191 protein-coding genes and 3 tRNA genes (1 of these 194 running past the window's edge) are annotated in these 230,686 nt (G+C 35.1%); 93 read left to right on the top strand and 101 right to left on the bottom strand.

Features of this window, described 5'->3' with window-relative positions; genetic code table 11:
- Positions 1-98 precede the first annotated feature (98 nt).
- Positions 99-335 carry a hypothetical protein gene (locus tag O6P34_RS07795; protein WP_269683950.1) on the bottom strand — a complete coding sequence of 79 codons (237 nt, stop codon included), beginning with the start codon at positions 333-335 and terminating at the stop codon, positions 99-101.
- Positions 336-526: 191 nt separating this feature from the next.
- Between O6P34_RS07795 and O6P34_RS07800 the strand changes: the two genes are divergently transcribed.
- Entirely contained in the window at positions 527-2,089 is a 1,563-nt protein-coding gene (locus O6P34_RS07800) for an NAD(P)/FAD-dependent oxidoreductase (protein WP_269683951.1), read from the top strand.
- A 27-nt stretch (positions 2,090-2,116) separates the two neighbouring features.
- Here the strand turns inward: O6P34_RS07800 and O6P34_RS07805 are convergent, their stop codons facing one another.
- From O6P34_RS07805 to msrB, 5 genes are all read right to left on the bottom strand, one after another.
- Complete coding sequence (locus O6P34_RS07805) at positions 2,117-2,602, bottom strand: nuclear transport factor 2 family protein (protein ID WP_269683952.1); 486 nt, start codon at positions 2,600-2,602, stop codon at positions 2,117-2,119.
- 32 nt (positions 2,603-2,634) lie between these two features.
- Positions 2,635-3,732 carry a glycoside hydrolase family 130 protein gene (locus O6P34_RS07810; protein ID WP_269683953.1) on the bottom strand — a complete coding sequence of 366 codons (1,098 nt, stop codon included), beginning with the start codon at positions 3,730-3,732 and terminating at the stop codon, positions 2,635-2,637.
- 183 nt (positions 3,733-3,915) lie between these two features.
- Positions 3,916-4,128 carry an SHOCT domain-containing protein gene (locus O6P34_RS07815; RefSeq protein ID WP_269683954.1) on the bottom strand — a complete coding sequence of 71 codons (213 nt, stop codon included), beginning with the start codon at positions 4,126-4,128 and terminating at the stop codon, positions 3,916-3,918.
- Between the two features lie 114 nt (positions 4,129-4,242).
- Entirely contained in the window at positions 4,243-4,869 is a 627-nt protein-coding gene (msrA, locus tag O6P34_RS07820; protein ID WP_269683955.1) for a peptide-methionine (S)-S-oxide reductase MsrA, read from the bottom strand.
- Between the two features lies 1 nt (position 4,870).
- The gene (gene msrB, locus O6P34_RS07825) at positions 4,871-5,431 is read right to left on the bottom strand and encodes a peptide-methionine (R)-S-oxide reductase MsrB (protein WP_269683956.1); all 561 of its coding nucleotides are present in this window, start codon (positions 5,429-5,431) and stop codon (positions 4,871-4,873) included.
- Positions 5,432-5,718: 287 nt separating this feature from the next.
- Between msrB and idi the strand changes: the two genes are divergently transcribed.
- From idi to O6P34_RS07855, 6 genes are all read left to right on the top strand, one after another.
- Positions 5,719-6,246 carry an isopentenyl-diphosphate Delta-isomerase gene (gene idi / locus O6P34_RS07830; RefSeq protein WP_269683957.1) on the top strand — a complete coding sequence of 176 codons (528 nt, stop codon included), beginning with the start codon at positions 5,719-5,721 and terminating at the stop codon, positions 6,244-6,246.
- A 163-nt stretch (positions 6,247-6,409) separates the two neighbouring features.
- Entirely contained in the window at positions 6,410-6,820 is a 411-nt protein-coding gene (locus O6P34_RS07835; protein ID WP_269683958.1) for a 6-pyruvoyl trahydropterin synthase family protein, read from the top strand.
- Positions 6,820-7,284 carry a peroxiredoxin gene (locus O6P34_RS07840; protein ID WP_269683959.1) on the top strand — a complete coding sequence of 155 codons (465 nt, stop codon included), beginning with the start codon at positions 6,820-6,822 and terminating at the stop codon, positions 7,282-7,284. Before O6P34_RS07835 ends, O6P34_RS07840 begins: the two co-directional genes overlap by 1 nt.
- A gap of 60 nt (positions 7,285-7,344) precedes the next feature.
- A complete protein-coding gene (locus tag O6P34_RS07845) occupies positions 7,345-8,313 on the top strand; it encodes a type I phosphomannose isomerase catalytic subunit (RefSeq protein ID WP_269683960.1) in 969 nt (322 codons plus the stop codon).
- Positions 8,314-8,369: 56 nt separating this feature from the next.
- On the top strand, positions 8,370-8,636 hold the full coding sequence (locus O6P34_RS07850) for a hypothetical protein (RefSeq protein WP_073209770.1): 267 nt from the start codon (positions 8,370-8,372) through the stop codon (positions 8,634-8,636).
- Between the two features lie 78 nt (positions 8,637-8,714).
- A tRNA-Thr gene (locus O6P34_RS07855) sits at positions 8,715-8,788 on the top strand.
- A 252-nt stretch (positions 8,789-9,040) separates the two neighbouring features.
- Here O6P34_RS07855 and O6P34_RS07860 read toward each other — a convergent pair.
- The 10 genes from O6P34_RS07860 to O6P34_RS07905 all read right to left on the bottom strand — a co-directional run bounded on the left by O6P34_RS07860 (position 9,041) and on the right by O6P34_RS07905 (position 17,789).
- Positions 9,041-9,751, bottom strand: a complete 711-nt coding sequence (locus O6P34_RS07860) for a DUF4369 domain-containing protein (RefSeq protein WP_269683961.1) — start codon at positions 9,749-9,751, stop codon at positions 9,041-9,043.
- Between the two features lie 124 nt (positions 9,752-9,875).
- Positions 9,876-11,738 (bottom strand): M61 family metallopeptidase, encoded by a 1,863-nt coding sequence (locus O6P34_RS07865; RefSeq protein WP_269683962.1) that lies wholly within the window; start codon positions 11,736-11,738, stop codon positions 9,876-9,878.
- A gap of 56 nt (positions 11,739-11,794) precedes the next feature.
- Positions 11,795-12,730 (bottom strand): alpha/beta hydrolase family protein, encoded by a 936-nt coding sequence (locus O6P34_RS07870; RefSeq protein WP_269683963.1) that lies wholly within the window; start codon positions 12,728-12,730, stop codon positions 11,795-11,797.
- Positions 12,731-12,806: 76 nt separating this feature from the next.
- Positions 12,807-13,085: a DUF2805 domain-containing protein gene (locus O6P34_RS07875; protein ID WP_269683964.1), complete on the bottom strand. Its 279-nt coding sequence runs from the start codon at positions 13,083-13,085 to the stop codon at positions 12,807-12,809.
- Positions 13,086-13,205: 120 nt separating this feature from the next.
- Positions 13,206-14,033 (bottom strand): sterol desaturase family protein, encoded by an 828-nt coding sequence (locus O6P34_RS07880; RefSeq protein ID WP_269683965.1) that lies wholly within the window; start codon positions 14,031-14,033, stop codon positions 13,206-13,208.
- Positions 14,034-14,106: 73 nt separating this feature from the next.
- A complete protein-coding gene (locus O6P34_RS07885; RefSeq protein ID WP_269683966.1) occupies positions 14,107-14,709 on the bottom strand; it encodes an alpha-ketoglutarate-dependent dioxygenase AlkB family protein in 603 nt (200 codons plus the stop codon).
- Between the two features lie 80 nt (positions 14,710-14,789).
- Positions 14,790-15,143 (bottom strand): DoxX family protein, encoded by a 354-nt coding sequence (locus tag O6P34_RS14950; RefSeq protein WP_269683967.1) that lies wholly within the window; start codon positions 15,141-15,143, stop codon positions 14,790-14,792.
- 74 nt (positions 15,144-15,217) lie between these two features.
- Complete coding sequence (locus tag O6P34_RS07895; protein WP_269683968.1) at positions 15,218-16,120, bottom strand: EamA family transporter; 903 nt, start codon at positions 16,118-16,120, stop codon at positions 15,218-15,220.
- Positions 16,121-16,278: 158 nt separating this feature from the next.
- Positions 16,279-16,686 (bottom strand): DUF2721 domain-containing protein, encoded by a 408-nt coding sequence (locus tag O6P34_RS07900; protein ID WP_269683969.1) that lies wholly within the window; start codon positions 16,684-16,686, stop codon positions 16,279-16,281.
- Positions 16,687-16,868: 182 nt separating this feature from the next.
- The gene (locus O6P34_RS07905) at positions 16,869-17,789 is read right to left on the bottom strand and encodes a LysR family transcriptional regulator (protein ID WP_269683970.1); all 921 of its coding nucleotides are present in this window, start codon (positions 17,787-17,789) and stop codon (positions 16,869-16,871) included.
- A gap of 274 nt (positions 17,790-18,063) precedes the next feature.
- Here O6P34_RS07905 and O6P34_RS07910 point away from each other — a divergent pair, with 274 nt between their 5' ends.
- From O6P34_RS07910 to O6P34_RS07930, 5 genes are read left to right on the top strand one after another with little or no spacing between them, the layout of a single operon-like run.
- Positions 18,064-18,357, top strand: a complete 294-nt coding sequence (locus O6P34_RS07910; RefSeq protein ID WP_269683971.1) for a hypothetical protein — start codon at positions 18,064-18,066, stop codon at positions 18,355-18,357.
- Position 18,358: 1 nt separating this feature from the next.
- Positions 18,359-19,195 (top strand): DUF6671 family protein, encoded by an 837-nt coding sequence (locus O6P34_RS07915; RefSeq protein WP_269683972.1) that lies wholly within the window; start codon positions 18,359-18,361, stop codon positions 19,193-19,195.
- Positions 19,196-19,198: 3 nt separating this feature from the next.
- Entirely contained in the window at positions 19,199-20,161 is a 963-nt protein-coding gene (locus O6P34_RS07920; protein ID WP_269683973.1) for an L-threonylcarbamoyladenylate synthase, read from the top strand.
- Between the two features lie 3 nt (positions 20,162-20,164).
- The gene (locus O6P34_RS07925; RefSeq protein WP_269683974.1) at positions 20,165-21,517 is read left to right on the top strand and encodes a dihydroorotase; all 1,353 of its coding nucleotides are present in this window, start codon (positions 20,165-20,167) and stop codon (positions 21,515-21,517) included.
- Positions 21,518-21,552: 35 nt separating this feature from the next.
- Complete coding sequence (locus tag O6P34_RS07930) at positions 21,553-22,518, top strand: sodium-dependent bicarbonate transport family permease (RefSeq protein ID WP_269683975.1); 966 nt, start codon at positions 21,553-21,555, stop codon at positions 22,516-22,518.
- A gap of 122 nt (positions 22,519-22,640) precedes the next feature.
- On the opposite strand, the gene htpG is transcribed toward O6P34_RS07930, so the two are convergent.
- Complete coding sequence (htpG, locus tag O6P34_RS07935; RefSeq protein ID WP_269683976.1) at positions 22,641-24,527, bottom strand: molecular chaperone HtpG; 1,887 nt, start codon at positions 24,525-24,527, stop codon at positions 22,641-22,643.
- Positions 24,528-24,709: 182 nt separating this feature from the next.
- On the opposite strand from htpG, the gene O6P34_RS07940 reads away from it, so the two are divergent.
- From O6P34_RS07940 to O6P34_RS07960, 5 genes are all read left to right on the top strand, one after another.
- Positions 24,710-25,186: a lipocalin family protein gene (locus O6P34_RS07940; RefSeq protein WP_269683977.1), complete on the top strand. Its 477-nt coding sequence runs from the start codon at positions 24,710-24,712 to the stop codon at positions 25,184-25,186.
- Between the two features lie 17 nt (positions 25,187-25,203).
- Entirely contained in the window at positions 25,204-25,899 is a 696-nt protein-coding gene (locus O6P34_RS07945; RefSeq protein WP_269683978.1) for a YiaD family glycine zipper/OmpA-like lipoprotein, read from the top strand.
- A 158-nt stretch (positions 25,900-26,057) separates the two neighbouring features.
- Positions 26,058-27,008 carry an ABC transporter ATP-binding protein gene (locus tag O6P34_RS07950; protein ID WP_269683979.1) on the top strand — a complete coding sequence of 317 codons (951 nt, stop codon included), beginning with the start codon at positions 26,058-26,060 and terminating at the stop codon, positions 27,006-27,008.
- A 106-nt stretch (positions 27,009-27,114) separates the two neighbouring features.
- Positions 27,115-28,122, top strand: coding sequence for a 3-oxoacyl-ACP synthase III family protein (locus tag O6P34_RS07955; RefSeq protein WP_269683980.1), 1,008 nt, complete (start codon positions 27,115-27,117; stop codon positions 28,120-28,122).
- Positions 28,123-28,160: 38 nt separating this feature from the next.
- Positions 28,161-28,853: a copper homeostasis protein CutC gene (locus O6P34_RS07960; RefSeq protein ID WP_269683981.1), complete on the top strand. Its 693-nt coding sequence runs from the start codon at positions 28,161-28,163 to the stop codon at positions 28,851-28,853.
- A gap of 408 nt (positions 28,854-29,261) precedes the next feature.
- On the opposite strand, the gene O6P34_RS07965 is transcribed toward O6P34_RS07960, so the two are convergent.
- Positions 29,262-33,545 carry a T9SS type B sorting domain-containing protein gene (locus O6P34_RS07965; protein ID WP_269683982.1) on the bottom strand — a complete coding sequence of 1,428 codons (4,284 nt, stop codon included), beginning with the start codon at positions 33,543-33,545 and terminating at the stop codon, positions 29,262-29,264.
- Positions 33,546-33,739: 194 nt separating this feature from the next.
- Here O6P34_RS07965 and argS point away from each other — a divergent pair, with 194 nt between their 5' ends.
- Positions 33,740-35,518, top strand: a complete 1,779-nt coding sequence (gene argS, locus O6P34_RS07970) for an arginine--tRNA ligase (protein WP_269683983.1) — start codon at positions 33,740-33,742, stop codon at positions 35,516-35,518.
- A gap of 82 nt (positions 35,519-35,600) precedes the next feature.
- Here the strand turns inward: argS and O6P34_RS07975 are convergent, their stop codons facing one another.
- The 8 genes from O6P34_RS07975 to O6P34_RS08010 form a co-directional block, all read right to left on the bottom strand.
- Complete coding sequence (locus O6P34_RS07975; protein WP_281324521.1) at positions 35,601-36,083, bottom strand: YceI family protein; 483 nt, start codon at positions 36,081-36,083, stop codon at positions 35,601-35,603.
- Positions 36,084-36,152: 69 nt separating this feature from the next.
- Positions 36,153-36,629: a hypothetical protein gene (locus tag O6P34_RS07980; RefSeq protein ID WP_269683985.1), complete on the bottom strand. Its 477-nt coding sequence runs from the start codon at positions 36,627-36,629 to the stop codon at positions 36,153-36,155.
- A 21-nt stretch (positions 36,630-36,650) separates the two neighbouring features.
- Positions 36,651-37,520, bottom strand: coding sequence for a DUF5777 family beta-barrel protein (locus tag O6P34_RS07985; protein WP_269683986.1), 870 nt, complete (start codon positions 37,518-37,520; stop codon positions 36,651-36,653).
- A 3-nt stretch (positions 37,521-37,523) separates the two neighbouring features.
- On the bottom strand, positions 37,524-37,910 hold the full coding sequence (locus O6P34_RS07990; protein ID WP_269683987.1) for an OB-fold protein: 387 nt from the start codon (positions 37,908-37,910) through the stop codon (positions 37,524-37,526).
- Between the two features lie 49 nt (positions 37,911-37,959).
- Positions 37,960-38,382, bottom strand: coding sequence for a QcrA and Rieske domain-containing protein (locus tag O6P34_RS07995; RefSeq protein WP_269683988.1), 423 nt, complete (start codon positions 38,380-38,382; stop codon positions 37,960-37,962).
- 129 nt (positions 38,383-38,511) lie between these two features.
- A complete protein-coding gene (locus tag O6P34_RS08000) occupies positions 38,512-41,046 on the bottom strand; it encodes a TonB-dependent receptor (protein WP_269683989.1) in 2,535 nt (844 codons plus the stop codon).
- Complete coding sequence (locus tag O6P34_RS08005) at positions 41,047-41,946, bottom strand: FecR family protein (RefSeq protein WP_269683990.1); 900 nt, start codon at positions 41,944-41,946, stop codon at positions 41,047-41,049. It lies immediately after the preceding gene.
- A 44-nt stretch (positions 41,947-41,990) separates the two neighbouring features.
- Complete coding sequence (locus tag O6P34_RS08010) at positions 41,991-42,512, bottom strand: RNA polymerase sigma factor (RefSeq protein ID WP_269683991.1); 522 nt, start codon at positions 42,510-42,512, stop codon at positions 41,991-41,993.
- Positions 42,513-42,627: 115 nt separating this feature from the next.
- Between O6P34_RS08010 and O6P34_RS08015 the strand changes: the two genes are divergently transcribed.
- The 8 genes from O6P34_RS08015 to O6P34_RS08050 all read left to right on the top strand — a co-directional run bounded on the left by O6P34_RS08015 (position 42,628) and on the right by O6P34_RS08050 (position 50,870).
- Positions 42,628-43,518, top strand: coding sequence for a hypothetical protein (locus tag O6P34_RS08015; protein WP_269683992.1), 891 nt, complete (start codon positions 42,628-42,630; stop codon positions 43,516-43,518).
- Positions 43,519-43,639: 121 nt separating this feature from the next.
- Complete coding sequence (locus O6P34_RS08020; RefSeq protein ID WP_269683993.1) at positions 43,640-44,683, top strand: hypothetical protein; 1,044 nt, start codon at positions 43,640-43,642, stop codon at positions 44,681-44,683.
- Between the two features lie 232 nt (positions 44,684-44,915).
- Entirely contained in the window at positions 44,916-46,265 is a 1,350-nt protein-coding gene (gene ffh, locus O6P34_RS08025) for a signal recognition particle protein (RefSeq protein ID WP_269683994.1), read from the top strand.
- A gap of 68 nt (positions 46,266-46,333) precedes the next feature.
- Positions 46,334-47,215, top strand: coding sequence for a bifunctional 5,10-methylenetetrahydrofolate dehydrogenase/5,10-methenyltetrahydrofolate cyclohydrolase (locus O6P34_RS08030; protein ID WP_269683995.1), 882 nt, complete (start codon positions 46,334-46,336; stop codon positions 47,213-47,215).
- A gap of 225 nt (positions 47,216-47,440) precedes the next feature.
- Positions 47,441-48,367 (top strand): magnesium transporter CorA family protein, encoded by a 927-nt coding sequence (locus O6P34_RS08035; protein ID WP_269683996.1) that lies wholly within the window; start codon positions 47,441-47,443, stop codon positions 48,365-48,367.
- A 149-nt stretch (positions 48,368-48,516) separates the two neighbouring features.
- Entirely contained in the window at positions 48,517-49,131 is a 615-nt protein-coding gene (locus O6P34_RS08040) for a hypothetical protein (RefSeq protein WP_269683997.1), read from the top strand.
- Between the two features lie 2 nt (positions 49,132-49,133).
- Entirely contained in the window at positions 49,134-49,427 is a 294-nt protein-coding gene (locus O6P34_RS08045) for a winged helix-turn-helix domain-containing protein (RefSeq protein WP_269683998.1), read from the top strand.
- Positions 49,428-49,481: 54 nt separating this feature from the next.
- Entirely contained in the window at positions 49,482-50,870 is a 1,389-nt protein-coding gene (locus O6P34_RS08050) for a DUF4153 domain-containing protein (RefSeq protein WP_269683999.1), read from the top strand.
- 42 nt (positions 50,871-50,912) lie between these two features.
- Here the strand turns inward: O6P34_RS08050 and rluF are convergent, their stop codons facing one another.
- From rluF to O6P34_RS08070, 4 genes are all read right to left on the bottom strand, one after another.
- The gene (rluF, locus tag O6P34_RS08055; RefSeq protein WP_269684000.1) at positions 50,913-51,725 is read right to left on the bottom strand and encodes a 23S rRNA pseudouridine(2604) synthase RluF; all 813 of its coding nucleotides are present in this window, start codon (positions 51,723-51,725) and stop codon (positions 50,913-50,915) included.
- Positions 51,726-51,826: 101 nt separating this feature from the next.
- On the bottom strand, positions 51,827-52,675 hold the full coding sequence (locus tag O6P34_RS08060; protein WP_269684001.1) for an alpha/beta fold hydrolase: 849 nt from the start codon (positions 52,673-52,675) through the stop codon (positions 51,827-51,829).
- Between the two features lie 39 nt (positions 52,676-52,714).
- Entirely contained in the window at positions 52,715-53,494 is a 780-nt protein-coding gene (locus tag O6P34_RS08065) for a zinc ribbon domain-containing protein (RefSeq protein WP_269684002.1), read from the bottom strand.
- A gap of 3 nt (positions 53,495-53,497) precedes the next feature.
- Positions 53,498-54,592: a Nif3-like dinuclear metal center hexameric protein gene (locus tag O6P34_RS08070; RefSeq protein WP_269684003.1), complete on the bottom strand. Its 1,095-nt coding sequence runs from the start codon at positions 54,590-54,592 to the stop codon at positions 53,498-53,500.
- Between the two features lie 149 nt (positions 54,593-54,741).
- Here O6P34_RS08070 and lpxK point away from each other — a divergent pair, with 149 nt between their 5' ends.
- From lpxK to O6P34_RS08090, 4 genes are all read left to right on the top strand, one after another.
- Positions 54,742-55,773 (top strand): tetraacyldisaccharide 4'-kinase, encoded by a 1,032-nt coding sequence (gene lpxK / locus O6P34_RS08075; RefSeq protein WP_269684004.1) that lies wholly within the window; start codon positions 54,742-54,744, stop codon positions 55,771-55,773.
- A 372-nt stretch (positions 55,774-56,145) separates the two neighbouring features.
- Positions 56,146-59,166: a SusC/RagA family TonB-linked outer membrane protein gene (locus tag O6P34_RS08080; RefSeq protein WP_269684005.1), complete on the top strand. Its 3,021-nt coding sequence runs from the start codon at positions 56,146-56,148 to the stop codon at positions 59,164-59,166.
- Between the two features lie 11 nt (positions 59,167-59,177).
- Positions 59,178-60,533, top strand: a complete 1,356-nt coding sequence (locus tag O6P34_RS08085) for a RagB/SusD family nutrient uptake outer membrane protein (RefSeq protein ID WP_269684006.1) — start codon at positions 59,178-59,180, stop codon at positions 60,531-60,533.
- 336 nt (positions 60,534-60,869) lie between these two features.
- Positions 60,870-61,682: a purine-nucleoside phosphorylase gene (locus O6P34_RS08090; RefSeq protein WP_269684007.1), complete on the top strand. Its 813-nt coding sequence runs from the start codon at positions 60,870-60,872 to the stop codon at positions 61,680-61,682.
- Positions 61,683-61,691: 9 nt separating this feature from the next.
- Here the strand turns inward: O6P34_RS08090 and O6P34_RS08095 are convergent, their stop codons facing one another.
- The 12 genes from O6P34_RS08095 to recF all read right to left on the bottom strand — a co-directional run bounded on the left by O6P34_RS08095 (position 61,692) and on the right by recF (position 75,452).
- Positions 61,692-63,857, bottom strand: coding sequence for a tetratricopeptide repeat-containing hybrid sensor histidine kinase/response regulator (locus O6P34_RS08095; RefSeq protein ID WP_269684008.1), 2,166 nt, complete (start codon positions 63,855-63,857; stop codon positions 61,692-61,694).
- A 20-nt stretch (positions 63,858-63,877) separates the two neighbouring features.
- Positions 63,878-64,882, bottom strand: a complete 1,005-nt coding sequence (gap, locus tag O6P34_RS08100) for a type I glyceraldehyde-3-phosphate dehydrogenase (protein WP_269684009.1) — start codon at positions 64,880-64,882, stop codon at positions 63,878-63,880.
- Between the two features lie 59 nt (positions 64,883-64,941).
- A complete protein-coding gene (lipA, locus tag O6P34_RS08105; protein WP_269684010.1) occupies positions 64,942-65,838 on the bottom strand; it encodes a lipoyl synthase in 897 nt (298 codons plus the stop codon).
- Positions 65,839-66,102: 264 nt separating this feature from the next.
- Entirely contained in the window at positions 66,103-66,921 is an 819-nt protein-coding gene (locus O6P34_RS08110; RefSeq protein ID WP_269684011.1) for an energy transducer TonB, read from the bottom strand.
- A 222-nt stretch (positions 66,922-67,143) separates the two neighbouring features.
- On the bottom strand, positions 67,144-67,695 hold the full coding sequence (locus tag O6P34_RS08115) for an RNA polymerase sigma factor (protein ID WP_269684012.1): 552 nt from the start codon (positions 67,693-67,695) through the stop codon (positions 67,144-67,146).
- Entirely contained in the window at positions 67,686-68,792 is a 1,107-nt protein-coding gene (locus O6P34_RS08120) for a glycosyltransferase (protein WP_269684013.1), read from the bottom strand. Before O6P34_RS08120 ends, O6P34_RS08115 begins: the two co-directional genes overlap by 10 nt.
- 123 nt (positions 68,793-68,915) lie before the next feature.
- The gene (gene murB / locus O6P34_RS08125) at positions 68,916-69,929 is read right to left on the bottom strand and encodes a UDP-N-acetylmuramate dehydrogenase (protein ID WP_269684014.1); all 1,014 of its coding nucleotides are present in this window, start codon (positions 69,927-69,929) and stop codon (positions 68,916-68,918) included.
- Between the two features lie 49 nt (positions 69,930-69,978).
- On the bottom strand, positions 69,979-71,826 hold the full coding sequence (gene asnB, locus O6P34_RS08130; protein ID WP_269684015.1) for an asparagine synthase (glutamine-hydrolyzing): 1,848 nt from the start codon (positions 71,824-71,826) through the stop codon (positions 69,979-69,981).
- Positions 71,827-71,831: 5 nt separating this feature from the next.
- Positions 71,832-72,899: a glycosyltransferase gene (locus O6P34_RS08135; protein WP_269684016.1), complete on the bottom strand. Its 1,068-nt coding sequence runs from the start codon at positions 72,897-72,899 to the stop codon at positions 71,832-71,834.
- 9 nt (positions 72,900-72,908) lie between these two features.
- Entirely contained in the window at positions 72,909-73,586 is a 678-nt protein-coding gene (locus O6P34_RS08140; protein WP_269684017.1) for a DUF2461 domain-containing protein, read from the bottom strand.
- 10 nt (positions 73,587-73,596) lie between these two features.
- Positions 73,597-74,292, bottom strand: coding sequence for a thioredoxin domain-containing protein (locus tag O6P34_RS08145; protein WP_269684018.1), 696 nt, complete (start codon positions 74,290-74,292; stop codon positions 73,597-73,599).
- Between the two features lie 80 nt (positions 74,293-74,372).
- Positions 74,373-75,452, bottom strand: a complete 1,080-nt coding sequence (gene recF / locus O6P34_RS08150) for a DNA replication/repair protein RecF (RefSeq protein ID WP_269684019.1) — start codon at positions 75,450-75,452, stop codon at positions 74,373-74,375.
- A 243-nt stretch (positions 75,453-75,695) separates the two neighbouring features.
- On the opposite strand from recF, the gene O6P34_RS08155 reads away from it, so the two are divergent.
- The 6 genes from O6P34_RS08155 (at position 75,696) to O6P34_RS08180 (ending at position 81,932) form a co-directional block, all read left to right on the top strand.
- On the top strand, positions 75,696-76,469 hold the full coding sequence (locus O6P34_RS08155; protein ID WP_269684020.1) for a tetratricopeptide repeat protein: 774 nt from the start codon (positions 75,696-75,698) through the stop codon (positions 76,467-76,469).
- A gap of 124 nt (positions 76,470-76,593) precedes the next feature.
- Positions 76,594-77,166, top strand: a complete 573-nt coding sequence (gene ribH / locus O6P34_RS08160) for a 6,7-dimethyl-8-ribityllumazine synthase (protein ID WP_269684021.1) — start codon at positions 76,594-76,596, stop codon at positions 77,164-77,166.
- A 164-nt stretch (positions 77,167-77,330) separates the two neighbouring features.
- Positions 77,331-79,187 (top strand): DNA mismatch repair endonuclease MutL, encoded by a 1,857-nt coding sequence (mutL, locus tag O6P34_RS08165; RefSeq protein ID WP_269684022.1) that lies wholly within the window; start codon positions 77,331-77,333, stop codon positions 79,185-79,187.
- Positions 79,184-79,930 carry a rhomboid family intramembrane serine protease gene (locus O6P34_RS08170; RefSeq protein ID WP_269684023.1) on the top strand — a complete coding sequence of 249 codons (747 nt, stop codon included), beginning with the start codon at positions 79,184-79,186 and terminating at the stop codon, positions 79,928-79,930. Before mutL ends, O6P34_RS08170 begins: the two co-directional genes overlap by 4 nt.
- Positions 79,931-79,989: 59 nt before the next feature.
- Positions 79,990-80,853: a rhomboid family intramembrane serine protease gene (locus O6P34_RS08175; protein WP_269684024.1), complete on the top strand. Its 864-nt coding sequence runs from the start codon at positions 79,990-79,992 to the stop codon at positions 80,851-80,853.
- A 32-nt stretch (positions 80,854-80,885) separates the two neighbouring features.
- A complete protein-coding gene (locus O6P34_RS08180) occupies positions 80,886-81,932 on the top strand; it encodes an endonuclease/exonuclease/phosphatase family protein (RefSeq protein WP_269684025.1) in 1,047 nt (348 codons plus the stop codon).
- Between the two features lie 11 nt (positions 81,933-81,943).
- On the opposite strand, the gene O6P34_RS08185 is transcribed toward O6P34_RS08180, so the two are convergent.
- The 6 genes from O6P34_RS08185 to O6P34_RS08210 form a co-directional block, all read right to left on the bottom strand.
- Positions 81,944-82,564 (bottom strand): WbqC family protein, encoded by a 621-nt coding sequence (locus O6P34_RS08185; RefSeq protein WP_269684026.1) that lies wholly within the window; start codon positions 82,562-82,564, stop codon positions 81,944-81,946.
- Between the two features lie 88 nt (positions 82,565-82,652).
- Positions 82,653-84,347, bottom strand: a complete 1,695-nt coding sequence (gene lepB / locus O6P34_RS08190; protein WP_269684027.1) for a signal peptidase I — start codon at positions 84,345-84,347, stop codon at positions 82,653-82,655.
- Between the two features lie 58 nt (positions 84,348-84,405).
- Positions 84,406-85,143, bottom strand: coding sequence for a 4-hydroxy-tetrahydrodipicolinate reductase (gene dapB, locus O6P34_RS08195; RefSeq protein WP_269684028.1), 738 nt, complete (start codon positions 85,141-85,143; stop codon positions 84,406-84,408).
- Between the two features lie 57 nt (positions 85,144-85,200).
- Positions 85,201-85,761, bottom strand: a complete 561-nt coding sequence (locus O6P34_RS08200) for a DUF5683 domain-containing protein (RefSeq protein ID WP_269684029.1) — start codon at positions 85,759-85,761, stop codon at positions 85,201-85,203.
- Positions 85,761-86,660 (bottom strand): ParB/RepB/Spo0J family partition protein, encoded by a 900-nt coding sequence (locus O6P34_RS08205; RefSeq protein ID WP_269684030.1) that lies wholly within the window; start codon positions 86,658-86,660, stop codon positions 85,761-85,763. The genes O6P34_RS08200 and O6P34_RS08205 overlap by 1 nt, the downstream gene beginning before the upstream one ends.
- Positions 86,661-86,663: 3 nt before the next feature.
- Entirely contained in the window at positions 86,664-87,431 is a 768-nt protein-coding gene (locus tag O6P34_RS08210) for a ParA family protein (protein ID WP_269684031.1), read from the bottom strand.
- Between the two features lie 502 nt (positions 87,432-87,933).
- Here O6P34_RS08210 and O6P34_RS08215 point away from each other — a divergent pair.
- Positions 87,934-88,008: transfer RNA gene (locus O6P34_RS08215), tRNA-Pro, on the top strand.
- Positions 88,009-88,138: 130 nt separating this feature from the next.
- Positions 88,139-89,086 carry a thioredoxin-disulfide reductase gene (gene trxB, locus O6P34_RS08220; RefSeq protein ID WP_269684032.1) on the top strand — a complete coding sequence of 316 codons (948 nt, stop codon included), beginning with the start codon at positions 88,139-88,141 and terminating at the stop codon, positions 89,084-89,086.
- Positions 89,087-89,162: 76 nt separating this feature from the next.
- Here the strand turns inward: trxB and O6P34_RS08225 are convergent, their stop codons facing one another.
- From O6P34_RS08225 to O6P34_RS08245, 5 genes are all read right to left on the bottom strand, one after another.
- The gene (locus tag O6P34_RS08225) at positions 89,163-89,996 is read right to left on the bottom strand and encodes a GIN domain-containing protein (RefSeq protein ID WP_269684033.1); all 834 of its coding nucleotides are present in this window, start codon (positions 89,994-89,996) and stop codon (positions 89,163-89,165) included.
- Positions 89,997-90,083: 87 nt separating this feature from the next.
- Positions 90,084-90,824 carry a head GIN domain-containing protein gene (locus O6P34_RS08230; protein WP_269684034.1) on the bottom strand — a complete coding sequence of 247 codons (741 nt, stop codon included), beginning with the start codon at positions 90,822-90,824 and terminating at the stop codon, positions 90,084-90,086.
- A 2-nt stretch (positions 90,825-90,826) separates the two neighbouring features.
- Complete coding sequence (locus tag O6P34_RS08235; RefSeq protein ID WP_269684035.1) at positions 90,827-92,566, bottom strand: PspC domain-containing protein; 1,740 nt, start codon at positions 92,564-92,566, stop codon at positions 90,827-90,829.
- A gap of 5 nt (positions 92,567-92,571) precedes the next feature.
- Positions 92,572-92,901: a PadR family transcriptional regulator gene (locus O6P34_RS08240; protein WP_269684036.1), complete on the bottom strand. Its 330-nt coding sequence runs from the start codon at positions 92,899-92,901 to the stop codon at positions 92,572-92,574.
- A 75-nt stretch (positions 92,902-92,976) separates the two neighbouring features.
- Positions 92,977-93,432 (bottom strand): DUF4870 domain-containing protein, encoded by a 456-nt coding sequence (locus O6P34_RS08245; RefSeq protein ID WP_269684037.1) that lies wholly within the window; start codon positions 93,430-93,432, stop codon positions 92,977-92,979.
- A 232-nt stretch (positions 93,433-93,664) separates the two neighbouring features.
- On the opposite strand from O6P34_RS08245, the gene O6P34_RS08250 reads away from it, so the two are divergent.
- Complete coding sequence (locus O6P34_RS08250) at positions 93,665-94,117, top strand: DUF4442 domain-containing protein (protein WP_269684038.1); 453 nt, start codon at positions 93,665-93,667, stop codon at positions 94,115-94,117.
- Positions 94,118-94,185: 68 nt separating this feature from the next.
- Here the strand turns inward: O6P34_RS08250 and O6P34_RS08255 are convergent, their stop codons facing one another.
- From O6P34_RS08255 to O6P34_RS08265, 3 genes are all read right to left on the bottom strand, one after another.
- Positions 94,186-94,422, bottom strand: coding sequence for a hypothetical protein (locus tag O6P34_RS08255; RefSeq protein WP_269684039.1), 237 nt, complete (start codon positions 94,420-94,422; stop codon positions 94,186-94,188).
- Between the two features lie 113 nt (positions 94,423-94,535).
- The gene (locus O6P34_RS08260; RefSeq protein ID WP_269684040.1) at positions 94,536-99,725 is read right to left on the bottom strand and encodes a DUF8693 domain-containing protein; all 5,190 of its coding nucleotides are present in this window, start codon (positions 99,723-99,725) and stop codon (positions 94,536-94,538) included.
- Between the two features lie 557 nt (positions 99,726-100,282).
- Positions 100,283-107,059: a DUF8202 domain-containing protein gene (locus O6P34_RS08265; protein WP_269684041.1), complete on the bottom strand. Its 6,777-nt coding sequence runs from the start codon at positions 107,057-107,059 to the stop codon at positions 100,283-100,285.
- An 821-nt stretch (positions 107,060-107,880) separates the two neighbouring features.
- On the opposite strand from O6P34_RS08265, the gene O6P34_RS08270 reads away from it, so the two are divergent.
- Entirely contained in the window at positions 107,881-108,384 is a 504-nt protein-coding gene (locus tag O6P34_RS08270; protein ID WP_269684042.1) for a hypothetical protein, read from the top strand.
- A gap of 273 nt (positions 108,385-108,657) precedes the next feature.
- Here O6P34_RS08270 and O6P34_RS08275 read toward each other — a convergent pair whose 3' ends face one another.
- Entirely contained in the window at positions 108,658-108,882 is a 225-nt protein-coding gene (locus O6P34_RS08275; RefSeq protein ID WP_269684043.1) for a hypothetical protein, read from the bottom strand.
- A 52-nt stretch (positions 108,883-108,934) separates the two neighbouring features.
- Positions 108,935-112,891, bottom strand: coding sequence for a DUF8693 domain-containing protein (locus O6P34_RS08280; protein WP_269684044.1), 3,957 nt, complete (start codon positions 112,889-112,891; stop codon positions 108,935-108,937).
- A 362-nt stretch (positions 112,892-113,253) separates the two neighbouring features.
- On the opposite strand from O6P34_RS08280, the gene O6P34_RS08285 reads away from it, so the two are divergent.
- Positions 113,254-113,928, top strand: coding sequence for a TonB-dependent receptor plug domain-containing protein (locus O6P34_RS08285; RefSeq protein ID WP_269684045.1), 675 nt, complete (start codon positions 113,254-113,256; stop codon positions 113,926-113,928).
- A gap of 166 nt (positions 113,929-114,094) precedes the next feature.
- Here the strand turns inward: O6P34_RS08285 and O6P34_RS08290 are convergent, their stop codons facing one another.
- Positions 114,095-114,658, bottom strand: coding sequence for a DUF6642 family protein (locus tag O6P34_RS08290; RefSeq protein WP_269684046.1), 564 nt, complete (start codon positions 114,656-114,658; stop codon positions 114,095-114,097).
- A 197-nt stretch (positions 114,659-114,855) separates the two neighbouring features.
- On the opposite strand from O6P34_RS08290, the gene O6P34_RS08295 reads away from it, so the two are divergent.
- The 3 genes from O6P34_RS08295 to O6P34_RS08305 all read left to right on the top strand — a co-directional run bounded on the left by O6P34_RS08295 (position 114,856) and on the right by O6P34_RS08305 (position 118,342).
- Positions 114,856-115,677, top strand: coding sequence for a UDP-2,3-diacylglucosamine diphosphatase (locus O6P34_RS08295; protein WP_269684047.1), 822 nt, complete (start codon positions 114,856-114,858; stop codon positions 115,675-115,677).
- Positions 115,678-115,772: 95 nt separating this feature from the next.
- Positions 115,773-116,765 (top strand): glycosyltransferase family protein, encoded by a 993-nt coding sequence (locus O6P34_RS08300; RefSeq protein WP_269684048.1) that lies wholly within the window; start codon positions 115,773-115,775, stop codon positions 116,763-116,765.
- Between the two features lie 224 nt (positions 116,766-116,989).
- Complete coding sequence (locus O6P34_RS08305) at positions 116,990-118,342, top strand: alpha-amylase family glycosyl hydrolase (protein ID WP_269684049.1); 1,353 nt, start codon at positions 116,990-116,992, stop codon at positions 118,340-118,342.
- A gap of 365 nt (positions 118,343-118,707) precedes the next feature.
- Here the strand turns inward: O6P34_RS08305 and O6P34_RS08310 are convergent, their stop codons facing one another.
- From O6P34_RS08310 to O6P34_RS08320, 3 genes are all read right to left on the bottom strand, one after another.
- Complete coding sequence (locus O6P34_RS08310) at positions 118,708-119,625, bottom strand: SGBP N-terminal domain-containing protein (RefSeq protein ID WP_269684050.1); 918 nt, start codon at positions 119,623-119,625, stop codon at positions 118,708-118,710.
- Between the two features lie 62 nt (positions 119,626-119,687).
- On the bottom strand, positions 119,688-128,267 hold the full coding sequence (locus tag O6P34_RS08315; protein WP_269684051.1) for a LamG-like jellyroll fold domain-containing protein: 8,580 nt from the start codon (positions 128,265-128,267) through the stop codon (positions 119,688-119,690).
- A 55-nt stretch (positions 128,268-128,322) separates the two neighbouring features.
- Positions 128,323-129,108 carry a tail fiber protein gene (locus O6P34_RS08320; protein WP_269684052.1) on the bottom strand — a complete coding sequence of 262 codons (786 nt, stop codon included), beginning with the start codon at positions 129,106-129,108 and terminating at the stop codon, positions 128,323-128,325.
- Positions 129,109-129,309: 201 nt separating this feature from the next.
- Between O6P34_RS08320 and O6P34_RS08325 the strand changes: the two genes are divergently transcribed.
- On the top strand, positions 129,310-130,422 hold the full coding sequence (locus O6P34_RS08325; protein ID WP_269684053.1) for a helix-turn-helix domain-containing protein: 1,113 nt from the start codon (positions 129,310-129,312) through the stop codon (positions 130,420-130,422).
- Between the two features lie 413 nt (positions 130,423-130,835).
- Here the strand turns inward: O6P34_RS08325 and O6P34_RS08330 are convergent.
- Positions 130,836-130,909: transfer RNA gene (locus O6P34_RS08330), tRNA-Met, on the bottom strand.
- A gap of 153 nt (positions 130,910-131,062) precedes the next feature.
- On the opposite strand from O6P34_RS08330, the gene O6P34_RS08335 reads away from it, so the two are divergent.
- Positions 131,063-131,455 carry an START-like domain-containing protein gene (locus O6P34_RS08335; RefSeq protein WP_269684054.1) on the top strand — a complete coding sequence of 131 codons (393 nt, stop codon included), beginning with the start codon at positions 131,063-131,065 and terminating at the stop codon, positions 131,453-131,455.
- Between the two features lie 55 nt (positions 131,456-131,510).
- A complete protein-coding gene (locus O6P34_RS08340) occupies positions 131,511-132,350 on the top strand; it encodes an aminotransferase class IV (RefSeq protein ID WP_269684055.1) in 840 nt (279 codons plus the stop codon).
- On the opposite strand, the gene O6P34_RS08345 is transcribed toward O6P34_RS08340, so the two are convergent.
- The 5 genes from O6P34_RS08345 to O6P34_RS08365 all read right to left on the bottom strand — a co-directional run bounded on the left by O6P34_RS08345 (position 132,347) and on the right by O6P34_RS08365 (position 136,944).
- Entirely contained in the window at positions 132,347-132,907 is a 561-nt protein-coding gene (locus O6P34_RS08345) for a YqgE/AlgH family protein (RefSeq protein WP_269684056.1), read from the bottom strand. The genes O6P34_RS08340 and O6P34_RS08345 overlap by 4 nt on opposite strands.
- Before the next feature lie 118 nt (positions 132,908-133,025).
- The gene (locus O6P34_RS08350) at positions 133,026-133,298 is read right to left on the bottom strand and encodes an HU family DNA-binding protein (RefSeq protein ID WP_073017033.1); all 273 of its coding nucleotides are present in this window, start codon (positions 133,296-133,298) and stop codon (positions 133,026-133,028) included.
- Positions 133,299-133,478: 180 nt separating this feature from the next.
- A complete protein-coding gene (fmt, locus tag O6P34_RS08355) occupies positions 133,479-134,426 on the bottom strand; it encodes a methionyl-tRNA formyltransferase (RefSeq protein ID WP_269684057.1) in 948 nt (315 codons plus the stop codon).
- Positions 134,426-136,321 carry a RecQ family ATP-dependent DNA helicase gene (locus tag O6P34_RS08360; protein WP_269684058.1) on the bottom strand — a complete coding sequence of 632 codons (1,896 nt, stop codon included), beginning with the start codon at positions 136,319-136,321 and terminating at the stop codon, positions 134,426-134,428. Before O6P34_RS08360 ends, fmt begins: the two co-directional genes overlap by 1 nt.
- A gap of 83 nt (positions 136,322-136,404) precedes the next feature.
- A complete protein-coding gene (locus O6P34_RS08365) occupies positions 136,405-136,944 on the bottom strand; it encodes an AAA family ATPase (protein WP_269684059.1) in 540 nt (179 codons plus the stop codon).
- Positions 136,945-137,102: 158 nt separating this feature from the next.
- Here O6P34_RS08365 and O6P34_RS08370 point away from each other — a divergent pair, with 158 nt between their 5' ends.
- The 4 genes from O6P34_RS08370 (at position 137,103) to O6P34_RS08385 (ending at position 140,496) form a co-directional block, all read left to right on the top strand.
- Positions 137,103-137,399 carry a DUF493 family protein gene (locus O6P34_RS08370; RefSeq protein WP_269684060.1) on the top strand — a complete coding sequence of 99 codons (297 nt, stop codon included), beginning with the start codon at positions 137,103-137,105 and terminating at the stop codon, positions 137,397-137,399.
- A 2-nt stretch (positions 137,400-137,401) separates the two neighbouring features.
- Positions 137,402-138,118, top strand: coding sequence for a DUF4290 domain-containing protein (locus O6P34_RS08375; RefSeq protein ID WP_269684061.1), 717 nt, complete (start codon positions 137,402-137,404; stop codon positions 138,116-138,118).
- 101 nt (positions 138,119-138,219) lie between these two features.
- A complete protein-coding gene (murA, locus tag O6P34_RS08380) occupies positions 138,220-139,530 on the top strand; it encodes a UDP-N-acetylglucosamine 1-carboxyvinyltransferase (protein WP_269684062.1) in 1,311 nt (436 codons plus the stop codon).
- 99 nt (positions 139,531-139,629) lie between these two features.
- Complete coding sequence (locus O6P34_RS08385; RefSeq protein ID WP_269684063.1) at positions 139,630-140,496, top strand: cation diffusion facilitator family transporter; 867 nt, start codon at positions 139,630-139,632, stop codon at positions 140,494-140,496.
- A 482-nt stretch (positions 140,497-140,978) separates the two neighbouring features.
- Here O6P34_RS08385 and aroQ read toward each other — a convergent pair whose 3' ends face one another.
- Complete coding sequence (aroQ, locus tag O6P34_RS08390; protein WP_269684064.1) at positions 140,979-141,392, bottom strand: type II 3-dehydroquinate dehydratase; 414 nt, start codon at positions 141,390-141,392, stop codon at positions 140,979-140,981.
- A gap of 74 nt (positions 141,393-141,466) precedes the next feature.
- Positions 141,467-142,033, bottom strand: a complete 567-nt coding sequence (locus O6P34_RS08395) for a porin family protein (RefSeq protein ID WP_269684065.1) — start codon at positions 142,031-142,033, stop codon at positions 141,467-141,469.
- A 328-nt stretch (positions 142,034-142,361) separates the two neighbouring features.
- Between O6P34_RS08395 and O6P34_RS08400 the strand changes: the two genes are divergently transcribed.
- The 3 genes from O6P34_RS08400 to xerD all read left to right on the top strand — a co-directional run bounded on the left by O6P34_RS08400 (position 142,362) and on the right by xerD (position 144,802).
- Positions 142,362-142,907 (top strand): autotransporter outer membrane beta-barrel domain-containing protein, encoded by a 546-nt coding sequence (locus tag O6P34_RS08400; RefSeq protein WP_269684066.1) that lies wholly within the window; start codon positions 142,362-142,364, stop codon positions 142,905-142,907.
- A gap of 325 nt (positions 142,908-143,232) precedes the next feature.
- A complete protein-coding gene (locus tag O6P34_RS08405; RefSeq protein ID WP_269684067.1) occupies positions 143,233-143,823 on the top strand; it encodes an outer membrane beta-barrel protein in 591 nt (196 codons plus the stop codon).
- 79 nt (positions 143,824-143,902) lie between these two features.
- Positions 143,903-144,802: a site-specific tyrosine recombinase XerD gene (xerD, locus tag O6P34_RS08410; protein WP_269684068.1), complete on the top strand. Its 900-nt coding sequence runs from the start codon at positions 143,903-143,905 to the stop codon at positions 144,800-144,802.
- 88 nt (positions 144,803-144,890) lie between these two features.
- On the opposite strand, the gene rny is transcribed toward xerD, so the two are convergent.
- From rny to O6P34_RS08430, 3 genes are all read right to left on the bottom strand, one after another.
- A complete protein-coding gene (gene rny / locus O6P34_RS08415; RefSeq protein ID WP_269684069.1) occupies positions 144,891-146,456 on the bottom strand; it encodes a ribonuclease Y in 1,566 nt (521 codons plus the stop codon).
- 205 nt (positions 146,457-146,661) lie between these two features.
- Complete coding sequence (locus O6P34_RS08425) at positions 146,662-146,955, bottom strand: cell division protein ZapA (RefSeq protein ID WP_269684070.1); 294 nt, start codon at positions 146,953-146,955, stop codon at positions 146,662-146,664.
- 8 nt (positions 146,956-146,963) lie between these two features.
- On the bottom strand, positions 146,964-147,254 hold the full coding sequence (locus tag O6P34_RS08430; protein WP_269684071.1) for a hypothetical protein: 291 nt from the start codon (positions 147,252-147,254) through the stop codon (positions 146,964-146,966).
- A gap of 178 nt (positions 147,255-147,432) precedes the next feature.
- On the opposite strand from O6P34_RS08430, the gene O6P34_RS08435 reads away from it, so the two are divergent.
- From O6P34_RS08435 to O6P34_RS08445, 3 genes are all read left to right on the top strand, one after another.
- A complete protein-coding gene (locus tag O6P34_RS08435; RefSeq protein WP_269684072.1) occupies positions 147,433-149,130 on the top strand; it encodes a M23 family metallopeptidase in 1,698 nt (565 codons plus the stop codon).
- 14 nt (positions 149,131-149,144) lie between these two features.
- Positions 149,145-151,613, top strand: coding sequence for a TonB-dependent receptor (locus O6P34_RS08440; RefSeq protein ID WP_269684073.1), 2,469 nt, complete (start codon positions 149,145-149,147; stop codon positions 151,611-151,613).
- A gap of 118 nt (positions 151,614-151,731) precedes the next feature.
- Complete coding sequence (locus O6P34_RS08445) at positions 151,732-152,454, top strand: hypothetical protein (protein WP_269684074.1); 723 nt, start codon at positions 151,732-151,734, stop codon at positions 152,452-152,454.
- Positions 152,455-152,464: 10 nt separating this feature from the next.
- Here O6P34_RS08445 and O6P34_RS08450 read toward each other — a convergent pair whose 3' ends face one another.
- From O6P34_RS08450 to O6P34_RS08470, 5 genes are all read right to left on the bottom strand, one after another.
- Positions 152,465-153,166, bottom strand: coding sequence for a hypothetical protein (locus O6P34_RS08450; protein WP_269684075.1), 702 nt, complete (start codon positions 153,164-153,166; stop codon positions 152,465-152,467).
- 56 nt (positions 153,167-153,222) lie between these two features.
- The gene (locus tag O6P34_RS08455) at positions 153,223-155,052 is read right to left on the bottom strand and encodes an ABC transporter ATP-binding protein (protein WP_269684076.1); all 1,830 of its coding nucleotides are present in this window, start codon (positions 155,050-155,052) and stop codon (positions 153,223-153,225) included.
- Positions 155,052-156,779, bottom strand: coding sequence for a phospho-sugar mutase (locus tag O6P34_RS08460; protein WP_269684077.1), 1,728 nt, complete (start codon positions 156,777-156,779; stop codon positions 155,052-155,054). The genes O6P34_RS08455 and O6P34_RS08460 overlap by 1 nt, the downstream gene beginning before the upstream one ends.
- 162 nt (positions 156,780-156,941) lie before the next feature.
- On the bottom strand, positions 156,942-157,898 hold the full coding sequence (locus O6P34_RS08465; protein ID WP_269684078.1) for a glycosyltransferase family 2 protein: 957 nt from the start codon (positions 157,896-157,898) through the stop codon (positions 156,942-156,944).
- 5 nt (positions 157,899-157,903) lie between these two features.
- A complete protein-coding gene (locus O6P34_RS08470) occupies positions 157,904-158,437 on the bottom strand; it encodes a DUF4199 domain-containing protein (RefSeq protein ID WP_269684079.1) in 534 nt (177 codons plus the stop codon).
- A gap of 241 nt (positions 158,438-158,678) precedes the next feature.
- Here O6P34_RS08470 and O6P34_RS08475 point away from each other — a divergent pair, with 241 nt between their 5' ends.
- From O6P34_RS08475 to O6P34_RS08485, 3 genes are all read left to right on the top strand, one after another.
- Entirely contained in the window at positions 158,679-158,930 is a 252-nt protein-coding gene (locus tag O6P34_RS08475; protein ID WP_116764541.1) for a type B 50S ribosomal protein L31, read from the top strand.
- A 131-nt stretch (positions 158,931-159,061) separates the two neighbouring features.
- Positions 159,062-160,237 (top strand): GlmU family protein, encoded by a 1,176-nt coding sequence (locus O6P34_RS08480; protein WP_269684080.1) that lies wholly within the window; start codon positions 159,062-159,064, stop codon positions 160,235-160,237.
- Between the two features lie 231 nt (positions 160,238-160,468).
- Entirely contained in the window at positions 160,469-162,103 is a 1,635-nt protein-coding gene (locus O6P34_RS08485; protein ID WP_269684081.1) for an ABC-F family ATP-binding cassette domain-containing protein, read from the top strand.
- Positions 162,104-162,141: 38 nt separating this feature from the next.
- Here O6P34_RS08485 and O6P34_RS08490 read toward each other — a convergent pair whose 3' ends face one another.
- Positions 162,142-162,426 (bottom strand): GNAT family N-acetyltransferase, encoded by a 285-nt coding sequence (locus O6P34_RS08490; protein ID WP_269686746.1) that lies wholly within the window; start codon positions 162,424-162,426, stop codon positions 162,142-162,144.
- Between the two features lie 22 nt (positions 162,427-162,448).
- Complete coding sequence (locus O6P34_RS08495; protein WP_269684082.1) at positions 162,449-163,171, bottom strand: pirin family protein; 723 nt, start codon at positions 163,169-163,171, stop codon at positions 162,449-162,451.
- A 113-nt stretch (positions 163,172-163,284) separates the two neighbouring features.
- On the opposite strand from O6P34_RS08495, the gene O6P34_RS08500 reads away from it, so the two are divergent.
- The gene (locus O6P34_RS08500; RefSeq protein WP_269684083.1) at positions 163,285-163,977 is read left to right on the top strand and encodes an alpha/beta hydrolase family protein; all 693 of its coding nucleotides are present in this window, start codon (positions 163,285-163,287) and stop codon (positions 163,975-163,977) included.
- Positions 163,967-164,869, top strand: a complete 903-nt coding sequence (locus tag O6P34_RS08505; protein ID WP_269684084.1) for a lytic transglycosylase domain-containing protein — start codon at positions 163,967-163,969, stop codon at positions 164,867-164,869. Before O6P34_RS08500 ends, O6P34_RS08505 begins: the two co-directional genes overlap by 11 nt.
- 63 nt (positions 164,870-164,932) lie before the next feature.
- On the opposite strand, the gene O6P34_RS08510 is transcribed toward O6P34_RS08505, so the two are convergent.
- A complete protein-coding gene (locus tag O6P34_RS08510; RefSeq protein ID WP_269684085.1) occupies positions 164,933-165,448 on the bottom strand; it encodes a DUF2892 domain-containing protein in 516 nt (171 codons plus the stop codon).
- Positions 165,449-165,613: 165 nt separating this feature from the next.
- Here O6P34_RS08510 and rpmH point away from each other — a divergent pair, with 165 nt between their 5' ends.
- Both rpmH and carB read left to right on the top strand, forming a co-directional pair.
- Positions 165,614-165,775: a 50S ribosomal protein L34 gene (gene rpmH / locus O6P34_RS08515; RefSeq protein ID WP_008464848.1), complete on the top strand. Its 162-nt coding sequence runs from the start codon at positions 165,614-165,616 to the stop codon at positions 165,773-165,775.
- Positions 165,776-165,940: 165 nt separating this feature from the next.
- Entirely contained in the window at positions 165,941-168,796 is a 2,856-nt protein-coding gene (carB, locus tag O6P34_RS08520) for a carbamoyl-phosphate synthase large subunit (protein ID WP_269684086.1), read from the top strand.
- Between the two features lie 67 nt (positions 168,797-168,863).
- Here the strand turns inward: carB and O6P34_RS08525 are convergent, their stop codons facing one another.
- The 3 genes from O6P34_RS08525 to O6P34_RS08535 all read right to left on the bottom strand — a co-directional run bounded on the left by O6P34_RS08525 (position 168,864) and on the right by O6P34_RS08535 (position 171,186).
- Positions 168,864-169,472 carry a YkgJ family cysteine cluster protein gene (locus tag O6P34_RS08525; protein WP_269684087.1) on the bottom strand — a complete coding sequence of 203 codons (609 nt, stop codon included), beginning with the start codon at positions 169,470-169,472 and terminating at the stop codon, positions 168,864-168,866.
- Positions 169,473-169,874: 402 nt separating this feature from the next.
- Positions 169,875-170,513: a dienelactone hydrolase family protein gene (locus O6P34_RS08530; RefSeq protein WP_269684088.1), complete on the bottom strand. Its 639-nt coding sequence runs from the start codon at positions 170,511-170,513 to the stop codon at positions 169,875-169,877.
- A 37-nt stretch (positions 170,514-170,550) separates the two neighbouring features.
- On the bottom strand, positions 170,551-171,186 hold the full coding sequence (locus tag O6P34_RS08535) for a phosphoribosyltransferase (RefSeq protein ID WP_269684089.1): 636 nt from the start codon (positions 171,184-171,186) through the stop codon (positions 170,551-170,553).
- 328 nt (positions 171,187-171,514) lie between these two features.
- On the opposite strand from O6P34_RS08535, the gene O6P34_RS08540 reads away from it, so the two are divergent.
- A complete protein-coding gene (locus tag O6P34_RS08540; RefSeq protein ID WP_269684090.1) occupies positions 171,515-173,557 on the top strand; it encodes a CotH kinase family protein in 2,043 nt (680 codons plus the stop codon).
- Positions 173,558-173,667: 110 nt separating this feature from the next.
- Positions 173,668-174,105, top strand: coding sequence for a hypothetical protein (locus tag O6P34_RS08545; RefSeq protein WP_269684091.1), 438 nt, complete (start codon positions 173,668-173,670; stop codon positions 174,103-174,105).
- A 99-nt stretch (positions 174,106-174,204) separates the two neighbouring features.
- Here O6P34_RS08545 and O6P34_RS08550 read toward each other — a convergent pair whose 3' ends face one another.
- The 6 genes from O6P34_RS08550 to O6P34_RS08575 all read right to left on the bottom strand — a co-directional run bounded on the left by O6P34_RS08550 (position 174,205) and on the right by O6P34_RS08575 (position 180,194).
- A complete protein-coding gene (locus O6P34_RS08550) occupies positions 174,205-175,449 on the bottom strand; it encodes a peptidylprolyl isomerase (protein WP_269684092.1) in 1,245 nt (414 codons plus the stop codon).
- A gap of 53 nt (positions 175,450-175,502) precedes the next feature.
- The gene (locus tag O6P34_RS08555) at positions 175,503-176,627 is read right to left on the bottom strand and encodes a peptidylprolyl isomerase (RefSeq protein WP_269684093.1); all 1,125 of its coding nucleotides are present in this window, start codon (positions 176,625-176,627) and stop codon (positions 175,503-175,505) included.
- A gap of 15 nt (positions 176,628-176,642) precedes the next feature.
- Positions 176,643-177,281 (bottom strand): gliding motility-associated peptidyl-prolyl isomerase GldI, encoded by a 639-nt coding sequence (gene gldI, locus O6P34_RS08560; RefSeq protein WP_269684094.1) that lies wholly within the window; start codon positions 177,279-177,281, stop codon positions 176,643-176,645.
- Positions 177,282-177,285: 4 nt separating this feature from the next.
- Positions 177,286-178,290 carry a DHH family phosphoesterase gene (locus tag O6P34_RS08565; protein ID WP_269684095.1) on the bottom strand — a complete coding sequence of 335 codons (1,005 nt, stop codon included), beginning with the start codon at positions 178,288-178,290 and terminating at the stop codon, positions 177,286-177,288.
- A 69-nt stretch (positions 178,291-178,359) separates the two neighbouring features.
- A complete protein-coding gene (locus O6P34_RS08570) occupies positions 178,360-179,616 on the bottom strand; it encodes a voltage-gated chloride channel family protein (RefSeq protein WP_269684096.1) in 1,257 nt (418 codons plus the stop codon).
- 188 nt (positions 179,617-179,804) lie between these two features.
- On the bottom strand, positions 179,805-180,194 hold the full coding sequence (locus tag O6P34_RS08575; RefSeq protein WP_269684097.1) for a RidA family protein: 390 nt from the start codon (positions 180,192-180,194) through the stop codon (positions 179,805-179,807).
- A gap of 308 nt (positions 180,195-180,502) precedes the next feature.
- Between O6P34_RS08575 and O6P34_RS08580 the strand changes: the two genes are divergently transcribed.
- The 12 genes from O6P34_RS08580 to O6P34_RS08635 all read left to right on the top strand — a co-directional run bounded on the left by O6P34_RS08580 (position 180,503) and on the right by O6P34_RS08635 (position 194,581).
- Positions 180,503-181,198, top strand: a complete 696-nt coding sequence (locus O6P34_RS08580; protein ID WP_269684098.1) for a hypothetical protein — start codon at positions 180,503-180,505, stop codon at positions 181,196-181,198.
- 77 nt (positions 181,199-181,275) lie between these two features.
- The gene (guaA, locus tag O6P34_RS08585; RefSeq protein WP_269684099.1) at positions 181,276-182,805 is read left to right on the top strand and encodes a glutamine-hydrolyzing GMP synthase; all 1,530 of its coding nucleotides are present in this window, start codon (positions 181,276-181,278) and stop codon (positions 182,803-182,805) included.
- Positions 182,806-182,938: 133 nt separating this feature from the next.
- Positions 182,939-184,882, top strand: coding sequence for a LysM peptidoglycan-binding domain-containing protein (locus O6P34_RS08590; RefSeq protein ID WP_269684100.1), 1,944 nt, complete (start codon positions 182,939-182,941; stop codon positions 184,880-184,882).
- A complete protein-coding gene (locus O6P34_RS08595) occupies positions 184,882-185,283 on the top strand; it encodes an OsmC family protein (RefSeq protein WP_269684101.1) in 402 nt (133 codons plus the stop codon). Before O6P34_RS08590 ends, O6P34_RS08595 begins: the two co-directional genes overlap by 1 nt.
- A 66-nt stretch (positions 185,284-185,349) precedes the next feature.
- Positions 185,350-185,580, top strand: a complete 231-nt coding sequence (locus tag O6P34_RS08600; protein ID WP_269684102.1) for a DUF3820 family protein — start codon at positions 185,350-185,352, stop codon at positions 185,578-185,580.
- Between the two features lie 208 nt (positions 185,581-185,788).
- Positions 185,789-187,402: a CTP synthase gene (gene pyrG, locus O6P34_RS08605; RefSeq protein WP_269684103.1), complete on the top strand. Its 1,614-nt coding sequence runs from the start codon at positions 185,789-185,791 to the stop codon at positions 187,400-187,402.
- A gap of 48 nt (positions 187,403-187,450) precedes the next feature.
- Positions 187,451-189,355 (top strand): membrane protein insertase YidC, encoded by a 1,905-nt coding sequence (yidC, locus tag O6P34_RS08610; protein WP_269684104.1) that lies wholly within the window; start codon positions 187,451-187,453, stop codon positions 189,353-189,355.
- An 89-nt stretch (positions 189,356-189,444) separates the two neighbouring features.
- Positions 189,445-190,167 carry a toxin-antitoxin system YwqK family antitoxin gene (locus O6P34_RS08615; protein ID WP_349293434.1) on the top strand — a complete coding sequence of 241 codons (723 nt, stop codon included), beginning with the start codon at positions 189,445-189,447 and terminating at the stop codon, positions 190,165-190,167.
- A 72-nt stretch (positions 190,168-190,239) separates the two neighbouring features.
- Positions 190,240-191,427, top strand: a complete 1,188-nt coding sequence (mnmA, locus tag O6P34_RS08620; RefSeq protein WP_269684105.1) for a tRNA 2-thiouridine(34) synthase MnmA — start codon at positions 190,240-190,242, stop codon at positions 191,425-191,427.
- Between the two features lie 161 nt (positions 191,428-191,588).
- Entirely contained in the window at positions 191,589-193,205 is a 1,617-nt protein-coding gene (locus O6P34_RS08625) for a S8 family serine peptidase (RefSeq protein WP_269684106.1), read from the top strand.
- A 10-nt stretch (positions 193,206-193,215) separates the two neighbouring features.
- Positions 193,216-194,160 (top strand): NAD(P)H-dependent flavin oxidoreductase, encoded by a 945-nt coding sequence (locus tag O6P34_RS08630; protein ID WP_269684107.1) that lies wholly within the window; start codon positions 193,216-193,218, stop codon positions 194,158-194,160.
- Between the two features lie 10 nt (positions 194,161-194,170).
- A complete protein-coding gene (locus tag O6P34_RS08635; protein ID WP_269684108.1) occupies positions 194,171-194,581 on the top strand; it encodes a hypothetical protein in 411 nt (136 codons plus the stop codon).
- Positions 194,582-194,584: 3 nt separating this feature from the next.
- On the opposite strand, the gene O6P34_RS08640 is transcribed toward O6P34_RS08635, so the two are convergent.
- Positions 194,585-195,019, bottom strand: coding sequence for a DUF4268 domain-containing protein (locus O6P34_RS08640; RefSeq protein ID WP_269684109.1), 435 nt, complete (start codon positions 195,017-195,019; stop codon positions 194,585-194,587).
- A 92-nt stretch (positions 195,020-195,111) separates the two neighbouring features.
- Between O6P34_RS08640 and O6P34_RS08645 the strand changes: the two genes are divergently transcribed.
- Both O6P34_RS08645 and O6P34_RS08650 read left to right on the top strand, forming a co-directional pair.
- Positions 195,112-195,762 carry an NUDIX hydrolase gene (locus O6P34_RS08645; RefSeq protein ID WP_269684110.1) on the top strand — a complete coding sequence of 217 codons (651 nt, stop codon included), beginning with the start codon at positions 195,112-195,114 and terminating at the stop codon, positions 195,760-195,762.
- An 86-nt stretch (positions 195,763-195,848) separates the two neighbouring features.
- A complete protein-coding gene (locus O6P34_RS08650; RefSeq protein WP_269684111.1) occupies positions 195,849-196,658 on the top strand; it encodes a lysophospholipid acyltransferase family protein in 810 nt (269 codons plus the stop codon).
- A 7-nt stretch (positions 196,659-196,665) separates the two neighbouring features.
- Here O6P34_RS08650 and O6P34_RS08655 read toward each other — a convergent pair whose 3' ends face one another.
- The 3 genes from O6P34_RS08655 to O6P34_RS08665 form a co-directional block, all read right to left on the bottom strand.
- Entirely contained in the window at positions 196,666-197,298 is a 633-nt protein-coding gene (locus O6P34_RS08655; RefSeq protein WP_269684112.1) for a DUF8845 family protein, read from the bottom strand.
- The gene (locus tag O6P34_RS08660) at positions 197,295-197,798 is read right to left on the bottom strand and encodes an RNA polymerase sigma factor (RefSeq protein WP_269684113.1); all 504 of its coding nucleotides are present in this window, start codon (positions 197,796-197,798) and stop codon (positions 197,295-197,297) included. Before O6P34_RS08660 ends, O6P34_RS08655 begins: the two co-directional genes overlap by 4 nt.
- Positions 197,799-197,931: 133 nt before the next feature.
- Positions 197,932-198,993, bottom strand: coding sequence for a DUF3810 domain-containing protein (locus O6P34_RS08665; protein ID WP_269684114.1), 1,062 nt, complete (start codon positions 198,991-198,993; stop codon positions 197,932-197,934).
- A 110-nt stretch (positions 198,994-199,103) separates the two neighbouring features.
- Here O6P34_RS08665 and O6P34_RS08670 point away from each other — a divergent pair, with 110 nt between their 5' ends.
- Complete coding sequence (locus O6P34_RS08670) at positions 199,104-200,567, top strand: aminoacyl-histidine dipeptidase (protein ID WP_269684115.1); 1,464 nt, start codon at positions 199,104-199,106, stop codon at positions 200,565-200,567.
- A 306-nt stretch (positions 200,568-200,873) separates the two neighbouring features.
- On the opposite strand, the gene O6P34_RS08675 is transcribed toward O6P34_RS08670, so the two are convergent.
- The 4 genes from O6P34_RS08675 to O6P34_RS08690 form a co-directional block, all read right to left on the bottom strand.
- The gene (locus O6P34_RS08675) at positions 200,874-201,641 is read right to left on the bottom strand and encodes a carboxypeptidase-like regulatory domain-containing protein (protein ID WP_269684116.1); all 768 of its coding nucleotides are present in this window, start codon (positions 201,639-201,641) and stop codon (positions 200,874-200,876) included.
- 86 nt (positions 201,642-201,727) lie between these two features.
- A complete protein-coding gene (locus O6P34_RS08680; protein WP_269684117.1) occupies positions 201,728-203,656 on the bottom strand; it encodes a DEAD/DEAH box helicase in 1,929 nt (642 codons plus the stop codon).
- A gap of 204 nt (positions 203,657-203,860) precedes the next feature.
- Positions 203,861-204,439: a non-canonical purine NTP diphosphatase gene (locus O6P34_RS08685; RefSeq protein WP_269684118.1), complete on the bottom strand. Its 579-nt coding sequence runs from the start codon at positions 204,437-204,439 to the stop codon at positions 203,861-203,863.
- Between the two features lie 889 nt (positions 204,440-205,328).
- Complete coding sequence (locus O6P34_RS08690; RefSeq protein WP_269684119.1) at positions 205,329-206,102, bottom strand: NYN domain-containing protein; 774 nt, start codon at positions 206,100-206,102, stop codon at positions 205,329-205,331.
- A 283-nt stretch (positions 206,103-206,385) separates the two neighbouring features.
- Here O6P34_RS08690 and capB point away from each other — a divergent pair, with 283 nt between their 5' ends.
- The gene (gene capB / locus O6P34_RS08695) at positions 206,386-207,648 is read left to right on the top strand and encodes a cysteate-C-fatty acyltransferase (protein WP_269684120.1); all 1,263 of its coding nucleotides are present in this window, start codon (positions 206,386-206,388) and stop codon (positions 207,646-207,648) included.
- An 84-nt stretch (positions 207,649-207,732) separates the two neighbouring features.
- Here capB and O6P34_RS08700 read toward each other — a convergent pair whose 3' ends face one another.
- Positions 207,733-208,851 (bottom strand): GTP cyclohydrolase, encoded by a 1,119-nt coding sequence (locus tag O6P34_RS08700; protein ID WP_269684121.1) that lies wholly within the window; start codon positions 208,849-208,851, stop codon positions 207,733-207,735.
- A gap of 23 nt (positions 208,852-208,874) precedes the next feature.
- Positions 208,875-209,810, bottom strand: coding sequence for a transporter (locus O6P34_RS08705; protein ID WP_269684122.1), 936 nt, complete (start codon positions 209,808-209,810; stop codon positions 208,875-208,877).
- A gap of 123 nt (positions 209,811-209,933) precedes the next feature.
- Between O6P34_RS08705 and O6P34_RS08710 the strand changes: the two genes are divergently transcribed.
- The 5 genes from O6P34_RS08710 (at position 209,934) to O6P34_RS08730 (ending at position 216,172) form a co-directional block, all read left to right on the top strand.
- Positions 209,934-210,215 (top strand): DUF4834 family protein, encoded by a 282-nt coding sequence (locus O6P34_RS08710; protein WP_269684123.1) that lies wholly within the window; start codon positions 209,934-209,936, stop codon positions 210,213-210,215.
- A 47-nt stretch (positions 210,216-210,262) separates the two neighbouring features.
- Positions 210,263-212,668, top strand: coding sequence for a YfhO family protein (locus tag O6P34_RS08715; RefSeq protein WP_269684124.1), 2,406 nt, complete (start codon positions 210,263-210,265; stop codon positions 212,666-212,668).
- 61 nt (positions 212,669-212,729) lie between these two features.
- Entirely contained in the window at positions 212,730-214,025 is a 1,296-nt protein-coding gene (locus O6P34_RS08720; RefSeq protein WP_269684125.1) for a glycosyltransferase family 4 protein, read from the top strand.
- A gap of 23 nt (positions 214,026-214,048) precedes the next feature.
- Complete coding sequence (locus O6P34_RS08725) at positions 214,049-215,515, top strand: oligosaccharide flippase family protein (RefSeq protein WP_269684126.1); 1,467 nt, start codon at positions 214,049-214,051, stop codon at positions 215,513-215,515.
- Between the two features lie 369 nt (positions 215,516-215,884).
- Positions 215,885-216,172: a hypothetical protein gene (locus tag O6P34_RS08730; protein WP_269684127.1), complete on the top strand. Its 288-nt coding sequence runs from the start codon at positions 215,885-215,887 to the stop codon at positions 216,170-216,172.
- Between the two features lies 1 nt (position 216,173).
- Here the strand turns inward: O6P34_RS08730 and uvrA are convergent, their stop codons facing one another.
- Positions 216,174-218,960 carry an excinuclease ABC subunit UvrA gene (gene uvrA / locus O6P34_RS08735; RefSeq protein ID WP_269684128.1) on the bottom strand — a complete coding sequence of 929 codons (2,787 nt, stop codon included), beginning with the start codon at positions 218,958-218,960 and terminating at the stop codon, positions 216,174-216,176.
- 207 nt (positions 218,961-219,167) lie between these two features.
- Between uvrA and O6P34_RS08740 the strand changes: the two genes are divergently transcribed.
- From O6P34_RS08740 to bglX, 6 genes are all read left to right on the top strand, one after another.
- Positions 219,168-221,969, top strand: a complete 2,802-nt coding sequence (locus tag O6P34_RS08740; RefSeq protein ID WP_269684129.1) for a helix-turn-helix and ligand-binding sensor domain-containing protein — start codon at positions 219,168-219,170, stop codon at positions 221,967-221,969.
- 236 nt (positions 221,970-222,205) lie between these two features.
- On the top strand, positions 222,206-225,253 hold the full coding sequence (locus O6P34_RS08745) for a SusC/RagA family TonB-linked outer membrane protein (RefSeq protein WP_269684130.1): 3,048 nt from the start codon (positions 222,206-222,208) through the stop codon (positions 225,251-225,253).
- A gap of 11 nt (positions 225,254-225,264) precedes the next feature.
- Complete coding sequence (locus O6P34_RS08750; protein ID WP_269684131.1) at positions 225,265-226,746, top strand: RagB/SusD family nutrient uptake outer membrane protein; 1,482 nt, start codon at positions 225,265-225,267, stop codon at positions 226,744-226,746.
- Positions 226,747-226,757: 11 nt separating this feature from the next.
- Positions 226,758-228,383, top strand: coding sequence for a hypothetical protein (locus tag O6P34_RS08755; RefSeq protein ID WP_269684132.1), 1,626 nt, complete (start codon positions 226,758-226,760; stop codon positions 228,381-228,383).
- Between the two features lie 11 nt (positions 228,384-228,394).
- On the top strand, positions 228,395-230,038 hold the full coding sequence (locus O6P34_RS08760) for a family 16 glycosylhydrolase (RefSeq protein WP_269684133.1): 1,644 nt from the start codon (positions 228,395-228,397) through the stop codon (positions 230,036-230,038).
- 73 nt (positions 230,039-230,111) lie between these two features.
- Positions 230,112-230,686 carry the 5' end (the start) of a beta-glucosidase BglX gene (gene bglX, locus O6P34_RS08765; RefSeq protein WP_432419573.1) on the top strand. The gene runs 1,732 nt beyond the window's last position, so only the first 575 of its 2,307 coding nucleotides appear in the window; it begins with the start codon at positions 230,112-230,114; its stop codon lies off the right edge, out of view.

Consider the following 230,686-nt stretch of genomic DNA (forward strand, 5'->3'; position numbering starts at 1 on the left):
GATTGGGTTTTAGGTATTGGATGTTGGGTTTTTGGGATTGGGTTTAGTATTTAGAGATTTTGCTATCTGTTGTCTAAAACCTGTAATTTTCATTCTTTTTACTGAAAAAGCTCTCCCCGATGCGGTTTCAAAGCATCTCTTACCTGAATCATATTTTCATCGGTGACTACCATAAACGCAATAGCCTGCATTTCACTTTGAATTTCAAAACCGGTGATGTTTAATGGCAGTTTTTCAATAGCGATGTATTCTTTTAAATGAATTTCGTGGTGCTCCGCTGTTTTTGCGGAAGCCGGTCCACGAAAATCCCAAATCAGTTTTATTTTTCTCGACATTTTGAAGCGGTTAATGGTTTACTTGTTTTTAAGCCTCAAAGTTACAAAGTCTAATTTGAAATTCAGCTGATTTGGAAATTTGAAAATGGATTTCATATTAAAACCTTAATTCCACTACAAAATACTATTTTTGTACTTTGTTTTGTTTTTCGAAAAATCGATCAGTCAAATCAACGCATAAAAAATAAATAATGCCTCAAGAACTCCTTTTACAAGTCACTCCCGAAATTGCTGCCAACGAACTGTTGCTCAAAACGTATTTATCGAAACAAATTAAAGTTTCGGAACGTGATATACAACATGTTTCTATTTTGAAGCGCTCTATTGATGCGCGTCAGAAAGCCATCAAAATAAATTTGAAAGTGGTGATTTATCTCGAAGGCGAGTCTATTTTGGAGCATCCGATTCAACTTCCGGATTATAAAAATGTGTCTTCCGCTCCTGAAGTGATTGTTGTTGGTGCTGGTCCTGCGGGACTTTTTGCGGCTTTGCAACTCATAGAACTGGGTTTGAAACCGATTGTTTTAGAGCGTGGAAAAGATGTTCGCGGCAGAAGAAGGGATTTGAAAGCCATTAATGTCGATCATGTGGTTGATGAAGATTCTAATTATTGTTTTGGCGAAGGTGGGGCAGGAACCTATTCCGACGGAAAATTATACACGCGTTCCAAAAAAAGAGGTGATGTTACCCGGATTTTAGAGTTATTGGTCGCTTTTGGTGCTTCTCCGGATATTTTGGTTGATGCGCATCCGCATATTGGGACCAATAAATTGCCTCAGATTATTCAAGACATTCGGGAGAAAATTATCGAATGTGGCGGACAGGTTTTGTTTGAAACCCGTTTGACCGATATTTTGATTAAAAGCAATGAAGTGCAGGGCGTTGTTACCCAAAAAGGGGATACGATTCTAGCTAAAAAACTCATTTTGGCCACCGGACATTCTGCCCGTGATATTTTTGAATTATTAGACCGGAAAAAAGTTTTTATCGAAGCTAAGCCTTTTGCCTTGGGCGTAAGAGCCGAACATCCGCAGTCCTTAATAGACCGTATTCAATACAGTTGTGATTATCGCGGAGAGCATCTGCCACCTGCACCTTATTCGATTGTGAAACAAGTAGGCGGAAGGGGAATGTATTCGTTTTGTATGTGTCCCGGTGGTGTGATTGCGCCTTGTGCGACCAGTCCCGGTGAGGTTGTGACCAATGGCTGGTCTCCTTCTAAACGCGATCAGGCTACGGCTAATTCTGGAATTGTAATCGAATTGAAACTGGAAGATTTTAAACCTTTTGCTAAGTTTGGTGCTTTGGCCGGAATGGAATTTCAAAAGAGCATTGAACAAAAAGCGTGGCATTTGGCAGGGGAGACCCAAAAAGTGCCTGCGCAGCGCATGGTTGATTTTACCCAAAATAAAGTCTCTGCCGCTATTCCGAAAACGTCTTATGTTCCCGGAACCACTTCGGTAGAAATGGGGCAGGTTTTTCCTGGATTTTTATCTCAAATTTTGCGCGAAGGGTTCACTGAATTTGGAAAATCGATGCGTGGATATCTGACTAATGAAGCTATTTTGCATGCGCCAGAAAGCCGAACTTCTTCACCAGTGCGCATCCCGCGTAATGCTGAAACCTTAGAGCATCTGCAAATCAAAGGTTTATATCCTTGCGGTGAAGGGGCAGGTTATGCCGGCGGGATTATTTCGGCTGCGATTGACGGAGAGCAATGTGCGTTGAAAAGTGGTGCCATTTTGAAGGTATAATTTAATTCGGGCCGAGTGGTTTTATTTTTAATGGTCGTAACTTACCACTCTTGAGATTTTCCATTGATTGTCTTTTTTCTTCCAAATCATCAGGAATTTAAAAGTACCTATTTCTTCTTTGCCATTTTCCATGTGTCTGAACTCGTGAACTCCAATTTGAATGGCTCCATAGTCTTTAACAGGATGGACTTCCAAACTTCCGGGAACTAATTTTCGGGTTAGTTTATTTTCATTTTGAAACCTATTCTCAAAATTAGTAAATACGGTTTCATAGGAAAGTAAACCTCCGTTGTCTTGAAACCATTCTAAATCTTCTGTAAATAACGATTTGAATTTTGCGAATTCTTTTCGGTTGAAAGCATCAAATACAATCTGATCCATTTGTTCTATTTCATGATAGAGCGCTGCGGATGTTGGTGCTACTTTTTTTTCTTGCGCATGTATCGGGTTTGCAAAAGTCAATATTAGAATTATCAGCGCCAAGCGGATCCATAGATACTGTTTTCTTTTCATGAGAATTGGTTTTTACTTGTAATCTGCTACTGTTATTTTTGGTTTTTTACGGCAACAGCAATTTTAGAATCCGCAGTGCCATAATAGAGGAACCACTGTTTTTTAAAATAAACTAATCCTTCTACAAAACACACCTCATTTACCTCTCCGGTTTTTTCATAGGGTTTGTCCGGATGAATAAAATACTGGTCCATACGGTCTATCAGTTTATATGGATTTTCTTTGTCAAATAATGCCTGACCAGCTGCATAAGTAAATTTTGGCAATTTTGAATCATTGTAATTTGCCGCATTACTGCCATTATAAATCAATAGAATTCCTTCTTTCTGGAGTAAGGCAAAAGGACCGGGTTCAACTAAACGGCTGTCAAAATACCCCATTCGCGGATGTAAAACCGAAATCATTTTCTTATTCTCTTCATTCTCGGCAACTTCCCAGTGTATCAGGTCCTCTGAAGTGGCCAAGTACAAGTCGGTATCCCCAAAATACATCCAATATTTTCCTTTTATTTTTACTGCTTTGATTTTATCACCCACACGTTCCCCTACTATTGCGCCGGATTTAGACCAAAGATCTTTGTATTTTTCTTGGTGTAAAACCAATCCATGTTTCGTCCAAGTGGTTAGGTTTTTTGAACTGGCTAAACAGAGTCTGGCTGTTTTTCCATCATAAGAGGTGTAGGTCATAATATAGGTTCCGTTATCACTTTCTATAATACGGGGATCTTCTACGCCACCTTTCCATTCGTATTGCATCATGTTGTCGTTTTCGGGATAGAAAACAGGAGCCGCTAGTTTGGTGAAATGGAGACCATCGTCGCTGACAGCTAATCCTAATCGGGAAGTCATTTCATGATCCTGAGCTCTGTAAATCAAATATATTTTACCGTCTTTTACCACAGCAGAAGGATTGAGTACATTGCGTTCTTCCCATTGGACTTTTTTATTGCTTACCGGACAGGTGAATGTTTGATTGGTATCCGGAACTAAAATAGGGTTGATGCTGTCAGCTTTGGTAAAGCCTAGTATCGCCCAATCCTGATTTTTTACTGCTTTAGAGACGTTTTGTTGTGCGCTTATTTTGCCATTAAACAAAAGGAATAATGATAGCAGGCCTATTATTTTTTTCATTGGAATAAAAAGATTGGTTTAAAATTATGCTGCTTTCGATCTTCTATCTTAGCTTCATTTTTGAATTACTGTAAAATAAAGATACTGATTTAATCGTTAAAATTCCTTTTACAAAAAAACAAGCCTGTTAAAATAGTTTTTAACAGGCTTGTTTCACTTTGAAATGAGTTGGTGTTTTGCTTTTTACTTTTCCTCCAAGATTTTTTTCTTTTCGTCAAATTCTTCGTTTGTGATTTCTCCTTTTGCTAATCTTTTTTTCAGGATGTCCAGGGGAGTCTCGGTTTTTGTTCGTTGTCCCGGAATTTCATAGGGTGTTGCAAATATCCATAGTATTAAGATAATCCAAAATATCCACCATAAAAGATGCATGCCCCAAAAGTGATGTTCGTAATACATATTAGAGTTATTAAGGGGTTAAAATAATATGTAAAGATATGAATTTCAGTTGTTTAAATTCAATTCATAGAACGATTTTTGTTGGGGATTTTCTGTTTTTTTTGGTTTTGGATTCTAATTTTTCTTCTTTAAGCGATTTTTAAATACTTTCTCGAATTTTTCTAGTTTAGGCTGAATCACTCTTTCGCAATACGGTTGGTTTTTATTGTTTTCGTAATAATTCTGATGATACATTTCTGCTTTATAAAATTTTGTGAAAGGTTCCAAGGTCGTCACTATTGGGGAGTCGTAAATTTTTGCTTTTTTCAAATCATTGATCACCGCTTGCGCTGCTCTTTTTTGTTCTTCATTTTTGTAGAAGATGGCAGAACGGTATTGGGTTCCTTCATCGGCACCCTGACGGTTTAAAGTGGTCGGATCATGAACGGTAAAGAAGACTTTGAAAATTTCGTCCAGATTGGTAACGGTTTTGTCATACGTAATTTGGACTACTTCGGCATAACCGGTTCTTCCGGAAGAAACGGCCTCGTAAGTAGGATCGGGTGTTTTGCCACCTGCGTAGCCCGATACTGCCGATTGTACGCCCATCAGGTTTTCATACACCGCTTCTACACACCAGTAACAACCGCCGGCGAGCGTAATGGTTTCCAGATTCGATGCTTTTAAGGGTTTAGTCGTGTTTTTGTTTTGTCCCAACATGCTTAATGTGCTGAGCAAACTGATTAAGATTAGCTTTTTCATATTATTTGGTATCGGGTATAAAATCGAGTGCAATGGAGTTCATGCAGTATCTTTTTCCTGTTGGTTCGGGACCATCATCAAACAAGTGTCCTAAATGTCCGTTGCATCGGCCGCAAAGCGCTTCGATTCGTTCCATTCCAAGTGAATTGTCTTTTTTGTAGCTTACACTTTCTTTGGATTCCTGTTCAAAAAAACTGGGCCAACCGCAATTGCTGGCGAATTTTGCTCCGGAACGAAATAATTTGTTGCCACAAGCCGCACAATAATATGTTCCTTTTTCATCGGTGTTCCAATATTTTCCGGTAAAAGGTCTTTCGGTATCGGCATTTCGGGTGACTTCATATACGTCTTCCGGCAATACTTTTTTCCATTCCGCATCCGAAATGGAAATTTTGTTGGTATCCGTATTCGAATAGTACGGGTTTTCGGGTTTACTGATGGTATTTTTCATAGTAATTGCTTTTGATGTATTAGTTGGTGTGCCGGCAGTTTGTCCGCAGGCCGTAAAAATGAACAACGGCAGTAAGAAGAGCAAGCAACCTAATTGATTTTTTATTTTCATATTTTTTGATTTTTGTTTCCAATGTTCAGCCGTCTTTCTATCAGAATCGGCGTCTGGTTTACAAAGGAATGTTTTTTATTTTTATTTCAACCTTCTTAATCATTTACGACAAAAGAGTCGTTTTGGTTTTCTGTTTTTCATGTAAAATAAAATAAACAACACAAGGTATTTATTTCATTATAAAATTATAACATTCAAATATTCAACACTCGTTAAACTTTTCACAATTTCAAAAAGGCTATTGATACCATTTCTTTTTTCGTATTTTTGACGTGTAAAATAGTACCATGTTAGAAGAAAACGTCATATTAGTTAACGAGAACGATGAGCCAATAGGCTTAATGCCAAAACTGGAAGCACATGAAAAAGCCGTCTTGCATCGTGCCTTTTCCGTTTTTATTTTAAACGATGCCAAGGAGCTTTTGTTGCAACAACGCGCCCGTCATAAATACCATTCGCCTTTGTTGTGGACCAATACTTGTTGCAGCCATCAAAGGGAAGGAGAAACGAATATTGAGGCAGGAAGCCGACGATTATTTGAAGAAATGGGTTTTTCAACTCCTATCAAAGAACTTTTTCATTTTATATACAAAGCGCCTTTTGATAATGGATTGACCGAACATGAATTGGATCATGTGATGATTGGTTATTACAATGACAATCCTTCGGTTAACCACGAAGAAGTTGAAGATTGGAAATGGATGCGAATTGAAGATGTGAAAACAGATATGGAAATCCATCCCGAATTGTATACGGTTTGGTTCAAGATTATTTTTGATGAGTTTTATCATTTCCTTGAAGAACATACTGTTTAAGGGGATTGGGGGTTTGGGTCTTGGGTGTTAGGTCTTGGGTGTTAGGTTTTGGGTCATAGGTTTTGGGTTTTTGGTATTGGGTATTGGGTTTTGGAGGCAGGTCTCAAATTACAGAGTATAGGTTTTAATATTTAAAAATTGGTAATTAACAATCAAATCATTTATGAAAGTAACTATTTCCCGAAAGGCTCATTTTAATGCAGCCCACCGGTTGTATCGCAAGGATTGGACTTTCGAAAAGAACGATGCCGTTTTTGGTAAATGCAATAATCCGAATTTTCACGGTCATAATTATGAGTTGATTGTAAGTGTAACCGGCGCCATTGATCCCGAGACGGGTTATGTGATGGATGTTAAGTTCTTATCTGATATTATAAAGGAAGAAGTAGAAGATTCATTTGATCATAAGAATTTGAATCTGGATGTACCGGAATTTCAGGATTTGAATCCAACGGCCGAAAACATAGTCGTTGTTATTTGGAACAAAGTCAGAAAAAAAATCAAACCAGAATTGGCATTGGAAGTGGTTCTTTATGAAACCCCCCGCAATTTTGTAACCTATAAAGGCGAATAATGGCAGCATTACAAAAAGGAGATAAAATTCCTCATTTCAAAGCAAAAGACACAAACGGTAATGATTTTGACAGTGCCACACTACTAGGGAAAAAGCCATTGGTAGTTTATTTTTATCCCAAGGATAATACGCCGGGATGTACGGCTCAAGCGTGCAGTTTTCGTGATCAATACGAAGATTTTACGGATTTGGGTGCGGAGGTTATCGGTGTCAGCAGTGATAGTGTTGCTTCCCATCAAAAATTTGCTAAACAATACCAGCTTCCTTTTATTCTATTATCCGATGCGAATAAAAAAATCAGAAAACTTTTTGGAGTTCCAACAGGGTTGTTGGGCTTACTACCCGGAAGAGTTACCTATGTAGCCGATAAAAACGGTATCATACAGCTGATTTTCGACAGCAGTATGATGCCTACGAAGCATATTCCTAAAGCTTTGGAAGCGATTCGGAAATTAGTATCATAAAAAAATTAAATAGTAGTACTTTAATTACGTTAAATTAACGAAATTTGCCAAAAAAACGAAATGAATTCAGCAGTATACCCCCTACAATTTGACCCCATTCTGAAAGAAAGAATCTGGGGAGGCGAAAAACTAAACACCTTACTTCATAAACCGATTTCCTCAAAAATTACCGGCGAAAGTTGGGAATTATCAACCGTAGAAGGCGATGTCAGCGTTATTGCGAACGGAGCTTTAAAAGGAAAGTCATTAACAACTGTTATCAATGAATCTCCCGATGCTATTTTGGGAACCGCTGTTCATCAACGATTCGGGAAACAATTTCCTTTGCTTTTTAAGTATTTGGATGCCCGTGAAGATTTATCGATACAAGTACATCCTAATGATGTATTGGCAAAAAAGCGTCATAATTCCTTTGGAAAAACTGAAATGTGGTACGTTCTGCAAGCCGATACCGATGCGAGAATCATTGTTGGTTTCAAAGAAAAATCGAATGCTGCAGCCTATTTAGAAAGTTTGAAAAACAAAAGTTTACTTTCTTTATTGGATACCATACCCGTACAAGAAGGAGATGTTTTCTTTTTAGAAACCGGGACAGTTCACGCGATAGGAGCGGGATTAGTTATTGCAGAAATACAACAAACTTCGGATATTACTTATCGTCTGTATGATTTTGATCGTGTAGATGCTCAGGGTAATACCAGGGAATTGCATGTTGATTTAGCGTTAGAAGCGATTAATTACGATGTGGTTGAATCCCATAAAAAATACGATAAAGTATTGAATCAGTCCAATGCTGTAGTGGATTGCCCTTATTTCACCACAAATTTTATTCCGTTAGACGGAGAAATTTCGGTAGTGAATTCCGGTAAAAGCTTTACTGTTTATATGTGTGTTGAGGGCGCTTTTGAACTTGAATATGATACTGTAACATACGAATACCAAAAAGGCGATACTATTTTAATTCCGGCTGCCATGAATGCGTTCGTTATCAATGGAAAAGCTTCAATTTTAGAAATTTACATTTCATAGTCGGGAATAGAAAGATTATGTGTACTTTTGCAAACGCAAATTAAAATTAAAAAAAAATGGCAAACGTTAAGAATTTAAAAAAAGACATCAACTACGTTTTAGGAGATATTATTGAAGCTGTATACTTGTTCGAGATTTCAACAACTGGTAAACCAACTACAGAAACTAACGCATTAATTGACGAAGCTATTGCAGCTTTTGATGCTTTAATCACTAAAGTGAATGCAAAAAAAGTAGAAGACAAAAAAGCACACTTCAAACAAATTAATGTTGAATTGGAACAAACTGCTAATCAATTGATTGCTAAAATCAACGAATTGTAGTCGAAAAAAAAGCAAAAAAAGTTTGAATTTATTTTGGAAAATTGAAATTCAGACTTATATTTGCACCCGTAATACGTCGCCAGCGTAGCTCAGTTGGCTAGAGCAGCTGATTTGTAATCAGCAGGTCGTGGGTTCGAGTCCCTCCGCCGGCTCTTAATAAAACCATCTAACTTTTGTTAGATGGTTTTTTGTTTTTGGATGTAATTGGTGTGGCAAGTTGGTTTTTTTAAGGATCGGTTTTGTTTGTTTTTAAATCCTATAAAATATTTTAAGATTTTTCATTATCGGGATAAGGTTAAAAAAATAGTTTCTTTTTTGGAACGATTATTAAAGAAAATAGTGGTCATAAAAAAAACGTCTTGTTCTGAAACAAGACGTTTTTTTATTTGTAATCTGTAATCGGTTTATTTCTGGTTTTTAATTGAAGCGATATATTCGGTTAGTTTTTTACCGTAAAGCGATTGAGCTACTTTTGGAGTCATCGATTTTTGGATGGTGTCCAAATACTTAATATTGATATCGTATATCTCTGATAAGGCTATGTAAGGCGCCACTTCGAAGTTTTTATTGTTAATGGCAAAATTAGTTGCATACAGGTACTTTCTTTTGATATTTCCTTCTTGTTTGGCTGAAATACTATCTATTGTTTTTGTGTTATTGCTTTTGATAGCTTTGAATTTTTTTTCAATTAAATTCAGGTTTTCATCTCTGAAGCGTATGTTTACTTTTTGATATTCTTCATATAAATCATTGTTTTTTGAGCCTGTAATTTTAGCATCAGAAATATAGGCATCTAAACTGGTTTCAATATTTATTTTTCCTGGTTCTGCAAAGAACATTACATTATTGTCAAGAGAATTGCTCACGCCTCTGTCTAAAAATAAATACAGCATCTCCGGTGATTTTAAATCTAAATCACTTTCAAATGCAGCATTTCCGTCGATGGTAATCGTATCGATAGCTACGAGTGTGGTGTCTACCACTCTTTGAACGTATAAAGTTCCTTTTTTTAATCCTTTTATATTTCCGGTAAGATGCAAGTTTGTTTTTGATTCTTTTTCGCTACATGCGGCTAAAAGTGTAAGCGTAATTAATGCGATACTAATTTTTTTCATTGGTCTTTTATATTTTGTTGCAAAATAAAGAAAATTGTTTAAAAGACAGCGGTTCACTTTGCGGAATTTAAAAAAAAATCCCAATCTATTTCTAAATTGGGATTTCTTCAGTTATTTTTAAATTTTATCCTTTTAACCATGTATTTTTCAAAGTCGTTTTAGTGGCGTCTGTCGCTTTTAATCCTTCTTTTTCTTCGTATGGCAGTTTTACTTTTCCTTTTATGGTTTGTTCTTTACCGTCTCTTTTTATTTTTAGGGTAATTGCATCGTTTTCTTTCCAGTTTTGGCTTTCCGAAATCATTTCGTAAATATTATCCAGTGAATACGGTTTTTCGTTGATGGCTACTATAATATCTCCTCCTTTGAGGCCCAGATTTTTGTAAAAATCAATTGATTCACTACTTGGAATAACACTAATTTCTTTGGTATTCGGATTTACCGTAATATAGGGCATTTGTCCTTTTAAGAATACATTTCCGGGAGCTTTCTCCATAGCTTTTGTTACCCCTACTTTTCCTAAATAGGTTTCATAAGGAATCGGAGTTGGTCCAGACACGTATTGCGTTAAAAAAGCGCCTACTTCAGGATAGGTCAATTCGGTTATTTTTGCAAAAAGTTCGTTGTCATTGAATGGTTTTGAAACGCCATATTCATTTGCTAATTGGTGCATCATATCCAAAATTCCTCTTTCTCCGTTGCTTTTTTCTCTGATGATGATGTCGATACACATTCCAATAAGTGCTCCTTTTTCATACACATTCAAATACTGGTCTTTGTATGGAGCCACCAATACGTTTGCGCTCATCGTGGTGAACGGCATGGTGTCATTCAGTTTTTTGGCATGTTCTATTTTTTCAGCAATTCGGCTGTAAAATTCAGTTTCATCGATTAGTCCTTGATTGATTTGGAACAGATTTGCAAAATATTCTGTAACTCCTTCGTACAGCCATAAATGTTCTGACATTTTTGGAGCATTGTAATCAAAATATTGAATTTCTTTCGAATGGATTGTCAATGGCGTTACAATGTGGAAAAATTCGTGTGAAACCACATCTTTCATTGATTTCACCAATTCTTCTTTCGGTAACATTTCCGGTAAAACCACCGTGGTTGCAGTTGGATGTTCTAAAGCGCCAAAGCCTTTCGCATCGGTTTGTGCCATGGTTGATAAATACAATAGCACGCTGTATTTTTTGTTTGCATTGATTTTGCCTAAAAACGTTTTTTGGGCTGTCATCATTGTTTTCATTTCCGGAGTAATGCTTTCTGCCGTTACTTTTCCTGTTGGGGAATATACACCAATCAGGATGTCCATTCCGTCTACTGTAAACGTGGTGTAATCCGGTTTGGCATACATCACCGGGTTTTCCACTAATTCAGCATAACGTGAAGTTATAAAAACGTCTGTTGTAGCGGTTGTGTCTAAATCAATCATAGAGGTTGCGCCCCAAAGTGTTTCCGGATGGCTGATGGTCACTTTGTACGGCAAGTCGATTTTGTCCAGAAAGTAGCCTACAAAGCCATGCATGTTAATCATAAAGTTGACACCTGCGTCAATATTTGTACCTGCTGGAGAAAACACATCTTCTTTACCAAATCCTTTTCCGTTTTCGGTGTCGTAGGTGTCATTTACTAAATATGTGATGGTGCGTAATGCTTTTGCATTTTTAATTGTCCAGTTATTATCATCTTTTTTAGTAACAGACAAAAGTGCTCCTTTGGCATCGAATGCCTTTACGTCTTCAATATATTTACCATAATTGTCCTCGGTATAGGTTCCTGGAACAATTTTAGGAATGCTGTATGTTACTTCATCAGTATTGATTTTTGGTGTTGTAACCGTAACCAGTACTTTGTCGTCCTTTACATCGATAAGATTAATGCTAACGGAAACTTCTTGTTTTGAAGTTGTAGCAGTTGCAGTACTTCCGGTTTTGCAACTCCAAAGCATGGCTGCAAAAGCAAAGGAAAATAGTATTCTTTTCATAATTTGAATTGTTTTTATATGTCTGTAAGTCTTCGTTATCTTATAAATGTTACAGTTTATAATGATTTAATGAAAAGATTTATTGCTGTAGTCAGTCCTTCCGTCACCGGTAAATCCGGGTTGGTGTATGACGCTTTGTTCTCTGCTTCGTCGCCTTTAATTTCTTTTAAAACATGATTCATGTTGGTTATGATTTCTAATTTGGCTTCCGGTTTGGCTTGTTTTAGTGCTTGGGCATCTGCAACAGCTACTTGTAAATCTTTGTCTCCGTTGATGATCAGAACCGGTATTTGTATTTTTTTAATTTCATTTTGCGGATTGTATTTGATCCAGGAAATCATATACGGTTGTACGCTTTCCCTGAAAAGAGCAGCTAACATTTGGTTTTTATTTTCGAATGTTTTTCCGGATTTAAGGATTTCCAGATTTTTTTGGACTTCTTCTTTTAAGAAAGGCGCTTGTTTTCCTATTTGTTCCAATAGTACTTCATCAATTGGTCTTCCGGCTCCAGCCAATGAAATGTAGGCATCTGCATTTCCATTTGCTGCTACCAATCCGATTAAAGCTCCTTCGCTGTGTCCGGCAATTATGATTTTGTTGTATTTCTTTTGGTTTTTAAAATACGCGATGACGTCTTTGGCATCCTTAATAAAATCATCAAAAGAAAGACTTGCTTCGTTAAGCGTTCCGGCAGCCATTTGAGCAAAGATTCTTTTGTCATAACTAAAAACAGCATTATCTTTTTTGGCTAATTCTTCCGATAGTTTTTTTAAGGAATTATTGCTCATCCCTTTTTGGTTTCCGTCTCTGTCTGTTGGGCCTGAGCCTGCAATCAGTATGACAAGATTTGTTTTGTTGCTTTGATTTAAAGGGATGTATAATGACCCTTTCAGCAAGGTGTTTATGGTAACTTCTTCTTTATTGAATGCTGGTTGTTGGGCAAAACAATTGGTAACGAATGCCAATAGAACTATAAAAGTTGCTTTCTTCATTTTATTTGGTGTTTAGCTGGGGTTATTTTTTTTGAATCAAAGGAAAAAAAAACTCCCGTGTAAGGGAGTTTTTAGTTTAATCAAGTTTGTTTTTTATGTAATATTTGCCATCCAAATCTTCGTCGAAATCATCGATTTTAAGGGGTTTTGGTTTTGGTTTATTAGCAGTAGCTTTCTTTTTCCACATCTCAAATTTTTCTGCGGGCATCTTCTTTTTCATGATTTCTAAAACCTCTTTTTCGGCCAGACCAAATTCTTTTTTGATAATTTCAAAAGGATTTTTTTCTTCTAAGGCCAACGTAACAAGTTTTTCTGTTTGTTCCCAGTTCAATTCTTTGCGGTTACTCTTTTTCATCACGTGAAAATTAATTCAATAGTGGTTAATGATTAATAAATGGTTCATTTTAATTATAAACCAATATTAAGAAAAATAATAATTACTTCGTATCAAAACCTCATTTTTTTTATAGTTTTTTTAGTCCTTTTCGAAAGCGCGTTGTTTTTGAAACGGAATTTTAAGTAAGTTCTTCAGCTCATTGTGCTCTTCGGGCTTCAGGTGTGTGTCTACACCATAGCGGATTTCTTCTCTTGGCATTGTCATAAAAGTTCCGAATATTCGGTCCCAAATCGAAAAAATATTCCCGTAATTACTATCGGTGTACGGCAAAACATAATGATGATGTACTTTATGCATATCGGGAGAAACAATAAAATAACTCAAAAACACATCTACTTTTTTGGGTAATGCAATATTGGCATGGTTAAATTGGGTTGCGATTACCGATAGGGTTTGGTAGAGAAATACCATCCACATCGGGCTTCCTACAATCAAAACGCCAAAGGTGGTAAAGATAAACCGGATGACACTTTCGCCGGGATGGTGCCTGTTGGCAGTAGTGGTGTCAATCCAAGTATCGGTATGGTGAATCAGATGAAACCGCCATAAAAACTTGGTTTTGTGTTCTACCAGATGAACCAGATACGCTCCAATTAAATCTAATAAAAGTAACCCAATCAGCGTATAAAGCCACACTGGCATTTGCGGCAGTTCTTGTAAAATTCCAAAATTATTTATTATTGTCCAATCCGCCGTTTTTACCAAAATGAAAGCCAAACAGAAATTGACCACGATGGTTGTCATTGTCAAAAAGAGATTTATGCCGGCATGATGCGTTTTTTTATAGTTAAAATTAAAAAGCGGAAATGCGTTTTCGATCAGCCAAAACAGTGTAATTCCACCTACCAGAATCAAGCTTCGGTGCGACGATGGAATCGTGGTAAAATAAGAAATAAGGTCGTTCATATTTTAAGGGTTTGTTTCAAATGTACTACTTTTTCGGATACAGTCGTTTCGGATAATTATCTGGTTCTCTGTTTTATATAATGACTCTAAAAGTGAGGTTAATTCTGGGTCCTATGGGTTTTGTCGTTTTCGGGATTTGATGTTTCCAGAATTGTTGGGTAGTTCCTTTCATTAATAAGAGGCTGCCATGTTCCAATACTATGTTTTTTTTACACTCTTTGTCTGTGTTGTGTTTCAATTGAAAAACACGTTCCGCGCCGAGACTTATCGAAGCTATAACTGGGTTTGTCCCTAATTCTTTTTCGTTGTCGGCGTGCCAGCCGTTACTGTCCTTGCCGTCCCGGTAATAGTTCAGTAATACCGAGGTGAATTTGGTTTGGCAAGTGCTTTCGACGGATTCTTTTATTTTTTGCAAAATGGGTGTCCATTCTAAGGGTTGCATGGTGATATTCGCATAAGAGTAGGGTTTTTCTTGTTCTCCATATAAAGCGGTCAGTCGGGGTTGTGGATGAATTTTTCCAAAAACCCGAATCTCATCTTGTTGCCACGCACTGTTGTTTTTTAATTCGCTAAACAATCTGTCCGCTTCCTCTGTATTAAAAAAATGAGGAAAGTAGATTATTTCTGCGTCCGGTAGATCGAGTACAATAGGTTCTTGTTGGAATAATGCGTTCATGTTGTAAAAATAAAGAGAAAAGGGGAGTCGTTCCCTTTTGAAATTAATCAAATTATCCTGTAGAACTAATTTCTATTTTATCAGGTGTATTGATAAGCCCAATATAGCAGTACAAGCTGTAGCGGCATTCTTGAAAGAAGGATCCATTTGGGTAAGTGCATACTTGCTCTTCTGTGTTGGTACATGTAGATGTGGCAGGGAAAAACGGCTATCAGCAAGGCCATAATTCCCCAAGCGGCATAGCTTGAAAACGAAGGGATGCAAAGTTCAACCGCTAAAAAAATTTGTAAAAAACCAGTGGTAGAATTCAATAGAGCTGGATTCGGCAAATAAGGCGGTATGATTTTTAAATAAAGCTTTGGCGATCTGAAATGATTAATTCCTGCTAAAAGGTATATCAAAGCCATTAGGTAGAGGTGCCAAGGAAAAATCATAATACGAGTCTTTATTGCTAATTTATATAAAAATTAGCACAAAATAAATGATATTGTAAATAATTTAGCTAATTTTAAGAAATTGATTCTTTTTTATGATTTGCATTCATCAGTACAATAGCTGCAAGAATTAACGTAATTCCAAACCATTGCAGTGTATTTACCGTTTCATTCAACAGAAAATAAGCCATCAAAACGGATACCGGTAGTTCTAAAGCCGAAACAATACTTCCCAGCCCAATTCCGGTAAGCGGAAAACCGGCATTCATCAGCATAGGTGGAATTATAGTTCCAAAAAGGGCTAGTATAATTCCCCATTTTATGAAAATATTAAAATTAAAGGGTGTTGATTGCGTTACCATTGCAAAAGCAAACACAATGACCGCACCACCTAACAGCATGTATAAACTGCGTTGTGCCGAAGAAATACCAACAGCCACCCGATTTGCTGTGAACATCGTTGTGGTAAACGAAGCTGCCGCCAGAAGGCCTAACCCGATACCGCGCCAATCTAAATGTATTTTGGTTTGTAAAAGATTTGTCGCTAGAACAGTTCCGATTAAAACAATGAATACCGAAATTATTTTTTGAGTTGAAGGGCGTTTTTTATCCAAAATCATTTCCAATAGTACTCCCATCCAAACGGTTTGCATCAGCAAAACAATAGCGATAGAAACCGGGATGTACTTTACCGTCAGATAGTAAAATACACTGGTTAATCCCAGCGAAGTTCCGGCCAGCATCAATTGAAAAATGTTTTTGCGAGATGCCTTTATGACTGCATTTCCTTTCTTGTTTTTTTGAAATGCATTGATACTAAGTATTCCAAGTATTCCCAAGACAAATTGGGCTACAGTAACTTCGGCTGTTGAATAGTTTTCGTCATACGCCATTTTTACAAATGTGGCCAGCATTCCGTAACTCGTAGCTCCAAGTCCTACTAATAAAACTCCTTTTAATACGCTGTTTTTTATCATTTTTTTAAATTTGGAAAGCCGACAACGGTAGGGTTTAGGCGTTAGGAATTCTTATTCTCTTTCTGGAAATACACCATTTTAAGGAATAGTTTTCTAAATATCCTTAAAAAAAATCGCTGTAATAGGAATTTTATGAAAGCTTAATTTTTTGTTGATAACTAGTCTTTTACCTGTTCTTTATGCGTCAAATCACTTAGGTGCAGTCGCAAAGCATCAACCGAAATATTGATTTCCCAAAATGACAATCCCAATGAAATCAATAAGGCCAGTAAACTTAATCCGAATAAGTAAATGCTCGATACTTGTTGATCCAAAAACAATAATAACATCGTAAATACCGATAAAAACAAACTCGAAACACCCGCCATTTGCATGTAGCGAATGAGTGTCAATCGTAAGTTAAGGTTTTTTATTTCCAATAAAATCATGCTGTTTTCTTTCTCTTTATAGGTTTTTTTGAGACCTCGGACAATCGTGGCCACCGTTAAAAACCGATTGGTATATGCCAGTAAAATTAAGGAAGTAGCGGAGAAAAGTAAGGCCGGAGTTTCAATGTGTAGGGTCATGGGGATGTTGGGTGTTGGGTTTTGGGTTTTGGGTTTTGGGTTTTGGGTTTTGGGTTTTGGTTTTTTTTTGAGTTCAAAGTTCGGGAATCTTTTCAACTTTTTTATTCCAAAAAAATAGTAATTCTATTTGTAAAAAAATAATTCAAAAAGTATAGTTTTTGGCGTTAAATTAAAACTGTTTTTTAATGTTTAATCCAGTTAAAGGTTTGTTTGATGATTCTAGTTTTTTCTTTTAGAATAAAATTTAAATAAGCATCGGCAACTGGTGAAAATTTTTTGCCTTTTAACCAAATTAAATTCCAGTTAGATTGGATAGGTAAGTCTTTTACCGGAATAATTTGCAGGTCACCATTATTGAGTTCGTTTTTTATACCAATTATTGGCATAATGGAACAACCAAGTCCTGCAAGTACGGCTTGTTTTACAGCTTCATTTCCGGTAAGAACCATTTTTTTTATAACCGTTAATTGATTGTTGTCTATAAATTTTTCCATCACATATCTTGTTCCTGATCCTTGTTCGCGATAGATGATTGGTAACGTTTCTAAAATTTTTTTATCCTGAATTCCTGCCCCTACATTTTGATCAATATTAGCAATAAGGTAAAGGGAATTAGGCATAAGCTCTACGTTTTCAATTTCTATGGTTTCTGGTAAAACTGAAACCAAAGAAAAATCTACTTCATTTCTTTCTAAATTTTTTAATACTTTATTTTTATTGGTCACATCCAGAATTAATTCAACACCTTGATTTTGTTTCAAAAAATCAGACAAAAAATAGGGTATTACATATTTGCCTGTTGATACTACGGAAATTTTTAATTTCCCCGTCAATTGCCCCTTAAATGCCATTGTTTTATAGTTTATGGCATGCACTTCATTTAAAATTTTTTCGGAGGCCAAGGCAATTTCTTTACCAAAATCTGTCACATACAGTTTTCTTCCAATTACTTCAGTTAGTGGAACATCAAATTGATCTTGAAAATTTTTTAATTGTATTGATACTGCAGGTTGGGAAAGATGCAATTCAATAGCAGCCTTAGTGATGCTTTTGTTTTGGGTAATTTTTAAAAAAACTTTTAGTTGATGCAGGGTATAGTTCATAAATAATTTTTATGATAGTTATCACAAATATAAATAAAAATATATGGATGAGCCGATTTACTTTTGTGAAAAATTAAAGTAATTGATATGGAAAATAAAAAAAAGAATATGGGTGTCAAAATAAGTTTATCCATTGGGTTGTGTTGGCTCATTTGCGCAATAGTATTAACGACAGTTTATCCTAAAAACCTATTTTTTACTTTGTTTTTAGGTTTAGGAATATTTTTCACGGTCTACTCACTAAAGAAAACTCAAATTTTATTATAAAATAGTTATGGAAAATGAATATCAATTTAAGTTAATTGAAGGTCAATTTTCGCCTTCAGAAGCAAGAAAAGTACTTCTTGCTTTGATTAATAGTAAAGTTAATTTCCATAATTTGGAAATATTTAGTGATAAAATTCGATTTGATGAAGAAAATTCGCATTCCAAAATAAGAATTAAGTCTCTTACTGATGCTGCCGAATACATAAAGGAATTTATTAATGAAGGTTCATTGATGGATCTGGAGATTAAAATTGACAGTGTGGTTCAAATAGGTTTAATTCCTAAGGTAAACAAAAAATAGAATGTTTAAGGGTAGAAAATTACTTATTGCAACGAAGCATCATAAAGAGCAGGTGATTGCTCCAATTTTTGAAAAAGGCTTAGGTGTTCATTGTTTTGTACCTGAAAATTATGATTCGGATGTTTTTGGAACCTTTTCAGGGGAAGTTGATCGAAAAGTAAATGCATTGGAAACTGTAAGAGCAAAATGTTTGGCAGCTATGGCTGAATTTGATTGTGATTTGGGAATCGCAAGTGAAGGTTCTTTTGGAATACATCCTTCTATTTTCTTTGCTCATGCCGACAATGAGTTTTTAATTTTTATCGATAAAAAAAACGATTTGGAAATTATTGTCCGTGAACTCAGTCTGGACACTAATTTTTATGGAGAAAAAATCCTCAATATAGAAATGCTCTTTGATTTTGCTACGAAAGTTCAATTCCCGACACATGCCATAATTTTGAGAAGTAATCCAAGTGAACTTAGTGGAATCATTAAAGGCATCACTACAACAAGTCAATTGGAGGATTCTTTTGAGCATTTAATAAGTGTTTATGGAAGTGTTTATGCTGAAACTGACATGCGTGCACTATATAATCCCACACGCATGGGTGTGATAAAAATTACTGCACAGAAATTATTAGAAACCATAAAAACGGAATGTCCAAGTTGTAAAACGCCTGGTTTTAGTATTACAGATGTAAGATCTGGCTTGCCTTGTTCTTGGTGTTCAATGCCAACTCGTTCAACTTTGAGTTTCATTTATACTTGTAAGAAGTGTTCTTTTAGTTCTGAAAGAAGGTATCCTCACCAAAAAACAACAGAAGAACCCGGCTATTGTGATAGCTGTAATCCTTAAGATATGACATTAATTAATAATTCGATTCAAAAGGCTGTTGCCTTATTAAATCAAGACCAAATTATTGGTATTCCTACTGAAACGGTTTATGGTTTGGCCGGAAATATTTACAGTATCCCTGCCATTGAAAGTATTTTCAAGATGAAGCAAAGACCCTTTTTTAATCCCTTAATTGTTCATATTAAGTCGGTAGAGGACTTGCCTGAAATAGTTAGCGTTATTCCTGAAAAAGCCTTTATGCTAGCTGCTGCTTTTTGGCCGGGACCTTTAACCTTAGTGTTAAAAAAACAAGCAAGTATTCCGGATTTAGTCACTGGAGGCAAAGATACGGTAGCGGTTAGGGTTCCAAATCATTCGCTAACTTTAGCGCTTTTGGAGCAGCTTGACTATCCCTTAGCTGCTCCAAGCGCAAACCCTTTTGGTTGTATTAGTCCAACAGCGGCTGAACATGTTGCTAACTATTTTAAAAATCTGTTACCAATGGTTTTAGATGGAGGGGTCTGTCAACGAGGGATTGAATCTACTATCATAGGATTTGATAATGATGAGCCTGTTTTATATCGCATGGGTTCTCTTGCAATTGAGGATATTGAACTAATTGTGGGTCCTGTAAAAATGAGAACTCATGATGATAATACTCCAATGGCACCCGGAATGCTTTCTAGGCATTATGCGCCTTTAACCACTACCCATATGAGTGCGAATGTAACGGAGCTACTCAAGACTTTTGTGAATCAAAAAATTGGAGTTTTAATCTTCCAAAAAGGGATTGATAATCATCCTAATATTGTAGCACAGGAAATTCTATCTCCCACAGGAAATTTGGCAGAAGCAGCATCGCAATTGTATGCTGCTTTACATCGATTAGATGAGTGTAAGCTTGACGTCATTATAGCCGAACGTTTTCCAGATGTGGGTTTAGGCAAAACTATTAACGATCGATTAGAAAGAGCCACTAAAAAATAAGATATGGATACTATTATTAGAAATGCAAAAGTAGTCAATGAGGGAAAAATACTCGATTTAGATGTACTAATTTCAGGGGAAAGAATTGAAAAAATAGCATCTTCAATCACGTTAAACCCCGTAAAAAAATATATTGAAATTAATGCGACAGGACTTTATCTGCTTCCCGGAGTTATTGATGATCAAGTTCATTTTAGAGATCCAGGACTAACTCATAAAGGTACCCTTTTTACCGAATCTGCCGCAGCTGTAGCTGGTGGTATTACTTCTTTTATGGACATGCCAAATACGATTCCAAATACACTGACTCAGGAATTATTAGAAGAAAAGTACCGAATGGCCGCCGAGAAATCACTAGCGAATTATTCTTTTTTTATGGGGATTTCTAAGCATAACTTAGACGAAGCTTTAAGAACAGATACTGAAAATGTATGCGGAATCACAGATGACGGCCTCTATTTTAATAACGACGAAGGTATTTTAGCAAATTATCCAGACTTTTTAGAAGACCTATTTTCAAGAACAGATACGCTTGTCGCTTTACATAGTGAAGATGATACGGTTATAAATGCGAATACTCAGAAGTTTAAGCTTCAATATGGGGCCGATATTCCATTTTTTTATCATTCTCTGATTCGAAATGAGCAAGCTTGCTTAAAAGCAACTCAACGGGTACTGAAAATTGCTGAAAAACACGAAACACGCTTACATCTCTTTCATATTTCAACTTTGGCGGAAGCTAAATTATTCGATAATCATACACCAATCAGAGAAAAACGAATCACGGCGGAAGCCTGCGTGCATCATCTTTGGTTTTCAGATGCGGATTATGAAAGACTGGGATCCAAGATTAAATGGAATCCCGCTATCAAAAAAGATCAGGATCGAAAAGGTTTGATGCAATCACTACTAAATAATAAGATAGATATTATTGCTACAGATCATGCTCCTCATACCATTGCGGAAAAAGCAGGGAATTATTTTCAGGCACATTCTGGGGGACCTTTGGTACAACATGGCCTTTTAGCCATCTTAGAATTATTTCATCGGGGTGAAATTCCATTGGAGAAAGTAGTGGAAAAAATGAGTCATAATGTAGCCGAAATTTACCGAATCAAAGAACGAGGCTATATTCGGGAGGGCTATTTTGCAGATTTGGTTTTAGTTGATTTAAATAAGCAACAGGAAGTAAGTGAGAATTCTCTTTTATATAAATGTAATTGGTCTCCTTTTTTAGGGCAGGTTTTTAAAAGTAGTATCAATTCTACTTTTGTAAATGGAAATCTAGTTTATGAAAAAGGACTTGTTCAGACGGATATAAAAGGGAAAAGATTGCGATTTGAAAAGATTCGATAATGCAAATAAAAAAATAATTTTAAATACTATAAAATATGAATTTCAGTTTATTATTAGATAATTTGACTAATCCTGCCTTATTATTTTTTGTTTTGGGAATTATAGCCGTCTACTTAAAAAGTGACTTAAAAATCCCGGAGAATACCTCCAAATTTATATCGTTATACCTTCTTTTTTCAATTGGTTTCAAAGGCGGACAGGAATTGGCCCACAGTCATTTCACTAAAGATATACTTTGGTCGATACTCTTTGGGGTATTGATTGCCGGATTAATTCCACTGTATACTTTTTTTATTTTAAAAAGGAAGTTTAGTATTGAGAATTCAGGTGCTATAGCTGCCGCTTATGGATCTGTGAGTGCGGTAACTTTTGTAACGGCTGTTTCCTTTTTAGAAATTCAAAACTACAGTTTTAGTGGTCACATGGTTGCAGTAATGGCGTTGATGGAAGCACCGGCAATTATTATTGGGGTAATCTTAATCCGCTTGTTTAGTAAAGAAGAAATTCAGAAAACCAAGATGAGTACCATAGTTAAACATTCTTTTACTAATGGTAGTGTACTATTAATCCTTGGAAGTTTAGTTATTGGGTTTTTAGCAAGCGAACAGCAGGCATTAGGAATTAAGCCTTTTACGACGGATATTTTTAAAGGATTCTTAGCTTTATTTTTATTGGATATGGGAATTGTAAGTGGTCGTAAATTAAATGATTTTTTTAGAAGTGGCTGGTTCAGCATCTTTTTTGCAGTTGTTTTTCCTCTCATTAATGGCTGTATTATTGCATTTTTAAGTCAATTTGTTACAGAAGATGTTGGAAATCGTTTTGTTTTTGCTGTTTTAGCAGCGAGTGCTTCTTACATTGCAGTTCCGGCAGCTATGAAGATAGCTGTGCCAAAGGCAAATCCAGGTATTTTTTTACCTATGGCCTTGGCAATAACGTTTCCTTTTAATATAACTTTTGGAATGCCCATTTATTTTTCAATTGTATTGTCTCATTTCTAATTATTAACTTTAATTGATGTTAATAATCTCAAAATTGTATTTCTAATCATTTATAACTTGAAGTAAAAAAAGCCTGCCAGTTTTCACTAACAGGCCTTTCTGTAATTGGATAACCGAATGTGTTATTTTATCAAATCAAAACTTCTTTTTACGAAAGCAGTTAACGCTTCCCCTTTCAATAAGTTTTGGGACAATTTAGCTAAGTCTAAGGCTTGTTTTACCAAACTTTCCTGCGCTGATTTGTCTTCGGTATTTAGTATGGTTGTAGCCAAATCTGAATTGGTGTTTACTACTAAATTATACATTTCGGGCATATTTCCCATTCCGAACATTCCGCCACCGCCCGACTGACTCATTTCTTTCATTCTACGCATGAATTCCGGTTGCGTGATAATAAAAGGAGCTGCTTGGCTGTCCATTGCTTCCAGTTGTACCGAGTAATTTTGTTTTGGTACAATTGTTTCCAGCACTGTTTTTAAACTGGTTTGTTCTTCTTCGGATAATTTAGAAATAGTCGTTTCTTCTTTTTTGATTAAATTATCAATATGGTCTGAATCGACACGTACGAAAGTCAAATCTTTATTATCTCCTTCAATTTTTTGAATCAAATGTGAGATAATCGGAGAGTCTAACAGTAATACTTCGTATCCTTTTTCTTTTGCAATTTCGATGTAAGAATGTTGCGCTTCTTTATTTCCGGCATATAAAACAACCAATTTTCCGTCTTTGTCGGTTTGTTTGTCTTTTAGATTTTCTTTTAATTCATCCAGCGTAAAGAATTTATCATCTACAGTTGGATACAATACAAAAGCACCTGCTTTTTCGTAGAATTTGTCTTCTGAAAGCATTCCGTATTCTAAAACGATTTTGATGTCATTCCATTTTTTCTCGAAATCTTCTCTGTTTTCGTTGAATAGTGATTTGAGTTTATCCGCTACTTTTCGGGTGATGTAATTTGATATTTTCTTCACGGCACTATCCGCTTGTAAACCGGAACGCGATACATTCAAAGGAATGTCCGGAGAATCTACCACACCGCGAAGCATCATCAGGAATTCAGGTACAATTCCTTCTACATTATCCGTAACATATACTTGGTTTTGGTACAATTGAATTTTATCTTTCTGAATTTGAAGGTCAGCACCTAATTTTGGGAAGTATAAAATTCCGGTTAAATTGAACGGATAATCCACATTTAAATGAATGTGAAATAAAGGTTCTTCAAATTGCATCGGGTACAATTCGTGGTAGAATTTTTTATAATCTTCGTCTGTTAAATCGGTTGGAATTTTTGTCCAAGCCGGATTTGGATTGTTGATGATGTTATCTACTTCAATCGTTTCCGGTTTATAGTCTTCCGGAGCATCTTCCGGTTTAGTCAGTGTTTCTGTTTTTGTTCCAAATTTAATCGGAATTGGCATGAACTTATTGTATTTGTTCAACAGTTCACGTATTTTGAACTCTTCTAAAAATTCTAACGAATCTTCGGCGATGTGCAAAATTATTTCTGTTCCTCTTGTGGTTTTATCTGCCGGTTCTAAAGTAAATTCCGGGCTTCCGTCGCATGTCCAATGTGCTGCTGGTTCGTCTTTGAATGATTTAGTGATGATTTCCACTTTCTCGGCTACCATAAAAGCAGAGTAAAAACCAAGACCAAAATGACCAATAATTCCTGAATCTTTGGCTGAATCTTTGTATTTGTCCAAAAACTCTTCTGCACCAGAAAAAGCGACTTGGTTGATGTATTTTTCTACTTCGTCCGCAGTCATCCCTAATCCTTGATCGATAATGTGCAATTTTTTGCCTTCTTTGTCGATTTTGATTTCAATTATTGGGTTACCATATTCTACTTTAGCTTCTCCAATACTCGTTAAGTGTTTTAGTTTTAGCGTTGCATCTGTTCCGTTTGAAATTAATTCACGCAAGAAAATTTCGTGATCGCTGTATAAAAATTTCTTGATTAAGGGAAAGATGTTTTCTACCGAAACATTAATTTTACCTGTTGTCATAATTGTAAAAAATTTAAGTTTAATTTGATTATTCAAATCCTTTCAAATAGAATACCAATTCTAGCCCAAGTGACAAATTGGCGGAAGTGTTAATTTTGAAACAAAATTCAATAATTATAAAACAATTTGGTTTTCTTGCTTTGTATCTTTGTAGTATTATTAATCCCAAATATTAAAAGAAGATGAAAAAAGTTATTGTTTTATGCGCATTAGCCATTGTGATGTTTGCCTGTAAATCGACCTCCATCACCAGCACCAATACTAATAGACAATCTCAAGTTGCTATGAAAGGAAATTGGGTGATCAGCGCTGTAACTTACCCCGGTTCACAATACATTAAAGTGAATTCCTTTCAAATTGCCGATTCCGAATGTTTTGTAGGCAGTACCTGGAAGTTTGTTTCTAATAACAATAAAGGCGAAATGGCTTTGACTAAAGTGGGCTGTCCTGCTTTTAGTTCTCCTATCACTTGGTTTGTAAATGAAGAAGGTCAATTTGTATTGAAAGTTCTCGACGCAGATATCAAAGCCAAAAAAGTCAGAGAAGGATACATTTTATATGTTGCCAATCAAACCGATACTTCTTTTCAGTTGGTTGACAAAATTGATGTAGGCGGAAAAATCACCGATGTGGTGTATCAATTTCAAAAAGTTAATTAATTAAAAAATATATAGATATGAAAAAGATTTCAATAGTAGCGATAGCTGCCCTACTGGTTATGGGTTCAATGTTTACCAGTTGTGAAGCATTAAAGAATACCAATAATACTCAAAAAGGAGCCGGAATCGGAGCTGTAAGTGGTGCTGTAATCGGAGGAATTCTTGGAAACAACCTTGGAAAAGGCGGAAAAGGAGCCCTTGGAGCAGTTTTAGGAGGAGTTGTAGGAGGAGTTGCCGGAGGCGTTATTGGTAACAAAATGGATAAACAAGCCAGAGAAATTGATGCCGCTCTTCCCGGAGCAGAAGTGGTTCGTGTGGGGGAAGGAATTAAATTGGTTTTGAATGAAAATGCCGTTCGTTTTGATACGAATAAATCTTCTTTAACCCCAACTGCCAAAGCTAATTTAGATAAAATAGTTCCTGTTTTTAAAGAATATCCAGACACTGATATTATTATTTATGGGTATACCGACAGTACGGGTCCAGCAGATTATAATTTGAAACTTTCTGCAGAAAGAGCGGCATCGGTTCGTAATTATTTGTCTAGTCAAGGGGTTTCTTCCAGCCGTTTTCAAGTAACCGGATTGGGAATTGCTGATCCGATTGCATCCAATGAAACTGCTGAAGGAAGAAGTCAAAACCGTCGTGTTGAGTTTGCTATCACGGCCAATGAAAAAATGATTCAAGAGGCTAAAACCGAAGTTAAAAACTAACGATTCCTTTTTAATGTATACTAAAAGCTACTTCAAAAGAAGTAGCTTTTTTTTGTTTACAAGACTTTAGTTAAGATTCCATTTGAAATAAAAAACGCTGTTCTTTTCCGTGGTAAAATGGTATAAACAGTGTAAATTTGGCTTTTCAAATATAGAATATGCTCGAACTAGAAAATATTTCCTTTACCTATATCAAAGCTGCCGTTATCGAAGCTGTCAGTTTTACGGTTCCCAAAGGACAAAATATAGCTGTAATCGGCGAAAGCGGTTGTGGCAAAAGCACCCTTTTGAAATTAATTTACGGTTTGTACGATTTAGATGCCGGCACCATTTCATATGATGGAAAACCCATTCTTGGCCCCAAGTACAACCTGATTCCCGGAGCGGATTTTATTAAATACTTAGCCCAGGATTTTGACCTGATGCCTTACATCACTGTCGAAGAAAATGTGGGTAAATTTTTGTCGAATATTTATAAAGATAAGAAGCAAGCCCGAGTTCAGGAACTTTTAGAAATGGTTGAAATGACCGAATATGCTCAAGTTAAAGCCAAATATCTGAGTGGCGGTCAACAACAGCGTGTAGCATTAGCCCGAGTTTTAGCTTTAGAACCAGAAATTCTTTTGTTAGATGAGCCTTTCAGTCAAATTGATTCGTTTCGAAAAAATGCATTGCGCCGTAATTTATTTCAGTATTTAAAAGAAAAACAAATTACCTGTATTATCGCCACACATGACAGTACGGATGCTTTGTCTTTTTCGGACCAAACGATTGTGATGCAAAACGGGAAAGTTATTGCCCAAAGCAGTCCAAAAGAATTATTTCAAAATCCTTCCAATCCTTATATCGCTTCCCTTTTTGGCGAAGTCAATGTGTTACAATTATCGCAGTTGGCTTCTGTTGCAGCCGGAGCGGATCAAACGGTTTTGTTGTATCCGCATCAATTGGAGGTAATTGCCGATGGGATTTTGCAAGTGGAGGTGCGACAATCTTATTTTAAAGGCAGCCATTATCTGACAAAAGCCGTAGTTGCCCAAAAAGTAATTTTCTTTGACAGTTTTACCCCTTTAACCGCAGGCACGAAAGTTTGTTTGGGCTTACGGATTTAAATTTATTGGAGGCGAAAATTGAAATTACCAAAATTATTACTAAATTAGATAAGCATTTTAAACCATGTTTCGCTTAGCAGTCCAATTTTATAACAAATAAACCATTATGTACCATTCAAAAATTACAGGATTAGGATATTATGTTCCTTCCAATATTGTTACAAACGCCGATTTGTCTAAAATTATTGATACCAATGATGAATGGATACAAGAACGAACCGGTATTCAGGAACGCAGGCATATTATCCGTGGCGAAGATACTACGACCACTATGGGAGTAAAAGCCGCTACAATTGCTATTGAACGTTCAGGAGTTGCTAAAGAAGACATCGATTTTATTGTTTTTGCGACCTTAAGTCCGGATTATTATTTTCCTGGTCCGGGAGTTTTGGTACAACGGGATTTAGGTTTGAGAACGGTTGGTGCATTAGATGTCAGAAATCAGTGTTCCGGTTTTGTTTACGCACTTTCTGTTGCGGATCAATACATTAAAACCGGAATGTATAAAAATGTTTTGGTGATTGGTTCTGAATTGCAATCGACAGGATTAGACATGACTACGCGTGGCAGAGGGGTTTCGGTGATTTTTGGAGATGGAGCAGGAGCCGCTGTTTTGAGCCGTGAAGAAGATTTAAGCAAAGGAATTTTATCCACCCATTTGCATTCTGAAGGCCAGCATGCTGAAGAATTAATCGTGAAAGCACCCGGAATGGGAGGCCGTTGGGTTACAGATATTTTGGCAGAAAATGATCCGGATGACGAAAGTTATTTTCCATATATGAACGGGCAATTTGTATTTAAAAATGCAGTAGTACGTTTCTCTGAAGTGATTAATGAAGGATTAGCAGCCAATAATTTGGAGGTATCCGACATTGATATGCTGATTCCGCATCAGGCTAATTTGAGGATTTCTCAATTTATACAAAAGAAATTTCATCTAACCGATGATCAGGTTTTTAATAATATTCAAAAATACGGAAATACGACAGCCGCTTCTATTCCGATTGCTTTGACCGAAGCTTGGGAACAAGGCAAAATAAAAAGCGGAGATACAGTGGTTTTAGCTGCTTTTGGTAGTGGTTTTACCTGGGCAAGTGCTATTATCAAATGGTAGTATTTTTTAGTTGTAGTGTCAAATTTTTTTGGAACTAAATGAAAAATAAACAACTGGAAATTGCGTGTTTTAATTTGGAATCAGCTGTTATAGCTCAACAAAATGGCGCTAACCGAGTAGAATTGTGTGCTGACATCCGTTCAGGAGGAACAACCCCTGATTTTGAAATCGTGAAAGCGGTCCGTGTTGCATTGACAATTGATTTGTATGTTATGATTCGTCCTCGTGGCGGTGATTTTGTCTGCACTGATGCTGAATTTCAACAGATGAAAAAGGCTATTGAATCCTTTAAAAAGATAAAGGTTGATGGTTTTGTTTTTGGAATTTTAAAAGAAGACGGAAGCGTCAATACAGAACAAAACAGTGCATTAGTCGCATTGGCTCAGCCCTATTCCTGTACGTTTCATCGCGCTTTTGATGTGGTAAAAAACAGGGAAGAGTCGCTTGAAGCAATAATTGCATGTGGTTTTACCACTATTTTGACTTCCGGACAGCAAAAAGATGTAGTTGAAGGGATTGCCGTTTTATCTGAATTAGTTCAAAAAGCGAACTCTAGAATTGTTGTAATGCCCGGCGGCGGATTACGTTCCACCAATATTGCTTTATTAAAAGAAAAGACCGGGGCTCATTTCTATCATTCTTCTGCCATAATTGACCAAAGTGAAACGGCAAACGGAACTGAAATAAGTGCGTTAAAAAATGAACTTGGTGTAGTACAAAATGCTATTTAAAACAGAAAAACCCAGAGTGGCATACTCTGGGTTTTTCTTTGCAACTCATTATTTAAAACTGCTATTAAAACCCATTACTACCTTTGGGCTCCTTTTTAAACTGGACTTTTTATTTTTTTGGTTTCCTCTTCAAAAGCAAAATTCATAGTATTGAAAATAGCACTAAATCCGCACTATCAGGTTTCGATTTAGTATTGGTGTACTCAATACTAAAAAAGATAAATACTTTGCTTTTTGATTCATAAGACTGACAAATCAATAAGTTGTTACACTCTTTGTAAAAAATAATCAGATTATGGGTGTGTAAAATGGAACTGTCAAATCATTAATTGTGTTTAACTATTTGATAATTAATTTGCTAATTAGGAATATGAAGTCTTATGTCTAATGGTGTTTTTTTATTTTAATTTAACGTTTCAACGAAAAATGCGAGCGGTATTCCCGGGCAACATTATTTTCGGTATAGGCTATTGAAAACCAATAGTCATCCGCAGGAAGCGGGTAGCCATTATAGGTCCCATCCCAACCTGTACCATTTGGATCGAGTTCTTTCAATAATTTTCCGTAGCGGTCAAAAATGTAGATAACCGATTTATTTTGAACAGGCAATCCTATAATATTCCAGGATTCGTTGAAACCATCTCCATTTGGCGTGAAAAATTTAGGACTGTTAATCAAATGAACGGTCACCGGAATTGTTTCTCCACATCCGTTTAAGTCACTTATTGTTATTTCATGGTTTCCGGAACTTACATTTGTAAACACATTACTTGTTTGAGGAGAACCACCATCTAAGGCGTACAGAAAATTAGATCCGTTTCCGATGCTTGGTACTGCATTCACAGTGATGGTTTGATTGTCACTAAACCAGCCCGAAGTTTCAAAAGCGATAGATGCCGGTCCTGCGGATTCGATAACGGTAAAGGGAACGGGGTCTGCAGTACAGCCAAAAATGGATACATCGGTCACTGTTAAGGTGTAATTTCCGGGTTCGTTAGTCGAAAAATCGGCAGCGGTACCCACGACAGTTCCATCTTCTTTTTTCCATTCAAAGGCATATTGTGGCGCTGTAAATCCACTTGTTATGTAGGCATTAGTTACTACTCCTGTTTCAAAATCGTGACAAACAGGAGGCACATTCAGTATTGCTTTGGGTTTATCGGTAATGGTAATTGCCATAGGTTCTTCGTCCGTACACCGTTGAGTTGATGGCGTTCCGGACTCCGCATAAGCATAAATAGTAGTAGAAGCCGTAATTATATCTCCCGGAAATTTTTCGATGTTAGTACTTTTTGGTCCGCCTGATTGCGTAAAGTATCGGGTTGCGGGTGCTGTGAATGCAGGGAGAATAAATGATTCACATCGAGTAATTGCAGGAATCGGCGCTATTATAGGAGTGTTGTATATGGTGACAGTAAAAGCATCTTCATCAGAGCAAGAGACTCTGCTGTTGTCTTCCGCAAATACATAAAGGGTTGTTGTAGCCGTTATTGGTGCGTAAGGAGCGGTTAATTTTACTCCAGTTCCGTGAGGTCCATTTGGTGCGGTGTAATAGTCTCCTTGTCCTACAATAGTTGGTAACGTAAAACTATCGCAAGCATATTGATCGGCAATATCATTTACATAGGTAACTAATACTGATATACTGTATTCAGAGATACAGGTATTTGGCGCAGCCGCTGCGGCATACACATAAATGGTTTTTGAAGACGTAATGGCATAACCCGGAGGCAGTATAGGGTTTGTCGGGGAAGGACCACCTGCAAATTCATAGTATTCCCCATTGGTTAAATTATCTAAGATATAAGGTTGTCCACATTTTATTACTTCTACGGGTTTGGCGTCTACTTTTGGGGATTTATAAATGGTTATTATAAATTGTTCTTCCACATAGCAAGGGCCGGATGCCGCTTTATCATAAAAATATATAGTTTGGGTACTTGTAATCGGATAGCCAACAGGTCTGATTTTTCCAGTTCCCAAAGGACCGGTATAATAATTTCCGCTGTGGGCAACTGCCGGTAAATAGTAAATATCACATTGTGGAGTTGTATCTGAAAGTACCGGTAATGGTGCAATGGCTATTGTAATTGTAAAAGGGGAGTCAATCGTACAATTTAGGCCGGCCACATAATACCAAAGTGTGGTTGAAGAATTGATAAACGTTCCTGCCGGTATTGCTGAGCCGCCACCGCCAGCCGCAGTTCGGTATTCCCCTACACTTAAAGCAGGTAGTTTGTAGGACGAGCAGGAATTCACATCCGTTGGTATAGTTATGCTTGAATTGTCAATGAAAATTTTGAATGTTTTCTCGGAGCTGCAGTTTGTTGGCGCTGTGCCTGTTTCTTTATAAACATAAATTGTTGTTGTGGATGTGATAACGGTACCAACTGGCAGTATTGGTAAACCTTTGTTTGGTCCCGAATAATAAATGCCTCCGTTGGGATTGGCCGGTAAAGTATATGATGTACAATCAAATCTGTTGGTGTAATTTGGTAATGGAGTAAATGGAATTATCGTGATTTTAAAGTTCATTTCCTTTACACAAGACGGAGTAACCGTAGTGTCTTCAAACCACACATATAAATTATTTATACCTGCTGTATTTAGTACAGTTCCCGGTGCTATTTCTATGTTTCCGGTAGTATTACTTCCGCCACTTTGAGTAAAATATTTTCCGAAGAGTAAGGCTGGCAATTTGTATTGCGAACAATAGGATGCAGAGGCCGGTGTTACATCACTCAAATTCACAATGGTCACTTTAAAAAAATCTTCAGCGGTACACGCTCCTATTTGATTAAAAATATAGATTACACTTGTTGTCGTCACAGCATGTCCTACCGGTAGTTGTATTCCAGTTTTTCCTGGCCCCGTCCAATATTGTGCTCCTGGTTTTGTTAATGCCGGTAATGGATAAGCGTTGCATACATAAACGTCCGGTAAAAGATCGACTTCGGGTAATGGGGTCACTATTATTTTAAAACTAGTTGTAGCATAACAATTTAAATTAGAGCTATTTTGCACTCGAGCATAGATGGTTCTTGAACCTGACAGTAATTCATCGGCCGTGTTTAATGTAATGATATCTGTATTGTTTGTCGCTCCTGATGCAGTTGTGTGAAAAGAAATTAAATTGTAGGTTGGGTCTTGTGTCCCTAAAATCAATGCTTTTTGAGCGGTAAAATCAAACAGCGCTTTTGGCGGAACATCTGTCAAGTTTCTGCTGCAAAGGGTAATGTCATTAGGAGTATTGGCAATAGCGGGACTTGGAACAATTTCGAGTTGAAAAGATTTTATTTCGTAACAGCCCGTCACGGGATTTTCAATGCGCACATAAATGGGTTTCCCGCTATCAGTGCTTAGCAGCGTATATGGGTTGCTCAGTGCTGCACTATTTGTTGTTGCCTCCGCATTAGTTTCGTGATACGAAATAAGTGTTTCGGCAGGGAGATCATCTAAAAGTCCAGTTGTAGTAGTGGCCTGATTGACTCCAGCCAGAATAATAGTTGTCATTTTTGTCCAATCAAAATCATAGCTTGCGGCGCCTGTATCGCAACTGTAAAGATTAGGAACGGTAGCCATCACTCCAATTTTCGGATAAATTTCAACACTGATTTCATCTGTAACGGCAGTACAGCCCGGTTCTATGTATGTAACGGTATACTTATGAATGCCTGAGCCAATCACAGGCAGTATACTATTTAAATCTAATGTTTCACTTGTTTGGGCAGGTGAAAAAGCAACCCCTTCTTTTTTCCATACAAAAGTTGTTCCCGGACTTAAGCCCGCTGCGGACAGAATTGGTAATGTATTTCCCGGACAAATGGCTTTATTGTTGGCTTGAGTGTAATCTAACCCCAATACATTTTGTCCGATATTGAAACTGTTTGCTTTTAAAAATATAGCCGAATCATAGCCGGTATTCCCTCCGCCATCAGCAATTACTATTTTTATGCGGTAGATGTGGCTGGTATTTAAACCCGTTGCCGAAGCAATCATTTCCACCGTTTCTCCGTTAAAATTGATTGCAGGTCCAAAACCGCTACCATTGAATGTCCCAAAATAAGATTCGTTCGCAGAAGGGCAATTCGAATTGTATGCTATGTCTCTGATCGTTTCGACAGAAACCGGAATACTAGTCCCCGGAACCACTGCTAAATTGGTATTGGCACCACCACTGGTTACATCTTTTAATAAAAATGCAAATGCATCTGAGAATTTGCATTGTGATGTTCCGTATTCTTCGGAAGCAAACAGAAAAGAGAAATCAAAATTGGGAGTTTTTGGTTGGAAATCAAATTCAATATAACTGGCATTCACACTATTTATTGAAATTCCGGACTGTGAGAGCAGGTTGGATTCCAGATCTGAATCTCCTGTCCAAACCGCTGTTCCATCACTTAATATCGAATTGTTCGGACTCGGAATTTTGGTCACATCGCCAGTCGTTAAAACGACTCCATTCAAAAAAGGAAAGTTGGGATTGTTGTTTTCAAAATAGCCAATGCCGTTTGCAGCTCCGTAATCAGTTCCTGTTTTTGATGTGATATTGGTGCCCGAAACACAGGGAGACTTGATCAGGATTTGATTGACTAACTGTTCTACTGTGTAGGTAGTGGTATTTACGGTCACCGATTGCGCTCCTGAACTAAAGGTTACTAATAACACTATAAAAACAATTATTTTCCTCATGTTTTTAGTTTTACTTTATTAACTTGTAAAATTAGTAATAATTGTAGCAATATATAAAAAAATACTAAGAATCATAAGGGTTTATTATCAACAAAGGGTTATATTAAGTCTTTTTTTTGCCATTTAATTGAATAAAATATAGAATCATATTAAGGAATTAAAATTATCTTTGCACACTTTAAAATCAAGTTTTCATGTCATTACAACAGATTCTTACGCCATCCATAGCAACAGCCATTCAAACTTTGTTTGATGTATCCTTAGACAAAGTCGAATTTCAAGCCACCCGAAAGGAATTTGAAGGCGATATTACCATGGTTATTTTTCCTTTACTTAAAGTTATCAAAAGCAATCCTGTTGAATTAGGAAATAAAATAGGTAACTATCTTGTAGCCCATGTTCCCGAAGTAGCCCGATTTAATGTGGTTTCCGGGTTTTTGAATATTGTAATTTCAGATTCATATTATTTAGATTTCTTTGGAACCATAAAGGACAATACTACCTACGGATTTGTGGCGCCTTCGGCAAATGATACTGCGGTGATGGTCGAATATTCTTCACCTAATACGAATAAACCGTTGCATTTGGGGCATGTACGCAACAATCTTTTGGGTTATTCTGTTGCCGAAATCATCAAAGCTTCAGGTAAGAAAGTCTATAAAACACAAATCATCAACGACAGAGGGATTCATATTTGCAAGTCGATGTTAGCCTGGCAAAAATTTGGAAACGGTGAAACACCGGAATCTACCGGATTGAAAGGGGATAAGCTGGTTGGGAATTATTACGTAGCTTTTGATAAAGCATATAAAGAAGAAATTGCCCAATTAATGCTTGAAGGAAAAACAGAAGAAGAGGCAAAAAAACAAGCGCCGATTATTCTTGAAGCGCAAGAAATGTTGTTGAAATGGGAAGCTGGAGATGCTGCTGTAAAAACACTTTGGAAAACCATGAATCAATGGGTTTATGATGGTTTTGCCACAACTTATAAAAATCTTGGAGTTGATTTCGACAGCTTTTATTATGAAAGCAATACTTATTTATTAGGAAAAGATGTCGTGCAGATAGGTTTAGACAAAGGAATTTTCGAAAAAGACCCGGATGGTTCGGTTTGGATTGATTTGACCGATGAAGGTTTAGACCGTAAAATTGTATTGCGTTCGGATGGAACCGCGGTGTATATGACACAAGATATCGGAACTGCGATTCAACGTGTAAAAGACATGCCGGATGTTGGCGGAATGGTTTATACTGTAGGAAACGAGCAGGATTATCATTTTAAAGTTTTGTTTTTGATCTTGAAAAAATTAGGTTTTGACTGGGCTTCCAACTTGTTTCATTTGTCTTACGGAATGGTTGATTTGCCTTCCGGAAAAATGAAAAGCCGAGAAGGAACTGTAGTGGATGCCGATGATTTGATGCAGGAAATGACCGATACCGCTCAGAAAATTGCAGAAGATTTAGGGAAATTGGACAGCTATTCTGCCGAAGAAAAAGCTAAATTATACAATACCATTGGTCTTGGCGCTTTGAAATATTATATTTTGAAAGTAGATCCTAAAAAGCGAATCCTTTTTAATCCCGAAGAATCAGTCGATTTTGCCGGAAATACAGGACCGTTTATACAATATACTTATGCCCGAATTCAGTCAATTATCCGCAAAGCCAATTTTGATTTTTCGAATACTGCTGCGGTGGATAGCTTACACGAAAAAGAGAAAGAATTACTCAAACAACTTGAATTATTTCCCGAAGTGATACAACATGCCGCACATCATCACAGTCCTGCGTTAATCGCTAATTTTACGTATGATTTAGTGCGTGAGTACAATTCGTTTTATCAGGCGGTTCCTATACTTGGAGAAGAGGATTTGGCGAAGAAAATTTTTAGAGTGCAATTGTCAAAAAAAGTGGCTGATACTATTGCGGCTTCCTTTAAATTGCTCGGTATTAATGTTCCTGAGCGAATGTAAAAACAAACCGTTATTTTACCCTATATACAAAAAGACTCCAAATGTACGTTTGGAGTCTTTTTTGGTTATGAATCGAATGCCGTTATTGCGGTTCTAATGTAAAATTTATAGTGGTTTCTATATTTTTTGCAATTTTATCTTTGACCAGATTTGGGATTGCAATTCCGTAGTCTTGAGGTGTAATGTCAAAGCTGACAGTAGCCATTATTTTTCCTGAGGAAGGTGTTACATTTATTTTGGTTTTAATTTTTTTGGTCACACCATGTATTGTTAAATCTCCTTCGAGGTCAAAAGTTGTTTTGGCTGCAGCTACTTTTTTAGCATCAAAATTTAAAATTTTCCCTTTGAAAGTGGCTTTTGGAAATAATGAGGATTCCATATAATTTTCATTAAAATGTTCCTCCATTAACGGGGACTTGAATTTAAATGACTTGATTAAGGCTAAAGCGACAAAATCACCTGTTGCTTGATCCAGAATACAAGAAGCTGTACTGTTTATACCTTTGATTTCTTCAAAACTTGGCATAGAAGCTTCGAAAGTTATTTTTCCGTTTCGTGTTATCATTTTTTGAGAGAACACCATATTTCCCATTAGTAAAAGGGCGAATAGTATTGTTATTTTTTTCATCTTATTTTATTGTAAGTATCCTTGGGTTTTCCAAAGTAAAATTAAATTTATAGTTGCTTGAGGCATTTTTCCTGCTGGTGGCATTGTTTTGCAACTCTGTGCTTGAATGGTGCATAATAATTTTCCACCACTAGTTGCATTTTTTACTTGTGTATAGGTTGTTAAAACAGGTGATTTTCCTCCACTACCATGACAAGCCGTGCAGTTTGTTGTTATAATGGGCTGAATGTCTTTTGCATACGTTATATTTGTTGTTGTTCCCGTCCCAGTTCCGGTTCCTGTCCCAGTTCCCGTTCCCGTTCCTGTCCCAGTTCCCGTTCCCGTTCCCGTCCCAGTTCCAGTCCCCGTCCCCGTTCCCGTCCCAGTTCCAGTCCCCGTCCCGGTATCAGCAGTAGGTTGTTGAATTTCTTCGTATGTGTTTGGTTCACATGAAAATGCTGCAGCAGCGGCCGCAATGATTGTAAATAATGCTATTTTTTTCATAATTATTATTCGATTTTTTGATTAAAAAACTCTGTACATATTAAATCCAAAATAAATTCCTTTTTTGTCCCACTGTCCTGTTGCGTTAGAGAAAACAGCTACGTCATTCATCGCCTGACTGTTTGAAAATACCATCTGAAAAATGTGTCCACCGGTTTCTATGTCTAATCCAACAGTAAGTGGGTTGTGGTATTTTGTTGCTAAAAAACCTTCGAAAGCACTCAAGCGGGTTGCGTATTCTAAGTTTACACTTAATCTTTTGGATAGTTTGTATCTGGCGCCATACCCTAATGACAATAAATCGGTATATTCGGCTGTATTGTCGTACAGGTTTTTGTGCGTGTATAGTGTCGCAAATTCTAAAGAAAATGATTCTGAAATTTTTCTTGAAATTAGCAATTGTGAAGAATACGCTAATCGGTTGCTGAATTGCAATTGCGGATAATTGACTTTGTCCAGTTCGCTGTTGACATCCAGTGTGTTGTATCCTACAATTGTAATCGGGAATCCTCCAATCATTTGATTGGCTAGTTTATATTTGAGACCTAATTCATAGGTTTTTTGAAAAGTATGTCTCGAAACTCCTATTGACAACCAATTGGCAACCCCATAAATCCCTCCGATTTTTGTATTTGCATCATCTAAACCAAAAAAGTTTTGGAATCCTTCCGTCAAATCGCCAAACCGGTGTGAAATTAAAATATAAAGTTCGCCTTTTACCGGTAATTTAGTTGATTGCATATTGCCTATTTGCAAAGCTTTGAATGCGGCTGTAGCTATTTCTTTTTTATCTGATTTGACATCCAATTGATCTAATAAATCATCTTGTGCCATTGCGGTATGCATAGATAAACCGAATAGTATGAAGCTTAAAAAGGTTTTGATTTTCATTTTTTACTTATTGATTATAAAACATTGGTCTATTTTTACTTCCCCCATTAAATCATCGTAACCCACAACTCTTCCTTTTATGCTGATTGATTGGTTATTTTTGATACTTGTTTCTTCTTTTTTTAGACTACAAATTACTGTGTTGTCAAGGGTAATCTCAGTTCCTGTAACTGCCGTAACCTTTCCTGAAATTGCGATTGGTTTTTCAAGGTATTTTTTGTTAGAGGATTCCGGGTTAGTAGAAAATTCAGTTGTGATTGCAGTTGCGGTAACCGTAAAAGCAGTTTCTTCTGTACTCAAATCTCTAGCGCCTCCATGCATTACATATTGGTAACCTGAAAACCCAATAAGGCATAAAGCGATACTTGCTATTGCTATTTTTTTTCTCATTTTTTGTTGGGAATTATTAGAATTCAAAATTTAAATTACGGTCGATTGTTTACGAGTATATCCGTAATGAATTTCCGGAAAGGGATACATTATATTGTTTTAAATTTCCGGTACCAGGACCGTTTAGGTGGTTTCCGGTACTGCTGAAATTTGCTCCATGATTGGGGCAATGAAACGTTTTGCTTGCGCTAACATAATTTACATTTGTACCTTCATGTGTGCATGCCGCAGCAACTGCTAGAAAAGTGGTTGCGTCAACTCTTGCTACCACTATATTTTTAGAGACTAAAAAACCTCCGTCAGTAGCTAATGAACCGGTTGAGATGTCTATTATAAAATCTACTGTTGTTGGTGCTGTGGTACTTTCTTCATTATTACTACTACAACTCGTTGCTAAACCGGCGATACATGCGGGTAATAATACCGTTGCGGCACCAAATCCTACTTTCGCAAAAAATTCTTTCCTATTCATAATTAGCTATTTTTAATTATAGAACAGTCCAGATTTAGTTTACCCTACCAATGGGTTGCTTTTTTAATGATTTATTTGAAAGTATATTTTAATCGCCATGATTATGGCTAAGGAATAAAACAAATAGAATTAAAAGCTCACTCTAAAACTTACATTTGGCGTTCTTTGCAATGCAAATGTTTTTACCTCTTCAACTGTGTTAGTGAGTGTGCTAATTCTATAATATTCATTGATTTCATTCTTTTGATTCAGTACGTTCAATATTGATAAACCCAATTTGTATTGCATTCCTGTAGCATTTTCCCATTTATAAGTAGAGGAAAAATTGACTTGAAAAAAAGAACTTAGGTGTTTGTTATTTGGAACATTATAATTAATTACCGGATTCGAGGCATTTATTTCGGTGTTTACCGGTGTCGTTTCCGGACGACCCGAATACCATTTAGAACCCAATGCTATTTTTAGATTGTTTTTTTCATACATTCCTGCCCAGGAAATCACGTGATCCATCTCAAAGTTATTCGAAAAAACGGGCGGCTGAAAACTTGGGAAGTTATAATTATTGTCATTATAGGTGTAGCTCAACCACGTCAGAAAATGATTTATTTTTTTTTGCATCAGTATTTCAGTTCCTATAACGGTGTAGGCTCCGTTTATTTTTAAAAACTCTAATTGGTTCTGAAATCCTTGGCTTTGGCTAGTAATTCCGGTTACTTTTTTGTAAAAATTTTCAACGGTCAGCAGCCAATGGTTTTGATTGTACGATAAGCTAATAGAAGCTTGTTTGCTCCTTTGAATCGGAATTGTCGTATCGTTCGATAGTATCCAACGTCTTTTTTCTATTCCGAAATAGTCTTTTTGTAAATCAATTGTTTGTTGGGAATTTTGACTTTTATATTCTCCTACTATTTCTACATTTAAATGGTTGCTTATGCCATAATTAAACTGGAGTCGTGGCTCTATACTGTATTTTTTAAATTTTTCGATATAGTTCAATCGTACTCCTGTACTGCAATATATTTTTGAGATCGTATCGGTGTATTTGCCTTCCAGAATTATCGCATGGGTTCGTAAAACGTCTTTTATTTTTCGGTAAAATTGTGGATTATTTACTTCGTCTAAATTTGTGACACCCATCTCGTTGAACTGATACCCATTATTCAATGTGAATTTACTATTGATACTATGATTGTTCTCTACTTTAAAACCAGTGTCTAATACTAGATTTTCCTGTTTTAATTTTTGATTCTCCAGTGTTAAACCTTTGTTTGCAACAAGTTCATAATACGAACTGTACAAGTTGATGCTTGTGGTGTTTTTAGTATTCCAGTTCCGTTTCCAAGACAGATTTCCTCCATAATTTTGTTGGTATAACGTATTGTCTTCGGATTGAATGGTATTGTTAATCGTTGCCGTTTGAAAGACCTTAAGCTTATCGTTTATTGTTATTAAATCGATTATTAGATGATCTTTCAGTCCAATTTTTTGTGAATATTTAATAGTGATATCATAGAAACTAAATTTCTTATCGCTGGAATAATCTATTTTTTGATTGTTTTCAAAATCAGTTATGCTGGTATTTTGAAAGGCTTTATTGAAATACTCTTTATACGTGGGTGATTCTACAAAATCAGTTATCGATTTTCGTCCGGCAATTTCCAGGAATCCTTTTTTAGTGATATTAAATTTAGAATAAATATCGGCATTGATCATGTTTATTCCGGCACTAAAATTATTTTTTTCAATAGTGTTCGGGTTCGAAGAAATCGAAACCACACTCGAAACACTTTCGCCATAAAAAGCGGAACTTCCGTTTTTATATATAGAAATCGTGTGTGCTAGATTGGGGTTGAATGCTGATATTAAACCAAAAAAATGCCCCGTTTGGTACATTCGTATGCCGTTCCATAAAAATAAATTCTGGTCATGCGTTCCGCCTCTTACATTGATACTGGCCACACTTTCGTCCGTGCTGTTGATACCGGGAATTTGTTGCATGGTTTGTAAAACATCCGGTTCAATTAGTCCAGGTAAGATTCCGAATTTTTTTGGTTTTATTTCAAAAGAACCATTGTTGTTTTTTGAGATTCCTGAGGTCAAAAAATAATTGGTTTTAATTTCTTGAAGTTCCGTTACTTCCGAGGCCAGAAAAATGGTGAGGCAATTGGTGTTGTCAAAATCAGTACTTGTTATTTTTTGGCTTCTAAATCCGATGTGACTGACTAAAAATGCGGTTTCTTTTTCTTTTTTAAATTCAAAATAACCCATTTGATTTGTTGTTATGCCCTTACCATTCGTAAGTTGGATGTTGGCATTTTCAACTGGTTTATGGTCTGTCTCAGAAAGCACATATCCGCAAATTATTTTGCTTTGGATTGTGTTTTTATTGAAGATATTAATGAATTTATTGTCAATATTTTCAAAAGAAAGATTGGTTTTCTTTTCCAGATACAGGAGTTTTTCGGTTAAAGAAAGTGCTTTCGAAGGTGGTATTATTTTAATTGTACCGAGATTATTTTCGGTGTAATTAAAATTTACCTGATGTTGTTTTTCGATTAAAATCAGAATTTGTTTTAAAGCAATAGTTTTGTTTTTGCCTTGAGCAGCTGCATTCAAGGCAAAAATAAAGAGGAATACTAAAACAAAAAACCGTTTAAAAAACATCTATTTCTCTTGAAAAATTATTTTATCCGTTGTTGTTTTAGTATAGTTTAAATTATACGTTGTTCCAATGATTTGGAGTGCCGTGTCCAGATTGTCAGTAGGGATTTTTCCAGAGAATAGGGCATCTGTCTTTTTTGTTTTCAGTATAATAGAGACTTTGTATTGTCTTTGTATTTCGGCTATTATCTGGTTTAAATTTTCTTTTTCAAAAGCCATTTGATGATCCAGCCATGCCGGTTTTGAGCTTTCAATGGTGGTATTGATTTGTTTTCCGTTTTCAAAAGTTACACTTTGTCCTGGTGTCAATACCAATTCGGCGTTTTTATAATTGACTTTTACCCTTCCTTCAAAACAGGTTACATCAAACCGGTTTTCTCTGGCTTTTACATTGAATTGGGTTCCGAGAACGGCTACTTTTCCGAGGTTTGTGACTACTTCAAATTTCTTACCTTTTGCTACTTTAAAGTAGGCCTCACCTTTTAATTTCAGGGCTCTGTTGTTGTCCCAATTCCATTTTTTATACTGTATTTCAGAACCGGAATTCAAAACCACTTCGGAATTATCCGGCAGTAAAAAAGTTGTTTTTTCACCGTTTTGTGCTAATTGGGTTACTGAAGCATAGTTTTGCATGACAAAAGTAAGTCCGAGTCCAATCACCAATACGGCTGCTATTTGGATGAACCATTTTTTATATAAAGGAATACCTTTTGGGCTTGATTTCTCTTGTTTAAGGACAGTTTCAAGAACTTTATCTTCATTAAAATCACCTACTTCTAAATTAGAAGAGTAGTTTTTAATTTTCTCGTATAGCGCATAATCCTCAGTTGCTTGAAAATCGGCCAGTTCTGATGGAGTCATCTCATTATTAAGCCATTTTGCTAATTTGTTATTTTTATCCATTTTATTCGTGTTGTATCAGTAAAACAAGTTGCAAGTGATAAACCCTACTTTAAATTTTTAATTTCTTTTCTCAGTTCTAATAAAGCCAAGTGAATTCTCTTCTCCACGGCTTTTATGCCAATATTGAGTTCTTCGGCAATTTCGCTGTATTTTTTTCCGTCAATGCGGTGCATCAAAAAAGCGACTCTTTGCGTTTCGTTCAAATTTTCGATTGCTTTTAACAGTTTATTTCCAAATTGTTTTTCTTCTAATATGAATTCGGGATTCTCATTTGTTTTGTCTAAACCAGAGAAGTCTTTTTCATATTTTAAAACTACTTTCTCATGGGCAATTCCGTTCAGTGCGCTATTATTGGCAATTGTATATAGGTAAGATTTTGCTTTTTCTATAGGTACATCACTGCAGTTTTGCCATAGTTTTATAAAAGCTTCTTGGGCTAAATCTTCTGCTTGATCTTTGTTTCCATATTTATAAAAAAGAAAATTACGAAGCGATTTCGCCTGACTTTTAAAAAAAGATGAAAAAACAATTTCGTCGCAAGTATTTGATATTGAATGAATTGTCATTTATTAATTCGATTTTTGGCTTTACAAAGGTAAATTTTTTTTTAAATTGGGTAGGGTAGACGGATTCTAAATTGTTTTATCATCAAACACTATTAATTTTAAACACAACCAAATTATGAAAACTTTCAGATCTTTATCTTTAATTGCAGCACTTTCTTTAAGTCTGTTTTCTTGTACAAACGATTCGCCAATTGACAACGCTAATGCCTCTTTAGATCCGGATGCTGATGGTTTGACCAATGCTATCGAAGCTAAATTAGGCACTAATCCTACTAATCCTGATACTGATGGAGATGGTATTTTGGATGGTTTTGAAGACTTTAATAAAAACGGAATCGTTGACCAATCGATAAGTACAACAGGGAAAACGAGTAGAACCACTGGCTCAGTAGCTGAAACCAATCCTCTTGTTGCCGATACGGATAATGACGGAGTGAGCGATGGAAATGAAGACACCGATACAGACGGATTGAGTAACTCAAGTGAAAGTGATGCTGCAACGAGTCCGTATGATGTGGATAGCGATGATGACGGTATCAATGACTCCAGTGAAGATAGTGACGATGACGGAGTGAGTAACGAAAGTGAACAACATAACGGTTCTGATTTAGGAGACGACGATAGTGATAGCGATGGTATTTCTGATGGAGATGAAGACAGCGATGACGACGGAGTGAGTAATGCTACCGAAGATCATATTGGCACTGACGCAATTGATGATGACAGTGATAATGACGGTATCAATGATGGTGAAGAAGACAGCGATGATGATGGCGTGAGTGATGCTACTGAAGATCATATTGGTACAGACGCAACTGATGATGACAGTGATAATGATGGGATTATTGATGGTTTGGAGGATTCAGATAATGACGGAGTTAATAATTCAGTAGAAGATGATAACGGCACTGATGCAGCTGATAGTGATAGTGATGATGACGGAACAAATGATGGAAATGAAGACAGTAATGGTAACGGAACTATTGATAGTGATGATGTTAACTAACAAAAAAGTAATAGTATTGATTTAGTACTGAATTTCCAAGCAATACCTCTTTATGAAGGAGCTTGGAAATTTTAGGTTTTATTTCTCTATATTTGAAGCTAATTTGATTAAAAATTAAATCATGATGTTTTTCAGGAAATTTTCAGGTTTTTTATTGGCAACCGTATTAAGTGTTGTTTTTTTCTCTTGTCAAAGTGAAATAGCAGACGAACAATACAGTACCAAGGAAACAATCACCAAAACGACTCCACTGACAACTTATGTTGAACGAATTGTGATGCAAAAAACAGCACAGGACAATATAATAGACCAGACGGATTGTTTTATGGTTAAATTTCCATACACGGTTACCGTCAATGCAGTTGATATTACTATAAATTCTGCTGCGGATATTGCCTTAGTTGAAAACAACATTGCTTTGAGCAGCATTGATACAGATGTAGTTTCTATTCATTTTCCGATAACAGTCATTTTCAATGATTATAAAGAAGAAACATTAGATTCTCTAAGTGATTATACGGATTTACTTCATGATTGTGCTGAAAAATCAGATTATTTACCCCAAATAAACTGTTTGAATTTTAATTATCCCATATTGATTAACCGTTACGACAGTAACAATCAAATTGCAAGTTCTCTTACTATTCAAGACAATCAAGCGTTGTATTATTTTATAGATAATTTACAAGACAATCAATTTATTGCCGTTGGATACCCAATAACTGTTACCAGTTCAAACGGTTATCCTATAACCGTTACCAATAATAGTCAGTTAGAAGATCTTATAAAAGAGGCTTTAGACAACTGTTCAGAAAATACAAATACAACACTTGACTTTGTCCAAGTGCTTAGCAATGGCGCTTGGAAAATCTCTTATTTTTATCATGATGAAGAACAAACTACGGTTTACAGCGGGTATCAATTTTCTTTTAAAAGTGATTATACGGTAGTCGCTTCTAAATCCGGAATTTCTAAAACGGGTACTTGGTCCATCAAGACTAATAATGGCGAAAGAGAGTTTAAAATAGATTTTGATGCCGATCCTTTGAAGGAATTAGAAGAAAATTGGGAAGTATTTGAATTCAGTACTTCGGAATTGCGTTTTAGAGATCCAAGTGATAACAGTTTAGAAACCGATTATCTCTATTTTACTAAAATCAACTAATGATAGATACATTTTGTGAAAGATAGAGTTAATGAAATACTATTCTACTATATGATTTTAAAAACTAAAGTATAGAGACCATATACAAAGCCAGCTTTATAGCTGGTTTTTTTGTTTTTTTGAATAAAAAAAGTCCTTTAATAAAACTAAAATCGGCACTTCAAATATCTAATTATCTAATTGCCTAATTATCTAATTAGTTTATCTTTGCATTTCAATAAAATAAAAAAACATGTTTGATAATTTAAGCGAAAAATTAGATAAAGCCTTCCATATATTAAAAGGACACGGAAAAATCACCGAAGTAAACGTAGCGGAGACTTTAAAAGAAGTCCGCAGAGCCTTACTTGATGCCGATGTTAACTTTAAAATTGCCAAAGATTTTACCACCAAAGTAAAAGAAAAAGCAATTGGTCAAGATGTATTGACTACGCTACAACCCGGACAATTATTAGTGAAGTTAGTCAAAGATGAATTAACGGAATTGATGGGTGGCGATGTTGCCGGAATCAATCTTTCCGGAAATCCAACCGTGATTTTGATGTCGGGTTTACAAGGATCCGGTAAAACTACTTTTTCTGGAAAGCTTGCCAATTATCTTCAAACAAAAAAGAATAAAAAACCACTTTTGGTAGCGTGTGATATTTATCGTCCTGCGGCAATTCAGCAATTGTATGTTGTTGGAGATTCCATAGGTGTTGAGGTATATTCTGAACCAGAAAATAAAAATCCGGTTGAAATTGCCCAAAACGCGATCAAGCATGCAAAAGCCAATGGTTTTAACGTGGTGATTGTCGATACTGCCGGTCGTTTGGCTGTTGATGAGCAAATGATGAAAGAAATTGCAGCAGTGCATCAAGCGATTCAGCCGCAAGAAACCTTATTTGTTGTTGATGCCATGACGGGACAAGATGCTGTAAATACAGCAAAAGCCTTCAATGATATTTTAAATTTTGATGGTGTAATTCTGACCAAATTAGACGGTGATACTCGTGGTGGAGCAGCGATTTCTATTAAAACGGTAGTCAACAAACCGATAAAATTTGTTGGTACAGGCGAAAAAATGGAAGCTATTGATGTGTTCTATCCTGTTCGTATGGCAGAACGTATCCTTGGTATGGGTGATGTTGTGTCTTTGGTAGAAAGAGCTCAAGAGCAATTTGATGAAGATGAAGCCCGAAAAATTCAGAAGAAAATTGCTAAAAATGAATTTGGTTTTGATGATTTCCTATCTCAAATTCAGCAAGTGAAAAAAATGGGTAACATGAAAGACTTGGTTGGAATGATACCAGGTGCTTCAAAAGCCATGAAAGATGTTGAAATTGAAGATGATGCATTCAAGCATATTGAAGCCATCATCCATTCCATGACTCCGTTAGAAAGAAGCAAGCCAGCTGTAATTGATGTGAAAAGAAAAGCCAGAATCGCAAAAGGTTCGGGAACCAAAATTGAGCAGGTGAATCAATTGATGAAACAGTTTGACCAGATGAGTAAGATGATGAAAATGATGCAAGGTCCGGGCGGTAAAAACCTGATGAAAATGATGGGCGGCATGAAAGGAATGCCAGGCGGGATGAGATAAAAACCAGTTATTCAGTTTGCAGATAACAGACAACATAAACCAACCACTAACTACAAACAATAGTATACATGCAATTATTAGACGGTAAAAAAACTTCGGAAGATATCAAAAGTGAAATCGCAGTCGAAGTACAAAAGATGAAGAACAATGGGGAGAAAGTCCCTCATTTAGCAGCGGTAATCGTTGGTAATAATGGTGCAAGTTTAACTTATGTGGGAAGCAAAGTCAGATCTTGTCAACAAATTGGCTTCGAATCTACTTTAGTAAGTCTGCCGGAAGACATTTCGGAAGCAGCATTGCTTGAAAAAATCAATGAGTTAAACGAAGATGACGATCTAGATGGGTTTATCGTTCAATTGCCTTTGCCTAAACATATTGATGAACAGAAAATTTTAATGGCTATTGATCCTGATAAAGATGTAGATGGTTTTCATCCTACTAATTTTGGAAAAATGGCGTTGGAAATGGAAACTTTTTTACCGGCAACCCCATTTGGAATCATGCAATTGTTGGAACGTTATAAAGTGGAAACCGCAGGAAAACATACCGTAGTTATTGGTCGTAGCCATATTGTGGGAAGACCCATGAGTATTTTGTTAAGCCGCAAAGGATATCCAGGAGATTCAACAGTAACATTGACCCACAGCAGAACCAAGAATATTGAAGAGTTCACCAAAAATGCAGATATTATCATTACCGCTCTTGGTGTACCCAATTATCTTAAAGCGGATATGGTAAAAGATGGAGTTGTTATCATTGATGTGGGTATTACCCGAGTGGAAGATGCTTCACACCCAAAAGGATATGTGATTACCGGTGACGTTGATTTTGATGAAGTGAGCAAAAAGTCCTCTTTCATTACTCCGGTTCCGGGTGGAGTAGGACCCATGACTATAGCAATGTTGTTACAAAATACACTTTTGGCCAGAAAAATGAGAAGCAATTCGTAACCTAAAATACTTTATTAAAGCCCTAAACTAAGTTTAGGGCTTTTTTTTGTCTTAAAAACTACTTAAAAAGCAATGCAATTGGTACGGTTTCAAAATATAAAGAATACTTTTGCAACACTTTAAAAACAGGCCTTTAAAATGGACGATTATTATTCGGAAATAATGTATTAATGTAGCTTTTGAATGTGTTTCAAAAGGCTATGAACCAACTTATAGAATTTTGAAATGAGAGCTTTTTACAAAAACAATAGCGGATTATTCGAAACCAACGAATGGACTCCCAACTGCTGGATTAATATTGAATGTCCAACAGCTACAGAAAAAGAGTACGTGCTCGAAACACTTCAAATCCCTGAAGCATTTTACAATGATATCGAAGATATTGATGAAAGACCCCGTATCGAAATTGAAAACGGTTGGACCTTGATTATCATGCGAATCCCCGTAAAGAGTAATGACATCAAATTGCCTTTTCACACCATTCCTGTTGGAATCGTTTTTAAAGATACCGTTTGTCTTACTTTGAGTTTTCATAAAACCGAAATGCTGACGGATTTTGTTACCTATACGCAGCGTAAAAATATTGATATTAAAGATAATTTTGATTTGGTTTTGAAATTGCTGTTGTCTTCCAGTATTTGGTATTTAAAATACCTTAAACAAGTCAATCAAAAAATTAAATTGGCGGAAGATAATTTAGAAAAATCAATTAAGAATGAAGAATTACAAGCTTTGCTTCAAATTGAAAAATGCTTGGTATTCTTTATGACGTCCTTAAAAGGGAATGATATTTTGTTGCATCGCATCAGAAATATAAAATCTCAAAAAGAACACTTTGATCCGGAATTGCTTGAAGATGTTGAAATTGAATTGCGTCAAGCGCAAGAAACGACTAATATTTATAGCGATATCCTCACTGGAACCATGGATGCTTATGCATCTGTGATTTCAAATAATATGAATAACATTATGAAACAGATGACTTCTATCTCGATCATTTTGATGATTCCCACATTGATTGCCAGTTTATACGGGATGAATGTTCCCAATGATTTAGAAGATAATCGTTATGGAATATGGATTATTATTTTAATATCGGTTATACTGTCTGCTTTTGGGGTATTTTTATTCAAAAGAAAAAGATGGTTTTGATACTCCATAATTAACCACTCGGCATTTAGTCTGCCAAATCCTATTAAGGCCCATAGTAGTTTATTTTATACAATTTATTAAAATTAAATTGGTTTCTGTTTTGAAATCAGAAAATATTAAATAACTTTGTATCTCAAAGTACTTTATTTATGAGTCAAAAACTGCAAGAAGATTTATCGCATATACGTTCCATGATGGAGCGCTCTTCCAGATTTATTTCGTTAAGCGGCCTTTCGGGAGTCTTTGCCGGGCTATTTGCATTAGCCGGATCCATTTATGCCTATCAATTGTTTGAAAACAATGGTATTGAATATTTTGATGGTCAGCAAAAGACATATAGTTCCGATTTAATAATCGAATTAGTTTTTATTGCGGTGGTAATTTTGGTCTTAGCATTAGGATCCGGTATCTTTTTTACTTTGAGAAAAAGTAAAAAGTTCGATTTACCGGTTTGGACTAATACCACTAAAAAAATGTTGCTGAATCTAGCGATCCCTTTACTGGTTGGAGGTGTGTTTTGTATGGCACTTTTATACCATCAGTTATTTGCTTTGATAGCTCCAGTTACATTGTTATTTTATGGCTTAGCACTTATTAATGCAGGGAAATATACTTTTTCGGATATTCAATATTTAGGTGCTTTTGAAATTATTTTAGGGTGTATTTCCCTTTTTTATCTTGGTTTTGGACTTGTTTTTTGGGCAATAGGATTTGGAGTTTTGCACATCTTGTACGGAATAATTGTGTTCCAAAAATACAAATAGTAATGGGAATCATTGACAAATTAAATAAAGATTTCGAAAGTCGGGTCAGACTAGGCATTATGTCAGTTCTGATGGTAAACGACTGGATTGATTTTACCGAAATGAAATCTTTATTGAATATCACTGATGGTAATTTAGCAAGCCATTCTTCGGCATTAGAAAAATCGGGATATATAGAAGTTAAGAAAGAGTTCGTAGGGAAAAAACCAAAAACGTCGTATCGCGTTACCAATATGGGCAGAACTGCTTTTGTTTCTCACTTGAATAGTCTTGAAAAATTAATTAAATCAAAATAACCCTTTTTTTTAACTTTTTGCTTTGAAATGCAAAGTACTTTTAAATTTTTAATTATGAAAAAACTACATTTTATTTTAGCCAGCAGTTTGGTTTTTACACTGCTTTTTTACAACGAGGATTTGGGACTCAATTGGGCTATCTTCGGGATGATGCAAACCGCCTTAATATGTTATTTTTTTCAAGAGAAATTAACCAGTAGGTTGCATTTGATTTTAGTGGTTACGTCGGTTTTGTCTTGCTTTGCGTTTGCCTGGTATGGTGATTTTCCCTCTTTTTTTGCCCTAGCTTTGTCAATTATCTTTTTACAATTCAAAACCCAGGAACCCAAACTTAAATTGTTACAGGCATTTCCTTTGATAATTATCAACGGAATCGCTTCATTAGTTCGCATATTTATGTTCAGTCAATATCTTCCTAAGCGAAAAGTCAATAACAGCTTTGCTAAAAAACTGATTGCTTATTTTGTTATTCCAGTCCTGTTTCTTGGGTTGTTTTTAATCGTATATTCTTTTGGAAGCGATCATTTTTCGTCTTTATTTACTGATTATTATATAGATATTGATGCGTGGCAAGTATTTGTACTTTCCGCTTTAGGATTTTTTATTTCGTTCAATTTCTGGAATTATTGGATTCCTGAAGTTTGTTATGAAAAGAATGATTTACTGGACAATGATTTTAAGGAAGAAGCCAAAACGCAAAATCAAAATTCATTTTCGTTTCTGGATATTGACTTCGAAAGAAGAAGTGGCGAGATTACGTTGTTTCTTTTAAATGTGCTTCTTTTGGTTTTCATTGCAACTTATAATTACGAACAGTTTTTTGAAGTGGTCCAAAAATCTAACTTAAGTTCTGATACACACGAAAGAGTAAATGCCGTTATTTTTTCGACCATAATGGCAGTTGGTGTTCTTTTATTCTATTTTAAAGGAGGGTTTAATTTTGATGAAAAAGCTATGAATCTTAAAAAATTAGCTAAGATTTGGATTCTTTTAAACGGAATTTTAATACTAAGTGCCATCATCAAGAACTCAGAATATGTTTCGTTTTTCGGATTGACTTATAAAAGATTGGGTGTTTATGCTTTCTTGATTCTGGCAATAATTGGATTGGTTATTTCTTTTGTAAAAATCACCAAGCAAAAAACAAATGCTTTTCTTTTCAATCAAATGATTTGGTATTGCTACGGAACAATCTTACTCTGCAGTTTTGTCAACTGGGGAAATCTCATTACACATTATAATATTTCAGTAAACAAAGGTGTTGAACAACGTTTTCTGAGCAGTTTGAATTTTAATCATAAAGCGTATTATGATTATTTTAAACTCCATCCGGAAGAAGTGGAAAATAAAGACCATCATAAAGAAGGTTATGCAGCGCGTGTTCAAAATGAAACAATTTTGTCAAAATCGCTCTATTTTGAATTTTTAGATACTAATAAATAAAAAAAAATCCCATCTGTCGCAGCAGATGGGATTTTTTTATGATTAATAATCGCCTCTTTTCTTAAATCTGGGATCGTCTCTTTTGATGAATTCCGTTCTTCTTTTTGGCGCTTCCGTTTTGGGCAAACTGGCTTCTTCGGTTTTGCTTGAAGGTTCAATCAATTCGTTTAATTCTTTGATTTCAGCATCGGTTAAATCACGGTAGCGACCCACGGGAACATCAAGTGAAATATTGATAATTCGAATGCGTTTTAAGGCTGTTACTTCAGAGCCTAAATATTCACACATTCTACGAATTTGACGGTTTAAACCTTGTGTCAAGATAATTTTGAATGTGTATTTACTGATTTGTTCTACTTTGCATTTTCGGGTAACCGTGTCTAAAATAGGAACTCCATTTCCCATTCTTTCTATGAAACGATCCGTTATGGGTTTATTTACTGTTACCGTATATTCTTTTTCGTGATTGTTTCGGGCGCGTAATATTTTATTGACGATGTCGCCGTCATTGGTCATAAAAATCAAGCCTTCACTGGCTTTGTCCAATCGACCAATCGGGAAAATACGTTTGGGATAATTGATGTAATCTACAATATTGTTGCGAACGTCTAAGTTCGTCGTACATTCGATTCCTACCGGTTTGTAGAACGCAAGGTAAACCGGTTTTTCATTTTTCTCGCGGATCAGTTTGCCGTCAATGCGTACTTCGTCATCGGGTGACACCTTAGTTCCTAATTCCGGAACGACTCCATTGATGGTTACACGTCCTTCTTCAATGATTTTATCGGCTTCACGACGGGAGCAATACCCGGTTTCACCGATGAATTTATTGAGGCGTTTTAAATTTTCTTCCATAGTGCAAAAGTAGTACTAAATTGTTTAATCGTTTATGGGATTATTTTTTTATTTGAAAAATTGAAAGGTCACCAAAACATTTTATGGATGTCTTATTTGGGTTATTCTATTTCAAATAAAAAATGAGTGATTTTTTGATACAAATCATCATCATGCATACTGTGTCCCAATCCTTTGGTTTCAATTAAAGTTGCATTTTTCCAAGCAGAAGCAATTTTTTTTCCTTCGGTAAATGCTACTACGGTGTCATCGATGTCGTGAGCGATTAATCCTTTGGTATTGATTTTTGAGGCAAATAGTTTTCCGGTAAAATGATCAATATTCAGTTTGTGATGCTCTAAGTAATAGTTTTTTAATCGGATTGCTATTTTTTGATTCAAACTTAACATCGCAATATAGTTGTTGAGAATGATATTGAAGTCACTTGGAGATCCCAGAATCACCATTTTTTGAATTAACGTGCTTTGATACACGGATTGGTAGTATAAACAAGTTTTTCCACCAATGGAATGTCCGATAAGGTATTGTGGTTTGAAATTTTCGACGGCTATATTAATGAATGCCGCATATTGTGGAATACTGAATTCTTTGCCGCTGGACAATCCGTGTGCCGGTCCGTCAATGGCAATAATGGTACTTCCTGATTTTTTCAGATGGGGGAGTAAATTTTCCCAGCGGGATGCATTGCTTTCCCAGCCATGCACCAATAAAATAATAGTTTCATTTCCTTTCCAAGTGTAGGTTTGAAAAAAATGGTTGTTGTGTTGAAAGGTATTTGTTTGTGCTTCTTTCAGAATGGCAGGCAGCTTATTTTTGAATAACCGGCCTTCTCTTGGTTCACTAAAAAGGGCATATGCCAGTTGCAATGCTTTTTCGGGCCATAGGTAACTCAGGATGTTGAGGTAAATTCCGATGGATTTGGTGAACAAAAAAAAGAGTATTTTTTTCATAATAAAAAAGTCCCGATGTGTATCGGGACTTAAATGTACTTAAAATTTAGAAAACAACTTTTCCATTTTCTCTTTTTCTTCGTCAGCGAGTGAGCTGTCGACTAATATTCTTCCGGAATGTTCATCAGTGATGATTTTCTTTCTGGAAGCTATCTCTACTTGTGTTTGTGGTGGAATCGTAAAGAATGAACCTGCCGATGCACCTCTTTCGATAGAAACAACTGCTAATCCGTTACGAACACTGCTTCTGATTCTTTTGTAAGCAGCTAACAATCTTTCTTCGATTAGCGCTTCATACTCTGCAGATTTTTCAGACAAGTATAATTCTTCTTTCTGAGTTTCTGCCATGATAGCATCTAATTCTGATTTTTTATGTTTCAAGTGATTTGATTTTGCTTCTAATTTTTCTTTAGAATTAGCAATCACTTCTTTCTTGTGTTCGATAGAAGCTTTCATTTCCTTGATTTGTTTTTCAGACAATTGGATTTCCAATTCCTGAAATTCAACTTCTTTGGTCAATGAGTTAAATTCTCTATTGTTACGAACGCTTTCTTGTTGTTTGGTGTATTTTTTGATTGCCTCTTTGTGCTCATCAATTGCATTTTTCTTTACCTTGATCAGGTCTTCGATTACTTCGAGATCACTTTTCAACTTTTCTGAACGGGTGCTCAAGCCAGCAACTTCATCTTCTAGATCTTCTACTTCAAGAGGAAGTTCCCCTCTTACGTTTCTGATTTCGTCAATTCTAGAGTCAATAAGTTGTAAATCGTAAATTGCTCTTAACTTGTCCTCAACACTTAATTCTTTCGTATTCGCCATATTCTATAAGTACTTAACTGGATTTGTATTTTCTTCTGATAAAATGATTGCAAAATTAAGGATTTTTTTCCGAAGAAAGTCAACAATATAATTTTTTGTATAGCGTTCGCTTTCAAAATGTCCAATATCGGCCAAAAGCAATTGATTTTCGGCTTCATAATATTGATGATATTTCAAATCGGCGGTCAAAAAAGCATCTGCTCCGGCTTGAATCGCATTTTTTATGGCAAAACTTCCTGCTCCGCCAAGAACGGCTACTTTTTTTATTTTTTTTCCTGTAAAGTCAGAATGTCGAATCCCACCGCATTGCATTTTTTCTTTTGCAAAATGCAGAAACGCTTCTGCTTCCATAGGAGTTTCTAATTCTCCAATCATTCCTAAACCAATGTTTTGATGTTGGTTTTGCAATTCGTAAATTTCATACGCCACTTCTTCGTAGGCATGACTTTTAAACAGCGCTTTTAGGATTTTGTTTTCCAAATGTTTCTCGAAAGTGACTTCGATTTTGATTTCATCGCCCTGTACAAATTCAAATCGTTCTCCAATTTGAGGATTACTGTGTTCGTTGCCCATGTAGGTTCCGATTCCTTTGGAGTTGAAACTGCAATTTTCATAATTTCCAATTGTTCCGGCTCCGGCATCAAATAATGCGTTTCGAACTTCTTCGGCATTTTCAGGAATAGTGTAAGTCACTAATTTTCGAATGAAATTTTGCTTCGGAATCAAGACTTTAGTATTTATTAATCCTAAAGCTTTACAAAATATTTTATTTACCCCTTCCTGATGGTTGTCTAATGCGGTGTGAACTGCATAAATGGCAATGTCATTTTTGATGGCTTTAATCACTGCGCGTTCCACATAGTTTTTTCCTGTAATTTTTTTCAATCCGGAAAATAATATGGGGTGAAAACAAACTACCAAATTGCATTTTTTTGTAATTGCTTCTTCTATGACGTTTTCTATAGCATCATGGCAAACTAAAACGCCAGTTGCCTCGGTTTCTTGATCGCCTACCAATAATCCTACGTTATCAAAATCTTCGGCATAGGCGAGTGGCGCCATTTCTTCGAGTACGGAAATTATTTCTTTGATTTTCATAGATTAGCCACGGATTGTACCAATTTTCACGAAGTAAAAAGTAAAAATTGAATTTTTAAATTATATTCAAAGATATAGATTAATTATTTTACTATAAATTAATCGGTGCTAATTCGTGTAAATCGTAGCTAAAATTTTATCTTCGTAAAATGAATTTACTGCGAAAATTGCTGTTTCCGTTTGCCATTTTATATGGCCTGATAACGAGTATTCGAAATTTTCTTTATGACCAAGGTATTCTTAAATCCTATTCTTTTGATATACCTATTATTGCTGTTGGAAACCTTAGCGTTGGCGGAACCGGAAAAACGCCTCAGATTGAGTATTTGATTCGGTTGCTTTCGCATCAATATAAAGTGGCCACATTGAGTCGCGGATACAAAAGACAATCAGAAGGGTTTATTTTGGCGGATGGTACCACAAATGCAGCTATTCTTGGTGATGAACCGTTTCAGTTTTTTCAAAAATTTCCAACTATTCAAGTTGCTGTTGATGCCAATAGAAAAAACGGAATTGAACAATTACTTTCTCAATCTAATACACCGGAAGTTATTTTGCTAGACGATGCTTTTCAGCACCGGAAAGTGAAAGCGGGTTTCTATATTTTACTAACTTCCTTCGGTGATTTATATTCGGATGATTTTATGTTGCCCACAGGAAATTTGCGAGAGAGTAGAAGCGGAGCAAAAAGAGCAGCTGTGGTTGTGGTTACTAAATGTCCTTCGGATCTTTCTCCGGATGCACAAAACAGCATTAGGGAAAAACTGAAATTGGCGTCTAATCAGGAATTATTCTTTACCTCTATAATATATGATGATTTTGTTTATTCCGTAAATAAAAAGCTGTCGGTTGCAGAATTAAAAGGAATTAATCCCATTCTCTTAGCAGGGATTGCGAAACCTAAACCTTTTTTCGATTATTTAAAATCGGATGCTGCTCAGCAGGATTTTTTGACTTTTCCGGATCACCATCATTTTACAGATAAAGATCTTTCCGATATAAAAAATAAGGCAAAAAACCGCATCATTGTTACCACTGAAAAAGATTATGTTCGATTACAAGATTCTGTACTTTCAGAACAATTGTATTATTTACCAATAAGAAGCAGGTTTGTTACTGGTGGCGCAAATTTTGACAGAACACTTTTACATTATGTTTCAAAAAGTAGTTTTAAATTTTAAAATACTGATTGTTAATTGTTTGTTAATAGCGGTGAGCTGATTTTGTTTTTTTAACATTTAATAAAAACCGCATTGCATAAAACTAATTAATAATCAATGTTTTAACCTTGTTTTTTTCTTTATTTTGTGCCTCTTTCCGTTTTTAGACTTTTGATTTGTGTTTTTCAATAAGAATTCCAAATCTACTATAAATTAAGCCTATTTTTCTTAAAAAAAATGTTTTTCATTAACAAATAATTAACATATTCGAAATAAAATTACTCCTTTATGGTCATTTTTTTGCAATTTATTCATGGTTTTTAAATTTTTTGGTTAGATTTGTTAAGATTTTAACTAATTAACGAATAATATTAACCAACTTATTTATTACGTATGAAAAATAGTCTACTAAAAGGCTTTATGGTGTTTTTAACAATGCTATGTACCAGTTTGACCTATTCGCAAGATGTGTCGGGGAAAGTATCGGATTCTAGCGGTCCACTTCCAGGTGCAAGTGTTTTAATTAAAGGAACAACAAAAGCAGCGCAAACTGATATGGATGGTAAATTCACTATCGAAAACGTTGGCCCAAATGCAGTTTTAATATTTAGTTACTTGGGACTTAAATCTCAGGAGATAAATGTTGCAGGAAAAACTACTATTAATGTGACTTTAAAAGAAGACTCAGCAGAGTTGAAAGAAGTTGTTGTAATTGGTTTTGGTAAACAATCCAAACGAAAAGTGACTGATAATATGGCTACAATATCAGCCGATCAAATCAATCAAATTCCAGTTGCCAATTTACAAGGTGCGCTTACCGGTAAAGCTGCCGGTGTTCAAATTACACAAATAAATGGTAAAGTTGAAGGTGGAGTAAAAATGAGAATTAGAGGTATTTCGAGTATTTCGTCTTCACAAGAACCTTTATATGTAATTGACGGAATGCCTTTAATTAATGATGATGAAAGTACGACTTCAGCACCAATTAACCCGTTGATTTCATTGAATCCTAATGATATTGAATCAATACAAATATTAAAAGATGCTTCGTCTGCCGCTATTTATGGTGCTCGTGGAACGAATGGAGTTGTTTTGATTACTACTAAACAAGGGAAATCAGGAAAAACAAAAATATCTTTAAACACATCTGGCGGATGGAGTCAGGCAACTCATAAACTAAAATGGTTGAATGCTGCACAATATGTAGAGCTTTTTACAGAAGCATCCGCTAATACATGGGGAGCAGATGATTTATGGTTAACTGAACCAGGAGGGTTTTTTGATGGTTTGGCAAATGGAAAAGATTGGAGAAATGGAGCAGTAGATACAGATTGGCAAGATTTAGCCTTGGTAAAAGGTTCGGTTCAAGACCATACCTTCTCCGTATCTGGTGGTGATGAAAAAACACTATTCTTCGTTTCAGGAGGATATAATAATACGCAAGGAATTGTAAGAGGAAACAATATGGATCGTTATTCTTACAGAGGGAATTTAGATCATAAAGTTTCAGACCGATTCAGAGTTGGATTGAATACCAGTTTAAGTAAAACTCAAGTATCCAGAATTGGAACAGATAATTCTTTTGCAACACCATTGCAGGCTGTTGCACAATCGCCTTTGTCACCTGCCTATTTAGATGATGGTATTATTCCTAATAATGATACCACTCTTTATTATAATTTCTTAACGCAAGAATATAATGGAAGCTGGAATGTAAATATTTTCAGAACGTTGATGAATTCTTATTTAGAATATAAAATTTTACCTGAATTAAGTTTTAAAACAGAATTGGGGTATGATAACAACAACCAAACCGAAGAGTATTTTGCAGGAAGTTTAACCGAATCGGCTTCGACTAACGGGTATGCTGATGCTAATGCTATTCAGTCTGATAAATACAGTATCAGTAATTATTTTACTTATAATAAAACGTTTAATGAAGCGTATGATTTAGAGTTTGTCGGAGGAATGAATTTTGAAGAAAGCGCCAGAAAAAGACAGTATGTTGCGGGAACCGGTTTCCCTTCTGATGATTTGCAAACTGTGGAAAGTGCTTCTGAAATTACAGCAGGATCTTCCAGCAGAACAAAATATAATTTTCTTTCTTATTTTGGTAGAACCACTTTCTCTATCAAAGATAAGTACCTGTTAAAAGCGAGTTTGCGTTATGATGGTTCTTCTCGATTTGGAGCTTCAAAACGATATGGACTTTTCCCTGCAGCTTCTGTAGGTTGGATTGTTTCTGAAGAAGATTTCTTGAAAGATAATGAAACCATTAATGTATTGAAATTAAGAGGAAGTTTTGGTGTAACCGGAAACGCTGGTATTGGTAATTTTGCGAGTTTAGGTCTTTTTAGAGGTTCATCTTATAACAAAAACTCCGCTATCACACCACTTCAATTGGCTAATCAAGATTTAAAATGGGAAAAAACAAATCAAACTGATGTTGGTTTAGATTTTGCCCTTTTTAATAACAGAATTAGTGGAGAAGTTGATTATTATGTTAAAAAAACAAACGATCTTTTATTGAACGAACCACTTCCTGGTACTTCAGGATGGAGTTCTCTTACTCGTAACGTTGGATCTATGACTAATAAAGGTTTTGAATTTGTATTAAATTCTACCAATATCAAAACAGATGATTTTAGTTGGAAAACATCTTTGAACCTTTCTACTTTAGATAATAAAGTAGTCAATTTGCCTGGTGGCGATATTGTTGCTGAACGTAACATTGTTAGAGAAGGAGAAACGATTTCCTCTTTTTACTTAGTAGAGTATGCAGGTGTTAATCCAGATAATGGAGATGCTTTATTTTACCTTAATACCACAAAGTCTGACGGAACTTTAGACAAAACAACTACCAAAAATTATAGTGAGGCGCAACGTATTATTACCGGAAGTCCTTATCCTACTTTGATGGGTGGACTTACTAATACAATAACTTACAAAGAGTTTGATTTATCTTTTACATTCCAAGGCGAATGGGGCGCTTCCATGTATAATGAAGGTGGAAAATTTCAATCAGGTAATGCCAGATATGAAGATAACCAGACTATAGATCAATTAGATAGATGGCAAAAACCAGGGGATATCACTATGGTTCCTCAAGCCAGAATGTATCGTACTAACGGACAACAAGCTTCAACCCGTTATTTAGAAAGTTCTGATTTTGTTCGTTTGAGAAACTTATCTTTAGGATATACTTTTTCAAAAAAATTGACTCAAAAAATTTCTGTAGACAGACTCCGTTTGTATTTGACAGGAGTAAATCTTCTTACTTTTACTAATTATAGCGGTTACGATCCAGAATCCTCTTATGATAATAATGGTAACTCCAATATTCAGAAAGGTATTTCATTTTACTCAGCACCTCCGGCTAAAACATTTACTATCGGATTAAATATTGACCTATAAATAAATTATTTATGAAAAATTATAACTATATACTATTTTTAATATCATTACTTACATTTTCATTTGTGAGTTGTGATGATAACTTAGACATTATTCCAGAGCAAGCTTTATCAACGGATATTGTGATTAAGGATGCTGCGAATATTCGGAAGATTTTAATCAACGCTTATGGCGATGCCCGATCCAGTTCCAGTTATGGAGGAGGAATTGCATTAGCTTCTGAATTGATTGCTAACGATGGCGATTTGTATTGGAATGGAACTTTTGTTCAACCTGCGGAGTATGATGAGAAAGCCATGTTGGCTGATAATTCTTTCGTTAGAGATATTTGGATGAATGCTTACAATATCAACAATCAAACGAATATTGTACTTGAAAATTTGAATGTAATTACGGATGCTGATCAGAAAACAATTGCTGAAGGAGAAGCAAAATTTCTTAGAGGGTTAGTATATTTTGATTTAGCCCGATTGTTTGCTAAGCCTTATATTTCTGGAAGTGCAAATAGTCAACTTGCTGTTCCTATTGTATTGGATGCCGTTTTAGATCCTACTAAAATTACGTATCCTACCAGAAATACTTTGGACGAGGTATATGCTTTGGTTATTTCTGATTTAACGGATGCTTACACCATGTTACCGGAATCAAATGATATTTATGCTACAAAATATGCAGCTGCGGCGCTTCTTGCCCGCGTTTATTTGCAAAAAGGAGATTATGTAAAAGCACGTGATATGGCTAATGAAGTGATTAATTCCAGTGGAGCAAGTTTAACTGCTACCTTTGCTGAGGCATTTAATAATGAAGAAAATTCAACAGAAGATTTATTTGCTTGGCAAGTTACCAGTCAGGATGCCAGCGCTAATTATTTCAATGTATTTTGGGCAGGTTCTGATTTTGGAGGACGTTCCGGAAATCCAGATGTTGATGTTGAAACACAACATTGGGATATATATGATGATGCAGATGATGAGAGAGCACATTTCTTTTATGAAGCCGATTACTGGTGTACTACAAAATGGCAAAACCAATTTGGAAATATTCCATTCTTGCGTTTAGCCGAAATGTATTTGATCCGTGCAGAATCTAATTACAGATCAGAAACGTTGGTTGGAAATTCACCTTTAAATGATATCAATATCTTACGTGCGCGTTCCGGAGCGGGTTCATTTGAATCTGTTAATTTAACTACTATTTTAATGGAAAGAAAAAGAGAATTATCTTTCGAAGGATTTGCTTTATTTGATGCCAAACGATTGGGTAATTCAGTAGGTGATAACGCATTTGACGCTAATAGTTTAATTATGCCAATTCCGTTAAGAGAGATGGATGCAAATCCAAACTTAGTTCAAAACGACGGATATTAATTAATACTTAATATATTAAACAAAAGGAGCTATGAAGCAATACATAGCTCCTTTTTTATTTTGAAATTTTTTAAAAGCAAAAAGCATAAAACGATAAGATAAAGTTTCTTTAGATTTTCCGGTAAAGATTAATTATTCCAAATTAAAAGATTAAATTAGAGACTTGAAGACAACTCTGTTTTTTAATTGAAAATAAGAAATCAGAATCGGTAAGGTTACGATTCCTCAGAAAGGTATGGTTTTGAAAAACAGTGCTTTTCTATTTCAGTAATCCCTTTTTTGTATTATTATTTGTAATCAGTTTGTTTTTACTATTAAAGTAATACTGTGTAAATTATGTGGGATCAAGTTCAAAAAACCGTTAGTTATATTAAGAATAAAACCAATTTTATTCCGGAATATGGAGTAATACTTGGTTCCGGCTTAGGTAGTTTTACCGATGATTTGCAAATCGAATATACGTTACCTTACGATACCATCCCGAATTTTCCTGTATCAACCGTTCAAGGGCATAAAGGAGCTTTGGTTTTCGGAACAATTGGCGATAAGCGAGTCGTTGCGATGCAAGGTCGCTTTCATTTTTATGAAGGATATTCGATGAAAGAAGTTACTTTTCCGGTTCGTGTCATGAAATATCTCGGAATTACTCAATTGATTGTTTCCAATGCTTCCGGCGGTGTTAATCCAGAATACAAAGTAGGATCCATTGTGCTAATCAAAGATCACATAAATATGGCGCCAGAGCATCCGTTACGAGGGAAAAATGACGAACGTTTTGGGCCTCGTTTTGTCAATATGAGTGAGCCATATTCTAAAAAGATGATTGCCAAAGTAAAAGAAATTGCACTGGATTTAAATATAGAAATTCACGATGGGATTTATTTAGGATTGCAAGGACCAACTTTTGAAACTTTAGCCGAGTACCGAATGGTGAAAATATTGGGTGCTGATTGTGTAGGCATGTCTACCGTTCCCGAAGTAATTGTAGCCCGTCACATGGGATTAGAAACGTTTGGGATTTCTGTAATTACAGATATGGGTGATGAAGAAAGTATAACCACTATCTCTCATGATGAAGTGTTAGAAGCCGCAAATAAAGCAGAACCTGATGTTAGACAGTTAATACGGGAATTGATTTTACATTATTAGAGTCCAGTCCTAAATATATTGTGCAATTACGCTGTAAAATTCATCTGGAACAATAGGTTTGGTTATGACATCATTCATTCCAAAAGACAATAACATTTCCCTGTTTTCATTCAATGAAATGGCTGTAAGTGCTATAATCGGGGTACTGGAGTCAAATTCTCGTATGAATTTTGTGGCTACCGTTCCGTTTATACCCGGTAAATGTACATCCATAAGAATTAAATCGTATTGATTTTTTCTTGCAGCTTCTATGGCATCTTCTCCATTGTCAATTATTTCACAAAAAACACCTTTTTTCTCCAGCATTTTTTTGGTGATCATTTGATTGATTTTGTTGTCTTCAATCAAAAGAATTTGTTTGTTTTTCAATATTGTAGGGTTGTATTTTTCCGATTTATCTTCCAAAACGATTGGGTTTGTGTCTGTTTTGAATTGTAATTTGAATGAAAATGAAGATCCTTTTCCAACAGTACTTTCCAGTTTTATTTTGCCTCCCAGAATTTTAATTAATTTTTTTACAATTGTTAATCCTAAACCTGTTCCGCCATATTTTCGGTTAACTTCGATAGAACCTTGAGAAAAACTATCAAAAACAGTTTGTAATTTGTCTTCCGGTATACCAATTCCAGTATCAACAATTTCAAAAAAGATACTTGCTTTTTGGTCTTCAATCGCATCTAATTTTGCGAATATTGTTACGGTTCCATTTTTTGTAAATTTTAGCGCATTGTTAATCAAATTGATGAAAACCTGTGACAATTTTGTCGGATCTCCTTTGATGTAGTCCGGGATTTTATCATCAATTTCCAGTTTAAAATTATTGTTGTTGATGAATGCTAATTCTTTTAATGAGTTCTGAATGTTTTTTAATAATTCTTTAAGGTTAAAAGAAATGTTCTCCAATTCAATTTTATTGGAATCAATCTTATTAATTTCAAGAATCTCATTGATAAATTTGGTTAAATAATTTCCTGAAAATTGTAGTGATGTCAGGTAATCTATTTGAGATTCTTTGGGGTTTTCTTCCATCAATAAATGTGTAATTCCGTTTATGGCATTCAAGGGAGTGCGCAGTTCATGACTTACAGTTGATAAGAATTCTGATCGGGCTTTTGAGGCTCTTTCCGCATTGTTTTTGGCTATAATTAATTCATTATTTTTTTCTTTCAATAATAAATTAGACTCATTACGGATGATGTTGTTTTTGTACAGTGATAAACTCAATAACGATAAAATGGTAATTAAAGATATAGCCAGAATACTGATTAGTTTAGAATATTTATATGTTTTTTGCTGTTCATTGTCTTTTTTTTGTTTTTCGAGTGTAGCATTTAAAAGCTCATTTTTTTTGAATTTTGCAAAATCCTCCAGACTTAATTTTGCCGTATTCATTTTAGAAATTCGGTCTTTCAATTGGTAATATTCGTCTAAGTAGGAATACGCTCTGTCAAAATCATCTTTTTCTTTGTAGCTTTTGCTGAACGCTAACATTATTTTAGATTTTTGTTCTAAATCATTGTTTACAGCATTCTTTTTTAATGCATTTTCTAAATAATAAATCGCTGAATCACTTCTTTTTAGTTCGTTTTGAATTGTTCCTAATTGGTAAAAAGCTTCTGTTTTAGCTGTTATATTACTTTTTGTTTCTTCTTTTTCTATTATTTTTTTGAAAGTTGAAGCCGCCAGATTGTACTCTTTTTTGAGTTTGTATGCAATTCCTTTATTTAAAATCAATGTTTCCGATGTATCCTTGACTTTTAAACTGTCGAATATCGCTTCTGATTTGTTAAAATAAATAGAGGCGAGGTTGTATTTTTCTTTTTCAATATTGGTCAATCCAAGGTAGTAGTAAACCGTTGCTATAGTATAATATGGAGGCAGTTTTTTATAAAGGAACAGGCTTTTATGAAAGGCTTTTGCGGCTTTTTCATATTGGTTTTCATTGAAATAAATTTTTCCCAGTTTGAAAGTTTGATTGGTTTGTTCTTCCAAATCATTATTGTTTTCACAAAAAACTATTGCTTTCTGTATGTAAACAATCGCTTTTTCTGGTTTGTTTATTTGAATATTGTAATCTGCTAAATTTGAATAATAGGAGATGCTATCTGTTTTTTTTGTAGTTTGTGCATACAAAAATGTGCTAAAAAAAAGAATAAAAACGAAGAAGTATTTCATTGTAAGTCGTTATTTTTTAATTAGTTATTTGGTTTTTTTGTAAAAAGTATTAAATCAATAATTCTTGATGAATATCCTTTTTCGTTATCATACCATCCTACCACTTTTACCATTTTGTCAATAACAGAGGTTAGTTGAGCATCAAATGTACAAGAATTTTTATTCCCAATAATGTCAACAGATACTATTGGATCTTCCGTATAATCTAAAATTCCTTTTAAGGTGGTTTGGGAAGCTGTTTTAAAAGCAGCATTTATTTCTTCGATGCTTACTACCCGTTTTACATTGAAAGTGATATCAGTCAAAGAGCCGTCAGGAACGGGAACCCGTATGCCGCAACCTCCAATTTTTCCTTCTAAAGAAGTGAAAATTTTTGTCAATGCTTTTGCTGCTCCGGTTGTTGTAGGTACTATTGACTGGCTTGCTCCTCTTGCGCGACGTAAATCTTTATGGGGTTGATCGTGTAAGCTTTGGTCCGTTGTAAAAGAGTGAATTGTGGTAATGTAGGCTTGCTCAATACCGCAAAGTTCATCAATGATTTTGATCATTGGCGCTGCATTATTTGTTGTACAGCTGGCGTTTGAAATAATGGTTTCTGTTCCGTCAAGGATATGTTCGTTGACTCCCAAAACAACTGTTTTTATTGTGTCTACTTCTGAAGGTGCGGAGAGAATTACTTTTTTGGCACCCGCCAGAATATGTGCATTTAAGTCTTCGAATGTTTTGTATTTTCCAGTAGATTCGATTACATAATCGATAGCCAAGCTTTTCCAATCCAGATTTGAAATGCTTTTTTCGTGGAAAAATAAAACGTGTTTTCCATCTACAAAAAAACCTGTTTCATCCTGGGTGATTACGTTTGGCAATACACCGTGAATACTGTCGTATTTCACTAAATGCGCCATTGTTTTGGTATCTGCAATATCGTTTATGGCAATTACTTCTATATCAGGATGGTTCAGCAGCAATCGGAATAGATTTCGTCCAATTCGTCCAAAACCATTTATGGCAATTCTTGTTTTCAAATGGATTCGTTTATTCGTTTATTTGGTTAACCGATTAACTGATTAAACAAATTAATTTTTTATAAAATATGTTTTTGTGCTTTGTAGGATGAACGAACCAAAGGTCCACTTTCAACATGACGGAAACCTAATTCTAAACCAAATTGCTCGTATTTAGCAAATTGCTCCGGCGTTATAAATTCCTTCACCGGCAAATGTTTTTTGCTGGGTTGTAAGTATTGTCCAATCGTTACGATATCAACATTGGCTTCCCGTAAATCTCTCATGGTCTGAAAAACCTCGTCTTCTTGTTCTCCAAGTCCTAACATGATTCCAGATTTGGTTCTGTTGATTCCTTTTTCTTTCAGATATCTAAGTACTTCTAAGCTTCGGTCGTATTTTGCCTGAATGCGCACTTCACGAGTCAGTCTGCGTACGGTTTCTACGTTGTGTGAAACGACTTCGGGATTGGCTTCTACGATTCGGTCTATATTTCTTTCGATTCCTTGAAAATCAGGAATTAAGGTTTCCAGGGTTGTATTAGGGTTCATTCTTCTAATGGCTTTTACGGTTTCAATCCAAATGATTGAGCCACCATCTTTTAAATCATCTCTGTCAACGCTTGTAATTACGGCATGTTTGATGTTCATAATTTTGATAGAACGCGCCACTTTTTCAGGCTCATCCCAATCTACCGTTTCAGGTCTTCCTGTTTTTACGCCACAAAAACCACAAGAACGGGTGCAGACATTTCCTAAAATCATGAATGTTGCCGTTCCTTCGCCCCAGCATTCTCCCATATTTGGGCAGCTACCAGAGGTACAAATGGTATTTAAGCTATATTTATCGACTAAACCACGAAGTTCTGTATATTTTTGACCTATTGGGAGTTTTACCTTTAACCATTTCGGTTTAGCTCCGCTCAATTCGGATCCTCGGGTTCCCACAGGTAAAGTATTTTCTAAAACAGTTTCCATAAATTAATTTTCAGTTCGCAAAGATAACGATTGTTGTTTATTTGTGGATTTGTTTGTCTGTTAATTTGAGTTTAGAAAAGCGAATCTCAGGATTATTTTTATTGTTTTTTGTTTTGAAAGCATTGTTCGAATGAAATATGTCCCACAGATGCCTCGGATTGAACAGATTTATATTTTTTATGGAATGATTGGTTTGTGTAGGTTTTGATTTTCAGGCATAAAAAAAGCAGCCTTTTTTGGGAACTGCTTTAGTTGCTTTTTACGCTAATTCATTTGTATTGTGATGGGCAGATTATAAGCGGTTCGGACTGCTTTTCCGGCAATCATTCCCGGGGACCATTTTGTTTTTAAGGATTTTAATACCCTAATCGCTTCTTTTCCTAAGCCATATCCGGGATCTTTTTTTACTTGAATGTCGGTCATGGTTCCATCTTTTTCGATAACAAAAGAAACATAAATGCGAATGGCTTGTTCACTGTCGATTTCTGTTTTTTCAAAATTATTGCCTACATAGTTGTAAAATTTATTGATACCACCCGGGAATTCCGGCAATTTGTCTAAAGCTACAGTGGTGACAACTGTATTTCCTGTATCAGTGGTAATAGGGGCAACAGTGTTTCCAGAAGGTGTTGCATTATTTATACCAATGCTTGTTGTTCCATCGTTTGTACTTGTTGTTGTGCCCGTATTTTCAATGTTTTTTGCTATAACTGCGGTTGGTGTTGTTGCTGTTACCACAATAGGATTTACGAGTTGGTCTTTCTGCAGCACGGCTTGTTTGGTTTGTTGTTTGGCTTCCGGCAGTACTGGTTTTTCAATTTTTTTGCTTTCGAAAGGCGTGCTGTCCGATAATTGGATGATTCGACTGGTAAAATCGGGGAGTTCTATTTTGCTTTCGGGATTCAGGTAATTAACCGCAACAGGAATAGTGACTACTGCCGCCAAAAACAGCATTCCGGTTAAAAATGCTACTACCGATGTTTTTGAACTTTCCTGACGCAATCGATAAGCGCCATACTCTTTGTTTCTGTTTTCGAAAACAAGATCAATCCAACGGGTTTCGTAAATACTGAGCCCAGACATAATTTATAGTTTTAGTGGTTAAGTAACTATTAAATCATAAGCAGGTATTTTTAACATATAACGTTAGAAATAGGTATTGTAGTATTTAAAAATACGATTATATTTTTATTTTTTTTAACATAAATTGATAAAAATAAATATATCGGTTTTATTGGGCTTAGAAATGAATGTAGTAAGAGTCGTAAAAAAGGATAAAGTAATTTTGGAATTATTTCCTTAGAATTATCTTTTCTGTTGAATGATTTCTGCCAGAAGTTTTTTGGCGCGAAGCAATTTAATCTTTACGTTACTCAAAGGTTCGTCAATTTTGTTGGCAATTTCCTGATAACTCATTTCTTGAAAATAGCGCAACTGAATCACTTCTTGATAATGTGGTTTCAATTCTTTGATGAATTGCAGTAACCGAGAAAGGTTTTGTTCGGTAATTAATTCATCTTCTGCCGATGGGGTTGTGTCGGCAATATTATAGGCCTGCTGGTCTTCTTCATCGGTAATTTCGACAAAAAGACTTGATTTCTTTTTTCGCAACAAATCAATATGCACGTTTTTTGCAATAGCGATAAGCCAGGTGTTGAACTGGAATTCGGCGTTGTAAGTGGCTATTTTGTCAAAAGCTTTCGAGAATGTTTCGATGGTGATATCCTCGGCATTGGTTTCATTTTCGGTACGTTTTAGCATGAAGGCATAGACTTCATTCCAATAATAATCCAATAGAAAGGTAAAGGCCGCTTGATCTCCTTTTTTTGCTTTTTCTATTTGATTGTTTATTTCCAATGTACCGGTTTTGAGAAAATATTTGTTATAAAGATATTGATTTGTGTAACTATAAGTACTATTTCAATAATTGGAAACCAGAATTTAATGTCGTTTTCTTTTAGTTTTCCAGCCGAAAACCCAACTACTGTCCACGCTACTATGTATCTCCCTAACAGTAAACTTAAAACTAATATCCATTGAAACTGAAATGCCAGTAATATGGCAGGCAATATAAGGCATAATAATTGGGAACAATAAAAAATTCCTAATTGCAATTTATCGAACGGTTTGTAATAATTGGCCGTAGCGACATGTCTTCTTTTTTGGGTAAAAAATTCTTTGAAAGACGTTTTGGGTTTAGAATAGGTAAAACTTTTAGGGGTGTAGGCGATGGTTACATTTTGGGCATTTGCCGCCTGATTAATGAATAAATCGTCATCTCCGGAGCGTACTTGTATGTGTTCTATAAAGCCGTTTACATTGAAAAATTCTTCTTTCTTATAGGCCATATTTCTTCCGACTCCCATATACGGATGTCCTAACTTTGCCCAGGAAAAATATTGAATTGCAGTTAATACCGTTTCAAATCGAATTATTTTATTCAGGAAAGAATTAGCAATTTTTTGATATCCTCCATACCCCAAAACGATTGTTTTGTGCATGGTAAATTGAGAGCTCATTGCCGTAATCCAATCTTTGGATGTTGGGTAGCAATCGGCGTCGGTAAATAGTAAGTATTCTTTTTTTGCAGCTTTTATTCCCAGTGTCAGCGCATATTTTTTATTGCCCCAAAAAGCTTCGTTGTTCTGTACTTTTACCAAACGTATATTTGGATATTGTTTTTCAAAAGCTTCAAAAACAGCTAAAGTACCATCGCTTGATGCATCATCAATCAATACGATTTCAAAATCCGGATAGTTTTGTTCCGCTAACAACGGAATAAAATTAGCCGCATTTTCTTCTTCATTTTTGGCACAAACGATGACGGATATCGGAATTCTTTTTGGGGTAACTTTTTGTGCCTTGGCGAAAGCAAATTTCCCAAAAACGCCCAAATAATACGATAGTTGTATGGCAACTATGCCAATAAAAAAATATAAAGTAATGGTCAGCATCAGATTGAAATGTCTTTTTAAATCGTCTGCAAAGGTACTTATGAAATGTTAAAATTCAATGCTTAAAAGGAAATTACTTTTGGGGTTTTGTCATTTCTTTTGTACAAATCCGGCAGCAATATTTTATATTATGTTTACTTCGGCTTCAATGTGAATGCCAAATTTTTTAAAAACAGTTGCTTGGATTTCTTTCGAAACATTCAGGATTTCCTGCCCGGTTGCCTTACCATAATTTACCAAAACTAAGGCTTGATTTTTATGAATTCCGGCATCGCCAAAACGTTTTCCTTTGAAACCGGCCTGTTCGATTAGCCATCCAGCGGGAACTTTTACTTCTGTTTCTGAAATGTCGAAATAGCGCATTTCTGGAAACTGCTGGTGAATTTTTTCGAAATCTGATTTCAATACGATTGGATTTTTAAAGAAACTTCCGCTGTTCCCCAGTTCAGCCGGATCAGGTAATTTGCTTTTTCGAATAGCGATTACTGCATTACTGACGTCTTTTAAAGTAGGATTTGTGATGTTGTTTTTTAAAAGTTCTCCTGAAATATCTCCGTACGAAGTATTGATTTTATGATTTCGTTTCGTGAGTTTAAACACTACTGCTGTAATTATATATTGGTCTTTTACGTCGTTTTTAAAAATGCTCTCGCGGTATCCAAAATGGCATTCTTCTTTGCTAAAAGTTCTTATTTCCTGATTTTTGATTGCCATTGCTTCGCAGGAAACGAAGGTGTCTTTGATTTCCGTACCATAAGCTCCAATGTTTTGAACTGGCGTAGTTCCTACATTTCCCGGGATAAGGGACATGTTTTCCAGTCCGCCAAAATCTTGATTGATGGTCCAAAGCACAAATTCATGCCAGTTTTCACCCGCCTGACTTTCAACCCAAACAAAATCATCATTTTCCTGTTTGATTTTTTTACCTTTCAAATCAATGTGAATCACCAATGCTTCAATATCTTTTGTCAAAAGCATGTTGCTTCCTCCTCCCAAAATAAATTTTTTCTGGGATTTATTTTGTTCTAAAACGGTTTTTAAATCGGCTATGTCATGAACAGCTACAAATTGCTTTGCTTTGGCTTCAATGCCAAAAGTGTTGTAGTTTTTTAGAGAAAAATCAGTCAGTATTTCCATAAAAGAAAGGTCTTTTTGAATCGTTTAATTCTTTCGTCAAAAGTAAGAATTAAAATCTATTGGCATAGACTTTCATCCAAATATGCATCATGAACAGCGGCATGATGTACGGAATCATTCGGACGTCTCCTTTTTGTAAATTTTCTACGAGTTTCTTGATTTTAATGTGTTCAAAATAAGGAGTTTGGAAGAGGTCGCTTTTGGCGAAAGCCTCTAATTCGTCTTTAAAAGCTGGACTTTTGGTAATGTAATCTCCCCAAGGCGCACTCAATCCTACTTTTTTGAATTTCAGAATAGCTTTGGGCAAACGGTCTTGCATCGCTGCTTTTAGAATAAATTTCCCTTTCTTGCCTGTAAACAACCATTTGTCTTCCAGAGAACCCAATCCGGTAATTAACCGTTGGTCTAAAAATGGTTCTCTACATTCAATGGAAGCGCCCATAGTGCATCGATCATTGCGGTCCAAAAGAGAACATAAATAGGTATGTTGGTCAAAATACAAGGCTTGTCTTTGTAAATTATTAGGATACAATGATTTGGCTTCTTCGTAAATTTGGTTTCGGTATTCATTTTTGGGAAGTGTATGAATTCCAAAGGTTTCTTCAATATCGTTCGGAAAAATATTAGACCCGTTAAATAGCACTAAATCCGCATTTTTTTTGATTTGTGCATATCGGACTAATTTCTCGTAACGTGGTTTTTTTGAAAATACATCCAATGATCCAATTGCGGCTATTGAACTCAGTAAGGAGGGAAACTGAAGGGGTTTGTATCGTACATAACCACCCATCAATTCATCGGCACCTTCACCGGAAAGTAACACTTTTACAGTTGGTTTTGCCAATTGAGAAATTGCCAAAAGATGCGGTTCGTTTAAATGCATGATGGGTTCATCCTGAAAATAGGTGCTTTTTAACAAATTATCAAATAGACTTGTATTTTCTAATTGCATGGTGTGAAAACGGTAATCCAGTTTTTCGGCTATCATTTTCGCTAAATGCGATTCGTTGTGTTCTTCTTCCTTAAAACCAATATTAAACGTCTCGATGTCTTTGTAATTTTGACGGTATAAAGAGGCTAAAATAGACGAAGAATCCAGGCCACCGCTTAATAAAACGCCTACAGGAACGTCACTTACCATTCGCAGTTTTATGGAGTCATCAAAAGTTTCTCGAAACCATTCTGCCGGATTTTCAATTTTGGGTTGGTTTTGGATTTCTGATTTCAAGTCCCACCATTTTTCGGTATTTACTTTTCCGCTTTCGTGGATGGTCATGATGTGTCCGGGAAGTACTTTTTTTACGTTTTGGTACAACGTATTTTCTCCGGCAACAAATCGGTTAAAAACATATTCTTCTAAACCTTCATCGGCCAGTTTAAGCGGAACGCCGGCAGTAAAAAGGGCTTTTTGTTCTGAGGCAAAATAAAAACTTTCGTTATAAAACGAATAATATAGTGGTTTAACGCCCATTCTGTCCCGAACGACAATAAGCTTTTTTTCCAGTTTGTCCCAAATGGCAAATGCAAACATTCCGTTGAGGCGGTGGAGCATTTTTAGTCCATGCAATTGAAACAGTTTTAACAAGACTTCGGTATCTGAAGTTGTTTTTATATCAAAACCGTTGCTTTTTAATTCGGGATAAAAATCCTTGAAATTATAAATTTCGCCATTATAAACCATTATAAATCTTTCGTCATCCGAAAGAAACGGCTGGTGACCAGCAGTAGAAACATCAAGAATTGAAAGTCTTCTGTGACCTAATCCTATATTTTTGTCTATAAATAGTCCTTTATCATCAGGACCGCGATGTTCCAATGCATCTCGCATTTTGATTAGCACACGTTCATCTACTGTCCTTTTGGATTGTAAATGCAAAATTCCATTAATTCCACACATGGGGGCTATTGTGTTTTAGAAGCGTTAATTAGTTCGTGGTATTTCGCCGCGATGATTGTCATATTTGTTTTATAATTGGCATTTTCTTCTACAAAGTATCTGTTTTTTAAAACCGCTTTGTTTCTGTATTCTTGATTTTCAAAAGCCCATTTTAATTCATCCGCAAGCATTTTGACATCATCAACGGTAATTAATTGTCCGTTTTCCCGGTGTTTTATCCAGCTTTGATTGCCTTCAATATCTGTTACAACGGGATAACAGCCACAGGCCATCGCTTCAAATAAAGAGCCCGAAACCCCTTCTGTTACTGGCATGCTGATATAAAAATTAGCCTGCTGTAATAATTGAGGTAAGGTTGTATTTGGGATTCTTCCGGTGAAAATTACTTTGTCTTGAATGTTTAAATTTTGCGCTACATTTTTCAAATAGGGAAGTAGTCTCCCGTCTCCCACAATAGTAAGTACGAAATCTATTCCTTGTTGGTTTAAAATTGCAAAAGCATTCAGGATACAATCATGTCGGTATTCCGGTAATAAGGAACGGGTTACGATCGCGTTTATTTTTGTCGCATCACGGTTGTCTTTATTTTCGAATGTATTTAAATCAATTCCTTTTGGCAGCACCAAAACCTTGCTCATGTTGACCTTTGCTTTTCGCATCGAAATGGTCATTACAGGGCCCCAGGCATGTATCAAATCTGCTTTTTGAAAGGCATATTTTTGAATTAGTTTTTTGAGTGGTAAGGAAATTGATTGCTCCGGCCATAAGTCGGTTTTGCCTTGTTGTGCAATTGCTACAGGTTTCACGCCGGTTAGTGCAGCGAGAAATCCATAACTGGTTGTTCTTTCTGCAATAACCATGTCCGGTTTATGGATTTTGATTATTTTTTTAATTTGGAAAAGCGCTAATTTAAACTCGGAAATTCTTTTGAGTCGATTTACAATACTATTATTCGGGGTTTTTAATTCCCAACAAATAATTTCGAAATTTCCAAACTCTTTCAGCCCATTCATCCAGGTGATGGCATCGGCTCTGTAGGATTCTCCCAGAAAAAGTATTTTCCTTTTTTTCATAATCAAAAATTAGAATTCATCGGAAGTTAAAGCTCTGTTGATAAAATCATTCAAGGGTTTTAAAGCAATCAGTTTTTGACTCATGGTAGCCACAAAATCTTTTTTTGTAATCTCCGAAATATCGAATTTCTGACTGGATTCAAAGCTTTTTAATTTTAATAATTCAATCGCAGGATGGTCTTTTTCGTATCCTCTGGGTGGGTTTTTTAAGGTATTTGCTTCGTTTCTGTCAAAATCCCCAAATTCTTTTTTGAATTTTTTTTCGTTTAGAATTTCGTCTAAATCGTCATAGAAAAAAGCAATTTCTTTGCGCATTTTTTTTAAATCATCCGGTTGCGGGCAATACAATCCACCGGCGATAAAGCTGGCTCCTTTTTCGATATGCACATAATACCCCGAGCGATTCTGATTTTTTGCACCCGACGAAAGCCAAACGCCTAAATGGGATTTGTAAGGCGATTTGTCTTTAGAAAATCGAATGTCCCGATTGATTCTAAAAGTACAATTTTTTACCTCCAGCATTTCTAATGATGGGTCCAAAGGTTTCATGGCATCCAGAAAATCGGATACGAGTTGTTGGTAGTCTTTTTTGAATGTTTCGTATCTTTTTTTATTGTCCAAAAACCAATCTCTGTTGTTGTTGGCTTTTAAATCATCCAGAAATTGCAAGGTGTCTTTTGAAAGCATGTAACGGTATTTAGAGTTGTTTTTTTAAATCTTCTTCACTAATGTATCCGGAATGTTGCCATTTTATTTCTTTGTTTTCATATAATAATAGCGTAGGAAGTTCACTGATTTTCATTTCAGCCATCAGGGTTTTATTTTTATCGGCGTCCAATCGGATGATTACCACTTTGTCGGCCAAATCTTTTTGCATTTTCAATAGGTAAGGGGTCATTTTTTTGCAAGGGGCGCACCATTCTGCGTAAAAATCAATCAGCACTTTCTTGTCAGAATGTAGTAGTTTTTCATACTCCTGACTTGACATTCCAATGATTTTTTCACTGGGTTTAGACAATCCTGCGGCATCCCATTTTAGTATTCCGCCTTCTAATTCGTAGATGGTGGTGAATCCTAATTCGGCTAGTTTTGCTGATGCTTTTTGACTTCTTCCACCGCTTTTACAGTACACAAATACGGGTTTTGATTTGTCGAATTTTGCTGCTTTTATGGCAAAACTATCGCTAAGCCAATTCACATTTTCGGCTTTATCAATATGTTCCGATGCAAATTCTTCGGGTGTACGAACATCTAGAATTTGTGGGTTTTCTGTTTCCTGTATTTTTTTTGAAAACGATACAGCATCTGTTTTTTGAATGCTTTTTGGCGTCTGCCCGTTGCAGGATATCATCACAAACGATAGTATTGCGAAGTATATAGAATATAGTTTCATAGGTTTTATATTTAGAATTGTAATAGGCTAAAGTAACTCTTTTTTCAATTTTACTGCTTTTTTAAACTATTAAATAAAAGTTATAAATTAAAAATTCTATAACTCTGGTGTGTTGATTTCACAATAGTTTCGGTGCGTTCCGGATGTGTATCAGAAATAAAAAGCTGTCCAAAAGTGTCGCTATTGACCATTTCGATGATTTTTGCCACCCGACTTTCGTCTAATTTATCAAAGATGTCATCAAAAAGCAAAATCGGTTTTACGCCGCTTTGCTTCTTTAAAAATTCAAATTGGGCTAATTTTAAAGCAATCAAAAATGATTTTTGCTGGCCTTGTGAGCCAAATTTCTTTATTGGATAATGATCAATTTCAAACGACAAATCGTCTTTGTGAATTCCCATGCTGGTATAATGCAAAGCTCTGTCTTTATTGAGGCTTTCCTGTAAAAGTGTCACCAAATCGTTTTCGAATAAATGGCTTTCATATACCAATTGAACCGTTTCCTGTGATCCGGTAATGGCTTGGTGGTGCGCATTAAAAATAGGAATAAAGGCCTCGATAAAGGATTTTCTTTTTTCAAAAATATAATGGGCAAATCCATGGAGTTGCTCATTATATATAGAGAGCGTATCATTGTCAAAAACATGGTTTAAGGCAAAGTATTTCAATAAAGCGTTGCGTTGGCTTATTATTTTTTGGTATTGAATGAGTTGCTGCAAATAATGGGAATCCAATTGCGAAATCACGCTGTCCATAAATTTGCGTCTGGTTTCGCTGCCTTCTACAATCAAATCTCTGTCGGCAGGCGAAATAATCACTAAAGGTACAAACCCAATGTGATCCGAAAATTTGTCGTATGCTTTGCCATTGCGTTTTAATATTTTCTTTTGGCCTTTTTTTAAACTGCAAACGATTTGTTCGGCTCTTTCATTCTTTTCAAATTCGGCATCAATTACAAAAAACTCTTCGCCGTGCTTTATGTTTTGCACTGCAAGCGGATTAAAATAGCTTTTTCCGTAGGACAAATGATAAATGGCATCCAGCACATTTGTTTTTCCGATACCATTTCTGCCCACGAAGCAATTTATTTTGCTGTCAAAGTCAAAATTGGCTTCGGAAAAGTTTTTATAATTGAATAGAGAAATTTTTTTTAAATACATTTAAAAGGTATTGTAGAATATGGAATTGGTTTGTTTTTGACTGCTTTTTTAAAGACGGTGCAAATTATTGAAAATTATCGATAAATAAGAGTTTTGGTGTTTTTCAATGTTAAATATTTTACCTTTGTAGTGTTAGAAAAGATATTGTTAAAAAATATTTTTCTTATTTGAATATAAAATCAATTTTTTTCATGTCGGTTTGAATAAAAATTTTATTTTTGCGACTCACTAAATTAAATGTAAATGGCTACTTATAGTAAAAGAGGATATAAAGCACCAAAAGAAAAAGAAGTAACAGCGGTTGTTGAAGATGTAAAAGTAGATGAAAAAGACAGTGCAACAGCGGGAGTTTTCTCCACGTTAGATGAAACAGCTTCAAAAACAGAGGACTGGGTTGCTAAAAACCAAAAGATAATTATAGGATTAGTGGCAGGTGTTGCCTTAATCACAGTTGGATATTTGGCGTATCAAAAATTTATTGCTGCACCAAAACAAGATGAAGCTGCCAATGAAATGTTTGTTGCTCAACAAAATTTTCAAAAAGCTACAGACGGAGTTGCCAGCGACTCTTTATATGCCTTATCTTTGAATGGTTCTGAAGGTAAATTTGGTTTTGTGAAAATTGCTGCTGAATATTCAGGTACAGATGCAGGTAATTTAGCTAATTATTACGCAGGTATTGCTTATTTGAATACTGGAAAATATACAGAAGCAATTGATTATTTAGGAAAATTCAGTTCAGAAGATGTTGTTTTAAGTGCTTTGGCAAAAGGAGCAATAGGCGATGCATACGCTCAGAAAAATCAACCTAAAGAAGCTTTAGAAAACTATTTGAAAGCGGTTGAAGTAAGTAAAAATGATTTCACTACGCCACGTTTCTTGTTGAAAGCCGGAAAAACAGCTTTGGCTTTAGGAAATAAAGAAGACGCTTTGAAATATTTTACAGATGTAAAAGACAATTATGATGCAAGTCCAGAAGCTGCTTCAGTAGATGTTTTAATTGGATTGGCACAATAAGTAAATTTAGATTGAAGGAATTCAGGTTGCAGTGCAGATAACAGATTGAAGTTAACAGATAACAGATGGCGGATTTCAGTTTTTGCTGTAATCTAAAAACGGTTATTCATAATCTAAAATAAAGATGGCTACCGTAAATAAAAACTTATCTGAGTACGATAAAAATACCGTTCCAGATGCCAGAAATTTTCGTTTTGGAATTGTCGTTTCGGAGTGGAACGAAATCATAACAGAAGGCCTTTTTGATGGTGCAATTCAAACACTTCAGGAAAATCAAGTTCCTTCGCAAAACATTATTCGTTGGAATGTTCCAGGAAGTTTTGAGTTAATTTATGGCGCTAAGAAAATGTTGCAAACGCAAAATGTAGATGCTGTAATCGTTATTGGTTGTGTGATTCAAGGGCAAACAAAACATTTTGATTTTGTTTGTGAAGGCGTTACTCAAGGTATTAAGGATTTGAATGTACAAACGGATGTTCCGGTTATTTTTTGTGTTTTGACAGATAATACATTGCAACAATCGATTGACCGAAGTGGAGGAATTCACGGAAATAAAGGAACTGAAGCGGCTATTGCAGCTATAAAAATGGCTTATATTCGTCAGCAGGCTTCTTTATCACATCAAATAGATAATCAACATTTATTATCATCAGGCGCTTTACAAATCGAAAACCTGCCTTTGCAATTAGAAGAATAATAAAAGTAAAATAAATTTTTAAAACCTATACTATTCCTTAAAATAGTATAGGTTTTTTGTTTTTTTTATGATTAACTACACTACAAAACCCAATAGAAATTCCTTAAATTTGTATTCTTTGGTTTTGTAAAAAAAATAAACCTTAAACCCCAAACAAAAAATTAATGTCGAGCATTATACAATTACTTCCTGATCATGTTGCCAATCAAATTGCGGCTGGAGAAGTCGTACAAAGACCTGCTTCTGTAGTAAAAGAATTATTGGAAAATGCCGTTGATGCCAGAGCAACCGACATCAAGTTGATTATAAAAGACGCAGGAAAGTCATTGGTACAAGTCATAGACAATGGTTTAGGTATGAGTGTAACAGATGCCCGATTGTGTTTTGAGCGTCATGCCACTTCCAAAATCCGTCATGCGGAAGATTTATTTTCCTTACATACTAAAGGGTTTCGTGGAGAGGCATTAGCTTCTATTGCGGCTATCGCGCATGTAGAAATGAAAACCAAACAAGAGCAGGAAGAACTGGGAACGCATCTTATTATTGAAGGTAGTAAATTTGTTTCTCAAGAGGTTGCTGTCCTGCCAAAAGGAACTTCTTTTGCGGTTAAGAATCTATTTTTTAATATTCCGGCGCGACGAAACTTTCTGAAATCAGATATTGTGGAATACCGCCATGTTATCGATGAATTTCAAAGAGTAGCGTTGGCACATCCTAAAATTCATTTTACCTTTTATCATAATGGCAGCGAAATGTTTAATTTGCCGCCTGCCAGTTTAAGACAGAGAATTGTTGGTGTTTTTTCAGGAAAAACCAATGAGAAATTAGTTCCTGTTCAAGAAGAAACCGAAATAGTCGCCGTTCAGGGATTTGTGAGCAAACCCGAATTTGCCAAAAAAAACCGTGGAGAACAGTTTTTCTTTGTTAATGACCGATTTATAAAAAGTGGCTATTTGCATCATGCTGTGATGGCAGCTTACGATGGTATTTTAAAAGATGGTGCGCAACCGAGTTATTTTTTATACTTATCTGTTCCGCCCAACACTATTGATATCAATATTCATCCCACTAAAACGGAGATTAAATTTGACGATGAGCAGGCTTTATATGCTATTTTGAGAGCTTCGATTAAGCATAGTTTGGGACAGTTTAATGTAGCGCCCGTTTTGGATTTTGAGCGTGACGCAAATTTAGATACTCCTTACCATTATAAAGATTTAGAAGGCGCAACACCAACGATTCAAGTTGATGGTACTTTTAATCCTTTTGCAGCAGATAAACCCAATAAACAATTCTCGAATTACCGTAAACCGGAGGCGACTGCCAACTGGGAAAGTTTGTATGTGGGATTAAAACAGGACACGGAAACCTTTTCCGGAAAAAACGATTTTTCTTTTGAAAATGAAAATGAAGAAGTGACTTCTTCTTTGTTTAATGATGAAGAAGTGGAGCAGGTAGTACAAAAAACGTATCAGATTCATAAAAAATATATCGTTTCGCCTATAAAATCCGGGATGGTTATTGTAGATCAACAACGGGCGCATCAGCGTGTTTTGTATGAACAATTTCTGGTAAATATGACCGTTCATCAAGCATCAAGTCAGCAATTGTTGTTTCCGTTGAACTTGTTTTTTTCGTTAAATGAAATGGAATTGATTGCTGATTTACAACTTTCGTTGATGAACACCGGATTTGTTTTTGAAGAAACGAATGAAGATCATATTGTTATTTCGGGTATTCCGGTGAATGTTACCGAAAGTGAAGTTTCTATAGTTTTGGAACAATTATTAAGTGATTTACAAGACGGAATTCCGGAAAGTAGTTTCAGTCAAAATGATTCTATTGCTAAATCTATGGCCCGAAGTTTAGCCGTAAAAACCGGAACTTATTTAACCGAAAAAGAACAGGAAAATTTGGTAAACGGGCTTTTTGCCTGTAAAGACCCAAATGTTTCCCCATTTCAAAAACCTACTTTCATCACGATGCGTGTGGAAGATTTAGATAAAAAATTTGCCTTATGAGAAACGTAACCGAAACAGTCAAACAGTTAATTATTATTAATGTTTTGTTTTTTATTGGAACTCTGATTTTAGGGGATTCCGCATATAAAATTTTGGCTTTGCATTTTCCGGAAAATCCTGCTTTCGGATTCTGGCAACCGCTTTCTCATATGTTTATGCATGGAGGATTTATGCATATTTTCTTTAATATGTTTGCCTTGTATTCTTTTGGTTCTGCTTTAGAGCATATGTGGGGAAGTAAGAAATTTTTATTTTTTTATATTTCCTGTGGATTGGGTTCGGCTTTGTTGCACACCGGAGTGAATTATTACTATTTTCAAGAAAGTTTAAATACCTTGATGGCTAATGGATTTCCAAAATCTGAAATACTACAAGTCCTTAATGAAGGTAAAATAGATACCAGATGGCAGGAATTACTTTCTGTTTCGGATTTTCAGAATTTTACGAGTGCCTATTTAGGAACTGCGGTAGGTGCTTCGGGAGCAATTTACGGTATAATAGTAGCTTTTGCTTTTATGTTTCCTAATGCTGAATTGGCTTTAATGTTTATTCCTGTGCCTATAAAAGCTAAATACTTTGTGCCCGGTTTAGTTTTGGTCGATTTGTATCTAGGAATTTCGGGAAAGTCAATTTTCGGAGGTGGAGGAATTGCCCATTTTGCTCATGTTGGCGGCGCATTGTTCGGATTCATTATTATGTGGTATTGGAAGAAAAATCAGTTTAACCAAAATCGTTGGAATTAAGTACAGCTTCTATTTTGTAGCAACCAACTAAGTCAAAAAACTAAATCTAAATTATAAAAATGAGCAGTATTATTGACGATTTGAAATTACAATATAAGTTAGGAGGGATGCCCTTCAAGCTTATTGTATGGAATGTGATTTGCTTTTTGCTATCCTTGTTTTTTTATTCTTTCAAAAGAGGAACTTTTGATTTCCCCGAATGGATTGCTTTATCTTCGGATCCGTCTGTTTTTGTTATGAAACCATGGACTCTTTTGACCTACGCTTTTTTTCATGATGGATTTGGGCATTTGTTTTTCAATATGTTGGTTTTAAATTTTTCTGGCAACTTATTTTTGACTTATTTTACGCCTAAACAATTTTTAGGATTGTATGTTTTAAGTGCTGTATTTGCTGGTATTGCTTTTGTGTCCGGATTTTATTTTTTGAATTTGAGTTCATCCATTGTTGGAGCATCAGCAGCCATTATGGCTATTTTGGTAGCAACTACAACCTATTATCCATTGATGAATGTCAGGTTGTTGCTCATAGGAAATGTAAAATTGTGGCATATCACGGCGGTGATTCTTCTGCTTGATTTAATGCAATTCCGATTAGAAAATACAGGAGGGCATATTTCTCATCTGTCAGGTGCGGTTTTTGGTTTTATTTTTATTAAATTGCTTCAAAATGGAACTGATTTAAGTAAAATAGTATCTGGTTTTTTTGATTTTTTGGCTAATTTGTTTAAAAAATCCCCGTCAACTCCTTTCAAAAAAGTACACAAAAATTATAGTAAACCAATTGAAAAAGGAGCTTCCAGAATTGTCACAAAAGATAAAGCACAGCAACAAATCGATGAAATTTTAGATAAAATCAGCCAATCCGGTTATGATTGTCTGACCCAAGAAGAAAAAGAGTTTTTGTTCAAAGCAGGAAAATAAATCAGTAGATTACTGATTACAAAAAAGAAAAGATGAAGAACCTGTCATGGTTTAATAAAGGAATGTTTTTTTTGAATATAGTTTTGACTGTATTGACATTCAGCGCTTATCTTTTACCGTTTCTGGCTCCCAAAATTTTTCCGTTATTATCGGTTCTTACCTTATTCATGCCGTTATTCTTTATTTTGAATGGCTTGTTCTTTATTTATTGGGCGCTACAATTCAAGAAACGTATGATTCTCTCCGGATTAGTGTTGTTGATGGGTATTACTTTCATCAATAAATTCTATAAATTTTCCAGCAAAGATTTTCCGGAAAGCGAAAAAGATTTTACGGTAATGAGTTATAATGTGCGTTTGTTTAACGTGTTCAAATGGTTGGACAGAGATGATGTTCCTTCAGAAATTTTAGCTTTTATCAATGATAAAAATCCTGATATCCTTTGTATTCAGGAATTCTCTTCTTCTGCTGATATTGATTTGAAAGTTTATCCGCATAAGTATATTTTTATGGGTGGAAACCAAATTAAATCAGGTCAGGCTATTTTTTCTAAATTTCCTATTATTGCGGAAGGCAATATTGTTTTTCCAAATTCCAGTAACAATGTGATTTTTGCAGATATAAAAAAAGGGAAAGACATCATCAGAGTCTATAATATGCACTTGCAATCCATAAAAATATCGCCTGATGTTAATGAAATTAATGATAATATTGATGTCATCAATCAGCAAAAATCCCAATTATTGTATCATCGAATCAGTAAAGCCTTTAAGCAGCAACAACAACAAGCGGAGATGTTTAAAGAACACAAAAAAGACTGTGTTTATCCTGTAATTATTTGTGGTGATATGAATAACAGCGCCTTTTCTTATGTGTACAGAGACATCAAAGGTAAACTGAAAGATTGCTTTGAAGAAGCCGGAAAAGGATTTGGTGCTACGTATAAATTCAGGTATTATCCAGCCAGAATTGATTACATTTTAGCGGATGAAAAAATGAAAATCAAACAGTTTGAAAGCTTTCCTGAGTTTGTCAATTCAGATCATTATCCTATTATGGCGAAATTGGCTTTTGAATAAACGAATTTTTACTACTGTATTTTTTGGTTTTTCAAATAATCCAAAGCAAATTTACCTTCATTAAACAACACATCCAAAACGCTTAGATTATTGATAAAGCCATGTTTGTCATCAAAAACCTGAGTGTAACTTTCAAATTCAGACGTGTCTTTTTTTCCATTAGCGAGTTCTCTAAAATCGGTAATTATTGTAGTGTCTACCTCCTGAATGTATTCGGTTGTTGTTTCATACTCTAATTTCAATCTCATGGATTTTAAGATAAAATCAAATGTTTCGAAATTTAAATCCAGTAAATAGGTATGTTTTTTCTCGAAAATTGGACGGATATCGTCTTCAAAATATTCAAAAAAAGGAGAACTTCTGTATGCGGCTTCCAATGATTTGAAATGTTGTTTTTGCCACTCAAAATCATTTTCAATTTGAATGTCTTTTGTTTTTTGATGGCTTAATTTTGAATGTTTTACCGGTATATTCAAAAGTTGAATTCCGTTTGGGCTATAGATATACGTTCGGTTGCGATTGGTTTGTTTTTGGAAATTATCGGCTGTTTCAAATGTAATCCGTTCTGATTGCGTCAATGCAACAAAATGGCTGATGGAAGGGAAATAAGTAGGATGGATTAGAATGTCCATTTTTTATAAAGCTTTTAAAATTTTAAAGACAAAAGTCATAAAGTTATAATGAATATACCTTTATGACTTTTGATTTTATGACTTTTGATTAGTTTTTTTTCTCTTTTCTTCTTTTCCAGAAATATTCTCCAACAAAAAAGGCAACTAAACCGATTAAGAATATTTTGAAATACGATTGCGGTTCTCCTTCGCCGCTTACAGTGGTAAACAAACGTTCCCAACGAATTTTTTCTAACCCGCTTGCATTAGGGTCAATACTTAACCAGATAAAAATAGGTTTTCCTACGATATGATCTTCAGGAACAAATCCCCAATAACGGCTATCTTCAGAGCGGTGTCGGTTATCCCCCATCATCCAATAGTAATTTTGTTTAAAGGTATAAGTAGAGGTTACTTGGCCGTTAATTTTGATTTCGTCTCCGTTTACTTCTAATGTATTGTTTTCGTATGTAGTGATTATTCTTTTGTACAAAGGTAAATTCTCTTTGTTTAAAGTGATGGTTTTACCCGCTTCCGGAATTAACATAGGGCCATAATTATCAATAGTCCATTTGCCATCGTGTGGAAAAACGTCTGTTCCTTGTGGTTTTTTGTCAATATAGCGTACTACCGAATCGATGCTGGTATTGTTTCTTAAAACAGCCGCCGCTTTTAAAGTCAAATTTACATTGTTTTGGGCTTCATATTGTTCTTGTGCATAAATACCTGAACTTTGAATTACACTTAAAGGAATTCCTTTGAAGCCTGTTTGAATGGTATAGGAATGATCTGCATTTTCTCTTGCTGCAGTAACATAAGGTTTTATAGCCTCAGATTGGATTTCGTTGCTTGGTTTAATAATATAGGTTCTTGAAAATTCTGTTGAACCCGTCGCCATTAGAAGTTCATTTGAAACTCCTTTGGCTGCGTAAACGGTATGCTCGTATTGTGGTTTTGCCCGTTCCGGAAGTACTAATTCTTTGTTGTTTATGTAAACGATTCCGTCTTTGATTGCAAAAAGATCTCCAGGAGTTCCTTGGCATCTTTTTACATAATTCGATTTCTTGTCAATTGGTTTTATTACGCCGGGAGTTCCTTTTCTTTCGAAGAAATAATGTACGGTATCGGACGGCCAGTTGAATACTACAATATCGTTTTTGGCTACTTTCTGAAAAGAAGGAAGTCTTAAATAGGGCAATTCAGGCCAAGACAGATACGATTTGCTTTTTGTCAAAGGAATCGAATCATGAACCATAGGTAAGGCAACAGTAGTCATTGGGACTCTGGCGCCATAATTCATTTTGCTTACAAAAAGAAAATCACCAATTAATAAAGATTTCTCTAAAGAAGAGGTAGGAATGGTGTATGGTTGTACTAAATACGTATGAACTAAAGTCGCCACAATTACAGCAAAAAGTAATGAACTTAGCGTATCGGCGGCTTTATTTTCAGGATGAATGCTTCGGTCGGTGATGTAATTCAGCGGTTGTGTGTAATTGATATAAAAGATATATAATCCACAAGTAACAATTCCTAAAACGGTATCTAAGGTACTTCTTTTTCCAAAGCTTCTTAACGTTTCTACCCAGATAACCGGAAACATAATCAGGTTAATAATTGGAATAAAAAGTAAAATCGTCCACCAAGTAGGGCGACCGATGATTTTCATTAAAACAATTGCATTATATATCGGAACAGCAGCCTGCCAGCGTTTTCTTCCGGCACTTTCGTATAGTTTCCATGTTCCCAAAAAGTGGATTATTTGTATCAGTAAAAAAAATACAAACCATTGATATAGTGTCATAATGTGTTTATTTTTTGATTAATAAGCCTTCTGATTTAAAAAATCAACAGGCTTTTGTCTATTTTTTATGTTCTAAATTTAATACGTCTTTCATTGTAAATATTCCGTGTTTCCCCACAATCCATTCTGCAGCAATAACGGCACCCAGAGCAAATCCTTCCCGATTGTGTGCGGTGTGTTTTATTTCGATAGCATCTACTACAGATTCATAAGTCACGGTGTGTGTGCCCGGTACATCTCCTATTCTTTTAGCTTCGATATGAATTTGCTTCGCCAGTTCGCTATCGCTCGGGTGATTGGAATCCGGATTTTCTAATGTCCAGTTTGTATAATTGCTGTTTTCAATTACTCCTTTTGCTAATGAAATTGCGGTTCCGCTTGGCGCATCAAGTTTTTGGGTATGATGAATCTCTTCCATGGTTACTTTATAGGAATCAAATTGTGCCATTATTTTGGCTAAATATTCATTCAATTCAAAGAAAATATTTACGCCTAAACTAAAGTTTGAACTAGAAATAAATCCGCCATTTTTTGCTGTACAAAGTGCCGCCATTTCGTCATAACGGTCTAACCAGCCTGTTGTTCCTGAAATTACCGGAACATTAGCATGAAAGCAACTTGAAATATTATCTACAGCAGCAGATGGGACACTAAAGTCTATGGCAACATCGGCATCAGACAATCCTTCATAGGTATTAAATTCGTCTTTTTTCAAAACAATTTCATGACCTCTTTCTGTAGCAATTCTCTCAATTACCTGACCCATTTTTCCGTATCCTAAAAGCGCAATTTTCATTTATTTTTTATATTTGAAATTAAAAATTAAAGCGTAGACTGTTGTATTATCAACTCTTTAAAAATTATAATTAATAGTTAGTCCAACATTTGTTTTGAATGTTACATCATTCGGATAGATTATTGGTCTTAACGATAGATTTTCGTCGACATTAAATTGTATTAAAGCTGCATCAACATTAGCGTCAATGATATTTAAGGCATAAAAAGCTAAAGTGATTAAAGCAGATAAATCTCTATTTCGTTGGTAAAATTTCTGACCCGCAATCAATCGGGTTTTATCTAAGTAGCTAAAATCATCATCGGTGTACCCTTCTAATCGGCGTTTGTACGCATCACGATACTGATGGTATTTTTTATTATTGTCAATGTAAAAATAGAGGCTGGTTCCCATCGCACCATAAACAAGTGGGATTTTCCAGTATTTTTTATTGTAGGCTTGTCCTAAACCCGGTAAAACTGCCGAATAAAAAGCTGCTTTTGCCGGAGTTAACGGGTCAATATCATTCGATTTTAAAGTGTCTTTTGCGACAAGGACTGTATCCGTTTTTGTTTGTGCAAAAACGGTTGCGTTTCCTAAAATAAAAAGGAATAGCCCTATGGAAATGATTTTATGCACTATCCGTTTATTAGTTTGATGATTCTGTTCAAATCCTCTTCGGATTGAAAGGGTATTGTAATTTTACCTTTCCCATTTCCGGCTACTTTAACGTCTACTTTAGTTCCAAAATAGGTGTTGAATGTATTTTTTTGAGCATCATTAATATCAAAAGAGGCTGTTTTAGCTTTTCCTTCCGGTTTTGGTTTTAAACTTTCCTGGTAGTTTTTTACTAAAGCTTCCGTATCCCGAACCGAAAGATTCTGGCTTACAATTTTTTGATAAATATCAGTTTGAATATCTTGATCTTCAATATTGATTATAGCGCGACCATGTCCCATACTGATGAAACCGTCTCGAATTCCTGTTTGAATGATGGGGTCTAGTTTCAAAAGTCTCAAATAATTCGCAATCGTAGAGCGTTTTTTACCCACACGTTCACTCATTTGTTCCTGAGTTAATTGAATTTCATCAATCAATCTTTGGTACGAAAGTGCAATTTCTATCGGGTCCAAATCATGACGCTGAATATTTTCCACCAAGGCCATAACCAAGGATTCGTTGTCATTAGCAATTCGGATGTAAGCGGGTACAGTAGTCAGTCCCACCAAGGTAGATGCCCGAAGACGTCGCTCTCCCGAAATTAATTGGTATTTATTGAAGTCTAATTTTCGAACGGTAATGGGTTGAATCACCCCCAATTCTTTTATAGAAGTTGCCAGTTCTCTTAACGATTCCTCGTTGAAATTACTTCTGGGCTGAAACGGATTTATTTCTATAGCATCAATTTCAAGCTCTATAATATTTCCAACAACTTTATCCGCATTTTTGTCGTTAACCGATTTTATATCGTTTTCCGGATCTTTCAACAAGGCAGATAATCCTCTTCCTAAGGCTTGTTTTTTCAGTGCTTTTGCCATAAATTATTTGCTATTTTTCTTAATCACTTCTTGCGCTAAATGCAGGTAATTGGTAGCTCCTTTGCTGGTGGCATCATAATTTATAATACTTTCCCCAAAACTCGGTGCTTCGCTCAATTTTACATTTCTTTGAATTATGGTTTCAAAAACCATATCGTTAAAATGCTTTTGAACCTCTTCGACCACTTGGTTTGATAAACGCAATCTGGAGTCAAACATGGTCAATAATAATCCTTCGATGTCTAAATCTGCATTGTGGATTTTTTGAATGCTTTTGATTGTATTCAAAAGCTTCCCTAAACCTTCTAATGCAAAATATTCACATTGAATCGGAATAATTACAGAATCAGCCGCTGTCAGTGCATTCAAAGTCAGTAATCCCAGTGAAGGTGCGCAATCTATGATAATATAATCGTAATCGTCTTTGATGCTTTCCAATGCTTTTTTAAGCATGTACTCCCTGTTTTCTTTGTCGACTAATTCAATTTCTATCGCAACCAAGTCGATATGCGACGGAATTACATCCACGTTTGGAGCAGTACATTTTATAATAGCTTCTTTGGGAGTATGGCTGTGTTCTAAAATTTGGTAGGTTCCTATTTCGATAGTTTCAACATCAATACCCAGGCCTGATGTGGCATTAGCTTGAGGATCAGCATCTATTAGTAATACTTTTTTTTCTAAAACACCCAATGAAGCGGCTAGATTTACTGATGTTGTAGTCTTTCCAACCCCTCCTTTTTGATTAGCAATCGCGATGATTTTGCCCATTTATTTTTCTAAATTTTGAACCGTAAAAATACAATTAATTATCGTTTTTGAAAATCTATTTTGTTAACATTTGTTAAAGTCTGATTCCTCGCCATTTGAACGATTTGTGTTTTATAAATGTAAGACTCTTTTTCAGGAGCTGTTCCAACTGTGCGTTACAAGTTCTTGCTGGAGTTCCTTTTTTTTCAATGTCATAAAAGGAGCTTCCTTTGGTCGCTCTTTTCTGTCTGGAAAAAAATAGGAACTCCAGCGGCGAAGCTTTCCACTTCCATTTGGGCTAGGCCATTTGCAACATTAACGACTTGAATTTTGGTTACAATAATACCTAAATCAGCAATTAATGTCAATATGCCGTTATTAGCTTAATATAAAAGGTTGCGGTTTTTATTTAGGCCTATTAGAACCTTATTTTTTCTGTTTACTTTTACTCATTAAAAATTAGCTCTTATTTCTGAAATTATTTTGCAAAAGTAAAAAATAGTTCTATATTTGCACCCGCTTTCGGGGTGTAGCGTAGCTCGGTTATCGCGCCTGCTTTGGGAGCAGGAGGTCGCAGGTTCGAATCCTGCCACCCCGACAAAATCCTTTCTGTGTATTCAGGAGGGATTTTTTTATTGCATAATAACAAAAACTGATTATTAGGTTTCTGTATTCTACTAATTATGCCTTATTTTTGTACTGTTTAAAATATAAAAAACACCTTTACTATGTCTGATACAATCGAAAAAATTAAATGTCTTATTATAGGTTCTGGTCCAGCAGGTTATACTGCAGCAATTTATGCCGCCAGAGCGAATATGAATCCCATTTTGTACCAAGGAATGCAGCCTGGAGGTCAATTGACCACTACAAATGAAGTAGAAAATTTCCCGGGTTATGTTGATGGTGTTACAGGACCTGAAATGATGGTGCAATTACAAGCTCAAGCGCAGCGTTTTGGTGCTGATGTTCGTGATGGTTGGGCTACAAAGGTTGATTTTTCAGGTGATATTCATAAAGTTTGGATTAACGACAGCATCGAATTGCATTGTGAAACAGTAATTATTTCAACAGGTGCTTCGGCTAAATATTTAGGATTACCATCGGAACAGCATTATTTAAAAATGGGTGGTGGAGTTTCTGCTTGTGCAGTTTGTGACGGTTTTTTCTACAGAAACCAAGAAGTAGTAATTGTTGGAGCTGGAGATTCTGCTTGTGAAGAAGCACATTATTTGTCTAAACTTTGTAAAAAAGTAACCATGTTAGTGCGTAGCGAGAAATTCAGAGCTTCAAAAATCATGGAAGAACGTGTTCGCAAAACGGAAAATATTACTATACTTATGAATCACGATACTGTAGAAGTATTAGGGGACGAACAAGTGGTTACCGGTGTGAAAGCAAAAAATAAAACAACAGGCGAAATTTTTGATATTGAGGCAACAGGATTCTTTGTTGCGATTGGTCACAAACCCAATACCGATATTTTTAAAGAGTATCTGACATTAGATGAAACCGGATATATTGTTAATACGCCGGGAACTTCAAAAACCAATGTTGCAGGTGTTTTTGTTGCAGGAGATGCTGCCGATCATGTGTATCGTCAAGCCATTACTGCCGCAGGAACTGGATGTATGGCTGCTCTTGATGCAGAACGTTATTTGGCCGCAAAAGAATAATCGACAGCAAAAAGTATGGTATAAAAAAGTCCTGATTAGTTTATAATCAGGACTTTTTGTTTTTATAAGCTGTTTACTATTTTAATTTTTTGAGCAGTTTGGCTTCGTCAGCAAATTGTCTTATTTCTATTTTTGAATTTCCTAAAAGTTGGATTTCCGATTTCTCTTTGGCGTCAATAGTAATCGTAGTTTCTGCAAAAATGCTACAATTGCTATAACTTTCGGTAGTTAAATCCACATTTTTTACGGTCAGTTTATTTCCTGTTAAAACCGAATTATTGTCCATGCGTATCACTGCATTTGTAACATCACCTTCAAGATTTGCATTGGCCTTTTCATATACATCACATTTCAAATCCACGCTGTTGATCAATGCTTTCAGAGCCGCATTTTTACTCAATTCAATAGTCGCATTTTCCGATTTTAAATTAAGTTCTATTTTTGATTTGTCATCAGATTGTAAAATAAAATTTTTAGCATTGACATTCAAATAGAGCTGTGAATAATTTTGTGTTTTGAATGAAATGTCGTTCAATTGAAGCTCTTGTATAGCATTGATAATCGTATTGTCTTTAGCGGTCACACTATTAAAATCTTTTGTATAAGTGATTCTTACCATTAGCTTTTTATAATTTACGGCTTCTTTTGATGTAGATATGCGCAAAATATGGTCTCTTACTTCAACTGAAATGATTTCGTGAAGATTGTCATCGGCTTCAATTTTTAGTTCATTTTTTTCTCCTCTTTCCAGCGAAACTTCCAGATTATCGGCTACTTCCAAAGCATTAAAACGCTCTACTTCCTTAAGTTCTGTTGTTACCGTTTTTGATCCCTTTATTTTTTCTTTTTTTTGTGCCAAAGCTATAGTAGTCACTAAAACGAGTAGGAGTATGGTAGCGTATTTTTTCATTTTCATTTGGATTAGGATGTTTACAAATATAAAAAAATCATCCACTTTTGATGGATGATTTTCTTTATAATTTTAGCAGAAAAATTCTTATTGCTGATTGATGCTTCCGCCTGAATTTGTATTCTTTTGAATTGATTTTGGAACTGAATTATAGTTAACAGTACCTCCGCTTGAGGCCTCCGCATTCAGACTTACAATAGGATGCACTTTTATTGTTCCTCCGCTCGATGCGTCTGCAGTTATTTCGTTCGCTAATAAATCATTCGCTTCAATAGTACTGCCGCTGGAAGCACTTATTTTTAGTTGCAAAGTCAGACCGTTGATGTTGATACTGCTTCCGCTGCTGGAATCGCAATTTATGGTATCCGCTTTGACGGTAGCATTTATATTTGAGGCACTAGAGGAATGTAAACGAATATTTTCTCCTTTTATAGTTCCTATACTTGTAATTGATGCTGCACTCGAAGTTTCTAAATCCTCTATAATTGGCATTTTTACCGTTACTTTTTTCGAGGAAACATCTGTGAAAGAATTGTAATCGCAGGCAATAATCAGTTTTCCGTTTTCTACCTTTGTTGTGATTCCTTTTTGTAAATTATCATCGGCTTCGACTATAATTTCGGTTTTATCCGATTGTTCTATCACGACATCTATAGCGTTGCTGACTTCTACACTTTTAAAATCGCCTTGAACAATTCTTTTTTCGGTAGTTACATTTCCGCTTCCTTCAATTGATTTATGACCGATAATGTTGTTGCAAGAGGCAAAAAATAATGCTGTTAAGGCAACAATAATCAATTTTGTGAGTAATGTGATTAGCTTGATCATAACTAGTTGGTTTTAATAATAATACCGTCTTTATTAATCTTTAATTCTTTAATATTATTTTTTGAGTTAATGATGGTGTCATTTTTTACAGAAACGCCTTCTTTGTTGATAGTAACAGAGGTTTGAATACTATCATTGTCTGTCTCATTTATTTCAACATCATTATATTCATTTTCATCGGCCGGGCAATTCAAACATTTAATTTGAGAGCTTTCCACTTTATAAACATAGTTGTCTGAGCTGTAATGCATATTGAAAAATTCATCATCAGAACGGTCGTAATTTTCAACAGAAGCATCTGGTTTCAGCAAAGTTCCTTCCGGTAAATATAAAGAGAGTTCTATCTCCTGACCGCGAAATTTATTGCTAACTTCTGTCAGGATATAATTGTCTAAAATTAAATGATTTCCTTCAATTTTAACTCCGTAATTTATTTTTTCAGCTCTTTGTTTGGCATCTTGAAATGATTTTCCTTTTGCTGTTTTTTCGATTTGAATGTACGGCAGCTTTTCATCTGTATGAAGAATTCTTAAACTTACATTGTTAGAATAAATCAACTCATGGTTAGCAGAGTCTTGTACAAATTTGAATTCATCTCTGTCATTGATATCATCTGTATAGTATTCATTGTATTTGAATTTTACATACAAAGTATCATTTGGTATTAAATTAATGGTTTGTTTTTGAACTGTTTTTCCATCATATGCTATTTCTGATGCTTGCTTTACGCCAATAGAAATTAGTATAGCAATTGCGATTAACCAAATGGCTAACAACGTATATTTTGCAATGTTTCCTATTGATTTTAAGTTGGGTGTCAATAATTTAAAACCTAACAGTATTAAGAAAAAGAACGGGATTCCTACTGCAAAAAACATCAGTAAACCAAACGACCAAATTGGGTAATCGGTGAAATTTCCGGCTTCAATGAAACCTTGCCATGGCACATCAATAAAAGAAGAAGAGCCTAAAGTGAATACGGCAATGAATAAAGAAATTAGAACTGCAAAACCACTTATGATTAAAATGATTCCTAAAAATTTTGCAAAAACCTTAAAAACACTCATGATAAAATCACCAAATGAGTTTCCTAATTTGCTGGCGCCCGTTTTTATTTGGTTGCCATATTTATCATAATCTACATTTTTTAGTTTTCCGGAGACATTTTCAAATTCTTCTCTTACTTTTTTTTCGATATTCGAAATATTAACCGGTTCACCAGTCATTTCCAGTTTTTCGGATGTGGTAATCGCTTCCGGAGTGACCACCCAAAGGATGATATAGGCCAGGATACCAGTTCCAAATCCAGCGAAAACTAATAGTATCAATACAATTCGAATCCAAACGGCATCAATTCCAAAGTAGTGACCCAATCCTGATGCAACTCCGCCAATCATTCCTTTTTCTTTATCGCGATACAGTTTTTTTGACTTTCTGTTTGAAGAGTTGTTATTGGTTTGAGCTTCTTTCAATTCATCTTCAATAATGTAATCTTCCGGTTGTCCCATTACCGCAATCACTTCATCCACATCTTTTAAACCGATGACATGTTTGTCGCTTTTTTGTTTGTCGGTCAATAATTCCGAAACACGCATTTCGATATCTTTTATGATTTCATCATGTCCGGATGAATTCGATAAAGAACGTTTTATGGCATCAAAATATCGTGTTAATTTTTGGTATGCATCTTCATCGATATGAAAGAACATTCCGCCTAGGTTTATATTTACAGTTTTGTTCATGACTATTATTTTTGGTTGGTGATTAGGTTTACGGCATCAGATAATTCGGTCCAAGTGCCATTGAGTTCATTTAAAAAAGTTTGTCCAATTTCGGTCAGGCCGTAATATTTTCGTGGTGGTCCTGATGTTGATTCTTCCCAACGGTAGTTGAGTAATCCGTCATTTTTAAGTCGGGTAAGCAGCGGATAAATTGTTCCTTCCACGACTAATAATTTTGCGTTTTTCAAAGTGTCTAATATTTCTGAAGTGTACGCATCTTTCTGTTTTAGAACGGATAAGATGCAAAACTCGAGAACACCTTTACGCATCTGTGCTTTTGTGTTTTCAATGTTCATAATGCTGATTTTTGATTTTTTTGATGATTAAACTATTCATTTTTTGATTGATGATTTGTGATTACTATTTGGCTTTTATTTGATAAAAGGTATGGTCAGCGGGTATTTGTATTTTTCTCCGTTTGAGGCTTTTATGGAAGCATTTATGATGAGAAAAAATTCTGCTATTTTCAATCCGAAGAAGATAAAAACGCAAACCAGTCCTATTGTAATGATTCCGATATTGTCTCCAAAAGTGAAATCATTAAAAACAAAATCATGGTGATGTATCAACTTTTGGAATGGAATATTTTTGAATATGGTGAATACTAAAATTGGAATTGCGATTATCGCCAATACCAAAGAATACAGCAACAGACTCAATTGGAAATTTAGCGTTTCTTTTCCGTGGTGATTTACAAATTCTGATTTGTCCTTACCGGAAGTCCAGATAAGTATTGGGAATATGTAATTTCCAAACGGAATTATATATTGGCTTAAGGCACTCAAATGAGTAAATGTGGCAGTGTTTCTTTCGGTAGTTGTTTCCATGATTAAAAGTATATAGTAATTTCTTATGCAAATATATATCTAAAAGACAGTATCTTGTTTCGCATAGTAGTAAATATTAACAAAATATTAACAAATTTAAAATGTGAAATGGGACTGTTTATTTTCAGTATTACGTTCTAAAGCCTTGTGTTTGTTGTTGTTTTTCGAAATAATTGAAGTATTAAAACGAGCAGGCTAATTTTTAACTATTTTTACCATAAAATCCATTTTAATGAAAATTACAGCCTCTAAACTCAATCAATTTTTATTGTTCAAATTGCCTTCGGCTTTTATTTGTGGTGTTCGTGTTAAAGCAATTAATGAAACGGAATGTGTAGTATCCGTGAAGCACCGTTGGATTAATCAAAATCCATTTAACTCCATGTATTTTGCGGTGCAAGCAATGGCTGCAGAACTCTCCACCGGAGCTTTGGTGATGTATCAAATTCAAAAAAGCGATAGAAAAATTTCGATGTTGGTCGCTAATAATAAAGGAAATTTCACCAAAAAAGCTACTGGACGCATCACATTTGTTTGTAAAGATGGGCATTTAATAGCGGAAGCCATTCAGAAAACTATTGCGAATGGGGAAGGGCAGACCTTCTGGATGAAATCTATTGGAACCGATGAAAAAGGCATACAAGTATCCGAAATGGATTTTGAATGGAGCGTCAGAGTAAAATAAATATCGGTTTTGTACCAACAAAAATGCCTCTGAATTCAGAGGCATTTTTTATTAAAATTTATAAGGTATTATTTTTTAGCAGAACATTTTTTTCCTGATGCTTTGGTGTTCTGTTCACATTTTTTACCTTCTGCTTTACATTTAGCCTGACATTTTTCGATTTCTTCTGCGCTCATTTTCTTAGTTTCTTTTTTGGAGCAACATTTTTCTTTTTTAGCTTTTTCGGTAGTGCTTGTTTTTGCTTCTTGGGCATTTATATTTATTGTGAACAAAACAAGTGCTACAAGGGTAATTATTTTTTTCATTTTATTGTTTTTTTAGGGTAATGAACTATCTGTCAAATATAAAAATAAAAAACAAATACTTATTTAAAGTTAAATTAAAATTCACTTAAAGCGCTGTTTACTGTTTCAAACGGCTATTTCAGTATGATTTTTTTACTGATTATTCCGGTTGTTGTTTTAATTTGGGCAATGTATATTCCTGTGCTAAGGCTGTTAATTGGAATTTGAATGTTTTGTTGTTCTTGCTGTCCAACTTCCCAACTATTGACAGACTGACCAATGCTGTTGTACAGTGTTACTTTTTCTACGGTAATATCTGGTTTTGTATTGTTGATGATCAGCATGTTGCTTTCTTGAAGATGTGTAATCGTAATGTCATAATCGTTATTTTGATTATCAGTTACGGTTTGTTCTATAGTACCATTCGCTTCTGATTTATTTTCATCTTGATCTTCATTTTCAAAATTGCCATTATTTCTATTGTTTCCATTGGTATTACTTTTTACTTTGTCATTAAATCGAAGTGCAAATCGTGTTTTATTTTCTCCTTGTGGAAGTGTTACTTTATATCCATTTTCACGAATGTCGTTGTAGGTTTTTGTTTCGTCATCATAAATATATATTGGTTGTTCTTTATTGAAATTTTCTAAAGAATCTAATTTGAACTCGACAACTCCGGCTGTAGCTGTTTTTACCCCAATAGGATAGCTTGATTTTTTATTGAAAACAGATTCTCCTTCTATTACTAATTTTTCGTTTCCATTTATTAAATACATATCATTAGGATAATTATCCATTCTACGTGCATCATATCCATAATCGATTCCGCTGGTTGCTTTTTCTCCCATAAAAGCTAACAAGACTTGACGGTGGTAATTATTATAGGAATTAAATCCTAAACGAATTTTTTTGTTTGTGTCTTTTTTTACCGGATCATTTGTATTAGTGACTACTACTTTTGCTTTTTTGCTGGTTGTATTTGTTTTAAAAAGCGTGTTACCGGCAGAAGCAGGAATATCACTTTCTTTTTGAAAACTTCGTTGACCGTTGTTGAAAATTACGGGACCTCCGCCGCCTGTTTTCCCGTAGACAAAGAATCCTTGTCCTACCGGAATGTATTGTTTCGGGATTTTTGCACTTAAACCTACACCGCTAATTCCGGTTGGTACAACAGGTGCTACACCTCCAGATAAATTTAGAACGGCATAACCTCCTTTATAATCAACCAAAATATGGGTGTTGTTGTCGGAGGAATGTTCCCAGAAATATAAGCTTCCGTTCAGACCGTTTTGTTGCGTTGTGTTTATAGTATTCAGGTTGTCTTCGATGAAAGCATACCCATCTAATGCTGACGGATAAGGATTTCCTACTAGTAATAACTGGCCGGCAGAAACCGTATTGGAAGTTATCGTTCCGTTATTTGGTTTTCCTGTAAAGGTATAGTTTTGTGTTCCTGAAACACCACATCCTTTTAAAGTATATCCCTGCCCAACTCGCAATGCGCCGCTTTGTCCAGCTTGAATCCAATTGGCATAAAGACTCAAATTGTTTTCAAATTTAAATATCCAATAGTTGGCTAAACTTATCGGAGTAGTTAATGATCCGTCATATCCTGACACCCAAGTAATGTTTTGGGGTGTAGTTGTTGTTCCGTCTTTCATTACTTCGGCAACGGTATAATTCGTATTGTTACCGGTTGTGTTTACGGGATTCACCGGGGAACTCCAATAGTTATAATTGTATTTGTTGGATTGTCCTTGTTGGTCTCTTTCTATAGAACCGGAACTTGCTACATCTAAATCGCTGTTTATGGTTTGTACCAATTGAGATTGACCAACTAAATCTATTTTTCCGTCTAATTTTAAATACCAATCATTTTGTATTTTGTTATCATTATTGATGATGATGTTTTTACCCGCATCTACCAACATTCCTAAATCAATATTGTTTGCTGTTTCGGTGATGTTGTGTTGCACTTTTACAATAGACCAATCTTGATCCATTATATCCTGCCCTGCAATTTCTTTTGTTGTGCTATTGACTGCTGTTGCAAAATCACCGTCTCGTTCGGTCAAAAAAGGCATTGGTGCTTCTTGAACATATATGTTTTTATGATTGACTATTTTTGTTCCTGTAAGGTCAATAGCAGCGGTACTCAAATCGTCTATGACGTCATCTTTGTAAGCATCCATTCTGTAGCAACGAATCATATTGGCAAATGGTACTGCCGTTTCGGTTGCTTTTGCTACCTCTTTAGGGATTATAGCTCCTGTTAACTGGATACTATTTTCATTAATTTCCTGATAAACGATACGTTGGAATTGAGAGTCGGTTAGTCCTATGTTAAAAACGCGTACTTCATCTATTTTTCCTTTAAAATATTTTGTACTTATTAACGGGGCTTTTCCGATGGTTAGCAAGGATGCATCTGCATCAATAGCTCCAGTTTTTGCTTGGGATTCCACTACAGTTCCGTTCAAAAATAATTGTATGGTATCACCGTTGTAAACTACCCCAACATGATACCATCTAGAACTGCTTAAGGCTGTTCCGAATGTAACAGTGGTTCCATTTACTTCTGCTTCGAGTTTTTTGGCAGCTGTAATTCGCAATTGAAATTTATCTTGTCCAATAATTACACCTTCGTCAGCAAATGTTGCATTTAAATTTATCCATGCCATGAGGGTTGCACTGGCTAATCCTCCAAGTATTGCGGTACTTTGGCCGTAGTCGTTTCTTCCGTCAAAATCAAGGTATAATTTTTTGTTTAAGTCTCTTGGAGAACCAAAATAAGCGGTATTTGTATCAAAAGAATCGAGTATTCCATCTTTGTCGCTATCAGTTTTGTATCCGGAAGCTCCAATGATTCCGTCAGCATCAGTGTCTAAATTGGCAAACAATGTTTTTGAAATGTCAAAAGTTACTCCGTCGGATTTTACATCCAGATAATCCGGTATTCCATCACTGTCTGTGTCTAAAACGTAATTTAGGTAAGGTGCGGTTGTGGTTCCTTGGTCTAAATTTCCGTAGGCAATCTGAAAATTAGCCGGACTAATTGATGTGGTGGCTCCAGAAACTATTCCGTAATCATAAAGATCCAGTATTCCATCTCCATAGCCTTCTATAATTCCGTCACCATTGGTGTCTTTACTTCTGAAAGCTTCCGATTCTAATCCGTCACCTCTTCCGTCACCTGTGCTATCGCCATCGCCATTGATATAGCCTGTTGGCGCATTGGTATTTCCCGCACCTGATTCATCCACATCAAAAAGTGTATCATTATCACTATCTAAATCAATATAATCGGGTACGCCATCTCCATCAGAATCGATAGCAGCAACGGTAGCGGCTGCTTCTGCACTATCGTGTAAACCATTGTTGTTAGTGTCTGCCCAAGCGGTACTAATCTTTCCTTTTCCGTTACTTAAATTCCCTAAACCTACTTCAATGACGTCTTCTATACCATCATTGTCCGCATCTAAGTCAAATAAATCAGCCACACCATCATAGTCTAAATCGCATAAAGTTTGTGTGATTTGAATGTCATCAATGGCTAAATCATTACCAGTACCTCCAGTTTCGTTATTGATAAAAATAACTTTGAAAGCACTTACATTAAAGGATAATGTCGATGAGGTAAATTGGTGCCAGTTTCCATCCGCCGTAATGGAGTTAGTTGTTATAGTAGCCAATAAGTTGTCGTTGAGGTCTCTAAATTCTACTTTGATATTGGGTCTTAATCGGGTTGCGATTCCCGGAGCATCTGTTCTATCTAAGTTTATTACCCAAAAACTATACGTAATCGGAACATTTGGTAACGAACCAGTTATTAGTGCAGTGTAGAAAATTCCCGGTGTATATGAAGCATTAAAAAGTGCCATTCTTCCGTTAGGGTCAGAAGGTGTGGTATGATCTTTTCCTAAGTACCAATAGCTTGCTGCCCATGACGCAATTTGTGCGCTTGATCCTACGGTATACTTTCCATCATTTAAATCGGTAGTACTTAAATCGGGACAATCTGTCGTATTGGTTCCTGCGGTTCCATCTTCATAACAATAGCTAGAGTAGGCGTCATATGTGGTATTAATAGTAGTTCTGTTTCCGGTTCCAAATGTTTCGTTCAAGAATTTGTAATTGACTCTGTTTGCACTCGCTGATTCACAATTTAATTCTTCGGTTTCATCTTTGATGCCATCGTTATCGTCATCTATGTCAATGTTGTCAAAGACTAAGTCGCCATCACTATCATAAAAGGTTTGGGTTCCAGATCCTGTTATTGTAAAAGTATATAACAGTTCATCACTATCGTTATTTCCGATACTGACAATTGCCGTCTTGGTTCCTGAACTTGTAGGGTTAAAAGTTGTTGAAAAAGTAGTACTACTTGCACCTGTTATTGTTGCAGGATAAGTTGGTTCTGCCGTGATTGAAAATTCCGTACTGTTTATACTGATGGTGCTGAGGATTAAGTTACTGGAACCAATATTTTGGATTGTAAACGTTTTTGTTATTGTTCCCAAACTGGCGTCAACTGATCCAAAGTCTGTTCCGTCTGCACTTGATGGAGTATTGTCTCCATTTGCAATAGTACTATTATTTCCTTCTACGTTAATTTCTTGTGGTCCCCAAGTTAATTTTACCTGACCATTTGCTCCATTTCCTCCGGCTGAAGTTCCAGAACCAATTCTATAAGCACCTCCGCCACCTCCGCCAGGAACACTTCCTACAGTTCCGCTTCCTGTATCTACGGATCTTGCATTACCGCCTTTACCTCCGCCTGTTGGAGCTATTGCGCCTGAAGCGTTTGTGGCATCTGTTCCATTTAGTAAAATACCAGCGGAAGATCCGCCGCCGCCGCCGTATTTATTTGTAGTTCCATCGGCTCCTTTACCTCCTGCTAATTTAAGCGTACCAATTGATGTAGCAGCAGATCCACCTGTTGCGGCAGTTGAACTATTGCTTGCAACACTATTTCCTCCTTTTGCCAAAATAGTGGTGCTATTCATGAACCAAGAATCACCACCGGCTGCAGTAGAATTGCTTCCTGTACCTACCTGTAAATTATATGTTGTTCCTGGAATAACTGTAACTGTTTTTTTTGCGTATGCGCCACCGCCACCGCCACCAGATTCTCCATTGCTCGTTCTGGTACCACCTTTTCCACCGCCACCCCAAGCTTCTACTTGCAGTGTGGTAATTCCGCTGGGAACAGTAAAAGTGCCTGAGGTTGTAAAAGTTTGTGTTTGCCCATAACTTAAAAAACTAATGAACAAGAATATTACTGTACCAATTATTTTGGGAAAATATAAAGTAGTTTTTTTCATTTTTTCGGGGGATTAAAAGCAATGAATAAAAATGAATAATCAGTTGTGAAATTTATATTGAGCAAATAATCAATAAATTTATATTACACTTTTAGAAAGAGCGATATAATTTTAAGTACTTAAAAATGGGATTTGAATGCTGTTTTTATCTCTTCTAAGTATAAAGTCTACTTAGCTTTAATATCCTTCTCAGATTATTCTCAGCAGTGGGGCTTTGCGAATAAAGTAATCTGAAATTTAAAAAAAAGGTATTTTTTTATCCATACGCTTTTATTTATAACACTACAAAAATATGAATTTTATTTTTAAAATCCGATAAAAAGCAAATTAATCGGACGAAATACACCTGTTTTTGTTTTAAAAGTAGGTAAAGTATTACTATTTTTTTCAAATAAAGGACTGTATTCTTTGTGGTGACATGAATCTGTTCATTTGTATTGTTTTGTTAATTAGAGTTTTAAATGTAGTTTGTTGTTGTTTTGGGTTGATTTTTTAATAAAAAAAACCGTCTCAAATATTTGAGACGGTTTTTTATTGTATTAGAAATTTAGTGCAAGTTATGGTATAATGATTTTTTTATTAACAACTCCTTTTGATGTTTTAATTTTAGCAATATAAACACCAGCACTATATCCTTTAATGGTTAGTTGAATGTTTTGTTGGTCTTGATTATCTACTTCCCAAGTACCTGTAGACTGACCATTAATATTATATAAAGTTACTTTTTCGACAGGTGTATCTAAAATGGTATTGTTAATAGTAAGCACTTTCGAGTTTTGAGCATACGCTACTTTTATTTCATTAGAAGTTACCTCTTCCTCGCCAATTCCTAAAGTTTTATCAGTAAAACGAAGAGAGAAACGGGTTTTGTTTTCTCCTCGTGGAAGTACAACTTCATAAGGTTCCGTGCGAATGTCATGATATGTTTTGGTTTCGTCATCATAAAGGAAAACTACTTGATTTTCATCAAAGTTTTCTAAACCATCGATTATAAAACTTACAGTTCCTTCTGTATTGTTTTTTACACCAATAGGATAGGAGGCTTCTTTATTGAAATAGCCTTCCCCTTCAATAATTAATTTATTGGTTCCGTTAACCAAATACATATCATTGACTACATTATCAATGTTTTTGGCATCGTATCCATCATTAAATTCACTATTCGCTTTGTCTTCCATAAAAGCTAATACTACTTGTCTGTGAAAGATTTGATTGTAATTATTGAAGCCTAAACGGATTCTTTTATATGTATCTTTTTCAACAGGTTCTTCATTACTACTGGTCCAGTGTGCTGATTCTTTTGGTTTTGCCGGTATACGGTATAAACTTTGAGAGCCAGTTGGATTATGCTCTTTGACAAAAGCTCTTTGACTATTTCTGAAAGTAACAGAACTTTGGGCACCAACGCCATTATCTTTACCTACTACAAAAAAACCTTGTCCCACAGGGATGTACTGGTTTGGCGCATTTTTTAACGATGTACCAGTACCACTAATAAACTTAACACCAAGAGAGCTTGGACCAACACTTCCGGAAAAATTTTTAACGGCGTAACCGCCTTGGTACTCTGCTAGATTATGGGAATTATTGGTTTGATAATGCTCCCAGAAATATAATGTTCCAGTAATTGAGGAACTATTGTCAGTGATGAATTGATTTGCGTCAATAGCGGAAGCATATGGATTTCCGGTTAATAATAATTGTTTTGATCCAACCGTATTGCTTATTGTCCCGTTATTAGGTTTTCCTATAAAAGTTAAATTTTGTGTTCCGGATACTCCTGCTCCTTTAAGCGTGAATCCTTTTCCTGGATCTAACAATCCTGTTTCGTTAATTGCTGTCCAGTTGGCATATGCGTTTCCTAAATTATCAAATTTATATATCCAATAACGCGCTAAGCTAAACGGACTTAATGCGCCATCATATCCGCCAATCCAAGTTATAGGTCCTGGGCTTGAAGGATTTGTTCCGTCTCGTAAAATACTATCTACAGTGTATGGATTATTGTTTGACGCATTGTTTACAGGGCCTACAGGCGAACTCCAATAGTTGTAATTAAACTTGTTGGCTTGACCTTGTTGGTCTCTTTTGATAGATCCTGCACTTGACGTATCTAAATCACTTCCTTCTGTTTGAACTAATTGTGATCTTCCCACCAAATCAATTGTTCCGTCTAGTTTCAAATAATGGGTTACTTCAATTTTGGACCCATCAGTTTGTAACCCTGAGGTAGTTGTAGCGGTAAGTTTGCTTCCTGTTACAACCCCTACATAAAGTCCTAATACGGTTTTATCTCCTTGCGAAGTAATATTGTGAGTTATTTTTACAATATTCCAGTCAATGGTTTTACTTGCATCTTCAATAGATTTACTATAAGGTAAATCTTGTACGGTATTGTTCATCCATGAAGTTGCGGTTTGCCACAATCCATCAGCTGCTGATTCATACGGTAGCGGAGCTGTTTGTCTGTCTACTGTAGTTAAGTTTCTTAGCGCTGCTGTAAAGTTATTATCCGAAATATCTTTTGCGTTTGTGTACGTATAGGTTGACATCGGGTAATAAGCACTTAGTTTATTCCATTGTATACTGCTAATGTCATTTAATGTGATGATACCAGGAATAATGCTTCCGTTTGTCAGAGTACCATTTTTTTGAATTTCCTGATTTATCACATAACGGAATTGGGCTTCACTTAGGGCTACATCCCATACTCGAACTTCATCTATTGAACCATTAAATAAAGCGGTTGGATTTACTCCGTCTGCAGCAGCAATCAAGAATGATTGGGTTGTTGAAGGCACATTAGGCATGCTAGCACTTACATTTGTTATACCATCTATATACATTTTTGCAGTTGTTCCATTATAGATTACCCCTATGTGATGCCATGTTCCTACCGGGATTACAGCGCTAGAAGTAATGGTGTGTTTTGTTGATCCTACCATCCAGCTCATCTCCGCTTTTCCGGCGGCATTAATACCTAAATCGTAACCTTCTGAAAAACCACTGTTTCTTTTTGAAAGTATAGTTTTATCAGTGCTATTTCTATTTACCCAAGCCGAAACCGTAAAGGCAGTATTTAAATTTAATACTTTACCGGCATCCAGATAATCATCTGTGCCATCAAATTTGATGCAACGTTCAAATGTTTTTTCTGGTGCAAAACCAAAAGTGATGTATTTTGTACCGTCAAAATCATAGGTCGTTTCCAGATTGGCTCCGTTTGCTTTCATTACTCGATATTCCGCAGTCGGATCGAAATTAGGGGTACTTGATATAAACATTAAGTAATCTCCCGGGGGTGTCAGTGTTGCAGATAGCATAGTAGTAGGGATTGATACCTTTGTTGTAGGTATGTTTCCACCTGTTTCCACTATTTTCCAAGTTCGTCCTACAGATATAAAACTTACCTCACTTACCAATGTGCTTGGCGAAGTTATTCCGGAACTTATGTTTACTATAACTGCAGGCTGTGCAGCAAGTGTACCATGATTATTACCCCATACTAAGAATTTTTTATCTGTATCAAAGGTATTAGGGTTGGCAGTATTTGTTGTGTAAATATCTGTTAGTCCTATGGTTATGTCATCTGTAGTGTTGATTGATTTTGATTGTTTTTGATTTAATTTTGAGATGTCATCTCTACCGATACCGGCAATGTCAAAGTTAAAAACATCATTAGCTGTTATTCCAGTATTTCTGTTCCAAATAGTATTTCCATCAGAATTTGTGTAATTGATGGATGTACCATTAACACCTAATGTGATTCCGTATTTTATTGCCAAATAACTTTGAATATTACTTCTTTGTGCATCAGTTGCACGGGTATCTAAAGTGATGATTTCAGCTACTCTACCATCTAAACTACCATCCCATCCTTCGCTACGACCAATCCAATATTGGCTGTTTGTAACAGTTGCAAAACTTCCTGAATCTGATACAGAAGTGGTTAATGCATTTGCGTTAAAGCTAAGGTTAGTGCCGTTACCTGCTGCATTATTACTTGCGTTTATGATTCCCGCTGTTGAATAACTTATATTTGTGCCTATCTGTGCAACTCCGTAGCCATTACCCGGTCCGTTAGTCGTTCCTACTGCATAGGTCAATACCTCGTTAGTAAATCGGTTTGTGTATGCTCCATAACCAATTCCAGTTCCATCAGTTTCGTTTGTGCTTGAATTTCGATCTCCACAAAAGATATCATTACTTGCTGTTGCAGAGGTCATTGTTGCATCGGGTAACACTACGGCAAATATATCTCTGCTATAAAATCCTGAAGCTCCTTTCAAGTATTGTCTATTAGGATCATTATCTGTGTATACTTGTGGTGAAGTAGTATAATTATTTGTAAAATCAACAACTGCATTAAAGTTGATGTTTGCTGTAGCATTGTTTTTATAAACAGGAGCACCAACGGCAGCTGGTTTTATGGCATTTGATCCTTTAGCTTGTGTGTTCCAAGTTGAAACGGCTGTATTGTCTGCAATGCTGGTTGTACCGTTAAGTAAATCAGCACGAAGCCATAATTGTAAAGGGGTTATAACACCACCAGGCCCTTTTGTAAGTGTTGTGTCTCCATTTCCTCTAATTGAAAAATTATACGGATTTTCGTCACTGTCATCATTTGCAATATTTATGACAGCATCCCTTGTTCCAGTACCAGACGGAGTAAAGGTTACTGTAAAAGTAGTGCTGCTTGCGCTTGCTACGGTGGCATTAGGCGCTATGGATACGCTAAAATCAGTACTATTAGCACCAGTAAATGTTATAGCGCCCACTGCTAATGGACCTGGTCCTGTATTTTCTATGGTAAAAGTGCTTGTCTTCCCTACGCCAATTGCTGTTGAGCCAATATCGGTAAAGTCTGATGTACTTGGTGAATTATCACCATCACTAATAGTATTTGTACCTCCTTTAACGTTAATTTCAGGAGCTGGAGGCGCTGTATAGACTACTGTTATTTCGGCAAAACTTGCCGTACAAGGGGCATTGGTAATGGTCCAGCGCAATACTTGTGTTCCGTATGCAGTTACGGTAGCGGTTGAAGAACCAGCGTTAATAGCACTAAAAGAAACAGAGCCAGGTCCGGATGTTCTAGACCAAGTTCCTGTACCTGTGATTGGGGTATTTCCTCCTAAAGCATTTGAAACTAATCCTATGACAGATTGATTACTTCCTACTGTAGCCGTAGTTGGGGGTATATTTACCTCTTGTGTTTTTGAGGCCGTAGTTGTCCCACAAGAACCTCCTGTTGTGGTTAAGACTAGTGTAGCAGTTCCTGTGAAACCGGCTGGAGGAGTCCAGGTTGCTGTATTTGGTGTTGATCCTCCGTTGTTGTTAAATGTTCCTCCTGAAGTAGTTGACCAAGTTGCACCTGTTGCACTTCCTCCAAATAATCCGCCTAATGCTGCTGTAGTTCCTCCTTGGCAAATTGCTGCCAGAACACTACCTGCATTAGCAGTAGGTTCTTGAATGACTTGTGTTTTTGATGCCGTTGCTGCTGTACAAGATCCGCCTGCAGTAGTTAAAACTAAAGTAGCTGTTCCTGTAAAACCAGCTGGCGGTGTCCAGGTTGCCGTTCCTGGTGAATTTCCTGTATTGTTTGCAAATGTACCTCCTGAGGTTGTTGACCAAGTGGCACTTGTAGCAGCCCCACCAAAAGAACCTCCTAGTCCTTCTGATGTTTCTCCTTGACAAATAGCTGTGAGTGCGCTTCCTGCATTGGCAGTAGGAGCAAGGTTTACAATTTGTGTTTTTGAGTCAGTTACTGTTCCGCAAGATCCGCCTGCAGTAGTTAAAACTAAAGTAGCTGTTCCTGTAAAGCCAGCTGGTGGTGTCCATGTTGCTGTTCCTGGTGTACTTCCTGTATTGTTTGCAAAAGATCCTCCTGAACCTGTCGACCATGTTGCGCTTGTAGCACCACCTCCATAAGTACCTCCTAAAGCAGCTGTAGTTCCTCCTTGACAAATGGCTGTAAGAGCAGTTCCTATAGTAATAGTTGGGTTTGCATTAACCACTTGTGTTTTTGATGCCGTTGCTGCTGTACAAGATCCACCTGTAGTAGTTAAAACTAAAGTAGCTGTTCCTGTAAAACTAGCCGGTGGTGTCCAGGTTGCTGCTCCCGGTGAATTTCCTGTATTGTTTGCAAATGTACCTCCTGCGGTTGTTGACCAAGTGGCACTTGTAGCAGCCCCACCAAAAGAACCTCCTAAAGCAGCTGTAGTTCCTCCTTGACAAATAGCCGTGAGTGCGCTTCCTGCATTGGCTGTTGGTAATGAGTTAACCGTTATGGTTGCAGTGTTCAATACACTAATGCTTGAACTACACCCACTTTTTGTTAAGTTGGTTATGGTAATGCCTGTTGGGCCACTGTTGGCTATTGTGGCAGTAGTGAATGAACCTGTGCCAGCTGTGCTTACTGTCATTGAAGCTGTAAGGCCTGTAGCAGCATTTGGTGCTCCCAGATCATAAGTAACGGTGTATGTACCAGTAGGCAAATTGGCAGCAAGACCAGTAAGGTTGATTGTAGCGGTAGTTCCTGCACAAATAGCGGAACTTGCTGCTGTAGATGATAAAATATATGTCGTACATGGTACTACTACCCAACTCAATATTACTTGGCCGTTTCCTCCTGATTTAGAACTTCCTCCTGCTTCACCACGTCCACCGCCACCAGCACCTATGCCACCAGCACCAGCATCTGGCGAACCGTCAGCTGCACCTCCAACTCCACCAGTACCGTAGCCCGTTCCAGCAGTTCCTCCCTGTGTATTACCACCATTGCCGCCATTAACACCATTAGCTAATGTTGTAGCAGAGCCACCACCACCACCACCACCTTCATTATCACCACCACCATTATTACTTCCTCTTGCATTTCCACCATTACCACCGGCAAAAGAGCTGGTAATAAAACCTGCTATTGTAGATGCTGCCCCTCCATTACCTCCAGTTCTACCTGTTGAACTAGCCCCGCCATTGGCTGTGATGGTAGGTGTAGTGTTAATGGTAATTGTAGTGTTTTGTCCTGTAACACCTGCTGTTCCTCCTGCTCCAACGAATATTGTTAGTATATCCCCAGCTGTAAGTCCTGTAATAGTTCCTCCTGCAAAAGCACCACCACCACCACCAGCTGCTGCTCCATTTCTATTAGAACCACCACCACCAGCTCCCCAAGACTGAAATGTAATACTTGTTACTCCTGCAGGAACGGTAAAAGTAGATGTTCCAGATGTTGAATAGGTTTGTGGCGAGGTTTGTGAAAACCCGATAAAACCGAGAAAAAAGAAAAGTAATGTAAATAAGAATTTTGTTGGGGGCGTAGTTTTGTGCATGTTTTTTTGTCGTATTGGGGCAAATATTTTTTTGGGGGCTATATCGCTTTTAAATGTATAAGGAACGTGTTGTATCAACTAAATCTATTGAATTGGTTTCTTGTGCGTTAGTACGTAATAAAAGCCAATTTTTTCATGCGCCAAATATAATTTTTTTTCTATAAAAAAACATAATTTTTAGTTTAAATTACTTTTTTTATCGACAAAGTGTTTGTTTTTATCGATTAAATGTAATTAATTCTAGATTGTTTGTTTTTTTATAAGAGGCTTTTTAGTGAGAAGTGAGTGGTGAAAAGTGAAAGGTGAGAGATGTCTATGGTTTTGGGCTTTTTTTAGGTGATTTGATGATGGAGCAAAAGGGAATGTATTTTATTTTTTAATTTTATATTGATGATTGTTAGGTAATTGAAATTTATTTTTGCTTTGTTTTCAATTATTTTTATCCAAATGAGGTTTTCCGTAAAGAACATTTTAACAAGATTTTTAGTTTTGGTTTTTATTAACGTTAAAATCTGTATTTATGGAACAAAGGATTTCTCCATTCAATCGGGGTCCCACCTGATTTTGCTCAATAACCTAAAATTTTACCCCATAGGACGTAAAATTTTGCGTTCGGAACCTAAAATTTTAGGCTCGAGACGTAAAATTTTACCCCTTGACACGTAAAATTTTAGGTTGGTTACTTAAAATTTTACCCCCAGTGACGTAAAATTTTACGTCTGGAACCTAAAATCTTCGGTCGTTGACCTAAACGTTTAGGTTCTGCCCAATGAAATCAATGATTTCAATCTTATTTAAAAACAATTAATATTACTAATGCTATGTCATTAACTAATTTAGGACGATTACACCTTACTGCTGTTCAGAAAACAGCCATCGATGCGGCTTTGACTGCTATTGAAACTCAATTGCTAACGGTAACAGTAAATCTTACTGCCGAGGACCGTCAGAAATACGGAAGTATCAACGAAACTAACAAGCTTTTTGTGAACAAGGATCGCGAATTTTTTCAAACACAACCTTCCTTAATTTCTTCGGATGTAGACTGGGTAGAGTTTGAAGCTGATTTTCAGGACAGGACTTTTGCGGACACGCGATTAGACCGTGTGGCTACAATTACCCGATTGTTGAGTGATTTTAAAATCGTACATGATTATGATAATTACCAAGACAGCTTGACCGATTATGATTACAGCAAATACAAAGCTGGGACTAAAACTCCGGGATATACCGAAAAGGTTGCTGAGCTGAAACAGTTTTTTCCAAATACCGGTGGCGGTTCTGCAACTCAACCCGTTGCTGAGAAAGTGCAGGAAGCGGAATAGCGTTTTTTTTTTGATGGTGAATAGTGAATAGTGAATAGTGAATAGTGAAAGGTGAATCGTGAGTAGTGAGTAGTGAAAGGTGAATGGTGAGTAGTTAATCGTGAATCGTGAATGGGCTGACTTTACTAAACACAAATGCTACATCAAACTTCTTTTTTGGCCGAAAGGCGGGAAGTAAAAAAAACGAAGCCGAAATTACAAATCCAATGGTATTGGTACTGTAATTTCGGCTTTAGTAGTATAAAAAAGCGAAAATTTTACGCTTTTCGGTAATTATTCGGTTGCTTTTTTCTGGCTGTTTCTGAAGGTGCTATAGGCAAAAATAATGCCGGCAATAATCAGGATGAATAATTTTCCGTTGATTGGGGCAGGTGATGCTTCTGCGCTTTCTAAATCGCCTGTGTCACTCTCGTCACCAACAGCATCATTGGCAAAAAGCATAAAACTAGTGAAAAAGAACAAAATGGTACTGTATGTTTTTACTAAAGTATTTTTCATTTTTAATTTTTTAGGGGCTAATAAGATGTGTTTTTATGATTGGGCAGCCAGTCTAATACAGCACTTTTTTTGTGATTACTTTATTTTCGGTTGTTGTTATTTGGACCAAAACGGTTTGTTTGGCGACAGCAAAATCTTTGATACTCGTTGCTGTAGCGTTCAGGTTTCTTTGCTCATAAAGCTGGCGTCCGCGGAGGTCATATAAGCGAACATTTTTCAGGATTGTTTTCCCGGCCTCGATATGCAATGCCCCGTTTTGTTTGTACACGACTATTGCATTGGCAATACTCTCTGGTGTTTCAACGCCAAGAGAAACAGTGTTTTTGAATACAATTTCGAAACGGTCGTTGAATATTCCTGTTTCTGACGCAAAAGTATAGGCTTCTTTTTTCAGGTCATGAAGCGTATTGGCTGTTTTATCCTTCAAGAAAACATCCTGATTGTTGGCAAATAATCCATCTACTGCATCGATAGCAATAGAGAAGTTTCCGGAGGCATTCGTTTTGAATGCTAAGGCAACCGTATCCGCAGTATCAAACGGTAATCCACGTCCCTGAATAACATATTCTTCGTTGTTTAGGTTTGAGGTTAATGCGATTTTATTGTCGTTAAAATACTTTCCGTCAATAGCCGTATCAATTCCGGCAGTAGCTCCGGTCATGTAGGCAATCATCATTTGGTTGACCGAAACCGTTCCTTTCGAAAGGTTTAACCAGATTCGGTTGCGTTCTATTTCTTTCGATTTAAAAAACTGGTTCCCATTATTAGCGCTACGCATGGCATTTGTAAACGCAATAGTTGTACTGGTTGATTTGGCAATAAAACCTTGTCCTACCTGAATGGTTCCGTTAGGTACCGCGAGACTCAAACCACCTGCATTTGAAGTTCCACCTGCAGTAGTATAAGTGGCGTAGGATGTTGTGGCGGCATTATTTGTTTTTCTCCAGAAATATAAGGCTTCTGTAATGTTGTTTACCGCTATAAAAGCATTGGCGTTAATTGTTGATGGATACGGATTTCCAATGGCATTATAGGTATTATTGGCTACAGTTAAATTGTAATTTCCGTTGTTAGGTACCCCTTGAAATTGACCTTCCCAAATGGTAGGTGTAGTAGGATGGTTGTTCGGCATACGGATTAAATAACCAGTTCCTGTACTGAAATTCACTGCCGATGGTATTGGTACGGCATTGTATTGATTCGTTGTTGGGTTATACGTTAAAAAACGGGCTGCCAATGTTGCTGGTGAAAAGGACTGTAATTGCTGTCCTGCAACGGGCGCAGACCATATTACATAATCTAAGAGCATTAAAGGAGTTGTTTTTCTTTTTACAGTAATGTTCCCCGTGTTGCCATTGGTGTTTTTGGTTTGTACCAAGTTAGCATTGCTTTCAAAAGTCAATGAAGATCCGGTAGCTACGGTTACATCTCCAGCAATGTTGAAGTTTATCCCTGAATTTACAAGTACAACAGCATTATTATTTACGGTCAGGCTACAAGCAGTTACATCAGCAACAGGTGTATAATTGCCTGATATAACTAATCCTTTTGTTGCATTAGGTATTCCGTTAGACCAAGCGGTACCATTCCAGGTGGTGGTACTAATGGTAACTGTTGTGGCTGTTGAAGCAATCGCATCACAAACTCCGTTTTTTACTATGGCACGGAATTGAGTAGTTTCACTCAAAACATCCGAAGTGTAAGTGTCAGTAGTATTGTTTATTGTTGTCCAAGTTGTAAAAGGGTTTACGGAACTTTCCCAACGAACAATATCACCGGTATGTCCTGATAATGTTAATAATTCACTAGCAGATGCATTGCAAAATGAAGTGCCACCATTTACAGATCCTGCAACAGTTGATGGGTTTACACTCACAATAACTTCTTTACGGTCGCTTTTAACGGGTTCTAATTTCCAGTTAAAAAACTGATAAAAAACTCCAGTTGCATTATCTCCTGTGATACTAATGTCTCCACTAGTAATAGGATAAACAATAGTTGAGCTTGATGTTGTGGCGGTTAAGCTCATGTTTGTAATTTGTCTGGATACTAAACGTAAATTATTTTCGGCTGGTAAGAAAAAGTCTAATGCAATGTCTTGACTACCAGAAGTTGTTAATCTAACTATTTTTGATTCTAACATAGCACCAGCACTGTTTTGTAATTCTACATGTATTTCTCCTGCTGCAGAAGAAGTGATCAGTACAGATTTTAATTTTGTAGGCTTAGTACAATTAAATACTAAGTATTTGTTCTTTACTGTTGCACTTCCAGTAGCGCTTCCGGATACTGTTGTTGGTCCAACATTAGGAAGTGTAACAACGTTTTCTACAAAGTATGAGGTAGTTGCGGTTAGTGCAGGAGTTGTATAGGCTGAAGTAGATGCTAAAGGAGTTGTTGCATTAGCAGAGCTATACCAATTGATTGTACCACTTCCTGTTGCTGATAAAGCAGCAGTTTGTCCTTCGCAAATTGTTTTATCATCGGCAACAGGCTTAGCTGTTGTGGGTACCATAGTGATATTTAATGTTGTTGTGGTATCATTTGTAAGTGTTACTGATTTTGTTTGACTCGTATATCCTGGGGCTTCAAATATAATATCATAAGTACCTGCAATTTGTACTTTGTGATAGTCTCCCTTAGTTGGAGAGGTTTCTACCCATGAACCAAACCCATCTGTAGTACCACTAATGTATACTTTAGCATGAATAGGATTTCCTGAAGCGTCTTTAACCGTGCCGTGTAAACCATAGCCAGCTTGCTTTACATAATTAAGTAATGCTTGCCTGTTTCTGTCCCAAAAGAAAGGTAGGTCAGAGGCTAAAGGTGTTTTTGTATCAGAAATTTCGATAGTAACCTCTTTATTATGATTGAAAAAGTTATTGTAATCCTGTCTTCCTCCGTAAACCGAATACCAAGCAGCTCCGTTTGTGGTTCCCGGAAATTGTCCGGTATTGTAGACAGCATCCATATAATTTAAGTCTCCATCAGCAGTTTGACAGAGTTGGGCATATTCTTTAGAGACATATTTGAAATAATTGTCATGAGGATGATAACTAAATGCACCTGTTCCCGGAGTGTTAGAGGTGTCCCAAGGGAAATTGACAACTTCAGTACCTCCATGATAATTAGCTGCTAAAACAAAATTACGAGTTGCTTCAAAATTTAAAAAAGCAGTTGTTTCAGGTTGGTAAGCATAACCATCTGGATGTATTCCGCCAATGGCATCACCGTAATTTCTATTTAAATCGATACTGGCAGAGTTTGCTCTTGTTGGAGTATTGTTAACCGAATTGTAAGTATCGTTTCCTGCTGTTCTGTAAGAACCATCTGGATTTGCCAAAGGGTTTATGAATAATTCGGTTCCGTTAACTAAGTTAGTAACTTCAGACAGAGTTCCATAGTTTGTTAAAAGGTAGTCTATGAAACGCAACATGGTTGGATAACCTGTTATTTCGTCACCATGCATAGAAGAAGTGTAAAAGAATTCTGGTTCAGTTTCTTCTGTTGTGGCATTATCTGAAATTTTTAGTACATATAAATTTCTACCGTTTGGGGTAGTTCCTATAGATTGTAAGCTACAAAGGTTAGGATAGGTTGTTGCCCAATATTGCATTTTGGCAACATATTCGGAGTATTTAGGATATACATTCCAATTGGTATCCCACGAGGCAGCTATTTTACTTGTTGATGAACTTTGCTTGAAAGCTATTTCATTATCAGAAGCATTTACTTCATAATTTAAACCGTAAGTAAGGAATTTTTTGAATTGTTCCTTGTTGGCATATGCCTCAACTTCTAAATTAGCTTGATCCACATGTTTGTGACTTATAGAAAGTATCCGGTTTAACTCTAAAAATTGACTTTGACTAGCCGCCTTAAATCGGATTATAACTTCGCCTTTTGAATTTAGATACTTTTGGGCATTTTTGAAGGATTCTTCGTTTTGAGCCGATAAATAAGCAGTAAAAAATAAAAATAAAAATAAGAACTGGGTAATTTTTTTCATGTTAATTTTGTTTATGGGTGGCCAAATCTAAATTAAATATTTTTAAATTCAAACTATATTATCGATTAAAGTACAATTTATCCGTTTAAATACACTTTTATTAAAAATTAACGATTTTTTTAAATTCTTGAAAATACTTAGGTATTATAATTTAAGGATTGTCAGCGTTGAAATAGTAGTTATTAAATTCAGCATAATTCCAGCATTTGAAATTAATTTTAATGTCGGTTTATTTGAGGTTTTAGTGCTTAAATTTTTACATAATTGATAGAAATAGTATTTGATAATGATTTATAGCTGTAAAGTTGTCGTTGAGTTTCCTTTTTTTATATATTTAGTGCCATTTAAAAAATCAAACCACTATGAAAATCACTAAATTACTATTGTTTGCTTTATTGTTATGTGTTGGTTTTGGCTATGGCCAAAAGAAACTCACAGGAAAGGTTGTCAATTACAAGAACAAACCCGTTGCGGGAGTCAAAATCTATTTGGATACTGTTTATTCAAATGTAGCAACCAATAAAGCGGGCGAATTTGAGGTTCAGCTTCCGGAGCATGTGGGTGCAATTAATATTTTTTCGTATGATTATGGTTTACTGTCCTCGAAATTCAATAACGAAGACAAGATGAATTTTATGTTTTTAGAACCGGAAAAAGAAGCTAAAGTCCGACTCAAAAAAGGGGATAAAGTTTCTATAGGCTACTCAGAAGTGGATCAAAAATTTTTAGTCAATACTACACAAAGTATAACGGAAACTACTGATAAAAATGCAGCAATCTATGCCAACATATATGACATGATACGAGGTCGTCTAGCGGGAGTTTCGGTATCAAGAGATAGAAAAATAACTATTAGGGGGGTAAGTTCACTTCGTAATATTTCAGAACCATTATTTGTTGTTGACGGGATGATTGTATCGAGTATTGATCATATTTTGCCTAATAATGTGAAAAGCATAAATGTACTAAAAGGAGGAGATGCCGCTATTTATGGTTCACAGGCTTCGGCGGGTGTACTCGTGATAAAGACAAAGTAGTCTTATTAGTATTTAAAAAAAACAAAAGAACTCTGAGTATTGTATTCAGGGTTTTTTTGTTTCAAAAGGTTTGCTCAGCTAGCTGTTTCGGTTGGTTGTATGTTACTTTATAACCTTTTTTAATACAAAGAAGAGAAAATTAGTACGGTATTACAAAACATGCCTTTTAGTAATACAATCTAAAATCGAGTAGTTTACATAGATCAAAGTATTTTTGATGTAATTCTTCTACAATTTCGGTAACGTCTTCATATTCTTGACAAAAGTTAAAGAAAGCCCGATCGAGCGTACTAATACTGGCTATTTTGGTATAAGGTAAGCCATAACCTGAAATGGCACGAGCTCCTGTAACATCTAGAAAGTATTGCGCTTCTTCCTCGTCTAAGTCCACTATTTTAGCATTGGCAAAATGGATTATTTTTCCTTTCATTTTTCCTTCAAAGAGTTCAGCTATTTCTTCAAAACTATAGTAGTAATCATTGAGACAAATGTTATTTCCTTCGCCCGGCATGACTAAGTAAATGATTTCGTATCCCTTGAAATTGTGATCGTCATAGAGTAATGCGCTTAAACTTTCTTCTAATCCTTCTATGGTATCACAGGTTTTGTAAATGCTGGTAATGCCTTGTTCAAAGGCTAATTTTTCTAAGTTTTTGACTACTTCGGTAGTCGTGTGTATTTCTGTATCAGGAACGGCTTCGAGACAGAAAATGAATTTGTCAGGATTCATAACATTGGATTTGTGTAGTGTCTTATTGCTTGCAAATATATGTTTTTTAGGAGATAAAAAACTTCGAATTTAAGTGGATTGGCAGGGTATTCAGGATTTGATTTCTGTCTTTTTATAAAAAAATCAATTGAATAGAAATGGTAATATAAGGGAAACATTCTCTTAATATAGTGTACTTATTTTCGTAAAAACAAATTATGAAAAAGAGACGAGAAATCCCTTTGGTGGTTTTAAGTGATATCCATTTAGGGACTTATGGTTGCCACGCCAAAGAATTATTACACTACTTAAAATCCATTCATCCCAAAATACTCGTATTGAATGGTGATATTATTGATATCTGGAGTTTTAGCAAAAGCTATTTTCCGGCATCCCATATGAATGTCTTGCGACAAATATTAAAAATGTCCAATCAGGGAACCCGAGTAATTTATATTACAGGAAATCACGATGAAGCTTTACGCAAATATTCAGATTTAATTTTAGGCAATTTTGAGTTGGCCGATAAATTAATTTTAGAATTAGACGGGAAAAAAACATGGATTTTTCATGGTGATGTATTCGATTCTTCTACGAAAGGCTATGCTAAAATTATAGCCAAATTAGGAGGGAAAGGGTATGATTTGTTGATTTTGATGAACAGTTTTATCAATTGGTTTTTAGTCCTTTTGGGAAAAGAAAAAAGGAGTTATTCGAAAATGATTAAAGACAGTGTTAAAAAAGCGGTTTCATTCGTCTCTAATTTTGAAACTACTGCCGCCGAAATTGCGATCCAAAAAAACTACAGTTATGTCGTATGCGGACACATTCATAAACCGCAGATGAAAGAAATTTCAAATGAACACGGAAAAGTACTGTATTTAAATAGTGGCGATTGGATTGAGAATTTAACCGCATTAGAATACAAGAAAAAAAAATGGAGTATTTATTATTATAACAAAGCCGAATACGTTGGTCATGACAATAAAGACGAGGTGGCGATTCATGATATTGTAACCAAAATTTTATCAGAAGATTAGCATGTAGTAGCTGTCATTTGACCCCAAAACACTTTATTCAATCGAACTGATTTTTATATCATAAATCAGTTTCGGAACTCTCTAAAAATACCACAATGAAAATATTTTACGCCATTCAAGCTACCGGAAATGGCCACATCAGCCGAGCGATTCAATTGTATCCTTATTTACAAAAGTTTGGTACCGTTGACTTTTTTTTGAGTGGGAATTATGCCAGTCTTGATATTAATTTACCCATTACTTATACGAGTAAAGGATGCAGTTTACACTATAGCAAATGCGGTGGTTTGGATTATTGGGGAATTGCCAAAAATGTTCAACCCATGCGAATGTTCAAGGATGCGAATGCTTTGCCTTTAAAAAAATATGATGTAGTTATTAATGATTTTGATTCGATAACGTCCTTGGCTTGTAAATTACAAAAAGTACATTCGGTTCAGTTTGGTCATCAAGCCAGTTTTATTTCAAAATTGACGCCTAGACCTGATAAAAAAAGTATTTTAGGAGAAACCATTTTTAAGCATTATGCGCCATCTCCGCAACACATCGGATTGCATTTTGAGTCTTATGATTCTTTTATTCATCCTCCAATTATAAAAGATGAAATCCTGCAAGCTACACCAAAGGATCTCAATCACATTACGGTTTACTTGCCTTCTTTTGATAAAGAATGTTTAGAAAAAGCATTTCATAAACTTCCGCAACAGGAGTTTCATTGGTTTTTGGGCGATGTGAAATTCAAACATAAAATTGGTAATATTACCTATTATCCTGTGAATCAAAAAGATTTTAATGAAAGCCTGATACACTGTCACGGAATTATTACCGGCGGTGGATTTGAAACGCCTGCCGAAGCTTTGTATCTTAAAAAGAAAGTACTTAGTATTCCGATTTTAAATCATTATGAACAGGAATGTAATGCAGCCGCGCTCAAAAAGTTAGGTGTTCCAGTGCTTTATGAAGTTGGTAAAGAATTTGAACTCATTATAGAAAACTGGCTGAATACAACTACTTCAATTCCAACAATAAAAGCCAATAATGTTCCCGAAACCTTACAGTTTTTATTTGACACGTACTCGTCCTCATAATTAATAACTCTTTTTTGAATAGTGTAAAAACAGTTTGTTTTGCGCTTGTTTTTGTGTTAAAAATCACTGTTTTAAAGGCGATTAACCTTAAAAAATTCAAATAATTTTTATTATATTTGATAAGAGAATTGGTTTGTTTAGGAGGTTTTTTATACTTCTTTAAATGAATAAATTAGACTCCAATTTCTCCTTATAAATATATTTTAACAACTAATTATTTCACTATGAAAAAAGGTTTTTATATTTTGATACTTATTTTGACGTTTTCTTTGGCTTGTTGCCGAAGCAGTAAATGGTCAAACTTAGACGCCAGTCAAATCAACGGGCATCCCGCATGGATGATGCAAGGCAATATTTATGAAGTTAATGTTCGTCAATACACACCTGAAGGAACTTTTAATGCGTTTGCAAAACATCTGGATCGACTCAAATCAATGGGTGTAGAGACGATTTGGTTCATGCCGATTAATCCTATCAGTAAATTGGACAGAAAAGGTACTTTAGGCAGTTATTACGCTGTTTCGGATTACACGGCAATTAATCCTGAATTCGGAACATTCGATGATTTTAAGAAACTGGTACAAGCTATTCATGATAAAGGAATGAAAGTGTTGATTGATTGGGTGCCTAATCATACCGGAGCTGACCATCGCTGGATTACAGAACATCCGGAATTTTTTGTAAAAGACAATTCTGGCAAAGCAGCAGTAGCATTTGACTGGGCGGATACGCGACAATTGGATTATAAAAATTCAATAATGCAAGACAGTATGATTGCTGCAATGAAATTCTGGGTCAAACGTACCAATATTGACGGATTTAGATGTGATGTGGCATGGAATGTTCCTGCTTCATTTTGGAACAAATCGATACCACAATTAAGAAAGATGAAAAATCTTTTTATGCTTGCAGAAGGTGATAGTACCTATCTTCCAAAGAGTGGTTTTGACGCTGTATATCCTTGGCATATGTTCAAAATAATGGAAAAAGTAGCCAAAGGGGAGAAGACCGCACTCGCTTTAGACAGTATCAATAAGGAAAATGAAATGTTATATCCGGCGAATACGATTCAAATGTATTTTACCAGTAATCATGATGAAAATAGTTGGAATCATGCTGATTTCGGAACTTTTCCCGGAGCTGTTCACGCGCCATTTGCTGTTTTTTCACAAACGATGAAAAATAGTGTTCCTTTGATTTACAGCGGACAAGAAGAGCCTGTTTTAAGAGCTTTAGAATTTTTTGAAAAAGATCCAATTACTTTTAAAAATTTTGAAAGAGAAAAATTCTACAAAACCTTACTCGAACTCAGAAAAAGAAACGAAGCGCTTTCAGCGAATACCTCATTTAGAAAAGTATTGGTTGGTGATGAAAAAGCTGTTTATGCTTACGTAAGAGAAAAAGGAAATAAAAAAGTATTCATTATTCTGAATTTTTCAGGTACAGAGCAGTCTGTTTCCCTAAAAGAAAGTTCTTTATTAGGAAAAGCATATAATGTCTTTGAGGAAAAAGAGTTTTTTTTAAATGCTAAAGAACGAAAAATAAAGCCTTGGGGCTATGAAATTTATGAGTATTAATTCGTTTTGAATAGATACATGCATTTTTCTGATTAGGTTATTGACATAAAAAAAACGGCTGAAATTTATTTTCAGACGTTTTTTTTATTTCTATACATCATCATTTGTTTTTTATGAAGCCAGACGGATTTTATTGTTATATAGAGTTTTCTATTTCACTAAAATGCTTTGAACATTTTCAACTTGGCACTCATCAGAGTTTTAAATTGTGCTAAATAGTATAGTAAGATTTTATTTTACTTCTACAAATTCGCCTTGAACGATGTTATTGCAAGGAGGTAATTCCTCTTTTTCACATCCGCACAAAAATAGAATTACTAGTATACCTACTATTTTAAAACTGGTATTAATTACTTTTTTCATAGTTATTTTGTTTTTAATATTATGTTAATAAGTTTCAGTTCATCTCCTATCGAAACAATATAAGAGTCTGTTGTGAGGTTAGTAAATAAGGCCTCACCATTTTTAATTTTTTTGGTCAAAATTGTTTTACCATTGCTATTAATTGCTACAGTCTCGCCTTCCAGTTTAGAGACTACTTTTATAGCTCCACCTGCATAACAAACGGCATCTTTTTTATAGAACTTAGTTGGAGTACTGGTTTGGTTTACAGTAACTGAATAAGAGGTTAAGCTTGATTCATCTTCAGACAGCACTTCGTAGGTTATTGTAGAAGAAAAATTATCGGTAAATTCACCTGATTTTTGTTCTATTCTGTTCTTTAAGAGCTTACCACCTTTACTCAATGTGAATACTGGTTTTAGGGCAGTGATATCGTAACTGTCATATAAGTTTATAGTAACGTTCCCATTATTAATGACCGATGAAACACTTTTTATATCTGTAAAATTGAAAGACAGCATTTCGGACTTGTCGTTTAATGCTGGTTCGGCAATACTGTAGGATTGAAATAAATTTCCTCTATGCTCATTTACTCCAAAAATAATTTGTTTGGTAACAACGGTTGTTTTATCAACTGCACTATCGTATAATTTGAAATAAACTGTTTCATCTTGTGTGTTCGAAAATACGGTCAGATACGCATAATAAGTAGCTTCGTTGGGAACATAGGTAACGCCACTTGTTCCTCTGCAGGTACTCCCTACGAACGCTGCTACTTTGTCATTTGCGCCAATTAATTGTTTTCCGTCCACATTAAGTTTTGCTACAAAAGTCATGGTATACTGATACGCGTTTTCATCTACTTTCCAAGTGGGCGCTTGCGCGAACATTGCAGGAAAAGAAAGACATAATAGTATAAAGCAAAATGCTATTTTTTTCATAAAAAAAAGATTTTATTCCGAAAAAGGAAGCTTTAAAAGGCTTTTTTTCGGAATTTTTTATTTTAGTTTTTTATTATTTTTTGTAACACAATTTTCCCGGCTATCTCTACTCTAAGAATATAAATTCCACTTGTGATATTCGGGTGTATTTTTAGTACAGTAGCTCCAGCTTGTGTTTCGAAAGAGCCAGTATACACCACTTGATTGAGCATATTGTTGATTGTTATTTTTGCATCACCACTCTCTTCTGCATCAATAGCTATTACAAGTTCATTTTGAAATGGATTTGGAGAAACACTTATTCTTTCTTCTAACCAGTCGATTACTATTGGATCCGAAATACTACCTAGAATAGCATCGCTTGAGAAGCTAACTGATTTTTTTGTAGCCTGTATATCCTTTCCAGAACCGATATAGGCAATTAGTTTTTCCGGCTGATTGCCATAAATAGTTACGAAAGCCAGATTTGTACCATTCACATTTTCTGTGGTGGTATTTCCTCTTAATTGGCCGGTTTCATTATAAAAAGCCAAATTCTCAAAACCTTCGGGTACTTTTACTATAGCACTCATAGTATTCGGGAATTGTGCATATTGATTAGACAATACCTCATTATCTGTGCCTTTTATTCTTCCTGTATTAGGATTACTCATTTTATTACTCGCTTGGTTTAAATATTCTGGATACATAAATTTTTGAGCGGAGGCAACTTTTATCATGTATCCTTCGCCAGCTTTTAAATAGGTTAAAGATCCTTTCCAACCAATAGAAGAACTATAAATAGCAAACAAAGATTGAGATTTTATAAAATCACCATCATTTGCATTTAGGTTGGCTAATGCATCTCCAATCGGTACGTTTTTAGTTACTATAAAAGGAAGCCAGTTCCAATTTTGGGCTAAATCAAAGGACCAAGTGTTTAAGTCTACAGGAGTCCCTTTAATGTTTAGTTTTTGTGCGGTTGCCAGTTTTATTTTATACATTTTAGTACTGGAAACACCACCACTGCTAGAAATTCCGCCCGACCATCCATTGTTTGTTGATCCCAATGAATAAAACTGGTAGGAATCAAATAAAGCAGGACTATTGGATTGTATTAAATCGGAGGTGCTTAAATTGAGTCCGGTGGTTAACAGATTCAAGTTATTAAATCGAGAATCATTTACGTTAAATGAAGTCCAGGTCCAACCTTGATTCAATAGTAGTTGCTGACCCGTTACCCCTGTATTTATAAAAATGGTGGGCGATGTATATGTTCCAATAAGAGTGTCTGCCAAAAAGGGTTTTGTAATTGCATCGTTTAAGGAAGCTTCTTTTAATTTTCCGTCTGATGCGTCCCAAATATAGAATACAACATTTTCTCCGCTTAATTGATTGCTGTAGACGGTCAGATATACAAAATATTCATTGAAAGCGGAATCAAAAACAACATTAGTCATCCCTCGAACTTCGCCGTTTACGAGTGCCACGACTTTGTCGTAGGGATCATCAGAAAAAACATCATTCAGCTTGATTTTTCCAATGATATTCATTGATTCTGTGAACTTAGTAGGGTCTAATAGTAAGATTGGTTCTTTTTCAAGAACCCTTAAGTCCAATTGAATTTTTTCATTATAGCCATAATTAGTGGCTAATGATAAAACCGTATTATAATTTCCGATGGCCAAATTATTGTCTACAGTTGCTTTTAGTGTCACTGTATTATTTGGGGCAATTGTCCCCGATTGAACTGATAGGGTCAACCAACTTGGTGCATCAATAACATAAGGCTGTGATTGCCCTCCTTGATTAATCAAAGTGATGTCAAAAGTCAAATTTTCATTGGATCGCTTCATTAAATCGACAATGCCATCATGTCCTTCAACAAACCATTTCATTGGATTTTTATTGATGTAAGCATTCCAAGTTACCGCTGAGACTTGGCTATTGTCTGATAAATCGTTAAGATTAGAAACCGTTATTTTTGCTACCTTTCCCTCCATGCTTGCCCAATCAGTAATTTCAGGAATCAACACGATTTGATCTCCATTTATTACGGCGTTCAAAACAATAGATTCTGTAGGGCGAAACGGTTTAATTCCTGGAGTGGTATCTGTAAAAGCAAGTAGATTACCGTTCAATAAAGCGTAGTTGCTTTCTGAAGGGGTAAAATATTTGGGCCCCAAAATATTTGGCGTTTCAGGTTTATTAAAGGAAGAATACAAAAGTAAACCAGTACTTTCAGGATTAACTTCATAATATTGGTCGGCTTTGATTTGATCGGCAGTAAGCGACATGTTCCAAATGCAAAGTTCTTCAATTAAACCTTTGTAATAGTTATCCACGGAATTTAGGGTTCCTCGTGCTCCCACAAATAAATTACTGGCAACAAATCCGCCTAAATCTGCACTAGTATAAGAGCCCAGTTCTTTACCGTCAACATACATTCTAACCGTTCCATTTCTAGTTAAACTTAAAGCAATATGATGCCAGCTGTCATCATTTACTTTAGTTGTGCCAAAAGGGAATTTTTTGTTTTCAGCTTGTAATTCAATTCCGCCAGAGGTAGTAAGGTTAAATGCCCATTTGTTTCGATATCCGTTACTCTCTAGTAAATCCGTATCATCCCCTTTTCCATTTGATAAAAGCGTTGCAACACTAGCTTGATTCGTTTTCATCCAGAAAGAAAGTGTGGCATCCATTTCTTTGGTAATATTGACTTTTGCTATTTTATCCAGTGTCAAATAATTAGTACCATCAAAGGAGTATGCGGTTCCTTTTGGAAAAATATCCCAGTTCGTATTGCTTAAGACTAAATGTTTGAATCGCGCCAAATCTTTGGCAACAATTCCATTGCCTTCATCCATTGGCCAATAGCCCAAAAGGCCCAGTTCATTGCCATTAAATACCGTATTCATATTAATAACGGCCAATTCTCTGGTTATGTATTTTTTCCAAAACCGCAAATCGTGTACATTTCCTTTGAATGTATTTCCTCCTATTACAATAGGATTTTCATTGGTCAAATTAATCGGATTAGCGATTGGAATACTTATAATCTCTCGACTATTTTCGATAATAGTTAATTTACTAGCAGTAGCATCATATGAAAGTGCATAGTAATTGAAGGTGTTGTCTTTGGTTACTGTTGCACTAATAGATTGCCCACCAATAGTATATTTCAACACATCATTTGTCAATTCTACTTTAATTCCCCCATTTTGATTGAGTAGCGTAGAAGTTCCTGTTGGGCTGGTATTTTTAAGCCAAAATTCAATACTAAAATCTCCAGTAGTTAAATGGGGTTTTTGTATTGTGGCTGTATTAGTAGTTCCATTAAAAGCTAATGAGACTTCATGTTTTACAGGTAATTGGTTTTTCTGAACTAAAAACTCAAACTTGGTTACCGTACCGTTGATTTTAACTGGTTCGTTAAAACGTAAGGTAATGTCATCTCCTAAATTTAAAATACCGTTTTTTGGCGTGGGTGTGCCAAATAAGACCGGAGCTGTTAAATCGACATTTCCGGTTATAATTTCGGATTCGTAAGCGGTTTGGTTAAAACAACTGGTTCGTGCACGAATCTCATAGCTTCCGTTGCCTAAGCCTAAGCCAGCAATATCCCAAGCGTAGTTCAATTGATTGCCTGCAATAAGTTCTACATTGGTATCGCCACCGGTTAGAGCAGTAGTGTAATCCGATTGATTTTTGTAGTAGGTTCGTAAACCAATCCAATTGGGAGTTCCTTTTAATCGGTATTCTAAATTAATTTTTTGGAAACTAGCAAAACTGGTATTATAATCGCCTAATTTGATATTCAAAGGTTTACTTAATGCTCCGTTAAAAGCGGTGTTTTTATTCAAAAGCCAATTATTTGGCGGACTCATAATTGTTACTGGAGAACAGGCAGGTACAAAACTAGCCGAAACCAATACTTCATCTGTTGCATTGCCATCGCAAAGAGATTCAAGTATCACTCGGATATTATTGTAATTAAACTGGTCTTGCTTAATTTTCTTGAGTGTCATGGTGTATAACACGGTTTGTCCTGCCGGAATATTGATTAGTGTTCCATTCGGTTCAATATTAATCAATGCATTATCAGGATTTGTACTTTGATCAATGCTAAGTTGAAATGTTGCCACTTTATTAATGGTACTGGTATTTCTCAATCGAAGTACAAATTCGGCATTTCGACCTTCAAATATACCAGATACGTTGGATGCAACTACGGTTATTTCAGGTAGCTCTAAAGGGATAGTTGCTACAGATAAAGGTTTACGTTGATCCTCTGCGAGATCAACTATGCTTGCCGTTGTTGATGTTACATTAGGATGCGTTGGGTTGTAAAAATGGGATAGTTCTTGTCCCTCGTACGGGCAAGAGGTTTCTCCACCTTTGGTAATAAAGATAGGACCGTTGCCATCAAAAGCATTAATTACATCCACACTTAACAAATTGCCTGTATCACTATCTTTCAAGGTATAACTGATGTTGGTGCTTTCATTACTGGTATCCTCACTAGAGTTTTCAGTTCCTGTACCGCTATTTGTTTTGGTTTCCATTTCAAAACCGGTTTCGTTGAAGGCTGCCCCAAAAGCTAAAGCAATGGAAGCATCAATTTGTAAAGAATACGATAGAGAACTTGATGTTAAACGTTCTATTTGATAGCCTTTTGTAAAACCACCAACACCGGCATCCAAAGAAATGTTTTCATAAAAAGTAGCATTTAATAAATCTTTTAGTTGTTTGGCTGAGGCCGATAATATATTGGTTCCCGGGTCTTTCAAACTCTCAATGATGGCGTTTAAAGAAGATTTGAGTTTATCTTTGTCGTTTAACGCTTGGTATTTTGCTAATTCATTGTTCAGAATTATTTTTCTCCACAGGTTTACCGACGATTGGTAGGCATTTTTTGTAAGTACTCCATTTGTGTTTTCAGTTAGTGTACCAGCATCAATTTGTCTAATAAATTCTAAATACTTTGGTATGATTTCATTTAATATATTATGTTGAGAATAGACAAACAATGTTTTTTCCGGGGCTTCATTAAAGTATAACGCTTTATTAATTTTAGGGAATACTTGTGTAATATTGGAATTACTAGGTTTAACTACACTAATTGGACTTTGCGGAGTTGTTTCTGTCGGTTGTGTTGTTGATGCAATTAAATCATTATAAGTTCCATAAAATTGATTGGCGGATGTGCCAATATATAAGTCGGCATCACTACCAATCCAACTTGGATCATCACTAGTAGAAATGGTTTGATTGAAAGTGTAAGTATTTGTTACGCTTTTTCCATTTGTAGATGATTGTGCCATGGTAACGCCGGAAGAAACATCATTTGTAACTTCTGTTTCCATAACAGGTCCCGCAAGTCCGCCGCCCAAACTAAGTTTAAATCCAAGAGAAACAGTTCCATTTAATTCACTGCCATTGTTCACGCTCGATGAGTTTTCTTTGGTAAAGCTAAAAGAAGAACCTTTTTCTATGGTAGCCGAACTCTGTGAACCAGGAGGGTCCCGCAATACAAAATCAGGAAATTCTGGCCCTGCTGTTACAAATGTTTGAGTGCCATCAGCTACGCCTCCTAAGATTATTCCTTCGGTTTTATAATTCTCTAACGGAGTATCCACTCCATTAGATCTGTACTTCAAATCAATAGTTCTTTTATAACCGCTAGTCGCATCTGTATTGGGGATTCCTCCCCTAAAGCTATAGATGAGTATGCTAGAGTCAGTTGCCGAAACTTCTGTTTTTTCACTGTTTTCTAAGGCTAAACTATTGGTAGCAATGATAGAGCCACCTTCTACAGGAACTGTGTTTACAACAGGAGTTGCTCCACTATCATAATTTGAGTACCGCTCTTGACCTTGAATTCGAATACTATAATCACCAAATTGGCTATATATTGGCGTGACTTGATTTGCGGCAATGGTATAGGTAACCCCATTTGCTACAATTTGTGTATCCGAGGTTTGGCTTAAAACGGTGTAGATAGGTTTGGCTATATGGGTAAATTTGAGAATTTCTTGAAAAGGCTCTCCTGTAATAGTTGTATTTCCTTGCACAAATGTGGGATATTGTAAGGCTTTTATGGCTGTAAAATTAATGGATTGGTCGGTATCTAACAGTAGTCTATTGTCTGGATTTTTACCACTGCTAAAGATCAAATCATATTTGGAAAGTATATAATTCAGAGGTAATACTTTAATACTATATTCTCCTGTTTCTATATTGGTTTCAAAACTAGTCTTATACTCAGGTGTTACGCTTGTTGCACCGGCAGGGAGGTAACCCAATGTTAGTCTGGCTTTTCCAATATTATTGATCGAGGTATAAGTAGTTGTTCTATCGATACCGCTAGCATCTTTATAAGAAAGGGTTTTCTTTCCGTTAGCTCCAAAACCAATTGTTTTTTCTGATTGTGTCGTTCCTCCTACAACACGACCTACCACAATTATTTTAGTATTATCAATGAAGGTAACTGGCTCGTCTCTATCTTCAAAAAAGTCTTGATAGGTATTAGTATAATACGTTTCTCCATTGATGACCGAACTCGTTTTGGCAGGGAATCTACCATCAAATTCAAAAGTATGGGAACTTTTAGTGATGCTAATAGCATGCTGTCCTATAGGGACTTCTATTGTAAATCGTCCGTTAATATCTGTTTGTATAGGAACATTGTTGGCATCAATTGCCGGAGCATTATCAATATTAACATATGCGCCAGTAACAGGTATAGTGGCGTATCGCCTCAGTCTTATAATTTTACCAGTGTTGTCTTTTTCGGCCCAATATTCTCCTTTTTGATATTTTAAGGTCCCTTTGGTATAGGCATTATAGATTTCATTGTCCTTTATATCTCCAGTTATTTCCGCATCGGAAGTAGGAGGGAAAACCCCTCTACTGTCATAAACAACGATTCCTCTGAATAAAAAAGACGATTGATCAATAAAATCTACATTATTGACTACGGTAGAACCCGAACCTAAAAAAGCTACTTCTTGTTTCGGATTGAATTCATGCTTTCCAAGCGAAGGTACTATGGTGAAAGAATCGCCATTACCAGCATAAGGTATAGCTGATATGACATAATTGCCAAACTCATCTGATACTCCTAAAACCCCGAGCTGGCTGTTGGTTGGAATATTATTACTATCCGTATCGCTGTTGGCCCAAGTAGGAGCTATTGTTGCGTTGCTCAATTTTGCATCGTTGCCGTGAAAAACAAAACCAGTTTGCGCTAGGTCATAGGCATAATCACCCATTTTTTCATTGGCTCTGAGGTAGGTATTCAAATAGGATTCATTGCCTTTGAGATATCGGCGATAATCACGAAGGATTTGTGAAGCGTTTAAGGCGGTTTCCCAAACTCGGAATTCGTCTAGCAGGGCTGTTTTGCCTCCTCCCATTTTAAAACTAATCCAGTTTTGCTGATCTCCACCAGCTGTAGTATTTAATTTAAGAATTGTATTGGTGCTTGTAAAAGTAACGCTTGTAGGTGGTCCAGTCAAGGTTCTTTGTGCAAAAATGGTATTCATTTTAGCTGCATAAGCTGCCGAAATTAATCGGCCATTGATGTAAATTTCAGGAATTTTATTATCTCTTAATACGGCGCTAAAATGGGTAAATGAAGTGTTTATACTAGTGATGGGCACTAAAATATCATCTCCTTTATTGTCTGTTTCACCACTTGGAATATAATCACTCAAACTAATAATATGGGGACCTAAGGAGGCTGTCAGTACATTTTTTCCATTTACCAAAGCCATTTTAACTTTAAAATTCAAAGTTTCGGCACGATTACTCGCCAGACTATACAAGGTTAATTCATCATTGTTAAAAGCACTTTCGGGTTTAGCCCAAGTTTGTATACTGATGGAATCTTTTAAACTTTTATTCAATTTCGCTACTGTAACATAGCTATTACTTGGTACTTTTAAAGAACTGCCAAAACGTAAGGTGCTTCCTGTTGGATTGGCAACTATTGATACATCTTTTACTGGATTTCCTCCTGTGTAACTAATATTTCCCGTAATTACTCCTGTTGGATTTCTATAACCGATGCCCGTAATATATGTAGTATAAAGTATTTCTAAACCGTCAATTTCAACTCCCTTTGCTGCTATTTTATAGCGGTACAATTTTCCTCCTTCTACATTAGTGTCTGTAAAAGTTCCCGCATCTGCTGCTAATGTTTTCAATGAGGTTCCCCAATTTGGATTCAAACTGGAGACATCTTCTGTACGATATACTGATATACTAATAATTTTATCTCGGTTTGTTTTTATGTCCCAGTTGATCTCAATTCGGTCGCTGTAATAGCCTTTGGATACCGTGAAGGCATCCTCGGAAAAAGTATTGTATCGGTATCGAATTCCCCAAGGAAAGCCTAAATCTTTGCTGTAATTCTGAGTTGAAGCATCATTGACAGTTGAACCTTTTGTGAGTCCCATATAAGGCAGTCCTACTTGGAGACTTACACTTCCAATGGTAAATGTCTTATTCACTCCATTAACGGGTTTGGTTAAGGTTAATCCCAAACGGTCTTTTTTGGAAGCCGCTGTACTAATCACCGATTTTACACCCAATTTTTGTTGGGCAATCAAAGTGCTATAACTGAGTATTACAAGGCACAATACAAGAATATATTTCATTCTAGGAGAATTTTGTTGGAGAATAAGAAAACGAATAGGGGAATTGAATTAGTGATTATATTTTTATAATCCAGTTCACACCCCAGTTGATAGGACGTGTTTCTGTATCTCCTGTAGTATAAGTATCCCCATAGACATTATGAGTGTGATTACCAGCCGTATTTGTTGGTATAGTGTAACTAGGCCCTCCATCACGTATTAAACCAGTACCATTAGGAGTTCCATTTCCACTGTTATTATAATCATCATTATAAAAATTAGTTGAATGATTATGTGCCCCCGCAGCATTTGTATTAAGATTTACCACATGATTATGAGATTGAAAAGAATCCATCTGGGCCCCCATTACAGCTGGTCCTATTTTACCGTTTCCACTACCTGCTCCACGTAAGAACATGGCTTGAAGCGCAGGAGTATTGTTACCTAAAAAGGCTCTCAAATTTGCATAATAAGGAGTATTAGGAATAGCTCCTCCATCACAAATCAACCATCCGGTAGGCGCTACAGTTCCTATATAAGCAACGATAGTTCCAGTAGGTACTCCGTTTTGTGCATAAATAGCATAAGGTACAGCTTGAAGTTTTTCATTTGAAAAAACAACACTTCCTTGGGTTACCTTCAAATAAGCTGATTGTGTGCTAATGAGATTATATTGTGCTTGGTCTATTGTTAAAACATAAGAAAAAACACCAAAGTTATCAGTTTTGACGGTTGCAGTCTGGGTCAAAATAGCGGTCTCAGTGGTACCTATTAAATAATATACATTGAATATAAGCTCTAATACGTCAATGTTAGCCAAAGCGGCATTCGTTTCGTCTCGTGCAATTCCTTGAATGGACATACCAGATGAGGTAACATTAGTTTGAGCATGTACTGTGACAGTCGAAAAGAGCCCTAAAGCAACAAATAAAACAAGGTAGATTTTTTTCATGATTTTCATGTATAGTTAACATTATATAGCAAATAACTACAGAAAGGGAGGAAAATAAAAATTCGTGACTGTAATATGCTATATTTGTGACACATTTTGAATATTTGACACATGTTTTTAAACGTACTATCTCTACTTGTTGGTTTTTTGTGCCTCTTTGTCGCTGTTTTAATGTTTTTTAATTCAAAGCCTAATCGCAAAATAAATATTTATCTAATAATTATTTTATTTGTAGCAGGATTGCAGCGTTTTTCGAATGCAATTGAGGTTTTGGGAGTCACGACAATTACCTTTAGCCCCTTAAAGATAAGGTTGACCTTAGCCTTTTATATTATTCCAATTTACTATTTGTTTTTTAGAAGACTTATTCATAAAAAAAGGCAAATCAAAAAAGAGTTACTGCATTTTATTTTGCCAACTGTGTTAGTATTGATTGATGTTTTGATTGATGGTTATAAAATTAACCATCTTTTCTACCTAGTCTTTTCCGTTTGCTATTTTGTGTCTATATTATTGCTAGTAAATAAATTACTACAAACAAAGAGACTTTCTATGTTTGAAAAAGGTAGTTATAAAACCATACGAACTTGGACCCTGTTAATGACTATTATTGCCTTTTCTTTGGTAGTTTGTTCTAATTATTTTTTATTTAATGAAACTACATCCAAAATAGATTTGAATGTTTTTTATCGTGTTTCGTCTTTACTATGGCTGACGGCTTTGATTTATATATTTAAAAATCCAATCATTATTTTTGGTGAACACAATTTTTTGAAAAGTCTACATAAAAACGAATTACAAGACCTGTTAATCTGGCATACTAAGTCTCTGAAAGTAATCGATGAGAAGGATAAAATGATTTACAATGCTATTTTTAACAAGATTGATTCCATTATTTTAGACATTCAAATATTACAAAAATCTGTTGCAGTAATCTCTACAAATACTTTAACTGCAAAAACTATAGCTCGAGAGCTGAAAATACCTAAAAGTCATTTAGAATTAGTTTTCAAATATTATTGTCATTATTCCATTAATGATTTTAGTAATTTAGTCAAAATAAATTATGCTTTATCACTTATAAACGATGGTTATTTGAAAGATTATACAGTGGCCTCTTTGGGAGAAAAATGCTTATTTAATTCCCGATTTACCTTTTCAAAAAATTTCAAAAAATTTACAGGCCTGTCTGTAAGCGATTTTATAAACGCACAAATTAAGTAGTTTATAAAAATATATATTTTAAATATCTTTGTGTCTCACCAAAATGTTTCGAATATACTTTTCGTGTTTGTTGTACAAATAATTACGGAAGATTTAGGACTATTGAAGAGAGAATCTTTAAATTTCCTTGCTCCAAATGGAATGTAGGAAAAGTTTTAACTTTGTTTAAATATTTTTATATTGATAGTGACTGCGGCATTGAATGATTCTAATTTTTGGAAACAAAACTTCTTAAGTAAGAATAATTAAACAATAAATATCATGAACCTCAAGTTAAAATTTGAGTTTTTTATGATAGTTCAAAAATATTTTTCTCCTTCACTTTCCTTCTTGAGAGAATAATAGGAACGGGATTTAAGTTGCTAAAAACATAAAAAAGCCCTAACATATTGATGTTAGGGCTTTTGATTTAGTAGCGAGACCGAGATTTGAACTCGGGACCTCAGGGTTATGAATCCTGCGCTCTAACCGACTGAGCTATCTCGCCATATTCAAGATATAAATCCTATCCTGAATGCGGGTGCAAATATAAAAATAATATTAGAGGTTGCAAGTATATTTTTAAGAAAAAAAAATATTTTTAAAAATGCTTTTTTTTCGGACTTATATTCCTATATTTCGCAAAAATTAAATGTAGCCCATGGACTCAAAAATACGTTACGAAATCGAATTCCCTATAAATTCTTCTCCTCAGTTGTTGTATCAATACATATCGACTCCATCAGGTTTGTCAGAATGGTTTGCCGATAACGTAAATTCACGTGGAGAATTTTTTACGTTTATATGGAATGACTCCGAAGAGAAAGCCAGATTGGCTTCTAAGAAATCTGGAGAGAAAGTGAAATTTAAATGGGTAGATTCGGATAATAAAGACACGGATTATTTTTTTGAATTACACATTTTAGAGGATGACATCACAAAAGACGTGTCGTTAATGGTCATTGATTTTGCTTTTAAAGATGAAGTAAAAGAAGCAACCCAGTTGTGGGAAAATCAAATATCCGATTTGAAACATCTTATCGGTTCTGTATAGTAAAATTGTTTTATATGATATATCTTTGCCCTGAACAAAAATTCAGGGTTTTTTTATGGTAAATTTTAATGGGATTTTAGAAGCACAAGATTCAAATATAGTAACTCAAAATCGCGCTTTTTTATATGGAGATGCTGTTTTTGAAACTGTTAAAATAGTAAATGATAAAATTTTATTTTTAGAAGATCATTATTTCAGATTGATGGCTGCTATGCGAATCGTTAGAATGGAAATCCCCATGAATTTTACCATGGATTATTTTGAAGAGCAGATTCTTTATGTAGTCAAAAATAATGGTTTTTCTGCTTCGGCAAGAGCCAGAATTACAGTTTATAGAAATGATGGCGGGTATTATTTGCCTAAGAATAATACAATTTCCTATCTTGTTCACGCTACCGCTTTAGAAAATACTTTGTATGTTGCTCCTGAGGGTGATTTTGAGGTGGATTTGTACAAAGATTTTTATGTTAGCAAGCAATTGCTCTCTACTTTAAAAACAACGAATAAGATCTTAAATGTTGCTGCTAGTATTTATGCGGATGAAAACGGATTAAACACATGTATTTTATTAAATGACAGCAAGAATGTTGTTGAAGCCGTTTATGGTAATCTTTTTATGTTACAAGGTAATACGTTAACCACACCACCTGTTTCTGAAGGATGTGTTAATGGTGTTATGAGAAAGCAGGTCTTGGAACTGGCAAAAAAGATAGAAAATCTTGAAGTTATTGAAGCCATTATTTCGCCGTTTGATCTTCAAAAGGCCGATGAGTTATTTTTAACCAATGTTATAAAAGGAATTCAGCCTATAACGAAATATAGAAAGAAAGAGTTTGTTACTGCTAAAGCAATGCTTTTAATACAAAAGCTTAACGATTTGGTGCGTCAAAATTAGTTTAGAAGTGGATTTTCAGGTGCATTAGACCAGATAACATAATCTCCTCCTAATTCAATGATTTTTTCTTTCCAAAAGTGTGTAGTTGATTTGCCTATGATTTTATTTTCATAACTGTTTGCGGCAATAATCCACGAATTGCATTCCATTTCTGTGGCTAACTGGTCTTCTTCCCAGCCGGTATATCCCAAGAAAAATCGAATATTATTTTTGTTTATTTTTCCTAAATTGATGAGGTTTTTAACGGATTCGAAGTCGCCTCCCCAGTATATTCCATTTGAAATTTCTATACTATTAGGAATCAAGTCCGGTACGTTGTGGATAAAATAAAGATTATCCTGTTCAACGGGACCGCCATTGTAGATTTTAAAATTAGCATTGATGTCAGGAAGTAAATCTTTGATGGTATATTTCAAGGGTTTGTTAATAATAAAACCCACAGATCCTTCTTGGTTATGATCAGCTAATAAAATAACAGATCTGTTGAACGACAAGTCTCCAATTATAGAAGGCTCAGCAATAAGCAAGTGTCCTTTTTTTAATTTTTCTGAAATCATGGCTCCTTTTATTTTTACTAAATTTAACAATAATAAGTTTAGTTAACCAAATAAAATCGTCAAAAGTCATAAAAAAACCTTCCAGTTGGAAGGTTTTAATTATATCAGGAAAACTTAATTAGTTTACTGCTCCTTCTAATTCAGCACCAGCTTTGAATTTTACTACGTTTTTTGCAGCTATTTGAATAGTTTTTCCAGTTTGAGGATTTCTTCCGTCTCTAGCAGCTCTAGCAGAAACTGACCAAGATCCAAAACCTACTAAAGATACTCTTCCACCTTTTTTCAAAGTACCACCTACATTACCTAAAAATGATTCTAAAGCTAATTTTGCTGCAGCTTTTGTAATTCCTGCATCAGCAGCGATAGCGTCGATTAATTCTGATTTGTTCATAATAAATAGTTATTAATTGTTGGTTAAAAAAAATTGTTAATACACAAATTTAGTAGGAAATACGTTCCTTGCAAGCGTTTTCGTTAAATTTAGTTGGTTTTGTTGATAACTTGTTTTTTTTGTTCATAAAGCAAGGTTTGTTATCGAAAAATCATCGACGAACGCCCGTTTTTACTGATGTTAGTAAACTTTTGCGTTTTCTGAAAAAGTGATTCCATTCAAAAATTCAGATGTACTCATCTTTTTCTTGCCCGGAAATTGTAAACTCAATACCTGAATGAAGCCGTTTTCGACTGCTATTTTCATTTCTTTTTTGGTGCAAACCAAGCTCCCAATTGCTTTTGTGTGTTCTTCTGAAATGATTTTTGCTTCGTGAATCTTCACATTCCATTCTTCCTCTTTGTCGCTAAAAAAACACCATGCAACCGGATATGGACTTAATCCTCGTATCAGATTGTTGATTTCGGAAGCTGGTTTTGTCCAGTCAATTTTGCAATTCTCTTTATTAAGCTTGTATGCTGTTTTGATTTCGGCAGTGTCTTTTTGTATTGTGGTCGTCACATTTCCTTTTTCTATCAAGGCTAAGGTATCAACAACTGTTGCGCTGCCCAACTGCATTAAGCGGTCATGCAGTTGTCCGACATTTTCTGTTGGTTCAATTGCAATTTCTGAGCTTAAAATCATTGCGCCGGTATCTATTTTGTCATCAATAAAAAAAGTGGTCACTCCGGTTTTTGTTTCCCCGTTGATGATAGCCCAATTTATTGGAGCCGCACCCCGATAATTCGGCAGGAGTGAAGCGTGGAGGTTAAATGTGCCTAATGATGGCATTTCCCATACCACTTTTGGTAACATTCTAAAGGCGACTACAATTTGTAAATTGGCATTCAACGCTTTTAATTCTTCTAAAAAAGTTTCGTCTTTCAGGTTGGTGGGTTGTAATAAAGTAAGATTGTGTTCAACTGCATATTCTTTTACAGCAGAATATTTTATTTTTTGTCCGCGACCGGCCGGTTTATCCGCTGCGGTTATGACGCCAACTACTTCATAGTTATTTTTGATTATGGTGTCCAGGATTCCAACGGCGAATTCTGGTGTTCCCATAAAAACAATTCGTAATTTTTCCATTATAATTTTATTGAATATTTATTGTTTGAATGTATAAGGAGTGCTTCTTTTTCTAATAATTCCTGTAATACAAAGATAACATCCTTAGCGTTTGTATTTGTTCTGTTTTGTATTTCTCTTGAATTTAATTTTTCGGTTTTTAAAAGTGTCAAAATTTCTTTCGAAAGCGATGCGATATCGACCGTTTGTGTTTTTTTTGAAATACAATAGGAGCAAATTCCGCAATCGTTGGTTATTTTTTCTCCAAAATAATCCAAAATCAATTTGTTTTTGCAGGTCTTTTTTTCATTAACATAATGCAGCACCGCTTTAAGTTGTTCTGTTTTTAGCAGGTTTTGCTTCTCTAAATATTTTGAAACCCGATTAATCGTCCTTTCATCTTCGCGAATTTCATTAAAAATTAAAGTAGTGTCATTGTTTTTAGCATGGTATTCAATGATGTCTTTTTCTTTTAGTTTATGAAGAACAGCTTGGATTTCGGATTCTTTGTGATTTGATTTTTTGGCAATCAGTTGTAAATTGAAAGCGGTTTGCATTTCGTAAATTCCTGGATAAGTTCGCAAGATGGTCAGAATAATTTCCTCGTCGTTTGAATTCATACTAATGTATCGAATGACTTCTTTAGACGGAATCAAAAATTGCATGGTAATCTTCTCCGAGAATTCTTGGGATAAATTCAGGATGCCTTGTCTGTCCAGAAATTGCATCGCATTGTATGTTTTTAAAATCGGGAAGTCATATTTCAGGCAAAAATGATTTAAATTGAACGTGAAACGTTGGTCCATGCCTTCGCCGTAAGCAATCTGAAAATAATTGCACAACTTGATGTAAACCGCAGTCAGAAAAGGTTTGTCGGGAAGATTGCGTATGAATTGATTTTCGGCCTGAAAAATATCCGAAGGACTGGTCAATACCACTGAAAATGATTTTTCACCATTTCGACCTGCGCGACCGGATTCCTGATAATAATTTTCAATGTTTTCAGGAAGTTGTATGTGAATGACGGTTTTTACATTGGCTTTGTCAATTCCCATTCCAAATGCATTTGTTGCTACAATCACCTGAACATCTTCCTGCATCCACAGCTGCATGTTTTTATCTTTTTCTTTTGGCGAAAGCCCACCGTGATAATACGTTGCTTTAAATCCTAACGATTGCAATTGGCTGGAAATATCCAAACATGATTTTCTGTTTCGGACATAAATGATAGACGGTTGAGGGTTTTTCTCCAGTATTTGTTTGATTCTAAAAAGTTTGTCTTCTACTTCAAAAACCATGTACGCAATGTTTTTCCTTTCAAATGATTTCTGGAATAGTTGCGGATTATGCAATCCTAATGCTGTGATGATATCGTCCTGAACTCTGGGTGTTGCGGTTGCGGTCAAAGCCAAAAATGGAATTTTTGGGAAATGTTTTTTTAAATCGGAAATTTTCAAATAAGCAGGGCGAAAATCATGACCCCATTGCGAAACACAATGTGCTTCGTCGATTGCAATAAGGTTTACGGGAAGACTTTTGATACGATTCAGAATCCAATCTGATTGTAATCGTTCCGGGGAAACATAAAGGAATTTATAATTTCCGAATTGGCAATTGTCTAAAAGGTCAATCATTTCGTCTGATTTGATACCTCCGGTCAATGCAATTGCTTTGATGTTTCGTTTTTGCAAATTGGCTACCTGATCTTTCATCAAGGCGACCAAAGGAGAAATTACCAGACAAATTCCTTCTTTCATCATTGCAGGAACTTGAAAACAAATTGATTTTCCGCCACCGGTTGGCATAAGCGCAAAAGTATCCTGACCGTTTAAAACGGAATCGATAATCTCGTTTTGAAGCGATCGGAAGCTGTCGTGTTTCCAATATTTTTGAAGAATTGCTACTGCTGTTTGCATACTTTTCAGATTTCGGTCTTTATAGTAGTCCTACGGTTTTATAGCGTAGCATCAATTGAAAATTTCAATTTTTAATCTGTAAATTATTTTGAAATTTTATCTAAGATAAAAAGAATTCTGTTATCTACACTATCTTTTGGTACTTCTATAAGTTCGTATCCGTAATTTTGATAGGTTTCTGTAAGGTGATTGTAGATAAGTTTTGCTTGTTCGAAGTTTTCGTAACGTTCTCTGTCGCTTACATAAATTTCTTCCCAAGGCGGAAGAATAAATATCCGGGTATAGATGTGTTCTCGGCAAGCGGTGTCAAAAAAAGAAGGATAACTGTCTCCAATATAGTGCATATATGCCAGAACATCAGGGATTCCTCTGTCCAGAAAAACAACTTCGTGCGGTTCGTTGCAGGCGCTTTCGAATTGTTTTTTTCGCCCTTCAAGCAATAATTCGCTAAATAACAACGGGTTTTTGAGGAACAATTGTTCAATTCCCTGTTTTTGTGCTTCGAGAGTTACCTGTCTGGAAATTTCTGGATAGCAGCAATGACCGTTAGCGATTAATTTCTCGATAATACTGGTTTTTCCTGTTCCCGGACCGCCAATGATAACTATGATTTCTTTCTGCACTTTTTACAAATAAGGCGCAAATTTACCTAAACTAATTGGGATTTCGAAAAGAATTAAAAGATATAATTCTGTTTCTATTTAAAAAAAAAGGAAATCCTTTATTGTAATTCCTAAATCTAAAATCATTACCGTATATTTGCCTTTATTTTAATTTAAGAATGGATAAAGACAAAGAAAAAGAGACTGCTGAATTTTATGAAAGATTAAAAGTAGAGTTGGATATGAGTAATACTTGGCCGGCTTTATATTTGTTTAAATTCATCGTTCCGAGTGAGGCAGATAATGTTGAGCGTGTTGAATTGACTTTTGATTGTATGGGAGCAGTTATAAAAACAACGAAATCCAAGACAGGGAAATTCACCAGTATTTCTGTTGACGTTCAAGTGAAAGACGCACAAGAAATAATAGATAAGTACCAAGAAGTAGCTACAATAAAAGGTATAGTTTCCCTATAAATATGAACACAAAATATATAAAAGAAAACGCGAACGATACGGTTCAGCATTTGGAATACAATGCCGAAAGATCGCATTTAATTATTCCGGAGTATGGCCGTCATTTGCAAAAACTAATTGACCAAGCCACTGCTATAACGGATGTTGAAGAGCGTAACAAAGCGGCAAAATATATCATACAAGTAATGGGAAGTTTAAATCCTCATTTGCGTGATGTGCCGGATTTTCAGCATAAATTATGGGATCAGTTGTTTATTATGTCTGATTTTAGATTAGATGTAGAATCACCTTATCCAATTCCTTCCCGCGAAGTATTGCAACTAAAACCAGATGTTTTAAAATACCCGCAAAATTTTCCAAAATACAGGTATTACGGCAATAATATTAAATATATGATTGATGTTGCCAATAAATGGGAAGAAGGAGAAATGAAAAATGCATTGGTGAAAGTAATCGCCAATCACATGAAAAAATCCTATTTGAGTTGGAACAAAGACACCGTAAAAGATGATGTCATTTTCGAACATCTTTATGAATTATCAGACGGGAAATTAAATATGTTGCAAAGCACAGAAGAACTGTTGAATACAACTGATTTACTTCGAACAAACAAACGTATTTCTAACAAAATTACACCAATAGGGCAGCCTAAAATTCAAAGTAATAAGAATTTGAAAACAGGAAAGCCAAAACCATTTCAAAAAAACAATCCAAAATAAAAAGGTACTAAAACAGAATTTACTAAGGTACTGCAAATAGAAAACGAGCTGTAACCTTAGCAATATATTGTCTTACAACCTGAGAACCTTAAAATAAGAATATGGGAATTTTCAAAATCGAAGGGGGCATTGCTCTAAAAGGAGAAATCACACCACAAGGAGCAAAAAATGAAGCGTTGCAAATACTTTGTGCCGTATTATTAACTCCTGAAAAAGTAACAATTAATAATATTCCTGATATTATTGACATCAACAAGCTGATTACGCTGCTGGGAAATTTGGGTGTAAAAATTCAAAAAACAGGTCCGGGATCATATACTTTTCAAGCCGATGATGTAAATATTTCCTACTTAGAAACCGAAGCTTTTAAACAAGAAGGGGGTTCACTTCGTGGTTCGATTATGATTGTAGGACCGCTTTTAGCCCGTTTCGGAAAAGGATATATTCCAAAGCCGGGTGGAGACAAAATAGGACGCAGAAGATTGGATACCCACTTTGAAGGATTTATCAATCTTGGAGCTAAATTCAGATACAACCGAGAAGATCATTTCTATGGAGTAGAAGCGCCAAAAGGATTAAAGGGAGCTGATATGCTTCTTGACGAAGCCTCTGTAACCGGTACTGCAAACATTGTGATGGCTGCTGTTTTGGCCAAAGGTAAAACAACAGTATACAACGCTGCTTGTGAACCTTATTTGCAACAATTGTGTAAAATGTTGAACTCCATGGGAGCGAAAATCACAGGAGTTGGTTCTAATTTACTAACCATTGAAGGGGTAGAAAGTTTAGGAGGATGTGAACACAGAATTCTTCCGGATATGATTGAGATTGGAAGTTGGATTGGTTTAGCAGCCATGACCAAATCTGAGATTACGATAAAAGATGTAAGCTGGGAAAACCTTGGACTTATTCCTAATACATTCAGAAAACTGGGTATTACACTCGAAAAAAGAGGCGATGATATCTATATTCCTGCTCATGTTGACGGATATGAAGTAAAAACCGATATTGATGGTTCTATTTTAACGATTTCTGATGCGCCATGGCCAGGATTTACACCTGATTTATTGAGCATTGTTTTAGTCGTTGCCACACAAGCCAGAGGCGATGTGTTGATTCACCAAAAAATGTTTGAAAGCCGCTTATTTTTCGTAGATAAATTGATTGATATGGGGGCCAAAATTATGCTGTGTGATCCACACCGAGCAGTAGTTATGGGACATGATTTCAAATCACAACTCAAAGCGACTACTATGTCTTCACCAGATATTCGCGCGGGAATCTCTTTATTGATAGCAGCACTTTCTGCAAAAGGAACGAGCACTATTCAAAATATTGAGCAAATCGACCGAGGATATGAGCGAATTGATGAACGATTGAGAGCCATTGGAGCCAAAATCGTCAGAGCATAATTTCAAAAAATTGTATTAGGTATCGTTTAGACAACTTTTAAGAGCATAAAAAGAGTTGTTTAAACGGTATTTTTAATTTCGTTAAATCTATAAAAAATCATGTCGAACGAACAAACGGCTATAAAAGCTACTTATTTTAGTATAGCTGGTAATACTTGTCTGGCCGTTATTAAAGGCTTAGCCGGTATTTTTGGTAATTCATATGCTTTAATTGCGGATGCCATAGAATCTACAACCGATATTTTTTCTTCCCTTTTAGTATTGTTTGGAATCAAGTATTCAAATAAACCTGCGGACGATAATCATCCATACGGACACGGTCGAGCAGAACCTTTGGTTACTTTTTTGGTTGTTGGTTTTTTAATTACATCGGCAACAGTTATTGCTTATGAAAGCATAATAAATATCAGAACTTCACACGAATTGCCAAAATCATGGACATTGCTGGTTCTTGGAGCGATTATCATTTGGAAAGAATACTCCTTTCGTATCGTTATGAAGCGAAGTAAAGAAACTAATAGTTCTTCTTTGAAAGCTGATGCTTGGCACCATAGGAGTGATGCCATAACTTCAATAGCGGCTTTTATAGGAATTTCGATTGCTTTGGTTTTAGGAAAAGGATATGAAACAGCCGATGATTGGGCTGCCCTTTTTGCGTCGGCTTTTATATTATACAATAGTTATCTTATTTTCCGACCTGCTTTGGGCGAAATAATGGATGAACATCTTTATGATGATTTAATTGAGGATATCAGACGCGTTTCGCATCAAGTAGATGGGATTATTGATACTGAGAAATGTTTTATTCGCAAATCGGGAATGAGATACCATGTGGATTTACACGCCAGAGTCGATGCCAATATCACCGTAAAAGAAGGGCATGATTTAGCACATCTTTTAAAAGATACCCTGAGAAGCGAAATTCCGGAATTGGGTCATGTTCTCATTCATGTAGAACCAAATTAATACTACAAAAAGAACTCTTGTCGTTCTTTTGCCATGAGCAAAATAACACGATTTTCTTATTTTATATCCAAAAGCCTCAAATTTGATGTCCTTGACGTCACATTTGAGGCTTTTCGCGTCATGTATGACGTCATCCACGTCAAATTTGACCTTGTGTGACGTCATGTATGACGTTACTGACATCAAATTTGACCCTCTTTGCGTCATGTAAGACGGTGGCAACGTCAAATTTGACCCTACATCACGTCAAATTTGACGTCATCCACCTCAAATTTGACGTTTTGGGATTGTTTTTACAAAAAAAATAGCCAAGTTAACAGGAATGCATTAGTCTTCCGGTATGGAATTTTATTCTAAAACTTTAAACCAAAAACGACACTATAAATCATAAAAGAAGTAGTGTTTTTCGAGATAGCTTTTTCTACAACACATAGTATGTAAATTAATGAATCTATTGTTTTTAGTTAAATTAACTCCGGCGCTTATAAAAAAGAGCGTATGGCTAATTCATAGCTTTTTAGACCAAAACCTAAAATCACTCCTTTAGCATTTCCGGATATATAGGATTGATGTCTAAAGCTTTCGCGTGAAAAAGTATTCGAAATATGAACCTCGATTACCGGAGTTGTAATGGCTTTTATGGCATCGCCAATCCCGATAGAAGTATGCGTGTAAGCTCCGGCATTTAGAATAATACCGTCGTATGAAAAACCAAATTCCTGAATTTTATCAATTAATTCGCCCTCAATATTACTCTGATAATAGGTGAATTCAATTTGTGGGAACTGTATTTGTAAAGTGGTAAAATATTCTTCAAAAGTTTGACTTCCGTATACTTCAGGTTCCCGTTTTCCTAAGAGGTTAAGATTAGGTCCGTTGATGATGGCAATTTTCATAGTTCTTGTTTTTGTAAAAATAAAAAAACCGTTCTAATTAAGAGAACGGTTTGGGTAAAAAAAGCTTTTTATTTTTAAAAGGAAATCCCTGCGGATATTTGTAAAACAGAATTTTTGGCTTGGGCATCTTTTGAAGCTTCGGTCAAACCAACAACATATCGACCTTGAATAAATAAGTTTTTGGTAATGTTAATGCCTAATCCACCGGCAAGTCCAAATTCAAAAGTCTCTGAATTTTTTATGTCAAAATCATTTCTTTCGCTCAATAAAAAAGAGGCTTGAGGACCAAGATCTAAAGATAGCGTTTTGTTAAAATGAAATTTTGCTAAAACCGGAATCGATAAATAGCCCAATTCATTTTTAAATTCAGTTGTGGCATTTTTATAGCTAGCGCCTTGTGTGGAGTATAATAATTCCGGCTGAACCGAAAAACCATCTGTTAGTTTAATTTCTGCAATCAGACCTGCATGATAGCTGGTTATGGCGTCTGTTGTTTTATAATTTTCGCTGTTAATTGTAAGGTCTGTTCCGGTTTGATTGGCATAATTTAAACCTGCCTTAATACCGAATTTGACTAATTGTGCTTCCATATTTGCTGAAACAGCAAGAAATAGAATAGTGGCTAAAAGTATTTTTTTCATAATTCTCATTTTTAATGTTTGTTATTAGTACTCTGGTTTTAAAAACTCTTTAATTAAATAATTATTGTGTTTGTTATCGTTTTACCTGTTGATTGATGAAACAGACCATTAATTATGGCTAATATATGGTATTGTAAAGCGGATTCTTTTTTTATAATCAAAAATGAATCCACAATAGGTCTTTTTGAGATTGACTTTTGTAATCCAATCTTTATTTTATATGCGTTTAATCGTATTTAATTGATAATCAACGTGTAAACTGTTATTTTTGATGATTGTGTATTTCTATTTTTTAACTTTGATGTATATAAATTTTAAATATAAAATCATGAAAAATTGTATTTTTACATTCGTAGCGCTGTTAGTATTTGGAATTACAAATGCTCAGGACACAAAAATAGGAAATGATAATGGACAAACCGATCAGGGAAAATGGCTGATAGAGGTTAATACTGGTTTTGGAACTCCTGCCGGATCTAATACCGGTTTTGATTATTCTTCTACAGACGGAGATTCCGTTTATAATATTGGTGCCGAAGCAGGTTATTTTGTCATCGACGACTTAGCTTTAAAAGTTGGTTTAGGATATGGAGGAATTAATTCCGATCTCTATGACACTCATATTTTTTCCTATAAAATAGGGGCTAAATATTATATTGCAAGTATGATTCCCGTTCAAGTTGATTATTCTGGAGCCACGATAAAAGATGTTGATGCAGATCCTTCTTATTTAGGAATTCAGGCTGGTTATGCCATATTTTTAGGTTCAAATGTGAGTATTGAGCCTGGTATTCGATACAACCTCAGTCTTAATGACAATTATACAGAAAAAGATACATTCCAATTAAATGTTGGTTTTGCTTTGCATTTCTAACTTTTTTTAGAATAAATTTTACAACCCTTCTCCTTTCAGGAAGGGTTTTTTTATGCTTTAATTTTTATTTTCTAAACTCATGGGTGTAGTAAATTAAAAATAAGAAAAATACTATTGAAAAATAATGTTTTTCTTGGTTTTTTAAATATCACTAAATTTAGTGATAAATAATGGTATATGAGTTTGGTCTTTAGTCTGTTGTAGACTATTCGAATTATTTTGTTGGCTAATTTTAGAAAAAATTCATTTTTATTTAAGATTGTGATTATAGGTTTTATCGCGATAATTTTTAAATTGGTACTCTAAAATTTAACAAATTATAAAAATGAGAAAAATTACTTTAGTAGGAATTGCATTATTAGTATTTGGATTTGCCAATGCGCAACACAAAGGTGGATTTAGAGTTGGTTTAGATTTGGGATTCGTACCTGCAAACGGTGGTGCAGGAATTTTATTTTCCTTGGAACCAAAATATAATATAGCTGACAACATGAATATTGGTTTGCGATTAGGTGCAGCAGCAATAGCCAGAGACGTTCAGGAGTCGGGCTTAACTACAAGTGCAAAAATAGCGGCTAATGGTTCTTATGTAGGAACGTATGATTATTATTTTCATAATTCTGATAGCTCTTTTGCTCCATATTTAGGCGCGGGTTTTGGATATTATAGTTTAGCCAATGTTGAATTAGACGATGTAGAAAATTCTGATAATATAGTTGTTGAGACTACTGGTAAAACGGGAGGTTTAGTACGTGCTGGTTTTGAGTGGGGTAAATTTAGAATGGGAGTCGAATATAATATAGTTCCAGACTCTGATTTACAAGATTTAAATGGAATTAAAAAAGGGACTATTTCCAATTCGTATTTAGGAATTCACTTAGGCTTTTATGTTGGTGGCGGAAGATGGAGTAAATAACAGATCACTCCAAATAGAATAAAACCACGACTTTACAATCGTGGTTTTTTTATGTTCAAAAAATACGTTTCTTTGTTCTATGAGTTGGAGCAGTTATCTAAAAAATTACCAATCGTATTTAAAAATCGAACGCGGTTTATCAATGAATACTATCGAAAATTATTCTTTCGATGTAGAACGATTGTGTTCGTTTCTTGCTGAAAATGAAATTGTTATTTCGCCTGTTAAAATTGGGGAAGAAACTATTCAGGAATTTATATATAGTGTTTCAAAACAAGTCAATCCCCGTTCACAAGCCAGAATACTCTCGGGACTTAAAAGTTTTTTTAATTATTTAATCTTTGAAGATTATCGATTGGATAATCCTTTAGAATTGATTGAAACGCCCAAAACAGGTAGAAAACTTCCGGATACATTATCTGTAGAAGAAATTGACGCGCTTATTGCTGCTGTTGATTTAAGTTCTAATGAAGGGGAACGTAACAGAGCTATGTTAGAGACATTATATGGTTGTGGGCTTCGTGTTTCGGAACTGGTTTCGTTAAAAATATCCGATTTGTTTTTTGAAGAAGGCTTTCTTAAAATTACCGGTAAAGGCAACAAGCAGCGCTTTGTTCCCATTGGGGCTCTAACTCAAAAATATATTGAAATTTATAAGGACACGATTCGGAATCATCTGACTATAAAAAAAGGGTTTGAAGATACTTTGTTTTTGAATCGGCGAGGAAATCAACTGAGTCGCGCCATGATATTTACCATTATTAAAGATTTAGCACGCCAAATTGATTTAAATAAAAGTATCAGTCCTCATACTTTAAGGCATTCTTTTGCTACACATCTTTTAGAAAACGGTGCCGATTTGCGTTCCATTCAATTAATGCTCGGACACGAATCAATTACTACAACCGAAATATATGTTCATCTGGACAGGAAATTTTTGACACAAGTAATTCATGATTTCCATCCAAGGAAAGGGTAGAGTGATAATTATATTGAATAAAAAAAGCATCTCAGAAACTTCTGAAATGCTTTTTTTTCAATCTTTGTAAACAAATAAACGTTTAACTTTATTTTGCAATATTTACCGCTCTAGTTTCTCTGATAACTGTTACTTTAACCTGACCAGGATAAGTCATTTCAGTTTGGATTTTTTGAGATATTTCAAAAGATAAAGTTGCTGCATTGTCATCAGAAACTTTTTCACTTTCTACTATAACACGAAGTTCTCTACCGGCTTGAATAGCATACGCATTTTTTACACCGCTAAAACCATACGCTACTTCTTCTAGATCTTTCAAACGTTGGATATAAGAATCTAATACTTGTCTTCTTGCACCCGGTCTTGCTCCAGATATAGCATCACAAACTTGTATAATTGGAGATAATAATGATTTCATTTCTATCTCATCGTGGTGTGCTCCAATTGCGTTACAAACTTCTTCTTTTTCACCGTATTTCTCTGCCCATTGCATTCCTAATAAAGCGTGAGGTAAATCACTTTCTGCATCTGGAACTTTACCTATATCGTGCAATAAACCAGCTCTTTTAGCTAATTTAACATTCAGTCCTAATTCAGCTGCCATGATACCACAAAGTTTTGATACTTCGCGAGAGTGTTGCAATAAGTTTTGACCGTAAGAAGAACGGTATTTCATACGTCCTACAACTTTTATTAATTCAGGATGCAATCCGTGGATTCCTAAATCAATAACAGTACGTTTACCTACTTCAATGATTTCATCGTCAATTTGTTTCGCTGTTTTAGCAACAACTTCTTCGATACGAGCCGGGTGAATACGCCCATCAGTAACTAATTTGTGTAAAGACAAACGAGCAATTTCTCTACGAACTGGGTCAAAGCAAGAAAGAATAATCGCTTCTGGGGTATCATCTACAATGATTTCAACACCAGTTGCAGCTTCTAAAGCTCTAATATTTCTACCTTCACGACCAATGATTCGCCCTTTAACGTCATCCGATTCAATGTTGAATACAGATACACAGTTTTCTACCGCTTCTTCTGTTCCAACCCTTTGAATAGTGTTGATAATGATTTTTTTCGCTTCTTGTTGTGCGGTTAATTTTGCCTCTTCAATAGTGTCTTGAATATGCGACATTGCTTTGCTTTTAGCTTCGGCTTTCAATCCTTCTACTAATTGCTCTTTGGCTTCATCGGCAGATAAACCAGAGATTACTTCTAATTGTTGTAATTGGCTTTTGTGCAGTTTATCAACTTCAGCTTGTTTCTTGTCTAAAGTTTCAATTTTTGTAGTGTATTCGATTGTTTTAGTTTCAAAATCATCGTTAACTCTTTTGGCTTTAGCCAATTCGTTTGAGATTTGAGATTCTTTGTCTCTTACTCTTTTTTCAACTTCAGCTACTTTTTTATCACGCGATAAAATGACTTGTTCATGCTCTGATTTTAATTCGATAAATTTTTCTTTCGCTTGAAGAATTTTATCTTTTTTAATATTTTCAGCTTCAAGATTAGCATCTTTTAAGATAGAAGCTGCTTCTTTTTTTGCATTTTTAATTAAATTGGAAATGTTGCTTTTTTCAATGATTTTGGCAATCCCAAAACCTCCTGCAATACCTATAATTCCTGAAATAATGATCGTTAATATGTTGTCCATGTTTGTTAAAATTTATGTATAAAAAAGCCTACATTAGATTGCTTGAATAAACTCGAAAAGACAAGTTTTGAGCTAACTCGTTGTTCAAACTTCCAAACTGAATTGGCTTGTTATAGTAACGATGATTTGCTCATTCTAAATTGTTAGTGTTGAGTTTACCAAATATGAACTAATGTAGGCAGTATCTTAGTCTATGTAAAGAACGTTAATTATCGAGATATTGATCTAAAAGCGCATTGATTTTTTTAATTCTTTCAATAGTAGCTTCGCCATCAATGGCATTATCAATTTGTTTTTGTTCTGATTGTGAAGCAAATTGTAAAGCACACATGGCTAAAACATCTTGTTTATCACGAACGGCATAATTTTCTTCAAATTGCTTTATCATCACATCAATTTTCTTAGAAGCGCTTCTTAGCCCTTCTTCCTGAGATAGTTCTACCGTTAACGGGTATATTCTGTCTGCTATTGATATTTTAATTTTAAGCTTATCGTCCATATTTTTTACTAATCTGATAGCTGTGCTATACAGTAATCAATTTCACGAATTAATGAATTTATTTTAAGCTTTGTATCTCTTTTGTTATCGTCACTGCCCAGTAATGTGTTGGCAATTTTAAGTGTTTCATATTGCTTTTTCAGCGTTTCAATCTCTTGGGACTGAGTTTGTATGATAACTGCAGCATTTGTCAATTCTATTTTCAAATCTTGATTGCTTTTTTCTAAACTTTTAATTTTTGTAAAAAGTTTTTCAATCTTATTTTCAAGAGTATCAATTATTTCTGCAATTACACTCATTATTAATCCTTTTCATTACTTAATCTTACAAAGTTAGTATTCCTTTTTATTATTGCAATATTTTATTTGTTTTTTTGCATTAAAAAATATAACCATTTGATATACAGAAATTTGTGATTTGAGCTGTTTTATGTTTTTTTATTAATTACTTTCTTTTATCTTAGCAAAAATGTATCTAATGAGATTTTTTCTGTTTTACATATTATTTAGTTGTTCTCTTTTTGCACAAACGGATTATCCTAAAGATTACTTTAGTCCACCGTTAGCAATTCCTATGCAATTATCAGGAAATTTTGGAGAATTGAGACCCAATCATTTTCATGCAGGCTTTGATTTAAAAACGATGCAAAGAGAAGGTTTGAGTGTTTACGCCGTTGCAGATGGGTATGTATCCAGAATTAAAATTTCTACTTTTGGAAACGGGAAGACCGTTTATATTGCGCATCCCAATGGATATACCTCGGTTTATGGGCATTTGCAAAAAGCAACTGATTTAATCGAAGCGTATATAAAAAACACTCATTATAAGGAGCAGTCTTTTGAAATTGAAATGTTCTTAAAACCTAATGAGATGCCAATTAAAAAAGGACAACTTATTGCTCTTTCCGGTAATACTGGAGCTTCAGAAGGACCTCATTTGCATTTTGAATTCCGTGATACCAGAACGGAGAATATAATTAATCCGATGCTTTTTGGTTTTGATAAAAAGGTAAAAGATACCAAAAAACCAACTATTTCCGGGTTATACGTTTATCCATTAGATATAAAAACTACAGTCAATCAATCGAAACGTCCTTTAATGATTAATTTGTCTTTACAAAAAGACGGAAGTTACTTGGCAGATAAAGTTGTAGCAAATGGCAAAATAGGTTTTGGAATTACCACTTTTGATTATGATGATGTTTCGTTTAATAAAAATGGAGTCTATAAAGTACAGTCTTTTTTTAACGGAACACCTAATTTTGGGTATCAGTTTGATACTTATTCTTTTGAAGATATGCGCTACATCAATGCGTTGATTGATTATTCAAAATACAAGAAAACACAGCAACGGGTTCAAAAATTATTTATGAAAACGCCTTATGGCTTGAAGTTTATCGTTACCGATGAAAATTATGGAGTAGCAACAATACTTCCTAATTTATCCTCCTTGTATCGCATTGAAGTTTCTGATTTTTATGGGAATACAGTATTGGTCTCTGTTCCGGTTCAATATGATTTATTGCCTGCTATTATAGAGCCGGAGCCCTTGGTTTCGAACTATTTTATAAAAGCAAATAAGGACAGTAATTTTGCCAAAGAAAATATGTCCGTTTTCTTTCCGGCGGGTACTTTTTATGATGATTTTAATTTAAATTTCGATGTAAAAAACGATACTTTATATCTTCATGACGACACGGTTCCTGCGCATACTAATTTTACCATTACAATTGATGATTCAACTTATACCGAAGCGCAGAGGGAAAAGATATTCATTGGCAGGATAGAAGGAAATAAAACCAATTATAATAGTACGTATCGAAAAGAAAACAGTTTTATAACAAAAGCTAAAATACTGGGGAAATACGCTTTAGTACAAGATACCGTCGCGCCAAAAATATCCGTTACAAAACCAATTGAAGGGAAATGGCTGACTAATGTAAATACAATTCAACTGACGATTAGTGATGAATTATCAGGAATAAAATCATACAATGGTTTTTTGAACGGCAAATGGATTTTGTTTGAATACGATAATAAGACCAAAAAGATAATCCATAATTTTAGCGATGGTATTGTTTCAGAAGGAGCAAATGATTTAAAAGTGGTTGTCACCGATAATGTTGGAAATTCAACTATCTTTGAGGCTCATTTTTTTAGAAGTCAAAAAAAATAAAAAAAACAAATCATTTGAGCGCTACCAAAATAGTATTTACCTTCTTTTTTTGTTGCATAGGGATTGCCTCTTTTGCGCAAACTGCACATGTAAAAGGAATCATTTTAGACAAAAACAATCAACCCGTTGAAAGTGTCAATATTTCATGTTCGGGAAAAGGAACACAATCCGATGTTAATGGTTTTTACGAAATATCGGTTCCTGCCAATACAACTTCGACAATTATTTTTACCCATATTTCCCTTAAGAAAACAACGGTAAGAGTTACTTTAAAGCCCAATGAATCCTTCGAGTTTAATCCTGTCATGAGTGATCGGGAAGAACAAATGGGAGAAGTTATTGTTACTTCAAAAAACAGGAAACGAGTTCAGGGAATTATGATAATTGAGCCCGAAATACTTCGAAAAATTCCGGGTGCCAATGCTGGTATCGAAAATATTTTGAAGACTTTACCGGGTGTGAATTCTAATAATGAACTCAGTACGCAATATGCTGTTCGAGGTGGAAATTACGATGAGAATTTAGTTTATGTTAATGAAATAGAAGTGTATCGTCCGTTTCTTATTCGGTCGGGACAGCAAGAAGGATTGAGTTTTACCAATATTGATTTGGTACAAAATATCGATTTTTCGGCAGGAGGATTTCAAGCTAAATTTGGGGATAAATTATCCTCCGTTTTAGATATTACGTATCGAAAACCTACCCAGTTTGGTGCAAGTATTGAAGCCAGTTTTTTGGGCGGAAATGTATCTGTTGATGCCGTTTCCAAAAATAAAAAATGGTCGGCAATTACAGGAGTCAGATACCGTAACAATAGTCTTTTGGTTAAGAGTCAGGAAACCCAGACGAATTATACCCCAACCTTTGCAGATGTGCAAACCAATATAAATTTCCAGGCTTCGGAGAAATGGCAATGGAGTTTTCTGGGGAATATATCCCAAAATAAATACCAATATCAGCCATTGTCCCGTCAGACTAATTTTGGAACTATTGATAATCCTATGGCGCTTTCGGTCTATTATGAAGGTCAGGAAAAAGATAAATACGACACTTATTTTGGAGCCATAAAAACAACATTTAAGGCTACAGATTCTTTTACTTTAAAATTTATCGGTTCGGTATTTCATACTTTGGAACAAGAATATTTCGACATTTTAGCACAATATCGTTTGGGTGAAGTGGATTCGAATATAGGTTCAGAAACGTATGGAGAGGTTGCTTTTTCGAGAGGAATCGGTTCGCAATTGAATCATGCCAGAAATGATTTGGATGCTTTGATTATTAATACCGAAGTAAAAGGATTTCATGATTGGAAGAAAAACCAATTCGAATGGGGGATTAAGTATACACGAGAATCGATTCGAGACCGAATTGTAGAATGGGAAGTAATTGATTCTGCCGGATTTTCTATAAACCCGCCAATACTTATTTTGCCCAAAAATGACCAGCCATATTCGCCATATACGGGACCTTTAGTGCCTTACCAGAATGTAAGAGTAACTAATTTTAATGTGATTAACAGGCTTTCGGGTTATGCACAATGGAGTTTGAAAAGTACGATCGGATCTAGTGAAGTTTGGTATAATGCCGGAATAAGAATGCATAATTGGGAAGTTTCGGGTGATGCCGTAAATAGTAAAGCGCAAATTACATTTAGTCCAAGAGCTCAATTCGCCCTAAAACCAAATTGGGAAAAAGATATGGTATTCAGGCTTTCGGGAGGATTATACCATCAACCGCCATTTTATAGGGAGTTGAGAGCTGCCGATGGAGCCGTGCAACCGGAAACAAAGGCGCAACAATCCGTTCATTTGGTTTTGAGTAATGACTATAATTTTAAGCTGTGGAATCGTCCGTTTAAACTGGTTTCGGAGTTGTATTATAAATCGATGACCGATGTAAATACCTATACGATTGACAATGTCCGCATTCGTTATGCGGCTACAAATGATGCAAAAGCGTATGCACAAGGATTAGATCTTCGATTGAACGGTGAATTTGTTCCGGGAACAGAATCCTGGATTAGTTTTGGATATCTTAAAACAGAAGAAAATAGTGCTAATAAAGGCTATATTGCCAGACCAACTGACCAAAGATTAAAGTTTGGGCTTTTGTTTCAGGATTATATGCCTAATATTCCCAGCATTAAATTGTATTTGAATTTGGTTTACAATACCGGATTGCCGGGCGGTTCGCCATCGTATGCGAATCCATATTTATACCAAAATAGATTGAACGACTACCGTCGTGCCGATGTTGGCTTTTCTAAAGTTTTTATAGATAATTCGACTAAAATGTCTGAAAGAAGTTGGTTCAAAAACTGTAAGGAGTTGGCAATTGGTCTGGAAATTTTTAATCTTTTTGACAATCAAAATGCTATTACAAACACTTGGGTTCGCGATGTGTATTCTAAAAATCAATATGCGATTCCTAATTATATGACCACCAGGGTTTTTAATATAAAATTGAACGCGCGCTTATAATAAACAGGTTTTTATTGTGTTAAAGTTAAACCCTTTCTATGAAAGAAATGGATTGTGGAAATCAAAAGCATTTTTAAAAATCTTACATTTGAATTTATTTTTTAATCGAAATAGCAACATGAAAAAATTACATATCACCTGCTTAGGAATTGCTCTTTTATTTTTGGCCAGTTGCAAGGAAGAATCTGAAAAGCCAAAAGTAATCTATGATGCCTCAAATAAAGGAAAAGAATTGGTTAACGTCGATTCTACTCAAATCGAAATTGCTGATTTACCGATGCAAATGGAAGGAACGGAATACTTGATTCATCCCGTCGGCGATTTAAGCGTTTCTGAAAAAGCAATAAAAAACAGATATGGATCTTCCAGTGTGAATGATTTGAGTTTTACAATTTCCAATGTGGCTCAGTATGAAATTACGGGTTATCTACAAAATCTGAAATTTCAAAAAATCGATTCAGATTCTATAAAATCTTTAACCGATAAGCCTGTTTTGATTCAAACGGCTACGTATTTAAAATCAGTTTCAGATAAAACCAAGAAACAAATCATGGTCTATACGATGGTGGATGTTGATACAAATAAAGACGGAAAATTAGATACAAGCGACATTAAAGCCTTATACTTAAGTGAAATTAGTGGCGAAAAATTCACTAAAATATCGCTCGATTTTCAAGAATTAATAGATTGGAATTTAATTGAATCTACCAATCGATTGTATTTTAGAACTGTAGAAGACACCAATAAAAATGGACAATTTGACACTAAAGATGTGGTCAATTACAATTATATTGATTTGTCTAAGAAAGAATGGAAAGTGATTGAATATAAACCGGTTTAGTTTTATGGAATCAAATTAAAATATCACTTTCTAAATCGGATTTTTCAATATGGAAATTGAAACCCAATTCAGAAACCAATTGAATGACTAAATTTTTATACCAGTTTTCGGATTTGGGGTGAATGTAGATTTTTTCAATCAATTCGCTGATATCAACATTTATTTTCAATCCGTCATTAATTTTAATTTTACTGTCTGAGATATCCGAAATAATACGTACTTCGCGCTCATACTGAAAGCTTTTTCGTTTGAATAAAAAAGGGAAAAACATATCGTCAAACGGGATGTATTCTTTTTTATAATCAATGTAATTTACTTCACCAATATATTGATTGATATTGGTTTCTGGTTTCAGTGCTTTCTGTAATCGTCCAATTGTTGATTGAATGGCTAGCCCTTCGCTGTTTTGTGTGAAAATCTGCCACATGGCAAATGATTCGTATTCGTTGATGTGCCAGCTGCTAATCGCTAATTTTTCCCGATGCGTTTTATAAAAATTTAAAAAGTCGGGATTATCTGTGGCCAGTTTTTTTATTTCTTCAAAAGTTGGTTCGCTAAATGTGCCTTCATATTGGTCTTCAAATTTATCAGAACGGGACATGAATAATTTTTGCGAAAGCAACAAATCCAGAAATTTTGATAAGTCTAAATACTTCCAGACAATAGTATCTGAATCATCTGGAAGTTTTATGTTTGGATTGTCTAAGTACATTTTTTAGCGTGTAAATCTGCTTTTTTCCAGCAAACTTAAAGTTACAAAATTATAAGCTATTCAAAGGATTGTAAGGTTACTAATTTGTTATAAGTGCCATCCAGGGCAATTAATTCCTCGTGTGTGCCTTGTTCTACAATTTTTCCTTTTTGCATCACTACAATTTTGTCTGCTTTTTGTATTGTCGAAAGACGGTGCGCAATAACTATTGAAGTTCTGTTTTGCATCATGTTTTCTAAAGCGATTTGAACAAACTTTTCGCTTTCGGTGTCCAGTGCAGAAGTTGCTTCATCGAGTATCATAATTGGTGGGTTTTTAAGAACCGCACGAGCAATAGACAGACGTTGTTTTTGACCACCTGAAAGTTTGTTTCCGCTGTCGCCAATATTGGTATGAATACCATTTGGCAGTTCATTTACAAATTCTAAAGCATTAGCAATTTTTAGTGCTTCAATAATTTCGGCATCAGTTGCGTCTAATTTTCCTAAAGAAATATTGGCTTTGATGGTGTCATTAAATAAAATACTGTCTTGTGTCACCAATCCCATTAATCCACGAAGTGATTGTAAATTGAAATCTTTAATGTCAATTCCGTCAATGCTGATAGTTCCTTCGTTTACATCATAAAAACGGGTGAGTAAATTGGCAATGGTACTTTTTCCGCTTCCGGATTGTCCAACAAGAGCAACGGTTTGTCCTTTTTTTACTTCGAGTGAAAAATCTTTTAAAACGGCTTCTTCCTCATATTTGAAGTTCACATTTTTGATGGTTATTTCAGAATCAAAAGTGTTTTTGTCGATAGCATTTTCTTTAGAAGTGATTTCGTTTTCTACTTCTAATACTTCAAAAACACGTTCTGCTGCGGCTAATCCATTTTTTACGGAATAAGAAGCTTTAGAAATGGCTTTGGCAGGCGTAAGAATGTTGAAAGCTAAGGTCAAATACACAATAAAAGCAGAGCCTTCTAATGTTTTTTCGACTAGCACTAAATTTCCTCCATAAAAAAGTAAGATAGCAATTGTTGTAACGCCTAAAAATTCACTCAATGGAGTGGCTAAATTATTTTTACTTCCGATGCTGTTGGTTAAATTCAATAATCGGGTTACTGAGTCGTTAAATCGGCCTTTAAAATTAGTTTCGGCATTATAACTTTTAATCACTTTTAAACCACCCAAAGTTTCATCTACAATCGAAATCAGAAAGCCACTTTCTCTTTGTGCCTGAAGCGATTTAGCTCTTAGATTTTTAGCTACTTTTGAAATAATCCATCCTGAAATAGGCATAAAAATTAAAACAAATAAAGTAAGTTTTAAACTTATAATAAACATAGTGACCAATGCAAAAATAATAGTCAGTGGTTCTTTTACAACCAATTCTAATATAGAGAAAAAGGAGTTTTGAACTTCATTGACATCACCAAGCATTCGTGCCATAATATCTCCTTTTCTTTTTTCGGAATAATAGGAAATGGGCAGTTCCACAATTTTGTCATACATTGATTTTCTCAAATCTCTTAAAACACCATTTTTAAGGTGCATGATGTGATGTGAGGCGAGATAATTGAATAAATTTTTGAATAAAAATGTTGTAATAACCATTAAGACAACAAACAAAAGTGCTACTTGAATACTATTTTCCTTTGTTAATTCTGAAATTTTATAATACATAAAATCAGAACCAAACTGCTTTAAGTTTCCTATTCCCGTATATACAGGCTCTTTTAGTATGACTTTGGTTTTGCCAAAGAGTACTTCAAGCACCGGAAAAATAGTTAGCATAGAAATGGTGCTAAACAAAGCATACAAAATATTGTATACCACATTCCAGACAATATGAGACTTATAAGGTTTGGTGTAAGGAAGTAGTTTTATTAAGTTTTTATCCATTAGTTCAATTGCATTGCAATAATAATATTCTTTATTTTATCGTTTAAGTCGGCTTCTGTTTCTGTGAAATTCTCAACGGAATCTAATGTTGTATTCACGCTGATATAAAATTTGATTTTTGGTTCCGTTCCGCTTGGTCTGGCACAAATTTTAGAACCATCTTCCGTGTAGTAAATCAGTACATCTGCTTTTGGAATGTTCATCGTTTCTTCTTCACCGGTTAATAAGTTCTTGGCGATAGACGATTTGTAATCTTCCAACATAATTACGCGTTGTCCGTTGATTTCTTTCACCGGATTTTCACGAAGCGAAACCATCATTTGATTGATTTCGGCTAAACCTTCCATTCCTTTTTTAGTGATTGAAATCAAATGTTCTTTGTAAAAACCATGGGCTACATATAGTTTTAATAACTCTTTGTATACGGTGCTTCCTTTAGCTTTGGCTTGAGCCGCCACTTCGCAAATCAACAAAGTAGCCGCTACAGCATCTTTGTCACGAACGGCATCGCCTACCATGTATCCAAAACTTTCTTCACCACCACCGATGAATTTTTGCTCTGGAAAATCTTTAATCATTTTGGCAATCCATTTGAAACCCGTTAAGCCTACTTTGCATTCTACACCGTAAGCGGTAGCCAATTCCATAATCATGGGAGTGGAAACAATAGTAGAACCTACAAACTGTTTTCCATCTATTTTTCCTGCTTTTTTCCATTCTTCCAATAAAAAGGCAGTCATCAAAATCATGGTTTGATTTCCGTTTAACAAGGTCATTTTCCCTTCATTATTTCGAACGGCAACTCCCAATCGATCGCAATCCGGGTCGGTACCAATGACAATATCAGAATTGGTTTTATCGGCTAACGCCAATGCCATTGCTAAGGCTTCTGGTTCTTCTGGGTTTGGTGATTTTACGGTTGGGAAATCTCCGTTTGGTACTCTTTGTTCTTCTACGATATGTACCTTTGGATATCCCGCTTGTGCTAACGTATCAGGAACTAGTGTTATGGATGTTCCGTGCAAAGAGGTGAAAACGATGTTCAGATTTTCTTTGGCTTCAGCCGGAGTATTGAAGCTAGCGTTTTCGATAGAGGATTTGATAAAAGCCTGATCTACTTCTTTATCGATGTATTGAATTAGGCTTTCGTTAGCATCGAACTTGATTTGGTTGTAATTTAAATTTTCAATTACATTGATAATTCCTTCATCTTCCGGTGGAACAATTTGTCCGCCATCTTGCCAGTATACTTTGTATCCGTTGTATTCCGGCGGATTGTGTGAAGCGGTTAAAACAATTCCGCATTGGCAACCTAAATATTTAAGCGCAAAAGACAATTCTGGTGTCGGACGTAAATCCGAAAATAAATATACTTGAATCCCATTGGCAGAGAAAACATCAGCAACTACTTTGGCCAAAGTATTGCTGTTGTGGCGGCAATCGTATGCGATAACGGCTTTTAACGGCTGATTTGGAAAAGCAGTATGTAAATAATCCGAAAGTCCTTGTGTGCTTTTTCCTAATGTATATTTATTGATACGGTTGTTTCCAACGCCCATTACCCCACGCATACCACCTGTTCCGAATTCGAGATTTTTATAAAAACTCTCTTCTAGTTCTTTTGGAGATGAAGCAATCATTGTTTGCACTGCTTCTTGTGTTGCGGCATCAAAAGTAGGAGTTAACCATTCATTTACTGCGTTTAAAATGTTTTGTGGGATGCTCATTTTATGTGTTTTTTAGTTAAAAATTCAAAATTTAAGAGGTCAAGTTTGAGTATTTTATTTTTGGGGCATTTGTCTTTATTGTTTAAAACTTCATTGGTGAAATTTTTATAAAAAGCCTATTTTTAGAAATGGAAACTTTAGATAATTCTTACCTTAAAAGTATTAAAAATTTATTTCACTGGAAACTTTATAACGCCCTTCGTTGTTTTTTGTACGTAAAATAATTTCGCCAAGAAATCCTGCCAAAAACAATTGCGTTCCCAATACCATCGTAGTTAATGCGATGTAAAACCAAGGGTTGCTGGTTACTAAATTATAAGATAAACCAGCGTATAAATGATACAGTTTTGAAATTCCAATATAGCCTGCCAACATAAATCCGATGATAAACATCAATGAACCCATGGCGCCGAACAAGTGCATGGGTCTTTTTCCGAATCGGGAAAGGAACCAAATGGTAATTAAATCTAAGAATCCATTTATGAAACGTTCCATTCCAAATTTAGTTTCTCCATATTTTCGGGCTTGGTGCTGAACTACTTTTTCTCCAATTTTTCCAAATCCGGCATTTTTTGCCAAAACGGGAATGTATCGGTGCATTTCACCTGAAACTTCTATGTTTTTTACGACTACATTTTTGTAGGCTTTCAGACCGCAATTAAAATCATTCAATTCAACACCGGATGTTTTTCGGGCTGCCCAGTTGAATAATTTTGAAGGTAAGTTTTTAGCCATTACAGAATCGTAACGTTTCTTTTTCCAACCGGAAACCAAATCGAATTTTCCTGAGGTAATCATATCGTATAATCCTGGAATTTCTTCTGGACTGTCTTGTAAATCGGCGTCCATGGTAATAATGACATCACCTTGTGCTTTGGCAAAACCAGCGTGTAATGCCTGAGATTTTCCAAAATTTTTCATGAAACGAATGCCTTTTACATTCGGGTTTTCGGAGGCAAATCCTTCGATGATAGGCCAAGAATTATCAGAGCTTCCATCGTCAAGAAAAATGATTTCGTAAGTATAATTATTAGATTGCATGACTTTGATAATCCAAGTATACAATTCTTGCAATGATTCCTCTTCGTTAAGAAGCGGTATGAGTATGGATAGATTCATTACTGTTATTCTTGTGATGAAGGTTTGCTTTTGAAGAATGCCGCCATGATTAAACCAAAAATCGAACTAAAAACAATACTAAATATAGAGCCTTTCAATAATTCGACAATAGAATAAGGATCATTTTCTTTCAGTTTTGTTATCGCTTCATTTATGGCAGATGCCGGCGTTCCAAATTTTTGCATCATATCAACAGTATATTTAACGGTCAGTTCTCTTACCGTCTCTTTGGCTGCTGGATCGATAAAATTGAATAAAATAATATTGAAAACAGTTGAAATCAAAATTCCAATTACTGCCGAAATAAAATAGGTAGTAAAAGCGTCTTTGAATGGGAATATACCGTTTAACTCTTTTTTAGTTTTTGAAAGCAAAACAATACCTATTATAAGGTAAGTTGCAATACTCAAAATTCCAACCCACCAAGAAATAAAAAGATTTAAATCTATTGCGTATATTGAAGTTGTAATTAATGCGGAAACAACCCCAGTTGTAATTCCAAAAGTTATTCCGTTTCTTTTTATAATTTCATTAATCATTTTTTGAAGATTTTTTATTAATCTACAAATATAACAATTCCCAATTTATTAGGGAGTAAAATTTGTTTTTTACGCAGATATAAAAAAAGTGTGACAAAGATTTGTTTATTGAAAAATAAGTGTAAATTTGCAGACTCAAAATAATAGTGTAAAAACAAAAAGTTATAAGATGTTTATACCTTTTCTGTTAGAAGAAAAGCTTCAAGACAAATTATAATTAAACAAATAAAAAAGATTCAAGATGAAAAAAGGTGTACACCCAGAAAATTACAGATTAGTTGCTTTTAAAGACATGTCAAACGAAGATGTTTTTATTACTAAATCTACTGCAGATACAAAAGAAACAATAACAGTTGACGGTGTAGAATATCCAGTTGTAAAAATGGAGATTTCTAGAACTTCTCACCCTTTTTACACAGGTAAATCTAAACTTATTGATACTGCAGGACGTATCGATAAATTCAAAACTAAATACGCTAAACACGTTAAATAATTTTAACTTGTTTTTAAATACATTTAAAACCTTCCTTTTGGAGGGTTTTTTTATTTTTATCTGTTTTAAAACTTTGTAACTTTGGTGTCAATACGACAGAACAAATAACCGAATCAACAAACCAACAATTTATGAATTATATCCTTTTTGACGGACCTTCAAGAAATGCCTTGTTGCCTTTTACCTTTACCCGTCCCGTTGCCGATATTCTTATCGGAATTATGACAATTCGTCAAAAATGGGAAATGCATCTGGGGTCCACCACAACCACTTTGACCGAGGAATATCTTTCGGATAAATTTCCAATGGTTGAATTAGAAGAAAATGTAATGATAAATGCTTCTTTTCTTCCAACAGCAATTTTGGTCGAAATGGTACAAGATTTAAAATCCAATCAAGCGATTTTTAAAGGAGAAGAAGTAATTGCTTTTTATACCAATGATGAGCAGGAAGAGGTCGATTTTGATACCTATGAAATTATAGAATTTACGGACGATTGTATCACAGTGGAACATACTTGGGATATTTTTTCGAAAAATGATGCGGCGATTCGCGAAGATTTTCAATTTTTGACCGAAGACAGAACCTCACAGCCCATTCCTAAAAGTGTTAATGTAATTGCACCCGAAAATATATTTATCGAAGAAGGTGCCAAGTTAGCATTTGTAACTTTAAATGCCTCTTCGGGACCGATTTATATTGGTAAAGATTCCGAAATTATGGAAGGAACCGTAATTAGAGGCCCTTTTGCTTTATGCGAAAATGCAACGGTTAAAATGGCTGCCAAAATATATGGAGCAACAACTGTTGGACCTTATTCCAGAGTTGGAGGAGAAATAAACAATTCAGTGTTATTTGCGTATTCGAATAAAGGACATGATGGATTTCTTGGTAATTCCGTTCTTGGCGAATGGTGTAATATTGGCGCCGACAGTAATAATTCGAATTTGAAAAATAATTATGAAGAAGTAAAATTGTGGAGCTATGAAACCGAAGGATTTGCCAAAACAGGTTTGCAGTTTTGTGGATTGATGATGGGCGATCACAGTAAATGTGGAATTAATACCATGTTTAATACAGGTACTGTGGTAGGCGTAAGTGCTAATATTTTTGGCAGTGGGTTTCCGCGTAATTTTGTTCCAAGTTTTTCTTGGGGAGGTGCTTCCGGATTTACGACTTATGTGACCAAAAAAGCGTTTGAAACCGCAAAACTGGTAATGAATCGCAGAAATATAGTTTTTGATGAAACTGAAGCGGCTATTTTAGAGCATGTTTTTGAAGAAACTAAAAAGTGGCGTAAAGACTAAAGTCAGTATAGTGTTTACTGAAAAAATATAATTTCCGACAACGCATCTAATTAATGATGTAAGTTGTCGGTTTTTTGATTTCTATAAAGTAATATTCAGGCTTCACATCGGGCTCGTTTTTAATTAAACAACTTTCTAATTGCCCAATTCTGTAATTAATATATCTTTGCAACTTTCAAAAAAAATACTAATCGGATAATCGATTAACCGAATAAACAAATCAAGAATAAAATGATTACAGTTAATGATATTTCAGTTCAATTTGGAGGGACTACACTTTTTAGTGACGTTTCTTTTGCCATAAATGAAAATGATAAAATTGCCCTTATGGGTAAAAATGGGGCGGGTAAATCAACGCTTTTAAAGATAATTGCAGGGCAAAGTAAACCTTCAACCGGAAATATTTCGGCGCCAAAAGATGCTGTTGTGGCTTATTTGCCTCAGCATTTATTGACTACGGACGGCGCAACGGTGATGGAAGAAACTTCAAAAGCTTTTGGAGAAGTGTTTAGTATGAAAGCCGAAATAGATGAAATTAATGAGCAATTAACCATTCGTACCGATTACGAAAGTGACGAATACATGAAATTAATCGAACGGGTTTCAGACTTAAGCGAGAAATTTTATGCTATCGAAGAAATTAATTATGAAGCAGAAGTAGAGAAAATCTTAACTGGTTTAGGTTTTGAACGCGAAGATTTTAGTCGCCAAACTTCGGAGTTTTCAGGAGGATGGAGAATGCGTATTGAATTAGCTAAAATCTTGTTGCAAAAACCAGATTTGATTTTGCTCGATGAGCCTACCAACCACATGGATATCGAAAGTATTCAATGGTTAGAGGATTTCTTGATTAATTCAGCCAAAGCCGTTGTGGTTATTTCGCATGACAGGGCTTTTGTGGATAATATCACCAATCGTACCATTGAGGTTACAATGGGCAGGATTTACGATTACAAAGCCAAATATTCTCATTATCTCGAGTTGCGAAAAGACCGACGCATGCACCAACAAAAAGCATACGATGAACAGCAACGTATGATTGCTGATAACAGAGCTTTTATTGACCGTTTCAAAGGAACTTTTTCTAAAACGGATGCCGTTCAGTCGCGGGTTAAGATGTTAGAAAAACTGGTTATTGTGCAAGTAGATGAAGTAGATACATCAGCATTAAAATTGAAATTTCCACCAGCAGTTCGATCCGGACAATATCCTGTTATTGTAAAAGAAATGTCAAAATCATATGGTGATCATGTCGTTTTTAAGGATGCTAATATTGTAATCGAAAGAGGGCAGAAGGTGGCATTTGTCGGGAAGAATGGGGAAGGAAAGTCAACGATGATCAAAGCCATTATGAAAGAAATTGGGATTGATAACGGTTCTGTAGAAATTGGTCACAATTCTCAAATTGGTTATTTTGCTCAAAATCAAGCGGCTTTGTTAGACGGAAATGCTACAATTTTTGAAACGATTGACGATATTGCAGTTGGTGATGTCAGAACTAAGATTAAAGATATTTTGGGGGCTTTTATGTTTCATGGTGATGATGTTACCAAAAAAGTAAAAGTGCTTTCGGGTGGTGAAAAAACACGTTTGGCCATGATAAAATTATTGCTGGAACCGGTCAATTTATTAATACTCGATGAGCCTTCAAATCACTTGGATATGAAGACGAAAGATATTATTAAAGATGCATTGCGTGATTTTGACGGGACTTTAATATTGGTTTCGCACGATCGTGATTTCTTGGACGGATTAGCAACTAAGGTTTTTGAATTCGGAAATAAAAGAGTCGTAGAGCATTTTGAAGATATTGCAGGTTTCTTGGCACACAAAAAAATGGACAGTATGAAAGAAATCGAGAAATAATTAAAGTAAAAAAAAGAGGCCTAAATGGCCTCTTTTTTTTATAATCGTATTCCAGGTGGAAGCAATTCTTTGTAAACTGGATTTTTTTTGAAAAAAACAACGATTTTCGGCAGGATAGGAACTACTTTCAGTTTCCTTTCAATAGCAATTTCCATGATGTTTTTGAGTAGATTTGAAATGAATACTTCATCTTCAAATTCGTCTGGAACATTGATTTTTGTCAAAAATATTTTTTTCTCCTGAAAGGAATATTCTACAGCAACCAGACCATTTTCTACGATAGTTTCAAATTGTCTTGCAAATGTATTGTCTTTGATTTCCATTATAATTGCTGCTTCCATGTGTTTAATGGTGGTTCATTGGTACTTCTACCAAAAGTATTTTTGATTGCGAATTCATTTTGATTTCAAATTGATCAAAATCGGTTATTCCCATGGCATCTCTTGCCTTTAAAACTTGATTGTTAACTTCTATTTCTCCTTCAATTAAAAATAAATAAACTCCATTTTTAGGAATTTTGACGCTATAAGTGGTAACGGTGTTTTTTTCGAAAATTCCTAAATAAAAATAGGTTTTTTGATAGACCCAAAGTGCTTTGCTGTTAGCGGTGTCTTTTGGAGCAACAATGTTTACAAAGGTATTGATTTGGTTTTCAATATCAAATGATTTCTGTTCGTATCTTGGTGTAACTTCTTCTTTGTCAGGGAAAACCCATAGTTGCAGCGTTTTGGCTTCTTCGGTTGGGCTGGTATTCATTTCAGAGTGTTCAACCCCTGTTCCTGCACTCATGACTTGTACTTCTCCAAAACGAATAACACCTTCGTTTCCCATGCTGTCTTTGTGTTTTAGTCCTCCTTCAAGTGGAATCGTGATTATTTCCATGTTGGCGTGTGGATGTGTGCCAAAGCCTGTTCCGCCAGTAATAGTATCGTCATTTAATACCCGTAACATCCCAAATTGTATGCGCTCCGGATTGAAGTAATTTCCAAATGAAAAGGAGAAATTGGCTTTCAGCCATCCAAAATCGGCTTTGCCTCTTGAACTGGATTCGAATAATTTTGTTGTCATAATTTATTGATAAATAAAGATAGGTTTGAGATTGATTTTAAATAAAAAAATTAATTTTATGCAAAATTCGTGATTATAAATCGGAATACTGTTGTAAAATCGTTAAAACAATTATGAGTAAAATCCCTGTTTATTTGATGCCTGGTTTGGCGGCAAGTGCTGCGATTTTTGAACGGATTGCACTTCCTGAAGCTGTTTTTGAAACTGTATTGCTAGAATGGGAGATTCCCCTTGATCAGGAAACCTTGCCAGATTATGCCAAACGAATGACCGAAAAAATTAAACATCCAAATCCGGTTTTGATTGGCGTTTCATTTGGTGGAATTTTGGTGCAGGAAATGGCAGCGTTTATTCAGGTGAGAAAAGTGATTATTATTTCGAGTGTCAAAAGCAATCTCGAGTTTCCCAGAAGGATGAAAATCGCTAAGACGACCAAAGCCTACAAATTAATCCCGATGAGTTTAATTTTAAATATAGAAAATCTGGCTAAATTTTCTTTTGGAGCCAAAGTAAATCAAAGACTCAAATTGTATGAAAAGTTTCTTTCGGTTCGGGATATTCGGTATTTAGATTGGGCTGTAGAAAAAGTTATTCTTTGGGACAGAACCGTTGCGGACAAGAATGTAATTCATATTCACGGTGATGCAGATGATGTTTTTCCTATAAAATACATTTCGGATTGCATTGTTGTAAAAGGAGGGACGCATATCATGATTTTGAATAAATACAAATGGCTGAATGCCAATTTACCCGAAATTATTTTGGGAACCAATACTAATTTAGATCAAGAAGATTATGGAAAATAAAAATAACAGTAAGAACATCAGTATCGTTCTGGGAATGGTTTTCATCAGCAGCTTGTTTATTTTTGCCACGATTCCGGAAGCTAAAAAGACAGATTCAAAAGTGGCTGTGGCTGGTTATTTTCCGGACAAAGTAGATTTTGCAGGAGAAGAAGCGCCTTTGAAAATTTCGGATGTCAGAGAGCGTTTAGACCGGGAATTGTTGGTCAATGAGAATCTTCATGCATCTACGATTTTAATTTTAAAAAGAGCTAATCGAGCATTTTCGGTAATAGAGCCTATTCTCAAAAAGAATGGAGTTCCGGATGATTTTAAATATTTGGCGGTAATAGAAAGTGGTTTGGTCAATGTGGTTTCTCCGGCTGGAGCCAAAGGGATTTGGCAATTTATGCCCGAAACTGCCAAAGAAAGAGGTTTAGAAGTGAATGAGAATATCGACGAACGCTATCATTTAGAAAAAGCTACGCAGGCCGCTTGCAGTTATTTTTTGAAAGCCAAAGAAAAATTTGGCAACTGGACACTTGTAGCCGCCTCTTATAATGCAGGGGAAACTGGAATCAAAAAGCAAATGGATATTCAAAAAGTTACTGATTATTATGATTTATTGCTTTCGGAAGAAACGTCTCGGTATATGTTCCGGATTATTGCTTTGAAGGAAATCATGAAAAATCCTGTAAAATATGGTTTTGTCATTGCTCCCGAAGATCATTATGAAATTTTACCTGTCAAAAAAGTTGAATTAGACAGTGCTGTTGTTGATTTGGCTGATTTTGCAAAAAGGCAAGGCATCAATTATAAAATTTTGAAGATACACAATCCGTGGCTCAGGGAATCTAAAATTCTCAATGCTGCCAATAAAAAATACCAAATCGAAATTCCTTTGAAAGGCTATTAATTTAAAGACATAAAAAAGGGTCAAATGTATTTCATTTGACCCTTTTTTAATTAATTGTATGAATTATATTTTCTTCATTTGCTCTTTCATCATGGTGATTTGTTCTTTCAACATGTTTTGTTTGTCCAGCTTTTTAGCTTCGTTTAACAGTGCAGTAGCTTCAAGTTTTCTTCGGCGACTCATAGCAACTCCTGCTAAGTTTAATTTGGCTACAGCCAAATCCATATCCATAGATAATCCTAATTCGATTGCTTTTTTGAAATATTTCTCTGCTTGATTGATATTAGTCTGCGAAAGCATGATTCCGTGAAGGTAATTAAAGTAACCTTGTTGTTTTCTTACTAAAGCTGTTTCGGGGTTTTTGATGTAAGCCAGCCATTTTTTGGCACCTTCAAAATCTTGTTTTCTCAATTTAAGGAAGGCTAGAAGGATGAATTCGTTTTTGAAGTAAAGAAAAATAGGAATAGCACTTAATAAAATAACGAAAATTCCATTTCCAATGTTGCTTTCTGTAAATTGCCAAATGCCAGTAAGGATAACAAGTCCGGCGATAATAAGTTTAATATTTCTGTGAAACATAGCGTGTTTTTTTTATGATCACAAATATAGTAAAATGATTTGAAAATATTTTTATAAAACTACTTGCGAGAAAAAAAAGTCTTTGTATATTTGCACTCGGTTTTAGAATAACGGTTATTCAAAAACAATAAGACACATAAATAAGATTTTTAAAGATACAAAGCAATGAGCAAAAGAACGTTTCAACCATCGAAAAGAAAAAGAAGAAATAAGCACGGATTTATGGACAGAATGGCTTCTGCTAATGGAAGAAAAGTTCTTGCGCGTAGAAGAGCTAAAGGAAGACATAAATTGACTGTATCTAGCGAACCTAGACACAAAAAATAATGTTTGTATAAACTTATATAAGGCGTTACTTCTTTTAGTATCGCCTTTTTTTATACCTTGTCATTAAAATAAGATTAAAAGTTTAATTTTTAAAGGTTTAAGGTTTTCTATTTAACTTTAAACCTTTAATTTTGAGCAACAAAAACTAACTACAATTACAATACAATGCCAAAAGACACATCCATAAAATCCGTTTTAATAATAGGTTCTGGTCCTATTGTTATTGGTCAAGCTTGCGAATTTGATTATGCAGGATCACAATCAGCCCGTTCCATCCGTGAAGAAGGAATTGAGGTTATCCTGATTAACTCGAATCCGGCAACAATCATGACCGACCCTTCTATGGCCGATCATGTTTACTTGAAACCATTAACGACCAAATCAATCATTGAAATCCTGAAAGCACATCCGCAAATTGATGCTGTTTTGCCTACAATGGGAGGACAAACCGCCTTAAACTTGTGTTTGGAAGCAGATGAAAAAGGAATTTGGGCAGATTTTGGAGTACGATTAATCGGGGTTGATGTGAACGCCATTAATATTACCGAAGACAGAGAGCAATTTAAACAATTGCTTCAAAAAATAAATGTGCCTACTGCACCGGCAAAAACAGCTACTTCTTTCTTGGAAGGAAAAGAAATTGCACAGGAATTTGGTTTCCCATTAGTAATTCGTCCTTCGTTTACATTGGGTGGAACCGGAGCTGCTTTTGTTCACACCAAAGAAGAATTTGACGAAAAACTAACCTACGGATTAGAAATGTCACCGATTCACGAAGTGTTGATTGACAAAGCTTTAATAGGTTGGAAGGAATACGAATTGGAATTATTGAGAGATAAAAACGACAATGTTGTTATTATCTGTTCTATCGAAAATATGGACCCAATGGGAATTCATACCGGAGATTCCATCACGGTTGCACCAGCAATGACATTATCAGATACGACTTTCCAAAAGTTGCGTGATATGGCTATTTTGATGATGCGCAGTATCGGGAATTTTGCTGGAGGTTGTAACGTGCAGTTTGCCGTTTCGCCTGACGAAAAAGAAGATATCGTTGCGATTGAAATTAATCCTCGTGTATCTCGTTCTTCTGCTCTAGCATCAAAAGCAACGGGTTATCCAATTGCAAAAATTGCTTCTAAACTAGCTTTAGGATACAATTTAGATGAATTACAAAACCAAATCACCAAATCAACTTCGGCATTATTCGAGCCGACTTTGGATTATGTGATTGTAAAAATACCACGTTGGAACTTCGATAAATTTGAAGGAGCCGACAGAACTTTAGGACTTCAAATGAAATCGGTTGGGGAAGTAATGGGAATTGGACGTTCGTTCCAAGAAGCCTTGCACAAAGCCACACAATCATTGGAAATCAAAAGAAATGGTTTAGGAGCTGATGGAAAAGGATATACCAATTACGAGCAAATTATAGAGAAATTGACTTTTGCAAGTTGGGATCGTGTTTTCGTGATTTATGATGCTATCGCCATGGGAATTCCATTGAGTCGTATTCATGAAATCACCAGAATCGATATGTGGTTCTTGAAACAATACGAAGAATTATATGTTTTAGAGAAAGAAATTTCTAACTATACTGTGGAAACTTTGCCAAGAGAATTGCTTTTGGAAGCCAAACAAAAAGGGTTTGCCGACAGACAAATTGCGCACATGGTGAGTTGCAAAGAAAGTCAAGTGCATACGTTGCGTACCGATATGAACATCAACCGCGTGTTTAAATTGGTGGATACTTGTGCGGCAGAATTCAAAGCAAAAACACCTTATTACTATTCGACTTTTGAAGCCGAAATAGAAAAAGCGGACGGAACACGTTACGTTGACAACGAAAGTGTTGTAACAGACAAAAAGAAAATAATCGTTTTGGGTTCAGGACCAAATAGAATTGGACAAGGAATTGAGTTTGATTATTCTTGTGTTCACGGGGTTTTGGCAGCCAAAGAATGTGGTTATGAAACGATAATGATTAACTGTAACCCAGAAACGGTTTCGACTGATTTTGATACTGCAGATAAATTGTATTTCGAACCGGTTTTTTGGGAACATATTTACGACATCATCCAACACGAAAAACCAGAAGGCGTTATCGTACAATTAGGTGGACAAACTGCCTTGAAATTGGCCGAAAAATTGTCTAAATACGGAGTAAAAATCATAGGAACCAGTTTTGATGCCTTGGATTTAGCCGAAGACAGAGGACGTTTCTCTGATTTGTTAACTGAATTGAACATTCCTTTCCCACAATTCGGGATTGCGGAAACGGCGGATGAAGCTTCTGCTTTAGCAGATACTTTAGATTTTCCATTATTGATTCGTCCTTCGTATGTATTAGGAGGTCAGGGAATGAAAATTGTGATCAACAAAAAAGAATTAGAAGAGCACGTTATCAATTTATTGAAATCGATTCCAGGGAATAAATTGCTGTTAGACCATTATTTGGCCGGAGCAATCGAAGCAGAAGCGGATGCAATTTGTGATGCGGATGGAAATGTTTATATCATAGGAATTATGGAGCATATCGAACCTTGTGGTGTACACTCGGGCGATTCTAACGCTACTTTGCCACCGTTTAACCTGGGTGAATTTGTGATGCAACAAATTAAAGATCATACGCATAAAATTGCTAAAGCGTTAAAAACTGTTGGTTTAATCAACATTCAGTTTGCGATAAAAGACGATACAGTTTATATCATTGAAGCGAATCCTAGAGCGTCTCGTACAGTTCCGTTTATTGCAAAAGCATACGGAGAACCTTATGTGAACTATGCGACTAAAGTGATGTTAGGACACAATAAAGTAACCGACTTTACTTTCAACCCACAATTGAAAGGATATGCTATTAAGCAACCGGTTTTCTCTTTCAGTAAGTTCCAAAATGTGAACAAAGCATTAGGACCAGAAATGAAATCAACAGGAGAAAGCATCTTGTTTATTGATGACTTGAAAGACGATCAGTTCTACGAATTGTACTCTAGAAGAAAAATGTATTTGAGTAAATAATACTTGAATTGTGTATAGTAAAAAAAAGCCCCGTTTGGGGCTTTTTTTATGGAATGTATTTAGTGTTTTAAGCAATATTCTCCAACCCACCCGGAAATGGTCTGTAGGCATAATAATGCAAAACTTCTTCGATAGCCATTTTTAAGGCTTCGTTTATGGGGAGTAAAGTGGTGGCGAGTCGGTTATCAATTTGGGATAGTCGGGTGTAATAATCGGTAAAAACCGGTACATAAAGTCCTTTGCTTATGGCTTCTTCGGCAGCATCAAATTTTTCTTGTTGTCCTTCCTTGATGATTTTGCAAGTAGCCATGCGTAGTTGCCCGTATTTGTCTCTATTGGAGGCATAGCCAAAGAGGCGGCAAATTAATCCGCGGTATTTATAGTCGGTGCATCTGCCATTCGTTTGGTCTGTGGTCGAGAGGGATTGGTATAAATGGCAATTGGTATTGGTTTTGGTATTTAGTTCTTCTAAAATTGCTTCAGCTTTGCCATTCAAAAATAAATAAAAGGCCCAAGGTAAAAACTCTAAAGGGGAAGCATTAATGTTTGGTTTTGAACAACATTGGCCACATCCCGTCTTACAATGCAACTGGGTTTTGGATCTGAAAGAGGTAATTTCATTTTCAAGGCGGTCAAATAACTGTTCTACCAATTGAATTTTATGCTCTATAGCCATTTTTTGTGTAAGGTAGTCTATTAAAAACCGTTAGGAGGATAAAGCTGTTTTACTTCCTGTTTTAGCTACGGTAAGTCCTAATAACCTAAAAATTTACGTACACAGGGGTAAAATTTTACATCATTGACCTAAAAATTTACGTACACGAGGGTAAAAGTTTACGTCAGCGACTTAAAATTTTAGGGGCCAAGGGGTAAAATTTTAGGTTGTTAGCCTAAAAATTTAAGTACATAAGGGTAAAAGTTTAGGTTGCCAGCCTAAAAGTTTACGTACACAGTGGTAAAAATTTACGGCGGCAGCTTAAAATTTTACGTGTCCAGTGGTAAAAGTTTAGGTTGGTTGACCTAAAAGTTTACGTATAAAGGGGTAAATTTTTCATATAAATACGTATTTATTGTTGGTTTAGTCTTTGATTAGGTATTTTTTGTACCAGTCAATCGCAAGGTCTGAAACTTCTAATAATTTACCGGCTTCTTCAAATAAATGTGTGGCACCCGGAATTATTTTCATCTCCTTTATGCTTTCTAATTCGTCAAAAGCCAGTTTGTTCATGCCAATCACAGGAATGTCAAGACCACCTACAATGAGTAAGGTGGGAGCGGTTACCAAGGGTAATTCGGTTATGGCTAAATCTGGACGTCCGCCACGGGAAACGACTGCTTTTATGGTTTTTCCAAAAAAAGCGGCTGCCTTCAATGCAGATGCCGCGCCGGTACTGGCTCCAAAATAGCCTAAGGGTAAATTTTTGGTGTCTTTGTATTGCAGGAGCCATTCGGTGGTTTCTATCAATCGGTTGGATAACAAATCAATATTGAATCGGTTTTCATAAATCTGATCTTCTTCCTCTGTCAAAAGGTCAAAAAGCAAAGTTCCGATGTTCTGTTTTTGTATCTCAGCAGCAACCATTCGGTTACGGGAGCTGAGTCGGCTGCTGCCACTTCCGTGAGAAAAAACCACAATCCCAATGGCTTTTTCGGGGAGAATCAAATCTCCTTTTAAGGTTGCTGAAGATAGAGGAATGTCAATTTCTAATTTTTTCATGATTTCAAATTTTAAATAATTGGTATACCAAAATTCTTTATTGAATAGCGCTCGGAACACCCAGCATCCGGATTACTTCCTCGTCTTCCACTTGATCAAATTGCTCGTAAAAGCCACCCACACCTCTAAAATATTTGGCTGCTATCAGATACACAAACTCATCTGCATTGCGCTGAAAAACCGGTACCACATCAGCTGGTAATACGGGAACGGCAACGATTATTTTTGCGGGTTCTTTCTTTCTCAGCATCGAAATACTGGCCAGCAGTGTATTTCCTGTGGCGATTCCATCATCAACGACAATTACGTTTTTCCCGCGGATGTCTATCGGTTCGCGATTGCCCATATAGAGTTCATATTTTTCCTTTAATAGTTTGCGAAGCCGAATCACTTCATCCTCAATGTATCTTTGGGGAACTTCGGGATGCTCTTTGAGGGTCATTGAGTTCATGGAAACCGCTCCAATGGCATATTCTTTATTATTAGGGTGTCCAATTTTTTTAGAAAGTACGATATCCATTGGGAGGTGCAGTCGTTTTGCAATTTCATACCCAACCGGCACTCCGCCTCTGGGAACGGCAAGAATTATGGTATTGCTGTTTTGGTATTTTTTTAATCGTTCCGATAGCAATATTCCGGCTTCTTTTCTGTCATTTAATAACTCATTATACATACTGCTAAATTTAAATGGTTAGACATTAATTTTAAATGTAAATTTACTGATTTTCAATAGTATAGGTATTTAAATAATGCATTTTTTGTTTATTTTAACGTAGTTGCTTTGGACGATAAAAAAGCGGGTATTCTTGTAAGCCCCTGCTATGATTGAACTGTTGAGTGATTTATTGGTTCATTTGTGTAAAAAAGAAATGTTATTTAGACTTTTTTTATTTAAAACGTAATTTTTTTTCACATAAAATTAACTTGTAACTAATTGATTGTAAGTATTTTGTGTTGTTTATTTTCATAATTTTAATCCTTAATTTAATAAGAATCATATCATGGAAAAATTGTACATTTCTCACCCGCTTACAATTTACAGAATCATTTTGTTGATTGTATTAATTACTTCCTACACCCTCAGAGCACAAACTTTTACGGACAGTAATTTGCCCATTGTTCTTATTACTACAGATAAGGACCCGAACACGAATTTGCCACTTGAAATTCTGGATGATCCAAAAATTTTGGCCAACATGAAAATTATCAAGAGACCAGATGGAAGCAGAAATTATCTTACTGATGAAAATACTGCCGAATTCCTGAACTACAACGGTAGGATAGGAATTGAGATTAGAGGATCTACTTCGCAAACCTTACCCAAAAAACCATATGGTTTAACTACTCTGAAAGCGGATAACACGTCAAATAATAACGTGAGCATCTTAGGGATGCCCGTTGAAAACGATTGGATTCTAAATTCGATAGCCTTTGATCCGTCACTTATCAGGGATTATATTTCTTATAACATGTCGAGACAAATGGGGAATTATGCCACAAAAACCGAGTATTGTGAAGTCCTGTTAAACGGAGAATATAAAGGATTGTACATTCTTCAAGAAAAAATAAAATCGAATGAAAACCGGGTGAATGTGATAAAAATAGCAGCAACAGACACCGCAGTTCCCAATCTTACCGGAGGCTATATCACAAAAGCCGATAAAACCACCGGTGGAGACCCTATTGCATGGACTATGGAAGAAACAAATTTTATTCATGAACTGCCAAAACCGGAAAACGTAACCTCGGAACAAAACACCTATATTAAAGACGAGTTCTATAAATTAGCTGATAATGTATACAACAACAGTTTGCTAGATGGTTATACGAGTGTAATTGATGTTCCTTCGTTTGTCGATTTTATGCTGGTGAATGAGTTAAGTTCAAATGCCGATGTGTACCAATCCAGTACCTTTTTTCACAAAGACAGAAATGGAAAACTGAGAGCAGGTCCTGTTTGGGATTTTAATCAAACTTTTGGCAGCACATTTACAAACAGTAGTGATGTAGATGAATGGCAATTTAGCAATGGCAACAGGGTAGGACCGGAATTTTGGTTTGCCTTGTTTGATAACGGTACTTTTACCTGTTATTTGTCTAAAAGGTGGCATGAGGTAACAGCACCCAACCAGCCTATGAATCTAACCGTTTTGACAAATCTGATTGACACGACTTTAAATTATATTAGTGAAGCCATTCCGCGGGAGAATCAAAAATGGGGTACTTTAACGGATCACGTCAGTGAAGTAAGTGCTATAAAAACCTTTATTTCAAACCGAATTACTTGGATAAATAATAATATTGGTCCTTATGCCAATTGTTCCAATGTATGGACACCGCCATTAGTGATTACCAAAATAAATTACAATCCGGTAACATCAACCGCTTTCCCAGTTAGTAACGACCTTGAGTTTATTGAAATTCAAAATATAAGTACCCGATCAGTAAATCTTTCCGGAGTTTATTTCAGAGAATTGGGATTGACTTATCAGTTTGCTTATAATGCTACCATCGAAGGGAACGGGCGTATTTTTTTGGCAAGTAATTCGACTGCTTTCCAAAACAAATATGGTTTTGCACCCTTTGGTCAATTTACCAGAAACTTATCTAATAAGTCTCAGAAAATGGTTTTGGCGGATGCCTATGGAAACATTATTGATGCGGTCGAATATTTTGATACCGATCCGTGGCCTGCAGCCGCTGATGGTAACGGAAGTTATCTGGAATTAATCAGCACAACACTCGACAATAATTTAGCCTCCAGTTGGGTAGCTACATCAAGTGATACCTTGTCAGCTAAATCGTTCTTGGCCTTGTCGTCACTTTCTATTTATCCCAATCCGGTTACAAACGCTTTGACCATTGAAAGTAGCGAACTACTTAATGGGTTCAAATTATTTAATGTTTATGGGGCGCTAATTTATGAGTCTAAAGAAAAATCAGAAACAATACATGCCGATTTGCGCGTTCTCAGCAGCGGAATTTATTTTGTTACGGTCTATAATGATAAAGGATTTACCACCCGAAAAATAATTAAAGAGTAGGTTTAATAGCTTTATTGTTTTATTCCATTTTCAGATTTAAAAATTTTAAAAGGCAAATGGTAGCGTATTTTGCAAAAAACTTTGCGAACTTTGCGGCAAAATAAATGAATATGAAAATCAACTTAAAAAACGGAATCGACAAGCTCCTTTTCGGAATGAAACAAAGTGATGTTACCGCTATTTACGGAAAACCGGACCGAAATTATAAAGACGAAGATGACAATGTGATTTTTGCTTACAATGCGCTCAAAATGCGTTTGACTTTCTATCAGGAAGAAGCACTGAAATTAGGTTATATTGTAGCTTCCAGTCCGGCAATAGAATTATTCGGGAATAAAGTGATTGGTAAAAAAATCAGTGAAATCAAAAAAGAGTTGGCCGCCAAAGGAATTACTAAATTCACTCAAGAAGAATTTGATACTTTCGAAAACTATTTCAATGAAGACAATTGGATTATCCTGCAAACGGAATTTGATGAGGTGGTAAAATTTGAAATAGGTGCTATTATCAATCAAAAAGACGAATTCGACTGGAAATTTGGAAAATAATCTTCAGTTCTAATCTAAATTTGATATAAAAGTATTCCATAAAAAAAAACCGACAAACTTTAAAAGCTTGTCGGTTTTTTTATGAAAGTATTTTGTTCTTTATTGTTTTGGAGTCGGTGCTTTTTCGATAATTTCCATTTCAAAAATAAGTGTTGCATTTGGCGGTATTACACCACCAGCGCCTCTTTCGCCGTAGGCCAAATTAGAAGGAATAAACACTATGGCTTTGTCTCCTAAATTCATCAGGTTCAACCCTTCTAAAAATCCTGGAATCATACCGTCTTTTTTTCCTGCTTGAAACGGGAAAGCTTGGTAACCGCCTTGTGCGGCTCTATTGGCATCAAATTTTCCGTAGTTTTTATTTACGTCTTCATAATTGCTGTCAAATAAGTTTCCGTCTTCAAAGTAGCCTGCGTAATTAAAGTAAAAAGTCGAACCGTCAACAGGTTTTCCTCCAGTTCCTTTTTGTGTAATTTGGTAAACTAATCCGGAAGGAGTTGTGGTTGCAGTAGCTTTTGTCGCTTTAAAGTAAGCGGCTTTGGCGGCAACTACAGGTCCATATTGTTGCAAATATACTTTTTTGCTTTCCTCTTGAAGTGCTAATTGTTTGGCTTTATTTTCAGCATCAATCACTGCTTGTTTTTTAGCATCTTCGGCTTTGTTGGCATAATAATCAGAGAATACTTTTGGCGCATTAAATGCTTTGGCCAGAGTCCCTTTTCGTGTAATAGTTACTTTCGTAATAATATCGTCCTGAGCAATACTGTTTACAACTTCCATCCCTTTGATAACATGACCAAAAATAGTGTGTTTTCCGTTCAACCAAGGAGTCTCTTTATGGGTGATAAAAAATTGGCTTCCGTTAGTAGCTGGACCGGAATTAGCCATAGAAAGGATTCCTCCTTTGTCGTGTTTCAAATCGGTGAATTCATCTTTAAAAGCAAAACCGGGACCTCCGGAACCATTCCCTGAAGGATCTCCACCTTGAATCATGAAATCTTTGATGACTCTGTGAAATTTCAAACCGTCATAAAAAGGTTTTCCTTTTAACTTTTCATTGGTAACATAAACGTTTGTTCCTTCTGCCAAAGCAATAAAGTTAGCTACGGTTACGGGTGTTTTTTTATATTCTAATGCAACAATAATATCTCCTTTTGAAGTGGCAATAGTTGCAAAAATTCCTTCAACAGCAACAGCAGGTGCTTTCACAATTGGTTTTGCAACTGGCTTTACGGTTGATTTTATGGCTGTAGTTGGTTTTTTGGCTGGAACTGTTTTTTTGATTGTCTGTGCTTGCATATTCAGCATTCCAAAAAACAATAAAAAGAGAAGTTTAAATTTCATTTTGTTTTTAATTTAGGACTTTTTTTTAATAGATAATCGTTGTTTGTATTTGGTTATTGTGGCATGGCTTCCAATAATTCTATTTCAAAGATAATATCAGCATTTGGCGGAATTACTCCACCGGCTCCAGCTTCTCCATATCCCAATTTTGATGGGATAAAAATCACTGCTTTGTCACCAAAGGATAATTTTTCTAATCCTTCTATGAAACCAGGAATCATGCCATCTTTTCTTCCGGCTTGAAACGGAATGGGCTGATATCCTTTTTGAGCAGCTCTGTTTGCGTCATAAGTTCCAAAAGTTTGGGCCACACTTTCGATGCTACTGTCAAATAATTCTCCGTTTTCAAGAAAACCGGCATAATGAATGTAAACAGTTGCTCCCACAGCCGGTTTTTTACCACTGCTTTTTTTGGTAATTACATATTGTAAACCTGTTTTGGTCTTAGTGGCTTTTGCTTTTAAACCAGAAAGATAAGCTACTTTTTCGTCGCGAACCGCTTTGTATTTTGCGTCGAATATTCTTTTGTTTTCAGCATCAACTGCTAACTTTTTCTTTTGGTTTTCAGATTCTACTGTAAAATAATCACGGAATGTTTTTACGGCGTCAAACTTTTTTGCAGCGTCACCATTACGGATAATCGTAATTTTAACCATGTAATCGTCTTGCACAATTTTGTTTACGACTTCCATTCCTTTTTCTACCACATGACCAAAAATAGTGTGTTTTCCGTCAAGCCATGGCGTTTCAAGATGCGTGATGAAAAACTGGCTGCTGTTGGTTGTAGGACCGTTATTGGCCATAGCCAAAACGCCGCCTTTATCAAAATGCAAATCAGAGAATTCATCTTTAAATTTATAACCCGTATCACCGGAACCTGTTCCAAGTGGATCGCCACCTTGTATCATGAAGTCAGCAATAACCCTGTGAAATTTCAAACCATCATAAAAAGGTCTGTTTTTTAGATTTGGATTGGTCACAAATTCATTTTTTCCTTCGGCCAAAGTCACAAAGTTAGCGACAGTAATCGGTGCTCTTTCATAGTCTAATTGTACGATTATGTTCCCTTTGTTGGTTTCAATATCGGCATATAAACCGTCAGGAAGGTTGCTGTGTTCGTCTTTACAAGAATAAAAGGAAGCAATTACCAGAAATACGAATAGGATTCTTTTTTTCATTTTTAAATTTATTTTTTAATTGGTTAAAGTGTCTTTGGACTTGATTTGGGCTATTGGTTCTTTAGTTACAACTCCCGATTTTGCTTCGGTTTGTTTTTTATATTCATCTTCCGACATGAAATCACGAAGTGTTACCGTGCAGAATAAAGGTTGGTTTGTACCAATTTTTTTATTGTCACCATGGTATCCGTAACCCATTTGAGACGTAAAAAAGAAGTTTATTTTTTCTTTTTTGTGCATTAATTTGATTCCGTCACGCAATCCCATCATGATGTTTTGTTTGTCAACATAATAAATTTGCGGTTTTAATTCCAGTTGTGAATAGATAACAGTGCCTTTTAAGTTTTTGATTTCATAGTCAAAAAAAGCAACATCTCCTTTTTTTGGAGTGATTGTATCTAATGTATTGATAATTTCATAAGAGTACCAATATCCTTTTGCAGAAGCAATGAATTTAGCTTTTGGATTTTTCTTGATGACAACCTGAATCTGATCTTCTTCGCTGGCGATTAATTTCTTGTTTCGCTCTGCTGATTTTTTCATAAACGTTCCAGAAGCCTGTGAAATAGGTCTGCGCGCTTCCTGATGCTGCTTGCAACTGGTAAAGCATATTGCAAAAACGAACAGAAGGGCAAATAAAGGGTTGTTTTTCATTAGATTAAATGCTTAGGTTTTTTACTAAATCTTCAAATTTTTGTGTGGTTTCATCCATTGATGATTCTGATTTTCCACCTGCGGCATTGATGTGTCCTCCACCATTAAAATGGTCTCTTGCAAATTGATTGACATCAAAATCACCTTGGGAACGGAACGAAATCTTGATGATTTTTTCGTCTTTATTTTCGATAAAAATAGCGGTAAAAATAATTCCTTTGATGCTCAAGCCATAATTTACAATGCCTTCTGTATCTCCTTTTACGTGATCAAAAGAATCTAATTCGTCTTGGGTAAGCGTAGTGTAAGCGGTTTTATGCTCGGTCAGGACTTTCATGTTTTGAAGTGCTCTTCCCAATAATTGTAAACGTCCAAAAGAACTGTTATCAAAAAGTAAGTTTGGAATCACGGTGTTTTTTACGCCCAAATCTATTAATTCAGCAATAATTCGATGCGTAGTTCCAGTAGTTTTTGGAAAACGAAATGAACCCGAGTCGGTTAGAATTCCGGTGTAAATACAAGTTCCTATTGTTTCGTCGATAACTTCTTTTTTGCCTAAAAATACTATGAAATTATAAAGCATTTCACAAGTAGAACCAAATGAAGTATCGGAGTATGTATAAGCGGCATAATCATGTGGAAATTGATGGTGGTCAATCATGATAAACGGCGCTTTAAGTCGGGATAAAACTTCTTCCATTACGCCTACACGGTGTAATGCATTAAAATCTAATGTGAAGATAATCTCCGCTTCTTCCAGAATTTTGGTGCAGTTTCCTTTGTCTTTCTCAAAAATTTTAACTTTTCCTGCTCCTGGCATCCAGTCTAAAAAATCAGGAAATTCATTTGGAGCTATAACGGTTGGATAATGGTTGTTTTTTAGTAAAAAATGATATAATCCTAAGGTTGAACCCATAGCATCACCATCGGGACCTCGGTGTGGAATTATGGCAATTTTTTTTGGCGTTGATAATAACAACTGTATCGCTTGAATGTCTTGTATTTTCATAGTTTGCGAAATTACATTTTTTTAATGTAAAGTTGAAATCATTTAAAGAATTAACATGTTTTTAAACTCTTAGAAAAGCTCCAGTTTTTTTCTGTTTAATTTTTGGTACAAATGGTATTTTGCTCCTTTTACAATTTGGGCATTATAAATCCCAACAGAGCCGGAAGAAAAATAGGCGACTAAGCAGGCGATGCCAATAAAAATACCACTTTCTATCCCGAAAAGTTCCATTCCCATTACTGTACAAGCAATAGGCGTATGGGTTGCTCCCGAAAAAACAGCCACAAATCCAAGTCCTGCCAAAAAAGCGATAGGCAAAGGAACAATGACGGATAAAGCACTTCCTAAAGTTGCACCAACGAAGAATAATGGTGTTACTTCGCCTCCTTTAAATCCCGCTCCCAATGTAAATCCGGTGAATAATATTTTTAAAATAAAATCATAAGGTGCATTAGCAGTCAAAAACGAATCAACGATTGAAGGAACTCCCAAACCAATATATTTTGTGGTTCCGATAAAATAAACGGCTAATGCAAGAATAATTCCTCCTATAAAAGGACGAAGTGGGGCATATTGTATAGTTTTAGAAAATAAAGCTCCCCAAAACTTTGTACTTCTGGAAAATAACAGAGCTGCTAAACCAAATAAAATACTGATACCCATTATCCAAAGGAGATTCAAGAAAGTGAGTTCCGGAACTATAGGAATACTGTAATGGGTGTGTTTTACCTGCCAAAACTCAACAGTAAAATAAGCGATGTAGGCGGTCAAGAAAGACAGAATACTGCTTCTTAAACTTATTTTACTAAAAAAAACTACTTCTAAAGCAAATAAGGCTCCAGCCAAAGGCGTACCAAAAACCGAGGCAAAACCAGCGCTGATTCCTAGGATAATTAGCGTCTTCCTGTCGGAATTATCGAGTTGGAATATTCGGGTGAATTGATCTGCAATCGCGCCGCCCATTTGCACCGCTGTTCCTTCGCGACCGGCAGAACCACCAAAAATATGTGTAATTAAAGTACCTATAAGTACTAAAGGCGCCATTTTTAACGGAATGACTTTCTGAGGATTTTCGTATTCTTCGAGCAAAAGATTATTGCCTTTTACAACAGTTGCACCATAATAATGATACAATAAACCGATGAATAATCCACCTATTGGTAAAAGCCAAATCATCCAGCTGTTGTGTTCTCTAAATTGCGTAACCCATTCCAGTGCTACCAAAAAAAATGCCGAAGCAGAACCAGAAAAAATACCAATCAGCACACAAATGAAAATCCATTTGAGTAGTAGAACGAGTGTTGTTTTTGTTTTTTCTGAATTCATTTGATGAGAAATAACCGCTTTTTTCCTTTTTGTCCATTTAGTTTCCAAAAATAGTTTAAAACGATGAAATGTTGTGCATTTTATGGTAAACTTCTAAAAAAAACAATAGCCACAAATTCAGGAATAAGTATTGAAATTTTTTCAATAATTCGTGAATTTGTGGCTTTATGTTGGAGCGGAAATTGTTTTTACTTTTCTGAAACTACAGCAGTAAATTCAATTTCTACTAAATATTCCGGCGCTACTAGTTTGCTGATTTCATAAAAACCGGTAACTGGTTTTATGTCTTTAAAGAAAATAGCATGTGCTGTGGCAACGGCTTCAAATGTATTGATATCAGTAGTAAATATTCGGGTACGGATGACATCTTTCATGCTTACATTAAGATCTTCTAATACTTTTTCGATGCGTTCCAAAATGTTTAAGGTTTGTGCGTGGGCATCATCTGCTTTTACTTTTTCGCCATCTACGATTGCTACTGTTCCGGATACTTCAATGATATTTCCAATACGAACCGCACGACAATAACCCATTTTGTCTTCCCAAGGAGAGCCTGTCAAGATGTTTTCTCTTTTCATTTTGTTTTTTTTATTTGGTTTTGAATTGATTTTTAATGGATTTAAATTACAAGAAAGCTTGTTTTTTAATTGGCGCAATTTATAAAAAATAGCACAATAAAAAATAGCGTTTTTGTATTAAAAAGGTTAAATAATTGTGCACGCCAGTAAGAATGGAATAGATTTTGATTTTCAGGAATTGCCTGGTTTATTTTGTTAAGAAATTTGTAATACTGAAGGTCTGCGATTTAATTATGTTATTTTTGCCCTCATCAGTGTCTTTTTTTTATACTAAAAACAGAAAGTCGAATTATCACTCTATATAAGAAATGAAACACATTCTATTCTTTATTTGTATTATTGGTTTTACATTAAATGGTTTTGCCCAAAGTGATTTTGGAGGAAAATTCAAACCGATTCCTGCTGCAAAATTCCCAATTGCTCCCAAAAAAAAGCCGTCAATCGTAACGGAAATTCCGCCTTCGACAGCCGTTCCGCCGATTAATGTTCCTAATGTTTTCAATAGTCCGGATGTTAAAACTCCAAATTCTTCTTTTAAAATTGGAAAGCCAGCTCCAATAAGCATGATTCCTAAAAATGAATTTGCGAATCCAGGCGATGTTTATAAAGAAAAGATGGCTCAGGATTTAAATAAAACATTGAATGAAAATAATGCGCCGCTGCTCAAAAAGAATTTTGATTTTGGAGATTATAAAACTAAGTCAGACTATTTAATTGTAAAATATAGGGACTTCATATATGTAGACGGGGATTTGCTCAGGGTATATCTTAATTATAATGTAATTCGGTCGGAGTTGTTTTTAGAAGGAGTCTTAAAAGAGATTAAAATTGTATTGAATCCTGGGATTAATAAAGTTGAATTTGAGGCTTTAAATACAGGTACAAGCGGAGGAAATACGGCTGAAATTCAAATTTATGATGATAAGAATAATTTGATTACTACTAATTTCTGGGATAATCTTGCTGCAGGATTTAAAGGTTCAATTCTTTTGATTAAAGAGTAAATAGAGGGCTTTAGAATAAAAATAAAAATTTTTAAAATTCAATTTTTCAATTCCGAATATAAAAAGTATTTTTGCGCATGCAACACAACGTACTTATTTTAGATTTCGGATCGCAATATACTCAGCTTATTGCGCGTAGAGTTCGCGAATTAAATATATTCTGCGAAATTTTTCCATACAATCACTTTCCAAGTGATTTATCCTCTTATAAAGCAGTAATTCTTGGTGGAAGTCCATTTTCTGTTCGTTCAGAAGATGCGCCACATCCTGATTTATCTCAAATTAGAGGAAAACTTCCTATGCTTGCCGTTTGTTACGGAGCACAATATCTATCCCATTTTAGTGGAGGTGAAGTAGCTGCTTCAAACACCAGAGAATATGGTAGAGCTAATTTGTCTTATATAAAAGAAGATGAAATTTTCTTTGAAGGAGTTTCTGAAAATAGTCAAGTTTGGATGAGTCATAGTGATAGTATTAAAGCTTTGCCAACAAATGGAATAAAACTAGCAAGCACACATGATGTGGAATTTGCGGCTTATAAAATTGAAGGAGAAACGACTTACGCTATTCAATACCATCCTGAGGTTTTCCATTCAACAGATGGATCCAAAATGTTGGAGAATTTCTTGGTAAAAATTGCCGAAGTTCCTCAAAATTTTACACCAGGTGCTTTCGTTGAAGAAATCGTAGCTGAAATGAAAGAAAAAATCGGAAACGACAAAGTAGTTTTAGGTCTTTCAGGAGGAGTAGATTCAACTGTAGCAGCGGTTTTATTGCACAAGGCCATCGGTAAAAACCTGTACTGTATTTTTGTAAATAATGGTTTGCTTCGTAAAAATGAATTTCAATCTGTTTTAGATCAATATGAAGGAATGGGGTTGAATGTAAAAGGAGTAGATGCTTCTCAACGTTTTTATGATGCTTTAGCAGGAGTTACTGATCCAGAATTGAAAAGAAAAGCCATCGGAAATGCTTTTATCGAAGTTTTTGATGATGAGTCACATAAAATTGAAAACGTTACTTGGTTAGCCCAAGGGACAATATATCCTGATGTTATCGAATCGGTTTCTGTAAAAGGTCCATCGGCAACGATTAAATCTCACCATAACGTGGGTGGTTTGCCTGATTATATGAAATTGAAAATTGTTGAGCCTTTGCGTATGCTTTTTAAAGATGAAGTACGTAGAGTAGGAGCGACTTTAGGAATTGATCCGGAATTGTTAGGAAGACATCCTTTCCCAGGACCTGGATTATCTATTCGAATTTTAGGTGATATTACTTTAGAAAAAGTACAAATTTTACAAGATGTAGATAAGGTTTTTATCGACGGATTGAAATCTTGGGGATTGTATGACAAAGTATGGCAAGCCGGAGCAATTTTGCTTCCTGTAAATAGTGTTGGTGTTATGGGTGATGAACGTACGTATGAAAAAGTAGTTGCATTGCGCGCTGTAGAATCTACTGACGGAATGACTGCAGACTGGGTACATTTGCCTTATGACTTCTTGATGAAAGTGTCTAACGACATTATTAATAAGGTAAAAGGAGTAAATAGAGTTGTGTATGATATAAGCTCTAAACCGCCAGCCACAATAGAGTGGGAATAGTAAATTAGATTTTTTTCTTTAAAAGGCATTGTTTTTAATGTTCTTTATACAAACGGTATCAGATTTTTGGAATAAAATTTGATACCGTTTCAGTATCATATCAATACTCGAATAATTTTTAGAATCAAAAAGGATGAAATATTTTATTACAATTTGTTTAGTTAGTTTGTTTTTTACTGCCAATGTTTTTTCACAATCAAAAACCATCACACATAAAGTAGCGAAAGGAGAAACCATCAATCAAATTGCACAAAAATATAAGGTTACTCCATTTGATATTTACAGACTCAATCCTGACGCACAAAGTGGTTTGAAACCCAACAGCGTTTTGCTGATTCCTAACGGTTCCGAAAAAAAAATCACAACTCCTGCAAAAACAGTTCTTAAAGCCACAACCCACGAAGTTGCTCCGAAAGAAACCTTTTACAGCATCGAAAAAAAATACGGCGTTTCTGATGAAGCTTTAAAAAAAGCCAATCCTTTTCTTGAAAAAGACGGAATACAAATTGGGCAAAAACTTGTTATTCCCTCTAATTCTGTTGCTGTTTCGAAAAAAGCAATTGCCAGTCCGGAAAAAACAGTTTATCATGAGGTACTTCCAAAAGAAACCAAATATTCGATTGCTAAACAATACGGAATTACAATTGAAGAATTAGAAAAAAGAAATCCGGATATTGTAGCTAATTTACCTGTTGGATATCAGTTGTTGATAAAAGGGACAGCGCCCAAAACACCAAAAATTTCAGTAGTAACCGAAACTAAAACGGAAATAGTTAATCCTAATACTGCTGTAGTTTCGACGAAAGTTGAGGATTACGCAGCATATCAGGTTAAACCAAAAGAAACGCTTTATAGTTTGTCAAAAATGTTTGGTTTGAGTTCGGAAGAATTGCAAAATCTCAATCCTGCTTTATCCGAAGGAGTTGTCGAAGGAATGATTTTGAAAGTTCCGTCTACTATTGTGCTTCCGAAAGAAAGTAAAAAAGCATATACTATATTGACCAAAAACAGTAATGACAAAAAGAAATTAGTGCTGCTGTTGCCTTTTAATTTAACTAAAATAGAAGGAGATACAGTAAATTCAACGGTTATGCGTTTGAAAAAAGACAAGTTTCTAAACATGACTTTAGACTTTTATTCCGGAGCTTTAATGGCTATTGATTCTGCCAAACAACTAGGAATAACGGTTGATGTAAGTATTTTTGATTCACAAGAAAGCAAGAATAGTTCTAATGTTGCTTCAATAATAAAAGAAAATAACCTTGGGAATGCAGATGCTATAATTGGACCTTTTTACCAAAATAATGTAGAAAAAACAGCCGGATTAGTGGCGTTTAATCAGGTTCCGGTTATTTCACCTTTGTCAAAAGATGTGGGAGACGCATATAGTAATTTATACCAAAGCATCCCAACAACGGTTACAATACGCAATACAGTTTTCGATTTTATGCGCGCAAAAGGCGGAAATATTATTGCCGTGGTGGATAAGAAAAAAGAGTCTGTTAAAAAATACATTCAAGAAAATCAGAAAGACGTTCGATTTGCTGCTTTGACCGAAACAGGTGGTCTAAACGTGGAAAGTTTAAAAAGTTTATTGGTCAAAAACAAAACGAATTATGTGGTGATGGAAACCGGGAATACAGGAATGATAAAATCAACTATGACGGCGATGTTGAATGCAATGGCTTTATATTCGGTTCAATTGGTTATTTTGGAGCCTAACGAAACTTTGGATACAGATGAAATTAATTTTCAGAATTTGGCTAAGTTAAAATTGATGTATCCTTCGATGACGCGTGAAAACGAATCTTCGGAAGCGCTTATTTTTGAAAAAGAGTACAGAAAGAAAAATAAAATCATGCCTACTGCTTTTGCTACCCGCGGATTTGACGTTACTTTTGATACAATGATGCGATTGTCTCAGGGTAAAACGTATCAGGAAACGGTCGAAATGATGGCAACAGAACAGGTTGATAATAAATTTGAATACTACAGAAAAGAAGGTGGTGGCTATACCAATAAAGGAGTTTATGTCTTGTACTACGACACAGACTTAACTATAAAAGAGGCTAATTAATGACATCAAGAGTAACATATTTAGGGAATTTAAGAACGAGCTCGGTTCATTTGCAATCGGGAACCGAGATACTTTCGGATGCGCCATTAGATAATAACGGAAAAGGAGAAGCTTTTTCTCCAACGGATACTGTGGCTAATGCTTTGGCAACTTGTATGCTAACAATTATGGGAATAAAAGCCCGAGATATGCAACTTAATATTGAAAATTCTACCGCTGCTGTAACTAAAATTATGAATGCGGAGCCACGACGTATCGGCACTATTGAAATTGCTTTTGATATGAGCGGAGTTTTGGAACAAAAAGATAAAATTATTTTAGAAAGAGCCGCAATGACTTGCCCTGTTTTCTTAAGTTTGAATGCTGATATTGAGAAACGAATCACTTTTGACTGGAAATAAGGATATTATTACACAACAGTTTTTAGTTTGCAAATGGAACTATAAACCATAAACTTTAAACTTACTTTGGATCAAAATCAAAAACAACTGATAAAACTTGCGCATACCAAAATGGCTTTTGGCAAATACGAAGGCTGGTTTCTTATTGATATACCTGAATATTATATTGTTTGGTACAGTAATAAAGGATTTCCAAAAGGAGAATTAGGCGAACAATTGCAATTAATTTATGAATTAAAAATCAATGGTTTAGAAGAGTTGATTCGGAATATAAAAAAAAGGTATCCAAAACCTTAAATAAGCTGTTTCATTTGTTAGAGTACTGTTTTTTGTGTGTTTTTAAGCGTATCTGAAGCTAATAATCAGGAAGTCTGCATTTCTGTGTAGTTTAAAATCTGTGAAGTCAAAAAATCTAAATATTCTAACAATCTATTAATCTAATAATCCAATAAAATTCGTATTTTTGCCACGTTTTTTACACAACTACATTACAAACAATAACATAATGAATCAAACGAAATATATTTTTGTTACAGGCGGTGTGACTTCTTCTTTAGGAAAAGGTATTATTGCGGCATCTTTGGCAAAATTATTACAGGCAAGAGGATACAGAACTACTATTCAAAAATTCGATCCTTATATAAATGTTGATCCAGGAACTTTAAATCCATACGAACATGGCGAATGTTATGTGACCGATGATGGTGCTGAAACGGATTTGGATTTAGGACACTACGAACGTTTCTTGAATGTTCCCACTTCTCAGGCTAATAATGTTACTACAGGTAGAATTTATCTTTCGGTAATTGAAAAAGAAAGAAGAGGAGAATTCTTAGGGAAAACAGTACAAGTTGTACCTCATATCACTAATGAAATTAAGGATAGAATGCAATTGCTTGGTAAATCGGGTGATTATGATATTGTAATTACAGAGATTGGTGGAACCGTTGGTGACATTGAATCCTTACCTTATATAGAGTCTGTTCGTCAACTGGTTTGGGAATTAGGCGAGCATAACGGAATTGTAATTCATTTGACTTTGGTGCCTTATTTGGCTGCTGCAGGCGAATTGAAAACAAAACCAACACAGCATTCCGTAAAAACATTGATGGAAAGCGGTATAAAAGCAGATATTTTAGTTTGTAGAACAGAGCACGAAATTTCAGAGGAATTGCGTAACAAATTGGCTTTGTTTTGTAATGTAAAAAGAGAAGCCGTTATTCAATCTATTGATGCTTCTACGATTTATGAAGTGCCTAATTTGATGTTAGAAGAAGGTCTTGATGTTGTTGCATTAAAAAAATTAGATTTACCTAAAAAAGCAGCTCCGGATTTAAAAAACTGGAACACTTTTTTACGCAGATTAAAAAATCCAAAACATACGGTGAATATCGGTTTGATTGGTAAATATGTTGAAATGCAGGATTGTTACAAATCTATTTTGGAAGCTTTTATTCACTCAGGTGCTGCTAATGAAACCAAAGTAAACGTGATTTCAATCCATTCAGAATATATCGATGCTTCAAATGTGAATGAAAAATTAGCGGGATTAGACGGTATTCTTGTTGCGCCAGGTTTTGGAGAAAGAGGAATCGAAGGGAAAATCGAAACAGTTCGCTACGCCCGTGAAAATAAAGTGCCGTTTTTCGGAATTTGTTTGGGAATGCAAATGGCAATTATCGAATATTCAAGAAATGTTCTTGGACTTGCCGATGCCAATTCTACAGAAATGAACGATAAAACAACACATCCTGTTGTTAACTTAATGGAAGATCAAAAAACAATTACAGACAAAGGTGGAACCATGCGTTTGGGAGCTTGGAAATGTGATTTGAAACCAGATTCGTTAGCCTATAAAATATACGGGACAACCACTATTTCAGAACGTCACCGTCACCGTTATGAATACAACAGCGAGTACGTGGATCAATTGCAAAAAGCGGGATTAATTGCTTCCGGAACTAACCCTGATACCGGTTTAGTGGAAATTGTTGAATTGAAAGACCATCCATTTTTTATTGGTGTTCAATACCACCCGGAATATAAGAGTACAGTAGCTAATCCGCATCCTATATTTGTGAATTTTGTGGCAGCGGCTGTTAAGGCGAAGAAAAAATAAAACGAAGCGATTCGTTTCTTTAAACAGTAAACTTTTTTAAATAAAATAATGGAAGAAAAAAAATTTGACCTTAATTCGATAATAGGTTTTGTATTGATTTTTGGTATTTTGATTTGGATCATGTATCAAAATAAACCTGATGCGAAAGTGGTTGCTGCAGAGAAAGCCCAAAAAGAGCTTTTGATTAAGCAAGCCAAAGCTAAAGAATTAACGGATAAAGTGGTGGCAAAAGCTACGGCTGCTGTAGCTACAACCGGAGATTCTACACAATTGGCTCAATTGCAAAAAACATTAGGAAATTTTGCTTATTCAGCTACACTGCCTTCTGCAAAAGAAGGGTTTACTACTATCGAAAATGAATTGGTAAAACTAAAAATTGCTAATAAAGGAGGATTTATTGTAGAAGCTACTTTAAAAACTTTCGAAAAATTCAAAAAAGGTTCAGGCCAATTAGTACAATTAATCAAAGACAACAATGCTAATTTAAATGTGCAGTTGTTAACGGGTGATAATCGTACGTTGAATACCAGAGATTTGTATTTTGAACCAACGCTAACAAAAGTTGGAGCAGATCAAATCCTTTCTATGAAATTGAAAGCGGGTGCCAATGAATTTTTGGAATACAAATATATTTTGAAACCAAACGAATATATGGTTGGTTTTGATGTTCGTTCTCAAGGATTGAATAAAGTATTGAATACGGCAAAACCATTAGATTTAGAATGGGATTTGAAATCATATAGAAATGAGAAAAGTGTTTCTTATGAAAATAGATATGCTCAAATTGAATATGAATATGAGGATGAAAAATTCAGTTCTGTAAGTTTAGGTAAGGATAAACAGGATACTCCCGAAAACGTAAAATTTGTTGCTTTCAAACAACATTTTTTCACGACTATTTTATTGACTGAAAAACCATTTGAGAAAACTACTTTGTCTTCAAATGATTTAGTTTTAGACGAAAAAACAGATACAATATTCACAAAACAGTTTAAAGCTAATTTGCCTTTGGCTTTCACCAATGGCGAAGTAGATTATAAAATGAGTTGGTATTTTGGTCCCTCAGATTATAAAACTTTAAAAGCATATGATAAAAATTTAGATAAAATTATTCCATTAGGTTGGGGAATTTTTGGATGGATTAATAAATTTATTTTTATTCCGTTATTTGGATTTTTAAGCTCTTATATTACTTATGGTATAGCAATTATTGTATTTACAATTTTGATAAAAATTGCTATGTCGCCAATCACTTTTAAATCATTTTTGTCACAAGCCAAAATGAAAGTACTTCGTCCTGAAATCACAGAATTAGGGGAGAAATACAAAAAAGATGCTATGAAAAAGCAACAGGAAACCATGAAATTATACAATAAAGCAGGAGTGAATCCTATGGCAGGTTGTATTCCCGCTTTGATTCAGCTGCCTTTTATGTATGCTTCATTTCAGTTTTTCCCTTCGGCATTCGAATTGAGACAAAAAAGTTTCCTTTGGGCAGACGATTTATCTTCTTTTGATTCAGTGGTAAAATTACCATTTCACATTCCTTTGTATGGTGATCATATTAGTTTGTTCCCAATATTGGCTGCAATTGCTATTTTCTTCTATATGAAAATGACTTCTGGTGACCAACAAATGGCAGCACCACAACAAGAAGGTATGCCGGATATGGCAAAAATGATGAAAATCATGATTTATGTTTCGCCATTAATGATGTTATTTTTCTTTAATAGTTATGGAGCGGGATTGAGTTTGTATAACTTTATTTCGAACTTAATTACTATTGGAATTATGATTGTCATCAAAAGATACTTTATCGACAGTGATAAGATTCATGCTCAAATTCAAGAAAATAAATTGAAAGAGCCTAAGAAACAAGGTAAGTTCCAGCAAAAATTACAAGAAGTAATGCAACAGGCTGAAGCTCAAAAAGCACAACAAAAAAAGAAATAAACAGTTAAAAAAATCTCGGAGTAATTCGAGATTTTTTTTGTTTACACATAATTTAAAGTATTAGAATTCGTTACGCTATAAAGATAATTATGAAAGTATTTTATAAAATAGGAATAGTTGTTTTGGTTTTTTGGAACGTGATGAATCTCCATGCGCAAACGGCACAAACTGATTATAACAAATTAGACGAAAAAGGACAAAAACATGGTTTGTGGAAAGGTATTTATGAAGAGTCGAAAAGGCCTCGATACGAAGGAACTTTTAATCACGGCAAAGAAACAGGTATTTTTAATTTCTTTGATGATACCAAAGCCAAAGTCATAATTGCTACACGGGAATTTAATGCAAAAGACAATGTGGCGTATACTATTTTTTATGATCAAGATAAAAATAAAGTAAGCGAAGGAAAAGTCATAAATAAAGTATTTGAAGGCCAATGGAACTATTATCACCACGCTTCAAAAACAATCATGACTACCGAAAATTATAGTAAAGGAAAGCTGGAAGGTTTGCGAACAGTTTATTTTCCCAGCGGAAAAATTGCTGAAGAAATGAGTTATAAAAACAATGTAAAGGAAGGTGTTTATAAAAAATATTCCGAAAAAGGAATTGTGCTCGAAGAGTCTTTTTTTAAGAATAACGAGTATAATGGTCCGGCTATTTTTAGAGATACAAACGGAACTGTAGTTTCACAAGGGAAGTTTATAAACGGAAAAAAAGAAGGGCTTTGGCAGTTTTTTGAGAAAGGAAAAGCAGTAAAAGAAATGAATATGAGTTTCCCTGAAAGCGCTACAAAGTCTAAACACAATTAACTTTTCCTTAATTCAATTCGGATACAAATCTTTTGTAACTTTGCACCCTTGTAAAATTATAATTTTTTGAAGATGAAGCGTGTTGTTGTAGGACTTTCCGGAGGTGTAGATTCAAGTGTTGCGGCTTATTTGTTGCAACAACAAGGCTATGAAGTTATAGGCCTTTTTATGAAAAATTGGCACGATGATTCCGTTACAATTTCTAATGAATGTCCGTGGTTAGAAGACAGTAACGATGCTTTATTAGTAGCCGAAAAATTAGGGATTCCTTTTCAAACCATAGATTTAAGTGAAGAATATAAAGAAAAAATCGTGGACTATATGTTCAACGAATACGAAAAAGGGAGAACTCCAAACCCGGATGTACTTTGCAATCGCGAAATAAAATTTGATGTTTTCATGAAAATTGCCTTAAGTCTTGGAGCGGATTATGTAGCGACCGGACATTATTGTCAAAAAAGTGAAATCGAAGTCAATGGCGAAACGGTTTATCAATTAAAAGCCGGAGCCGATACCAATAAAGATCAATCTTATTTTCTTTGTCAGTTGTCCCAAGAACAGCTTGCCAAATCATTGTTTCCAATTGGAGAATTAACCAAACCTGAGGTACGGGAAATTGCGACTCAAATGGAATTAATTACTGCCGAAAAGAAAGATTCGCAAGGATTATGCTTTATTGGAAAAGTAAGATTGCCGGAATTTTTACAACAAAAATTACAACCTAAAGATGGACTTATTGTTCAAATTGATAAAAATGATGCTGTTTATAGCTCAGAAAAACAAGATGATTTAAGTTTAGAACAGCATTTAGCATTCGATGCGTCTAAAATTCCTTACACTCCAAATATGGGAAAAGTAGTAGGAAAGCATCAAGGGGCTCATTATTTTACTATTGGACAACGAAAAGGACTGAATGTAGGAGGAACTACAGATCCGTTATTTATTATCGCTACCAATGTTGAAACTAATACTATTTACACCGGATTAACCAGTCAACATCCAGGATTGTTCAGAAAAGCGTTGTTTATCGAAAAGTCCGAAGTACATTGGATTCGTACCGATTTGGCTTTGGCCAATGGAGAATCGATGGACGTGATGGCGCGAATTCGTTACCGACAACCGTTGCAAAAAGCAACTTTGTATCCATTTGAAAACGGTATGTATCTAGCTTTTGAAGAGCCACAATCTGCCATAACCGAAGGCCAATTTGCAGCTTGGTATATTGGTGACGAATTAGTAGGTTCGGGTGTAATATCTTAATTTATATTTTTTTGAATAACTGAATAGAATTTGTCATTTCTATTGGTCTTTTTATGGTTCATTTTTTTCTTTTATCTATTTGTTTTGGTAATGATTTCATTTAATTAATTAAATTTTAAATAGTTTGTTATCTTTGGACAACATACGATATTAGTACGAACATGAAAAAATTATTACCCCTATTTTTTATCCTTTTTATTCCATTTTCTGTATTCTCACAGCAAGATGCTTGGGTTTATTTTAATGCAAAACCTAATGCAGCTATCTATTTTGATTCCCCACTGAAAATGCTTTCCCAAAGAGCGTTAGACCGAAGAACAAATCAAAACATAGCATTAGATTTTATTGACATTCCTATTGAAAAATCTTTTATCAAACAAGTAAAATTAGTTTCTGGGATTACTGTTTTGGCACAATCCAAATGGTTGAATGCACTTCATATTCAAGGTGCTCAAGCAACAATTAATTCTTTGAAAGATTTATCTTTTGTAGAAAAAATAGATTTTGCAGATAAAACTCTTAATGTGGCAGGCAGAAAAGCAAAATCAACTAAAGTAAAGTCGCTGAACAAGACCAGCAAAACCCAAATTAATTATACTTACGGCAGTTCTGCCAATCAAATTCAGATGCTAAACGGGCAACTGTTACATCAACAAGATTATACCGGAACGGGTAAAGTTATTGCTGTTTTAGATGCTGGTTTTCCGGGTGTAAATACGGCGCAGCCTTTTCAGCGATTACGAGAAAATAATCAGATTTTAGGAGGTTATAATTATGTATTAAGAGATCCTGATTTTTATACAGGAAGTTCTCATGGTGCTTCTGTTTTATCTTGTATGGGCGGATATAAGGACAGCCAATTAGTAGGAACGGCTCCGGATTCTTCCTATTATTTATTTATAACCGAAGACGATACTTCTGAAAAACCAATCGAAGAATCGCTTTGGGTAGAAGCGGCGGAAAGTGCAGATAGCTTAGGCGTAGATATAATAAATAGCTCTTTGGGTTATTTTGATTTTGATAATTCAAATTATAATCATACTTATAATGAGATGAACGGGAATACTACTTTTATCTCTCGTGGCGCTGAAATAGCTTTTAGCAAAGGGATGATTGTTGTTGTTTCTGCAGGAAATTCCGGTGGGACACCAGATCCTCATATTGGCGCTCCGGCAGATGCTGTATCGGTAATTACAGTTGGAGCGGTAAATGCTTCGGAAGTACTGACTTCCATCAGTTCTTTAGGGCCTTCTTATGACGGACGAATAAAGCCGGATGTTTTGGCACAAGGACAATCCGTGGTTTTGTCAAACGAATTGGGTGCAATTGTAACAGGCAGTGGTACTTCTTTTTCGAGTCCTATAATGGCTGGTATGATTGCTTGTTTGTGGCAGGCATTTCCCGAGAAAACCAATCAGGAAATCAGACAATTAGTTATAGCATCGGCAGATAAATTTATATCACCAAATAATCAATATGGATATGGAATTCCGGATTTTGGACTTGCCGTAACTAATGCGTTATCCAAACCAGAATTCTCTACAGTTGATTTTAGGATGTATCCAAATCCAACCCATGATTTTGTATCAATTGCTTTTCCAGATAATTTTGATACTGGAACGGTTGCTATTTATACTATTTTTGGACAAAAAGTATTAGAAAAAACAATTTCAAATGAATTACCGAGCGTTTCATTGAAGGCATTAAATAACGGAATATATTTTTACAAATTAGAATCGAACAGCTATTCTAAAACGGGGAAAATCATTAAAAACTAAGCTTAGCAAAATGAATGCAATCACAACACTTTTCAAAATTAAATATCCTATTATTCAAGGAGGAATGATTTGGAATAGCGGTCATAAATTAGCAAGTGCTGTGAGCAATGCCGGAGGATTAGGATTGATTGGAGCTGGTTCTATGTATCCTGAAATTTTGCGGGAACACATTCAGAAATGTAAAAAAGAAACCTCAAAACCTTTTGGTGTAAACGTCCCGATGTTGTATCCCAATATTGAGGAAATCATGAAAATTATTGTCCAAGAGGGTGTAGAAATTGTCTTTACTTCGGCAGGAAATCCAAAGACATGGACTTCTTATTTAAAAGAAAACGGAATAACTGTTGTACATGTTGTCAGCAGCTCTGTTTTTGCATTAAAAGCGCAAGAAGCCGGAGTTGATGCCATTGTTGCCGAAGGTTTTGAAGCCGGAGGACACAACGGAAGAGAAGAAACGACTACGCTTACACTAATCCCAATGGTCAAAGAGAAAATTAAGATTCCTTTGATAGCTGCAGGCGGAATTGCTACCGGTCGTGGTATGCTAGCTGCAATGGTTCTTGGTGCGGATGGTGTTCAGGTTGGAAGCCGTTTTGCTGCCTCCGTAGAATCATCAGCACATGAAAATTTTAAGCAAACCATCATTGACGTCAAAGAAGGGGATACGCAACTGACATTAAAAGAACTCGCTCCAGTGCGTTTAATCAAGAATAAATTTTTTCGGGATGTTCAGGAATTGTATGGAAAAGGGCCGACTAAAGCAGAATTAGTTGAATTATTAGGGCGAGCAAGAGCCAAACGCGGAATGTTCGAAGGCGATTTGATTGAAGGAGAATTAGAAATTGGTCAAATAGCCGGAATAATCCACGAGATTAAACCTGCCGCAGCTATCATTCAGGAAATGATTGCTGAATTTAGAATTGCAAAAGAAGAACGAATTAGATTTGATTTTTAATTTTATAAGCATGTCCAAAATCAAAAAATACATACTATTACTTTTCTTAGGGTTTGGGCTGCAAAGCTCTTACGCTCAAGTTTATAGATTTAAAACCTCCGGCTTTAGCGTTTTAGAAAAAACCGAAAAAGGAAAATGGGGAAATTGGTCTGATTTAGAGTTGGTTAATATGTTGGTTTCATTAGATACTAATAAAAGCCGAATTGTTGTTTATTCCCAGATTATTCAGTTGTTTGAAATTGTTGAGTATCAGAATAGAGAAGAAAATGAAACGGATATTGTCTATTCTTTTACGTGTAAAGACAACGCAGGTCTCGATTGTACTCTTTCAATTATTACCAGAAAGCAACAAGACAACAGAAAACAATTGTACATCAATTATGAAGATCGAATTATAGTCTATAATATTTTTACGATATAATTGCTATTCAATATCTTTTATAAACTCATCGTATTCTGCGTAAAATAGCTCTAAAGCATTCATTTTTTCATTATAAAAATCAAAAATTTCATCCCAATAGTTTCTGTTACTAACACTTACGCCTAATTTTTCAACCCAAATTCGGCTGATAGTTTTGCCGTTTTCAAGATTAAATTCTTTTTCGAAAACTAAATTTTTAATAAATTCTTCCTCCAAAATATTTTTCAGCGCTTCTAATTTTTCATAATAAGCTACTCTTTTAATGTCATTTCGAGGCTCAATGTCAATGAGTACTTGGGCTTTTTTATTATCCACATAAAATTTAAAAGAGAAATCTTTGATTTTGGTATCGTATAACAACCATTTTCGCGGATATTTTTCGGCAAATGCAATCCAGAATTCTCGTTTTAATCGTTGTGTTTCTTCTTTGCTGTACATTATAGATGCTTTTGAGTTGTAGAAAGTTTGTGCAAGTGCAATTTCTAAACTATATTTATGAACTGTTTTGTATGCAAAAATAGACTTTGATTATGGATTTCCAAGAATTTTTAGAACATGTTCCTAAAATAATTGCCGCAAAGCTCCCTGCTTTTGATGCGCATATTAAAATGGCGCCTTTGGAGCGGATAGAAAGCTTGAAAAATAGTAATCTGGACAATAAAACACCCAAATTAGCGGCTGTAATGATGTTGTTTTATCCAAAAGGCAATAAGACACATTTAGTCTTAATTGTTCGAAATTCGTATCAAGGAGTACATTCTGCACAAATTGCATTTCCCGGTGGAAAACACGAATTAGAAGATGAGAATTTTGAAATCACCGCGCTACGTGAAACTCACGAAGAAATAGGTATTTCACCCGAACGAATTGAGATTGTAAAAGCATTTACACAATTATACATTCCGCCCAGTAATTTTATGGTTCATCCTTTTTTGGGGATTTGTCGAGAAGAAATCACTTTCATACCCGAACCTTCGGAAGTAGCTGGTATAATTGAATTGCCGTTGTCTGTTTTCTTAGATGAAACAATTATTGTCCAGACCAAATTATCTACATCTTATGCTGAGAATATCAGTATTCCTGCTTTTGAAATCGAAAAACATATTGTTTGGGGTGCTACTGCAATGATTTTGAGTGAATTGAAAGTAGTTCTGAAAACCGTTTTAGAACAAGAAGTCTGATGTTAAATCAAGGTTAAAAAATTGTAAATTGCATAAAGAATAAATTTCGTAAGTTTGTTCGTCAAATATGAAATACACACAGTTTTATGGGATTATTCAAGAGAAATCCTTTTGGTCACATACTATTTATAAAGAAATGGCTCATCCGAATTTTTGGAGGCATTACCCATAGACGATATCGTGGTTTTAATGAATTGCAAATTGAAGGTTCTGAAATTATTAGAACTTTACCGGATAGAAACGTACTTTTTATCTCCAATCATCAAACTTATTTTGCTGATGTTGTAGCTATGTTTCACGTTTTTAATGCCAGTTTAAGTGGAAGAGAAGATACCATCAAAAACGTATGTTATTTGTGGCAACCTAAAATGAATATTTATTATGTTGCTGCCAAAGAAACAATGCAGGCTGGCTTGTTGCCTCGAATTTTAGCTTATGTTGGAGCCATTACCGTAGAGCGAACCTGGCGCGCAAAAGGGGTAGATGTAACCGAAAAACGCGATGTAAATCCAAACGACACCGAAAATATAAAAATAGCTTTGGCCGATGGCTGGGTTATTACTTTTCCACAAGGAACTACAAAATCGTTTAAACCCGTTCGAAAAGGAACTGCACATATTATCAAACAACACAGACCAATAGTAATTCCTATCGTAATTGATGGATTCCGCCGCTCATTTGACAAAAAAGGGTTACGCATGAAAAAGAAAGGAATTCTTCAATCTTTTATCATAAAAGAACCTTTAGATATTGATTATGATAACGATACTATTGACCAGATTGTTGAAAAAGTAGAATATGCCATCGAGCAACATCCTTCATTTTTAAAAGTAATTCCGGCTGAACTCATCAAAGAACAAGAGGAATTAAACATAACACGTCAATGGGAATATTAATTCTTGGCTAAAGATCTATCTTTTTTAATTCCTTGTAATTAGTGTATAATCGTCGCAATAAGATGCCGTATAATAATCGGTAAAACAACCAGAATATTCCAAAAAATACCAAGATAGTTAAGAATAAAACACCAAAAGTAATTGCCATAACGGTCCCGTTTTCGGCAATTTTGCTTTTCAAAGCGATTGTTTCAGGATTGTAGGCAAAAGCAATTACAAAACCCACAATTAAGCCCAACACAATCATAGCCAGATTATATCCTACATAACATTGAACGGTTTTTCGGGTTTTCAGGATGTCTTTCATCAACTGTTTTGTAGATGAAGTCGTTGTTATAGCAATATAGTTTTTATAAAATAAATAGATAAAAATAAATATAACCAGATAACTGAAAACATTTAATATTTTGAAATAAAATATCAATTCGTCGTGTTTCAGTTTCTTAAAATAATCATCAGTATTAAAAGCAACACTAATCAATGTCCATAACGAAAGCTCCAAAACGCTAATAATCAAAATCCACTTCACAATCGAAGATGATTTTTTATGAATCATTTTGTAAATTTCTGTTTCCGATACCTGTTCAAAAGAATTTTGATTCTTTTGCCAGTCTTTTTTCAATAAATCCAGCTCTTTCATGTTCCTAATGGATTTAATATTTTTTTTAATTTCCCCTTAATTCGATTCATTTTCACTCTTGCATTTACTTCACTAATTCCTAAAGTTTCTGCAATTTCCTGATAATCTTTGTCTTCAAGATACATGAAAATCAATGCTTTTTCAATGTCATTCAGCTGATAAACTGCTTGGTACATTAATTTTAATTGCTCCTCTTCCTCGTAATTATAATCAATATCAGATGTAAAATGTTGTCTTCCTTCAAACTCAATCGTAGCAATTGTGCGCTTACTTTTTCGATACAAAGTAATGGCTGTATTCAACGCGACTCGATACGCCCATGTCGAAAATTTGCTGTCTCCCCGAAACTTCGGAAACGCTTTCCACAACTGAATCGTAATTTCCTGAAACAAATCCTTATGCGCATCCTCACCATTCGTATACAACCTACAAATTTTGTGGATTATATTCTGATTGGCCTGCAATTGCTGCACAAAAGAATGTTCTAGATTTTGACTCATATATGCGTTAGTAAGCTAAAAATGGATTTTGTTACAATAATTTATTCTTTTCAGAAGTACAAAAAATTATAATTTATAAAACGAGTTGTCCTGCTTTCTGTTTCAAACGAAGTTTACGGAACTCCTGCAAAAGCTACAACTCTTTTCCTTTATAATAATTCACCATCAAATTCACATATTTACTGTAACTGTCCATGCCTTCTTTTTGTTGATTTAATTTCAAGAAATTATCATAAAAAGCATGAAAACCAGTTTCAATTGGCGTTTCATATTCTTTCCAGAAATCCTCACTTTCCTGAAAGTTTTTTAGAATTCCGGGATGAATAGTTTGCAGTAATTCATGAAATTTCTTCTCATCACGAACGTGCCAATTCCCCAAGCAATACCGTAAGGCCAAACTATAACCCGAATATTGAACGTATAAATCATCATTTTTTACAGAGGCCAAAAAACCAATGAAGTTACATTCGCTTTCGCTGGCATAGCCCATCTGATGCGCCATTTCGTGATTTGTAGTCATAGGAAAACTGTACATTGGTCCTAGATAATTTACCTGAGCCTCATTGGTAAACGGATTCAAATAACCTCCAAAACCCATGTAGGTTAACGGTAAACTGAACAATGATTTTTTGACGCTTAAATGCGAATAGTTGAAAAAGTCATATTCAGCAGAAAGGTTTTTATAACCCTTTAAATTCATATCAAAAACTTCCTTTTTAGAATAAGGAAAAACCACTTTTAAACTGTCATTTTTTGTGATTTGATTTTGTATGGCATTCGTTTTTGCAATTAGTTTTTTGGTGAAAACCAGTAAATCAGCATCAGAATATTCCCTTTGAATACTCATTTTTTCAAAAAGAGGTTCACGGTAATAATTAAACGCCCAAAAAAGGTGAAACAAAAAATAGAATACTGATATGATACTTAAAAACTGTAGTAAGTGATTTTTCCAATTTAGTTTCCATGATTTTCGGTTGTTCCAAAACCATTTTAAAATTAAAAAAATAAGAACTGCATAAATACAATCCCCAACAGAAAATGGAATTTTACCTAAAGTAATTCTTGAAAATTTTGCTAATAGCAGATACAAACCATTACTGTAAAAACGTTCCACAAATTCAGGAAAAAAAGCAACTATTTTTAGGATTACGATTTGAATCAAAAGAAATGAAGGAAGAATGTACTTGCGTTTCACAGTATAAAATTTGAATGCGTAAATATAATTACAATATCAATTAGTATCGAAAAAGAATTTAAACTTTGTAACTTTGGACTTTAAAAATGTTAAACTTCAAACAAAAATAAATGAGCCAAGAAATAAGAAATCTGGAACCGAAAGCGCTTTGGAATAAGTTTGCCGATTTAAACGCTGTGCCGCGTCCTTCAAAAAAAGAAGATCGTGTTATTGAGTTTATGAAGAATTTTGGAAACAGTCTGGGATTAGAAACTTTTGAAGATGAAATCAGAAATGTAATCATTCGCAAACCTGCAACTCCAGGAATGGAAAACCGAAAAGCATTAGTTTTACAAGGGCATTTAGATATGGTGCATCAAAAAAATGCGGACACTGTTTTTGATTTCGATACACAAGGAATCGATATGTTTGTAGATGGAGATTGGGTACGTGCCCGCGGAACCACACTTGGAGCAGATAATGGTCTTGGAGTTGCTACTATTATGGCAATCCTTGAAAGTACAACGATTCCGCATCCTGCAATTGAAGCGTTGTTTACCATTGATGAAGAAACAGGAATGACAGGTGCTTTGAACTTAAAAGGAGGAATCCTACAAGGACAAATTTTATTGAATTTAGACACCGAAGAAGATGATGAAATTGACATTGGCTGTGCCGGAGGAATTGATGTTACGGCAACTGCAGAGTACGACGAAGAGGATGCTCCTGAGGGTTCAACCACCTACACAATTACTGTAAAAGGATTGCAAGGTGGGCATTCCGGAATGGATATTCACAAAGGTTTAGGGAACGCTAATAAAATCATGAATCGTTTATTATTTGATGGTTTTGATAATTTTGGATTGCAGATTGCCACTATAAATGGCGGAAGTTTGCGTAATGCGATTCCAAGAGAAAGTGTTGCTAAAGTGATAATTGCAGAAGTATATGACGAAGCTTTTGTATTTGACATGCAACAAATCGTAAATGAAATTAAAACTGAGTTTAAAACTACAGAACCTAATTTAGAAGTTGTTTTCGAAAAATTAAAAACGATTCCGGCGAAAGTGATGCCTTCAATCGCACAGTTTTATTTTGTTAGAGCGATGTATACTGCTCATAACGGTGTGTACAGAATGAGTGCAGATTTTGATAATTTAGTCGAAACTTCTAACAATATTGCTAAAGTGGTAGTGGGAGAAGGGCAGCTTTCGGTTCAGTGTTTAACCCGTTCTTCGGTTGAAACCTCAAAATTTGATTTGGCTAATGCTTTGCGTTCTGCTTTTGAATTAATGGGCTGTGAAGTTGAATTTTCTGGTTCTTATCCGGGTTGGACACCCAATTCAAAGTCAGAGATTTTAGACGTTTTAGTTGGTATTTACGAAAAGCAAAATCATGAAAAACCAAAGGTAGTGGCTTGTCACGCAGGATTAGAATGTGGAATTCTGGGGACAAATTATCCAGATATGGATATGATTTCTTTTGGACCAACGATTCACGGAGCGCATTCACCAGATGAAAGAGCAAGTATTTCATCTGCTCAGAAATTCTGGAAATTCGTATTGGAAATTTTAGCCAATATTCCGGTGAAATAGTATTCAGTTATTAAAAAAAAAGTGGTCAGTTATGTTACTGGCCACTTTTTTTTAGTCCCTTTTCGGACTGTTTTTCTTTTCTCTTTTTTCTTCTTTCTTTTCTTTCGCTGTTTTTAGCGGCTCTTTTTTGACGGTCTTTTTAGCGTCTTGACTTTTTGCCATGATTTTATATTTTAAGTGTTATTCTTTAATTATTTATTTAAGTAAATGTAAATGATTTCTTGACGAAAATGACTTTTTTAGCCAATAAAAAATCCCCAAATACTTTTACGAAAAGGGGATATTTTTTTGATTTTTCGGCTAAGCCTATTTTTTCTTTAAGATTTTATATTCTTCATAACAGCCACTTATAGCATCCATAATTTGCAAATCATTTGCGGATTGGATGAAAGCTTCAGAATAATTACAACGCTGTAATATCTCGGCTATTTCTTTCACATCAACACCTAATAATACGGCAATAGTTTCTCGATCAAATTTAGATTCCAAAAGATTTCGTACGGTATCGTCTTTCTTCATTTCCTTTAGCTTTTTGAGCTCTTTTGGGTTGTTTCCAAAGAAATTATAAAGCATATCAGCGGGGTTAAATATAGAGCCTAAAACTCTGCCAAATGCATTTGGTGAATATTCTCCAGCTTCGTATCCTTCTGTCAGTCCAGAAATACTGTAACGATAATTTTCTTTTGTTGGAATTAACTTAGTATCAATTTCAAGATAACCGGTTAAATTAAAAGGTCTTATGATAACTTCCTCGAGTGCAATTGCTTTTTCGGTAAGATGAATTCGAGTTGTTTTATTTTTTATCCAGTCATTTGTGACTCTGACTCTTAAGGATTGAAATCCTAAAATGGTAAAGTGTAAAGTGTCGTTTGGTTGTACATTGATTTCAAAATACCCATTGGCATCTGAAGTGGCGCCTCTTACTTTATTGATATTGATAATATTTACACTAGATAAAGGGAGATTGGTGTTATCATTGACAATAATACCGGAAACTTTTTGGGAAGGTTCTGCCTCTTGTGCTACAGCTGTTGCTGAAAGTATTAAAAAAAAGAAAACTACAAAATATTTCATAAGCTAATTTAAAACTTTAAAAGTAATAAATCAGGATTAAATATTTTGTAGTTTCAGTATTATTATAAGAAAATTAACAAAAGATGTTAGTCTCTTCTTGGTCTTCTTGGTCTTGGTGCATCACCAAAGCTTTCTGAACGTCTTGGGGCTCTTTCAGATGAACCTTCAGTTCTTGGTCTGTCAGATGTAAAACCACCTTCTCTTCTTGGAGCAGATCCTCTGTCGCTTCTGAAACCACCTTCTCTTGGAGCTGAATTTCTATCACTTCTAAAACCGCCTGAACCCTCTCTTCTTGGAGCAAAATTTCCTTCTCTTCTTGGAGCAGAACTTCTTCCACCTCCAAAACTTCCACCAGAACTTCTTCCGTTATGATCACGTCTTCCGCCACCGTCATTTTTAGAAATTTCAACATTGATACGACGTCCTTCTAATTGTACGTTGTTCAATATTTCCATTACTTTATCGGTATGTTCAGGGTCTGTGTTGAAGAAAGAGAAACCTTCTTTTACGTCTACTTTGAAAACGTCATCACGACCTAAGTCTAATGTTTCTTTCAAGTAATCTTTCAATGACATCCAGTCGAAGTTGTCTCTTGAACCAATGTTTACAAAATATCTTGTAGCACCGCCATTGTTGTTTTCTCTTGGAGCACCATCTCTATCGTCACGGTCACGTCTTTCAGAACCTGAAGATTGAGAAGAGATATCTCTTGTTTTTTTGTAGTAATTGATAAAACGATTAAATTCTACCGATACCATTTTCTTGATTAATTCTTCTTTAGATAAACCTTCAAGTACACTATTGATTGCTGGAAGATAATTGTCAATTTCATGATCAACTTCAGTATCCTTAATTTTATTAGCTAAGTGTAATAATTGGATTTCGCAGATTTCAATTCCAGAAGGGATTGTTTTTTCTTCGAATTTTTGTTTGATAATTCTTTCTATTGAAGAAATTTTACGGATTTCGCTTTTAGTAACGATAACAATAGAAGTTCCTAATTTACCGGCACGACCTGTACGACCAGAACGGTGATTGTACGTTTCGATTTCGTCAGGAAGTTGATAGTTTACTACGTGAGTAATATTATCAACGTCAATTCCACGAGCAGCAACATCAGTAGCTACAAGCATTTGGATTTGGCGACCTCTAAAAGATTTCATAACACCATCACGTTGTGCTTGAGATAAATCTCCGTGCAAAGCGGCAGCGCTGTATCCATCTTCAATTAATTTTTCAGCTACAGCTTGTGTGTCTCTTTTGGTACGACAGAAAACTACTGAGAAAATGTCTGGATTTGCATCTGCTAAACGTTTCAAAGCTTCGTAACGGTCACGTGCATTTACAAGGTAAAATTCGTGAGAAACCGTTGCGGAACCTGAATTTTTAGCTCCAACTGTAATTTCAATTGGGTCTTTCATGAATTGTTTTCCAATTCGTGCAACCTCTGCTGGCATCGTAGCCGAGAATAACCATGTGTTTTTTTCGTCTGGCGTTGTAGAAAGGATGTTCACGATATCTTCGTAGAACCCCATGTTCAACATTTCGTCAGCTTCGTCAAGAATACAAAAACTAATTTGAGAAATGTTTACCAAGCCTCTATTAATCATGTCTTGCATTCTTCCTGGAGTTGCTACAATAATTTGTGCGCCTCTCTTTATGTCTCTCGCTTGTTCTGTAATGCTAGCTCCACCGTAAACTGCTACCACATTAATACCTTTTTCGTATTTAGAGTAGTTTTTAATTTCGTTGGTAATCTGCAAACAAAGTTCACGTGTTGGAGATAAAATTAATGCTTGTGTATTCCTGTTGTTGGCATCAATTTTCTGGATAACTGGAAAACCAAATGCTGCCGTTTTCCCTGTCCCTGTCTGAGCCAACGCAACCATATCTGTGTCTTTTTCCAATAATAGGGGAATCGCTTTCTCCTGTACTTCGGTCGGATTCTCAAATCCTAGATCTAAAATCGCCTTCAGTAACGATTCACTCAATCCTAATTGTTCAAATTTATTCATATGTATTTTTAAAATAGGGTGCAAAATTACTGTTTATAATCCATATAAACTAATGCTATTTTAAGATTTAATATTTTATTATAATTTGATTATCAGAAAGTTAGATTTATTATTTATGGATTTAGATTTTAAGTTTAAAGATTTGATGTGAAATTACGGCTCGAAATACCTTATTTTGTTATAAAAATGTTGTAACTCAAACAATTATTTTTTCTTTTTCAAAAAAGAAATTAGTAGTTGTGTTGCTTTTCCTCTGTGACCAATTTTATTTTTCATTTCTAATAGCAATTGTGCAAAGGTTTCTGAAAATCCTTCTGGTTGAAAAATGGGGTCATAACCAAATCCTTGATTTCCTGTTTTTTTCAATGTGATTTCACCTCTTACAATTCCAGTAAAAAGTTCTTGTTCGCCATTCAGATTTAAAGCAATTACTGTTTTGAATTGTGCTTTTCTATTGGTTTTATTTGATAAAGCATCTAATAATTTGCTCATATTATCATCAGCATTGCGTTGTTCTCCTGCATAACGAGCGGAAAATACGCCAGGTTCACCATCTAAGGAATCTACTTCCAGTCCGGTATCATCAGCAAAGCAATCAAATCCATACTTTTGGGTCACATAATTGGCTTTCAATATGGCGTTTCCTTCAATAGTATCGGCTGTTTCCGGAATATCTTCGATGCAACCAATATCTTCTAAACTCAAAATTTTGATGCTTTCCGGCAACATACTTTGTATTTCCAGAATTTTATTTTTGTTATTGGAAGCGAAAACGAGTTGCATTTTTTGAATTTTGAATTAGACTTTTCAAAAATACATTTTTTTTGTCTATTTCGCAGCAATATAACAAAGACCCGCCGAGTCGCGTGTTATATAGAGAATTGTATGGTTCATCTTTAATATATGAAATCAATGCGTTAATAATTAGTTAAACTATTGTTTATCAGTATTTTGAATATATTTAAATTGTATCTTTGAGTGTGGTTTTGATTCATCAATTGGATTTCAATATCTGCAAAGAGAGGAATATTCAAATAGTCAATTTTATCGAAAGGTAGCGTTGATAATGGTAAATCAGAATTAACAATTGGAGGCCTGTAATAAGGCCTCCTTTTTTTGTTTTATTTTTAAGATGTAGTGCTATAATTGAATTAGGATATTAAAAATCAATGTGTTAATAATTGGTTAAACTATTGTTTATCAGTATTTTGAATATGATTTTATCGTATCTTTGAGTGTGGTTTTGATTCATCAATTGGATTTCAATATCTGCAAAGAGAGGAATATTCAAATAGTCAATTTTATCGAAAGGTAGCGTTGATAATGGTAAATCAGAATTAACAATTGGAGGCTTTTAAAAAGGCCTCCTTTTTTTGTTTTATCCAGAAGTATTGATTTTATAAGATGATTTAATTGCTGAAAATTAATTTATTAATAATTAGTTAAATATCTGTTTATTAAGTAATTATGTTTGTTTAAATTGTATCTTTGAGTGTGGTTTTGATTAATTACTTGAGTTTGTCGGTCTTGTCAGTAAGACATGGCAGTTCAATAGTCAGCTATACAATTAAAAGTATCAGTTTGATAATGGTAAATCAGAATCAACAACTGGAGGACTATAAAGGTCCTCCTTTTTTGTTTTTATTTCAGAAAGAACTAATTCTTTTGGATTTTAGCTGTAACGCAATCTTACATAAACATGTTTGATTCCTTTTTTATCAGAATCTCTTTCGTCTATTTCAAGAAAGTCAGTTAGCGATTTAAGCATTGGAGTTAGTTTATTGAAACCATAATTTCTTGGATCAAATTCCGGTTTTTTCTTAACGATTAGGTTTCCTACATCGCCTAAGAACGCCCAGCCGCTATCGTCACCAATATCTTCTATGGTGGCTTCGATAAGTTCAATGGTTTGTAAATCTATTTTACTGAGTGATTTTTCAATCGGTTTTTCAACTGGTTTTTTAGTATCTGCGGAACGTTTTGGTAGTTTTTTCTTTATGGCTCCATCTAATACTTCAATGTAAATGAATCGGTCGCAGGCTACTATGAATGAATTTGGGGTTTTCTTTTCGCCAATTCCAATTACTTTCATGCCGGATTCCCGCAAGCGAATGGCGAGTCGTGTAAAATCAGAATCGCTGGAAACAATGCAGAATCCATCAACTTTGTCCGAATATAATAAATCCATGGCATCAATAATCATGGCTGAATCCGAAGAGTTTTTCCCTACGGTGTAGCTGTATTGCTGAATTGGGGTTATGGCATGTTCTAATAAAACGGATTTCCATCCATTGGCATTTGGTTTTGTCCAATCGGCATAAATACGTTTGGTGGTTGGTGTTCCAAATTTGGCAATTTCTTCCATCATTCCTTTGACGTTGCTATATGGAACGTTGTCGGCATCAATAAGGACGGCAAGTTTTAATTCTTTGGTATCTTGTGACATATAAATAGTGTTCAGTAATCAAATGTACAAAGTTTCTTGATAAAACAACTGCCTAGCCCTGATAGAAATGGAAATCCTTTTTTTGAGAAAAGCTATTTTTTCCTGACTTTGCGGAACGACCAACGGAAGTTCCTGCAAAGTCTTGGAAAAAAAGATTTTATGAAAAAAGATTGCAATGAAGAGCAGGAAATAGCTATTGAAAATAAATTTGCTTTCAAGACTATAATAAATTATAAATAATTATTTTTGCAACTTCTTAAAAAATATAATACTTCAATATATTATGGTAAAAGATTTATTCGAAAGAATTCAAAACAATAAAGGACCATTAGGAAAATGGGCTTCACAAGCGGAAGGTTATTTTGTATTTCCAAAATTAGAAGGCGAACTTGGGCCAAGAATGCAGTTTCAGGGTAAAGATATTTTGAACTGGAGTTTGAATGATTATTTAGGTCTTGCTAACCATCCGGAAGTGCGTAAAGCGGATACGGATGCAGCGATTCAATATGGAGCGGCTTACCCGATGGGAGCGCGAATGATGAGTGGTCATACTAAATATCATGAGCAATTAGAGAATGAATTAGCTGCTTTTGTAATGAAAGAATCAGCTTATTTATTGAATTTTGGATACCAAGGAATGGTGTCTATTATTGATGCTTTGGTTACGAGAAATGATGTTATCGTTTATGATGTTGATGCGCATGCGTGTATTATTGACGGGGTTCGTTTGCATAGCGGAAAACGTTTTACTTACAAGCATAACGATATTGAGAGCATGGAGAAAAACCTGCAACGTGCTACAAAATTAGCGACTGAGCAAGGTGGAGGAATCTTGTTTATTACCGAAGGTGTTTTTGGTATGCGCGGACAACAAGGGAAGTTGAAAGAGATTGTAGAAATGAAAAAGAAATACAATTTCCGTCTATTGGTTGATGATGCGCATGGTTTTGGTACACTAGGGAAAACGGGTGCCGGAGCAGGCGAGGAGCAAGGAGTTCAGGATGATATAGATGTTTACTTTTCGACTTTTGCAAAATCGATGGCTAATATTGGTGCTTTTGTGGCTGCCGATAAAGAAATAATCGACTACTTAAAATACAATTTGCGTTCGCAAATGTTTGCCAAAGCGTTGCCAATGATTCAAACTATTGGTTCATTGAAACGATTGGAATTATTAAGAAACTCCTCTGAAATTAAAGATAAACTTTGGGTAAATGTAAACGCATTACAAAGTGGATTGAAATCAAGAAATTTTAATATTGGTGATACCAATACTTGTATTACACCTGTTTATTTAGAAGGAAGTGTGCCGGAAGCAATGGTTATGGTGAATGATTTGAGAGAGAATTACGGAATTTTCTTGTCGATTGTAATTTATCCGGTGATACCAAAAGGGATAATTTTATTGCGTATGATTCCAACAACGTCACATACAATTGCCGATATTGATGAAACACTTACTGCTTTTGAAGCGATTCGTGAAAAATTAGAAAACGGAACATATAAAGAAATTGCAAGCAGAACAACTGTAGATTTAGACGCTTAGTTCAGGTCACAGATATTATAAAATAAAAAATCCATTCGTAATGAATGGATTTTTTTTGTTTCATAAAATTTATTGCAATCTATATTACAGTTCTTTTCGGAATGTTTTTCTTCTGCAAATGATTTTTGGGTCGAAGTTTTTCCATAGCAAATGAATGGCGTGATTGTCTGCTAATTCTGGTGTTCGAATACAGTTTTGAATGCCTTTTTCGGTAAAAGTGGTATGGTATTCTTTAAAAATAATCGCATGAACTCCTTTGTTTTGATATTCGGGATGTACTCCAATAAGGTAGAACGTAACATCTTTACTGTTGTTGCGGGCATTCAATAAATGCAGGAATCCAAAAGGGAATAATTTTCCATTGGCTTTTTGTAATGCTTTAGAAAAACTCGGCATTACAATGGCAAAAGCGACTAGATTGTGGTCTTTGTCTTCTACAAATTTGATGTATTCCGGATTGATGAAACTGATGTATTTTTTCTTAAAATATTCTTTTTGAATGTCTGAAATAGCCACAAAAGAAGATAAACTGGCATATGATGCATTAAACAAATCAAACATCTTGTCTACATAAGGCATGACATCTTTGGTCTTCTTGAAATTGAGTGCTTTGAGCTGGTATCGTCTTTTGATTAATTCTTGTGCTTTGTCAAAGAATTCCAGTTTTACATTTTCGAAAGGGAATTTATTTTCTAAGTATTCTTTTTCGGTTACGTATCCTAATTGTTCAAAATGATTGGCGTAATATGGATGGTTGTACCACGTAATCATGGTTCCAATTTCTTCGAAACCTTCGGTCAAAACACCAACTTTATCCAAGTTTGAAAATCCCATTGGACCTTCAACGTGTTCAAGATTGTTTTTTCGACCTAACTCATATACTTTTTCTAAAAGTGCTTTGGTAACTTCTACATCATCAATCACATCAAACCAACCAAAACGAACTTTGTTTTTTTGTTGATTATTTACTTCATCCCAATTGATGATAGCGGCAATTCGACCTACTATTTTATTGGCTTTGAAAGCGACATAAAAATAGGCTTCGGCACTTTGAAAAGCAGGGTTTTTTGTTTTGTCAAAAGTCTCTAATTCATCAGCAATAATTGGAGGAACCCAATATTTATTGTCTTTGTATAAAGAGAAAGGGAATTGTATGAATTTAGTTAATTCTTTTTTAGTTTTAGCTTCTTGTATGGTAATCATTGTTGCTTGTAAGGTTTGTAGGTTTAGCCTCTTTTAATTTTTTTGGCTCTTTTTAATGCTTTTTTTTCTGAATCTCCAGAGTCAATATTCATTCGTACTTCCTGATATTTGGCATCATATCGCCAAGAAAAACCAACCCCGCCATATAAAATGGAAGGTGTATTTTTTAAACTGCTACTTATTGAAGCATCAATTTGCATGTCTTTATTCAGTAAATAAGCTGCGCCGCCACGAACAATTGCATCGCTGTAAAAATCACTTTTAAATCCTTGATTTTCAATAAAACCAGACCATTTATCGTTGAATCCTCGTGTCATTGTTAATACGTAACCATAACTTGGATAGTCGGTTGTGATATAATCGGCTATAATATTGGTCACAAAAACCCATTTTCCGTCGCCTAAATGATTTTGGGTAATCAACATGATTTTTGGAGAAATACTGGCTTCGGGTGAAAAAGAATACGGATTATTTGCTGCCGTAAAATTAGCTCCTGCAAAAACAGAAACAGCAGGAATTAATTGATGCCAGTCAAACTGATGATTGGCTTTCCAGCTGTAAATATTTACCTTTTTTTCGTAGTTTTTAAAAGGGTCGTAAATTAAATATTTTGCGCCCAGAACAGTTTGTTTCAGCGCTGATCTATTGGTAACGTTAAATAGTTGGGTGTATTTTTCATTTTGATATTGTAAATCGGCTATTAATTCTAATTTTTCCATGAAAAGTCCCCATCTTAAAGTGAAGTCTAATCCAAAGCCATTAGCATCATAATTTAAAATTTCATGATTTTGCTTAATACCGTAAATGCCTGTTTCGACTTGAATTACAGATTTTCCTACAGCAAATGCCGACATTGTTTCGCCGGGTCTGTTAGAATTAATTTGGTCAGTATGTTGTCCGTAATGAATAAAAGGAATCAGCAGAATGGCAACAATTAGTACAATTTTGGTTTTAAACATATTATTTTTTGATTTAAAAAAGTAATAACGCATTTCAAATGTACTATATTTTATTATTTATTTAAGAATGATATATTAATTTTGAACGTTTGATTTATTAATTTTGAAAAAAAATATTTGATTATGCAAACAGCGTCTGTTCCTAATTTTATAAGAACCATATTTTATATAATAATGTTCTATTATATTTTTAAATTTTTAGCAAAACTATTCTTGCCGTTATTGGTGAAAAAAGTGGTCGAAAAAGCCGGAGAAAATATGCAGAAACAGCAACAATATGCTCAAGATAATTCTTGGCAAAAATCGGCAGGCAATGATGAAATTATCTACAATAAAGCGAATGCCAAAAATCCGCGCGAGACCAAAAAAGTGGGCGATTATGTTGATTACGAAGAAATAGATTAAATTTGCCGTAAATAGCGCCTTTTTACTTTAATCCAAACCCTTTTAAATTGAAAATAATAAATAAGTTCTACCCACACGCTCTAGCCTTACTTGGTTTTGTTTTTATTTCCCTTCTTTATTTTTATCCAGTACTTCAGGGAAAGCAAATTTTTCAGTCGGATATTGCACAATATACCGGAATGGCAAAGGAGCAAAATGATTTTAGAGCTTCAGATCATGTAGAACCTTATTGGACCGATGCCGCTTTTGGCGGAATGCCAACGTATCAATTGGGCGCAAAATATCCACATGATTATATTGGTAATATTGATGATTCTTTACGGTTTTTACCACGTCCGGCAGATTATTTATTTCTTTATTTCTTAGGTTTTTACGGATTATTATTAGTACTTAAAATAGATCCGCTAAAAGCTTTTTTTGGTGCCATAGCTTTTGGTTTTTCAACCTATTTGATTATAATTTTGGGTGTTGGACATAATGCCAAAGCGCATGCTATAGGCTACATGCCCTTGGTAATTGCCGGATTTATTTTAGTTTTTCAAAAAAAATATGTTTGGGGAGGTTTACTTACGATGTTCGCTGTAGCATTAGAGATTAATGCGAATCACTTTCAAATGACGTATTATTTATTGATTTTCTTGTTGCTGCTTTCCGGTTATTTTATATATCAGGCGTTAAAAGAAAAGGAATATAAATCCGTCTTGACTTCGGTTGGTGTTTTGGCTGTTGCCGGAATTTTTGCCATTGGCGCTAATGCCACAAATTTATTGGCAACTTCAGAATATGCTGCTTTTAGTACTAGAGGAAAAAGTGAATTAACCTTTAATCCCGATGGCTCAAAAAGTACTACAAATAGTGCTATGACCCGTGATTATATTACCGAGTACAGTTACGGAGTTACGGAAAGTTTTAATCTTATTGCGCCAAGACTTTTTGGTGGTTCTAATAATGAAGCGTTAGGGACAGACAGTAAAATGTATGAATTCATGATTAGCCAAGGTGTGCCGGAAGCGCAGGCAACTGATTTTGTTTCGGGAATGCCAACTTATTGGGGCGATCAGCCTATTGTTGCAGCGCCAGCTTATATTGGAGCTGTGGTTTTCTTTTTGGCAATTTTGGCATTGTTTATTGATAAAAGAAAAATTAAATATGTCTTTTTTGCAGGATCAATGGTAGCATTAGTGCTTTCATGGGGTAAAAATTTTGGTGCTTTGACCGACTTTTTTATCGATTATGTTCCAATGTATAATAAGTTTAGAGCTGTTTCTTCGATACAAGTGATTCTTGAATTGTGTTTTCCTGTTTTGGCCATTATGGGATTACAATCTTTCTTTAAATTAGAAAAAGAACAACAATCGAAAGGATTATTGCAAACCAGTGTTTTTAGCGTAGGCGTACTTTTGATATTGTTTGCTTGTAAAAGTATGTTCAGTTTTTCAGGAGGCAGTGACAGTTACTTTTTAGAAAGTTACGGACCAAGTTTTGTAGATGCGCTCAAAGAAGACAGAAAAAGTTTGTACAGTGCTGATTTATTGCGTTCCGGTTTCTTTATTTTGCTTTCATCCGGGATTTTATGGTTGTTTATAAAAAACAAATTCGCTCAAAATACAGCAATCATTTTAGTAGGTATTTTGATGATTTTCGACTTGTTTTTTGTGGATAAAAAATATGTTTCAGGAAAAGATTTCGTGAGCGGAAGAGAAGTAGAAGTACCTTTTCAGGAAACGCCTTCGGATGTTCAAATTCTTAAAGATACGACGCATTACCGTGTTTTTGAAGTCAATGGTAATTTATCAAGTGCCAGAGCTTCGTATTTTCATAAATCGGTTGGCGGATATCATGCGGCTAAACCTAGAAGAATGCAGCAATTGTTTGATTATCAAATTGCCAAAAACAATATGGAAATCCTCAACATGCTCAATGTCAAATATGTGATTCAAACGGATAAAGAAGGAAAAGAATTTCCAACTTCAAACCCGAATGCTAATGGCAATGCTTGGTTTGTAAGTCAGGTTAAAGCAGTAAATTCTGCCGATGAGGAAATGAAAGCGTTGGATAGTTTAGATTCTAAAAATTTAGCCGTTGTCAATACTAAAGATTTTGAAATTAAAAATAGGGCTTTCGCCAAAGACAGTCTGGCTACAATAACATTAGATTCTTATAAACCTAATTATTTGAAATACAGTTCTGATAATGCGAATGAAGGTTTAGCAGTTTTCTCTGAAATGTATTATAAAGAAGGTTGGAATGTTTTTATTGACGGAAAACCAACATCATATATAAGAGCAGATTATGCTTTAAGAGCGTTAGAAATCCCAGCGGGAAAACACACTATTGAGTTCAAGTTTGAACCGCAAGTGGTAAAAACAGGAGGAATGATTACATTATTGAGTTCTATTGGAATGTTCTTGCTATTACTTGCCGGGATTTATTTTGAAAGAAAGGAAAAATAGTTGTAATAAGTTAGTAACCTACTAATACTAAATTACAGAGTCTTCACTATAAAAATAAAAATTGGAACCAGAACCAAAAAAACTGCTCATTATAACCTATTATTGGCCACCAGCCGGAGGACCAGGCGTTCAGCGTTGGTTAAAATTTGTCAAATATTTACCTGATTTTGGTGTTCAGCCGATTGTATATATTCCGGAGAATCCAACGTATCCTATTGTTGACGAAAATTTGGTAAAAGAGATTTCGGAAAAAGCGATTATTCTTAAACAACCCATTTTTGAACCCTATCAATTGGCTTCCTTTTTTTCTAAAAATAAAACTAAAAAAATCAGTTCAGGAATTATTCCCAATCAAAAGAAGCAATCTTTTTTAGACAAACTGTTTCTTTGGATTCGAGGAAATTTGTTCATTCCTGATGCGCGTGTTTTTTGGGTAAAACCATCGGTAACTTATTTAGAAAAATACATTCGGGATAATGCTATTGATACTATTGTTACTTCGGGACCGCCACATAGTTTACATCTTATTGGTTTAGGATTAAAAGAAAAATTAAATCTAAACTGGTTTGCTGATTTTCGGGATCCTTGGACTACGATTGGCTATCATAAATCCCTGCGTTTGTCAGAGTATGCGGCTAATAAACACAAAGCATTAGAACATAAAGTATTGAATACTGCGGATACGATTATTGTAACCAGCAAAACGACTAAAGCCGAATTTCAAGCGATTACTAATAAACCCATAGCGGTAATTACCAATGGGTATGACACCGAAAATGTCGAAAAACAAGTACTAGATTCTAAATTTACTTTGGCGCACATCGGCTCCTTTCTTTCGGAAAGAAATCCTCTTGTTTTATGGGAAAGTTTAGTCGAATTAATGAATGAAATTCCAGATTTTAAATCGCATTTGGAAATCAAATTAATAGGCGCCGTGAGTCAGGAAGTGTTAGAAACTATAACACAATTTGGATTACAACCATATTTGAATAATTTAGGTTATGTTTCGCATCCCGAAGCGATTGCACACCAAAGAAAATCCCAGGTTTTATTGCTTATCGAAATCAATTCAGTAGATACTAAAAGCATTATTCCGGGTAAATTATTTGAATACATGGTCTCCGGAAGACCTATAATTGCTATTGGACCTAAAGATTCTGACTTTGCAGAAATTATAACAACTACCAATACGGGTGTATTCTTTGATTATTCTGAGAAAATGAAACTTAAAAGTGTAATTTTGGACTTTTATAATCAGTTTTTGGAAGGGAAATTACAGTCAAATGCAGTTGGGTTGCAAAAATATTCCAGAAAAAGTCTTACCAAAGAATTAGTACAATTGATTACCAAATCCTAAAACTAAAATTCTCAATCTAAAAAATGGGCATAGTATTAAATCAGTCTTTAAAGAATACAATAATAACTTATTTTGGTTTTGGAATTGGGGCAATTAATACTATTTATTTGTATCCTGTTTTTTTAGGTGCAACTTATTATGCTTTAACGAATTATATCGTTTCGTCGGCTAATGTAATCATGCCTTTATTTGCTATCGGAATGCAAAATACGTTGGTAAAATACTATTCACAATATGAAACCGAGGAGGATCGTTCCCGATTTTTGTCTTTTACAGTTCTATTTCCTTTGTTATTGTGTATTCCTTTGTGCTTAATCGGATTGTTTTTCTTTGATACGATTACCGTTTTCTTATCCAAAGAAAATCCGGTAGTCAAAGATTTTATTTGGCTTATTCCGTTTATCGGTTTGTGTATGGCATATTTCGAAATATTTTATGCTTGGGCACGCGTGCACATGCATTCTGTTTTTGGTAATTTTATTAAAGAAGTTGGGCTGCGATTGCTTTGTCTTTTCGGATTAATCGGAGTGTATTATAAATGGATATCAGTAATTGATTTTGTTTATTTGACGGCTGCTATTTATTTTTTGGCTTTTTTGATTACTATGGCTTATGCTTTTTATATCAAAAGGCCAACATTCCAATTTACGATTCCACACAATGTAAAAAGTATAATGGAGTATTCCTTTTACATCATTTTATCAGGAAGTGTTGCTAACTTATTGTTAGACGGAGATAAAATGATTTTGAATCAATACATGAAAATTGAAAATATAGCTTATTATTCTGTAGCGACTTATATTGCATTAGTAATATCAGTTCCCAGTCGGGCGATGCATCAAATTGTCTATCCAATTACAGCAAAATTAATGCATGAGAACAAACACGATTCCTTAAATGATTTGTATAAAAAGACTTCTATTAATCTTCAAATGGTAGGTGGTTTTGTAATGTTGTGTATTTTTGTAAATATTGACCAGTTGTATGAATTGGTTCCAAAAGAATATAGTGGAGGAATTATGGTTGTTTTTATGATTGGACTTTCTAAATACTTTGATTTGATACTTGGTAATAATAATGCCATAATTTTTAATTCAAAATACTATAGAATGGTATTGTTCTTGGGATTATTGTTAGTCTTTTTAACAGTGGCATTGAACATGCTTTTTATTCCGAGTTACGGTATTATAGGGTCGGCATTTGCTACTTTACTTTCGATAACTATTTACAGTTTGGCTAAATTACTTTTTGTGGTCAAACGAATGCATCTGTATCCATTTACCAACCAGACATTATACTCAATGGGAATTACTTTTGGGCTGTTTTTATTGTTTTATTTCTGGCAGTTTCCTTTTCATCCCATAATTGCTATTGGATTAAAATCGGTTTTGGTGACCATTCTCTACGTTTATATCAACTACAAGTTTGTTATTTCTGTCGAAATAAATGAAGCTTTAGATCAGGTGTATAAAAAAATTAGACGTCAATAAAAGAGGTGCAATTAGTTAAATGGTATGTTTTTTTTGTAATTGCATAAAATAATCCTTCAAAATCGCTTTCGGTATTATTGTCAAGTTCCGTTTATTTAAGTTAAAAATAAAGAATAATTAATTTTTTGACAGGCTATTTTATTTAATATTTAAATCTTCATTTCTTATCCTTTTTTTTAAATTCAATTGTCTTCAAACTTCAATATTTTAAGTAATTTTAAAAAAAAATACTAGAATTGCCCACAAATTTCAGGTTGAAAAAATCACTAAAAGTGGGTATGGTATAAAATTTTGTTTTTTTATATTTTTGTAAATATTTTTTAAGCAATTACAATAAAACCGTGTCTAACGCCCCTAAAGACAAATGTTATGAAAACGAACCTAATATTACAAGAAGAGAATTTTAAAAATTCTATCGCTACAAAAATCAAGAATGGATTCACATTAGTAGAAAAGAATGACAAATTACCTTTCGCTATTTTAACAAAAGAAGAAAAACGTGTAGATCACGGTGTTAATTTTTTAATTTTTTGTATCACTCTTGGAGTTTGGTCTGTTGCCTGGATCTATTTAAGTTATATTTCCAGAGCCAAAAAAATACTAGTAGCTTTGGATGAAGATGGAAATGTTTTTCAAGAAAACTGCTATATTGGATAAATTATAGCAGTTTTTCATTTAGATATTTTCCTGTAACCGATTCTTTTATTTTTACAATTTGTTCAGGAGTTCCTACGGCCAATAATTTACCACCATTTTCTCCGCCTTCAGGACCTAAATCAATAATCCAATCCGCACATTTTATAAGATCAAGATTATGTTCTATAACTAATATAGAATGTCCTTTTTCTATCAAAGCATCAAAAGAAGCTAATAGTTTCTTAATGTCGTGAAAATGTAATCCTGTTGTAGGTTCGTCAAATACAAAAAGTGCTTTGTCTTTTGTGGTGCCTTTTACTAAGAATGAAGCTAATTTAATACGTTGCGCCTCACCTCCGGAAAGTGTTGATGAAGATTGTCCTAATTGTACATAACCCAATCCTACATCTTGTAACGGCTGTAATTTCTGGGTAATCTTGTTCTGTTTGGTATCTTTAAAAAATTGTATCGAATCATCGATAGTCATGGTCAGAATGTCATGGATATTTTTTCCTTCAAAGTTTATCTCAAGGACTTCTTTCTTAAAACGTTTTCCATTACAGGTTTCGCACGGCAATTGAACATCAGCCATGAAAACCATTTCTACATTTATAGCGCCTTCTCCTTTACAGGTTTCGCATCGGCCGCCATCAACATTAAATGAAAAATGTTTGGCTTGGTAGCCTCTTATTTTTGATAATTTTTCTTTGGCATACAATTCTCGTATATCGTCATATGCTTTAATGTATGTTACCGGATTAGAGCGGGAACTTCGGCCAATTGGATTTTGATCAACGTATTCAATATGTTTTATTTGCGAAAAAGAACCGGTCATTTCTGTAAATTGTCCTGCTTTCTCCCCGGCATTTTCGAGTTTTTTCTGCATGGCAGGAAACAAGATTTTCTTAACTAATGTGCTTTTACCACTTCCGGAAACTCCAGTAATTACGGTTAAAACATCTAATGGGAAAGTAACATCTATATTTTGCAGATTATTTTCCCGAGCACCTTTTATTTCAATAAAATTCTTGAAAGGTCTGCGTTTTTTTGGAACCGAAATTTCTAAAGCGCCATTCAAATATTGCGCAGTTAGCGAAGTAGATTTTAGAATTTCGTCAAATGTGCCTTGAGCTACTAAATTTCCGCCTAAAGTTCCTGCTTCTGGACCAATATCGATAATCATATCGGCTGCTTTCATGATGTCTTCGTCATGTTCAACAACAATAACGGTATTGCCTAAATCACGTAGCGAAAGCAATACTTTTATCAACCGTTCGGTGTCTTTTGGGTGTAAACCAATACTTGGTTCATCCAGAATGTACATCGAGCCAACTAAACTGCTTCCCAGAGAAGTTGCTAAATTGATTCGCTGTGATTCTCCACCGGAAAGTGTTGAAGAATTTCGGTTTAAAGTCAGATAATCTAAGCCAACTTCGGTCAAAAAGGACAAACGGTTGTTGATTTCTACCAACAATCGTTTGGCTATTTGTTTTTCGTAAACATCTAAATCAATATTTTCGAAAAAGCTAACTAAATGTTTTATTGGCAAATCGACTAAATCAGAAACTGTTTTCGAATTGATTTTCACGTAGGAAGCTTCAATTCTAAGGCGTTTGCCTTTACACGAATAACATTTAGTTTTACCGCGGTAACGGGAAAGCATTACTCGATTTTGTATTTTATAATTCTTTTCTTCCAGTTCTTTGAAAAAATCATTTAAACCTTGAAAATATTCATTTCCGGTCCAAATTAATTCTTTTTGTTTTTCGGATAATTGAAAATAAGGTTTGTGAATAGGGAAATCAAATTTATAGGCGTTATTTACCAATTCGTCTCGGAACCAGCTCATACTGTCACCTCGCCAAGGAAAAATAGCGTTTTCAAAGATGGATAAAGTGGTATTGGGAACCACTAATTCGGCATCAATTCCTATTATATTTCCGTAACCTTCGCAAACCGGACACGCGCCATATGGATTATTAAAACTGAATAAATGTACGTTTGGTTCTAAAAAGGTAATACCGTCTAATTCGAAATTATTAGAATACGAATATTTTTTGTTGGAGTTTAATTCTTTCAGGTAACAGATTCCTTTTCCTTCAAAAAAAGCAGTTTGAACCGCATCAGCAAGGCGATTGTAAAATTCTTCTTCGTCTTTAACGACAATTCGGTCAATAATAAGGAATAGTTCTTTATTGGCCAATGAAGCCGGTAAATCGTCTAAGCGAACCATTTCATTATCAACCAAAATTCTTGCAAAACCTTGTTGAAGCAACACTTTTAATTTGTCTTCAAGTTTTCGACCTTCTTCTAAATTAATAGGAGCCAAAAGCAGCCATTTGCTGTCAATTTCAAAGCTTTTTACATCAGAAACCACATCGGTAACGGTGTTTTTTTTAACTTCTTGTCCTGAAATTGGCGAAAAAGTTCTTCCGATTCTGGCAAATAATAACTTTAAATAATCATAAATCTCTGTTGAAGTTCCAACTGTTGAGCGCGCATTTGTAGTATTTACTTTTTGTTCAATGGCGATTGCAGGAGCAATACCTTTGATGTACTCTACTTTTGGTTTATCCAATCTTCCAAGAAATTGTCGGGCATAGGATGACAAGCTTTCTACATAACGGCGTTGTCCTTCGGCATATAAAGTATCGAATGCTAAACTTGATTTACCCGAACCCGAAAGTCCTGTAATAACCACTAGTTTATTTCGAGGAATCGCTACATCTACATTTTTTAAATTATGTACCTGAGCGCCTTTGATAATAATGTTTTTCTTTGGATCTAATTTGGAAAATTCAACTTGCATAAAAAGGATTGATTTATGCAAAAGTAATCATTTTTAAGGAGGAATATGGAGGTGAACAAGTCACAAATTTTTGAGGATAAAAGCATTTTTGATAGAATAAGAAGTAATAAATAACTATTTTTAGATTGTATAGTTAAAATATATTTTTTCCTTAAAAAAAATCCGTTTTTAATTTTAGTTTTACAATAAATTAATACCAATTTATAAATGAAAAACAATTTCTATATTCTACTGTTATTGATGTATTCTTCTGTTTTTTCTCAAGAATTACCTCCAATTGTAAAATATGCATCAACAACATATGCAGCAGGAAATCAAAATTGGATGATTTCTCAGGATCAAAATCATTATGTTTTTTTTGCTAATAATGAAGGTTTACTGGAGTTTAACGGTTCAAATTGGGAGCTTTATCCTTCGCCTAATGAAACCATTATTCGTTCTGTAAAAGTAATTGGAAACAGGATTTATACCGGTTGTTATATGGAATTTGGTTTCTGGACCAGACAAACGAACGGTAAACTAAAATATACTTCACTCAGCAAAACCATTAAGAATAAAATTCTCGATGATGAACAATTTTGGAATGTCTTAAAATATGACCAATTTGTAATTTTTCAATCGTTGAATAGAATTTACATTTACGATACTAAAACAAAACATTTTAGAATAATTGCGCCCAGTAATAACATTATAAAGTCATTCAGGACTAATAATTCTATTTATTTTCAAACCATAAATGAAGGTCTTTATGAAATTGAAAGTGGCCGAGGCACCTTGATTTCTAATCATCCGATATTGAAAACGAACCGGATTGTGAATGTTTTTTCTATTGATGAAGGCCTTTTGATTCAAACGCAGCTAAATGGTTTTTATAAATTAATAGCTGGGAATTTGACTTCGTTTTCTACCGAAGCAGATTTGGATTTGACGGCCACAAGTGTGTATAGCAGTCAACAACTTTCGGATGGAAGTTTAGCGATAGGAACGGTTTCGAATGGTATTTTTATTTTGACCAAAGAAGGCAAAATGATGTACCATATTTCTCAAAATAAAGGATTGAGTAATAATACCGCTTTGTCGCTGTTTGAAGATGTGGATAAAAATCTTTGGGTTGGTTTAGATAATGGTATAAACTGTATCAATCTTCAGTCGCCTATTAAGAATTTTGTTGATGATACAGGCATTTTAGGAACGGTTTACACCTCAAAGTTGTTCAAAGGGAAGTTGTATATTGGTACAAATCAAGGGTTGTTTTATAAAAATTACCAGAGCAATGAATCGTTTAAATTCATTAGCGGGACAAAAGGTCAAGTTTGGTCTTTATTTGAATTTGACGGCACTCTTTTTTGTGGTCATGATTCGGGAACTTTTATTATTGAAGATGCCAGTGCCAAGAATATTTTTCCAATGTCCGGAACATGGAAATTTGAGACCGTTCCACATCGCAATGATCTTTTGCTTCAAGGCAATTATTATGGGATATCAGTTTTGGTAAAAATAAATAACCAGTGGGTTTTTAGAAATAAAATCTCAGGTTTTGATTATTCGTCCCGATATTTTGAAATTACAAACGCACTTGAAGTATATGTAAGTCATGAATATAAAGGGGTTTTCCGGTTGCAACTGGATGCTAAATTGCTTAAAACTAAACCGTTTTATACGTATCAATCGCCTACAAAAGGGAAAAATGCAAGTTTGACTAAATTCAACAACACGATTTATTACGCTTATAAAGAAGGTATTTTTAGTTTGAATACTAAAACAAAGCAATTTGAAAAAGACAAACTCTTGAGTTCTGTTTTTGAAAAGGATGAATATACTTCCGGAAAATTGATTGTAGATAATTCAAATAAAATATGGTTGTTTTCAAAAAATTATATTCATTATTTCTCCTTAAGTAAATTGAGCAATCAGTTAAAACAGAATGTGATTCCTATTCCGGCTTCGTTGACTAACTCTATGCTGGGTTTTGAGAATGTTACTCAAATCTCAAATTTTGATTATCTGATAGGGACAACAGACGGTTATTATATATTGAATATTAATGATTTGAGTTTTAAAAATTATAATGTTTATATTTCAAATGTTTCCATAAATAGACTGAATGAAAGTTTTATAAATTCGTCTATTCAAGGAGAAGGGAAATTTAGTCATGACGAAAATAATATCACATTCAATTATACGGTTCCTGAATTCAATAAATACATCAATGCGGAATACCAATATTCATTAGAAGGACTTCAAGACGAATGGAGCGAATGGAGTGCTAAACCAACTGTTAGTTTCAAGAATTTGTCACCAGGAGATTATGTCTTTAAAGTACGTGCAAAATTTGCTAATTCTTCATTAGATAATACTGCGGTTTATTCCTTTACTATTCTAAAGCCATGGTACAGCACTAATTTAGCACTTTTTCTTTATTTAGTTTTAGTACTTATTTTGGCGCGATTCATCCATAAAACATATAAAGAATATTACCAAAAACAAAAAGAGAAATTGATTGAAGAAAATAATCTTTTGTTAGAAATTAAAGAATTAGAAAACGAACAGGAATTAATGCGAATACAAAACAGACAGCTCCATCAAGATGTTGATACAATGAACAGGGAATTGGCGGTTTCAACCATGAGTTTGAACAGTAAAAATGAATTACTTGCTTTTATCAAAGAAGATCTTAAAAAGACTTCGGAAGATGGTAATAAAAGCATTAAGTCTGTTATTACAACAATCAATAAAAATATAACCGAGGAAGATTCTTGGAATGTATTCAAAGAAGCCTTTGATAATGCTGATAAAGATTTTTTGAAAAAGATTAAATTGGCGCATCCCTCTTTAACTCCGAATGATTTGAGACTTTGTGCTTACCTCAGATTAAACCTTTCGTCTAAAGAAGTGGCACCTTTACTCAATATATCTGTACGAAGCGTTGAAATAAAAAGATATCGTTTGCGTAAAAAAATCAACTTAACACACGAACAAGGATTAGTTGAGTATATCATGGCTGTATAGTCACACTATATTTTGTAATTAATAACTATACATTACCACAACAATACCGTTATTGTTGTGGTTTTTTTGAATTTGAAAAAAAACAACATTCTTAAATTCTTCTTAAATTTCAGTCAGTTTTAAACTATAAAAAAATAAACCTCACTTTTTTTGTATTGTATGTTTTTTGTTGTGGTTCTTTTTAAGAAAATATTAGTTCTTCCATCTAATTTTATCATTCACAAAAAACATAAATTATGAAGTCAAATTATCTATTAATTATTTTTCTGCTACTGTCTACTTTTGGATTTGCCCAAAGTTATGACATTAGTGGAGTGGTAAAAGAAACAACTTCAGGCTTACCAATACCTGGAGTAAATATTCAAATCAAAAACGCCCCTAAAAGTACGGTAACTGATTTTGATGGGAATTTCACCTTAAAAGGAGTATCATCTGGTACTACGGTGGTGTTCTCGTATGTGGGATATAAAAATTTTGAATATAAAGTGACAGACACTAAAACAGATCTTAGTATTTCTTTACAAGAGGACTCTAAGCAATTAGATGAAGTTGTAATTATTGGTTATGGTAGCCAGAAAAAAAGAGAAGTTACAGGTGCTGTTTCTGTAGTTGATACTAAAACATTAGAGATTCTGAAACCTGTAAAAATTGAACAAGCTTTACAAGGTACAGTTTCGGGTGTCAATGTGACTACAACTTCGGGTTCTCCGGGTGCCGCATTAGATATTCGTATTCGTGGTATTGCAACAAATGGTGATAACAGACCATTAACAATTATTGATGGATATGTTGGTGAATTGGGTTTATTAAACCCGAATGATGTGGAGTCAATTACCGTTTTGAAAGATGCTCAGGCAGCAATTTACGGTTCTACTGGAGCCAATGGTGTTATATTGATTACCACAAAAATGGGAAAAAAGAATGCAAAAGCAAAAATTTCGTTTAACTCCTATACCGGTTTTCAAGAAACATCCAGAAAACTTTCAACATTAGACGCGACTGAATATGCTTTATTATTAAATGAAAGTTATGCTAACGGGGGTAAATCACTTCCTTTTCCGGTTGTATCAGGTTTAGGCAAAGGAACAAATTGGCAGAATGAAATTTTTAGTAAAAGTGTGCCAATAATTAGTCATGATTTATCTTTTACTGGAGGTTCAGACAAAGTTACTTATGCGGTCAGCGGTTCTCACTTAGACCAAGAAGGAATTGTTGGTGAAGCAAAATCCGGGTTTTTACGAAATACAGCCAGAATCTCTTTGGGTGCTGATATTTCAGACAGATTAAAACTGAAAACAAATGTTATTTATACTTATTTCAACAGAAAAACATTACCTGAAGGAGGTAACGCATCTGTGGTAATGAATGCAGTTAATGCTCCAAGTACTCTTAGTCCGTATAATGCTAATGGTGATTATACACTTTTTCCATTATCAGGATTAGGGAATGAAATGATTAACCCGTTAGCACAAACTGCAAACAGTTATAATGATTATAATTTCAAAAAACTTAGTGGAAATTTCGGATTCGATTATAAATTGTTTAAAGGTTTTGTTGTTACCAGTACACTTGGTTTCAATACTTCGAATAGTGAATCTAAAAGTTTTGCAAAAATTTTGAATTATGGCGGAAAAGTTTTTGATGTAACACGAAGTTCTGTTTCACAGAGTGCTGTAAATAATAATGATTACTCTTTTGATATTTATGGAACATACACCAAGAAATTTGGTGATAATCATAATCTGGTTGCTACAATTGGAAATACTATTTTTAAAGAATATGGGAACGGATTGTTTGCCACAGGTTTTGATGTACCAAATAATTCTTGGGAATTTGCAGATATTTCATTAACAAAAGGCGCTCCAGCTGCAGGTATAATTCCGGTAGGTTCTTATGTTTTTGACGAGAGAAAACTTTCTTATTTTGGTAGAGTACAGTATGATTTTAAAGGAAAATACCTTTTATCAGCGATGTTAAGACGCGATTCATCAACAAAATTTGGACCTGGAAATAAAGTGGGTTATTTTCCCTCTTTTACAGCAGGTTGGGTAATTTCTGATGAAGGATTTTACGGAGAATCTAAACTAGTTAATTTCATGAAATTAAGGGCCAGTTACGGTACTTTAGGAAACGACAGAATCGGTAATAATGGTTATATTTCACAGTTGAGCGGAGAAGCGACTTATGTTTTTGACGGCGCTTTAGTCAATGGAGTAGCGACAGGACAGATTCCTAATCCGGATTTAAAATGGGAAGAAGCTAAAAAATTCGATGTTGGTTTAGATTTGAAATTATTCAATAATAATGTTAATATTATTGCTGATTATTTTATTGACACAAGAGCTGATTTATTAATAATAAATATTCCTACTTCAGGGATAAATGGTACTGGAGCTCCGGGTGCAAGTTCACCAACAGTAAACGGAGGAACAGTTAGAAACTCCGGATTTGAATTTTCAGTAGATTATAAAAACAAGTTTTCGGAAAATTTTTCTATGAGTGTGGGGTATAACGTGACTCTTCTTAAAAATGAAACTTTAAGTACAAATGGAGTGCCATTCATACCTGGAGGTTCGTTTGGAATTTCTCAACTTCCACCAGCAAGAATGGAAGTTGGTTTACCGATAGGATATTTCTACGGGTATAAAACGGATGGAATTTTTCAAAACCAAGCCGAAGTTGAAGCGCATCCTTCTCAAATAGCTTTGGGTGCAGGAGCAGCTCCTGGTGATATTCGTTTTGTAGACACAAACGGAGATGGTGTGATAAATGTTAATGATAAAACGAACATTGGAGATCCAATTCCAGCAGCAACAATGGGCTTTAATTTACAATTTAACTATAAAGCACTTGATTTTTCTATGTACACTTTTGCGTCAGTAGGAAATGATATGGTTCGTAATTACGAAAGTATTTATGATGATGCGAATCATTTAGATTATGTTTTAGACAGATGGACAGGCGAAGGAACAAGTAATTCCGTTCCAAGAGTCACAACTGCTGCTACTACTAACAAAGTTTTTTCTGATTATTTTGTTGAAGATGCCTCTTACATAAGAATTCAGAACATTCAATTAGGATATACACTTAATTCGAATATTGCTGAGAAAATCGGGATATCAAAATTCAGATTGTACACAGGAGTAAATAATCTGTACACTTTCACAAAATATAGAGGCTTCGATCCTGGAGCTTCTAATGGAGCCCCTATTGGCGGAGGAATCGATGATGGTTTTTACCCAATTCCAAGAACCTACATGATAGGCTTAAACATTAATTTTTAATTTGTATTAAAATGAAAAAGTATATATATATTACGTTAGCAACCTTAACAATGGTTTCTGCCCTGACGGTTTCTTGTAGTGATGATTTTGTAGATCGTCCTATAGAATATTCGATTGACTCCGAAAATTATTTTAATTCAAAATCAGAATATGATAATGCATTGATAGGAGCTTATGATTTATTACAGTCTACTTTTATTAATGTTTTGATGGGGGAAATCGCCTCAGATAATACATTATGTGGTGGAAACAGTCCAACAGACGTTCCTGGATACCAACAAGTGGATGATATGATTCACACTCCTGTAAATGCAAATCTAAAACAATTATGGGATTGGATGTTTGCAGGTGTCCAAAGAGCAAATTACATTCTTGAGTTTAAAGACAAAACAGATTTTGTCGGTAAAAACCAAGTAATTGCTGAAGCTCGTTTTTTGAGAGCTTACTATCATTTTGAATTAGTGAAATGGTTTGGAGGAATTCCTATGAATGGAGATAAAAGATTCAGTCCTGGTGATGAAAAAACAATACCACGTTCTTCAGCCGAAGAAGTATATGCTTCTATCGAAGCGGATTTAATTTTTGCATCTGAAAATTTATCAGCTACACCATCACAAGCGGGTAGAGCTACAAAAGGAGCTGCTTTGGCTCTTTTGGGAAAAGCGTATTTGTATCAAGACAAATTTACTTTGGCGGCTACAACTTTTGAAAGTTTGATTTCAAATTCTCCTTATTCTTTAGTTACGGATTATGATACCATTTTTGAAATGGCTGGAGAAAACGGACCAGAATCTGTTTTTGAAATTCAATATACCGATGTTGAAGGGGGTGATTATGGGAACTTACAATATTTAGAAGGAAATGTAGCTGTAGGTTTTAATGGACCAAATTCTTATGTAGGTCCTTTCTTTACTTCAGGTAATAATTTTAATCTTCCAACGCAAAAAATAGTTGATGCATTTGAAGCTGGAGATAATAGAGAAGCTGTTGCTATTTTAGACATGACTGCATGGATAGCTGCTAATCCTGGGACTAGTTACACCAAACAAAATGAGGATACCGGTTATTTTAACAGAAAATACATTCCTAGAATAAGAAGTGCCAATGCCGCACTGGATTTAAAATTAACGAATCCAAATAATTATAGAGCCATTCGTTATGCAGATGTGCTTTTGATGGCAGCAGAAGCTTTTAACCGAAGCGGATTAGATGACACAAAAGCCAGAGGATACTTGAATCAAGTTCGCCGTCGTGCTTTTGGAGACACAAACCATGATGTCTCAGCTTCTGGAGCAGCATTGACAGATTTTATTTGGGCCGAAAGAAGAGTAGAATTAGTAGGCGAAGGACATCGTTTCTTTGATTTAGTTCGAACTGGTAAAGCAGCTCAGGAAATTGATGGATTTACAGCTGGGAAAAATGAATTATTCCCTATTCCAATTGAGGAAATTCAATTTGCAAACGGAAATTGGGCACAAAACCCTGGATATTAAAAAATAGTATTATGAAAAAATTAAAATTAATAATAAGCCTTTTTGTTTTAACAATTTTTATAGGTTGTTCGGATGAAAATAGTGATATCAATTTGGATGCGATAGGTGCTCCAACAAATATTTCTGCTTTGACTACAGTTACTCAGGATAATTCCGGAAATGTTACCTTTTTGCCTCGTGGCGAAGGAGTTACCCGATATGAAATATATTTTGGAGATGGAACTGCAGCACCAGCTGAGGTAAATCCGGGAGGTACAACTTCACATGTTTATACAGAAGGAGTGTATCAGGCAAAAATTGTAGGGATAACATTAAACGGCAAAAGAACAGAAGTTACCCAAGAAGTAGTTGTTTCTTTTAGAGCACCGGAAAATTTAGAAGTGGTTATCACAAACGACTTGGCGGTTTCTAAAAAAGTAACTGTTACAGCAACTGCTGATTTTGCTTTGTTTTACGATGTCTATTTTGGTGAGGCTGGTAATCCAGATCCTATTTCAGTCAACAATGGAGAATCGGTATCTTATATTTATCAAGAGCCGGGAGTATATACGATTCGAGTGGTTTCAAAAAGTGCTGCAATTGCAACTACAGAACATGTAGAGGATTTTACAGTAACTCTTGTTAATAAACCCAATACATCAGCTTCAACGCCACCGAACAGGCAAGCGGCAGATGTGATTTCTATATTTAGTTCAAAATACACCGATGTTGCAGGTACAAATTACTTTCCGGATTGGGGACAAGCAGGGCAAGGTAGTAGCTGGGCAGAATTTGATTTAAACGGAGATAAAATGTTGAATTATATCAACCTGAGTTATCAAGGAATTGCTTTGGCAGATAATACTTCTGTAAATGTTTCTGGTATGGAATATCTTCACATGGATGTTTGGACCGCTGATTTAGCAAAAATTGAAACTTCTTTAATCAGTAAAACCAATGGAGAAAAACCGGTTGTAAAAGATCTTGTTGCTAATCAATGGACAAGTATTGATATTCCAATTTCTGCATTTACAAGTCAAGGAATGACTGTTGCTGATATTTTTCAATTAAAATTTGTTGGAACTCCTTGGGCTGGCGGTAGTGTTTTTGTAGATAATATTTATTTCTATAAAACACCTTCACAATTAATTGCATTACCAATTGATCTTGAATCTGCTACTTTAACATATACATGGACTGGTTTTGGAAATGCTACTTTCGGAGCTATTCCTGCTACTGTGATTACAAATCCGGACAAATCTGGATTAAATCTATCTAACAAAGTACTTAAAATTGAAAAAACCTCAGGAGCACAAGTATGGGCCGGAGCCAGTTTGAATTTAGAATCTACTATTGATTTTACAAAAGGGACAAAAGTAAAAGTTATGGTTTGGTCTCCAAAAGTAGGTGCTAAAATACTATACAAAATGGAAGTGTCAACATCTCCAAAAGATGGAAACGGGAATCCAACTGTTTTTGTAGAGGTTGAAGCCACGACAACTGTTGCTAATGCATGGCAAGAAGTAACATTTGATCTTACGAGCTCAGGTACTTTCAATACAGCTAAATTGTATGACAGAGTGATATTATTTCCAGATTTTGGAGTAAATGGTTCAGGCGCAATCTATTACTTTGATGATATTAAACAATCCAACTAAATAAACGGAACATGAAAAAAATAATTATAAATATAGTATCTATTTTTGCACTTCTGTTGATGGTCAATTGTCAGGAAGATAATTTTTCTTTTGGGTCAATAGACGCACCGACAAACCTTGAAGTGACAGCAGAAATAGTGGGGAAAACAGTAGATTTTCCTGATGGTGATGGTTCTGGTAAAATTAAATTTACCAGCTCGGCGGATAATGCTATTTCGTACAAGTACATTTTTTCTGATGGTACTTCCGAAAATGCACCAAGCGGTATTTTAGAGAAACGATTTACTAAACCGGGGGTGAATACCTATACAGTTACCGTAATGGCCTCAGGCAGAGGAGGTATTACTACTAATACTACGCTTGAAGTTACCGTGTTAAGTAATTTTACAGATGATGAAGCGGTACAGCTTTTAACAGGAGGAACTTCAAAAAAATGGTATTGGTCAGCTTCTGAACGAGGACATTTAGGAGTTGGTCCTAATAATAATGATATTGCAACAAACTACTATGCTAACTATTACCAAGCTGGTGCTTTTGAAAAAGCAGGTTCGCCAAATAGCAGTTGTTTGTATGACAATGAATTGACATTTTCATTAAGTGGAGATCAATTGAAATTTAATTTAGATAATGGTGGAAGAACTTTTTTCAATGCTGCATTTCTTAGTGTTGGTGGAGGTTCAGGCGGAGAAGATCTTTGTCTTGATTATGCAACTACTGGAGAAAAAACTGTTACACTGAGTCCATCAGAATCTGTAATTATGACTAATCCAGAACATTTGACACAAACAAGAGGAACGATGTTGAACATAGCTGACGGTGGTTTCATGGGATATTATATCGGTCAAAGTTCTTATGAAATATTATCTATTACAGCCAATCGTATGGTAGTAAGAGCAGTTATGGGTGGTAATCCGGCTTTAGCTTGGTATCATATTTTTACAACAACACCTCCAAATCAAACTCCGGAAACCGATTATACTACTTTAGCTTGGTCTGATGAGTTTAATGTTGACGGTGCACCAGATCCTACAAAATGGGGATATGACCTTGGCGCAGGAGGTTGGGGTAACAGTGAAGCTCAAACTTATACCAATAGTTCAAACAATGTAATTGTTCAAGGTGGAAGTTTAAAAATCACGGCTAAAAAAGAGGGTTCAGGATATACTTCGGCGAGATTAAAATCGGAAGGTAAATATGATTTCACATATGGTAAAATAGAATTTAAAGCTAAATTACCTGTTGGTGGAGGAACTTGGCCAGCTATTTGGTCTTTAGGAAGTGATTATGCTACCAATACTTGGCCAGGTTGTGGAGAAATAGATTTTATGGAACATAGAGGGAATACATCAAATGTTATTCATGGTTCACTTCATTATCCTGGACATTCCGGAGGTAACGCTAGTACATCAACGCTAACAATTGCAAATGCGTCAACTGAATTTCATGTGTATAAAACGATTTGGAGTCCTACATCTGTTAAGTTTTATGTAGACGATGTATTGTATCATTCATTTGCAAATAACAACACAGTACCATTCAACAAAGATTTCTTTTTAATTATGAATGTAGCCATGGGAGGAACTTTTGGAGGGACTATAGATCCTGCTTTTATAGAATCCTCAATGGAAGTTGATTATATACGAGTATATCAATAAAGATTAATTATAAACTCAATAAAAATTAGGAGGTCGGTTCTTACCGGCCTTTTAGTTTATATTGCATAAAAAAATGAGACAAATGAAACATAAGTTCGTCTTTACATCATTCGCGATAACGGCTGTTTTAATTGCCGGTTGTAGCAATAAAATAATAAAATCGTCTATTTCTTACTCCAAAGTAAATGTTTTGGAGACTAAGGTTGATTCTGTTTTGAAGCTTATGACTTTAGAAGAAAAAGTGGGACAGCTCAATCAGTATAACGGATTTTGGGAAATTACCGGTCCAACACCCAAAGAAGGTCAAGCCGCCAAAAAATACGAAGACCTGAAAAAAGGTTTAGTAGGATCAATGCTAAATGTAAAAGGTGTTAAAGACGTGACGGCATTACAGAAAATTGCTGTAGAGCAAACGCGATTGGGAATTCCTTTAATTTTTGGTTTTGATGTTATTCATGGCTATAAAACGATAAGCCCTATTCCGTTAGCCGAAGCCGCAAGTTGGGATTTGGAAGCAATAAAAAAATCAGCAGCTATAGCCGCCGAAGAAGCTTCATCTGTAGGACTCAATTGGACTTTTGCTCCAATGGTTGATATTTCAAGAGATGCCCGTTGGGGACGCGTGATGGAAGGTGCTGGAGAAGATAC

Origin of the sequence: Flavobacterium lacustre (assembly GCF_027474525.2) — a bacterium.
GTDB lineage: Bacteria > Bacteroidota > Bacteroidia > Flavobacteriales > Flavobacteriaceae > Flavobacterium > Flavobacterium lacustre.

Excerpts from the sequence above, each read along its gene's own strand:
- O6P34_RS08525 (WP_269684087.1), bottom strand. The coding sequence starts at position 169,472 with ATGGCTATAGAGCATAAAATTCAATTGGTAGAACAGTTATTTGACCGC.
- O6P34_RS07850 (WP_073209770.1), top strand. The coding sequence starts at position 8,370 with ATGGCAAACGTTAAGAATTTAAAAAAAGACATCAACTACGTTTTAGGA.
- dapB (WP_269684028.1), bottom strand. The coding sequence starts at position 85,143 with ATGAAAATTGCGCTTTTAGGATACGGAAAAATGGGTCAGGTAATTGAG.
- O6P34_RS08615 (WP_349293434.1), top strand. The coding sequence starts at position 189,445 with ATGAAAGTATTTTATAAAATAGGAATAGTTGTTTTGGTTTTTTGGAAC.
- O6P34_RS07795 (WP_269683950.1), bottom strand. The coding sequence starts at position 335 with ATGTCGAGAAAAATAAAACTGATTTGGGATTTTCGTGGACCGGCTTCC.
- O6P34_RS08140 (WP_269684017.1), bottom strand. The coding sequence starts at position 73,586 with ATGCTTTCAAAAGACACCTTGCAATTTCTGGATGATTTAAAAGCCAAC.
- O6P34_RS08325 (WP_269684053.1), top strand. The coding sequence starts at position 129,310 with ATGTTTTTAAACGTACTATCTCTACTTGTTGGTTTTTTGTGCCTCTTT.
- O6P34_RS08725 (WP_269684126.1), top strand. The coding sequence starts at position 214,049 with ATGGGCATAGTATTAAATCAGTCTTTAAAGAATACAATAATAACTTAT.
- O6P34_RS14950 (WP_269683967.1), bottom strand. The coding sequence starts at position 15,143 with ATGATTTTTCCTTGGCACCTCTACCTAATGGCTTTGATATACCTTTTA.
- O6P34_RS07900 (WP_269683969.1), bottom strand. The coding sequence starts at position 16,686 with ATGACCCTACACATTGAAACTCCGGCCTTACTTTTCTCCGCTACTTCC.
- O6P34_RS07985 (WP_269683986.1), bottom strand. The coding sequence starts at position 37,520 with ATGAAAATCAAAACCTTTTTAAGCTTCATACTATTCGGTTTATCTATG.
- O6P34_RS08475 (WP_116764541.1), top strand. The coding sequence starts at position 158,679 with ATGAAAAAAGGTGTACACCCAGAAAATTACAGATTAGTTGCTTTTAAA.
- O6P34_RS08550 (WP_269684092.1), bottom strand. The coding sequence starts at position 175,449 with ATGAAATTTAAACTTCTCTTTTTATTGTTTTTTGGAATGCTGAATATG.
- O6P34_RS08070 (WP_269684003.1), bottom strand. The coding sequence starts at position 54,592 with ATGAAAATCAAAGAAATAATTTCCGTACTCGAAGAAATGGCGCCACTC.
- mnmA (WP_269684105.1), top strand. The coding sequence starts at position 190,240 with ATGAAGCGTGTTGTTGTAGGACTTTCCGGAGGTGTAGATTCAAGTGTT.
- O6P34_RS08315 (WP_269684051.1), bottom strand. The coding sequence starts at position 128,267 with ATGAAATATATTCTTGTATTGTGCCTTGTAATACTCAGTTATAGCACT.
- O6P34_RS08505 (WP_269684084.1), top strand. The coding sequence starts at position 163,967 with ATGGAAAATAAAAATAACAGTAAGAACATCAGTATCGTTCTGGGAATG.
- O6P34_RS08435 (WP_269684072.1), top strand. The coding sequence starts at position 147,433 with ATGAGATTTTTTCTGTTTTACATATTATTTAGTTGTTCTCTTTTTGCA.
- O6P34_RS08575 (WP_269684097.1), bottom strand. The coding sequence starts at position 180,194 with ATGAAAAGAGAAAACATCTTGACAGGCTCTCCTTGGGAAGACAAAATG.
- O6P34_RS08305 (WP_269684049.1), top strand. The coding sequence starts at position 116,990 with ATGAAAAAAGGTTTTTATATTTTGATACTTATTTTGACGTTTTCTTTG.
- O6P34_RS08210 (WP_269684031.1), bottom strand. The coding sequence starts at position 87,431 with ATGGGCAAAATCATCGCGATTGCTAATCAAAAAGGAGGGGTTGGAAAG.
- O6P34_RS08580 (WP_269684098.1), top strand. The coding sequence starts at position 180,503 with ATGAAACACATTCTATTCTTTATTTGTATTATTGGTTTTACATTAAAT.
- O6P34_RS08740 (WP_269684129.1), top strand. The coding sequence starts at position 219,168 with ATGAAAAACAATTTCTATATTCTACTGTTATTGATGTATTCTTCTGTT.
- yidC (WP_269684104.1), top strand. The coding sequence starts at position 187,451 with ATGGAAGAAAAAAAATTTGACCTTAATTCGATAATAGGTTTTGTATTG.
- O6P34_RS07910 (WP_269683971.1), top strand. The coding sequence starts at position 18,064 with ATGGAAAATGAATATCAATTTAAGTTAATTGAAGGTCAATTTTCGCCT.
- O6P34_RS08205 (WP_269684030.1), bottom strand. The coding sequence starts at position 86,660 with ATGGCAAAAGCACTGAAAAAACAAGCCTTAGGAAGAGGATTATCTGCC.
- fmt (WP_269684057.1), bottom strand. The coding sequence starts at position 134,426 with ATGGAAAAATTACGAATTGTTTTTATGGGAACACCAGAATTCGCCGTT.
- O6P34_RS08490 (WP_269686746.1), bottom strand. The coding sequence starts at position 162,426 with ATGGAAATCAAAGACAATACATTTGCAAGACAATTTGAAACTATCGTA.
- O6P34_RS08540 (WP_269684090.1), top strand. The coding sequence starts at position 171,515 with ATGGAAAAATTGTACATTTCTCACCCGCTTACAATTTACAGAATCATT.
- O6P34_RS08395 (WP_269684065.1), bottom strand. The coding sequence starts at position 142,033 with ATGAAAAAAATACTTTTAGCCACTATTCTATTTCTTGCTGTTTCAGCA.
- O6P34_RS08545 (WP_269684091.1), top strand. The coding sequence starts at position 173,668 with ATGAAAATCAACTTAAAAAACGGAATCGACAAGCTCCTTTTCGGAATG.
- O6P34_RS08680 (WP_269684117.1), bottom strand. The coding sequence starts at position 203,656 with ATGAATAAATTTGAACAATTAGGATTGAGTGAATCGTTACTGAAGGCG.
- msrB (WP_269683956.1), bottom strand. The coding sequence starts at position 5,431 with ATGAAAATAAAAAATCAATTAGGTTGCTTGCTCTTCTTACTGCCGTTG.
- O6P34_RS08690 (WP_269684119.1), bottom strand. The coding sequence starts at position 206,102 with ATGTCACAAGATACCAAAGAATTAAAACTTGCCGTCCTTATTGATGCC.
- O6P34_RS08230 (WP_269684034.1), bottom strand. The coding sequence starts at position 90,824 with ATGATCAAGCTAATCACATTACTCACAAAATTGATTATTGTTGCCTTA.
- O6P34_RS08685 (WP_269684118.1), bottom strand. The coding sequence starts at position 204,439 with ATGCAACTCGTTTTCGCTTCCAATAACAAAAATAAAATTCTGGAAATA.
- O6P34_RS07840 (WP_269683959.1), top strand. The coding sequence starts at position 6,820 with ATGGCAGCATTACAAAAAGGAGATAAAATTCCTCATTTCAAAGCAAAA.
- O6P34_RS08700 (WP_269684121.1), bottom strand. The coding sequence starts at position 208,851 with ATGATTACCATACAAGAAGCTAAAACTAAAAAAGAATTAACTAAATTC.
- O6P34_RS08005 (WP_269683990.1), bottom strand. The coding sequence starts at position 41,946 with ATGGATAAAAATAACAAATTAGCAAAATGGCTTAATAATGAGATGACT.
- O6P34_RS08040 (WP_269683997.1), top strand. The coding sequence starts at position 48,517 with ATGAGTCAAAAACTGCAAGAAGATTTATCGCATATACGTTCCATGATG.
- O6P34_RS08570 (WP_269684096.1), bottom strand. The coding sequence starts at position 179,616 with ATGAATTCAGAAAAAACAAAAACAACACTCGTTCTACTACTCAAATGG.
- O6P34_RS08675 (WP_269684116.1), bottom strand. The coding sequence starts at position 201,641 with ATGAAATATTTTGTAGTTTTCTTTTTTTTAATACTTTCAGCAACAGCT.
- O6P34_RS07905 (WP_269683970.1), bottom strand. The coding sequence starts at position 17,789 with ATGAACTATACCCTGCATCAACTAAAAGTTTTTTTAAAAATTACCCAA.
- gldI (WP_269684094.1), bottom strand. The coding sequence starts at position 177,281 with ATGAAAAACAACCCTTTATTTGCCCTTCTGTTCGTTTTTGCAATATGC.
- O6P34_RS08180 (WP_269684025.1), top strand. The coding sequence starts at position 80,886 with ATGAAGAACCTGTCATGGTTTAATAAAGGAATGTTTTTTTTGAATATA.
- O6P34_RS08145 (WP_269684018.1), bottom strand. The coding sequence starts at position 74,292 with ATGAAACTATATTCTATATACTTCGCAATACTATCGTTTGTGATGATA.
- O6P34_RS07980 (WP_269683985.1), bottom strand. The coding sequence starts at position 36,629 with ATGAAAAAAATAGCATTATTTACAATCATTGCGGCCGCTGCTGCAGCA.
- O6P34_RS08095 (WP_269684008.1), bottom strand. The coding sequence starts at position 63,857 with ATGAAATACTTCTTCGTTTTTATTCTTTTTTTTAGCACATTTTTGTAT.
- O6P34_RS08010 (WP_269683991.1), bottom strand. The coding sequence starts at position 42,512 with ATGACAATTCATTCAATATCAAATACTTGCGACGAAATTGTTTTTTCA.
- O6P34_RS07810 (WP_269683953.1), bottom strand. The coding sequence starts at position 3,732 with ATGAAAAAAATAATAGGCCTGCTATCATTATTCCTTTTGTTTAATGGC.
- O6P34_RS07800 (WP_269683951.1), top strand. The coding sequence starts at position 527 with ATGCCTCAAGAACTCCTTTTACAAGTCACTCCCGAAATTGCTGCCAAC.
- lepB (WP_269684027.1), bottom strand. The coding sequence starts at position 84,347 with ATGACACTATATCAATGGTTTGTATTTTTTTTACTGATACAAATAATC.
- ffh (WP_269683994.1), top strand. The coding sequence starts at position 44,916 with ATGTTTGATAATTTAAGCGAAAAATTAGATAAAGCCTTCCATATATTA.
- O6P34_RS08135 (WP_269684016.1), bottom strand. The coding sequence starts at position 72,899 with ATGAAAAAAAGGAAAATACTTTTTCTGGGAGAATCCTACAGAGCCGAT.
- O6P34_RS07995 (WP_269683988.1), bottom strand. The coding sequence starts at position 38,382 with ATGAATAGGAAAGAATTTTTTGCGAAAGTAGGATTTGGTGCCGCAACG.
- O6P34_RS08240 (WP_269684036.1), bottom strand. The coding sequence starts at position 92,901 with ATGAACATTGAAAACACAAAAGCACAGATGCGTAAAGGTGTTCTCGAG.
- O6P34_RS08045 (WP_269683998.1), top strand. The coding sequence starts at position 49,134 with ATGGGAATCATTGACAAATTAAATAAAGATTTCGAAAGTCGGGTCAGA.
- O6P34_RS08345 (WP_269684056.1), bottom strand. The coding sequence starts at position 132,907 with ATGATTTCAGAAAAATTAAAAAAAGGACACTTGCTTATTGCTGAGCCT.
- O6P34_RS08175 (WP_269684024.1), top strand. The coding sequence starts at position 79,990 with ATGAGCAGTATTATTGACGATTTGAAATTACAATATAAGTTAGGAGGG.
- O6P34_RS08170 (WP_269684023.1), top strand. The coding sequence starts at position 79,184 with ATGAGAAACGTAACCGAAACAGTCAAACAGTTAATTATTATTAATGTT.
- O6P34_RS08385 (WP_269684063.1), top strand. The coding sequence starts at position 139,630 with ATGTCGAACGAACAAACGGCTATAAAAGCTACTTATTTTAGTATAGCT.
- O6P34_RS07945 (WP_269683978.1), top strand. The coding sequence starts at position 25,204 with ATGAAAAAGATTTCAATAGTAGCGATAGCTGCCCTACTGGTTATGGGT.
- ribH (WP_269684021.1), top strand. The coding sequence starts at position 76,594 with ATGGCTACCGTAAATAAAAACTTATCTGAGTACGATAAAAATACCGTT.
- uvrA (WP_269684128.1), bottom strand. The coding sequence starts at position 218,960 with ATGCAAGTTGAATTTTCCAAATTAGATCCAAAGAAAAACATTATTATC.
- O6P34_RS07955 (WP_269683980.1), top strand. The coding sequence starts at position 27,115 with ATGTACCATTCAAAAATTACAGGATTAGGATATTATGTTCCTTCCAAT.
- O6P34_RS08290 (WP_269684046.1), bottom strand. The coding sequence starts at position 114,658 with ATGAATCCTGACAAATTCATTTTCTGTCTCGAAGCCGTTCCTGATACA.
- asnB (WP_269684015.1), bottom strand. The coding sequence starts at position 71,826 with ATGTGTGGAATTAATGGAATTTTGCATTTACAATCCAAAAGGACAGTA.
- O6P34_RS08445 (WP_269684074.1), top strand. The coding sequence starts at position 151,732 with ATGAAAAAATTACATATCACCTGCTTAGGAATTGCTCTTTTATTTTTG.
- O6P34_RS08015 (WP_269683992.1), top strand. The coding sequence starts at position 42,628 with ATGAAAACTTTCAGATCTTTATCTTTAATTGCAGCACTTTCTTTAAGT.
- O6P34_RS08285 (WP_269684045.1), top strand. The coding sequence starts at position 113,254 with ATGAAAATCACTAAATTACTATTGTTTGCTTTATTGTTATGTGTTGGT.
- O6P34_RS08280 (WP_269684044.1), bottom strand. The coding sequence starts at position 112,891 with ATGAAAAAAATTACCCAGTTCTTATTTTTATTTTTATTTTTTACTGCT.
- O6P34_RS08255 (WP_269684039.1), bottom strand. The coding sequence starts at position 94,422 with ATGAAAAAAATAATTACCCTTGTAGCACTTGTTTTGTTCACAATAAAT.
- O6P34_RS08090 (WP_269684007.1), top strand. The coding sequence starts at position 60,870 with ATGTGGGATCAAGTTCAAAAAACCGTTAGTTATATTAAGAATAAAACC.
- O6P34_RS07870 (WP_269683963.1), bottom strand. The coding sequence starts at position 12,730 with ATGAAGAAAGCAACTTTTATAGTTCTATTGGCATTCGTTACCAATTGT.
- O6P34_RS08565 (WP_269684095.1), bottom strand. The coding sequence starts at position 178,290 with ATGAAAATACAAGACATTCAAGCGATACAGTTGTTATTATCAACGCCA.
- O6P34_RS07925 (WP_269683974.1), top strand. The coding sequence starts at position 20,165 with ATGGATACTATTATTAGAAATGCAAAAGTAGTCAATGAGGGAAAAATA.
- O6P34_RS08710 (WP_269684123.1), top strand. The coding sequence starts at position 209,934 with ATGCAAACAGCGTCTGTTCCTAATTTTATAAGAACCATATTTTATATA.
- capB (WP_269684120.1), top strand. The coding sequence starts at position 206,386 with ATGGTAAAAGATTTATTCGAAAGAATTCAAAACAATAAAGGACCATTA.
- O6P34_RS08245 (WP_269684037.1), bottom strand. The coding sequence starts at position 93,432 with ATGGAAACAACTACCGAAAGAAACACTGCCACATTTACTCATTTGAGT.
- O6P34_RS08050 (WP_269683999.1), top strand. The coding sequence starts at position 49,482 with ATGAAAAAACTACATTTTATTTTAGCCAGCAGTTTGGTTTTTACACTG.
- O6P34_RS07975 (WP_281324521.1), bottom strand. The coding sequence starts at position 36,083 with ATGATAACACGAAACGGAAAAATAACTTTCGAAGCTTCTATGCCAAGT.
- O6P34_RS08085 (WP_269684006.1), top strand. The coding sequence starts at position 59,178 with ATGAAAAATTATAACTATATACTATTTTTAATATCATTACTTACATTT.
- O6P34_RS08430 (WP_269684071.1), bottom strand. The coding sequence starts at position 147,254 with ATGAGTGTAATTGCAGAAATAATTGATACTCTTGAAAATAAGATTGAA.
- O6P34_RS07895 (WP_269683968.1), bottom strand. The coding sequence starts at position 16,120 with ATGATAAAAAACAGCGTATTAAAAGGAGTTTTATTAGTAGGACTTGGA.
- O6P34_RS08060 (WP_269684001.1), bottom strand. The coding sequence starts at position 52,675 with ATGAAAAAAATACTCTTTTTTTTGTTCACCAAATCCATCGGAATTTAC.
- O6P34_RS08625 (WP_269684106.1), top strand. The coding sequence starts at position 191,589 with ATGAAAAAATTATTACCCCTATTTTTTATCCTTTTTATTCCATTTTCT.
- O6P34_RS08640 (WP_269684109.1), bottom strand. The coding sequence starts at position 195,019 with ATGTACAGCAAAGAAGAAACACAACGATTAAAACGAGAATTCTGGATT.
- recF (WP_269684019.1), bottom strand. The coding sequence starts at position 75,452 with ATGTATTTAAAAAAAATTTCTCTATTCAATTATAAAAACTTTTCCGAA.
- O6P34_RS08635 (WP_269684108.1), top strand. The coding sequence starts at position 194,171 with ATGTCCAAAATCAAAAAATACATACTATTACTTTTCTTAGGGTTTGGG.
- O6P34_RS08295 (WP_269684047.1), top strand. The coding sequence starts at position 114,856 with ATGAAAAAGAGACGAGAAATCCCTTTGGTGGTTTTAAGTGATATCCAT.
- htpG (WP_269683976.1), bottom strand. The coding sequence starts at position 24,527 with ATGACAACAGGTAAAATTAATGTTTCGGTAGAAAACATCTTTCCCTTA.
- O6P34_RS08460 (WP_269684077.1), bottom strand. The coding sequence starts at position 156,779 with ATGAGCATCCCACAAAACATTTTAAACGCAGTAAATGAATGGTTAACT.
- msrA (WP_269683955.1), bottom strand. The coding sequence starts at position 4,869 with ATGAAAAAGCTAATCTTAATCAGTTTGCTCAGCACATTAAGCATGTTG.
- xerD (WP_269684068.1), top strand. The coding sequence starts at position 143,903 with ATGAGTTGGAGCAGTTATCTAAAAAATTACCAATCGTATTTAAAAATC.
- carB (WP_269684086.1), top strand. The coding sequence starts at position 165,941 with ATGCCAAAAGACACATCCATAAAATCCGTTTTAATAATAGGTTCTGGT.
- O6P34_RS08375 (WP_269684061.1), top strand. The coding sequence starts at position 137,402 with ATGAACACAAAATATATAAAAGAAAACGCGAACGATACGGTTCAGCAT.
- O6P34_RS08310 (WP_269684050.1), bottom strand. The coding sequence starts at position 119,625 with ATGAAAAAAATAGCATTTTGCTTTATACTATTATGTCTTTCTTTTCCT.
- O6P34_RS08745 (WP_269684130.1), top strand. The coding sequence starts at position 222,206 with ATGAAGTCAAATTATCTATTAATTATTTTTCTGCTACTGTCTACTTTT.
- O6P34_RS08080 (WP_269684005.1), top strand. The coding sequence starts at position 56,146 with ATGAAAAATAGTCTACTAAAAGGCTTTATGGTGTTTTTAACAATGCTA.
- O6P34_RS08555 (WP_269684093.1), bottom strand. The coding sequence starts at position 176,627 with ATGAAAAAAAGAATCCTATTCGTATTTCTGGTAATTGCTTCCTTTTAT.
- O6P34_RS07835 (WP_269683958.1), top strand. The coding sequence starts at position 6,410 with ATGAAAGTAACTATTTCCCGAAAGGCTCATTTTAATGCAGCCCACCGG.
- argS (WP_269683983.1), top strand. The coding sequence starts at position 33,740 with ATGTCATTACAACAGATTCTTACGCCATCCATAGCAACAGCCATTCAA.
- murB (WP_269684014.1), bottom strand. The coding sequence starts at position 69,929 with ATGGAAATACTGACTGATTTTTCTCTAAAAAACTACAACACTTTTGGC.
- lipA (WP_269684010.1), bottom strand. The coding sequence starts at position 65,838 with ATGGAAACTGTTTTAGAAAATACTTTACCTGTGGGAACCCGAGGATCC.
- O6P34_RS08260 (WP_269684040.1), bottom strand. The coding sequence starts at position 99,725 with ATGAAAAAAACTACTTTATATTTTCCCAAAATAATTGGTACAGTAATA.
- O6P34_RS08270 (WP_269684042.1), top strand. The coding sequence starts at position 107,881 with ATGTCATTAACTAATTTAGGACGATTACACCTTACTGCTGTTCAGAAA.
- idi (WP_269683957.1), top strand. The coding sequence starts at position 5,719 with ATGTTAGAAGAAAACGTCATATTAGTTAACGAGAACGATGAGCCAATA.
- O6P34_RS07965 (WP_269683982.1), bottom strand. The coding sequence starts at position 33,545 with ATGAGGAAAATAATTGTTTTTATAGTGTTATTAGTAACCTTTAGTTCA.
- O6P34_RS08000 (WP_269683989.1), bottom strand. The coding sequence starts at position 41,046 with ATGTTTTTTAAACGGTTTTTTGTTTTAGTATTCCTCTTTATTTTTGCC.
- O6P34_RS07815 (WP_269683954.1), bottom strand. The coding sequence starts at position 4,128 with ATGTATTACGAACATCACTTTTGGGGCATGCATCTTTTATGGTGGATA.
- O6P34_RS08425 (WP_269684070.1), bottom strand. The coding sequence starts at position 146,955 with ATGGACGATAAGCTTAAAATTAAAATATCAATAGCAGACAGAATATAC.
- O6P34_RS08405 (WP_269684067.1), top strand. The coding sequence starts at position 143,233 with ATGAGAAAAATTACTTTAGTAGGAATTGCATTATTAGTATTTGGATTT.
- O6P34_RS08590 (WP_269684100.1), top strand. The coding sequence starts at position 182,939 with ATGAAATATTTTATTACAATTTGTTTAGTTAGTTTGTTTTTTACTGCC.
- O6P34_RS08335 (WP_269684054.1), top strand. The coding sequence starts at position 131,063 with ATGGACTCAAAAATACGTTACGAAATCGAATTCCCTATAAATTCTTCT.
- O6P34_RS07915 (WP_269683972.1), top strand. The coding sequence starts at position 18,359 with ATGTTTAAGGGTAGAAAATTACTTATTGCAACGAAGCATCATAAAGAG.
- O6P34_RS08110 (WP_269684011.1), bottom strand. The coding sequence starts at position 66,921 with ATGTCTGGGCTCAGTATTTACGAAACCCGTTGGATTGATCTTGTTTTC.
- O6P34_RS08755 (WP_269684132.1), top strand. The coding sequence starts at position 226,758 with ATGAAAAAATTAAAATTAATAATAAGCCTTTTTGTTTTAACAATTTTT.
- O6P34_RS08275 (WP_269684043.1), bottom strand. The coding sequence starts at position 108,882 with ATGAAAAATACTTTAGTAAAAACATACAGTACCATTTTGTTCTTTTTC.
- O6P34_RS08530 (WP_269684088.1), bottom strand. The coding sequence starts at position 170,513 with ATGAAAAAATTAGAAATTGACATTCCTCTATCTTCAGCAACCTTAAAA.
- O6P34_RS08645 (WP_269684110.1), top strand. The coding sequence starts at position 195,112 with ATGGATTTCCAAGAATTTTTAGAACATGTTCCTAAAATAATTGCCGCA.
- rluF (WP_269684000.1), bottom strand. The coding sequence starts at position 51,725 with ATGGAAGAAAATTTAAAACGCCTCAATAAATTCATCGGTGAAACCGGG.
- O6P34_RS07880 (WP_269683965.1), bottom strand. The coding sequence starts at position 14,033 with ATGAACGACCTTATTTCTTATTTTACCACGATTCCATCGTCGCACCGA.
- O6P34_RS08030 (WP_269683995.1), top strand. The coding sequence starts at position 46,334 with ATGCAATTATTAGACGGTAAAAAAACTTCGGAAGATATCAAAAGTGAA.
- O6P34_RS08730 (WP_269684127.1), top strand. The coding sequence starts at position 215,885 with ATGAAAACGAACCTAATATTACAAGAAGAGAATTTTAAAAATTCTATC.
- O6P34_RS07940 (WP_269683977.1), top strand. The coding sequence starts at position 24,710 with ATGAAAAAAGTTATTGTTTTATGCGCATTAGCCATTGTGATGTTTGCC.
- O6P34_RS08250 (WP_269684038.1), top strand. The coding sequence starts at position 93,665 with ATGAAAATTACAGCCTCTAAACTCAATCAATTTTTATTGTTCAAATTG.
- O6P34_RS07950 (WP_269683979.1), top strand. The coding sequence starts at position 26,058 with ATGCTCGAACTAGAAAATATTTCCTTTACCTATATCAAAGCTGCCGTT.
- O6P34_RS07930 (WP_269683975.1), top strand. The coding sequence starts at position 21,553 with ATGAATTTCAGTTTATTATTAGATAATTTGACTAATCCTGCCTTATTA.
- rny (WP_269684069.1), bottom strand. The coding sequence starts at position 146,456 with ATGGACAACATATTAACGATCATTATTTCAGGAATTATAGGTATTGCA.
- O6P34_RS08020 (WP_269683993.1), top strand. The coding sequence starts at position 43,640 with ATGATGTTTTTCAGGAAATTTTCAGGTTTTTTATTGGCAACCGTATTA.
- mutL (WP_269684022.1), top strand. The coding sequence starts at position 77,331 with ATGTCGAGCATTATACAATTACTTCCTGATCATGTTGCCAATCAAATT.
- O6P34_RS08595 (WP_269684101.1), top strand. The coding sequence starts at position 184,882 with ATGACATCAAGAGTAACATATTTAGGGAATTTAAGAACGAGCTCGGTT.
- O6P34_RS08370 (WP_269684060.1), top strand. The coding sequence starts at position 137,103 with ATGGATAAAGACAAAGAAAAAGAGACTGCTGAATTTTATGAAAGATTA.
- O6P34_RS08660 (WP_269684113.1), bottom strand. The coding sequence starts at position 197,798 with ATGAGTCAAAATCTAGAACATTCTTTTGTGCAGCAATTGCAGGCCAAT.
- O6P34_RS08470 (WP_269684079.1), bottom strand. The coding sequence starts at position 158,437 with ATGATTAATGAAATTATAAAAAGAAACGGAATAACTTTTGGAATTACA.
- O6P34_RS08225 (WP_269684033.1), bottom strand. The coding sequence starts at position 89,996 with ATGAAAAAATACGCTACCATACTCCTACTCGTTTTAGTGACTACTATA.
- O6P34_RS07960 (WP_269683981.1), top strand. The coding sequence starts at position 28,161 with ATGAAAAATAAACAACTGGAAATTGCGTGTTTTAATTTGGAATCAGCT.
- O6P34_RS08340 (WP_269684055.1), top strand. The coding sequence starts at position 131,511 with ATGGTAAATTTTAATGGGATTTTAGAAGCACAAGATTCAAATATAGTA.
- lpxK (WP_269684004.1), top strand. The coding sequence starts at position 54,742 with ATGAATTTACTGCGAAAATTGCTGTTTCCGTTTGCCATTTTATATGGC.
- guaA (WP_269684099.1), top strand. The coding sequence starts at position 181,276 with ATGCAACACAACGTACTTATTTTAGATTTCGGATCGCAATATACTCAG.
- trxB (WP_269684032.1), top strand. The coding sequence starts at position 88,139 with ATGTCTGATACAATCGAAAAAATTAAATGTCTTATTATAGGTTCTGGT.
- O6P34_RS08320 (WP_269684052.1), bottom strand. The coding sequence starts at position 129,108 with ATGTCCATTCAAGGAATTGCACGAGACGAAACGAATGCCGCTTTGGCT.
- aroQ (WP_269684064.1), bottom strand. The coding sequence starts at position 141,392 with ATGAAAATTGCCATCATCAACGGACCTAATCTTAACCTCTTAGGAAAA.
- O6P34_RS08485 (WP_269684081.1), top strand. The coding sequence starts at position 160,469 with ATGATTACAGTTAATGATATTTCAGTTCAATTTGGAGGGACTACACTT.
- O6P34_RS07885 (WP_269683966.1), bottom strand. The coding sequence starts at position 14,709 with ATGAACGCATTATTCCAACAAGAACCTATTGTACTCGATCTACCGGAC.
- O6P34_RS08630 (WP_269684107.1), top strand. The coding sequence starts at position 193,216 with ATGAATGCAATCACAACACTTTTCAAAATTAAATATCCTATTATTCAA.
- O6P34_RS08455 (WP_269684076.1), bottom strand. The coding sequence starts at position 155,052 with ATGGATAAAAACTTAATAAAACTACTTCCTTACACCAAACCTTATAAG.
- O6P34_RS08155 (WP_269684020.1), top strand. The coding sequence starts at position 75,696 with ATGGCTACTTATAGTAAAAGAGGATATAAAGCACCAAAAGAAAAAGAA.
- O6P34_RS08265 (WP_269684041.1), bottom strand. The coding sequence starts at position 107,059 with ATGCACAAAACTACGCCCCCAACAAAATTCTTATTTACATTACTTTTC.
- O6P34_RS08400 (WP_269684066.1), top strand. The coding sequence starts at position 142,362 with ATGAAAAATTGTATTTTTACATTCGTAGCGCTGTTAGTATTTGGAATT.
- O6P34_RS08350 (WP_073017033.1), bottom strand. The coding sequence starts at position 133,298 with ATGAACAAATCAGAATTAATCGACGCTATCGCTGCTGATGCAGGAATT.
- O6P34_RS08535 (WP_269684089.1), bottom strand. The coding sequence starts at position 171,186 with ATGTATAATGAGTTATTAAATGACAGAAAAGAAGCCGGAATATTGCTA.
- O6P34_RS08480 (WP_269684080.1), top strand. The coding sequence starts at position 159,062 with ATGAATTATATCCTTTTTGACGGACCTTCAAGAAATGCCTTGTTGCCT.
- O6P34_RS07860 (WP_269683961.1), bottom strand. The coding sequence starts at position 9,751 with ATGAAAAAAATTAGTATCGCATTAATTACGCTTACACTTTTAGCCGCA.
- O6P34_RS08465 (WP_269684078.1), bottom strand. The coding sequence starts at position 157,898 with ATGAATCTATCCATACTCATACCGCTTCTTAACGAAGAGGAATCATTG.
- O6P34_RS08705 (WP_269684122.1), bottom strand. The coding sequence starts at position 209,810 with ATGTTTAAAACCAAAATTGTACTAATTGTTGCCATTCTGCTGATTCCT.
- murA (WP_269684062.1), top strand. The coding sequence starts at position 138,220 with ATGGGAATTTTCAAAATCGAAGGGGGCATTGCTCTAAAAGGAGAAATC.
- O6P34_RS08650 (WP_269684111.1), top strand. The coding sequence starts at position 195,849 with ATGGGATTATTCAAGAGAAATCCTTTTGGTCACATACTATTTATAAAG.
- O6P34_RS08185 (WP_269684026.1), bottom strand. The coding sequence starts at position 82,564 with ATGGACATTCTAATCCATCCTACTTATTTCCCTTCCATCAGCCATTTT.
- O6P34_RS07875 (WP_269683964.1), bottom strand. The coding sequence starts at position 13,085 with ATGAAAAAGAGTAACCGCAAAGAATTGAACTGGGAACAAACAGAAAAA.
- O6P34_RS08450 (WP_269684075.1), bottom strand. The coding sequence starts at position 153,166 with ATGTACTTAGACAATCCAAACATAAAACTTCCAGATGATTCAGATACT.
- rpmH (WP_008464848.1), top strand. The coding sequence starts at position 165,614 with ATGAGCAAAAGAACGTTTCAACCATCGAAAAGAAAAAGAAGAAATAAG.
- O6P34_RS08500 (WP_269684083.1), top strand. The coding sequence starts at position 163,285 with ATGAGTAAAATCCCTGTTTATTTGATGCCTGGTTTGGCGGCAAGTGCT.
- O6P34_RS08750 (WP_269684131.1), top strand. The coding sequence starts at position 225,265 with ATGAAAAAGTATATATATATTACGTTAGCAACCTTAACAATGGTTTCT.
- O6P34_RS08655 (WP_269684112.1), bottom strand. The coding sequence starts at position 197,298 with ATGAAAGAGCTGGATTTATTGAAAAAAGACTGGCAAAAGAATCAAAAT.
- O6P34_RS07865 (WP_269683962.1), bottom strand. The coding sequence starts at position 11,738 with ATGAAAAGAATACTATTTTCCTTTGCTTTTGCAGCCATGCTTTGGAGT.
- pyrG (WP_269684103.1), top strand. The coding sequence starts at position 185,789 with ATGAATCAAACGAAATATATTTTTGTTACAGGCGGTGTGACTTCTTCT.
- O6P34_RS08300 (WP_269684048.1), top strand. The coding sequence starts at position 115,773 with ATGAAAATATTTTACGCCATTCAAGCTACCGGAAATGGCCACATCAGC.
- O6P34_RS07920 (WP_269683973.1), top strand. The coding sequence starts at position 19,199 with ATGACATTAATTAATAATTCGATTCAAAAGGCTGTTGCCTTATTAAAT.
- O6P34_RS07990 (WP_269683987.1), bottom strand. The coding sequence starts at position 37,910 with ATGAGAAAAAAAATAGCAATAGCAAGTATCGCTTTATGCCTTATTGGG.
- O6P34_RS08120 (WP_269684013.1), bottom strand. The coding sequence starts at position 68,792 with ATGCTGACCATTACTTTATATTTTTTTATTGGCATAGTTGCCATACAA.
- O6P34_RS08495 (WP_269684082.1), bottom strand. The coding sequence starts at position 163,171 with ATGACAACAAAATTATTCGAATCCAGTTCAAGAGGCAAAGCCGATTTT.
- O6P34_RS07805 (WP_269683952.1), bottom strand. The coding sequence starts at position 2,602 with ATGAAAAGAAAACAGTATCTATGGATCCGCTTGGCGCTGATAATTCTA.
- O6P34_RS08510 (WP_269684085.1), bottom strand. The coding sequence starts at position 165,448 with ATGTTTCACAGAAATATTAAACTTATTATCGCCGGACTTGTTATCCTT.
- O6P34_RS07845 (WP_269683960.1), top strand. The coding sequence starts at position 7,345 with ATGAATTCAGCAGTATACCCCCTACAATTTGACCCCATTCTGAAAGAA.
- O6P34_RS08760 (WP_269684133.1), top strand. The coding sequence starts at position 228,395 with ATGAAAAAAATAATTATAAATATAGTATCTATTTTTGCACTTCTGTTG.
- O6P34_RS08065 (WP_269684002.1), bottom strand. The coding sequence starts at position 53,494 with ATGGCGAATACGAAAGAATTAAGTGTTGAGGACAAGTTAAGAGCAATT.
- O6P34_RS08235 (WP_269684035.1), bottom strand. The coding sequence starts at position 92,566 with ATGAACAAAACTGTAAATATAAACCTAGGCGGAATGTTCTTTCATATC.
- O6P34_RS08035 (WP_269683996.1), top strand. The coding sequence starts at position 47,441 with ATGAGAGCTTTTTACAAAAACAATAGCGGATTATTCGAAACCAACGAA.
- O6P34_RS08670 (WP_269684115.1), top strand. The coding sequence starts at position 199,104 with ATGAGCCAAGAAATAAGAAATCTGGAACCGAAAGCGCTTTGGAATAAG.
- O6P34_RS08360 (WP_269684058.1), bottom strand. The coding sequence starts at position 136,321 with ATGCAAACAGCAGTAGCAATTCTTCAAAAATATTGGAAACACGACAGC.